General features: G+C 73.9%; 226 protein-coding genes and 1 pseudogene (2 of these 227 cut by a window edge). 127 read left to right on the top strand and 100 right to left on the bottom strand.

Annotated features, from left to right (window positions below):
- Positions 1-958, top strand: partial view of a translation elongation factor 4 gene (lepA, locus tag I4I81_RS15125; protein ID WP_218602228.1) — the 3' portion only. The gene continues 884 nt to the left of window position 1, outside the view; only the last 958 of its 1842 coding nucleotides appear in the window; its start codon lies off the left edge, out of view; the stop codon is at positions 956-958.
- Positions 959-1082: 124 nt separating this feature from the next.
- The gene (locus I4I81_RS15120) at positions 1083-1457 is read left to right on the top strand and encodes a hypothetical protein (protein ID WP_218602229.1); all 375 of its coding nucleotides are present in this window, start codon (positions 1083-1085) and stop codon (positions 1455-1457) included.
- A gap of 6 nt (positions 1458-1463) precedes the next feature.
- On the opposite strand, the gene I4I81_RS15115 is transcribed toward I4I81_RS15120, so the two are convergent.
- Together I4I81_RS15115 and I4I81_RS15110 are read right to left on the bottom strand one after the other, a co-directional pair.
- Positions 1464-1871 carry a MarR family winged helix-turn-helix transcriptional regulator gene (locus tag I4I81_RS15115; protein ID WP_218602230.1) on the bottom strand — a complete coding sequence of 136 codons (408 nt, stop codon included), beginning with the start codon at positions 1869-1871 and terminating at the stop codon, positions 1464-1466.
- A 158-nt stretch (positions 1872-2029) separates the two neighbouring features.
- The gene (locus I4I81_RS15110) at positions 2030-2995 is read right to left on the bottom strand and encodes a zinc-binding dehydrogenase (protein ID WP_218602231.1); all 966 of its coding nucleotides are present in this window, start codon (positions 2993-2995) and stop codon (positions 2030-2032) included.
- A 44-nt stretch (positions 2996-3039) separates the two neighbouring features.
- Here I4I81_RS15110 and I4I81_RS15105 point away from each other — a divergent pair, with 44 nt between their 5' ends.
- Entirely contained in the window at positions 3040-3201 is a 162-nt protein-coding gene (locus I4I81_RS15105; RefSeq protein WP_218602232.1) for a hypothetical protein, read from the top strand.
- Here the strand turns inward: I4I81_RS15105 and I4I81_RS15100 are convergent.
- Together I4I81_RS15100 and I4I81_RS15095 are read right to left on the bottom strand one after the other, a co-directional pair.
- Positions 3191-3571 carry a GNAT family N-acetyltransferase gene (locus I4I81_RS15100; protein WP_218616118.1) on the bottom strand — a complete coding sequence of 127 codons (381 nt, stop codon included), beginning with the start codon at positions 3569-3571 and terminating at the stop codon, positions 3191-3193. The genes I4I81_RS15105 and I4I81_RS15100 overlap by 11 nt on opposite strands.
- Positions 3568-4371, bottom strand: a complete 804-nt coding sequence (locus tag I4I81_RS15095; RefSeq protein WP_218616572.1) for an NAD-dependent protein deacetylase — start codon at positions 4369-4371, stop codon at positions 3568-3570. The genes I4I81_RS15100 and I4I81_RS15095 overlap by 4 nt, the downstream gene beginning before the upstream one ends.
- 72 nt (positions 4372-4443) lie before the next feature.
- Here I4I81_RS15095 and I4I81_RS15090 point away from each other — a divergent pair, with 72 nt between their 5' ends.
- On the top strand, positions 4444-5016 hold the full coding sequence (locus tag I4I81_RS15090; RefSeq protein ID WP_218604328.1) for a TIGR03086 family metal-binding protein: 573 nt from the start codon (positions 4444-4446) through the stop codon (positions 5014-5016).
- A 78-nt stretch (positions 5017-5094) separates the two neighbouring features.
- Here I4I81_RS15090 and I4I81_RS15085 read toward each other — a convergent pair whose 3' ends face one another.
- The 5 genes from I4I81_RS15085 to I4I81_RS15065 all read right to left on the bottom strand — a co-directional run bounded on the left by I4I81_RS15085 (position 5095) and on the right by I4I81_RS15065 (position 10445).
- Entirely contained in the window at positions 5095-5868 is a 774-nt protein-coding gene (locus tag I4I81_RS15085; RefSeq protein WP_218604329.1) for an enoyl-CoA hydratase-related protein, read from the bottom strand.
- Positions 5865-7814: an ABC transporter ATP-binding protein gene (locus I4I81_RS15080; protein WP_226363952.1), complete on the bottom strand. Its 1950-nt coding sequence runs from the start codon at positions 7812-7814 to the stop codon at positions 5865-5867. The genes I4I81_RS15085 and I4I81_RS15080 overlap by 4 nt, the downstream gene beginning before the upstream one ends.
- A gap of 25 nt (positions 7815-7839) precedes the next feature.
- The gene (locus I4I81_RS15075; RefSeq protein ID WP_218604330.1) at positions 7840-8634 is read right to left on the bottom strand and encodes an MmyB family transcriptional regulator; all 795 of its coding nucleotides are present in this window, start codon (positions 8632-8634) and stop codon (positions 7840-7842) included.
- A 54-nt stretch (positions 8635-8688) separates the two neighbouring features.
- Positions 8689-9144: an OsmC family protein gene (locus tag I4I81_RS15070; protein WP_218604331.1), complete on the bottom strand. Its 456-nt coding sequence runs from the start codon at positions 9142-9144 to the stop codon at positions 8689-8691.
- A gap of 191 nt (positions 9145-9335) precedes the next feature.
- On the bottom strand, positions 9336-10445 hold the full coding sequence (locus tag I4I81_RS15065; protein WP_218604332.1) for an LLM class flavin-dependent oxidoreductase: 1110 nt from the start codon (positions 10443-10445) through the stop codon (positions 9336-9338).
- Positions 10446-10656: 211 nt separating this feature from the next.
- On the opposite strand from I4I81_RS15065, the gene I4I81_RS15060 reads away from it, so the two are divergent.
- From I4I81_RS15060 to I4I81_RS15040, 6 genes are read left to right on the top strand one after another with little or no spacing between them, the layout of a single operon-like run.
- On the top strand, positions 10657-11544 hold the full coding sequence (locus I4I81_RS15060; protein ID WP_218604333.1) for an ABC transporter ATP-binding protein: 888 nt from the start codon (positions 10657-10659) through the stop codon (positions 11542-11544).
- On the top strand, positions 11541-12251 hold the full coding sequence (locus tag I4I81_RS15055; protein WP_218604334.1) for a hypothetical protein: 711 nt from the start codon (positions 11541-11543) through the stop codon (positions 12249-12251). The genes I4I81_RS15060 and I4I81_RS15055 overlap by 4 nt, the downstream gene beginning before the upstream one ends.
- A gap of 10 nt (positions 12252-12261) precedes the next feature.
- Positions 12262-12852 carry a TetR/AcrR family transcriptional regulator gene (locus tag I4I81_RS15050; protein WP_218604335.1) on the top strand — a complete coding sequence of 197 codons (591 nt, stop codon included), beginning with the start codon at positions 12262-12264 and terminating at the stop codon, positions 12850-12852.
- On the top strand, positions 12845-13573 hold the full coding sequence (locus I4I81_RS15045) for an N-formylglutamate amidohydrolase (RefSeq protein ID WP_218616117.1): 729 nt from the start codon (positions 12845-12847) through the stop codon (positions 13571-13573). Before I4I81_RS15050 ends, I4I81_RS15045 begins: the two co-directional genes overlap by 8 nt.
- Before the next feature lie 51 nt (positions 13574-13624).
- Positions 13625-13687: a putative leader peptide gene (locus I4I81_RS31595; protein ID WP_372453719.1), complete on the top strand. Its 63-nt coding sequence runs from the start codon at positions 13625-13627 to the stop codon at positions 13685-13687.
- 40 nt (positions 13688-13727) lie between these two features.
- Positions 13728-15608 carry an FAD/NAD(P)-binding protein gene (locus I4I81_RS15040; RefSeq protein ID WP_218606254.1) on the top strand — a complete coding sequence of 627 codons (1881 nt, stop codon included), beginning with the start codon at positions 13728-13730 and terminating at the stop codon, positions 15606-15608.
- A 137-nt stretch (positions 15609-15745) separates the two neighbouring features.
- On the opposite strand, the gene I4I81_RS15035 is transcribed toward I4I81_RS15040, so the two are convergent.
- The 16 genes from I4I81_RS15035 to I4I81_RS14970 all read right to left on the bottom strand — a co-directional run bounded on the left by I4I81_RS15035 (position 15746) and on the right by I4I81_RS14970 (position 30680).
- On the bottom strand, positions 15746-15985 hold the full coding sequence (locus I4I81_RS15035; protein ID WP_218616116.1) for a hypothetical protein: 240 nt from the start codon (positions 15983-15985) through the stop codon (positions 15746-15748).
- Positions 15986-16093: 108 nt separating this feature from the next.
- Complete coding sequence (locus I4I81_RS15030; RefSeq protein ID WP_218605535.1) at positions 16094-17203, bottom strand: YeiH family protein; 1110 nt, start codon at positions 17201-17203, stop codon at positions 16094-16096.
- Positions 17203-17337: a hypothetical protein gene (locus I4I81_RS31185; RefSeq protein WP_267460880.1), complete on the bottom strand. Its 135-nt coding sequence runs from the start codon at positions 17335-17337 to the stop codon at positions 17203-17205. Before I4I81_RS31185 ends, I4I81_RS15030 begins: the two co-directional genes overlap by 1 nt.
- Positions 17330-18238, bottom strand: coding sequence for a sulfite exporter TauE/SafE family protein (locus I4I81_RS15025; protein ID WP_218605536.1), 909 nt, complete (start codon positions 18236-18238; stop codon positions 17330-17332). Before I4I81_RS15025 ends, I4I81_RS31185 begins: the two co-directional genes overlap by 8 nt.
- A gap of 210 nt (positions 18239-18448) precedes the next feature.
- A complete protein-coding gene (locus tag I4I81_RS15020; protein ID WP_218605537.1) occupies positions 18449-19336 on the bottom strand; it encodes an ABC transporter permease in 888 nt (295 codons plus the stop codon).
- Positions 19320-20123, bottom strand: a complete 804-nt coding sequence (locus I4I81_RS15015) for an ABC transporter ATP-binding protein (protein ID WP_218605538.1) — start codon at positions 20121-20123, stop codon at positions 19320-19322. The genes I4I81_RS15020 and I4I81_RS15015 overlap by 17 nt, the downstream gene beginning before the upstream one ends.
- A gap of 31 nt (positions 20124-20154) precedes the next feature.
- Complete coding sequence (locus tag I4I81_RS15010; RefSeq protein ID WP_218616115.1) at positions 20155-21231, bottom strand: ABC transporter substrate-binding protein; 1077 nt, start codon at positions 21229-21231, stop codon at positions 20155-20157.
- 104 nt (positions 21232-21335) lie between these two features.
- A complete protein-coding gene (locus I4I81_RS31180) occupies positions 21336-21458 on the bottom strand; it encodes a hypothetical protein (RefSeq protein ID WP_267460835.1) in 123 nt (40 codons plus the stop codon).
- Positions 21459-21684: 226 nt separating this feature from the next.
- The gene (locus I4I81_RS15005) at positions 21685-22437 is read right to left on the bottom strand and encodes a sirohydrochlorin chelatase (protein ID WP_218603752.1); all 753 of its coding nucleotides are present in this window, start codon (positions 22435-22437) and stop codon (positions 21685-21687) included.
- Positions 22438-22439: 2 nt separating this feature from the next.
- Entirely contained in the window at positions 22440-23699 is a 1260-nt protein-coding gene (locus tag I4I81_RS15000) for a sulfate adenylyltransferase subunit 1 (RefSeq protein ID WP_218603753.1), read from the bottom strand.
- The gene (cysD, locus tag I4I81_RS14995; protein WP_218603754.1) at positions 23699-24601 is read right to left on the bottom strand and encodes a sulfate adenylyltransferase subunit CysD; all 903 of its coding nucleotides are present in this window, start codon (positions 24599-24601) and stop codon (positions 23699-23701) included. Before cysD ends, I4I81_RS15000 begins: the two co-directional genes overlap by 1 nt.
- Positions 24598-25302 (bottom strand): phosphoadenylyl-sulfate reductase, encoded by a 705-nt coding sequence (locus I4I81_RS14990; protein ID WP_218603755.1) that lies wholly within the window; start codon positions 25300-25302, stop codon positions 24598-24600. Before I4I81_RS14990 ends, cysD begins: the two co-directional genes overlap by 4 nt.
- Positions 25299-25445, bottom strand: a complete 147-nt coding sequence (locus tag I4I81_RS14985) for a PDDEXK family nuclease (RefSeq protein WP_226363951.1) — start codon at positions 25443-25445, stop codon at positions 25299-25301. Before I4I81_RS14985 ends, I4I81_RS14990 begins: the two co-directional genes overlap by 4 nt.
- Positions 25442-27106, bottom strand: a complete 1665-nt coding sequence (locus tag I4I81_RS14980; RefSeq protein WP_218603756.1) for a nitrite/sulfite reductase — start codon at positions 27104-27106, stop codon at positions 25442-25444. Before I4I81_RS14980 ends, I4I81_RS14985 begins: the two co-directional genes overlap by 4 nt.
- Before the next feature lie 233 nt (positions 27107-27339).
- Positions 27340-28551 (bottom strand): molybdopterin molybdotransferase MoeA, encoded by a 1212-nt coding sequence (locus I4I81_RS14975; RefSeq protein ID WP_218603757.1) that lies wholly within the window; start codon positions 28549-28551, stop codon positions 27340-27342.
- The gene (locus tag I4I81_RS14970) at positions 28551-30680 is read right to left on the bottom strand and encodes a molybdopterin-containing oxidoreductase family protein (RefSeq protein WP_218603758.1); all 2130 of its coding nucleotides are present in this window, start codon (positions 30678-30680) and stop codon (positions 28551-28553) included. The genes I4I81_RS14975 and I4I81_RS14970 overlap by 1 nt, the downstream gene beginning before the upstream one ends.
- A gap of 143 nt (positions 30681-30823) precedes the next feature.
- On the opposite strand from I4I81_RS14970, the gene I4I81_RS14965 reads away from it, so the two are divergent.
- From I4I81_RS14965 to I4I81_RS14945, 5 genes are all read left to right on the top strand, one after another.
- Entirely contained in the window at positions 30824-31774 is a 951-nt protein-coding gene (locus tag I4I81_RS14965) for an AraC-like ligand-binding domain-containing protein (protein ID WP_218603759.1), read from the top strand.
- A gap of 189 nt (positions 31775-31963) precedes the next feature.
- Entirely contained in the window at positions 31964-33106 is a 1143-nt protein-coding gene (gene hemW, locus I4I81_RS14960; protein ID WP_226363950.1) for a radical SAM family heme chaperone HemW, read from the top strand.
- Between the two features lie 118 nt (positions 33107-33224).
- Positions 33225-33485 carry a hypothetical protein gene (locus tag I4I81_RS14955; RefSeq protein WP_225924592.1) on the top strand — a complete coding sequence of 87 codons (261 nt, stop codon included), beginning with the start codon at positions 33225-33227 and terminating at the stop codon, positions 33483-33485.
- Positions 33486-33537: 52 nt separating this feature from the next.
- Positions 33538-33996: an esterase/lipase family protein gene (locus tag I4I81_RS14950; RefSeq protein WP_225924591.1), complete on the top strand. Its 459-nt coding sequence runs from the start codon at positions 33538-33540 to the stop codon at positions 33994-33996.
- A 70-nt stretch (positions 33997-34066) separates the two neighbouring features.
- Positions 34067-34747, top strand: coding sequence for a DUF2306 domain-containing protein (locus I4I81_RS14945; protein WP_226363949.1), 681 nt, complete (start codon positions 34067-34069; stop codon positions 34745-34747).
- 5 nt (positions 34748-34752) lie between these two features.
- On the opposite strand, the gene I4I81_RS14940 is transcribed toward I4I81_RS14945, so the two are convergent.
- The 4 genes and pseudogenes from I4I81_RS14940 to I4I81_RS14925 all read right to left on the bottom strand — a co-directional run bounded on the left by I4I81_RS14940 (position 34753) and on the right by I4I81_RS14925 (position 36578).
- Positions 34753-35118, bottom strand: a complete 366-nt coding sequence (locus tag I4I81_RS14940; protein ID WP_225924590.1) for a hypothetical protein — start codon at positions 35116-35118, stop codon at positions 34753-34755.
- On the bottom strand, positions 35115-35408 hold the full coding sequence (locus I4I81_RS14935; RefSeq protein WP_225924589.1) for a hypothetical protein: 294 nt from the start codon (positions 35406-35408) through the stop codon (positions 35115-35117). Before I4I81_RS14935 ends, I4I81_RS14940 begins: the two co-directional genes overlap by 4 nt.
- Before the next feature lie 91 nt (positions 35409-35499).
- Positions 35500-35796, bottom strand: a pseudogene (locus I4I81_RS31590) (hypothetical protein); the annotation flags it as partial.
- Positions 35797-36011: 215 nt separating this feature from the next.
- Positions 36012-36578, bottom strand: a complete 567-nt coding sequence (locus tag I4I81_RS14925; RefSeq protein ID WP_226363948.1) for an ASCH domain-containing protein — start codon at positions 36576-36578, stop codon at positions 36012-36014.
- Between the two features lie 57 nt (positions 36579-36635).
- Between I4I81_RS14925 and hrcA the strand changes: the two genes are divergently transcribed.
- From hrcA to I4I81_RS14900, 5 genes are all read left to right on the top strand, one after another.
- Positions 36636-37655 (top strand): heat-inducible transcriptional repressor HrcA, encoded by a 1020-nt coding sequence (gene hrcA / locus I4I81_RS14920; protein WP_218602717.1) that lies wholly within the window; start codon positions 36636-36638, stop codon positions 37653-37655.
- 50 nt (positions 37656-37705) lie between these two features.
- Positions 37706-38857: a molecular chaperone DnaJ gene (gene dnaJ / locus I4I81_RS14915; protein WP_218602723.1), complete on the top strand. Its 1152-nt coding sequence runs from the start codon at positions 37706-37708 to the stop codon at positions 38855-38857.
- Positions 38854-39606: a 16S rRNA (uracil(1498)-N(3))-methyltransferase gene (locus tag I4I81_RS14910; protein ID WP_218602718.1), complete on the top strand. Its 753-nt coding sequence runs from the start codon at positions 38854-38856 to the stop codon at positions 39604-39606. Before dnaJ ends, I4I81_RS14910 begins: the two co-directional genes overlap by 4 nt.
- 266 nt (positions 39607-39872) lie before the next feature.
- Positions 39873-40721, top strand: a complete 849-nt coding sequence (locus I4I81_RS14905) for an alpha/beta hydrolase family protein (protein WP_226363947.1) — start codon at positions 39873-39875, stop codon at positions 40719-40721.
- A gap of 19 nt (positions 40722-40740) precedes the next feature.
- A complete protein-coding gene (locus I4I81_RS14900; protein ID WP_218602720.1) occupies positions 40741-41274 on the top strand; it encodes an isochorismatase family protein in 534 nt (177 codons plus the stop codon).
- Positions 41275-41279: 5 nt separating this feature from the next.
- Here I4I81_RS14900 and I4I81_RS14895 read toward each other — a convergent pair whose 3' ends face one another.
- Positions 41280-42554 carry a M1 family metallopeptidase gene (locus I4I81_RS14895; RefSeq protein ID WP_226363946.1) on the bottom strand — a complete coding sequence of 425 codons (1275 nt, stop codon included), beginning with the start codon at positions 42552-42554 and terminating at the stop codon, positions 41280-41282.
- Positions 42551-46342 carry a Pls/PosA family non-ribosomal peptide synthetase gene (locus I4I81_RS14890; RefSeq protein ID WP_218602721.1) on the bottom strand — a complete coding sequence of 1264 codons (3792 nt, stop codon included), beginning with the start codon at positions 46340-46342 and terminating at the stop codon, positions 42551-42553. Before I4I81_RS14890 ends, I4I81_RS14895 begins: the two co-directional genes overlap by 4 nt.
- A 259-nt stretch (positions 46343-46601) precedes the next feature.
- On the opposite strand from I4I81_RS14890, the gene I4I81_RS14885 reads away from it, so the two are divergent.
- Complete coding sequence (locus I4I81_RS14885; RefSeq protein WP_218602725.1) at positions 46602-47618, top strand: PhoH family protein; 1017 nt, start codon at positions 46602-46604, stop codon at positions 47616-47618.
- A gap of 96 nt (positions 47619-47714) precedes the next feature.
- Entirely contained in the window at positions 47715-49316 is a 1602-nt protein-coding gene (locus tag I4I81_RS14880) for an alpha/beta hydrolase (RefSeq protein ID WP_226363945.1), read from the top strand.
- Positions 49317-49420: 104 nt separating this feature from the next.
- Here the strand turns inward: I4I81_RS14880 and I4I81_RS14875 are convergent, their stop codons facing one another.
- Positions 49421-50641, bottom strand: a complete 1221-nt coding sequence (locus I4I81_RS14875) for a D-arabinono-1,4-lactone oxidase (RefSeq protein ID WP_218602722.1) — start codon at positions 50639-50641, stop codon at positions 49421-49423.
- Positions 50642-50682: 41 nt separating this feature from the next.
- On the opposite strand from I4I81_RS14875, the gene ybeY reads away from it, so the two are divergent.
- Genes ybeY through era form a run of 4 tightly spaced genes read left to right on the top strand, consistent with a single transcriptional unit; the run spans position 50683 to position 54764 of the window.
- On the top strand, positions 50683-51219 hold the full coding sequence (gene ybeY / locus I4I81_RS14870) for an rRNA maturation RNase YbeY (protein ID WP_218616114.1): 537 nt from the start codon (positions 50683-50685) through the stop codon (positions 51217-51219).
- A 49-nt stretch (positions 51220-51268) separates the two neighbouring features.
- Positions 51269-52615 carry a hemolysin family protein gene (locus I4I81_RS14865; protein WP_218604840.1) on the top strand — a complete coding sequence of 449 codons (1347 nt, stop codon included), beginning with the start codon at positions 51269-51271 and terminating at the stop codon, positions 52613-52615.
- Positions 52612-53841 (top strand): L-2-hydroxyglutarate dehydrogenase, encoded by a 1230-nt coding sequence (gene lhgD, locus I4I81_RS14860; RefSeq protein ID WP_218604839.1) that lies wholly within the window; start codon positions 52612-52614, stop codon positions 53839-53841. Before I4I81_RS14865 ends, lhgD begins: the two co-directional genes overlap by 4 nt.
- Complete coding sequence (gene era / locus I4I81_RS14855) at positions 53838-54764, top strand: GTPase Era (protein ID WP_218604838.1); 927 nt, start codon at positions 53838-53840, stop codon at positions 54762-54764. The genes lhgD and era overlap by 4 nt, the downstream gene beginning before the upstream one ends.
- A gap of 308 nt (positions 54765-55072) precedes the next feature.
- On the opposite strand, the gene I4I81_RS14845 is transcribed toward era, so the two are convergent.
- Complete coding sequence (locus I4I81_RS14845) at positions 55073-55795, bottom strand: HugZ family pyridoxamine 5'-phosphate oxidase (RefSeq protein WP_218604837.1); 723 nt, start codon at positions 55793-55795, stop codon at positions 55073-55075.
- Positions 55796-55888: 93 nt separating this feature from the next.
- Between I4I81_RS14845 and recO the strand changes: the two genes are divergently transcribed.
- On the top strand, positions 55889-56662 hold the full coding sequence (gene recO / locus I4I81_RS14840; RefSeq protein WP_218604836.1) for a DNA repair protein RecO: 774 nt from the start codon (positions 55889-55891) through the stop codon (positions 56660-56662).
- Positions 56663-56669: 7 nt separating this feature from the next.
- Here the strand turns inward: recO and I4I81_RS14835 are convergent, their stop codons facing one another.
- The 3 genes from I4I81_RS14835 to I4I81_RS14825 form a co-directional block, all read right to left on the bottom strand.
- On the bottom strand, positions 56670-57305 hold the full coding sequence (locus tag I4I81_RS14835; protein WP_218604835.1) for an alpha/beta hydrolase family protein: 636 nt from the start codon (positions 57303-57305) through the stop codon (positions 56670-56672).
- A gap of 86 nt (positions 57306-57391) precedes the next feature.
- Entirely contained in the window at positions 57392-58495 is a 1104-nt protein-coding gene (locus I4I81_RS14830; protein WP_218604834.1) for a hypothetical protein, read from the bottom strand.
- Positions 58496-58544: 49 nt separating this feature from the next.
- Entirely contained in the window at positions 58545-59585 is a 1041-nt protein-coding gene (locus tag I4I81_RS14825; protein ID WP_218616113.1) for a helix-turn-helix domain-containing protein, read from the bottom strand.
- 482 nt (positions 59586-60067) lie between these two features.
- Between I4I81_RS14825 and I4I81_RS14820 the strand changes: the two genes are divergently transcribed.
- The gene (locus I4I81_RS14820) at positions 60068-60331 is read left to right on the top strand and encodes a hypothetical protein (protein WP_218616112.1); all 264 of its coding nucleotides are present in this window, start codon (positions 60068-60070) and stop codon (positions 60329-60331) included.
- A gap of 7 nt (positions 60332-60338) precedes the next feature.
- Here I4I81_RS14820 and I4I81_RS14815 read toward each other — a convergent pair whose 3' ends face one another.
- Positions 60339-60881 (bottom strand): TrmH family RNA methyltransferase, encoded by a 543-nt coding sequence (locus I4I81_RS14815; protein ID WP_218606358.1) that lies wholly within the window; start codon positions 60879-60881, stop codon positions 60339-60341.
- Positions 60845-61462 carry a class I SAM-dependent methyltransferase gene (locus I4I81_RS14810; protein ID WP_218616111.1) on the bottom strand — a complete coding sequence of 206 codons (618 nt, stop codon included), beginning with the start codon at positions 61460-61462 and terminating at the stop codon, positions 60845-60847. Before I4I81_RS14810 ends, I4I81_RS14815 begins: the two co-directional genes overlap by 37 nt.
- On the opposite strand from I4I81_RS14810, the gene I4I81_RS14805 reads away from it, so the two are divergent.
- On the top strand, positions 61451-62275 hold the full coding sequence (locus I4I81_RS14805; RefSeq protein WP_225924587.1) for an isoprenyl transferase: 825 nt from the start codon (positions 61451-61453) through the stop codon (positions 62273-62275). The genes I4I81_RS14810 and I4I81_RS14805 overlap by 12 nt on opposite strands.
- Positions 62272-62655: a hypothetical protein gene (locus I4I81_RS14800; RefSeq protein ID WP_226363944.1), complete on the top strand. Its 384-nt coding sequence runs from the start codon at positions 62272-62274 to the stop codon at positions 62653-62655. The genes I4I81_RS14805 and I4I81_RS14800 overlap by 4 nt, the downstream gene beginning before the upstream one ends.
- Here I4I81_RS14800 and I4I81_RS14795 read toward each other — a convergent pair.
- The 3 genes from I4I81_RS14795 to I4I81_RS14785 form a co-directional block, all read right to left on the bottom strand.
- Positions 62652-63311: a hypothetical protein gene (locus I4I81_RS14795; RefSeq protein ID WP_218603034.1), complete on the bottom strand. Its 660-nt coding sequence runs from the start codon at positions 63309-63311 to the stop codon at positions 62652-62654. The two genes, I4I81_RS14800 and I4I81_RS14795, sit on opposite strands and share 4 nt — an antisense overlap.
- 102 nt (positions 63312-63413) lie before the next feature.
- Positions 63414-63836, bottom strand: a complete 423-nt coding sequence (locus I4I81_RS14790) for a Fur family transcriptional regulator (protein ID WP_226363943.1) — start codon at positions 63834-63836, stop codon at positions 63414-63416.
- Positions 63833-64198 carry an ArsR/SmtB family transcription factor gene (locus I4I81_RS14785; RefSeq protein WP_218603035.1) on the bottom strand — a complete coding sequence of 122 codons (366 nt, stop codon included), beginning with the start codon at positions 64196-64198 and terminating at the stop codon, positions 63833-63835. Before I4I81_RS14785 ends, I4I81_RS14790 begins: the two co-directional genes overlap by 4 nt.
- Before the next feature lie 91 nt (positions 64199-64289).
- On the opposite strand from I4I81_RS14785, the gene I4I81_RS14780 reads away from it, so the two are divergent.
- On the top strand, positions 64290-64616 hold the full coding sequence (locus I4I81_RS14780) for an antibiotic biosynthesis monooxygenase family protein (protein ID WP_226363942.1): 327 nt from the start codon (positions 64290-64292) through the stop codon (positions 64614-64616).
- A 60-nt stretch (positions 64617-64676) separates the two neighbouring features.
- Entirely contained in the window at positions 64677-66074 is a 1398-nt protein-coding gene (locus I4I81_RS14775; protein ID WP_218603037.1) for a glycine--tRNA ligase, read from the top strand.
- 91 nt (positions 66075-66165) lie between these two features.
- Here I4I81_RS14775 and I4I81_RS14770 read toward each other — a convergent pair whose 3' ends face one another.
- Both I4I81_RS14770 and I4I81_RS14765 read right to left on the bottom strand, forming a co-directional pair.
- Positions 66166-67155: a hemolysin family protein gene (locus I4I81_RS14770; protein WP_218603038.1), complete on the bottom strand. Its 990-nt coding sequence runs from the start codon at positions 67153-67155 to the stop codon at positions 66166-66168.
- A 70-nt stretch (positions 67156-67225) separates the two neighbouring features.
- The gene (locus I4I81_RS14765; protein ID WP_218603039.1) at positions 67226-68575 is read right to left on the bottom strand and encodes a hemolysin family protein; all 1350 of its coding nucleotides are present in this window, start codon (positions 68573-68575) and stop codon (positions 67226-67228) included.
- A gap of 341 nt (positions 68576-68916) precedes the next feature.
- Here I4I81_RS14765 and I4I81_RS14760 point away from each other — a divergent pair, with 341 nt between their 5' ends.
- The 4 genes from I4I81_RS14760 to I4I81_RS14745 are packed head-to-tail and all read left to right on the top strand — an operon-like array spanning position 68917 to position 71994.
- The gene (locus I4I81_RS14760; RefSeq protein WP_218603040.1) at positions 68917-69057 is read left to right on the top strand and encodes a helix-turn-helix domain-containing protein; all 141 of its coding nucleotides are present in this window, start codon (positions 68917-68919) and stop codon (positions 69055-69057) included.
- A complete protein-coding gene (locus tag I4I81_RS14755) occupies positions 69054-70058 on the top strand; it encodes an XdhC family protein (protein WP_226363941.1) in 1005 nt (334 codons plus the stop codon). Before I4I81_RS14760 ends, I4I81_RS14755 begins: the two co-directional genes overlap by 4 nt.
- The gene (locus tag I4I81_RS14750) at positions 70055-70735 is read left to right on the top strand and encodes a YdcF family protein (protein WP_218603041.1); all 681 of its coding nucleotides are present in this window, start codon (positions 70055-70057) and stop codon (positions 70733-70735) included. Before I4I81_RS14755 ends, I4I81_RS14750 begins: the two co-directional genes overlap by 4 nt.
- A complete protein-coding gene (locus tag I4I81_RS14745; RefSeq protein ID WP_226363940.1) occupies positions 70732-71994 on the top strand; it encodes a deoxyguanosinetriphosphate triphosphohydrolase in 1263 nt (420 codons plus the stop codon). Before I4I81_RS14750 ends, I4I81_RS14745 begins: the two co-directional genes overlap by 4 nt.
- 149 nt (positions 71995-72143) lie before the next feature.
- On the opposite strand, the gene I4I81_RS14740 is transcribed toward I4I81_RS14745, so the two are convergent.
- The 4 genes from I4I81_RS14740 to I4I81_RS14725 form a co-directional block, all read right to left on the bottom strand.
- A complete protein-coding gene (locus I4I81_RS14740; RefSeq protein WP_218603042.1) occupies positions 72144-72572 on the bottom strand; it encodes a MerR family transcriptional regulator in 429 nt (142 codons plus the stop codon).
- 28 nt (positions 72573-72600) lie between these two features.
- Positions 72601-73317, bottom strand: a complete 717-nt coding sequence (locus I4I81_RS14735; protein ID WP_226363939.1) for an HNH endonuclease family protein — start codon at positions 73315-73317, stop codon at positions 72601-72603.
- A 125-nt stretch (positions 73318-73442) separates the two neighbouring features.
- Positions 73443-74756: a DEAD/DEAH box helicase gene (locus I4I81_RS14730; RefSeq protein ID WP_218603043.1), complete on the bottom strand. Its 1314-nt coding sequence runs from the start codon at positions 74754-74756 to the stop codon at positions 73443-73445.
- Between the two features lie 380 nt (positions 74757-75136).
- Positions 75137-76039 (bottom strand): serine protein kinase RIO, encoded by a 903-nt coding sequence (locus tag I4I81_RS14725; protein ID WP_218603045.1) that lies wholly within the window; start codon positions 76037-76039, stop codon positions 75137-75139.
- A gap of 204 nt (positions 76040-76243) precedes the next feature.
- Here I4I81_RS14725 and I4I81_RS14720 point away from each other — a divergent pair, with 204 nt between their 5' ends.
- Positions 76244-77161, top strand: coding sequence for an NADP-dependent oxidoreductase (locus I4I81_RS14720; protein ID WP_218616110.1), 918 nt, complete (start codon positions 76244-76246; stop codon positions 77159-77161).
- A 15-nt stretch (positions 77162-77176) separates the two neighbouring features.
- On the opposite strand, the gene yaaA is transcribed toward I4I81_RS14720, so the two are convergent.
- On the bottom strand, positions 77177-77926 hold the full coding sequence (yaaA, locus tag I4I81_RS14715; protein WP_218605928.1) for a peroxide stress protein YaaA: 750 nt from the start codon (positions 77924-77926) through the stop codon (positions 77177-77179).
- 179 nt (positions 77927-78105) lie between these two features.
- On the opposite strand from yaaA, the gene I4I81_RS14710 reads away from it, so the two are divergent.
- A complete protein-coding gene (locus tag I4I81_RS14710) occupies positions 78106-79398 on the top strand; it encodes a bifunctional o-acetylhomoserine/o-acetylserine sulfhydrylase (protein WP_218605927.1) in 1293 nt (430 codons plus the stop codon).
- 7 nt (positions 79399-79405) lie between these two features.
- Entirely contained in the window at positions 79406-80542 is a 1137-nt protein-coding gene (metX, locus tag I4I81_RS14705; RefSeq protein ID WP_218605926.1) for a homoserine O-acetyltransferase MetX, read from the top strand.
- A 6-nt stretch (positions 80543-80548) separates the two neighbouring features.
- Here the strand turns inward: metX and I4I81_RS14700 are convergent, their stop codons facing one another.
- Together I4I81_RS14700 and I4I81_RS14695 are read right to left on the bottom strand one after the other, a co-directional pair.
- Positions 80549-81937 carry a serine/threonine-protein kinase gene (locus tag I4I81_RS14700; RefSeq protein ID WP_218616109.1) on the bottom strand — a complete coding sequence of 463 codons (1389 nt, stop codon included), beginning with the start codon at positions 81935-81937 and terminating at the stop codon, positions 80549-80551.
- Positions 81934-84018 (bottom strand): protein kinase domain-containing protein, encoded by a 2085-nt coding sequence (locus I4I81_RS14695; protein WP_218616108.1) that lies wholly within the window; start codon positions 84016-84018, stop codon positions 81934-81936. The genes I4I81_RS14700 and I4I81_RS14695 overlap by 4 nt, the downstream gene beginning before the upstream one ends.
- A gap of 142 nt (positions 84019-84160) precedes the next feature.
- Between I4I81_RS14695 and I4I81_RS14690 the strand changes: the two genes are divergently transcribed.
- Positions 84161-85906, top strand: coding sequence for a proline--tRNA ligase (locus I4I81_RS14690; protein WP_218605719.1), 1746 nt, complete (start codon positions 84161-84163; stop codon positions 85904-85906).
- A gap of 1 nt (position 85907) precedes the next feature.
- Here I4I81_RS14690 and I4I81_RS14685 read toward each other — a convergent pair whose 3' ends face one another.
- Entirely contained in the window at positions 85908-87746 is a 1839-nt protein-coding gene (locus tag I4I81_RS14685) for a serine/threonine-protein kinase (protein WP_226363938.1), read from the bottom strand.
- A gap of 207 nt (positions 87747-87953) precedes the next feature.
- On the opposite strand from I4I81_RS14685, the gene I4I81_RS14680 reads away from it, so the two are divergent.
- The 3 genes from I4I81_RS14680 to I4I81_RS14670 are packed head-to-tail and all read left to right on the top strand — an operon-like array spanning position 87954 to position 91545.
- Complete coding sequence (locus tag I4I81_RS14680) at positions 87954-89528, top strand: FAD/NAD(P)-binding protein (RefSeq protein ID WP_218606210.1); 1575 nt, start codon at positions 87954-87956, stop codon at positions 89526-89528.
- A 9-nt stretch (positions 89529-89537) separates the two neighbouring features.
- Complete coding sequence (locus I4I81_RS14675; protein WP_218606211.1) at positions 89538-89957, top strand: hypothetical protein; 420 nt, start codon at positions 89538-89540, stop codon at positions 89955-89957.
- A 1-nt stretch (position 89958) separates the two neighbouring features.
- On the top strand, positions 89959-91545 hold the full coding sequence (locus tag I4I81_RS14670; protein ID WP_218616107.1) for an FHA domain-containing protein: 1587 nt from the start codon (positions 89959-89961) through the stop codon (positions 91543-91545).
- A gap of 207 nt (positions 91546-91752) precedes the next feature.
- Here I4I81_RS14670 and I4I81_RS14665 read toward each other — a convergent pair whose 3' ends face one another.
- Together I4I81_RS14665 and I4I81_RS14660 are read right to left on the bottom strand one after the other, a co-directional pair.
- Positions 91753-92247: a hypothetical protein gene (locus I4I81_RS14665; protein WP_218601357.1), complete on the bottom strand. Its 495-nt coding sequence runs from the start codon at positions 92245-92247 to the stop codon at positions 91753-91755.
- A 16-nt stretch (positions 92248-92263) separates the two neighbouring features.
- Entirely contained in the window at positions 92264-94318 is a 2055-nt protein-coding gene (locus tag I4I81_RS14660) for a cation:proton antiporter domain-containing protein (RefSeq protein WP_225924585.1), read from the bottom strand.
- Between the two features lie 84 nt (positions 94319-94402).
- Here I4I81_RS14660 and I4I81_RS14655 point away from each other — a divergent pair, with 84 nt between their 5' ends.
- A complete protein-coding gene (locus tag I4I81_RS14655) occupies positions 94403-95227 on the top strand; it encodes a protein kinase domain-containing protein (RefSeq protein WP_218601358.1) in 825 nt (274 codons plus the stop codon).
- A gap of 187 nt (positions 95228-95414) precedes the next feature.
- Here I4I81_RS14655 and I4I81_RS14650 read toward each other — a convergent pair whose 3' ends face one another.
- The 3 genes from I4I81_RS14650 to I4I81_RS14640 form a co-directional block, all read right to left on the bottom strand.
- Positions 95415-97175 (bottom strand): serine/threonine-protein kinase, encoded by a 1761-nt coding sequence (locus tag I4I81_RS14650; RefSeq protein ID WP_218616569.1) that lies wholly within the window; start codon positions 97173-97175, stop codon positions 95415-95417.
- 77 nt (positions 97176-97252) lie between these two features.
- Positions 97253-98542: a DUF8017 domain-containing protein gene (locus I4I81_RS14645; RefSeq protein ID WP_218616106.1), complete on the bottom strand. Its 1290-nt coding sequence runs from the start codon at positions 98540-98542 to the stop codon at positions 97253-97255.
- Positions 98543-98586: 44 nt separating this feature from the next.
- Positions 98587-98997, bottom strand: a complete 411-nt coding sequence (locus I4I81_RS14640) for a secondary thiamine-phosphate synthase enzyme YjbQ (protein ID WP_218606413.1) — start codon at positions 98995-98997, stop codon at positions 98587-98589.
- Positions 98998-99025: 28 nt separating this feature from the next.
- Here I4I81_RS14640 and I4I81_RS14635 point away from each other — a divergent pair, with 28 nt between their 5' ends.
- On the top strand, positions 99026-100036 hold the full coding sequence (locus I4I81_RS14635; protein WP_218616105.1) for an aminotransferase class V-fold PLP-dependent enzyme: 1011 nt from the start codon (positions 99026-99028) through the stop codon (positions 100034-100036).
- A 107-nt stretch (positions 100037-100143) separates the two neighbouring features.
- On the opposite strand, the gene I4I81_RS14630 is transcribed toward I4I81_RS14635, so the two are convergent.
- Together I4I81_RS14630 and I4I81_RS14625 are read right to left on the bottom strand one after the other, a co-directional pair.
- Positions 100144-100584 (bottom strand): DUF4439 domain-containing protein, encoded by a 441-nt coding sequence (locus I4I81_RS14630; protein ID WP_218616104.1) that lies wholly within the window; start codon positions 100582-100584, stop codon positions 100144-100146.
- Positions 100581-101051: a hypothetical protein gene (locus I4I81_RS14625; RefSeq protein WP_218606091.1), complete on the bottom strand. Its 471-nt coding sequence runs from the start codon at positions 101049-101051 to the stop codon at positions 100581-100583. Before I4I81_RS14625 ends, I4I81_RS14630 begins: the two co-directional genes overlap by 4 nt.
- Positions 101052-101226: 175 nt before the next feature.
- Between I4I81_RS14625 and rimP the strand changes: the two genes are divergently transcribed.
- The 9 genes from rimP (at position 101227) to I4I81_RS14580 (ending at position 110270) form a co-directional block, all read left to right on the top strand.
- Complete coding sequence (rimP, locus tag I4I81_RS14620) at positions 101227-101808, top strand: ribosome maturation factor RimP (protein ID WP_218606092.1); 582 nt, start codon at positions 101227-101229, stop codon at positions 101806-101808.
- Positions 101805-102842 carry a transcription termination factor NusA gene (gene nusA, locus I4I81_RS14615; RefSeq protein WP_218606093.1) on the top strand — a complete coding sequence of 346 codons (1038 nt, stop codon included), beginning with the start codon at positions 101805-101807 and terminating at the stop codon, positions 102840-102842. The genes rimP and nusA overlap by 4 nt, the downstream gene beginning before the upstream one ends.
- Entirely contained in the window at positions 102749-103255 is a 507-nt protein-coding gene (locus I4I81_RS31430; protein ID WP_308187783.1) for a YlxR family protein, read from the top strand. The genes nusA and I4I81_RS31430 overlap by 94 nt, the downstream gene beginning before the upstream one ends.
- Positions 103256-103348: 93 nt before the next feature.
- Entirely contained in the window at positions 103349-106438 is a 3090-nt protein-coding gene (infB, locus tag I4I81_RS14605; protein ID WP_218616103.1) for a translation initiation factor IF-2, read from the top strand.
- A 58-nt stretch (positions 106439-106496) separates the two neighbouring features.
- Positions 106497-106793, top strand: a complete 297-nt coding sequence (locus I4I81_RS14600; protein ID WP_218601591.1) for a DUF503 domain-containing protein — start codon at positions 106497-106499, stop codon at positions 106791-106793.
- A gap of 9 nt (positions 106794-106802) precedes the next feature.
- Positions 106803-107261, top strand: a complete 459-nt coding sequence (gene rbfA / locus I4I81_RS14595) for a 30S ribosome-binding factor RbfA (protein ID WP_218601569.1) — start codon at positions 106803-106805, stop codon at positions 107259-107261.
- Between the two features lie 93 nt (positions 107262-107354).
- Complete coding sequence (locus tag I4I81_RS14590) at positions 107355-108338, top strand: DHH family phosphoesterase (protein WP_218601570.1); 984 nt, start codon at positions 107355-107357, stop codon at positions 108336-108338.
- Positions 108339-108411: 73 nt separating this feature from the next.
- Positions 108412-108948, top strand: coding sequence for a class I SAM-dependent methyltransferase (locus tag I4I81_RS14585; protein ID WP_218601592.1), 537 nt, complete (start codon positions 108412-108414; stop codon positions 108946-108948).
- Complete coding sequence (locus I4I81_RS14580; protein WP_226363937.1) at positions 108945-110270, top strand: MATE family efflux transporter; 1326 nt, start codon at positions 108945-108947, stop codon at positions 110268-110270. The genes I4I81_RS14585 and I4I81_RS14580 overlap by 4 nt, the downstream gene beginning before the upstream one ends.
- Before the next feature lie 60 nt (positions 110271-110330).
- Here I4I81_RS14580 and I4I81_RS14575 read toward each other — a convergent pair whose 3' ends face one another.
- The 5 genes from I4I81_RS14575 to I4I81_RS14555 form a co-directional block, all read right to left on the bottom strand.
- A complete protein-coding gene (locus I4I81_RS14575; protein ID WP_218601572.1) occupies positions 110331-111980 on the bottom strand; it encodes an ABC-F family ATP-binding cassette domain-containing protein in 1650 nt (549 codons plus the stop codon).
- A gap of 186 nt (positions 111981-112166) precedes the next feature.
- Complete coding sequence (locus tag I4I81_RS14570; protein WP_218601573.1) at positions 112167-113933, bottom strand: ABC transporter ATP-binding protein; 1767 nt, start codon at positions 113931-113933, stop codon at positions 112167-112169.
- Positions 113930-115558, bottom strand: coding sequence for an ABC transporter ATP-binding protein (locus I4I81_RS14565; RefSeq protein WP_218601574.1), 1629 nt, complete (start codon positions 115556-115558; stop codon positions 113930-113932). The genes I4I81_RS14570 and I4I81_RS14565 overlap by 4 nt, the downstream gene beginning before the upstream one ends.
- 33 nt (positions 115559-115591) lie before the next feature.
- The gene (locus tag I4I81_RS14560) at positions 115592-115831 is read right to left on the bottom strand and encodes a hypothetical protein (RefSeq protein WP_218601575.1); all 240 of its coding nucleotides are present in this window, start codon (positions 115829-115831) and stop codon (positions 115592-115594) included.
- A 31-nt stretch (positions 115832-115862) separates the two neighbouring features.
- A complete protein-coding gene (locus I4I81_RS14555) occupies positions 115863-117107 on the bottom strand; it encodes a S8 family peptidase (RefSeq protein ID WP_225924583.1) in 1245 nt (414 codons plus the stop codon).
- Between the two features lie 63 nt (positions 117108-117170).
- Between I4I81_RS14555 and truB the strand changes: the two genes are divergently transcribed.
- From truB to dapB, 8 genes are all read left to right on the top strand, one after another.
- Complete coding sequence (gene truB / locus I4I81_RS14550; protein ID WP_218601576.1) at positions 117171-118055, top strand: tRNA pseudouridine(55) synthase TruB; 885 nt, start codon at positions 117171-117173, stop codon at positions 118053-118055.
- Positions 118056-118111: 56 nt separating this feature from the next.
- A complete protein-coding gene (locus tag I4I81_RS14545; RefSeq protein WP_218601577.1) occupies positions 118112-119035 on the top strand; it encodes a bifunctional riboflavin kinase/FAD synthetase in 924 nt (307 codons plus the stop codon).
- A 50-nt stretch (positions 119036-119085) separates the two neighbouring features.
- Positions 119086-119619, top strand: a complete 534-nt coding sequence (locus tag I4I81_RS14540; protein WP_218601578.1) for an XRE family transcriptional regulator — start codon at positions 119086-119088, stop codon at positions 119617-119619.
- A 135-nt stretch (positions 119620-119754) separates the two neighbouring features.
- Entirely contained in the window at positions 119755-120024 is a 270-nt protein-coding gene (gene rpsO / locus I4I81_RS14535; RefSeq protein WP_172159733.1) for a 30S ribosomal protein S15, read from the top strand.
- Positions 120025-120214: 190 nt separating this feature from the next.
- Positions 120215-122464, top strand: a complete 2250-nt coding sequence (locus I4I81_RS14530; protein WP_218601579.1) for a polyribonucleotide nucleotidyltransferase — start codon at positions 120215-120217, stop codon at positions 122462-122464.
- A 50-nt stretch (positions 122465-122514) separates the two neighbouring features.
- A complete protein-coding gene (locus I4I81_RS14525; RefSeq protein ID WP_226363936.1) occupies positions 122515-123789 on the top strand; it encodes a M16 family metallopeptidase in 1275 nt (424 codons plus the stop codon).
- A gap of 494 nt (positions 123790-124283) precedes the next feature.
- Entirely contained in the window at positions 124284-124763 is a 480-nt protein-coding gene (locus I4I81_RS14520) for a DUF456 domain-containing protein (RefSeq protein WP_218601581.1), read from the top strand.
- Positions 124764-124767: 4 nt separating this feature from the next.
- Positions 124768-125505: a 4-hydroxy-tetrahydrodipicolinate reductase gene (gene dapB, locus I4I81_RS14515; RefSeq protein ID WP_218601582.1), complete on the top strand. Its 738-nt coding sequence runs from the start codon at positions 124768-124770 to the stop codon at positions 125503-125505.
- A 76-nt stretch (positions 125506-125581) separates the two neighbouring features.
- Here dapB and I4I81_RS14510 read toward each other — a convergent pair whose 3' ends face one another.
- Entirely contained in the window at positions 125582-126118 is a 537-nt protein-coding gene (locus I4I81_RS14510; RefSeq protein ID WP_218601583.1) for a GNAT family N-acetyltransferase, read from the bottom strand.
- 117 nt (positions 126119-126235) lie between these two features.
- On the opposite strand from I4I81_RS14510, the gene I4I81_RS14505 reads away from it, so the two are divergent.
- Together I4I81_RS14505 and I4I81_RS14500 are read left to right on the top strand one after the other, a co-directional pair.
- Positions 126236-127156, top strand: coding sequence for an EamA family transporter (locus I4I81_RS14505; protein WP_218601584.1), 921 nt, complete (start codon positions 126236-126238; stop codon positions 127154-127156).
- Between the two features lie 47 nt (positions 127157-127203).
- Positions 127204-128430, top strand: a complete 1227-nt coding sequence (locus tag I4I81_RS14500; protein ID WP_218601585.1) for a winged helix-turn-helix domain-containing protein — start codon at positions 127204-127206, stop codon at positions 128428-128430.
- A 4-nt stretch (positions 128431-128434) separates the two neighbouring features.
- Here I4I81_RS14500 and I4I81_RS31175 read toward each other — a convergent pair whose 3' ends face one another.
- Both I4I81_RS31175 and I4I81_RS14490 read right to left on the bottom strand, forming a co-directional pair.
- Positions 128435-129385, bottom strand: coding sequence for a DUF4097 family beta strand repeat-containing protein (locus I4I81_RS31175; RefSeq protein ID WP_267460790.1), 951 nt, complete (start codon positions 129383-129385; stop codon positions 128435-128437).
- Positions 129382-129891 (bottom strand): toxin-antitoxin system HicB family antitoxin, encoded by a 510-nt coding sequence (locus I4I81_RS14490; protein ID WP_218601586.1) that lies wholly within the window; start codon positions 129889-129891, stop codon positions 129382-129384. Before I4I81_RS14490 ends, I4I81_RS31175 begins: the two co-directional genes overlap by 4 nt.
- Positions 129892-129979: 88 nt before the next feature.
- On the opposite strand from I4I81_RS14490, the gene thyX reads away from it, so the two are divergent.
- The 7 genes from thyX to I4I81_RS14455 all read left to right on the top strand — a co-directional run bounded on the left by thyX (position 129980) and on the right by I4I81_RS14455 (position 136903).
- On the top strand, positions 129980-130732 hold the full coding sequence (gene thyX / locus I4I81_RS14485; protein ID WP_218601587.1) for an FAD-dependent thymidylate synthase: 753 nt from the start codon (positions 129980-129982) through the stop codon (positions 130730-130732).
- A gap of 29 nt (positions 130733-130761) precedes the next feature.
- Entirely contained in the window at positions 130762-131721 is a 960-nt protein-coding gene (locus I4I81_RS14480; RefSeq protein ID WP_218601588.1) for an endonuclease/exonuclease/phosphatase family protein, read from the top strand.
- Between the two features lies 1 nt (position 131722).
- The gene (locus I4I81_RS14475; RefSeq protein WP_218601589.1) at positions 131723-132349 is read left to right on the top strand and encodes a TIGR03085 family metal-binding protein; all 627 of its coding nucleotides are present in this window, start codon (positions 131723-131725) and stop codon (positions 132347-132349) included.
- A 47-nt stretch (positions 132350-132396) separates the two neighbouring features.
- The gene (gene dapA, locus I4I81_RS14470; protein WP_218601590.1) at positions 132397-133395 is read left to right on the top strand and encodes a 4-hydroxy-tetrahydrodipicolinate synthase; all 999 of its coding nucleotides are present in this window, start codon (positions 132397-132399) and stop codon (positions 133393-133395) included.
- A 141-nt stretch (positions 133396-133536) separates the two neighbouring features.
- Positions 133537-135219 (top strand): ribonuclease J, encoded by a 1683-nt coding sequence (locus tag I4I81_RS14465; protein ID WP_372478401.1) that lies wholly within the window; start codon positions 133537-133539, stop codon positions 135217-135219.
- Positions 135219-136535 carry an NAD(P)/FAD-dependent oxidoreductase gene (locus tag I4I81_RS14460; protein ID WP_218604182.1) on the top strand — a complete coding sequence of 439 codons (1317 nt, stop codon included), beginning with the start codon at positions 135219-135221 and terminating at the stop codon, positions 136533-136535. Before I4I81_RS14465 ends, I4I81_RS14460 begins: the two co-directional genes overlap by 1 nt.
- A gap of 128 nt (positions 136536-136663) precedes the next feature.
- Positions 136664-136903, top strand: a complete 240-nt coding sequence (locus tag I4I81_RS14455) for a hypothetical protein (protein ID WP_218604183.1) — start codon at positions 136664-136666, stop codon at positions 136901-136903.
- Between the two features lie 55 nt (positions 136904-136958).
- On the opposite strand, the gene lat is transcribed toward I4I81_RS14455, so the two are convergent.
- A complete protein-coding gene (gene lat / locus I4I81_RS14450; RefSeq protein ID WP_218604184.1) occupies positions 136959-138263 on the bottom strand; it encodes an L-lysine 6-transaminase in 1305 nt (434 codons plus the stop codon).
- An 81-nt stretch (positions 138264-138344) separates the two neighbouring features.
- Here lat and I4I81_RS14445 point away from each other — a divergent pair, with 81 nt between their 5' ends.
- The 5 genes from I4I81_RS14445 to I4I81_RS14425 all read left to right on the top strand — a co-directional run bounded on the left by I4I81_RS14445 (position 138345) and on the right by I4I81_RS14425 (position 146359).
- The gene (locus I4I81_RS14445; RefSeq protein WP_218604185.1) at positions 138345-138785 is read left to right on the top strand and encodes an Lrp/AsnC family transcriptional regulator; all 441 of its coding nucleotides are present in this window, start codon (positions 138345-138347) and stop codon (positions 138783-138785) included.
- A 424-nt stretch (positions 138786-139209) separates the two neighbouring features.
- Positions 139210-141045, top strand: coding sequence for a selenium-binding family protein (locus I4I81_RS14440; RefSeq protein WP_225924582.1), 1836 nt, complete (start codon positions 139210-139212; stop codon positions 141043-141045).
- The gene (locus I4I81_RS14435; protein ID WP_218604186.1) at positions 141029-142810 is read left to right on the top strand and encodes a hypothetical protein; all 1782 of its coding nucleotides are present in this window, start codon (positions 141029-141031) and stop codon (positions 142808-142810) included. Before I4I81_RS14440 ends, I4I81_RS14435 begins: the two co-directional genes overlap by 17 nt.
- Positions 142811-142880: 70 nt before the next feature.
- Positions 142881-145421 carry an FtsK/SpoIIIE family DNA translocase gene (locus I4I81_RS14430; protein ID WP_218616101.1) on the top strand — a complete coding sequence of 847 codons (2541 nt, stop codon included), beginning with the start codon at positions 142881-142883 and terminating at the stop codon, positions 145419-145421.
- Between the two features lie 62 nt (positions 145422-145483).
- A complete protein-coding gene (locus I4I81_RS14425) occupies positions 145484-146359 on the top strand; it encodes a YceI family protein (RefSeq protein ID WP_225924581.1) in 876 nt (291 codons plus the stop codon).
- Between the two features lie 2 nt (positions 146360-146361).
- Here the strand turns inward: I4I81_RS14425 and I4I81_RS14420 are convergent, their stop codons facing one another.
- The 3 genes from I4I81_RS14420 to I4I81_RS14410 are packed head-to-tail and all read right to left on the bottom strand — an operon-like array spanning position 146362 to position 148096.
- The gene (locus I4I81_RS14420) at positions 146362-146739 is read right to left on the bottom strand and encodes a VOC family protein (RefSeq protein ID WP_218604901.1); all 378 of its coding nucleotides are present in this window, start codon (positions 146737-146739) and stop codon (positions 146362-146364) included.
- Positions 146736-147587 (bottom strand): helix-turn-helix domain-containing protein, encoded by an 852-nt coding sequence (locus tag I4I81_RS14415; RefSeq protein WP_218604902.1) that lies wholly within the window; start codon positions 147585-147587, stop codon positions 146736-146738. The genes I4I81_RS14420 and I4I81_RS14415 overlap by 4 nt, the downstream gene beginning before the upstream one ends.
- An 11-nt stretch (positions 147588-147598) precedes the next feature.
- Positions 147599-148096, bottom strand: coding sequence for an amino-acid N-acetyltransferase (locus I4I81_RS14410; RefSeq protein WP_218604903.1), 498 nt, complete (start codon positions 148094-148096; stop codon positions 147599-147601).
- Positions 148097-148141: 45 nt separating this feature from the next.
- Here I4I81_RS14410 and rimO point away from each other — a divergent pair, with 45 nt between their 5' ends.
- From rimO to I4I81_RS14390, 4 genes are all read left to right on the top strand, one after another.
- The gene (gene rimO / locus I4I81_RS14405) at positions 148142-149575 is read left to right on the top strand and encodes a 30S ribosomal protein S12 methylthiotransferase RimO (RefSeq protein ID WP_218604904.1); all 1434 of its coding nucleotides are present in this window, start codon (positions 148142-148144) and stop codon (positions 149573-149575) included.
- Positions 149572-150165 (top strand): CDP-diacylglycerol--glycerol-3-phosphate 3-phosphatidyltransferase, encoded by a 594-nt coding sequence (gene pgsA / locus I4I81_RS14400; protein WP_218604905.1) that lies wholly within the window; start codon positions 149572-149574, stop codon positions 150163-150165. The genes rimO and pgsA overlap by 4 nt, the downstream gene beginning before the upstream one ends.
- A 144-nt stretch (positions 150166-150309) precedes the next feature.
- Complete coding sequence (locus tag I4I81_RS14395) at positions 150310-150693, top strand: helix-turn-helix domain-containing protein (protein ID WP_218604906.1); 384 nt, start codon at positions 150310-150312, stop codon at positions 150691-150693.
- 178 nt (positions 150694-150871) lie between these two features.
- Complete coding sequence (locus I4I81_RS14390) at positions 150872-151678, top strand: PspA/IM30 family protein (protein WP_218604907.1); 807 nt, start codon at positions 150872-150874, stop codon at positions 151676-151678.
- Between the two features lie 173 nt (positions 151679-151851).
- Here I4I81_RS14390 and I4I81_RS14385 read toward each other — a convergent pair whose 3' ends face one another.
- Positions 151852-152679 (bottom strand): DNA-formamidopyrimidine glycosylase family protein, encoded by an 828-nt coding sequence (locus I4I81_RS14385; protein ID WP_218616100.1) that lies wholly within the window; start codon positions 152677-152679, stop codon positions 151852-151854.
- Positions 152680-152810: 131 nt separating this feature from the next.
- Here I4I81_RS14385 and I4I81_RS14380 point away from each other — a divergent pair, with 131 nt between their 5' ends.
- The 4 genes from I4I81_RS14380 to I4I81_RS14365 are packed head-to-tail and all read left to right on the top strand — an operon-like array spanning position 152811 to position 156356.
- The gene (locus I4I81_RS14380) at positions 152811-153716 is read left to right on the top strand and encodes an ABC transporter ATP-binding protein (RefSeq protein ID WP_218606225.1); all 906 of its coding nucleotides are present in this window, start codon (positions 152811-152813) and stop codon (positions 153714-153716) included.
- Positions 153713-154438, top strand: coding sequence for an ABC transporter permease (locus tag I4I81_RS14375; protein WP_218606226.1), 726 nt, complete (start codon positions 153713-153715; stop codon positions 154436-154438). The genes I4I81_RS14380 and I4I81_RS14375 overlap by 4 nt, the downstream gene beginning before the upstream one ends.
- A complete protein-coding gene (locus tag I4I81_RS14370) occupies positions 154429-155724 on the top strand; it encodes a sensor histidine kinase (protein WP_218616099.1) in 1296 nt (431 codons plus the stop codon). Before I4I81_RS14375 ends, I4I81_RS14370 begins: the two co-directional genes overlap by 10 nt.
- Positions 155721-156356, top strand: a complete 636-nt coding sequence (locus I4I81_RS14365) for a response regulator (RefSeq protein WP_218606391.1) — start codon at positions 155721-155723, stop codon at positions 156354-156356. Before I4I81_RS14370 ends, I4I81_RS14365 begins: the two co-directional genes overlap by 4 nt.
- Before the next feature lie 55 nt (positions 156357-156411).
- Here the strand turns inward: I4I81_RS14365 and I4I81_RS14360 are convergent, their stop codons facing one another.
- Positions 156412-157128, bottom strand: a complete 717-nt coding sequence (locus tag I4I81_RS14360) for a GNAT family N-acetyltransferase (protein ID WP_218616098.1) — start codon at positions 157126-157128, stop codon at positions 156412-156414.
- Positions 157129-157206: 78 nt separating this feature from the next.
- Between I4I81_RS14360 and I4I81_RS14355 the strand changes: the two genes are divergently transcribed.
- Positions 157207-157524 carry a DUF6412 domain-containing protein gene (locus tag I4I81_RS14355; protein ID WP_218605726.1) on the top strand — a complete coding sequence of 106 codons (318 nt, stop codon included), beginning with the start codon at positions 157207-157209 and terminating at the stop codon, positions 157522-157524.
- 56 nt (positions 157525-157580) lie between these two features.
- Positions 157581-158513, top strand: coding sequence for a membrane protein insertase YidC (yidC, locus tag I4I81_RS14350; RefSeq protein WP_218605727.1), 933 nt, complete (start codon positions 157581-157583; stop codon positions 158511-158513).
- On the opposite strand, the gene I4I81_RS14345 is transcribed toward yidC, so the two are convergent.
- Together I4I81_RS14345 and I4I81_RS14340 are read right to left on the bottom strand one after the other, a co-directional pair.
- Positions 158514-159659: an SAM-dependent methyltransferase gene (locus I4I81_RS14345; protein WP_218605728.1), complete on the bottom strand. Its 1146-nt coding sequence runs from the start codon at positions 159657-159659 to the stop codon at positions 158514-158516.
- A gap of 11 nt (positions 159660-159670) precedes the next feature.
- Complete coding sequence (locus I4I81_RS14340) at positions 159671-161560, bottom strand: flavin-containing monooxygenase (protein ID WP_225924580.1); 1890 nt, start codon at positions 161558-161560, stop codon at positions 159671-159673.
- Positions 161561-161670: 110 nt separating this feature from the next.
- On the opposite strand from I4I81_RS14340, the gene I4I81_RS14335 reads away from it, so the two are divergent.
- Genes I4I81_RS14335 through I4I81_RS14325 form a run of 3 tightly spaced genes read left to right on the top strand, consistent with a single transcriptional unit; the run spans position 161671 to position 164587 of the window.
- The gene (locus tag I4I81_RS14335; protein ID WP_218606192.1) at positions 161671-162312 is read left to right on the top strand and encodes a nitroreductase family protein; all 642 of its coding nucleotides are present in this window, start codon (positions 161671-161673) and stop codon (positions 162310-162312) included.
- On the top strand, positions 162309-163820 hold the full coding sequence (locus I4I81_RS14330; protein WP_218606193.1) for a class I adenylate-forming enzyme family protein: 1512 nt from the start codon (positions 162309-162311) through the stop codon (positions 163818-163820). The genes I4I81_RS14335 and I4I81_RS14330 overlap by 4 nt, the downstream gene beginning before the upstream one ends.
- Positions 163817-164587 (top strand): TetR/AcrR family transcriptional regulator, encoded by a 771-nt coding sequence (locus tag I4I81_RS14325; RefSeq protein WP_218616097.1) that lies wholly within the window; start codon positions 163817-163819, stop codon positions 164585-164587. Before I4I81_RS14330 ends, I4I81_RS14325 begins: the two co-directional genes overlap by 4 nt.
- A 3-nt stretch (positions 164588-164590) precedes the next feature.
- On the opposite strand, the gene yidD is transcribed toward I4I81_RS14325, so the two are convergent.
- The 3 genes from yidD to I4I81_RS14310 all read right to left on the bottom strand — a co-directional run bounded on the left by yidD (position 164591) and on the right by I4I81_RS14310 (position 170822).
- The gene (yidD, locus tag I4I81_RS14320) at positions 164591-165190 is read right to left on the bottom strand and encodes a membrane protein insertion efficiency factor YidD (RefSeq protein WP_218616096.1); all 600 of its coding nucleotides are present in this window, start codon (positions 165188-165190) and stop codon (positions 164591-164593) included.
- Positions 165191-165268: 78 nt separating this feature from the next.
- The gene (locus tag I4I81_RS14315; RefSeq protein ID WP_218616095.1) at positions 165269-169903 is read right to left on the bottom strand and encodes an ATP-dependent helicase; all 4635 of its coding nucleotides are present in this window, start codon (positions 169901-169903) and stop codon (positions 165269-165271) included.
- Positions 169866-170822 (bottom strand): DMT family transporter, encoded by a 957-nt coding sequence (locus I4I81_RS14310; protein ID WP_218601355.1) that lies wholly within the window; start codon positions 170820-170822, stop codon positions 169866-169868. The genes I4I81_RS14315 and I4I81_RS14310 overlap by 38 nt, the downstream gene beginning before the upstream one ends.
- 36 nt (positions 170823-170858) lie before the next feature.
- On the opposite strand from I4I81_RS14310, the gene I4I81_RS14305 reads away from it, so the two are divergent.
- Together I4I81_RS14305 and I4I81_RS14300 are read left to right on the top strand one after the other, a co-directional pair.
- The gene (locus I4I81_RS14305) at positions 170859-171431 is read left to right on the top strand and encodes a TetR/AcrR family transcriptional regulator (RefSeq protein ID WP_218601354.1); all 573 of its coding nucleotides are present in this window, start codon (positions 170859-170861) and stop codon (positions 171429-171431) included.
- A gap of 56 nt (positions 171432-171487) precedes the next feature.
- Complete coding sequence (locus tag I4I81_RS14300; RefSeq protein WP_218601353.1) at positions 171488-171991, top strand: hemerythrin domain-containing protein; 504 nt, start codon at positions 171488-171490, stop codon at positions 171989-171991.
- On the opposite strand, the gene I4I81_RS31170 is transcribed toward I4I81_RS14300, so the two are convergent.
- Together I4I81_RS31170 and I4I81_RS14295 are read right to left on the bottom strand one after the other, a co-directional pair.
- Positions 171988-172110, bottom strand: a complete 123-nt coding sequence (locus I4I81_RS31170; RefSeq protein WP_255425225.1) for a hypothetical protein — start codon at positions 172108-172110, stop codon at positions 171988-171990. The two genes, I4I81_RS14300 and I4I81_RS31170, sit on opposite strands and share 4 nt — an antisense overlap.
- A gap of 10 nt (positions 172111-172120) precedes the next feature.
- Positions 172121-173389: a CoA transferase gene (locus I4I81_RS14295; protein WP_218601352.1), complete on the bottom strand. Its 1269-nt coding sequence runs from the start codon at positions 173387-173389 to the stop codon at positions 172121-172123.
- Between the two features lie 25 nt (positions 173390-173414).
- Here I4I81_RS14295 and I4I81_RS14290 point away from each other — a divergent pair, with 25 nt between their 5' ends.
- From I4I81_RS14290 to I4I81_RS31425, 3 genes are all read left to right on the top strand, one after another.
- Positions 173415-173609 carry a DUF3046 domain-containing protein gene (locus I4I81_RS14290; protein WP_218601351.1) on the top strand — a complete coding sequence of 65 codons (195 nt, stop codon included), beginning with the start codon at positions 173415-173417 and terminating at the stop codon, positions 173607-173609.
- 207 nt (positions 173610-173816) lie between these two features.
- Entirely contained in the window at positions 173817-174854 is a 1038-nt protein-coding gene (recA, locus tag I4I81_RS14285; protein ID WP_218601350.1) for a recombinase RecA, read from the top strand.
- 2 nt (positions 174855-174856) lie between these two features.
- Positions 174857-176002: a RecX family transcriptional regulator gene (locus I4I81_RS31425; protein ID WP_308187780.1), complete on the top strand. Its 1146-nt coding sequence runs from the start codon at positions 174857-174859 to the stop codon at positions 176000-176002.
- A 152-nt stretch (positions 176003-176154) separates the two neighbouring features.
- Here the strand turns inward: I4I81_RS31425 and I4I81_RS14275 are convergent, their stop codons facing one another.
- Both I4I81_RS14275 and I4I81_RS14270 read right to left on the bottom strand, forming a co-directional pair.
- Positions 176155-176877 carry a mycothiol-dependent nitroreductase Rv2466c family protein gene (locus I4I81_RS14275; RefSeq protein WP_218601349.1) on the bottom strand — a complete coding sequence of 241 codons (723 nt, stop codon included), beginning with the start codon at positions 176875-176877 and terminating at the stop codon, positions 176155-176157.
- Between the two features lie 8 nt (positions 176878-176885).
- Complete coding sequence (locus tag I4I81_RS14270) at positions 176886-177842, bottom strand: LysR family transcriptional regulator (protein WP_218601348.1); 957 nt, start codon at positions 177840-177842, stop codon at positions 176886-176888.
- A gap of 637 nt (positions 177843-178479) precedes the next feature.
- Here I4I81_RS14270 and I4I81_RS14265 point away from each other — a divergent pair.
- The 7 genes from I4I81_RS14265 (at position 178480) to I4I81_RS14235 (ending at position 186523) form a co-directional block, all read left to right on the top strand.
- Entirely contained in the window at positions 178480-179193 is a 714-nt protein-coding gene (locus I4I81_RS14265) for a succinate dehydrogenase cytochrome b subunit (protein WP_218601347.1), read from the top strand.
- Positions 179194-179195: 2 nt separating this feature from the next.
- Positions 179196-181139 carry a fumarate reductase/succinate dehydrogenase flavoprotein subunit gene (locus I4I81_RS14260; protein WP_372453527.1) on the top strand — a complete coding sequence of 648 codons (1944 nt, stop codon included), beginning with the start codon at positions 179196-179198 and terminating at the stop codon, positions 181137-181139.
- Complete coding sequence (locus tag I4I81_RS14255) at positions 181136-181891, top strand: succinate dehydrogenase/fumarate reductase iron-sulfur subunit (RefSeq protein WP_218601346.1); 756 nt, start codon at positions 181136-181138, stop codon at positions 181889-181891. The genes I4I81_RS14260 and I4I81_RS14255 overlap by 4 nt, the downstream gene beginning before the upstream one ends.
- A 191-nt stretch (positions 181892-182082) precedes the next feature.
- A complete protein-coding gene (gene sdhC, locus I4I81_RS14250) occupies positions 182083-182868 on the top strand; it encodes a succinate dehydrogenase subunit SdhC (RefSeq protein ID WP_218601345.1) in 786 nt (261 codons plus the stop codon).
- Positions 182869-182873: 5 nt separating this feature from the next.
- Positions 182874-184805, top strand: coding sequence for a fumarate reductase/succinate dehydrogenase flavoprotein subunit (locus I4I81_RS14245; RefSeq protein ID WP_218601344.1), 1932 nt, complete (start codon positions 182874-182876; stop codon positions 184803-184805).
- Positions 184802-185557: a succinate dehydrogenase/fumarate reductase iron-sulfur subunit gene (locus I4I81_RS14240; protein ID WP_218601343.1), complete on the top strand. Its 756-nt coding sequence runs from the start codon at positions 184802-184804 to the stop codon at positions 185555-185557. The genes I4I81_RS14245 and I4I81_RS14240 overlap by 4 nt, the downstream gene beginning before the upstream one ends.
- Before the next feature lie 90 nt (positions 185558-185647).
- Positions 185648-186523: a 2-dehydropantoate 2-reductase gene (locus I4I81_RS14235; RefSeq protein ID WP_218601342.1), complete on the top strand. Its 876-nt coding sequence runs from the start codon at positions 185648-185650 to the stop codon at positions 186521-186523.
- On the opposite strand, the gene I4I81_RS14230 is transcribed toward I4I81_RS14235, so the two are convergent.
- Entirely contained in the window at positions 186520-186798 is a 279-nt protein-coding gene (locus I4I81_RS14230) for a hypothetical protein (protein ID WP_218601341.1), read from the bottom strand. The genes I4I81_RS14235 and I4I81_RS14230 overlap by 4 nt on opposite strands.
- Before the next feature lie 161 nt (positions 186799-186959).
- Here I4I81_RS14230 and I4I81_RS14225 point away from each other — a divergent pair, with 161 nt between their 5' ends.
- From I4I81_RS14225 to I4I81_RS14195, 7 genes are read left to right on the top strand one after another with little or no spacing between them, the layout of a single operon-like run.
- Positions 186960-187706 (top strand): hypothetical protein, encoded by a 747-nt coding sequence (locus tag I4I81_RS14225; RefSeq protein WP_218601340.1) that lies wholly within the window; start codon positions 186960-186962, stop codon positions 187704-187706.
- Positions 187706-188200 (top strand): hypothetical protein, encoded by a 495-nt coding sequence (locus I4I81_RS14220; protein ID WP_218601339.1) that lies wholly within the window; start codon positions 187706-187708, stop codon positions 188198-188200. Before I4I81_RS14225 ends, I4I81_RS14220 begins: the two co-directional genes overlap by 1 nt.
- Positions 188197-188943 carry a hypothetical protein gene (locus I4I81_RS14215; RefSeq protein WP_218601338.1) on the top strand — a complete coding sequence of 249 codons (747 nt, stop codon included), beginning with the start codon at positions 188197-188199 and terminating at the stop codon, positions 188941-188943. Before I4I81_RS14220 ends, I4I81_RS14215 begins: the two co-directional genes overlap by 4 nt.
- A gap of 8 nt (positions 188944-188951) precedes the next feature.
- Entirely contained in the window at positions 188952-189098 is a 147-nt protein-coding gene (locus I4I81_RS14210; RefSeq protein ID WP_218601337.1) for a hypothetical protein, read from the top strand.
- A 54-nt stretch (positions 189099-189152) separates the two neighbouring features.
- On the top strand, positions 189153-189665 hold the full coding sequence (locus tag I4I81_RS14205) for a hypothetical protein (RefSeq protein WP_218601336.1): 513 nt from the start codon (positions 189153-189155) through the stop codon (positions 189663-189665).
- Entirely contained in the window at positions 189662-189976 is a 315-nt protein-coding gene (locus tag I4I81_RS14200) for a hypothetical protein (RefSeq protein ID WP_218601335.1), read from the top strand. The genes I4I81_RS14205 and I4I81_RS14200 overlap by 4 nt, the downstream gene beginning before the upstream one ends.
- A gap of 10 nt (positions 189977-189986) precedes the next feature.
- The gene (locus I4I81_RS14195; protein ID WP_218601334.1) at positions 189987-191930 is read left to right on the top strand and encodes a S9 family peptidase; all 1944 of its coding nucleotides are present in this window, start codon (positions 189987-189989) and stop codon (positions 191928-191930) included.
- A gap of 35 nt (positions 191931-191965) precedes the next feature.
- Here the strand turns inward: I4I81_RS14195 and I4I81_RS14190 are convergent, their stop codons facing one another.
- The 5 genes from I4I81_RS14190 to I4I81_RS14170 form a co-directional block, all read right to left on the bottom strand.
- Complete coding sequence (locus I4I81_RS14190) at positions 191966-192412, bottom strand: hypothetical protein (RefSeq protein ID WP_218601333.1); 447 nt, start codon at positions 192410-192412, stop codon at positions 191966-191968.
- Positions 192413-192550: 138 nt separating this feature from the next.
- On the bottom strand, positions 192551-193453 hold the full coding sequence (locus I4I81_RS14185; protein ID WP_218601332.1) for an amino acid ABC transporter permease: 903 nt from the start codon (positions 193451-193453) through the stop codon (positions 192551-192553).
- Complete coding sequence (locus I4I81_RS14180; protein ID WP_218601331.1) at positions 193450-194115, bottom strand: amino acid ABC transporter permease; 666 nt, start codon at positions 194113-194115, stop codon at positions 193450-193452. Before I4I81_RS14180 ends, I4I81_RS14185 begins: the two co-directional genes overlap by 4 nt.
- A 64-nt stretch (positions 194116-194179) precedes the next feature.
- Positions 194180-195076, bottom strand: a complete 897-nt coding sequence (locus tag I4I81_RS14175) for a glutamate ABC transporter substrate-binding protein (protein ID WP_218601330.1) — start codon at positions 195074-195076, stop codon at positions 194180-194182.
- Between the two features lie 31 nt (positions 195077-195107).
- Positions 195108-195836 carry an amino acid ABC transporter ATP-binding protein gene (locus tag I4I81_RS14170; RefSeq protein WP_218601360.1) on the bottom strand — a complete coding sequence of 243 codons (729 nt, stop codon included), beginning with the start codon at positions 195834-195836 and terminating at the stop codon, positions 195108-195110.
- 127 nt (positions 195837-195963) lie between these two features.
- On the opposite strand from I4I81_RS14170, the gene I4I81_RS14165 reads away from it, so the two are divergent.
- On the top strand, positions 195964-196641 hold the full coding sequence (locus I4I81_RS14165) for a response regulator transcription factor (RefSeq protein WP_218601329.1): 678 nt from the start codon (positions 195964-195966) through the stop codon (positions 196639-196641).
- 3 nt (positions 196642-196644) lie between these two features.
- Positions 196645-198021 (top strand): sensor histidine kinase, encoded by a 1377-nt coding sequence (locus I4I81_RS14160; protein ID WP_218616094.1) that lies wholly within the window; start codon positions 196645-196647, stop codon positions 198019-198021.
- Positions 198022-198082: 61 nt separating this feature from the next.
- Here I4I81_RS14160 and I4I81_RS14155 read toward each other — a convergent pair whose 3' ends face one another.
- On the bottom strand, positions 198083-198535 hold the full coding sequence (locus I4I81_RS14155) for an ABA4-like family protein (RefSeq protein ID WP_218605993.1): 453 nt from the start codon (positions 198533-198535) through the stop codon (positions 198083-198085).
- Positions 198532-199398: a hypothetical protein gene (locus tag I4I81_RS14150; protein WP_218605992.1), complete on the bottom strand. Its 867-nt coding sequence runs from the start codon at positions 199396-199398 to the stop codon at positions 198532-198534. The genes I4I81_RS14155 and I4I81_RS14150 overlap by 4 nt, the downstream gene beginning before the upstream one ends.
- Positions 199399-199478: 80 nt before the next feature.
- Here I4I81_RS14150 and I4I81_RS14145 point away from each other — a divergent pair, with 80 nt between their 5' ends.
- Positions 199479-200192 (top strand): TetR/AcrR family transcriptional regulator, encoded by a 714-nt coding sequence (locus tag I4I81_RS14145; RefSeq protein ID WP_218605991.1) that lies wholly within the window; start codon positions 199479-199481, stop codon positions 200190-200192.
- Here the strand turns inward: I4I81_RS14145 and I4I81_RS14140 are convergent.
- Positions 200171-201133: a TAXI family TRAP transporter solute-binding subunit gene (locus I4I81_RS14140; RefSeq protein ID WP_218605990.1), complete on the bottom strand. Its 963-nt coding sequence runs from the start codon at positions 201131-201133 to the stop codon at positions 200171-200173. The two genes, I4I81_RS14145 and I4I81_RS14140, sit on opposite strands and share 22 nt — an antisense overlap.
- 32 nt (positions 201134-201165) lie before the next feature.
- On the opposite strand from I4I81_RS14140, the gene miaB reads away from it, so the two are divergent.
- Positions 201166-202623 carry a tRNA (N6-isopentenyl adenosine(37)-C2)-methylthiotransferase MiaB gene (miaB, locus tag I4I81_RS14135; RefSeq protein ID WP_218616093.1) on the top strand — a complete coding sequence of 486 codons (1458 nt, stop codon included), beginning with the start codon at positions 201166-201168 and terminating at the stop codon, positions 202621-202623.
- The gene (locus tag I4I81_RS14130; protein ID WP_225924579.1) at positions 202620-203078 is read left to right on the top strand and encodes an Rv2732c family membrane protein; all 459 of its coding nucleotides are present in this window, start codon (positions 202620-202622) and stop codon (positions 203076-203078) included. Before miaB ends, I4I81_RS14130 begins: the two co-directional genes overlap by 4 nt.
- A 342-nt stretch (positions 203079-203420) precedes the next feature.
- Here I4I81_RS14130 and I4I81_RS14125 read toward each other — a convergent pair whose 3' ends face one another.
- Positions 203421-204845 carry a DUF349 domain-containing protein gene (locus I4I81_RS14125; protein WP_226363964.1) on the bottom strand — a complete coding sequence of 475 codons (1425 nt, stop codon included), beginning with the start codon at positions 204843-204845 and terminating at the stop codon, positions 203421-203423.
- A gap of 592 nt (positions 204846-205437) precedes the next feature.
- Between I4I81_RS14125 and I4I81_RS14120 the strand changes: the two genes are divergently transcribed.
- The 6 genes from I4I81_RS14120 (at position 205438) to I4I81_RS14095 (ending at position 211368) form a co-directional block, all read left to right on the top strand.
- Positions 205438-206127, top strand: a complete 690-nt coding sequence (locus I4I81_RS14120; RefSeq protein ID WP_225925550.1) for a class III extradiol ring-cleavage dioxygenase family protein — start codon at positions 205438-205440, stop codon at positions 206125-206127.
- Complete coding sequence (gene miaA / locus I4I81_RS14115) at positions 206115-206996, top strand: tRNA (adenosine(37)-N6)-dimethylallyltransferase MiaA (protein ID WP_226363935.1); 882 nt, start codon at positions 206115-206117, stop codon at positions 206994-206996. Before I4I81_RS14120 ends, miaA begins: the two co-directional genes overlap by 13 nt.
- 1 nt (position 206997) lies before the next feature.
- Positions 206998-207816, top strand: coding sequence for a diaminopimelate epimerase (dapF, locus tag I4I81_RS14110; RefSeq protein WP_218605659.1), 819 nt, complete (start codon positions 206998-207000; stop codon positions 207814-207816).
- A 33-nt stretch (positions 207817-207849) separates the two neighbouring features.
- Positions 207850-209268, top strand: coding sequence for a GTPase HflX (gene hflX / locus I4I81_RS14105; protein ID WP_218605660.1), 1419 nt, complete (start codon positions 207850-207852; stop codon positions 209266-209268).
- 14 nt (positions 209269-209282) lie between these two features.
- Complete coding sequence (locus I4I81_RS14100; protein WP_226363934.1) at positions 209283-210260, top strand: SdiA-regulated/phytase-like domain-containing protein; 978 nt, start codon at positions 209283-209285, stop codon at positions 210258-210260.
- A 262-nt stretch (positions 210261-210522) separates the two neighbouring features.
- Positions 210523-211368 (top strand): universal stress protein, encoded by an 846-nt coding sequence (locus tag I4I81_RS14095; RefSeq protein ID WP_218602332.1) that lies wholly within the window; start codon positions 210523-210525, stop codon positions 211366-211368.
- Here the strand turns inward: I4I81_RS14095 and lexA are convergent.
- On the bottom strand, positions 211346-212083 hold the full coding sequence (lexA, locus tag I4I81_RS14090; RefSeq protein ID WP_218602331.1) for a transcriptional repressor LexA: 738 nt from the start codon (positions 212081-212083) through the stop codon (positions 211346-211348). The genes I4I81_RS14095 and lexA overlap by 23 nt on opposite strands.
- A gap of 446 nt (positions 212084-212529) precedes the next feature.
- Between lexA and I4I81_RS14085 the strand changes: the two genes are divergently transcribed.
- The 3 genes from I4I81_RS14085 (at position 212530) to I4I81_RS14075 (ending at position 216493) form a co-directional block, all read left to right on the top strand.
- Positions 212530-212844: a hypothetical protein gene (locus I4I81_RS14085; RefSeq protein WP_218602330.1), complete on the top strand. Its 315-nt coding sequence runs from the start codon at positions 212530-212532 to the stop codon at positions 212842-212844.
- Positions 212845-213005: 161 nt separating this feature from the next.
- Positions 213006-213485 (top strand): transcriptional regulator NrdR, encoded by a 480-nt coding sequence (gene nrdR / locus I4I81_RS14080; protein WP_218602329.1) that lies wholly within the window; start codon positions 213006-213008, stop codon positions 213483-213485.
- Between the two features lie 179 nt (positions 213486-213664).
- The gene (locus I4I81_RS14075) at positions 213665-216493 is read left to right on the top strand and encodes a vitamin B12-dependent ribonucleotide reductase (protein WP_218602328.1); all 2829 of its coding nucleotides are present in this window, start codon (positions 213665-213667) and stop codon (positions 216491-216493) included.
- Between the two features lie 35 nt (positions 216494-216528).
- On the opposite strand, the gene I4I81_RS14070 is transcribed toward I4I81_RS14075, so the two are convergent.
- From I4I81_RS14070 to I4I81_RS14060, 3 genes are read right to left on the bottom strand one after another with little or no spacing between them, the layout of a single operon-like run.
- On the bottom strand, positions 216529-217491 hold the full coding sequence (locus tag I4I81_RS14070) for an alpha/beta fold hydrolase (protein WP_225924578.1): 963 nt from the start codon (positions 217489-217491) through the stop codon (positions 216529-216531).
- A 37-nt stretch (positions 217492-217528) separates the two neighbouring features.
- Entirely contained in the window at positions 217529-218323 is a 795-nt protein-coding gene (locus tag I4I81_RS14065) for a transglutaminase-like domain-containing protein (RefSeq protein WP_226363933.1), read from the bottom strand.
- Between the two features lie 55 nt (positions 218324-218378).
- Positions 218379-218582, bottom strand: coding sequence for a helix-turn-helix domain-containing protein (locus tag I4I81_RS14060; RefSeq protein WP_218602327.1), 204 nt, complete (start codon positions 218580-218582; stop codon positions 218379-218381).
- A 201-nt stretch (positions 218583-218783) separates the two neighbouring features.
- On the opposite strand from I4I81_RS14060, the gene I4I81_RS14055 reads away from it, so the two are divergent.
- The 4 genes from I4I81_RS14055 (at position 218784) to I4I81_RS14040 (ending at position 221986) form a co-directional block, all read left to right on the top strand.
- Positions 218784-219815 carry an MBL fold metallo-hydrolase gene (locus tag I4I81_RS14055; protein WP_218602326.1) on the top strand — a complete coding sequence of 344 codons (1032 nt, stop codon included), beginning with the start codon at positions 218784-218786 and terminating at the stop codon, positions 219813-219815.
- Between the two features lie 65 nt (positions 219816-219880).
- The gene (locus tag I4I81_RS14050; RefSeq protein WP_218602325.1) at positions 219881-220732 is read left to right on the top strand and encodes a hypothetical protein; all 852 of its coding nucleotides are present in this window, start codon (positions 219881-219883) and stop codon (positions 220730-220732) included.
- A 183-nt stretch (positions 220733-220915) separates the two neighbouring features.
- A complete protein-coding gene (locus I4I81_RS14045; RefSeq protein ID WP_218602324.1) occupies positions 220916-221404 on the top strand; it encodes a DUF3145 domain-containing protein in 489 nt (162 codons plus the stop codon).
- Positions 221405-221437: 33 nt separating this feature from the next.
- Positions 221438-221986, top strand: coding sequence for a hypothetical protein (locus I4I81_RS14040; RefSeq protein ID WP_218602323.1), 549 nt, complete (start codon positions 221438-221440; stop codon positions 221984-221986).
- Positions 221987-221993: 7 nt separating this feature from the next.
- On the opposite strand, the gene I4I81_RS14035 is transcribed toward I4I81_RS14040, so the two are convergent.
- The 5 genes from I4I81_RS14035 to I4I81_RS14015 all read right to left on the bottom strand — a co-directional run bounded on the left by I4I81_RS14035 (position 221994) and on the right by I4I81_RS14015 (position 226756).
- Positions 221994-223259, bottom strand: coding sequence for a beta-ketoacyl-[acyl-carrier-protein] synthase family protein (locus I4I81_RS14035; protein ID WP_218602322.1), 1266 nt, complete (start codon positions 223257-223259; stop codon positions 221994-221996).
- Positions 223256-223498 carry an acyl carrier protein gene (locus I4I81_RS14030; protein WP_185716762.1) on the bottom strand — a complete coding sequence of 81 codons (243 nt, stop codon included), beginning with the start codon at positions 223496-223498 and terminating at the stop codon, positions 223256-223258. Before I4I81_RS14030 ends, I4I81_RS14035 begins: the two co-directional genes overlap by 4 nt.
- Positions 223499-223526: 28 nt before the next feature.
- A complete protein-coding gene (locus tag I4I81_RS14025; RefSeq protein WP_218602321.1) occupies positions 223527-224531 on the bottom strand; it encodes a beta-ketoacyl-ACP synthase III in 1005 nt (334 codons plus the stop codon).
- Positions 224528-225436, bottom strand: a complete 909-nt coding sequence (locus tag I4I81_RS14020; protein ID WP_218602320.1) for an ACP S-malonyltransferase — start codon at positions 225434-225436, stop codon at positions 224528-224530. The genes I4I81_RS14025 and I4I81_RS14020 overlap by 4 nt, the downstream gene beginning before the upstream one ends.
- Positions 225437-225538: 102 nt before the next feature.
- A complete protein-coding gene (locus I4I81_RS14015; RefSeq protein WP_218602319.1) occupies positions 225539-226756 on the bottom strand; it encodes a PucR family transcriptional regulator in 1218 nt (405 codons plus the stop codon).
- Between the two features lie 68 nt (positions 226757-226824).
- On the opposite strand from I4I81_RS14015, the gene I4I81_RS14010 reads away from it, so the two are divergent.
- Positions 226825-227534, top strand: the 5' portion of a protein-coding gene (locus tag I4I81_RS14010) for a pirin family protein (protein ID WP_218602318.1). The gene runs 40 nt beyond the window's last position; only the first 710 of its 750 coding nucleotides appear in the window; the start codon lies at positions 226825-226827; its stop codon lies off the right edge, out of view.

Here is a 227534-nt window from a genome sequence, read left to right as displayed (position 1 = left end):
CACGGGCTACCGCGAGCCCCGCCCGATGGTCTACTCCGGGCTCTACCCCGTCGACGGCTCGCAGTACCCGGAGCTGCGCGAGGCCCTGGACAAGCTCCAGCTCAACGACGCCGCGCTCACCTACGAGCCGGAGACGTCCGCGGCGCTGGGTTTCGGCTTCCGCTGCGGCTTCCTCGGCCTGCTGCACCTGGAGATCACCCGCGACCGCCTCGAGCGCGAGGCCGGGCTGGACCTGATCTCCACCGCGCCCAACGTCGTGTACCGCGTGGTGCGCGACGACGCCGTGGAGCTGACCGTCACCAACCCGTCCGACTGGCCGACCGGCCGCGTCGCCCAGATCTTCGAGCCCGTCGTCAAGGTGACGATCCTGGCGCCGTCGGAGTTCATCGGCGCGATCATGGAGCTGTGCCAGACCCGCCGCGGCAACCTGGGCGGCATGGACTACCTGTCGGAGACCCGCGTCGAGCTGCGCTACACGATGCCGCTCGCGGAGATCATCTTCGACTTCTTCGACGCGCTGAAGTCCCGCACCCGCGGCTACGCGTCGCTCGACTACGAGGAGGCGGGCGAGCAGGAGTCCGAGCTCGTCAAGGTCGACATCATGCTGCAGGGCGAGCCGGTCGACGCGTTCTCCGCGATCCGGCACAAGGACGACGCCTACTCCTACGGCACCCTGATGACGACCAAGCTGCGCGAGCTCATCCCGCGCCAGCAGTTCGAGGTGCCGATCCAGGCGGCGATCGGGTCCCGGATCATCGCGCGCGAGAACATCCGCGCGATCCGCAAGGACGTCCTCGCCAAGTGCTACGGCGGCGACATCACCCGCAAGCGCAAGCTGCTGGAGAAGCAGAAGGAGGGCAAGAAGCGCATGAAGACCATCGGTCGGGTCGAGGTGCCGCAGGAGGCCTTCGTCGCCGCGCTCTCCACGGACTCCACCGCCGACAAGCCGAAGAAGTAGCACCCGGGCCGGCCGTCTGTACCTCGGGAGTGAAGGAGGGGACGATGGACGTCATGACCTCACCCGTCCCGACAGGTCGCCCGTTCGCGGTCGTGCCCGCCCGGCTGCCGGACGGCACCCGCCCGTGACGCTCGGGGATCCGAACGCCGTGGGTGCCGTGGTGCTCGTGGCCGTGTTCGTCGTCGGGGTGCTGGCGGGGCTGGCCAAGCAGCGCCTCGGGCTGCTGCTCGTCGGGCTCGTCGCCGTGGTCGTGCTGGGTCTGGTGGTGGCCGGTATCACCGGGCTCGACCTGGCCGGCCCGCGCGACGCCGTGGCCGTGCGGCTCTCGGGCGTCTACGCCGCGGCCGTGCCACCCGCGATCGCGTTCGTCGCGGGCTGGCTGGCCACGCGGGGCACGTGGTTCCGCCGCGCGCTCACCGTGGGGGTGGCGGTGCTGGTGCTGGCGGCGTTCCCCTACGCGGCGGCCGGGGCAGCCACCGCGGGGGCACTCGTGCCGTAGGGAGCGTCAGGCGGGGCGCTGGATGGCCAGCGGCTGGGTGGCGAGGGCTTCGAGGAGTTCGGCGAGCTGGGCGCGCTCGGGGGTGTGGGAGGCCCCCAGCGCGTCGCCCGCACCGCGTTCGACCCGGCCGCAGACCCGCTCGACCACCGCGCGCCCGTCGCCCGCCAGATGGACGAGCACGCGGCGGCGGTCGATCGGGTCGGTGCGGCGGAACGCGAGCTGACCGGCGACCAGCCGGTCGACGACACGGGTGGCCGTGGGGGCCGGGAGCGCGGTGTGCGAGGCGATCTCGCCCATGCTCCGGCCGCCGCCGCGGGCGAGCATGAGGAGCACCCGCCAGCCGTCGCGGCTGACCCCTTCCGCCGACGTGGCCGGGGACAGCGCGGTGGCGACCGCACGGTCCAACCGGTCCAACAACTCGACCAGACCTGTCACTGGTGGCGCCGGGGCGTACACCGTCCCCGGCGCCATACGACTTCGTGGCTCAGACACGGTGACAGACTGTACGTCCAGTTCCGGTGCACGTGCAGCCGAGTGTGCATAAAGCCTCCATTCGGCCCTGTGCTCCCGTATCAGCGCGTGAACACGATCTTGCCGGACGTGGACCCGTCGAGCATCGCCTGGAAGCCGTCCGCGGCCTTCTCCATCGGCAGCTCCAGGCCGATCTCCGGGCTGATCCCGGCGTTCGCGATGAACGACAGCATGTCGGCCAGTTCCTCGCGCGTGCCCATCGTCGATCCGACGACGCGCAGCTGCAGGAAGAACAGTCGCTGCAGGTCGGCGGGGGGGTTGGGGCCACTGGTGGAGCCGGAGATCACGATGATGCCGCCGGGCTTGAGGGCGCGCATCGAGTGCGACCAGGTGGCCTCGCCGACGGTCTCGAAGACGGCGTCGACCTTGCCGGGCAGGCGCTCGCCGGACGGGAACACCGCGTGCGCGCCGAGCCGCTCGGCGACCGCCCGCTTCTCCTCCGTGCGTCCGGTCACCCAGACCTCCATCCCGGCCGCGCGGCCGAGCTGGACCAGGGCGGTGGACACCCCGCCGGAGGCCCCCTGCACCAGCATCCGCTGCCCGGGACGCAGACCGGACTTGGTGAAGATCATGCGGTACGCGGTGAGCCACGCGGTGCCCATGCAGGCGGCCTGCACGAGCGAGAGGCCCTCGGGCTTCGGGACGGCGTTGCGGGCGGGGACGATCACGGTGTCGGCGAAGCTGCCCTGGTGCTTCTCGGTGAGCAGGGTGCGCTTCGGGTCGAGCGTCTCGTCACCGGACCAGGCCGGGTCGCCGATCACGGAGTGCAGGACGACCTCGCTGCCGTCGGGCAGCGTGCCCGCCCCGTCGCAGCCGAGGATCATCGGGAACTGCTCGGGCTTGATCCCGACGCCGCGCAGCGTCCAGATGTCGTGCATGTTGAGGCTGGCGGCCTTGACGCGGACCGCGACCCAGCCCTCGGGGGCCTCGGGCTCCGGACGCTCACCCACGGTGAGCGAGGAGAGCGGAGCGTCGGCATTGGGCTCTGCTGCGTAGACGGCGAACATGGGTGCGAACCTACTGGTGCGGGCGCGTCGGTACCGTGTGGAGCGTGACACGTGCACTCGCCGACTGGTACGACGCGGTGGAGCTGTGGGTCACCCAGCTGGCGTTCCCGCTGCAGGTCGTCCTCGCGGTCGTCGTCGTGCTCCCGCTGTGCCTGCTGGTGGCCGTCGCGCTCGACCGGCTCTCGGAGCGGCTCGTCAGGCGCTGACAGTCCTGCACGCGGCGATCGGCGGGAGCCCGAGGTCGAGGCGCAGCAGCGCGTGGAGCGCGACGTCGTGGAACGCTCCGTCCTCGCGGGAGTGCTCGCGCATCCTGCCCTCCAGCCGGAAGCGCGACGTGGCGGTGGCCGGGGAGCCCGACGACGGTGTCGCCGCCGCGCAGGGTGAGTCCCCGGTGGACGCTGCCGGCGGTCGACGGCCGGCCGCGCGATCGGGGCGTCGACCTGGTCGGGGGGAGGTCGGGTGCGGGTCGTTGTGCCGCCGCGCGTCGGCGTCGCCGCGGAACCGGTGCAGTGCCGGGGCGTCGGACGGGCGGAGCTCGCGCAGGACGACGCGGTCGGGGGTGAGGGTGGGGGTCACGCCGCCGCCGCCACCAGCGCCGACAGCACGTCGGAGCATCCGGCGTCGACGAGGACGGTGGCGAGGCCGTCGCCGCGGGTCGTGCCCCGGTTGACGATGACGACGGGTACGCCGAGCTTGTGCGCGTGCCGGACGAACCGCAGCCCGGACATCACGGTGAGCGAGGACCCGGCGACGAGCAGCGCGCCGCCCGACGGCGCCATCGCGTCGACGAGTGCGTAGGCGCGGGTGACGCGGTCGCGGGGCACGTTCTCCCCGAAGAACACGACGTCGGGCTTGAGGACGCCGCCGCAGGCGGTGCACCAGGCGAGCTCGAAGCCCGCGACGTCGTGGAGGTCGGCGTCGCCGTCGGGCCGGATCTCGCCGGCGGCGGACTCCAGGAAGCCGGGGTTGAGTGCGGCGAACCGTTCCTGCAGCGCGGTCCGCGGCGTGCGGCGGGTGCAGCCCAGGCAGACGACGGTGTCGATGCGGCCGTGCAGGTCGATGACGGCGCGGTGCCCGGCCTCGGAGTGCAGGCCGTCGACGTTCTGGGTGATCAGCCCGTGCAGGACCCCCGCGTCCTCGAGCGCGGCGAGTGCGCGGTGCCCGGCGTTCGGGGCGGCGTGCGCCATCCGGGCCCAGCCGACGTGGCTGCGCGCCCAGTAGCGCCGCTGCGCGTCCTCCCCGGAGACGAACTCCTGGTAGGTCATCGGCGTGCGGTTCGGCGATCCGGGGCCGCGGTAGTCGGGGATGCCGGAGTCGGTGGACAGGCCCGCACCGGTGAGCGCGACCACCGGGCGGTCGGCCAGCACGTCGAACATGTCCACGGATCCAGCCTAACCGTGTCGCGTTCGTCCAAGACGCCGTCGACGGGACGCGGCAGGCTGGGCCACATGGCGAACGACATGAGCGGCACCATCGACCTGGCCGTCGCCGCGATCCGCGGCGCCGACCCCGCACGCTTCGGCGACCCCACTCCCTGTCCCGACTTCACCGTGGCCGCCCTGATCGACCACATCGCGTCCGCGCTGCTGCTGGCGGAGCGCTCGGCGAAGCGGGAGATCGTGCCCTGGACGGAGGGCGCGTCCCCGGTGGTGGCCGGGCTCGACGAGAAGGACTGGGCGCACGCGTGCGCCACCCAGGCGGCGGCCACCGCGACCGCCTGGGACGACCCGGCGGCGTGGGACGGCGACACGCACATGGCGGAGACGCCGATGCCCGCCGCGATGATCGGCTCGCTGATGACCGCGGAGTTCGCGCTGCACGCCTGGGACCTCGCCGTCGCCACCGGAAAGCCGCTCGACGTGACCCCGGAGGTCGGCCAGGCGGTGCTCGACGGCCTCGTGCCGATCGCGCAGATGGGTCGCGACGGCGGCTGGTTCGGCGCCGAGGTGTCGGTGCCCGAGGGGGCGAGCGCGTGGGAGAAGGCGCTCGCGGCGTCCGGCCGGGACCCGGCGGCCCGCTGACGGCTCCGCGTACCGACCGGCGGTCCGCGCACGTCCGGGCGTGCGCGGACGGCGGGAAGGTACGCGGACCGCGGCCGGTCAGGCGGTGAGCGTCCAGGCGGGCTTGCGCTTCTCCGCGAACGCCGCCATGCCCTCCTGGCCCTCCTCGCCGGTGAAGAACCCCGCGGAGAGCTCCTGCATCGTGGCGAACTGCTCCGCCATCGACGACGGGCGCTCCCCGCGCAGCATCTCCTTCGTCGCCGCGAGTGCGCCCGGTGCCCCGAGCCGCAGCATCTCCGCGTAGCGGGCGACCTCGGCGTCGAGGCCGTCGGCCGGAACCGCGGAGTTGACCAGCCCGACGGTCACGGCGCGCACCGCGTCGAACGTCTCGCCGGTGAGGAACAGCTCGTGCGCGGCGCGGGGGAGCAGCCGCGGCAGCACCGTCACCGAGATGACGGCCGGCACGACGCCGATCCGGACCTCGCTGAACGCGAACGTGGCGTCGGCGGCGGCGACGGCGATGTCGCACGCGGACACCAGGCCCACCCCGCCCGCGCGGGCCGGGCCGGCGACGCGGGCGACGACCGGCTTGGGGGAGGTCCAGACCTTCGTCAGGATGGCCGGGACCTCGTTGACCCCCTGCTCGGTGACGCCCGCGCCGCGGGTCTCCTTGAGGTCCATCCCGGAGCAGAACACCCGCCCGGTGTGGCTCAGCACGATCACCCGTGCGGCGTCGTCGGACAGCGCGGTGTCGAGGTGCGCCAGTAGTTCCCGGCGCAACTGCGCCGAGAGCGCGTTGCGGTTGGCGGGGGAGTCCAGGGTGATCGTCGCGATCCCGGCCTCGACGTCGAGGTGCACCAACTCGGAGGTCATGTCGGGACGGTATCGGCATACGCGTGCGCCTGGAGCGTGAACAGCTCGTGGTACGTGCCACGCCGGGCCATGAGGTCCTCGTGGCGGCCGTGCTCGACCAGCCTGCCGTGCTCCAGCACCAGGATCTGGTCGGCGAAGCGGACGTTGGCGAGCCGGTGGGTGACGAGCACGGTGATCCGCTCGGTGCCCGTCCCGGTGCGCCCGTGCAGGGTGTCGAAGACCGCGTGCTCGGCGCGGGCGTCGAGTGCGGCGGTGGGCTCGTCGGCGACGACGAACGGCGCGTCGCGGTAGAGGCCGCGGGCCACGGCCATGCGCTGCCACTGCCCGCCGGACAGGTCGCGCCCGGTCTGGAACTGGGTCGACAGAACCGTCGGCCAGCCCGCGGGCAGCGACCCGACCACGACGTCGGCGCCGGAGTGCCGGGCGGCGTCGTCGCGGGCGGAGCCGGTGGGGTCGGCGCGGTCGAGCCGGCCGATGCGCACGTTGTTCTCCGCCGACATGGGCCAGTGCACGGGCTCCTGCAGCACGACGGCGACCCGGGACAGGGCGTCGGCGGCGCGGCTGACCTCCACGCCGTCCCACTGCACCGAGCCCCGCTCCGGCGCGTAGAGCCCGACCATCAGCTTGGCCAGCGTCGACTTGCCCGACCCGTTCTCCCCGACGAGCGCGACGACCTCCCCGCGACGCACGGTGACACTCACCCCGTCGACGGCCGGTGCCTCGGCGCCCGGGTAGCGGAACGTCACGTCGGAGAGCGTGACGACGTGCGGGCCGCCGGTCAGCACGGCGTCGGCGGGGGCGCGGCGCCGCGTCGCGGCGTCGGCGAGGCACGCGCGGTAGAGCTCGACGTAGTACCCCGAGTCGACGAGCTGGTTGCTCTCGTTGACCGTCGCCGAGACCGACTGCGACGCCATCCGCATCGCCAGCGCGGCGGCCCCGGCCAGCGCGAGGGGGATCGCGCCGGTGTAGACGAGCGTGCCGAGCAGCGCGTACGCCAGCGCGGCGCCGACGCCGGACAGGGTGCGCCCGAGCAGCTGGATACGCGTCTGGCGGTGCGCCAGGCGCACCGCCTCCGCGGTGAGCTGCCCGGCGATGCGCCGGTGCTCGCCGAGCAGCACGTCCTCGGTGGTGAACGCCCGCAGCTCGGCGGCGTTGGCACGGGAGGTGATGACGTCACCGGTGACGTCGAGCTGCCGCCACCGGGAGATCATCCGCACGAACGACGCGTAGCTCTCCCGCGCCGAGAGCAGGCTGGCCCAGGCCTGCGGCGCCGCCGCGAGCAGCACCACCGGCGCGAGCAACGGGTGCAGCACCCCGGCGGTGCCGACGGCCGCGGCCATCGAGACCAGCGAGGCGAGCAGGTCACCGGTGATCCGGACGCCCATGCGGATCCGGGCGATGCTCTGCTGGGCGACGCGGTCGACCAGCTCGGTGAAGTCGGCGTCGTCGAAGGCCACCAGGTCCAGGGCGAGCACCGCGGCGTGCAGGTCGTCCTGTGCCCGCTGCTCGACGAGCGGCACGAGCGCGGCCTGCACGGTGGCGACCGCGGCGTCGAGCAGCCCGCGCGCCGAGTACGCCAGCGCCACCAGGCCGAGCGCGGGCAGCGTGGCGAGGACCCGCTCCGGGGTCGGCCCCTGCTCGAGCAGCGAGGTGAAGACGTTGGCGGTGGCGAGCAGCCCGAACGCGGTGACCGCCCCCGCCGCCAGCTGCACGACGCCGGTCAGCAGCGTGAGACGCGGCGAGGTGCGCCAGGCCCACCGGATCAGCTGCGCGGCCGTGCGCGGCGTGGCCCGGAGCATCGACCGCACCCCCGACTCCGCCACCGAACGGGCCCCCGCGGCCCACGGCGGGGGCGTGACGTCGTCGATCCCGATCAGCGGTTCCGTCATCGCCCAGTACCCCGCATCGTCGAGCACCCCCACGCAGCCGAACGCTCCATGGTCCACGACGGGGGCGATGATCGGGAGGGGGTTACGCGCGCTGCCGCAGATACTCGGCGGTCGCGGCGTCGGCGGGGAAGAACGACTCGATGCAGACCTCGTCGAGGGTGACGTCGAGCGGGGCGCCGAGCACGGCGACGGTGGAGAAGAACGTCAGCTCCTGGTCGGGATGGCGCAGCCGCAGCGGCAGCACGATCCGGTCGCGGGGCTGGGCCGCCGGGTCGAGGCCCTGGACCCGGCAGAACTCCACGGCCTCGCCGAGGATCGCCCGCAGGCCCGTCGTCGCCGACCGCTCCGACTGTCGCCGCACCCGCGAGACCAGGTGTGCCGCGTACTCCGGCAGGTCGACGACGTGCGGTGCGAGCCCGCGCGGGTGCAGGGCGAGCCGCAGGATGTTGACCGGCCCCGCGAGCAGGTCCGGGTCGACCAGCTCGGTGAGCACGCCGACGGAGACGTTGGCGGCCAACAGGTTCCACATGCCGTCGACGAGGACGGCGGGGTAGGGCGTGTGCCCGTCGAGCACCCGCTGCAGTGACGCGCGGACCTCGGTCAGCTCGGCGTCGTCGAGGCCGTGGTGGGTGTAGGCCGGGGCGTAGCCGGCGGCCGTCATCAGCTCGTTGCGGGCGCGCAGCGGCACGTCCAGCTCCTCCGACAGGTGCAGGACCATCTCCCGGCTCGGCTTCGACCGGCCGGTCTCCAGGAAGCTGAGGTGCCGTGCGGAGACCTCGGCGGCGAGGCCGAGGTCGAGCTGGGTCAGCCGACGGCGGCGCCGCCAGTCGCGGAGCAGGGAGCCGAAGGCCGACGCCGAGGTGGTCGCGGTGGTCATGGGCCGACGCTAGCGACCACCGCGACGCGGTTCGATGACCTCAGGGGTAAGACATCAGGCGGGCTTGACCTGCGTCCAGTCGTTGGTGATCTTCACACCGGCGCGGGCGAACAGCACGCTGACCGGGCAGCGGCGGGCGGTCTCGTCGCGCAGCGTGTCGAACTGGTCGGCGCTCGCGTCGGTGGTGATCTCCGCGGTGATGACCAGGTTCTGGAACGTGGCGTCCGCGGTGCCCTTGCCCGTGGTCATGACGGTGGGGTCGAAGTCGGACGAGACGTCGAACCTGACGGCCTCGATCGTGATGCCGAGCTCCTGGGCCACGATCGACGAGGTGACCTGGTTGCACGAGCTGAGCGAGGCGAGGGTGTAGGCCAGCGGGCTCGGGTGGGCGTCCTGCCCGCCGAACGCCTCGTAGGCGTCGGTCTCGATGACGTAGTCGGCGCCCTTGACGGAGACGGTCTGCGCGACGCCGGTACCGGCACCGCTCACGGCGAAGTTGACGAGAGGCATGGCTGTGCTCCAGGGGTGGTGCGAATGAGGGGAGGGACGGACCGGATCAGCGACAGCTGGAGGAACCCAGGCGCATCAGGTCGACGTGCAGGCGGCGCACGAGACCCGGATCGATCGTCACGGTTGCACAGTCAACCGGGTCCACCGGAGATGCGCCACACGCGATGGGATGGCGCACGTCCGGTGAACCGTCAGGCGGGCACGGCCGAAAGCTGCGCGTCCCGACGCGCGACCTCCGCGCGGACCAGCGGGATGACCTCGCGGCCGAACTCCTTCGCGTCCTCCAGCAGGTCGTAGCCCCGTGCGGAGAGGATGCGGACGCCCAGGTCGTAGTAGTCCAGCAGGGCCGCGGCGACCGTCTCCGGAGTGCCGACGAGCGCCGTGGAGTTCCCGGCCCCGCCCGTCGCCTGCGCGGTGACCGTCCACAGGGCCCGGTCGTGCCGCTCGCCCTGCGCGGCGACGGCGAGCAGCCGCTGCGAGCCCGCGTTCTCCGGGTCGGTGAGCTTGTGGCGGCGGGTGAGCGCCGACGTGCCGCCCTGCGTCCGGTCCTGGATCCGGGCGACGGTGGCGTACGCCTTCTCCCACGCCTGCTCCTCGGTGCGGCCGAGGATCGGGCGGAACGCCACCTGGAACCGCGGCGCCTCCCGGCCCGCGGCGCGGGCGAGGTCGGTGATCGTCGCGATCTGCTCCGCGGTGCCGGCCAGCGGCTCGCCCCACAGCGCGTAGACGTCGGCCTCCTCCGCGCCCACCCGGTAGGCCGCGGCCGACGACCCGCCGAACGAGATCTGCGGCCGCGGCTGCTGGAACGGCTCGACGTCGAGCACGAAGTCGTCGAAGGAGTAGTGCTCGCCGTGGAAGTCGAACGGCTCGCGCTGAGTCCACGCCTTCTTGTAGATCTGGATGGCCTCGCGGGTGCGGGCGTAGCGCTGGTCCTTGGGCAGGGTGTCGCCCTCGCGCTGCTGCTCGTGGTCGTTGCCGCCGGTGATCACGTGCAGCGTGAGCCGGCCGCCGCTGATCTGGTCGAGCGTGGCCACCGTCTTCGCCGCGAACGTCGGGTGGGAGACGTTGGGGCGGTGGGCGAGCAGCAACTGCAGCCGGTCGGTGTTGCACGCGATCAGGGCGGCGGCCTGTGCGGGATCGGGGCTGCCCGAGCCGTAGGCGGTGAGGACACGGTCCCAGCCGGTGTCCTCGTGCGCCCTGGCGAGGGCGAGCGTGTAGTCGCGGTCGAAAGCGGGTCCGGTGCGGACGTCGGTCTCGGAGCCGTTGTGGGTGGCGCCGATGCCGAGGAACTCGACGGGCATGGGGGTCCTTCCGTGGCGGGGGTGGGCGGCCGGTCAGCGGCGGCCCGGACACCCCGCCGACCACACGCGACCGAGGTCGACGTGCCGTCGGCTCACCAACGGGACCCGGACGGACATGCACTCCACTCCAGCACCGGGACCGGGGAGCGTCAACCGACCAGTCATCTGACCGCTCGGTCAGGTAAGCTACCGATCGGTCAGAGGAGGAGAGATGATCCAGGTACGCGGCCTGACGAAGCGCTTCGGCGAGGTGACCGCCGTCGACGACCTGACGTTCGACGTCACACCCGGGGCGGTCACCGGGTTCCTCGGCGCCAACGGCGCGGGGAAGTCCACGACGATGCGGATGGTGCTGGGACTCGACGCGCCCACCTCCGGGACGGCGACGGTCGCGGGCCGGCCGTACCGGGAGCTGGCCTCGCCCGCCCGGGAGGTGGGGGCGCTGCTCGACCCGCGCTGCATGCACCCGGGCCGCACCGCCCGTGCCCACCTGCGCTGGATGGCCGAGGCCGCCGGGCTCCCGCGGGCGCGGGTGGAGGAGGTGCTGGGCCTGGCCGGGGTCGCGGACGCGGCAGGGCGGCGGATCGGCACGTTCTCGCTCGGCATGCGCCAGCGCGTCGGGATCGCCGGGGCGCTGCTCGGCGACCCGGACGTCCTCGTCCTCGACGAGCCGCTCAACGGGCTCGACCCCCAGGGCATCGCGTGGGTCCGCACGCTGCTCCACGACCTCGCCGCGCAGGGCCGCACCGTGTTCGTCTCCAGTCACCTGTTGCACGAGATGGAGGCGACGGCGCAGCGGGTCGTCGTGATCGGGAAGGGTCGGCTGATCGACGCGCTCGAGGTCTCCGCGCTGCGCGGTCGCACCACCACGGTGCACACGCGGGCCGTCGACGCGGGGGAGACCCACCGGCTCGGCACGCTCCTCACCGGGGTGGGGGCGCGGGTCTCCACCACCGACGACGGGCTCGCCTGCCACGGCGTCGGCGCCGACGACATCGGCCGGCTCGCGCGGCGGCACGGCATCGCCCTCGGCGCGCTCACCGTGACGGCGAGTGGGCTGGAGGAGTCCTTCCTGGCCCTCACATCGGAGAAGTCATGACCACCGTCCGCTCGGAGACCATCAAGTTCACCTCCGTCCGCTCGCTCCCGGTCCTCGCGGGGGCGGCGGTGCTCGCGGCCGTCGCGACCGCGCTGCTGTTCCTCGTCAGCCTCCCGGTCACGCAGGGCGCCACCGCCGCGGAACTGACGCCGGCCGAAGTGCTCGGCGTGGCCCTGCTCGGTCTCGACGCCGCGGCGCTCGTGCTGGTCGTCGCGGCGGCCTCGTTCGCCGGGTCGGAGTACGCCACGGGGCTCGTGCAGGCGACCCACCTGCTGACGCCCCGGCGCGGGCGGGTGCTCGTGGCCAAGGCGGTGGTGGTGACGGTCGTCGCCACCGGGGTGGCGGCCGTCGCGGCGGTGCTGTGCGTGCTGGTCGGGACCGCGTTCGGCGGCGGGTTCGACCTGCGCCCGGTCGCCGGGTCGGCGCTCACCCCCGTCTTCCAGGCGCTGGTCGCGCTGGCCGCGGCGACGGCGCTGCGCAGCACCGGGGGCGGGGTCGTCGCGGCCCTCGTGCTGATCGCATCGCCGACGGTCGCGGGGTGGATCCCGGGTGTCGACCTACTGGTCCCGCTGCTGCCCACCGCCGCGCTGCACGGCATCTCGGGAGCCGAGGGGGGCGGGGCGCTGCCAGGCGCACTGTCGCTGCTGGCCTGGCTGGGGGTCCTCGGCTCGCTGGCGCTGCACCGGCTCCGCACCCGGGACGTGTGAAGATCCTGCCGTGAGCGACCGGCCCCGCACCTTCACCGAGCAGGCGCGCCGCCGCCAGATCATCGACGGCACCATCGAGCTGGTCGCCGAGCGCGGCTACGCGGGCACGTCGCTGTCCGCGATCGCGGCGCGGTCGGGTATCTCGAAGGCGTCGGTGCTCTACCACTTCGCCAGCAAGGACGAGGTGGTGGCGGCGACGTTCGCCGACGTCGTCGACGGGTTCGTGGCCGACGTCGGTGCGGCGGTCGACGCGGCCGACGGACCGGAGGCGATGCTGCTGGCCTACCTGCACTCCTCGCTCGCGCACCTGCGCGCCCATCCCGCGCGGATGAAGGTGCTGGTGGAGGGCCTGGTGGCCGACCGGGACGCCCCGGCGCCGGGGTCTCCTGCGGCGGCGAGCCGCTGGCAGGCCGTCGCCGGGATCCTGGCCGACGGGCAGGCGGCCGGGGTGTTCCGTGCGTTCGACCCGCGCGCGCTGGCCGTCATCGTCTCCGGGGCGCTGGACGCCGTCGCGGCCGAATGGCTCGGCGATGCGGCGTTCGACCTCGACGCGGCGGCGGCCGAGCTGGAGACCGCGGTGCTGCGGATGCTGCGTGGGTGATCCCCGGAGCCCGGTCCTGCTGCACGTCCCGCACGCCGGGACGCGGATCCCGGCCTGGACCCGTCCCCACCTGCTGCCCGACGACGCCGCTCTGGCCGTCGAGATCGCCGCGCTGACCGACCACCGCACCGACGCCGTCGCCGCGTCCGCCGCCGCCGCCGCCCGGGTGCCGCCGTGGGTGCTGGTGAACCCGGTGTCGCGGTTCGTCGTCGACGTGGAGCGCTTCCCGGACGACCGCGAGGAGATGGCGGCCGTCGGGATGGCCGCGGTCTACACCCACGGCACGCGCGGGCAGCGCATCCGGGCCGACGACGCGGCCCACCGCGAGGCCCTGCTCGCCGCGTTCTACGCACCGTGGGCATCCGCGGTGGAGGAGGCCGTCACCGGCCGCATCGCGGCCACCGGGCGCTGCGTGCTGCTCGACGTCCACTCCTACGCCACCGCCCCCCTGCCCTACGAGCTGCACGCTTCCGGGCCCCGCCCACGCATCTGCCTGGGCACCGATCCCGTCCACACCCCGCCCTGGTTGGTCGACGCGGCGCGGACGGCGTTCGGCGCCGACGTCGCGCTGGACACCCCGTTCTCCGGCGCCTACGTGCCCCTGTCGCGGTACGGCGTCGACGCGCGGGTGAGCGCGCTGATGGTCGAGGTCCGCCGCGACGTCCCCGACGCCGGCGTCGTCGCGGCACTGACCGCGCTGATCGACGCCGTCGGGGCGTGACGGCCGTCCGATCCACTGGCCGCCCCGTGCCTCCCGCCGTACGGTCGGGGGATGGGTACACCTCTCGTGCGCAGGCGGCACGTCGACCTGTGCCGCACGAGTGCCGCGCTGTAGGAGCCGGACGTCGTCCGCCCCCTTCCGAGCTGAGGACCCCATGACCTCGTCCATCGCGATCGTCGGCGCCGGCCCCCGTGGTGCGGGGGTGCTCGAGCGCCTCGCCGCGAGTGCCCCCGAACTCCACCCCGAGGGCCTCGACGTCCACCTGATCGACCCCTACCCCGCCGGGGCCGGGCGGATCTGGCGGCACGCGCAGTCGCCGCTGCTGGCCATGAACTCGATGGCCGCCGACGTCACGATGTTCACCGACGACTCCGTGGTCTGCGACGGCCCGGTCGTGCCCGGTCCGTCGCTGTGGGACTGGGTCCGGACGGGCCCCGAGGTCGATCCCGAACTGGTCGACGAGCTCGCGGCGGTCACCGCGGCCACGTTCCCCAGCCGCCGCCTGCAGAGCGCCTACCTCGCGTGGGTGCTGCAGCGCGTGATCGACGGGCTGCCCGACGGGATGCGCGCCCACGTGCACCGCACCCGCGCCACCGGGCTCACCGAGGACGGCGAGACGCAGATCGTGCACCTCGACGGCTCCCCGCCGCTGCGCGTCGACTCGGTGGTGCTCGCGTCCGGCCACCTCGACGCCACCCCGACCGCCGACGAGGTCGCCATCGCCACCCGCGCCGCGGAGCACGGCCTGCGCTACCTGCCGCCCGAGCAGACCACCGACTCCGACCTGTCCGTGCTCGCGCCGGGTGAGACCGTGATCGTGCGCGGGATGGGGCTCGCGTTCGTCGACCTCGTCGTGCTGCTCTTCGAGGGCCGCGGCGGCAGGTTCACCGACGACGGCGGGTATGTCGCGTCGGGGGAGGAGCCACGCGTGGTCGTCGGGTCACCGCGCGGGTCGACCTACCACTCCAAGACCCACTACGCGCTCCGGGCCGGGCGCCCGCCGCTGCCGCGCTTCTTCGGGCCCGCCGCGGTCGACCCGCTGATCGCGGCCGGTGACGTCGACCTGCGGGTGCAGGCCTGGCCGCTGATGGCCAAGGAGATCGCCTGGGGCTGGTACCACGAGCTGTTCCTCGGCCACCCCGACGCGGTCACCGTGTCGTGGGCGGAGTTCGCGGAGTCCTACGCCCCGCTCGACTGGGACTCCCCGGCGATGCTCGCCCTGCTGCGCGACAGCGTGCCCGACCCGGTCGACCGCATCGACTTCGCCGCGCTCGACCGACCCCTCGACGGCCTCAGCGCCCCCGATCTCGCGTCCCTGCAGCCGCTGGTGCGCGCGCGGATCGAGGAGGACCTGCGCCAGCACGTCGACGACCGGCACACCGCGCACCTCGGTGCGTTCGTCGCGATGCTGTCGGTCTACGGCGAGACCACGCGGCTGGCCGGATCGCTGTCGGCGCGCTCGCGGGCGTCGGACATGGGGTGGTGGCAGAGCTTCTTCAACTCCGTGGCCAGCGGACCGCCCGGGTTCCGGGTGCGTCAGCTGCTCGCGTTGTCGCGTGCCGGGTTCGTCGAGTTCCTGGGCGCGGGGATGTGGGTCGACATCGCCCCGGATGAGCTCGGCAGGGTCGCGTTCGCCGCCGGCAGCGCGACCCTCGCCGACGCCGAACCGGTGCGCGCGACCGCGCTCGTCGACGCGCGCCTGCCCGACCCGAGCGCCGCGCGCACGAGCGACCCCCTGCTCGCCGACCTGGTGCGCCGCGGCGGCGTGAGCGAGGACGTCCTGATCGACGCCGACGGCACCGTCCTGCGCAACACCGGCCTGATCCGGGTGCGGCCCGAGGACGGCGCGCTGGTGGACGTCGACGGTGCGGTGCATCCGCGACGGTTCGCGGTGGGCCCGCACACCACGGTGAAGGTGGCGGGCGCGTTCACCCGGCCCGGCATGAACGCCCAGAGCCTGCGCTACAACGACGCGATCGCCCGCGCCGTGCTGCGCAGCCTCCCCGCCGGACGGGGTGCCTCCGCCGCGGCGTGAGCCCGACCGCACCGTCGTCGCCGGGACCGCACCGCTGTTGCGACGCCGGTGCGGTCGACACGACGGCGGTGCGGTGCGATCCCTGCGCGGCCCGTCGGTGTGCACCTCGTCGAGCGCCCGCGGCGACCGGCGCCGGGTCAGCCGAGGTGCGGGTGCCGGTGCAGGGCGCTGCGCGCCATGGCCAGCTCGTGCGCCATCTCGGCGGCGATCAGCTCGGCGTGCAGGTCGATGTTCTCCCCGGCCTGGTTGCCGTGCAGCGCGAGGGCGCGGTGGCGGCGGACGAGGTCCTCGAGCGAGTTCAGCAGCCGGTCGGCGATCCGGCGGCGGTTCTCGTCCCGGGTGGGGGCGGGGGTTCGGGCGATGGTGGTCTCGGACATGGGGTGCTCCTGGAGTGGGGGTGTCGGGCGGACCGGGGCTGTCGGCCGGCCCGACACCGGGCACTCGCGTCGTGGCAGTGGTCGCGGTCGAGCCGCCGGGTGAGCACGTCACGCCCCGCCGGAGAACCCGGAGAAGAGCACGACGGCCAGACCGAGGCCGACCAGCAGGTTCACGACGGTGGCGCTCGCGAACACCCCGACCGGCCGCCAGCCCGCGTCCTTGAGCGGGGCGACGCGGAACTCCAGGCCGATCGAGACGAACGCCAGGATCAGGAAGATCGTGCGTAGGTCGTTGACCGTCGAGATGTAGGGCTTGGCGACGTCGGAGCCGACCGCGCCGATGTAGAGCGTGGCGATGATCGACGCGGCCAGGAAGCCGAGGACGAACTTCGGGAAGCGCTCCCACAGCTCGCGGGCCTTCGGGCGGGCCGAGTCGGCCGTGCGCTCGACCGTGAAGGCGAAGTACGCCGTCAGCGCGACGGCGACGACCCCGAGCAGCGCGTTCTGCGTCGTCTTGACGATGGTGGCGATCTGCAGCGCCTCCTCGCCGACGATCGCCCCGGCCGCCGACACCGCGGCGGTGGTGTCGATGTTGCCGCCGATCCACGCCCCGGCCACCGGGGTCTCCAGCCCGAGCCAGCCGACGGCGGCGGGCAGCAGGAAGATCGACGGCAGCGCGAAGATGATCACCATGCTGGCGGTGTAGGCGAGCTGCTCCTTCTTCGCCTGCACCGCGCCCGCGGCCGCGATGGCCGCGCTCACGCCGCAGATGGAGACCGCGGAGGCGAGCAGCGCGCGCAGCTTGTCGTCGAGACCGAGCCGCCCGCCGAGCCACCAGGTGAATCCGAACACCACCGTGATCAGCACGACGGCCTGGACGATCGCCGGGCCGGCCGCGCTGACGATCACCGCGACGTTGATCGACGCACCGAGCAGGACGAGCCCGGTCTTGATGAAGAACTCGGTGCGGAACCCGCCCGAGAGCCTCTCCCGCACGCCAAGCTGGGTGAGCACGACGTTGCCCAGCAGGCCGAACACGATCGCGTACACGGGGTACTCGACGGCTCCGGCCACCTCGCCGAACGCGGTGCCCTCGGTGAGGTCGGGGACGTTCTGCTCCAGGTACCGGACGATCCCGCCCAGCAGCAGGACGACGGCGACGCCGCCGATCGCCCAGCCGACGCCCGGGCGGGCGTCGGTCTTCTCCGCGGTGCTCATCAGGGCACCAACCAGGCGGGGATCACGCCGGTCAGCACCAGCGCGAGGATCAGCAGGCCCACGGCCGTGGCGAGCCAGTCCTCGTTGAGCGCGAGTCGCCGTTGCGCCCGCACGCCCTCGTCCGGCTCACTCACGGCCGGCCTCCGCCAGCTCCGGCTCGCCGACGGGTTCGCGGTCGGCGTTGCGGAACTTCGAGACCGCGATCGCGACCGCGGCCACCCAGATGCCGACGACGAACAGGTAGGTCGTGGTGCTCGCCCAGCCGCTGATGTCGAGCGCCCGCAGGATCGTCCGCGTGTTGGTGAGGACGATGATGCCGCCGACCGCCGTGCCGAGGATCGGCGCGGGGATCTTGGTGACCAGCCACGCGGCCAGCGGCGCGGCCAGCACGCCGCCGATCAGCAGGCCGCCGATCGTCGCCGGGTCGAGCACCGCGGTGCCCAGCCCGATCAGGAAGCCGATGCTCGCGGCCACCGCGACGAGGAACTCCGAGGTGTCGACGGAGCCGATGACGGTGCGCGGCGCGGTCCTCCCCGCCGTGAGCAGTGCGGGCGTGGCCACCGGGCCCCAGCCGCCGCCCCCGGAGGCGTCGACGAAGCCCGCCACGAAGCCGAGCGGGGACAGGAACTTCGCCCCGTGCGGTGAGGTGCGCGCGGTGGCGACCTTCGGCGGCCGGATCGAGAAGCGCGCCAAGATGTAGACGCCCAGCGCGAGCAGCACACCGGACATGTACGGGGCGGCCTCGTCGGTGGCCAGCGCCGACAGCACCGTGGCGCCGAGGAACGCCCCGATCGCGCCGGGCACGCCGAGGCGCAGGACGAGCTTCCAGTCGACGTTGCCGAAGCGCCAGTGCGAGGCGCCCGCGGCGAGCGTGGTGCCTACCTCGGCGAGGTGCACCGACGCGCTGGCGGTGGCCGGGTTGACCCCCGCGATGAGCAGGAGCGAGGTGGACGTGACGCCGTAGGCCATACCGAGGGCGCCGTCGACGAGTTGGGCGCCGAAGCCCACGAGGGCGAAGACGATGAGGGTGCGCATGACGGAGGAACTCCAGAGCGGGGAGGACGACGAGGGGCTGACCCGGGCGGACCGGTGGTCAGCGACAGAGCTCGTCGAACGCGTGCACGCGACGGGAGGGCCAGAACGGCTCCAGGTCCCGGTGCGACGCCATCACTCCATCGTGCGCGGCGGATCCGGACGGGACAACAGGGTGTCCGCCCGTCGGGATCCGTACCGAATGTCCGGACCTCATGCGGGCGTGGCCAGGCCCCGGGTCTGCAGCACCCGGCGCTCCAGCGGTTTGAAGACCAGCAGCTCGATCCCCACGCCGACGATCAGGATCAGCACGATCGCCGAGATCACCCCGGCGATGTTGTTCACGTCGCTGCCCTGCTTGAGGTACGCGCCCAGGCCGACGCCGAGCTGCGGGGACGTCGCGATGATCTCCGCGGCCATCAGCGAGCGCCATGCGAACGCCCAGCCCTGCTTGCAGCCCTGCAGGTACCCGGGCAGGGCGGCGGGCAGCAGGATCAGCCGGGCCGACGCCAGCCGGCCCGCGCCCATCACGTCGCCGACGCGGCCCAGGATCGGCGGGACCTGGTCGATGCCGGAGACCAGCCCGTTGGCGATCGAGGGCACCGAGCCCAGCAGCACCACGAAGTAGATCGTGGCGTCGGTGAGGCCGAACCACAGGACGGCGGCCGGCACCCACGCCACCGACGGCAGGCTCTGCATGCCACTGAGCACGGGCCCGATCGCGGTGCGCACGAACGGGACCTTCGCGACCAGCAGCCCGAGCGGGGTCGCGATCGCGACCGCGACGAGGAAGCCGATGATCGCGCGTCCGACCGAGGTCCAGGTGATCGACCAGATCGACCCGTCGACGACGATCTCGCCGAACTGCTCGGCCACGGCACCCGGGGCCGGCAGCTTGAACTCCGGGAAGATCGCCGACGCCCACAGCACCTGCCAGGCCACGATGACGACGACGAGCGTCAGTACCGGCGGCACCGTGGTGGCCAGCGCCCGGCGCCACAGCGGCGTGCGGGTGACGGTGGGGGTGTCGAGCGCGTCGAGCCCGGCGACCGCGTCGGCGTCGGAGGACGGGGTCCGGAGGGTCTCAGGCGGCGCGGCCATGCGTCGAGATCACCTCCCGCAGGTGGTCGGTGATCTCGCCGGTCAGGGCGCGGCGGTCGGCATTCCCGGTGAGGTCCCACTCCTGCACGACGGTGCCCGGACGCGACGACAGCAGTACGACACGCTGCCCGAGCCGCACCGCCTCGCGCACGTCGTGGGTGACGAAGACGACCGCGGTGCCGGTGGCCCGCCACACCCGTTCCAGCTCGCCCTGCAGGACGTCGCGGGTGATGGCGTCGAGAGCGGCGAACGGCTCGTCCATCAGCATCAGGCGGCTGCCCTGCCCGGAGCCGTCCGAGGTGGTGTCGACCGAGGTGGCCGCGAGCGCGCGGGCCAGTGCCACGCGCTGGCGCATGCCGCCGGACAGCTCGTGCGGACGCTTGGCGGCCTGCCCGTCGAGCCGGACCAGCTCGAGGAGCTCCTGCGCGGTGTCGCGGCGGGCCGAGCGGCCCACCCCGGCCAGGCGCAGGGGCAGCTCGACGTTGCGCACCGCGGTGAGCCACGGCAGCAGCGCGGGCTCCTGGAACATGACCGCGGGCCGGTCCGTCGCGACGTCCACCGTGCCGCGGGTCGGGTGGTCCAGCCCGGCGAGCATGTTGAGCAGCGTCGTCTTGCCGCAGCCCGACGCCCCCAGCAGGCAGAGGAACTCGCCCGGTTCGACCCGCAGGTCGACCCCGGTGAGCGCGGTGACGGCGCCCGCCCCCGTGCCGAAGACCTTCGTGACCCCCGTGAGCTGCGCGGCGGGTCGGGTGGGGGCTTCCTGGGTGCGGTCCAGCGTGGCGGTCATCTCGTCCTCAGTGTGGTGGTGTGTGCCGGGATCAGGGTGTGTCGAGCCCGGCGGCGTCGACGGGCTGTTGCCCGGCGGCTCCCAGTTCGGCGTTGAGCGGTGCGACGTCGACGAACCCGGACAGGTCGGTGAGCGAGTCGGTGATGCCGGCGTCGAGGCTGTCCTGCGCGAGCTGCGGGAACGTGGCGGCCAGCGGGTCGGTGGAGAAGGTGAGCTCGCCGAACGCGCGGTCGATCACCGGGTCGGCGAGCCGGTTGCCGGTGATCGCCTCGATGCCGTCGTTGACGATCGTCTTCGCGCGCGTCGGGTCGGTGGCGGCGAGCTCGGTGGCGGCGATGTGCCCGCGGATCAGGGCGCGGACGGTGTCGGGGTAGGACTGCAGGAACTCGGTGGAGACCAGCAGCACGGTGGTGGGGAAGTGCCCGCCGTCCCACAGCTCGCGCTCGTCGAGCAGCACGCTCGCCCCGGCGTCGAGGACCAGGCGGGAGCTCCACGGCTCCGGCAACCACGCACCGTCGACCTCGCCCGCGCGGAACGCGTCGAGCGTGCGCGGGTTCTCCAGGTTGGCGATCTGCACCTGGTCGGGGTTCGGGCCGACGGTGAGGCCCTGCTCCTTGAGCCACACCTTCAGCGCGATGTCCTGGGTGTTGCCGAGCTGCGGGGTGGCGATGGTGGTGCCGCGCAGCTGGTCGGGCGAGGTGATGTCGGGCCGGACGACGAGCTGGGCGCCGCCGTCGGTGGCGCCGGCGACCAGGCGCACCGCGGCGCCGTCGGACTGGGCGAACGCGTTGATCGCCGGGCCGGAGCCGATGAAGGTGGCGTCGATCGAGCCGCCGAACAGCGCGTTGACGGCCTCGCCGCCCGCGTTGAAGTTCTGGACGGTCAGGGCGGTGTCGCCGAGCTCGGCGACGAACAGGCCCTCCTTGTCGCCGATGATCGCGGCGGCGTGGGTGACGTTCGGGAAGTAGCCCAGCCGTAGCTCGGCGGCGGTGCCGCCGGCGACGGGCGCGGCCGCGGAGTCGGGTGCGGGCTCCGCGCGGGAGCAGCCGGCGAGGGCGAGCGCGGCGGTGAGGGCGAGGACGAGGGATCGGGTGAGCGGGCGTGCCATCGGGGGTGGTCCTTCTTCAGGGGGCGCGGCAGGCCGTCGGGATCGGCGCGCGCCGGGACGAGGGGGGTGCGGACGCGAAGGGGTCCGCGGGGTGGATCAGGGGCTCAGCGACAGAACTCGTCGAACGCGTGGCCGCGCCGGGACGGCCAGAAGCGTTCGAGGTCGGTGGCGAGCGGGGATTCCGGGACCGTGGACCTGCGCAGCGCGCACGGCTCGGTCGGCATCACCGTTCCATCGTGGGCGGTGCGATCGCGGGGAACAAGGGAGGCATCCGGCATGCAGGATCAGCCGCCGAATGTCCGGTCATAGCCTGGTTCGCCACCGGATGACGGCCTGACCTGGGCCGATGTACCCGACGGTGCCGCAGATGGGCAGCCGTTGCTCCGAACGGACGAACCGCGCCGTCACATACGTCCGGACGTGAGACGCGACACCGTCCCGGTGGGCGGGTGATCAGCCGACGAGCCGGCCCCGTTCGGCCGGTACCGCCGCGGCGGCCCAGCGATCGGCCACCACCGCGGCGACGCTCGGGTGGTCGGCCAGCGGCCCCGCGACGACGGCCGTCGGGTCGGTGGCGAGCGCGTCGCGGGCCATGCGGTCGGGCAGCAGACCGGGAGCGAGGATCCACGGGGCCACCGCCACCCGCCGGGCGCCCGCGGCCCGCACCGAGCGGATCGCGTCCGGCACCGTGGGCGTCGTCGCCGTGGCGAACGCCGCCCGTGCCGCGGCCCAGCCGAACCGCGCGGCCCAGCGCTGGGCGATCCGGTGCACGGCGTCGTTCGCGGGGGCGTGCGACGACCCGATCGCGGCGACCACGACCCCCAGGTCCGGGTCGTCGAGGCGACCGGCGACGGCGGCGAGCCGGTCGAGTGCGGCGTCCTCCAGGCGGGGGTCGCCGCCCAGCACCTCGGCGGTGCCGATCGCGAGCCCGGGGTGGCGCCGCGCGGCCTCCGCGACCGCGCCCGGCACGTCGACGCGGGCGTGGAAGGCGTGCCCGAGCAGCAACGGGACCACGACGGCGCGGTCGTGGACGCCGTCGACGGCGGCGAGGACGTCGGGCAGCCGGGGTGCGGACAGGTCGAGGAAGCTCAGCCGCACGTCGAGGTCGGGGCGCCGGCGGCGCACCTCGTCCATCAGCGCCGCGACGGCGGCGGCCGACCGCGGGTCGCGGCTGCCGTGGGCGACCGCGACGAGCGCAGCCTCCACGGCTAGTCGGCCAGGGTGAGCGGGTTGCCCACCAGACCCGCCGCCAACGTGTTGCCCGTCGGCGGGTCGATGAGCAGGAAGCTGCCGCCGGTGCGGATGTCGGCGTAGTCGTCGACCGGGAGGGCGTCGGCGGTGCGCAGGGACACCCGGGCGATGTCGTTGATCGCCAGCGTCTCCGGGGCGCCGACGTAGGCGATCGTGTCGGTGTCGAGCCGGTCGCCGAGCGCGCCGACGATCACCTGCGTGGTGCGGGCGCCGTGCTTGAGCAGCAGCCGCGCCCCGGGGCGCAGCGGCTTGTCGGAGAGCCAGCACAGCGTGGCCTCGAGCTCGTTGGTGACGCGCGGGGGGGCGTCGGCGGCGGCCAGGACGTCGCCGCGGGCGATGTCGATGTCGTCGGCGAGCCGGATCGTGACGCTGCGGCCGGCGCCGGCGAGCTCCAGCGGGCCGTCGGCGGTGTCGACCGACTCCACGGTGGTGCGGTGCCCGCCCGGCAGGACCACGATCGCGTCGCCGGGGCGGACGGTGCCGGACGCCACCTGTCCGGCGTACCCGCGGTAGTCGGTCGCGTGCTCGCGGATGACGTACTGCACCGGCAGCCGGAACGGGGCGTCGGCCTCGGGCGGGGTGACCGGCACCGACTCCAGGTGCCCGATCAGCGTCGGACCGTCGTACCAGGGGGTGTGTTCCGAGCGCTCGACCACGTTGTCCCCGACCAGCGCGGAGACCGGGATCGTCACGACCGACTCGAAGCCGAGGGACCGCGCCAGCTCGGCGAAGTCCTTGCCGATCGCGGTGAGCACGGCCTCGTCGTAGCCGACCAGGTCGATCTTGTTGATGCACAGCACCAGCCGCGGGACGCGCAGCAGTGCCAGGACCGCGGCGTGCCGGCGGGTCTGCTCCACCACGCCGTAGCGGGCGTCGACCAGCAGCACGGCCAGCTCGGCGGTGGACGCGCCGGTGACGGTGTTGCGCGTGTACTGCACGTGGCCGGGGGTGTCGGCCAGCACGAACTCGCGCGTGGGCGTGGAGAAGTAGCGGTAGGCCACGTCGATGGTGATGCCCTGCTCGCGCTCGGCGCGCAGGCCGTCGACCAGCAGCGACAGGTCGGGCGTGGACAGGCCCTTGTCGACCGATGCGCGCTGCACGGCCTCGATCTGGTCGGCCAGCACCGACTTGGTGTCGTAGAGCAGCCGCCCGACGAGCGTGGACTTGCCGTCGTCGACGGAGCCCGCGGTGGCGAAGCGGAGCAGGTCTTTCGTCATCAGAAGTAGCCCTCGCGCTTGCGGTCTTCCATGGCGGCCTCGGACATCCGGTCGTCGGCGCGGGTGGCCCCGCGCTCGGTGAGCCGACTGGCCGTGACCTCGGCGATGATCTCGTCGAGCGTGCCGGCGGTGGACTCGACGGCGCCGGTGCAGGAGCCGTCGCCGACGGTGCGGTAGCGCACCGTCCGCTCCTCCAGCGCCTCGCTGCCCCGCGGTCCACCCCATGGCCCCTCCGCGAGCCACATGCCGTCGCGGCGGAACACCTCGCGGCGGTGCGAGAAGTAGATCGACGGCAGCTCGATCTCCTCGCGCTGGATGTAGCGCCAGACGTCGAGCTCGGTCCAGTTGCTGATCGGGAACACGCGGACGTGCTCACCGGGGGCGTGCCGGCCGTTGTAGAGGTTCCACAGCTCGGGGCGCTGCGAACGGGGGTCCCAGCGGCCGAAGCCGTCGCGCAGGGACATGATCCGTTCCTTGGCCCGGGCGCGCTCCTCGTCGCGACGCCCGCCGCCGAACACCGCGTCGTACCTGTGCTCGACGATCGAGTCGAGCAGCGGCACGGTCTGCAGCGGGTTGCGGGTGCCGTCGGGGCGCTCGGTGAGGCGCCCGTCGTCGATCCAGTCCTGGACGTGCGCCACCTCGAGGCGCAGCCCCTTCTCCGCGACGATCCGGTCGCGGAACTCGATGACCTCGGCGTAGTTGTGGCCGGTGTCGACGTGCAGCAGCGGGAACGGCACCGGCGCGGGCGCGAACGCCTTGACGGCGAGGTGCACGAGCAGTGTGGAGTCCTTGCCACCGGAGAACAGGATCACCGGGCGGTCGAACTCGCCCGCGACCTCGCGGAAGATGTGGATCGCCTCGGACTCCAGTGAGTCGAGCGCGTCCATCACGGGAACCGTCATGCCGGGTGCAACCCACATTCGATCTTGGCGGTACCGGCCCACCGGCCGGATCGGGGATCGGCGCCGGGCGCCGGCTTCGCGGTGCACGGCGCGCAGCCGATGCTCGGGTAGCCCTCGGCGACCAGCGGGTTGACGAGGATCCCGTTCGCCGCGATGTAGGCGTCCATGTCCTCGTCGCTCCACGGCGCGATCGGGTTGATCTTCACCAGCCCGAACTTGTCGTCGAACTGGATCAATGGGGTGTTCGCGCGGGTCGGGGCCTCGACGCGGCGCACGCCGGTGACCCAGGCGTCGTAGCCGGCGAGGGTCTCCTGCAGCGGCTCGACCTTGCGCATCGCGCAGCACGCCCCCGGGTCGCGGGCGAAGAGGTCCTTGCCGAACTCGAGATCCTGCTGCGCCACCGAGCGCCGGGCCGTCGCGTTGACGATCCGCACGTCGTGGACCTGCTCCACGGCGTCGCGGGTGCCGATGGTCTCGGCGAAGTGGTAGCCGGTCTCCAGGAACAGCACGTCGACGCCGGGGGCGGCCTTCGCCGCGAGGTCGACGAGCACCGCGTCCTGCATGTTCGACGCGACGATCAGCCTCGGGCCGAACGTCTCCGCCGCCCAGGCCAGGAGCAGCTGCGCCGAGGCGTCCGGCCCGAGGTCGGCGGCACCGCGCTCGGCGATGCCCCGCAGGTCGGTCTCCGTCGCAAGGCTCATGAAGGCACTCCGATCCCGATCATCTTCAGTGTGAACGTGCGCAGGCACGCCCGGCAGTACCACGCGCCGTGCGCGGCCTCAGCCGGCCGGAGGTCCTCGTCGCCGCAGTACGGGCAGTAGAACGGGACGGCCCGCTCGCTCACTTCAGGTCGTCCTCGTCCGCGCGCAGCACCCACTGCGCGAAGCGTTCGTCGCCCTCGCGCTGCGCCGCGAAGCGCCGCACGACCCGGTCGACGTAGTCGCCCAGCTCCGCACTGGTGACCTTGAGCCCGCGCAGCTTGCGGCCGAACCCGGAGTCGAGCCCCAGCCCGCCGCCGAGATGCACCTGGAAGCCCTCGACCTGGTTGCCGGCCGCGTCGGTGACGACCTGGCCCTTGAGCCCGATGTCGGCGACCTGCGTGCGGGCGCAGGAGTTGGGGCAGCCGTTGAGGTGGATGGAGATGGGGTGTTCCGGCACGACGTCGGCGAGGCGCTTCTCCAGTTCCTCGACCAGCCGGATCGCCCGCTCCTTGGTCTCCACGATCGCGAGCTTGCAGAACTCGATGCCGGTGCAGGCCATCGTCGCGCGCCGCCACGGCGACGGGTCGGCCTGCAGACCCAGGGTGTTGAGCTGCGTGACGAGGGCGTCGACATGGGCGTCGGCGACGTCGAGGACCACGATCTTCTGCTGCGCGGTGAGCCGGACGCGGCCCGAGCCGGCCTTCTCGACGGCGTCGGCCAGTGCCACCAGGATCGTGCCCGAGACGCGGCCGGACGCGGGGGCGACCCCGACGTAGTTGCGGCCGTCGACCTGCTTGTGCACGCCGACGTGGTCGATCGGGTGCTCCGGCGTCGGCGGCGCGTCCCCGTCGATCAGCCTGCGGCCCAGGTACTCGTCCTCCAGGACCCGGCGGAACTCCTCGACGCCCCAGTCGGCGACGAGGAACTTGATGCGGGCGCGGTGGCGCAGCCGGCGGTAGCCGTAGTCGCGGAACACCGAGATGATCCCGGCCCACACGTCGGGGACCTCGTCGAGCGGCACCCACGCGCCGAGCCGCTGCGCGATCTTCGGGTTGGTGGACAGCCCGCCGCCGACCCAGACGTCGAAGCCGGGGCCGTGCTCCGGGTGCACCGAGCCGATGAACGACACGTCGTTGATCTCGTGCGCGACATCCTGCTGCCAGGAGATCGCCGACTTGAACTTGCGCGGCAGGTTCGAGAACTCGGGGTTGCCGACGTACGTCGCGACGATCGCGTCGATGGCGGGCTGCGGGTCGAGCACCTCGTCGGCGGACACCCCGGCGACGGGGGAGCCGAGCACGACGCGCGGGGTGTCGCCGCACGCCTCGGTGGTGACCATGCCCAGACCCTCGAGCTTCGCCCAGATCGCCGGCATGTCGACGACGTCGATCCAGTGGTACTGGATGTTCTGCCGGTCGGTGACGTCGGCGGTGTCGCGGGCGTGGTCCTGGCTGATCTCGCCGAGCGCGCGGAGCTGCTCGGTGGTGAGCGCCCCGCCGTCGAGCCGGACGCGCAGCATGAAGTACGAGTCGTCGAGCTCCTCGGGCTCCAGCGCCGCGGTGCGGCCGCCGTCGATCCCGGGGCGGCGCTGCGTGTAGAGGCCCCACCAGCGCATCCGGCCCCGCAGGTCGGCGGGGTCGATCGAGTCGAAGCCGCGCTTGGCGTAGACGTTCTCGATGCGCGCGCGGACGTTGAGCCCGTCGTCGTCCTTCTTGGTGCGCTCGTTCGGGTTCAGCGGCTCGCGGTGGCCCAGCTTCCACTGGCCCTCTCCGCGCTTGCGCTTCACAGGTGTGGTGGGGGGCACGACGGCAGCCTCCGGCTGGATGCAGCACGCGGCGCAGGGTGATGGCGCGGCGCGTCGGGAACGGATCGGGAGGGGCGGGGTTCAGCGCGCGCTGCGACAGATGGCGCTGCAGACGCGCTGCAGGTCGACGTGGCGGCGTGCCACGAGACGCAGCGCCAGGGCCCGGATCACCCGCTCAGGGTGCCACTTGTCCGGCCACCGGCACCATCGGCGTCCGCATGCTGGGAGGCGGCTCACACGGCGAGTCGGCCGTCGTGCTCCACCACCGGCCCGGCCCCGGCCCAGCCGGGACGCTCGACGGGCTGCACCACGACGGTCTCGCCGTCCTCGTGACCTGCGCATCCGGCGTCGATCCGCAGGACGGCGTCGGCCCGGGAGAGCGCCGTCTGGGAACCGGCACCGCGGGCGAGGGGCACCGCGGTGCCGTCCCCGGGCAGGGCGACGAGGACGTACTCCTCGACACCCGGCCGGCTCGGGACCGCGCTGCACAGCCGGGCCGCGACGGACGGGCGCCGCTCGGGACACCGCCCCTGCAGGTCGGCCAGCAGCGGGAGGGCGAACAGTTCGACGGCCAGCGCGGCCGCGGCGGGGTAGCCGGGCACGCCGACGACGGGCACGGACCCCCCGTCCTGGAGCACGCCGAGCAGCACGGGGTGCCCGGGACGCATGGCCACCCCGTGCACGACGACCGCGCCGAGTCCGCGCACCACGCCCGCCGTGTGGTCGTCGCGGCCCGCGCTGGAACCGGCCAGCACCAGCACCAGGTCGCAGGACCGGGCGGCCGTGCCGACCGTGTCGGAGATCCGGTCCGGGACGTCCGGCTGGATCGCGGTGACGCGGACGTCCGCGCCCCACGTCCGCAACGTCGCGGCGAGCATGATCGAGTTGGTGTCGAGCAGCTCACCCGGCGCCAGGTCGGAGCCCAGCGGGCGCACCTCGTCGCCCGTCGGGACGATCGTGACGACCGGGCGGCGCCGCACGTCGAGCGTGCGGTGGCCACCCGTCGCCGCGGCGGCGAGGTCGGCCGGGCGCAGCACCCGCCCGGCCGCGACGAGCTCCGCCCCCGCCCGGACCGACTCGCCGACCGGACGGACGTGCTGCCCGGCGGGGACCGGGCCGGGCAGCGTCACCGTCCCGTCGGGACGGCGGCGCAGGTGCTCCCGCATCACGACGGCGTCGCGACCCGGGGGCAGTGGGTCGCCGGTGTCGACCACCTCGAAGCAGCCCGCCGCGACGGAGCCGGACGCGGTGTCCGCGGCCGTGACCGCGATCCCGTCCATCGCCGAGCAGGGCACGGCGGGGGCGGACAGCCGGGCCAGCACCGGCCCGGCCGTGACGCGCCCCGCCGCGTCCTGCACGGGGACGGGATCGGTGCCGAGCAGGGACGGGCCGCCCAGTGCGGCCCGCCACAGCGCGGACGCGGCCCCGGCGGACGGGCTGCTCATCAGACGACCTCGACCTCGACGCGGGTGTCGGAGAAGGTCGGCGCGTTGCCCAGGTCGGCGAAGCGGAACGGGTTGACGGCGTTGACCGTCGACTGGTCCTTCGCGTTCTTGCGCCACACGCCCATCGGCGACATCGCCACGCCCGGCGCGATGTCCTCGCTGATCTCCGCGAGCGCGATGTACTGCCCGCGGTCGTTGAAGACCCGGACGTACTGCCCGTTCGAGATGCCGCGCTCCTCGGCGTCCTGCGGGTGCAGGATCACCGACTGCTCGCCCTGGACGCGCTTCTGCTTGTCCTGGTCACCCGCGCTGGAGTTGACGAACGCGTGCGACTTCGGGGAGATCAGGTTGAGCCGGTAGCCGCCGTCGGCGGTCTCGCGCGGCGGGACGTAGTGCGGCACCGGGTCGACGTACTCGCCGGGCTGGTGGTCGTTGCTGCCCTGGCGGAACAGCGGCACGACGAAGTTGTTCTCGATCGAGGACCTGAACTCCGTCTTGCCCGACGGCGTCGGGAAGTTGCCCTCCGCGTGCGGGGCGTACTCGTCGGGGCCGGGCAGGTTGAGCCGGGCCCAGCCGGACTCGCGCAGCGACTCCAGGGTGATGCCCTCCATCGCGGGGGCGTCCCAGTCGTAGGCCTCGGCCATCATCTCGTCGTCGGTGCGGGTGAAGCAGGGCTCGGTGTAGCCCATGCGCGCGGCGAGCCTGCGGAACAGCTCGGTGTTGGGGATCGCCTCGCCCAGCGGCTCGATCGCCGGCTCGTTGTAGGTGATGTAGAAGTGGCCCCAGCTGAACATGAGGTCCTTCTGCTCGAGCTGGGTGGTGGCGGGCAGGACGATGTCGGCGTAGCGCGCGGTGTCGGTCAGGACGTGGTCGCTGACCACGGTGAACAGGTCCTCGCGGGCGAGCCCGGCGGCCATCTTGTCCTGCTCCGGGCAGACGACGAGCGGGTTGGAGTTGTAGACCATCAGCGCGTTGATCGGCGGGTCCAGCTCCATCTCGCCGTTCAGGGCGCGGCCGAGCAGGTACTGGTTGACGACGCGCGTGCCCGGCGTCTGCAGCTCGGGGTGCATGTGCGCGCCCCAGTTGACCGGGTGCGCCCACAGCGGCAGCTGCAGCAGGCCGCCGCCGACGTTCTTCCAGGCGCCGACGAGCGCGGGCAGGCAGGCGATCGAGCGGACGGTCTGGCCACCGCCCGCGTGCCGCTCGATCGCGACGCCGATGCGGATCATCGACGGAGCGGAGGTCGCGTACTCCCGGGCCAGGGTGCGGATGTCCTCGGCCGGGATGCCGGTCTGCTCCGACGCCCACTCCGGGGTGTGCTCCTGCACGCGCTCCGTGAGCTCCTCGTAGCCCACGGTGTGGTCGCGGATGTAGTCCTCGTCGGTGAGGCCCTCGGTGATGATCACGTGCATCATCGCCAGGGCGAGCGCGCCGTCGGTGCCGGGCCGGATCGGGATGTGCCAGTCGGCGCGCTTCGCGGTGCGGTGCTTCATCGGGTCGATGACGACGACCTTCGCGCCGCGCTTCTGCGCCTCGGCGACGAACGGCCACAGGTGCAGGTTCGTCGAGACCATGTTGCAGGCCCAGATGATGATGTAGCGGGAGTGCACGAGGCTCTCCGGGTCGACGCCCGCGGTGGCGCCGATCGTCATCGTGTACGCCGTGCACGCACCGGAGTCGCAGTACGTGCGCTCGGAGACGGTGGCACCCATCTTGTTGAAGAACGGGTCGCCGACGTTGAGGCCGTTGAGGATGCCCTGGGTGCCGAGGTAGCTCACCGGCATGACGGACTCGGGGCCGTGCTCGTCGATCGTCGAGCGGAAACGCAGGGCGATCTCGTCGAGCGCGGTGTCCCAGCTGATCTCCTCGAACTGCCCACTGCCCTTCGGGCCGGTCCGCCGCAGCGGGTGCAGGATGCGGTCCGGGTTGTAGACCTTGTCCGGGTAGTTGTTGACCTTGACGCAGAGGCCGCCGTTGGTGAACGGGTGGTCGGGGTCACCCCGCACCCCCGTGGCCTTGCCGTTCTCCACGGTCACGAGCATCGCGCAGGTGTCCGGGCAGTCGTGCGGGCACGCGGCCCGCACGGTGGTGGTGACGTCGGTGAGGGGGATGTCCTCGATCGCGGTCATCGCTGCATCCTGCGACGGCCCGGGGACCGCCGTTAGGCCCTGCGTGACGAACGTGTTGTCGCTCAGTGACACATCGTCGCAGGCGTTGACCCCCGTCGGTGCCCGCTCCTACTGTCGACGGACCCCGAACAGTCGAGGCGCACATGGGCTCACCCACCACCGCGGCGACCATCACCGCCGCCACCGACCGCCTGGACGTCTGGCGGGACCTGATCCGCGACAACTTCGTCGCGCTCGACATCCACGCCGACCGGCGCGCCGACTTCGCCGGCTCGGTCCGCTGCGGAGGGCTGGGCCACCTCAAGGTCGCGTCCGTCTCCTCGGGGCCGCAGGGCTGCAGCCGCACCCCCGGGCTGGCCCGGCGCGACGACGACGTCTACCTGCAGGTCGGCCTCATCGCCGCGGGGGCGGCGCGGGTGACGCAGGACGGGCGGGAGGCCACGCTCGCCCCCGGCGACTTCGCCGTCTACGAGACCGACCGGCCCTTCCACTGGGGTCTGCACGGCGAGTGGGAGCTGCTGGTCTTCACCTGGCCGCGGTCCAGCATCACCCTGGAGCAGGGCGCGTCGCAGCAGCTCACCGCCCGTCGGCTGAACGGGGGCACCGGGCTGGGGGCGATCGTCGGGCGGGTGCTGCGCGACCTGGTGGCGGGCCCGCCCGAGCTGAGTCCCGCGGGCGGTGTGCGCCTGGCGTCGGAGGTGGCGGAGCTGGTCGCGACCGTCGCCGGGGAGCAGGTGCGTCCCGCCGAGCCCACCCGTTCCGCCGACGACCTGCTGCGCCGCGTCGACGCCTACATCGTCGAGCACCTCGCCGATCCCGACCTCGGGCCGGCCGGCATCGCGGCCGCGCACTTCGTCTCCACCCGCCACCTGCACCGGCTCTTCGCCCACCGCGGCGGCACGGTGTCGCAGCAGATCCAGCGCATGCGCCTGGAGCGGTGTCGGCGCGACCTGTTCGATCCGCGGTCCGCCTCCCGTTCCATCACCGACGTCTCCCGCCGCTGGGGCTTCGCCGACCTCGCGGCGTTCAGCCGGGCCTTCCGCGCCGCCTACGGCATGTCACCCAGCGACTGGCGGGCCGGACGACCGGCGTGACCCCGGTCGCGTGCGGCTCCCCGACGGGCGCGCGCCGCCCCCCCCCGCGGCCGGGCCGTCGCGTCGCCCGGGTGAGCCGCGTCGTGCCGTGGCAGGAGCCCGACCTGATGGCCCGCGAGCTCGTCGACCGGGTGCGCGGACCGCGGTAGCCGGGCGGCCCGGCCGGGCACGGTGGCACACTCGGGAGTCGTGCCGCCTCCGTTCGGGATCTACGTCCACGTGCCGTTCTGCGCGGCGCGCTGCGGCTACTGCGACTTCAACACCTACACCGCCTCCGAGCTGGACGGCTCCGGTGCGTCCCCGGACGGCTGGCTCGCCGCCGTGCGCCGCGAGCTGGAGGTCGCCGCGGCCACCGTGGGCGAGCGGGCCGTCGACACGGTGTTCGTCGGCGGGGGCACCCCGTCGCTGATCGGGGCGCAGCGGCTCGGGGAGGTGCTGGGCGCGGTCCGGGACACCTTCGGGCTGGCCCCGGGCGCGGAGGTCACGACCGAGTCCAACCCCGAGTCGACGTCGCCGGAGTTCTTCGCGGGGCTCGTCGACGCCGGGTTCACGCGGGTGTCGCTCGGTATGCAGTCCGCGGCGCCGCACGTGCTGCGGGTGCTCGACCGCCGCCACACCCCCGGCCGCGCGGTCGAGGCGGCGAAGGAGGCGCGGGCCGCCGGGCTCGGCCACGTCAACCTCGACCTGATCTACGCCACCCCCGGCGAGACCGACGACGACCTGCGCGCGTCGCTCGACGCCGTCCTCGACGCGGGGGTCGACCACGTCTCGGCGTATGCGCTGATCGTCGAGGACGGCACCGCGCTGGCCCGCCGGGTCGCGCGCGGCGAGCTCCCCGCCCCCGACGACGACGTCGCCGCCACCCGCTACGAGCTGATCGACGACCGGCTCTCGACGGCGGGTCTGGGCTGGTACGAGGTGTCGAACTGGGCGTCCACCACCGACGCGCAGTGCCGGCACAACCTCGGCTACTGGCTCGACGGCGACTGGTGGGGCCTGGGTCCGGGTGCGCACTCGCACCTGGCCGGGTCGCGCTGGTGGAACGTCAAGCACCCGGCCCGGTACGCCACCGCGGTGGCCGAGGGGTCGGCCGAGGCCGGGCGCGAAGAGCTGACGGAGTCCGAGCGGCACACCGAGCGCGTGATGCTGCGCCTGCGCCTGCGCTCCGGCCTGCCCCTGGACCTCCTCGACGCCCCGGGCGCCGCCGCCGCCGCCCGCGCGGAGAGCGACGGCCTGCTCGATCTGGACGGCGGCGTCGCGGTCCTCACCCGCCGCGGCCGGCTGCTGGCCGACGGCGTCGTGCACGCCCTGCTCGCCGCGGCCCCGGTGTGACCCGTACGCGAACGGCCACGACCCCGTACGCGGCCGGCACACTCGGCGGAGGGGTTCGGAACCACCCCCGCGAGGGTGCCGTCCCCGCACGGCGAGTTTGCCGATCCGGTACGGCGGCGTGAGCCCGCGGAGGCGGGTCCTGGTGATCGTGGTGGGGCTGCTCGCCGTGCTGGGGGCGGTGGGGGTCGCGGTCGGCGTGCTGTCCGGGCGGGGGCCCGCGGTCGACCCGGACGCCCGGCCCGCGCAGGACGCCCCCGGGCCGGTGCTGCTCGTGCCCGGCTACGGCGGGAACTCCGCGGCCCTGGGCGCGCTCGCGGAGCGGATCGCCGCCACCGGGCGCGCCGCGGGTCCTGGAGCTCCCGGGCGACGGCACCGGTGACCTGTCGGCGCAGGTCCGCGTCCTCGACGACGCCGTCGACGCCGAGCTGGCCGTGGGTGCGCCGTCCGTCGACGTCGTCGGGTACTCGGCGGGCGGTGTCGTCACGGCTCTGTGGGTCGCGCGCGACGACGGCGCGGCGAAGGCCCGCCGGGTCGTGACGCTGGGCTCGCCGCTCAACGGCACGTCGCTCGCCGGCGCCGCCGCGCTCCCGGACGCCTGCCCGCCCGCGTGCCGCCGGATCGCGCCGGGCAGCGCCGAGTTGGCGGAGCTGGCCGCGGCGGACGTCGGGTCGCACGTGCCGTGGCTGTCGGTGTGGTCGGCCGACGACGAGGTCGTCACCCCGTACGACACGGCCCGCCTCCCCGGCGCGACGAACGTGCTGCTCCAGGACGTGTGCCCGGATGCGGTCGTCGCGCACGGCGACCTGCCGACCGACGCGGGCGTGGCCGGGCTGGTGCTCGGAGCGCTGGGCACCGGCCCGGTCACCGTCGACGGCTGCTCCGGGGCGTAGGGAGGTCCCCACCCCGGGGTGGTGGGTGTGCCGGAGTGTCGCGCCGGTCCGCGATCGCGACGCTGGGCCGGTGTCCACACCAGCGCGTCTCCGGTCCGCCGCCCTGCCCCTCGGCGTGCTGACCGTCGTGTTCCTCGGCTACGCCCTCCCGCCCTATCTGGGCCTCGACCCGGCCCGGGCGCGGCTGCCGCTGCCCGACCTGCCCTGGTTCTACCCGGCTCTCGTGCTGCACATCGCGTGCGGTTCGGTGGCGCTGCTGACCGCCACCGTGCAGGTCTGGCCCCGGCTGCGCCGGACGCACCCGGTCGTGCACCGGACGTCCGGGCGGGTCTACCTCGCCGCGGTGCTGGTGGGCGGCGTGGCGGTGCTGGGCGTCGCACCGTTCGGGCTCTCCGGCGGGCCCACCGCCCAGGTCGCGAACACGATGCTCGGCCTGCTCTGGGTGCTCACCGCGGTCGCCGGCCACCGCGCGGCCCGGCAGCCGCGGTTCGCCGCGCACCGCGAGTGGATGCTGCGCAGCGTCGCGCTGACCTTCTCGATCGTCGCCAACCGGTTCTGGAGCACGGTCTGCGTGCTGGTGTTCGCCCCGTCGGTGACCTCGGGCGGGCCGGTCGACGCGGCCGAGCTGGCGCAGGCCGTCGGGGTGTCGACGTGGCTGAGCTGGGTCGTCAACCTGCTCGTCGTCGAGTGGTGGCTGCAGCGGACCCGTAGCCCCGCTCCCCGTCCGGTGAGGGAGCGCGTCGGCCCGTGACGTCCCTAGCCGGTGATGTCCTTGGTCGCGAAGTTCGCCCACGCCGCCCCGAACGCGACGGCGACGTAGGCCAGTTGCACCGCGGCCCCCTCGCGGACCGCGGACCAGGCGATCGGGTCGCGGTGGAGGTCGATCCACGCCAGCCGGTGCGTGGTGGGCAGGTACCGCTCGATCGCGTCGGCGGCCTCCAGCGGGAGCAGCGCCGCGCTCGTCACCACGACGGCGAGTACGCCCAGCGCCGCCGCGAGCGGGGAGTCGGTGAGGGTGGAGGAGAACAGCCCGACCGCCCCGATCGCGAGCATGCAGAGCAGCACCCAGCACAGCCACACCCGGCGGCGCCGGAACATCAACGACAGCTCGACGCCGATCACAGCGCTCCCACCCGGTCGGTGCCGGGCCCCGTCAGCTCCAGCACCACCTGCTCCAGGCTCCGCCGCTGGGCCGCCAGCTCGGCCACCGCGATCCCGGAGGACACCAGGTGGGCGTTCACGGCGGCCGGGTCGTCGGTGCGCACGGTGAGCACGGCACCGGACCGCCCCACGACGGCGCGACCGAGCACCCCGGCCGCGCGGGCCGGGTCGGGTGTGCGCAGCGTGACCAGGCCGGTGGGGGTGCGCAGCGCGGCGAGGTCCTCGGTGAGCACCAGCCGGCCGGCGTCCATCACCCCGACCCGCGTGCACAGCGCCTCCACCTCGGTCGGCGGAGACCACGGCCGTCGCCCCGGCCGCGACGGCCGCACCGATCAGGACGGCGTCGAGGGCACCGACGGCGGGATGGCCACGGATCAGCCGCATACCGGACCGGAAGCCGTCCTCGTCCACCGTGATCAGGGGCGCGAGGAGGTCGGCGAAGGCCTCGGCCAGGTCGGCGGCGTCGTCGCGATCGCGCCGGTGGGCGCGGACGTGGGCGAACTCCTGCAGTACCTCCGGGGTGGTCGTCGCGGCCAGGACGCCGTCACCCACCGCGTCGTGGAGACGCGCACAGGGTTCGCGGAAACGGTGCTCGGTGCCGACCGAGTAGGCCGGCACCGTGGTGTCGAGCACGATCATCCGCGCCGGCCCCGCAGTTCGTCGGGAGTGCCGACGTCCATCGGCACCGCCGCCCGGATCCGGCGGACCGCCGGACCGGAGCCGACGGCAGGCCCCGGTCGATGGCGTCGCGGACGACGGCGGCGACGGACACCCCGCGGGCCTTCGCGAGCGAGGAGATGCGCTGGTAGCGCTCCTCGTCGAGGAGGATCTGCAGGCGACGGTCCAGCATGCACCTACGTCGGCATGTGTAGGTATGCCCGGCCGCGCGGCGAGAGGCGGTAGCCGACCTCCAGGCTCTCGGTCAGCCCCAGCTCCTTGAGCTTGCGCACGTCGCGCTTGAACGGGAGCGTCTCGCGGCCGAGCCGTTCCGCGAGGTCGGCGGCGCGGACGCCGGGGTGCGCCGCGACGAGGGTGAGGACGCTGTGGGTCCAGGGGGCGGACCGGTCCATCCGCGCCAGCCGGGCGTCGAGGGCGGCGCGGTCGTCGGCGGACAGGTCGCCGGCGGACCGCAGCGCGACGCGCGGGTCCTCCCCGCCGGGCCGCAGCACGACGCGGAACAGGGTGCCCTCGCGCCGCGCGTTCTCCTTCTGCAGCGCCTCCAGGGACGCGAACCCGGCGCGCCGGGCGTCGTCGGGCGTGAGATCCGCCTCGTCCACCTCGTCGACGGCGAGCACCTCGACCAGTCCGACGGCCGTGCGCAGCCGCGTCCCGGGGCGTACGCGGGCGTGTGACCAGCGGCGGAAGGCGACGGTGACGGTGCCGGCCACGATCGCGTCGAGGACCGGTCGACGAATCAGCACGGGGCCCATCCCACATCTAGACTGCGGCGGACGCCAGCGCTCCAGGGGAGGTGCCGCATGAACGCCGACGAGCGGCGGTTCGCCGTGCTCCGCGCCATCGTGGCCGACTACGTCGCCACGCAGGAGCCGGTCGGCTCCAGGATGATCGTGGAGCGGCACAACCTCGGCGTCTCCAGCGCCACGGTGCGCAACGACATGGCCGTGCTGGAGGAGGACGGGCTGATCGCGCAGCCCCACACCAGCGCGGGCCGCGTGCCCACCGACAAGGGCTACCGGCTCTTCGTCGACCAGTTGACGCAGGTCAAGCCGCTGAGTGCGGCCGAACGCCGGGCCGTCACCGCGTTCCTCGACGGCGCCGTCGACCTCGACGACGTGATGCGGCGCAGTGTGCGGCTGCTCGCACAGCTCACCCGTCAGGTCGCCGTCGTGCAGTACCCGACGCTGACGCGCTCGACCGTCCGGCACTGCGAGGTCGTCGCGCTCACCCCGGCCCGCCTGATGCTGGTGCTGATCACCGACTCGGGTCGCGTCGATCAGCGGGTCGTCGACCTGGGCCAGGTCCTCACCGACGACGACGTGGCCCGGATCCGGACGCTGCTCGCCGGGTCCCTGACCGGGCGGCCGCTCGCGGCGGCCTCCGTCGCCGTCGCCGACCTGCCCGGCACCGCACCCGCCGACCTGCGCGACGTCGTCACGACGATCGCGACGGTGCTCATCGAGACGCTCGTCGAGCACCCCGAGGAGCGGCTGGTCCTCGGCGGCACCGGCAACCTCACCCGCAACGTCGCCGACTTCCCCGGCTCCCTGCGCACCGTGCTGGAGGCGCTGGAGGAGCAGGTCGTCGTGCTCAAGCTGCTCGCCGCGGCGCAGGACCCGGGCACGGTCACGGTCCGGATCGGCGAGGAGAACGAGGCCGAGGAGATGCGCGACACGTCCGTGCTGTCGATCGGCTACGGGACGGGCACCGTACTGGGCGGAATGGGCGTGGTCGGACCCACCCGGATGGACTACCCCGGCAGTATCGCGGCGGTGCATGCCGTCGCCCGCTACGTGGGTGAGATCCTGGCGGGGCGTTAGAAGCGCTTTTCACGGAGTACCGATCGAGAAGGACCATGGGGAACACGCACGTGGCACGGGACTACTACGGGATTCTGGGTGTCTCGAGCGACGCCGGAGCCGACGAACTCAAGCGCGCCTACCGCAAGCTGGCCCGCGAGCTGCACCCGGACGTCAACCCCGACCCGGGGGCGCAGGAGCGCTTCGCGGAGGTCGGGGCGGCGTACGAGGTGCTGTCCGACCCCGAGAAGCGGCGCATCGTCGACCTCGGCGGTGACCCCCTGGGCAACGGCGGGGGCGCGGGCGGGCAGGCCGGCGACTTCGGGGCGTTCGGCTTCGGCGACATCATGGACGCCTTCTTCGGAGGGCAGGGCGGTGGACGGGGCCGCGGGCCGCGCAGCCGCGTGCAGCCCGGCGCCGACGCGCTCATCCGGATGCAGCTCACGCTGGAGGAGTGCGCGGTCGGCGTCACGCGCGACCTCGCCGTCGAGACGGCCCTGCTGTGCACCGAGTGCACCGGGTCCGGTTGCGCACCGGGCAGCTCGCCCACCCGCTGTGACATCTGCGCGGGCCGCGGTGAGGTGCAGAGCGTGCAGCGCTCGTTCCTCGGCCAGGTCGTCACGTCGCGGGTGTGCCCCAACTGCCGCGGCTTCGGCGAGGTCATCCCCGACCCGTGCCACCAGTGCGGCGGCGACGGCCGGGTGCGCTCGCGCCGCACGGTCGGCGTCCGCATCCCGGCCGGTGTGGCCGACGGGATGCGGGTGCGGCTGGCCGGGCAGGGCGAGGTCGGCTCGGGCGGCGGGCCCGCGGGAGACCTGTACGTGGAGGTCGACGAGGAGCCGCACGAGCTGTTCACCCGCGACGGCGCCGACCTGCACTGCACCGTGAAGCTCCCGATGACGGCGGCCGCCCTCGGCACCGCGTTGCCGCTGCCCACGCTCGACGGCACCCACGAGATCACCATCGAGGCCGGCACGCAGACCGGGGCCGTGCGCACGCTGCGCGGCAAGGGGATGCCGCGGCTGCGGTCCACGGGCCGCGTCGACGGGCACGGCGACCTGATGGTGCACGTCGACGTCGTGGTGCCGACGAACCTCACCAAGGAGCAGAGCGAGCTGCTGCGCCAGCTCGCCGCGCTGCGCGGCGAGGAGCAGCCCGGGGTCGGCTCGGGCCGCAACGGCCACGGTCTGTTCGGGCGGTTGCGCGACTCGTTCGGCCGGTGACCACCGCCCCGCTCTTCCTGATCGACGCCCTGCCGGCGGAGGGGATCGCCGTGCTCGACGGCGCCGAGGGGCGCCACGCCGCGACGGTCAGGCGGATCCGGGTCGGGGAGGTCGTGCAGCTCGCCGACGGCGTCGGCGGGCTGGCCCGGGGCGTCGTCGACGGGGTGGGACGCGACCGCGTCGACGTGCGGATCACCGGGCGCCGGGCGTTCCCCGCCCCCGCGCCGCGGGTGCTGCTCGCGCAGGCGCTGGTCAAGGGCGACCGCGGTGAGCTGGCCGTCGAGCTGGCCACCGAGTCCGGCGTCGACGGGGTGCTGCCGTGGCGCGCGGCCCGCTGTGTCGCCCGCTGGGAGGACGGCCCGCGCGGCGACAAGGCGCTCGCCCGCTGGCGCAGCACCGCCCGCGAGGCGGCGAAGCAGGCCCGGCGGCCGTGGCTGCCCGTCGTCGAGGACCCGGTCGCGACGCCCGCGCTGGTGCGCCGCGTCGCGGACGTCGCTCTCACGCTGGTGCTGCACGAGGCGGCGAACGATCCGCTGTCCGCGGTCGAACTTCCGGCCGACGGCGACCTGCTGCTCGTCGTCGGCCCCGAGGGCGGGATCACCGACGACGAGCTGGGCGCGCTCGTCGCGGCGGGCGCGCGGCCCGTGCGGCTGGGGCCCGAGGTGCTGCGGGCCTCGACGGCCGCCGCCGTGGCGCTGGGGGCGCTCGGCGTTCTCACCGGTCGCTGGGATCCTCTCCATACGGGCTGATCCGGACGGCTGGACACGCCGACGCCACGCCCGTCATCCGGGCCGGGGCTGGGGCGCGCCGGGGTGGGCGGCTATCGTCGGCGCGGCCGGTCGCCCCGTGCGCCCGGCCAGCAGACGCGGGTGTTCGCACCCGTGGGCCGCCGGAGGGTCCCCCCCACCCGGCGGAGTCGCGCCGCGGTGGGTGTCCCCCCACGTCCACCGCGGCGCGACGACCGGGCCCGAACCTCGGGTCCGCCACCGGCGAACGCCCTGCCATGATCGGATCCGTGCCCCGCCGTCGCCTGCTCTCCGGCCTCGCCCTGCTGCTGCCCGCGCTGGCCGCCTGCTCGACCGCGCCGGTGCCGGCGGAGGGGACCGGTGGCCCGGCGCGACTGGACTACGGCCCCGACCCCAGCCAGTTCGGCGAGCTGACGCTGCCCGCCGGGGACGGTCCGGTCCCGGTCGTGATGGTCGTGCACGGCGGGTTCTGGCGGAGCTCGTACGGCCTGGAGCTGGGCCGTCCGCTCGCCGTCGACCTGGCGAACCACGGCGTCGCGGCCTGGAACGTCGAGTACCGCCGCGTCGGGAACGGGGGCGGTTGGACGGCGACCTTCGACGACGTGGCGGCCGCACTGGACCGGCTGGCGGACGCGGACCCGCGGCTGGACCTGGACCGGGTCGTCGCCGTCGGGCACTCCGCGGGCGGGCACCTCGTCGCGTGGCTGGCGTCGCGGCCCGGCCTGCCCGCGGGTGCGCCCGGGGCCGGAGCGGGTGGTGGACGCACGGTGCGGCTGCGCGGGGCCGTCAGCCAGGCGGGGGTGCTCGACCTGGTCGACGCGGTGGAGGAGGGCGTCGGCGGGGCGGCCGTGACCGACCTGATGGGGGGCACGCCCGGGGAGTTCCCCGACCGGTACGCCGTCGGGTCGCCGGTCGCGCGGGTGCCGATCGGTGTGCCGGTGGTGTGCGTGCACGGCACCGCCGACGGCAACGTGCCGATCCGGCAGAGCGAGCGGTTCACCGCCGCGTCCGGCGACGAGCTGCTCACGCTGCCCGGCGTCGACCACTTCGCCGTCATCGACCCCTCGACCGACGCCTGGCGCGCCTGCCGCGACGCGGCCGTCCGGTTGGCGGGCTGACTCCCGCTACGGTGGGGCGGTGCTGCTCTCCTCCGACGCGTCGGCGCTGTTGCTGGTGGACCTCCAGGAGCGGCTGATGCCCGCGATCCACGACGGGCCCGCCGTCGTCGCCAACGCCCGCAGGCTGGCGGAGGGCGCCGGGCTGCTCGACGTCCCGGTCTGTGCGACCGAGCAGAACCCGGCGGGGCTCGGGTCGACGGTGCCCGATCTCGCCGGGTTCCCGCAGCTCGTGATGCCGAAGACCTCGTTCGGGGCCGTCGCGGAGACGGGGTTCGCCACGCTGCTGCCGCCCGGGACGGAGGAGATCGTCGTCGCGGGGTGCGAGGCGCACGTGTGCGTGCTGCAGACCGTGCTCGGCCTGCTCGCCCAGCGCCACCGGGTGCTGCTGGTGGCCGACGCGATCGGCTCGCGCAACCCCGTCAACCGCGATCTCGCGATCGACCGGATGCGGCGGCACGGGGCCGAGGTCGTGAGCACCGAGATGGTGCTGTTCGAGTGGCTGCGCGACTCGACCCACCCGCGGTTCCGCGAGGTGCAGAAGCTCATCCGCTGAGCCGCTCAGCGGGGGAGCGGGGGCAGCGCGGGGCGGTGCAGCCAGGCCGTGAACAGGTCGGTGAGGTCGGCGCCGGCGTGCTCGGCGGCCAGGGCCGTGAACTGTCCGGTGGTCACCGAGCCGTGCCGGTGCCGGATCGCCCAGTCCCGGACCAGTGCGAAGAAGGCGGTGTCGCCGACGCGCAGGCGCAGGGCGTGCAGGGTGAGGGCGCCGCGCTTGTAGACGCGCTGGTCGAACAAGTTGTCCAGGCCCGGGTCGGCGAGCACGAACGCGCCGCGCAGGGGGGCGATCGTCGCGTGCCACTGCGTGGCGTGCGCGGCGACGCTGCGCCCGCCCGACGCCTCGGACCACAGCCACTCCGCGTAGGTCGCGAACCCCTCGTTGAGCCAGATGTGCGACCAGTCGGCGACCGTCAGGCTGTTGCCGAACCACTGGTGCGCGAGCTCGTGGAGCACCAGCCGCTCGTGGGTGCGCCTGCCGTCGACGTGGTTGGCGCCGAAGACCGACATGCCCTGCGCCTCGATCGGCACGTCGAGGTCGTCGTCGGCGACGACCACCTGGTGGTCGGCGAACGGGTACGGGCCGAAGAAGCCGGTCAGCGTCGTCATCATCGCGGCGTGCCGGCCCAGGTCACGGGTGGCGGTGCGGCGCAGCCGGGGCGGGACGAACGCCGTCTGTCCCGGCCCGAGCGGCAGTTCCTCGTAGCGGCCGATCTGCACGCCGACGAGGTAGGTCGCGGTCGGCTCGGGGCGCTCGAACACCCAGGTCCGGGTGCCGGCGGAGCGGCGCCGCGCCGTCAGGACGCCGGTGGCGCGCACGGTGTAGGGAGCCTCCGCGGTGACCGCGATCCGGTAGGCCGCCTTGTCGGAGACGCGGTCGTTGCACGGGAACCACGACGGCGCCCCGACGGGCTGGCTCGCGACGAGTGCGCCGTCGGTCAGCTCGTCCCAGCCGATGTCGCCCCAGCGCCCGCGGACCGGGTGGGGGTTGCCGCCGTAGCGGACCTCGACGACGAACCCGCCGCGCACGGGCTTCGCCGGGATGACGCGCAGCTTCCCGGCGCGGTGGGTGAAGCGGGCGCTGCGGCCGTCGACGGTCACCCTCCGCACGGACAGACCGGCCAGGTCGAGGGCGATGCGGCCGAGTGTCGCGGCGGCGGTGGCGGAGAGCACGGCCCGACCGGCCAGCCGGTTGGACCCCACCCGGTAGTCGATCTCCAGGTCGTAGTGGGTGACGCGGAAGTCCGTCGAACCGCTGCCGGGGAGGTAGGGGTCGCTCACCAGGACCGGATCGGGTTGCCCCGCCAGCGCGTGCCGGCCGGCACCGAGTCGCCGCGGGTGACCAGTGAGCCGGGGCCCACCGTCGTGCCCACGCCGATCCCCGCGCCGGGCAGCACGATGCCGTGCGGGCCGAGCGTGGCGCCGTCGTCGAGGTGGACCGGGGACATGCTCATGATCCGATCATGGAACAGGTGGGTCTGCACGACGCACCCGCGGTTGACCGTCGCACCGTCCCCGATCGAGACGAGATCGGACTCCGGCAGCCAGTAGGTCTCCAGCCACGCCCCACGCCCGATCGACGCACCCATCGTCCGCAGCCACGCCCCGAGCAGCGGCGTGCCGGTGGCCGGCCCGACCAGCCACGGCACGGCGAGGACCTCGACGAAGGTGTCGGCGAGCTCGTCGCGCCACACGAACGCGCTCCACAGCGGGTGCTCCACCGCGCGGAACCGCCCGACGAGCACCCACTTGGCGAGCGTCGCGATACCGGCGGCGAACAGGCCTGCGACCAGCAGGAACGGCCCGGCCAGCAGCGTGGCGACGAGCGGCCCGGCGGCGGTCCACACCGCGAGGACCGCGCCGAGGACGAGCACGGCGAGGGTCACGGACACCATCACCGGCACCACCCGGCACACCTCGACGAGCGCACGGGCGACGCGCAGCCGCCGCGGCGGATGGAACGTGCGGCCGGTGTCGGCGTCGGACGCGTTGCGCTGCAGGGGCATCGGCGGCAGCCCGAGCCACGACGAGCCCTTCTTCGCCTTGCGCGGGGTGGACGACAGCACGCCGACCAGCCCGCGGTTCGGCACCGAGCGTCCCGGGGCCGTCATCCCCGAGTTGCCGAGGAACGCCTGCTTGCCGATCCGGCTGGGTGCGACGTGCAGCCGGCCGCCGCTCAGCTCGTAGGTGCCGACCATCGTGTCGTCGGCGAGGAACGCGCCGTCGCCGATCGTGGTCATCCGCGGCTGGGCGATCACCGTGGAGATCTCGACGTCGCGTCCGACGGTGGCACCGAGCGCGCGCAGCCACAGCGGCGTCAGCGAGCTCGCGTAGAGCGGGAACAGGCCCGAGCGGGCCATGCCCATCAGCCGCTCCGTCGTCCAGACCTGCCAGCCGACGCGCCCGTGCACCGGGTGGTAGCCCTCGACGGTGCCGAGCCCGAGCAGCCGCACCGCGACCAGCACGAGCAGCGCGTACGCCAGCAGGTAGGCCAGCGTTGCGGCCGGCACGACCAGCAGTGAGCCCGTCGCGACGAGCAGGGCGAGACCCGGGAGCGCCGCCACCGCGGGCAGCAGGCCCAGCACCGCGGACGTGGCGCCGTAGACGCCGACCCAGAACCGCGAGCGCGGCGCCGCGTCGACCGGCCAGTCGAGGCGCGAGCGGCCGGTGCGCGCGGCGGGGGAGCCCGCCCAGCGCTGGCCGGCGGGCACCGCTCCCTCCACCGTCGACCCGGCGACGACCTCGGCGCCCTTCCCGATCCGGGTGCCCGGCAGCAGCGTGCTGCGCGAGCCGACGCGGGCGCCCGCGCCGATCCGGATGCGTCCCACGTGCACGAGGTCGCCGTCGACCCAGTGCCCGGCGAGATCGACCTCGGGCTCCACCGACGCGCCGCGGCCCAGCTTGAGCATCCCGGTGACGGGCGGCGGGGCGTGCAGGTGCACGTCGGCGCCGACCCTCGCCCCGAGCAGTCGCGCGTACCGCAGCGTCCAGGACGCGCCCGCGACGCCGGTGGCGCCGGAGCGCTCGGCGAGCCGTTCGGCCGCCCAGATCCGCAGGTGCACCGAGCCGCCACGCGGGAACGTGCCCGGCCGGACGCCGCGCAGCAGCAGCCGCGCCCCGCCCGCGGCGATGCCGATGCGGCCGGGCGGGGAGAACAGCACCAGCCAGGCGAGCGCGAGCGTCCACCAGGGGACGGACACGCCCAGATCCGATCCCGCCAGCCCGGCGACGGTGGACACCGCCGCGGCGACCGCGGTCCAGCGCAGCCCGACGAGTGCGAGCACCGGCACCATGAGCAGGGCCTGGACGACCCCGGCCCGCCGGGGGACCGGTGCGACCTCGCGCTCGGTCGCCGCTCCGCCGCGCAGGGCGTCGACGTGCGCGGCGAGGTCACGCAGGCGCGGGTGCCGGTACAGGTCGTCGACGGCGACCTGCGGGTGCCGCGTCCGGATCAGCGCGACGAGTTGGGCCGCGGTGAGGCTGCCGCCGCCGTGGCCGAAGAAGTCGGCCGACGGGTCGGACACGCCCGCCCCGAGGATCTCCTCCCAGCCCCGTGCGAGCCACGCCTCGGTCGGTGTCAGGGTCCCGGCGGGGCCGGTGGCCAGCGGCCAGGGCAGCGCGTCGCGGTCGACCTTGCCGGACGTGCGGGTCGGCAGGTCGTCGACGACGGCGAGCAGGGGGACGAGCGCGGCGGGGAGCCGCTCACGCAGGGCGGCGACCGCGGCGTCGTGGTCCAACTCGCCCGCGGCCACGTACCCGACGAGGACCTGGTTGCCCGCCTTCGTGCGCTTCACCGCCGCGGCGGCCCCGCGGACCCCGGGCAGCGCGGCGAGTGCCGCGTCGACCTCGCCCAGCTCGATGCGGCGCCCGCCCAGCTTGACCTGCTCGTCGGCCCGGCCGAGGAACAGCAGCCCCTCGGGCTCGGCGCGCACGACGTCGCCGCTGCGGTAGGCGCGGTCCCAGCCCAGCACCGGGGCGGGCGCGAACTTCTCGGCGTCCTTGGTCGCGTCGAGGTAGCGGGCCAGGCCGACGCCGCCGATCACCAGCTCACCGGTGCCGCCCATCGGCACGGGCTCGCCCGCGGCGTCGACGACGGCGAGCTCCCACCCGTCGAGCGGCAGGCCGATCCGGACCGGGCCCTCGCCCGTCAGCGGGGCGGCGCAGGCGACGACGGTGGCCTCGGTGGGGCCGTAGGTGTTCCAGACCTCGCGGCCCTCCACGGCGACGCGCGCGGCCAGCTCGGGCGGGCACGCCTCGCCGCCGAAGATCAGCAGCCGGACCTCCTCCAGCGCGTCGGCGGGCCACAGCGCGGCCAGCGTCGGGACGGTGGAGACGACGGTGATCCGCTTCTCGCGCAGCCACGGCCCGAGGTCGACGCCGGTGCGCACCAGCGCCCGGGGCGCGGGCACCAGGCAGGCGCCGTGCCGCCAGGCCAGCCACATCTCCTCGCACGAGGCGTCGAAGGCGACCGACAGCCCGGCGAGGACGCGGTCGCCGGGGCCGACCGGTTCGTCCTGGACGAACAGCCGCGCCTCGGCGTCGACGAACGCCGCCGCGGCCCGGTGGCTCACCGCGACGCCCTTGGGCGTGCCGGTGGAGCCGGAGGTGAAGATGATCCACGCGTCGTCGGCGGCGCCGGGACGGCCGGGACGCCCGACCGGGGTGCCGACCGGCCCGAGGCCGTCGTCGGTGAGGACGGCGCACACCGCGGCCTCGCCGAACACCAGGTCGGCGCGCTCCTGCGGGTCGTCCGCGTCGACCGGGACGTAGGCGGCGCCCGCCGCGAGCACCGCGAGGATCGCGACGTAGAGGTCGGCGGTGCCCGAGGAGATGCGGACGCCGACGCGGTCGCCCACGCCGATCCCGGCCGCGGCCAGTCGCCCGCGCAGGGCGTCGACCTCGTGGGCCAGGCCGCGGTAGGTCAGCAGCGTCCCGGCGGCGTCGACGGCCGGCTCGTGCGGGTGCCGGGCCGCGGTGGCGGCGAGCACGTCGAGCAGCGTGCGGGGTGGAGGCGTCGGGCCGGCGGTGAAGCGGGCAGGGCTGAGCGTGGGGGCGAGCGCGATCGTCACGGGGCCTTCCGGTGCATCGTGCTGCGGGGCAGGCGGCGGTGGCACGCGGTGCGCAGCGGTTCGTCGCCGGTCACGTTAACGAGGGATGACACCGCAGGTAACAGGACGTGCGGGAGTTCACGCCCGCCAAACACCGGGCGCTCGACGTGGTGATGGCGGTAGCATCGGGCCGTCAGATCGAGCTCGCCAGAAGCCTCGACAGAAGCAGAGAGCAGGGCCCTTGACCGAACCGGATGCGGTCCCGTCCGTCCAGTCCCGCATGGCCGTCCCGGACGCCGCTCTGCTCGCCCTGCTGGGCCGTCGCGACGAGAGCCTGCGCGCGGCGGAGGAGCTCCTCGACGCCGACGTCCACGTGCGCGGCAACGAGCTCACCCTCTCCGGCGCCCCGGCCGACGTCGCGTTCGCCGAGCGCGTGTTCGCCGAGCTGATCACCCTGGCCGAGCGCGGCCAGCAGGTCGCCCCCGATGCCGTGCGCCGCACCGTCGAGATGCTCGACAGCGGTGCCGAGACGCTGGGCGAGTCGCCCGCCGAGGTGCTCTCGCTCGACATCCTGTCCCGGCGCGGCAAGACCATCCGCCCCAAGACGCTCAACCAGAAGCGCTACGTCGACGCGATCGACTCGCACACGATCGTCTTCGGCATCGGCCCCGCGGGTACGGGCAAGACCTACCTCGCGATGGCCAAGGCCGTGCAGGCGCTGCAGCTCAAGACCGTCAACCGCATCATCCTGACGCGCCCGGCCGTCGAGGCGGGGGAGCGGCTGGGGTACCTGCCCGGCACGCTGTTCGAGAAGATCGACCCGTACCTGCGCCCGCTCTACGACGCGCTGCACGACATGATCGACCCGGAGTCGATCCCCAAGCTGATGGCCGCCGGCACGATCGAGGTCGCGCCGCTCGCGTACATGCGCGGCCGCACGCTCAACGACGCGTTCATCATCCTCGACGAGGCGCAGAACACCACACCCGAACAGATGAAGATGTTCCTGACGCGCCTGGGCTTCGGCTCGAAGATCGTGGTCACCGGCGACGTCACGCAGGTCGACCTGCCCGGCGGCGGCACCCGTTCCGGCCTGCACGTGGTGCGGGAGATCCTCGACGGCGTCGACGACGTGCACTTCTCGGCGCTGTCGAGCCAGGACGTCGTGCGGCACCGGCTGGTGGCCGACATCGTCGACGCCTACTCCCGCTGGGACGCCGAGACGGCCCGTCCGGACCTGCGCTCCGCGGCGCCGCGCAACGGCCCGACCCAGGACCGGCGGGCCCGGCGCCGCTGACCCGACTCCGTCGGTCGCGGCCCCGCCCGAGGATCAAGCCGATCGGGCGTGGCGTGTTCCGTGGTGGCGCGTCCGTGCGGGCGTCAGGATGGCCGGGTGACGTTCTTCCGCCGTGCCGTGCCCGCCGTCGCGATGGCGGGGGCGCTGATGGTCCCCGCGGCCCTGCCCGCCGCGGCGGCGGAGCCGGGGGTGACCGCGCCGGTGATCGTGTCGCCGTCGGTGCCCGCGCTCAACCCGTTCTTCGAGCAGGAGCTCGCGTGGGGGCCGTGCGCGGAGTTCGCGCGGACCGACACCGACCGCGAGGCGTACGCGAACCCGCAGTACGACTGCGCCCACCTCGAGGTCCCGCTCGACTACGGCAACCCCGGCCTGGCCACCGCCCGCATCGCGCTGCTGCGGCAGAAGGCGCTCGACCCGGCGGCCCGGATCGGGTCGCTGTTCGTCGACCCGGGCGGGCCCGGTGGGTCCGGGGTGAGCTTCCTGCCCGCGCTCGCCGGGCTGATCGGCGACGGCGAGGTGGCGCGGAGGTTCGACCTCATCGGCTTCGACCCGCGCGGGGTCGGCGTGAGCGAGCCGTCGATCGACTGCTCCACCACCGAGGAGGTCGACGCCGAGCGCGCCGACCTCGACCTCGACACCACGCCGGAGGGCGTCGCGCAGACGGAGAAGGAGTTCCAGGAGTTCGCCGACCGCTGCGCCGAGCGGGTGGGGACCGACGTGCTGGGCAACGTCGGCACCCGGGACGTCGCCCGGGATCTGCAGATCGCGCACGAGGTCGTCGGTGACGACCTGCTGACCTACGTCGGCTACTCCTACGGCACGTCGATCGGCGCGGAGTTCGCCGAGCAGTTCCCGGCGGAGGTCCGGGCGCTCGTGCTCGACGGTGCGGTCGACCCGTCGCTCGGGCCGGTGGAGTCGCGCACCACCCAGTCGCGCGGGTTCCAGCGGGCGTTCGACAACTTCGCCGCCTACTGCGTCGCGCAGGCCGGCTGCCCGCTGGGCACCGACGTCGCCGGGGCGTCGGCGACGGTCCAGGAACTGCTGAAGCCCCTGATCGACGCCCCCGTCCCGACGTCGGACGTCGCGCGCACGCTCGGCTACACCGACGCGATCACCGGGCTCATCCAGGCGCTCTACGCCGAGTCGCTGTGGCCGCCGCTGCTCGACGGGCTGCGGCAGGTCGCGAGCGGCGACGGCACCAACCTGCTGATCCTCGCCGACATCTACTACGACCGGGCCCCGGACGGCTCCTACGGCAACCTGTTGGAGGCGTTCCCGGTGATCAGCTGCATGGACGGCGACCGGCTCACCGACCGGGCCGTCGCACGCGAGATCAACGACACCAACCTGGAGCTCGCCCCGTTCCTCGACGCCGGGTTCGGCTCGTCGGACGTGCTGGAGCTGTGCTCGTTCTGGCCGGTGCCCCCGACCGGTGAGGCGGGGCCGGTGGAGGCGCCGGGACTGCCGACGGTGCTGGTGGCGTCCTCGACCGGTGACCCCGCGACGCCCTACGAGGACGGAGTCTCGCTCGCCGGGCAGCTCGCGGCCCGGCTGCTGACGGTGGAGAACGACAGCCACACCGTCGTGCTGCAGGGCGTGAACGCGTGCGCCGACGAGGCGACGACCCGCTACCTGGTGGACCTGACCCTGCCGCCTGCCGACCTGACCTGCGCCCGGGAGGCTCCGCCCGCGCCCTGACCCGCCGATCCCGGCCCTACGCGTACCCCGGTACCGCCGCGCGCACCTTCGAGGGTGCGCGCCCGGGGTGAGGGTGCGCGTGGCGGACGGGCCTGCGCCTGCGGTCAGGTCAGATAGCGGTCGAGCATCGCGTTGCGGAACTTCCCCGTCGGGTCGGCCTCCCGGGCCAGCTCGACGAACGAGGGCAGGTGCTCCCACAGCTCGCGGACGCGCCCGGGCGGGGTCGTGAAGACCTTGCCCCAGTGCGGGCGGGCGTCGAACGGGTCGAGGGCCGACTCGACGGCCGCGACGGCGGGTGCGACCGCGGCGGCGTCGGGGACCCAGGTGAAGTGGATCGCCACCGAGTCGCGCCCGTACGCGGCGCTGAGCCACAGGTCGTCGGCCGCGACGCTGCGGACCTCCGAGACCAGCAGCACCGGCGCGACGACGTCGGCCACCTTCTCCACCGCCCGCAGCGACGCGGCGGCGTCGGCGCGGGGCACGAGGTACTCCGACTGCAGCTCCGCGCCGCTGCTCGGCCGGAACCCGGCGCGGAAGTGCGGCAGCCGCTCGTGCCACGGGCCGGGGCGACCGAGCTGGTCGGTGCAGTGGCCGGTGGCCTCGCCGCGGGTCATGTGCCGGGCGCCGTCGGCGGGGCGCCCGCCCATCCAGTGCTCCTCCGGCGGTCCCTGCCCGACGCGGCGCTTGAGCCACACCTGGTCGAACACCGGGCCGTCCCAGTAGGTGAAGGCGCTGACGCTGTAGGCGTCGGCCAGCAGCTCGCCGAGGTGGTCGAAGCCGTGGAACGGGACGTCGACCATCACCCACTGCGCCAGGTCGAACGCCGGCACCGTCTGCAGCGTCAGCGACGTGACGATCCCGAGTGCGCCGAGCGCCACCACCGAGGCGGGACCGTCGACGGTGCCGAGGGTGCCGTCGGCGCGGACCAGGTCGGCCGACCGGACCCGCGTGGCGAGTGCGCCGTTGCGGTCGCCGGAGCCGTGGGTGCCGGTGGCGCAGGCGCCCGCGACGGAGATGTGCGGCAGCGAGCCGAGGTTGGGCAGCGCGCGCCCGGCCGCGTGCAACCGCCGCGTCAGCTCCGCGAACGGCATGCCGGCCGGGACGGTGACGAGGTCGCCGTCGATGTCCGTCGCATCCGGCATCCCGGACAGGACGACCAGGTCGCCCGCGGTGTCGGCGACGGGGGAGAAGGAGTGCCCGGTGCCCAGAGCCCGCACCCGGTCCGATTCCGCGACCAGCTCCTGCAGCTCCCCGACCGACGTCGGGCGGTGCACCTCCCGGGCGGAGAAGACGACGTTGCCTGCCCAGTTCTGCGCGCGAGTCACCGGGCCGAAGCTACCCGGGGGCACCGACTACCCTGGGCCGCGTGTCCATCGAGGTCAGCAACGAGTCCGGCGTCGCGATGGACGAGTCGCTCATCGCCTCGGTGGCGCGGTTCGCCCTCGACGCCATGCGGGTCAGCCCTGCCGTGGAGCTGGCGATCACCGCGGTCTCCGAGGACGCGATGAGCGAGCTGCACGAGCGGTGGATGGAGGAGCCCGGCCCCACCGACGTCATGTCGTTCCCGATGGACGAGCTGCTCGACGAGTCCCGCCGCCCCGACGCCCCCGATCTCGGCCCCGCGCTGCTCGGCGACATCGTGCTGTGCCCGGAGTTCGCGAAGGGCAACGCGCGCAAGGCCGGCCACCAGCTCGCCGACGAGCTGCACCTGCTCACCGTGCACGGCGTGCTGCACCTGCTCGGCTACGACCACGCCGAGGCCGAGGAGGAGCGGGAGATGTTCTCGCTGCAGGCCCGGCTACTGGCCACCTGGCGCAGCTCGCGCGCCGAGGCCGCCGCCCGCGAGGCGCAGCGCCGCACCGACTCCGCCGTGCTCGGCGCCGCGGGCCTCGAGGACAGCTGACCGTGCCGCCTGTGACCGTGTCACCTGGAGCGACGTCACCTGGAGCGACGTGAACTGGAGCCTGATCCTCGCCGCGGTCGTGCTCGTCCCGCTGGCCGGCCTGTTCGCCGCCGCCGACGCCGCACTCGTCTCGGTGTCGCGGGCCCGCGTCGACTCGCTGGTGCGGATGGGCCGCCCCGGCGCCCGCGCGCTCGCGGCCGTCGTCGCCGACCGCCCGCGCCACGTCAACCTGCTCCTGCTGCTCCGGCTCGGCGCCGAGACCGCGGCCACCGTGCTGCTCACCGTCGCGCTCGTCGAGTCGACGCTGTTCGAGGAGACCGCGCCGGTCTGGCCCGCCGCGCTGCTGGCGGGCGCGATCATGCTGGTGGTGTCCTACGTGCTCGTCGGCGTCGGGCCGCGTACGCTGGGCCGTCAGCATCCCTACCGGATCGCGTTGCTGGTCGCGGCGCCGATCCGCGCGCTCGCCCGGCTCCTCGGGCCGCTCACGACCCTGCTGATCCTGGTCGGCAATGCGATCACCCCCGGCCAGGGCTTCCGGCAGGGCCCGTTCTCCTCCGAGGTGGAGCTGCGCGAGCTGGTCGACATGGCGAGCACCACCGGCGTCGTCGACGAGGACGAGCGTCAGATGATCCACTCGGTGTTCGAGCTGGGCGACACGCTGGTCCGCGAGGTCATGGTGCCGCGCCCGGACGTCGTGTGGACCGAGCACGACACCCCCGTCGAGAAGGTCGTGCGCCTCGCGCTCAAGAGCGGCTACTCGCGGGTCCCGGTGCTCGGGGAGAACATCGACGACATCGTCGGCGTCGCCTACCTCAAGGACCTCGTCGCCGCGTCGCACCGGGGGGAGACGGCGCTCTCGGCCGTCATGCGCCCGCCGGCGTTCGTGCCCGACAGCAAGCGCGTCGACGAGCTCCTCAAGGAGATGCAGGCGCAGCGCAAGCACATGGCGATCGTCGTCGACGAGTACGGCGGCACCGCGGGCGTCGTCACGATCGAGGACATCCTCGAGGAGATCGTCGGCGAGATCGCCGACGAGTACGACGCCGAGGAGGTGCCCGACGTGCAGTCCCTCGACGGCGGGCGCCTGCGGCTGGCGGCCCGGCTGCCCGTCGACGACCTCGCCGACCTGTTCCCCGGCATCGACGCCGACGACAACGACCTGACCGAGGCGGTCGAGGCCGCCGACGTCGAGACGGTCGGTGGCCTGCTGGCCCAGCGCCTGGGTCGCGTCCCGCTGCCCGGTGCCGTGGCCGAGGTCGCCGGCCTGCGGCTGCTGGCCGAGGGCGGCAAGGACGCCCGCGGACGCATCCGCATCACCACGGTGCTCGTCGAGCAGCTCGACCGGGCCGACGACGACACCACAGCCACCCCCACCAGCTTGGAGTCCATGCCATGACCACCCCCACCTTCGACGTCGTCGTGGTCGGCGGCGGGATCGTCGGCCTCGCCACCGCGCACGCCGTCGCCCGCACCGGCCGATCCGTGGCGGTCGTGGAGCGCGAGCCCCGCCTGGCGAACCACCAGACCGGCAACAACTCCAACGTCATCCACTCCGGGCTCTACTACGCCCCGGGTGGCCTCAAGGCGCGCCTGGCCGTCGCCGGCTGTGCGGAGACCGTCGCGTTCTGCCGTGAGCACGACCTGCCCCACAAGGTCTGCGGCAAGCTCGTCGTCGCGACCGAGCCCGAGGAGCTCGTCCGGATGAAGGAGCTCGTGCGCCGGGGCGCGGCCAACGGCGTCGAGGTCACCGAGCTCGACCAGGCCGGGATGAAGGAGTACGAGCCGAACGTCCGCGGGATCGCCGCGCTGCACGTGCCGTCCACCGGGATCACCGACTACCGGCTGATCGCGGAGAAGCTCGGCGAGCTCGTCGTCAAGGAGGGCGGGCAGGTCCACCTGGGCCGCCCCGTCACCCAGATCGTGCGCCGCGGCGCCGACGTCGTGGTGCGCACCAGCCACGGCGACCTGCTGGGCACCCAGGTCGTCGTCTGCGGCGGTCTGCGCTGCGACGAGCTGGCCATCGCCTCCGGCGCCGACCCCGGCATCCGCATCATCCCGTTCCGCGGCGAGTACTCCGGGTTCTCCGACCGCGCCGCCGCCCTGGTCAAGGGACTGATCTACCCGGTGCCGGACCCGGCGTTCCCGTTCCTGGGGGTGCACGCGACGCGCGGCATCGACGGCCACGTGCACGCCGGCCCGAACGCCGTCCTGGCGCTGGCCCGCGAGGGCTACTCCTGGGGCACGATCAAGCCCAAGGAGTTCCTCTCGACGATCGCGTACCCCGGCATGCTGCGGATCGCGCGGACGCACTGGAAGTACGGCTTCGGCGAGATGCACCGGTCGCTGTCGAAGAAGGCGATGGTCAAGCAGATCCAGCGGATGCTGCCCGACGTGCAGGCCTCCGACCTCTCGCCCGCGGGCGCCGGGGTGCGGGCGCAGGCGGTGAAGCGTGACGGCACGCTCGTCGACGACTTCCTGTTCGTCGACCAGGGCAGCGGGGCCGGGTCGGTCCTGCACGTGCTCAACGCACCGTCGCCCGCCGCCACCGCGGCGCTGCCGATCGGCCGCGAGATCCTGGAGCGCCTCACCGGCGAGCGCATCGCCCCGCTGAACGCTTCGTGACCGGGTTCGCGTCGGTCCCGGACGGCTACCGCTCCGGGTTCGCGTGCTTCGTCGGACGCCCGAACGCGGGCAAGTCGACGCTGACGAACGCGCTGATCGGGCAGAAGATCGCGATCACGTCGAGCCGCCCGCAGACCACGCGGCACGCGATCCGGGGCATCCTGCACCGCCCCGACGCGCAGCTGATCGTCATCGACACCCCCGGCCTGCACAAGCCGCGCACGCTGCTGGGCAGCCGGCTCAACGACGTCGTGCGGGAGACGTGGGCGGAGGTCGACGTCGTCGGGTTCTGCGTGCCGGCCGACGTGCCGGTGGGGCGCGGTGACGAGTTCATCGTCAACGAGCTGCGCGGCGTCGCGCACCGCACCCCGGTGATCGGGGTGGTCACGAAGACCGACCTCGCCGAGCCCGAGCAGGTCATGGCCCGGCTCTCCGAGCTGTCGAAGCTCATGGACTTCGCCGAGATCGTGCCGTGCTCCGCCGTCGACGGCTACCAGACCTCGCTGGTCGCCGACCTGCTGGTCAAGCGGCTGCCCGAGGGCATGCCGCTCTACCCCGACGGCGACCTCACCGACGAGCCCGAGGAGATCCTCGTCGCGGAGCTGATCCGCGAGGCGTCGCTGGAGGGCGTGCGCGACGAGCTGCCGCACTCCATCGCCGTCGTCATCGAGGAGATGGCGCCGCGCGACCGCCACCCCAAGGCCGAGCCGATGCTCAACATCACGGCCAACATCTACGTGGAGCGGTCGAGCCAGAAGGGCATCGTCATCGGCAAGGGCGGCGACCGGCTGCGCCAGGTCGGCACCGACTCGCGGCGCCAGATCGAGGCGCTGCTGGGCACGAAGGTGTTCCTCGACCTGCACGTGAAGATCGCGAAGGACTGGCAGCGCGACCCGCGGCAGCTGCGCAAGCTGGGGTTCTAGGTCCTTGACCTGAACCGCGGTGCAGGGTGCGGGCTCGGGCCACGGGATTCCACGACTTCGAGATCGAGTACCTGCGCACCCAGCACCTCGGCCGACTCGCCACCGCGAAACCCGACGGGACGCTGCAGAACAGCCCGTCGGGTTCACCTACAACGCCGAGCGCGTGCGCTGCCTGGAGGTCCGAGGCCGGGGGGAGGCGGTGCGGGACCTGATCCGGCTGCACCCGAGGAGGGTCATCAGCTTCGGGATCGACCAGCCGACGTGGAGCCGCACTCCCTGCGGCAGCACGCCAGGGACGTGGGCTGAGGTCAGGCCGTCGTCGCCCGCGCCGCCCGCACCATCTCGACCATCGCCGCCCGGACCTCGTCGGGGGTGTCGACGCGGCGCGGGAACGCCAGGCGCAGCGGGGCGCCGTCGGCGAGCACGGTGAAGCCGTAGCGGTCGCAGCCGGTCATCTGCGCGTCCGCCGTGTCGGGGCGGCCGCCGTCGACGCGGCAGAACGTGACGAGTGCGTCGGCGTGGTCGTCGTTCATGTGCTCGACGATCCGGGCCACGTGGGGGACGAGCGGGTCGGGCTCGGCGGCCGTGTAGTCCTCCGCGCGCACCCAGCTCATGTGGGCGAACCCGCCGACGAACCGGACCGCCGTGATCTCCATCCGGTAGATCCGGAAGCCGTGGTCGGTGGACAGGACGGCCCCGCCGTGGACGGCCCGGTAGGCCTCCAACGCCGCCGCGCGCTCGTCCTCGGGCGGCTGGGCGACGTGCCCGATCAGCGTGACGCGGGACAGGGCGAGCGGGTCGCCCGGGTCCTCCTGGGCCACCAGGAGGGACGCGCGGGGGTCGGAGGTCAGGTTGCCGGTGTGCTCGGCGAGGTCGCTGAGCAGCAGCAGCGGGCGCCCGGCCGCGTCGACCGCGTGGCTCACGACGGACCCGAACGGGAACCCGCCCCGCCCGATCGTCGACAGCGCGCCGGTGTGGACCCCTGCGGCCAGGGTGCGGCCGAGCTCGGCGTCGGTCGGTTCGGTCTGCACAGGAGCCAGCCTCCGGAGATGAGTGGGGGTGAGGCGACCCTCACGCGGGCGATCGACTCTGTCAAGGGACCGGCTCCACCGTAGGCTGGGCGGGTGAGCCTGTACCGCGACACCGGTGTGGTGCTGCGTGTGCAGAAGCTCGGCGAGGCCGACCGGATCGTCACCCTGCTCACCCGCCGCCACGGCAAGATCCGCGCGGTCGCGAAGGGGGTGCGTCGCACGACGTCGCGCTGGGGGGCGCGGCTGGAGCCGTTCAACCACGTCGACGTGCAGTGCTGGACCGGGTCCAACCCCAACAAGCCGGGCCTCGACATCGTCACCCAGGCCCAGACCGTCGACGCGTTCGGTGGCGGCATCGTCGCCGACTACTCCCGGTACACCGCGGGCTGCGCGATCCTGGAGACCGCCGACCGGCTCGTCGCCGAGGAGGGGGAGCCGTCGATCCGGGTGTACCTGCTGGTGGTGGGCGCGATCCGGGCGTTGTCGGCCCGCGAGCGCGACCTGTCCCTGGTGCTCGACGCGTTCTTCCTCCGCGCCATGACGCACGCCGGCTGGGCCCCCGCGATCACCGAGTGCGCCCGCTGCGCCGAACCCGGCCCGCACGCCGCGTTCAACATCGCCGCGGGTGGGGCGGTGTGCCCGCGCTGCCGCCCGCCCGGCTCGGTGCAGCCCTCCCCGGAGACCTACCGCCTGCTCGACGCCCTGCTGCACGGAGACTGGGACACCGCCGACGCCGCGACCGGCGTCACCCGCCGCGACACGAGCGGCCTCGTCGCCGCCCACCTGCAGTGGCACCTGGAGCGCCAGCTCCGTTCCCTGCCGTTCGTGGAGCGGCGGGCGGCGACGGCGCCGCCGGTCACCGGGTGATCGGGCGTCATCGACCCCGTTCGAGCCACCCCAGCACCGTGCGATGGACCTCGGCGATCTCCCCGGGCAGGTCGCGGTAGTCGTGCTGCACCGGCAGGACGACGAGCTCGGTGTCCGGACTGACGCACTCGTCGGCGAGGCGGCGAACCGGGTCCACACCGATCAGCTCGTCCCGCTCGCCTGCCACGAACAGCACCCGCTGCTCCAGGTGTCCGAGCGCGGCGGGCAGGTCGTAGCGAAGTGCGTCCTCGACGGCGCTGTAGGGCACCACGATCTCCCGGCCGCGGCGATGGAAGCGGTGCTCGCCGTCGCGGCGCCAGGTGTCGCGCTCGGGATCGTGATCGTCGGGCCAGATGAAGCACCGGGTGGGCATGAGTGCGACGACGTCGGTCACCCGCGGATCGGCCGCTGCGGTGAGCAGGGCCAGCAGACCGCCGTAGCAGTGGCCGATCAGGATGGTCCGGGCGGCCGCGTAGCGGTCGAGAAGGGAGCTCAGGTCGGCCAGCTGCGTGGTCGGACAGGCTTCGGCGGGCGCCGCCGGCCCACGGGGGTCGAAGGTGACCGCGTTGATCTCGACCTGCTGCAGCGCACCGGCCAGCGCGTCGATCGCGGCGTCGTCCTGCCCGTCGAGGAACCCGGGCACGACGACAGCGACGGCGTTGCTGGTCGTGGCGGTCCGGACGGTGACGGACAGCTGGTGGGTCGCGGTCAGCGAGCCGACCTCCTCGGTCAGGCGGTGAGGCCGGCGAGGGTACCGCTGAGGCCGAGCTGGCGTGCGGCCGCCTCGAAGTCGTCGACGGGTGTGAGCGCCGCGAGCGTCTCCTCCCACACGAGGAGGTCGGCGCGCCAGCTCCGGACGTACTGCGTGCAGGCGCGTGGGGTGATCGTCCGTGCCCGGCTCCGTGCGACCCGAAGAGACCGGACGGCCTGCTGGGCATCCCACCCCGGCATGCGACTCAACCGCTGCTCGGCCGCCGTGATGAACTCGCGCCGGGCGGTCAGGAACTGTGCCCAGTACGCCTCGTCCAGCGGGGGCCGTTGACCCGGGGGCCCGTGCAGCGCCGACATCAGCCCCTCGGCGATGATCTCGCCGAACTCCTCGGCACTGGCGCGGGCGCCGTCCTCGAACGGGTCGTAGTCGATCTGGGACGCACCATCGAGCCGACCGACCCGACCGTCGGCGACGGCGTCGTAGAGGAACAGCCAGTCCTCGTTGTAGACGTTCGGGAAGAACCCGAATCGTTGCGTCACGTCGACCACCAACGCTGCGGCCCCGACGAACACGTCCTGGGGTCGCCCGGAGAGCCGGTTGGCGTGGCACACGACGGAGTTGTCGGGGTAGTCCCGCACGCAGAGGCCTATGGCGGCGGACGGCCCGAGGCGTCGGGCGGCGTCCCTGACCAGACCGGCATCGAGAGCCACGATGTCGTCGTCGACCAGGAACACGGTGTCCCAGCCGACCATGCGGGCGATCAGGAGCGCCAGGTTGCGCTTGGTGCTCAGGGAGCCGTGTCGCCAGTCGCGCGCGTCGGCGGCTGGGGAGGCGGAGGCGGGGAGGAGCGGATGGGAAAGATCGTCGGGGACGGTCAGGTGCTCCCAACGCAGTTCCGGCCAAGTGTCCGCCGCGAGCGTCCTGAACTCGCCGGGATCGGCCCGTCCCGGGCTGAACATGGTCAGAAGCACACAGCCCAGCTCGGTGGCGAGCTGGGCTGCGGGGCGGAGGTGCTCGGTAGTCCGTCCGGCCGCCACGATGATCGCGTCGACCTGGCGAGCGGGTCCCAGATCGAAGTTGCGGAGCAGTTCGTCGTGGGACTCGCGGTGGACGGCTGGCACGGCGCATGACCCTAGGGCAACGTTGCCTGATGGCCGTTCGAGGGCTCAATCATGCAGTCGGGAGAGCTGAATGGGGCCGGACCCAGAAACCGGCCAGGACGTTGCGCGAGTCGCGAAGGTCGGGGGTGCCTACGGCGCCGCCGGTCACACGCACGCGGACGAGGACGCCGAACGAGTCCAGGCCGTCGTACTCCGCGCGCAGCGCGTTGGCGTTGCCGTCCCGCAGATCCTTCGCCGTGAGACTCCGTACAGCTCCGTACACACCGCGGGTGAATACCCCGCTGCAGACCGTCAACGTGCGCGAGCTGTGGTGGGGGTTCGCCACCCGGGCGATGAGGCCGACGTCCTGGACCACGCGATCGTTCTCGATCACCGGCTCGAACCGTTCGATTCCGCCGGCGGTTCTTAACTCGAAGATCTCACCGTCGAGGTGGTCCGCATGGACCTGCCGCACCGGTAGCGTCTTGTCGGGGATGAGCCGGCCCGCACCCTGCACCTGGGCGATGTTGCCGAGCACCACGGTATGCGCGGTGATGTCCTCCGCGCTGAATCCGTTGCCCAGCACGAAGCGGACGTCGTTGTCGGGGTTGAGCCGCCGGATGTGCCCCCACAGCTCGAGCAGCGAGTCGAGGTCGGCGGCGTTGCGGAGGTGGATGTAGTTGGGGTCGTCCGGCGTGGAGTACCGGCCGGCGTCGTCCTTGTCGAGGCGGCCGCAGAAGATCCGGATGGACTCGCCGACGGGGAACTTCCAGAAGGGTGTGGGGGCGGTGACGGTGGCGACGGCGGGGGCATCGCTCCGCAGGCCGGTCAGCTCGGCGTTCAGTTCGTCGAAGCTCTTTCGCTCGGCGGGGGTGAGGTAGTCCAGGTCGACGCGGGGGGGAGCTTCGGGGAGGAGCCAGCGTCGAGAGGCGAAGAAGATCGCGTAGTCGCGGAGCCGCGCCGTGGGTGGCGGGGTCCCGTTCTCGTAGGCCGAGATGCTGGGTCCGGTCACGCCGAGCGCCTTGGCCACCCGCGACTGGTTGACCGGCTGATCGGGCCAGTGGCGCAGTCGCAGCGCGCGAAGCCTCTCGCTGAGCGGGGTCGTGGCCATCGCTTCCGGACCTCCGCTCGCCTCGCCTCGAACCGACCGGTCGATCGTGTTCGGCGTAGGTCAGTTCAGTTGCACCTGAGTTCGGCTGACTTCAGCGCGGTCAGCTTGCCTGAATGCCTGTCTTTACCATAGCGGCTGCTGTCCTGTTCACGGGCCACCTTGGAGCATCAGGTGATTTCAGCTGAACCACTTAAGGGCCGTCGTAGCTGCACTCTGAGCGCCTCACCGGCCGCCGCTAGGAACCGTCAGGTTCTGGCTCCGAACTGATCCGCAGGAGTTCAGAACTGCGACCTGCAATTTCACGCGTTGACCAGGCGAGGCGCCGAGCCCGACCCTTGATCGTGACGTGATCGGGTGCGGCGGTCGAGCAGAGGTGGCTCATGATCTGGATCAACGAGGTCCTCGCAGGTGACGAGCGGGCTGTTGCCGCTCAACAGTTCGAGCCACGGGATTCGCCGGGTGTTCTGGTGATCATGGGTCTGATGATCATCGTGTTCCTGCTCGTCGGAGCACTGACCAGGAACACCAGCGACCTCGCCGAGGTGGCGAGCACCGCCATCGGCGGAATCTTCCGCAACCTCGCGACGATGCTCGTGGCGGTGGTCGTGTTGATCCTGCTGGTCGTGGCGGTCGCCAACGGTGCCGCCGACCCCGGGATCTCGACGGTGGCTCCGGGGGAGCAGGCGGATGCTCCGGCCGCCGATCCCGGTGGACCGGCGGACGGGGATGGCGTCGCCGTCGGATGAGGGCCGGTCAGTGGGCGGGGTCCTCGGCCCCCGCCCACTCCTGCCGCCGCACCTCGTACGTGGCGATGCTGACCGCGGACGCCACGTTGAACGACCCGACCTTGCCCAGCTGCGGGATGTAGCCCAGTGCGTCGCAGGCGGCGATCATCTCGCTGGACATCCCGCGCGCCTCGTTGCCGACGGCCACGCACACGTCGCGGCACAGGTCGAGCTCGTGCAGCGGCTTCGCGGTGTCGGTGAGTTCCAGCCCGACGACGTGGTAGCCGTCGGCGTGCGCGGCGTCGACGGCCTCGCGGACCGTCGCGCAGCCGCGGACCTGCAGGTACCGGTCGGTGCCCATCGCGAGCTTCTGTGCCTTGGGCGTCGTGGGGTCGGCGGAGCGGCCGATCAGGTACAGGTGATCGACGCCCAGCACGGCGGCCGAGCGCACGATCGCGCCCACGTTGAACGGGCTCTCGACGTCCTGCAGCATCAGCCCGACCTGCATGGTCGCGCGGCGCCGCCACGTCCGGTTCAGCCGCTTGAGCGCGGTGCCTCCGAGCTGCTGCACGACACCTCCAAGATCCGATAGCCCTGCACCGAGATCAGCCGCTCGGTCGGCCAGCCCGAGGAGCGGAGCCAGTCGGCGAACGAGTCCGACCCCAGGTGCTTGTGCACCACCAGGTAGGCCCGCCCCTCCGGCGCCAACCGGGGCAGCCACCGCGTCATCAGCCCGTGCAGCACATCCTTGCCCGAGCGGATCGGCGGGTTCGAGTAGATCCCGGCGAACTCGATGTCGTCGGGCACCTCCTCGGGACGGCCGACGCTGACGTTGCCCAGGTCCGCGGCGTTGCGCCGCGTCAGGTCCAGCGCCCGGTCGTTGACGTCGACGGCCCACACCGGCAGCCGCCGGCGGCGGGTCGCCAGGGTCAGCGCGATCGGGCCGTAGCCGCAGCCGAGGTCGAGCAGCGGGCCGCGCCGGGGCGGCATCGGGGCGTGCTCGAGCAGGATGCGGGTGCCGCTGTCGAGGCGGGAGCCGGAGAAGACGCCGCTGTCGGTGGCCAGCGTCAGGTCGACGTCGGGCAGCACGACGCGGACGGTGTCCGGGCGGCTCGGCGTCGACGGGTCCGCCGAGAAGTAATGCTCCTGCACACCGGGGAGTATCCCCTCCGTAGGGTGCGGGTCGTGGTCTCACCCCCGCCCCCGCACCCGTCGGGCGCCCGCCCCCCGGCGATCCCGCGCGAGCTCGTGCCGCACCACGTCGCGCTCGTGATGGACGGCAACGGCCGCTGGGCCAACGCGCGCGGCCTGCCGCGGATCGAGGGGCACCGCAGGGGCGAGGCGTCCCTGATGGACGTGGCGCGCGGCTGCATCGACATCGGCGTCCGCTGGCTGTCGGCCTACGCGTTCTCCACGGAGAACTGGAAGCGCAGCCCCGACGAGGTGCGCTTCCTCATGGGCTTCAACCGCGACGTGATCCGCCGCAGGGTCGACGAGATGCACGAGATGGGCGTCCGCGTCCGCTGGGCGGGACGCCGGCCGCGGCTGTGGCGCAGCGTGATCAAGGAGCTGGAGGTCGCGGAGGAGAAGACCCGCGGCAACGACGTCCTCAACCTGACGATGTGCGTCAACTACGGCGGCCGCGCCGAGATCGCCGACGCCGTGCAGAAGATCGCCCAGCTCGTCGCCGACGGGCGGATCAAGCCCGGCAAGGTCGACGAGCGGCTGATCGCCCGCTACCTCGACGAGCCCGACATGCCCGACGTCGACCTGTTCGTCCGCAGCTCGGGGGAGCAGCGGACGTCGAACTTCCTGCTGTGGCAGTCGGCGTACGCGGAGATGGTCTTCCTCGACACCCTGTTCCCCGACTTCGACCGCCGCCACCTGTGGCAGGCCGTCGAGATCTACGCCCGGCGCGACCGCCGATTCGGCGGCGCGCTCGACACCCCGGAGAGTGCATCGTGAGTCTCGCCGTCGCGCAGAAGGCGCTGGAGAACTACCACGACGTCACCGTCGACGACGACGGCTCGCTCACCTTCGCCCACGGCGGCGTGCTCTGCGTGGTGCAGGGCATGGACCTGGAGGAGGGTCTGCCCGTCCTCAACCTGATGTGCGTGGTGGCCTGGGACCTGCCCCTGGACCAGGACATCCCCACCCGCATCGCGCTCGGTGCGGGGGAGGGCCTGTTCGGCACGCCGAAGGTGATCCGCGGCGAGCAGGGCTGGGACGTCACGCTCCGCTATGCCTTCCCCGCCTCGGGACTGGAGGAGAAGGCGATGGGCACGCTGCTGATGTTGGTGGTGGGCAGCGCGTCCACCCTGCGGGCGGAGCTGGTGGGGGCCTAGACCTCGGCGAGGTGCACGAGCGGCAGCGAGCTGAGCTGCAGCGTGCTCATGTCGCGGGCGAGGCCCAGCACCTTGTTCTGCGCCTCCTGCATGCGGCCGTCGATGTAGCCCGAGAGTGAGTAGGCGATGCGGCCGAGCAGGCGCACGGTGGTGTCGTCGACGATCGGGCGCGGCGCCGAGACGACCGCGACCCCCATCAGCGTGCCGTCGTTGGCCTGCGCGGCGCCGATCGTGAACGCCTCGCGCGGGTTGACGTGCCGCGACGCGTAGTGGTCGCGCAGCTTCTTGAGCATGGAGTGGAAGTCGGCCGCGGTGATCTCGGTGTTGGGCAGCTCCAGCTCCTTGACGTCGTCGTCGGAGAGGATGCCGATGCGACCGGAGAAGCATCGGACGTAGCCGATGAGCGCACCGGTCCACAGTGCCTCGATCAGCGCGTCGTCGGTCTGGACCTGCACCGGGCCGGCGTCGGGCCCGCCGAGCGCGGTGACGAGGTGCTCGCAGCAGCGCAGCACGTACTGCAGGTCCTCGAAGACCGACGCCAGCTGCGCGAGCTCCTCGGACTCGGGGGCGTCGAGCTTGCGGACCGCGTTCGGGGCATCCCCGTTCGTCGCCTCGTCCGCAGCGGCCTCGTCGCCGTTCGTTCCGGGCTCACTCATGGGGGACGTCTCCTTGCTCAGACCGTGCGTGACCAGACAGTGCCGGAGCCGGACGTTAACGCCGGCCACGTGATCTCGGTGACTCGGTTTGAGACGCAGGTCTCACGTCGCGGCGGAGCACTCGCGGCACAGCCCGAAGATCTCCGCGGTGTGGCTGAGCTCGGAGAATCCGTGCTGCTCGGCGATCCGCTGCGCCCAGGTCTCGACGGCGGGGCCCTCGATCTCCACGGTGGCCCCGCAGCGGCGGCAGACCAGGTGGTGGTGGTGCTCCGAGGAGTCGCAGCGGCGGTAGACGGCCTCGCCCGTCCCGGTGCGCAGCACGTCGACCTCGCCGGCGTCGGCGAGCGACTGCAGCGTGCGGTACACCGTGGTCAGGCCGATGCCGTCGCCCACCCGGCGCAGTTCCTCGTGGATGTCCTGGGCGGAGCGGAAGTCGTCGAGCCGGTCGAGGAGGGCGGAGACGGCGGCGCGCTGGCGGGTGGCGCGCAGGACGCGCGTGGCGGGAGCCTGCTGGGCCTGGTTCACCGGCCCTCCTCCGCGTGCGCGACGGCGTCGACCACGATGTGCGCGAGGTGGTCGTCGACGAGGGAGTAGACGACCTCGCGACCGTGCCGCTCGCCGTGCACCACGCTCGCCGACTTGAGCACCCGCAGGTGCTGGCTGATCAGCGGCTGGGTGACGCCGAGGGCGTCGACGAGGTCGTGCACGCAGCGTGGGGACTCGCGGAGCTGCAGGACGATCGCGATGCGCACGGGGGCGGCCAGCGCGCGCAGCAGGTCACCCGCGGCCTCGAGGGTGCGGGGGGTGCGCACGGGAGCGGGCGCGGCCCGCCCGGCCTCGTGCTCGGACTGCTCGGACTGCTCGGACTGCTCGGCCACGATCGACATCCGTCTTCCCCATCCTGCGGCCCGCCAGTCGGTATCGAGTATCGATGTCACCGGCCGCGACCCCATGGTAGGCCGTCTAGGGTCCGGTCCCGTGCTGCTCCTGTGCCGCTTCGCGGTCGACCCCGCCGACGCCCCCGACTTCCTCGCCCGCGGCACCCGCGCTCTGGAGCTCCTCACCGCCGCGGAGGGCGCCCTGGACGGCCGGTTGGGCCGGTCCGTCGACGACCCGGGGCGCTGGGTGCTCGCCGTCCGGTTCACGAGCGTCGACGCCTACCGGCGCGCCCTGTCCCCGTTCCCGGTGCGCGAGCTCGTGGTGCCGCTGCTGTCCGAGGCGCTGGCCGACGAGCCCGCGACCTACGAGACGCTGGTCGACGCCACGGCCGGTACGGCGACGGAGTTCCCCAGCCTCCTGGCGTGAGCGGCCGGTCGCTACCCTGGGTGCTTCGTTCGCGCCCCCCTCGCTCAGGAGTACCGCCCCGTGGCCAGCTCGCCCAGTTCCGCCAAGATCGAGACCATCGTGTCGCTCGCCAAGCGTCGCGGCTTCGTCTTCGCCTCCGGCGAGATCTACGGCGGTACCCGGTCGGCGTGGGACTACGGCCCGCTCGGCGTCGAGCTCAAGGAGAACATCAAGAAGCAGTGGTGGCGCTACATGGTCACCGGCCGCGACGACGTCGTGGGCCTCGACTCGTCGGTCATCCTGCCCCGCCAGGTGTGGGTCGCGTCCGGTCACGTCGGCGTGTTCACCGACCCGCTGGTCGAGTGCCAGAGCTGTCACAAGCGCTTCCGCGCCGACCAGCTCGCCGAGGAGTACGTCGAGCGCACCGGCAAGGCGGCGACGGAGGAGGACCTCTCCGACGTCCCGTGCCCCAACTGCGGCACCCGCGGCCAGTACACCGAGCCGCGCGACTTCAACATGATGCTCAAGACGCACCTCGGCCCGGTCGAGACCGAGGAGGGCCTGCACTACCTGCGGCCCGAGACCGCGCAGGGCATCTTCGTCAACTTCCTCAACGTGCAGACGACCTCGCGCAAGAAGCCGCCGTTCGGCATCGGCCAGATGGGCAAGAGCTTCCGCAACGAGATCACGCCCGGAAACTTCATCTTCCGCACGCGCGAGTTCGAGCAGATGGAGATGGAGTACTTCGTCGAGCCCGGCACCGACGAGGAGCTGCACCAGTACTGGATCGACCAGCGCACCGACTGGTACGTCGACCTCGGCATCTCCCGCGACAACCTGCGCCACTACGAGCACCCGAAGGAGAAGCTCTCCCACTACTCCAAGCGCACCGTGGACGTGGAGTACCGCTTCAACTTCCAGGGCCAGGAGTGGGGCGAGCTCGAGGGCGTCGCCAACCGCACCGACTTCGACCTCACGACGCACTCCAACCACTCCGGCGTCGACCTGTCGTTCTACGACCAGGCGTCCGGCACCCGCTACAAGCCGTACGTGATCGAGCCCGCGGCGGGCGTCGGCCGGTCGATGATGGCGTTCCTCATCGAGGCCTACACCGAGGACGAGGCCCCCAACGCGAAGGGCGGCGTCGACAAGCGCGTCGTGCTGCGCCTGGACCGCCGCCTCGCGCCGGTCAAGGCCGCCGTGCTGCCGCTGAGCCGCAACGCCGACCTCTCGCCCAAGGCCCGCGACCTCGCCGCGCAGCTGCGCAAGAACTGGAACATCGAGTTCGACGACGCCGGCGCCATCGGCCGCCGCTACCGCCGCCAGGACGAGATCGGCACCCCGTTCTGCATCACGGTCGACTTCGACACCCTCAACGACGAGGCCGTGACGATCCGTGAGCGCGACTCGATGGCCCAGGAGCGCGTGGCCCTGGACCAGGTCGAGGGCTACCTCGCCGGTCGCCTGCTCGGCTGCTGAGGGCCCGTCGGGCTGTGATCACCGTTCGGGAACCGGGAGCGGGCCTGAGCCCGCTCTCGGTTCCGAGACGCCGATCATGGGCGGGTGGTGGCTAGACGGGCAGCAGGCGGTCGAGCAGGTCCTGCATCGTGACCAGGCCCAGCAGCTCGCCGTCGGACTCCACGAGCGCGAGGTGGTTGCGCTTCTCGCGCATGGCCCGCAGCGCGTCGTGGATGGCGGTGTCGGCGGACAGGGTGGCCACCGGCCGCATCAGGTCGGCCGCGGTGGTGCCGGCCGGGCCGGCCAGCGCGTCGCGGACGTGCACGACGCCCACCGGCTCACCGTCGCGGCCCACGACGAGCCGCAGGTGCCCGCTGGCGCGGGCGGCCTCGCGGATCGCCCGGACGTCGGCGTCGGCCGGCACCCAGGACACCTCGGCGCGCGGCCGCACGATGTCGCGCAGCGGGGCGCGGTCGACGTCGAGCGCGGAGAGGATCTGGTCACGCTGCTCGGCGTCCAGGGCCCCGGTGCTGGCCGAGTGGTCGACCAGCTCGCGCAGGTCGTCGGGGTTGCGGCCCTCGCCGAGCTCGTCGACCGGCTCCACGCCCACGCGGCGCAGGAACCAGTTGGCGACGCCGTTGAGCGCGAGCAGCACCGGCCGGGTGAGGATCATGAACCCGCGCATCGGCAGTGCGAGCATCGTGGCCGAGCGCTCCGGGTGCGCGATGGCCCACGACTTCGGTGCCATCTCGCCCACCACGAGGTGCAGGAACGTGACGACGATCAGCGAGAGCACGAACGACAGCACCCCGGCGACGCCCTCGTTGAGCCCGCCGAACAGCGGCGAGAGCAGCGACTCGACGGCCGGCTTGCTCACCGCACCGAGGCCGAGCACGCACAGCGTGATGCCCAGCTGCGAGCCCGCGAGCAGCAGCGAGAGGTCCTTCGCGCTCGCGAGGGCGGCCCGCGCCGCGGCACTGGTCTCCGCGGCCTCCTCGAGCCGGTAGCGGCGGGCCGCCACCAGCGCGAACTCGATCGCGACGAAGAACGCGCTCAGCGCGACCAGCGCCACGGTGATCCACAGCGAAACGGCGACGCTCATCGCTCGTCCTCGCTGCGCTCGGCCGGCGCTTCGCGCAGGCGCTGTGTCGATGATTCGCTCGCAAGCTCGCTCATGCCGACACCTCCTCGTCCACGGTCACGTCGGCGGTGACGAAGGCCAGGCGCACGGTGGCCGGCACGCGCCGCTCCACGGTGCACACGGTGGCCGTCAGGCGACGGTCACCGGTGTCCAGCTCGACGGTGTCGCCGACCTCGGGCAGCTTCTGCAGCCGGTCGATGACCAGCCCGCCGATGGTGTGGAACTCCCCACCGGGCAGGTCGGCGTCGACGAGGCGCTCGACCTCGTCGATGTTGTAGGTGCCGGGCACGGTCCACCCGCCGTCGCCGACGCGGATGGCGTCGCGGCCCGCGGGGTCGTGCTCGTCGGTGATCTCGCCGATGAGCTCCTCGGCGATGTCCTCCATCGTGACGACGCCGGCCAGGCCGCCGTACTCGTCGACGACGCAGGCGAACTCGTCGTCGGCCTCGCGCAGCCGCTCCAGCACCGCGGGCAGCGGCAGCGACGCCGGCACCATGACGGCGGTGCGGGCGGCGTCGGCGACGCGGACGGCGGTGAGGTCGCGGCCCTCCAGCGCGAGGACGTCGCGCAGGCAGATGACGCCCACGACGTCGTCGGCGCCGTCGCCGAGCACCGGCAGCCGGGAGTGCCCCGACGCCATGATCTCGACGAGCTCGGCCACCGTCTGGTCGGCCTGCACCGAGGCGACCCGCGGGCGAGGGATCATCGCGGCGCGGGCCGTGCGGTCGGTGAAGTCGAGGACGCGGTCGAGCAGGACGGAGAGCTCCTCGTCGATGTCACCGCTGTCGCGCGACTCGTCGACGATGGCCTCCAGGTCGCGCGGCGTCGCCGAGTGCTCGACGTCGTGCACCGGCTCGATGCGCAGGGCCCGCAGCAGCAGGTTCGAGGCCGCGTCGAAGATGCGGATGAGCCAGCCGAACGTGCGCAGGTAGATCGCGGTGGACAGCGCGAGTGCGCGCGCCACGGGCTCGGGCCGGGAGATGGCGAGGTTCTTCGGGAACAGCTCGCCGAAGACCATCTGCACGACGGTGGCGAAGAGCAGCGCCAGCGCGGTGCCGACCGCGATGCCGACGCCCTGGGGGACACCGACGCCGCCGAGCAGCGTGCCGATGCTGGCCCCGATCAGGGGCTCGGCGACGTACCCGACCAGCAGGCCGGTGACGGTGATGCCGAGCTGCGCACCGGAGAGCATGAACGAGGTGCGGTCGGTGATGCCCAGTGCCCGCTTCGCACCGGCGTCACCCGCTGCTGCGCGGGACTTGAGCCGGGAGCGGTCGACGGCCATGTAGCCGAATTCCTGGGCGACGAAGTAGCCGGTCAGCGCGGTGATCGCGAGGACGACGACGACGCCGAGGAGGAGGGATGCAACGGTGCTGATCATGTGAACCGTCCTGCGAGGACGGTGCACGTACTGTCGGACGGGTCCATGGTTCCTGTCTTCGGAGGGCCCGAACTCGGGCGATTCGCCCGGTTCAACGTCGCTGTCGCGGCGGTGGTTCCCCGAACCGCGCGCGATCATCCCCACGGTACGGCCCCTGACATCCCTCACCGTCACCACGTGAGGCCTGAGCCGGGTGTGTCGCGCCACTGCGGCCCACCGTGGAGCCATGACCAGCCCACGAGCACCCGGGCCCTACCCGCGACGGCACCGGCGGGGCCCGACCGTTCCCCGACCCGATCCCGGTCGGGGCGGCGCCGGAGCGAGCGGGTCCCGCCGACGTCGTGGGGCCGCTGCACCTGTCCGAGGGCGCCGTCCGCAACCACCTGTCGGCGGCGATCGGGAAGACCGGCGTGCGCACCCGCGGCGAGGCGGTGCGGCTGACCGAGGCGCGCGGCTGGTTGTGGCTACGCTGGTCGGCGTGACCGCTTCCCTGCGTGACCTCGGCTCCTCCCTGCGTCGCCTCGCCGGTTCGGGGGTCGGGGTGGTCCGGGTGCTGCAGCGCCACGGTTTCGGCACCGTCGAGAGTGGACAGATGGTCGTCGGGACGGCGGCCGGTGAGCGGGCGGGCGTGCTCTACCGCGGTGCACTGGACGACTCGGTGCTGCCGCTGGTCGCGGCCTCCGCACAGGGCCCGCAGACCCGCGAGGCGCACGTCGCCGAGGCCGCCGCGCTCGACGCCGGACTGGCCTGCGCGGGCGGCGCCACGCTGCTCGGGCACCCACTGCCCGCCGGGCACGCGGAGGTGCTGGGAGCGGCGCTGGAGAACGGCGAGCCCGCGGCGCTCGTGTCCGCCGCCGACGGCACCACCGCGATCGTGCTGACCGGCCCCGAGCTGGAGACCGTCACCGGGGCGCTGGGCTCCGACGCGCTCGACGAGTCCGCCGCCACCGCCGCCCGCACGCTGCTGCGCCGCGGCGCCACCGTCACCGAGCAGATCCCCACCGAAGCGGGCGACCTGCTGCTGGACCTGTGGGTCCCGGTGCCGTCGGTGCTGGTCGTGGGCGCGGGCGCGATCGGTGACGCCCTGGCGGCGCAGGCCGCGCTGTTGGGCTGGAGCTCGCGCTCGGAGTCCGGCCTGGACGCCACCGTCGCCGCGGTCGAGGCGTTCACCGCGGCCGACGTCCTCGTGCTGCTCGACCACGACCCCGCCTTCGACGCCGCGCTGCTCGCCGGCCTGCGCCACGGCCGCGGCTTCCTCGGCGCGCTCGGCTCGCGGCGCACGCAGTCGGCGCGCCGGGAGCGGCTGCTGGCCTCGGGCGTCACCGAGGAGGAGTTGGCCACCGTGCACGGCCCCGTCGGTCTCGACATCGGTGCCCGCACCCCCGCGGAGACGGCGGTGTCGATCGTCGCGCAGGTCGTCGCGGCCCGGGGCGGCCGGGCCGGCACCGCCCTCGCCGCGGCCCCGGGCCGGATCGGCGCATGAGCCCCCCGGGTTCCGAGGCGCCGACGGTCCGGCTCGGCGGTCCGGCCCGGCGCCGGGCCGGCTGGTTCCCGCGGCTCGTCGTCGGGGCGCTGGTGTTCGCCGTGCTCATCGTCGGGGGCACCGCGTTCCGGGTGTGGCAGGTCGCGCGCGTCGACGACCGCCGCGCCGTCGACGCCGTGGTCGTGCTCGGCGCGGCCCAGTACGACGGGGAGCCCAGCTCGATCTTCTCCTGGCGGCTGCGACACGCCCAGGTGCTCTACGAGGAGGGCGTCGCGCCGCTGATCGTCACCACCGGCGGCTCCGCGGAGGGCGACGAGTTCACCGAGGCAGAGGCCGGTCGCGCGTACCTGATCGACCGCGGCGTCCCGGCGTCGGCGATCGTCGCGGTGGGGGAGGGGTCCGACACGCTGGGCAGCCTGGAGGCCGTGGCCGACCGCGCCGAGGTCGACGGCTGGAGCACCGCGCTCGTCGTCAGCGACCCGTGGCACTCGCTGCGCGCCCGCACCATGGCCCGCGACGCCGGGCTCGACGCCTGGAGCTCGCCCACCCGCAGCGGGCCCGCGGTGCAGACGCGCGAGACGCAGTTCCGCTACATCCTCCGGGAGACCGCGGCGCTGCTGTTCTACCGGCTGACGCACGCGTCGGTCGACACGGGCTCCGACTCCGGCCTCGGGTGACCTTGTACACCGACCACGACCGGTACTCGGACCACGACCGCGAACGCCGGCTCCCCGAGCCGCCCAAGATCGGCAGCGAGCGTCGCACCCCGTTCTCCCGCGACCGCGCGCGCGTCCTGCACTCCGCCGCGCTGCGCCGGCTGGCGGGGAAGACGCAGGTCGTGGGGCCGGGGGAGGGCGCCGAGATCAGCGGTGTGCCGCGCACCCGGCTCACGCACTCCCTGGAGGTCGCGCAGATCGGGCGCGGGATCGCCGAGGAGCTGGGCTGCGACCCCGACGTGGTCGACACCGCCGGGCTCGCGCACGACATCGGGCACCCGCCGTTCGGGCACAACGGTGAGGTCGCGCTCGACGCGTGGGGTGCGTCGTGCGGCGGGTTCGAGGGCAACGCGCAGACGCTGCGGATCCTCACCCGGCTCGAACCCAAGATCGACCACGGGGACGTCACGGCGGGGCTCAACCTCACCCGCGCCACGCTCGACGCGTCGGCGAAGTACCCGTGGGAGCGCCGCCCCGGCACGTCGAAGTACGGCGCCTACGCCGATGACGCCGCGATGCTCGCCTGGGTGCGCGAGGGCGCACCGGAGGGGCGGTGCAGCATCGAGGCGCAGGTCATGGACTGGTCCGACGACGTCGCCTACTCGGTGCACGACGTCGAGGACGGCATCCTGTCCGGCCGCATCGACCTCGCGGCCCTCGGCTCCGCGCACGAGCGGGCCGCGCTGGGCGCCACCGCCGTCACGATGTTCGGGGCCGACGCCGGCGCCCTCGACGAGGCCGGTGACGTGCTGCTCGCCCTGCCCGTCGTCGACGCCGTGCGCGGGTTCACCCCGTCGACGGCGACCTCCTCCGCGCACATCGCACTCAAGCGCCTCACCAGCATCCTGGTCGGGCGGTTCGTCCTCGCCGCCGTCGACGCCACCCGCGCGGCCCACGGCGACGGCCCGCTCGCCCGCTACGCCGCAGACCTCGTCGTACCGCCCCGCGCCGCCGCGGAGGTGGCGCTGCTCAAGTCGGTGGCCCTGCGCTACGTGATGAGCGACCCGCAGCGCCTGGCCATGCAGACGCGACAGCGCGAGCTGCTCGCCGAGCTGGCCGACGCCCTGCTCGCCGGGGCACCGGGCACGCTCGACCCGGTGCTGGCCGAGGACTGGGCGGCGGCCCCGGACGACGCCGCCCGCCGCCGCGTGGTGGTCGACCAGGTGGCCGTGCTCACCGACCAGCAGGCGCACGCGAGGCACGCGGCACTCGTCCCGTAACGGGCATACTGGACACAGTGCGCACCCTCGGCAGCGTGGCACCGTTCACGATGGCCGGTCTCGCGCCGGTCCCGCTCGGCACCCGGGTCGTCGACGCCGACCGCGCGGACGTGCCCGGGTACCGGGTCACCGCGGCGGCCTGAGGGCGGTCAGGGCCGGCAGGTCCCGCCGTAGGTCGCGATCTTGAAGTCGACGGTGTCGAGCGCGAACTGCAGCTCGGCGAGCTGCGCCAGCACCGACTCGCGGTGGGCGACCAGCATCTCCAGCCGCTCGGGCTCCGTCACCGGCCCGTCCTCGGCCAGCGCGACGTAACGCTGCAGCTCCCGGATCGGCATGCCGGTCATGCGCAGGCGGTTGAGGAAGACCACGCGGCCGAAGTCGGCCGCGGAGTACGCCCGGTAGCCCGACGCGTCGCGGCCGACCGTGATCAGGCCGATGCGCTCGTAGTAGCGCAGGGTGTGGGCGGTGACGCCGGTGCGCTCGGCCGTCTCGGCGATGCTCAGCGTGGTCCCCGGCGCGGGGATGGCGGCGTCCTGCCTGCGGAGCCGGTCGAGGGCGTCGTCCACGGTGGTGGTCATGGAGTCGACGATAGGCCGTGCCCGGCGCTCAGCCGGCCAGTGCGGAGACCGGGAGCGGTTCGCCGGGGCAGTCCTCGAGCACCCGGGCGATCGCCTCGGACTCCGCGGCCGTGACCCACAGCCCGTAGGTCGCCTTCACCGCCACCTGCCGCGCGACGTAGGCGCACCGGTAGCCGCGCGAGGGGGGGAGCCAGGTGGCCGCGTCGCCGTCGCCCTTGGAGCCGTTGGTCGGGCCGTCGACGGCGAGCAGGTTGAGCGGGTCGTTCGCGAGCAGCTCGCGGGTGTCCTCGTCGAGCTGCTGCGCGCCGGTCTGCCAGGCGTTCGACAGCGCGACGACGTGGTCGATCTGCACGTCGGCACTCGTCGCCTCGCCACGCAGGAAGGGCACGCCGTCGCCGGTGTAGGGGTCGAGGAGCGCACCGGAGAGGACCACGCAGTCGTGGGTACCGGGCTTGTACTCGACCGAGGTCAGGTCGCGGGCGAGGACCTGGTTGCGCTGGTCGCAGCCGTCGCGGTCGACGTCGGCCCAGCGCTGGCCGAACTGCTCACGCCCGTAGCCGGTCTTCGGCGCCCGGCCCTTCACCGGCAGGGCGGCGAGAGCGGTGGCGGCGTCGCCCGTCGGGGCGGCCGAGGTCGTGGTCGGCAACGCCGGGAAGTCGTAGGAGGACAGGTCGGGGAGCTCGAGCCCGGCACACCCGGAGAGCAGCAGGACGGACAGGAGAACGGGGAACAGGGGCCGGCGCACCGGTCCCAGGATGGTCGACGAGCGCGCCCGGAGCCCGTCGCCGCGCCGCCCGTTCGGCGCATGCACGACGACGGCGCGGCACCCCGGGATCCGGGATGCCGCGCCGTCGTGGTCGAGCGGGTGGGTCAGGCGGCCGAACGACGTCCGCCGGTACGCGGGCGGCCACCACCGCTGCGGCCACCACCGCGCGGGGCGCCGGCCCCGGCGGCACTGCCGCGCGAGCGACGGCCGCTGCCGCGGGGCTGCTGCGCCGGCTTCGGCGGCTCGATGATGGGCACCCCGGACGGGATGCGCGCACCGGTGACCTTCGAGAGCGCGGCGTCGCCGGGAGCGACGTCGGTGTGCGTGGCCTTCACGCCGGCGAGCCGGGTGAGCCGCTCGACGTCGCGGCGCTCCTGCGGCGTGACCATCGTGACGACGACGCCGGAGTCCCCGGCCCGGGCGGTGCGACCCGCGCGGTGCAGGTAGTCCTTCGGGTCGGCAGGCGGGTCGACGTGCACGACGAGCGAGACGTCGTCGACGTGGATGCCGCGGGCGGCGACGTCGGTGGCGACGAGCACGGGCGTCTGCCCGTCCTTGAAGTCGGCGATCGCGCGGTTGCGGGCGTTCTGCGCCTTGCCGCCGTGCAGCGCGCCGGCGTTGATGCCGTCGCGGCGCAGCGTCTTGACCAGCCGGTCGACGCCGTGCTTGGTGCGCACGAACAGGATCGTGCGGCCGTCGCGGGCGGCGATCTCGGTGACCACGCGGGGCTTGCTCGACAGGTCGACGTGCAGCACGTGGTGGTCCATCGTCTCCACCTGGGCGGTGGAGGACGCGATCGACCGGGTGACCGGGTCGGTCAGGTACTGGCGCACCAGGGTGCCGACCTCGCCGTCGAGCGTGGCGGAGAACAGCAGCCGCTGCCCGTCGGCCGGCGTCAGGTCGAGGATCTTGCGGACCTGGGGCAGGAAGCCCATGTCGGCCATGCGGTCGGCCTCGTCGATCGCGGTGATCTCGACGCCGGACAGGTCGCAGGTGCGCTGCGTGGTGTGGTCGGTGAGCCGGCCCGGGGTGGCGACCAGCAGGTCGATGCCGCGGTTGAGCTCGGCGACCTGCCGGTTGAACGACATCCCGCCGACGACCGATGTGGTGGTGAGCCCGAGCGCCCTGGCGAACGGGGTGAGCGCGTCGACGACCTGCGTCGCCAGCTCGCGGGTGGGGACCAGCACGAGCCCGCGCGGGCGGCGGGCCTGCGAGCGGCCGCCGGCGAGCCGGGACAGCAGCGCGAGGCCGAAGGCCAGCGTCTTGCCGGAGCCGGTCTGTCCGCGGCCGAGCAGGTCGCGCCCGGCGATCGTGTCGGGCAGCGTGGCGGCCTGGATCGGGAACGGCTCGGTGAAGCCCTCCGCGGCCAGGGCCTTGACGACCGGCTCGGGCAGCCCGAGCTGGGCGAACGTGGGCATGCCGGACTCCGGCACGGTCCACAGCACCTCGGGCGGAGCGGGGGTGCTCGGCGCCGAGGGGCGCGCCGGTCCGCGGGAGCGGCCGGGCGACGGGCGTCCGCCGCCGCCACCGGAGCGGCGCGGACGCGAGCTCGCCGACGAGAAGTTCGCACGGCGAGAAGAGCTGGGGGAAGACAAGTAAGAAAACCTCCGGGACGTGGCACGTCAGCACGGAGAAGCAGCGCCGAGATGACGGCGGCTGAGATCTCGAGGGACGAGCCCGGGCGCAGTCGTTGCGCCCTGAATGGGTACTGCGGGTGCGCCCTGGTGGGGACGGCCGATAGAGACGGGCCGGGCGCTCGTGATCGAGTCTAGCCGCCCGGCCCGGCCCCGGCCGACACCTAGCCCTGTGACGTTCCCATCCCCGACGCGACGAGCAGCTCGTCGAGCAGCGTGGCGGGCTGTCCGACCTCGGGCGGCAGCCCCTTCGCCGTGAACCACTCGCCGATCCGCCGCACGTCGCGGGCGAGGAACTCCGGGCCCTGCGGGTTGCCCACGACGTCCACGACCTGCGGCAGGTCGATCAGTACGAGCCGGCCGCGGTGGACGAGGACGTTGTAGGCGGAGAGGTCGCCGTGCGTGAGTCCGTGGCGGGCCAGCCCGAGCAGGGCGTCGACGAGCTGGTGCCAGAGATCACAGAGCTCGTCGACGCCCGGGCGGCACTGCGCGAGCCGCGGGGCTGCGGTGCCGTCCGGGTCGCCCACGAACTCCATCAGCAGCTCGGTGCCCGAGCACTGCACGGGGTAGGGGACGGGCACACCGTGGCTCCACAGCAGCGACAGTGCCGCGAACTCCGCGCCCGCCCACTGTGTGGCGAGGATGTCGCGGCCGAACGCGGTGCGCCCGGCCATCGCGCGCATCTCCCGGGAGCGCCGCACGCGGCGGCCCTCCAGGTAGCCCGCGTCGCGGTGGAACATGCGGTGCTCGGCGGTGCGGTAGCGCTTCACGGCCATGACGGCGCTGCGGTCGGTCCCGGGCACCGCGCGCTCCAGCAGGCCGACGTCGGCCTCCTTGCCGGACTTGAGTGCGCCGAGCTCGGTGTCGACCGCGGCGTGCTCGGTGATCACCCAGTGCGGCAGCGGATCGGGGCCGTGGTCGGCTCCGTCCCATGTGGACCAGCGGTCGCCCTCGGGCGGGCCGTCGGGTTCGGCACCGGCCCGCTCGTCGAACGCGGAGAGGTCGGTGCGGGTGCGGCGGGGTTCGTCGTCGTCGACACGGCGGCGCTTGCGGACGGGCTCGTACAACGGGGGTCTCCTCGAGAGGCGCCCCGGCGCGAGTCAGCGCGGGGCGGGGATCGGACGGACGCGCGGCACGTCCAGGACAGTCGTGGACATCACGCACACCTCCTCACCTCTCGGACGGCGCTCACCCTCGCGCATCCGCCCGCCCGACCGCCACCGATTAACCGCGCCACGATTGGGAGGCGCCGGGACGGGGCACGCTCGGGCATGAAGGCATATGTGTTCACGCAGTACGGCGGCCCCGAGAACCAGGAGATCCAGGAGCTCCCGACGCCCGAGCCGGGTCCGTCGGAGGTGCGCATCGCGGTGCGCGCGGCCGGGGTGAACCCGATCGACTGGAAGATCCGCCAGGGCTTCCTGCGCGAGTTCCTGCCACGCGACCTGCCCGCGGTGCTCGGTGGTGAGGCCGCCGGGGTCGTCGAGGCGGTCGGGCAGGACGTCGACGGGTTCGCCGTCGGCGACGAGGTCTTCGGCAACACGTCGTCGACGTCCGGGGCCTACGCTGAGCAGGCGCTGCTCAGCGCCGCGGCGACGGCGAAGAAGCCCGGCGGACTGCCGTTCACCGCCGCGGCGGTGCTCCCGATCGCCGCGGCCACCGCGTACGACGGCCTCGCGCAGCTCAAGCTCGACGCCGGCGCGACGCTGCTGATCAACGGCATCGGCGGGGGAGTCGGGGTGGTGGCGGCCCAGCTCGCGCGCGACCGCGACATCACCGTCGTCGGCACGGCCTCGGAGGACAAGCGGGTGCTCGTCGAGTCCCTCGGCGCGATCCTGGTGCCCTCGGGCGACGGGGTGGCCGAGCGCGTCCGCCAGATCCTGCCCGAGGGCGTCGACGCGATCCTCGACCTCGTGGGCGGCGACGCGCTGCGTGCGGTGGCCGAGCTGGCCGGCGACCGGTCGAGGATCGTCACCGCGGGCGACCCCGGCACGGCGGCGGAGGTCGGCGGCGTGCTGATCGAGCGCGACGGCACCTCGACCGTGCTCGACGCGGTGGTGGCGCTCGTGGCGCAGGGGAAGATCGACTCGCACGTCGGCGAGGTCTTCCCCCTCGACGACGCGGGCTCCGCGCTGGCGGCGGTCGAGGCGGGCCACGCCCGCGGCAAGGTCGTCATCGAGATCGGCTGAGCGATCGGCCGGCTCTCAGGCCGGCACGATCACGTGCAGCACCGCGGGGCCCGGTCGCTCGACGCGCATCCCGGCACGCCGGGCGATCGCGGCCACCGCGGCGGCGTCGACGGGTTCCGCGCGCGTCCCGGCGAGCAACCGGGCGAGCCGTCCCTTGTGCGCCTTGTTGAAGTGGCTGATCACCGTGCGGGTGCCGTCCGGGCGCTCGGCCAGCACGTCCACGTCGACGGCCCCGGGCACGCGGGCGAACGCGGCGTAGGAGCCGGAGCGCAGGTCGACGACCAGCTCCCCGTCGGCGATCGTGCGCAGCACCGGTTCGAGGAGCGGCTTCCACGCCGCGGCGAGCGTGCCGCGCCCGGGCAGGGCCGAGCCCGCGGAGAGCCGGTAGGCCGGGATCGGGTCGTCGGCGCGCACCAGGCCGAACAGTGCCGAGGCGACGGCGAGGCGCTCGCGGGCCCGGCCCGCGGCCGCCCCGCGCAGGGACCGGACGTCGAGCGCGTCGTAGAGGACGCCGGTGTAGCGGTGCAGTGCGGGCGTCGTGGGGCTGGTGCGGAGCGCGGCGTTGCGCGTGACCTCGTCGTCCTGCTTCGGGGACAGGCCGAGCGCCGCGCGGGAGGCGTCCAGGTCGGCGGCCAGGGCGACCACGGCATCGACCAGCTCCGCGCGGAGCGGGCCCAGCTCGGGATGGTTCAGGGCGTCCAACCGCAGCGGCGGGCCGTCGCCGCCGTGGATCTTGGTCTCCGACGGCGGGAGCAGCACGAGCACGACGGGGACGGTAGCCGGACGTGGCGTTGTGCCCTCGTGGCGACCCCGTTACGGTCACCCCCGTGATCCCCCTCGTGACCCGTCGGCATGTGGACTACATGCGCGTCACGAGCGCGGCCTGTCGACCCGGCCGCTGACCGAGTCCGCACGTCCTCTCATCTCGTTCTCTGGAGACACGTATGTCCGAATCCTGGTCCTTCGAGACCAAGCAGGTCCACGCCGGTGCCGCCCCCGACCCCACCACGGGCGCCCGGGCCACCCCGATCTACCAGACCACCGCGTACCAGTTCCGCGACACCGACCACGCCGCCGCGCTGTTCGGCCTGGCCGAGTTCGGCAACATCTACACGCGGATCATGAACCCGACGCAGGACGTGCTGGAGCAGCGCATCGCGGCGCTCGAGGGCGGTGCCGCGGCCGTCGCCACGGCGTCCGGCCAGTCGGCAACCACGCTGGCGATCCTCAACATCGCGGAGGCGGGCGACCACATCGTCTCCAGCGCCGCGCTCTACGGCGGCACGTACAACCTGTTCCACTACACGCTGCCGAAGCTCGGCATCGAGGTGTCGTTCGTCGACCCCGACGACCTCGACGCGTGGCGCGGCGCCGTCCGCCCGAACACCAAGCTGTTCTTCGGCGAGACCGTGGGCAACCCGCGCAACAACGTGCTCGACATCCGCGCCGTCGCGGACGTGGCCCACGAGCTCGGCCTGCCGCTGCTCGTCGACAACACGGTGCCCACGCCGTTCCTGCTGCGCCCGATCGAGCACGGCGCCGACATCGTCATCCACTCGGCCACCAAGTTCCTGGGCGGGCACGGCACCGCGATCGGCGGCGTCATCGTCGACTCGGGGACCTTCCCGTGGACCGAGCACTCCGAGCGCTTCCCCGGCCTCACCACGCCCGACCCCAGCTACCACGGCGCCGTCTTCACCGACGCCGTCGGCCCGATCGCGTACGCGATCAAGCTGCGCGTGCAGTTGCTGCGCGACATCGGCCCGGCCATCGCCCCGCTCAACAGCTTCCTGATCATCCAGGGCATCGAGACGCTGTCGCTGCGCATGGAGCGTCACACGTCCAACGCGCAGACGCTGGCGGAGTGGCTCGAGGCGCGCGACGAGGTCGAGACCGTCTACTACGCCGGCCTGCCGTCGAGCCCGTTCCACGCCGCCGCGCAGAAGTACCTGCCGCGCGGTGCCGGTGCGATCGTCGCGTTCGACATCGTCGGTGGTGTCGAGGCGGGCAAGAAGTTCGTCGACGCCCTCGAGCTGCACAGCCACCTCGCCAACATCGGCGACGTGCGCAGCCTCGTGATCCACCCGGCCAGCACCACCCACAGCCAGCTCACCCCGGAGGAGCAGGCCGCCACCGGCGTCACGCCGGGCCTCGTCCGCCTGTCGGTGGGCCTCGAGCACGTCGAGGACCTCAAGGCCGACCTCGAGGCGGGCTTCCGCGCGGCGAAGGGCGCATGATCGACGCGTGACGACGACTCTCGACCCCTCTCCCGCCACCGGTGCGTGGCGGGAGGGGGACCCGCCCGGCCGACGGCGTTGGACGTCGCCCGCCTCCCTCCGTGTCGAGTCCGGCACTGAGCTCCCCGACGTCCGGCTGGCCTACGAGACGTGGGGCGAGCTCGCCCCCGACCGCTCCAACGCGGTCCTCGTGCTGCACGCCCTCACCGGCGACAGCCACGTCACCGGCCCGGCCGGTCCGGGGCACCCGACGTCCGGGTGGTGGGACACGCTCGTCGGCCCGGGCCGCCCGCTCGACCCGGCCCGCTGGTTCATCGTGGCGCCCAACGTCCTCGGTGGCTGCCAGGGCAGCACGGGGCCGTCCAGTCCGGCGCCCGACGGGCGGCCGTGGGGGAGCCGGTTCCCGGTGCTGACACCGCGCGACGCGGTGGCGGCGGAGACCGTGCTCGCCGACGAGCTGGGCGTCGACACGTGGGAGTGCGTCGTCGGCGGGTCGATGGGGGCGATGCGCGCGCTGGAGTGGGCCGCGATGGAGCCCGACCGCGTGCGGCGACTGGGCCTGCTGGCCGGGCCCGCGGCGACCTCGGCCGACCAGATCGGCTGGGCGTCGCCCCAGATCGCGGCGATCCGGGCCGACGCGGGTTGGCGCGGCGGCGACTACCACGACGCCGCCCCCGGGGAGGGCCCGCACGTGGGCCTGGGTATCGCGCGGCGGATCGCGCACCTGAGCTACCGCAGCGGGTTCGAGCTGGCCGAGCGCTTCGGCCGTGACGCACAGGACGACGAGGACCCCTGGCACGGCGGCCGGTACGCGGTGGAGAGCTACCTCGACCACCACGCCGCGAAGCTCGTACGACGCTTCGATGCGGGCTCCTACGTGCGGCTGACCGAGATGATGAACGCCCACGACGTGGGCCGGGGCCGCGGCGGGGTCGCCGCCGGGCTGGCCGGGGTGCGGGCGAGGACGACGGTGGTCGGCATCAGCTCCGACCGGCTCTACCCGCCGGCGCAGCAGGCCGAGCTGGCCGCCGGGATCCCGGGCTCCGGCCCGGCGCGGATCATCGAGTCCCCCTACGGCCACGACGGGTTCCTCATCGAGGCCGACGCCGTCGGGACGATGATCGCGGAACTGCTGGAGTCCTGATCGCCCTCAGCGTGCCCCGGCGAGGGCGACGACGACCGTGGCGGCGATCAGCAGGACGGCCAGCACCGCGAGCAGGACGATCCACCGCCGCTCGTTCGGCCGGCCGCGGGCCGGGTCGGCAACGGACCGCGGGTTCCCCGTCTCCGGGGGCACGTCGGTCGGGGGCGGGGCGAACGTCGTGACGGGGCCGGGTGCGGCGGGTCGCGCGCGGCGGTCGGGCACCGGCATCCGGCGGGTCGCCGCCTCGCTCCCGGGGGCGGCGGCGTCCGGGGTGGCGGCGGGCTCCTCGACGGTCGCGGGCTCCTCGACGGTCGCGGGCTCCTCGACGGTCGGGGACTCCTCGACGGTCGGGGGCTCCGTGTCGGTCGGGGGCTCCGTGTCGCTCGGGGGTCCCCCGGCTGCGGGTCCCTCGGCCGGGGGTGTCCCGGCTGCCGGTTCCTCGGCAGCCGGTGCCCCGCCGGCGGGGGGCTCCTCCTCCGCGCCGGCGTCGGTCTCCGCGGTCACCGGCACGACCATCGCGGCCGTGGACCCCGGCACGGGCCGGGGGGCCGGTCCGGGCTTCGCGTTCAGGGCCGCGACCAGCTCGTCGGCGAAGTCGCGTGCAGTGGCCGGGCGGGCGTCCGGGTCCTTGGACAGGACCCGGGCCAGCACCGCGTCCACCTCGGGCGGGAGCTCGGGACGGTGCGTCGACGGGGGCAGCGGGTCCTCCCGGACGTGCGCGAGGAGCACGGCCAGCTCGTGGTCGCGCTCGAACGGCAGGTGGCCGGTCAGGCACTGGTAGACCAGCCCGCCGAACGCGTAGACGTCGGTCCGGCGGTCCAGCGGCCGGCCCGCGATCTGCTCCGGCGCGATGAAGTCGACCGAGCCCAGTACCTGCCCGGTCGCGGTGAGGGGCGGGCCGGACGTGGCGCGCTTGGTGATCCCGAAGTCGCTCAGGTAGAAGTGGTCGCCGCCGCGGGCGCCGGTGGCGGACAGCACGTTCGCCGGCTTGATGTCGCGGTGCACCAGCCCGGCGTCGTGGGCGACCCCGAGGGCCCCCGCGAGCTGGTCGACCAGCACCCGCAGCCGGTCGTGGTGCAGCGGGTCGCCCGCCGCGAGCAGGTCGCGCAGGTCGCCCTGTTCGACGTAGCGCATGACGAGGAACAGCAGACCGTCCGCCTCGCCCGCGTCGTAGACCGGGACGATGTGCGGGTGCTCCAGCTCGGCGACGATCTGGGACTCGCGCGCGAACCGGGTCCGGAAGGTGGGGTTCGACGCGAACTCGGGGTCGAGGACCTTCAGGGCGACGTGCCGGTGCAGGTGCACGTGCTCGGCGAGGTAGACCGTGCTCATCCCGCCCCGCCCGATGCGCCGGATCAGGCGGTAGCCCGCGATCTGCGTCGGGTCGGGGCTCACGTGGCGGCGGTGTCGAGGACCATGATCTCCCCGGCGTTGAGCAGCGAGACGTAGGCCCGGGACCCGTCGGGCAGCACCGAGATGCTCGACGGCCCGTCGCCCGTCGGGATGGTCGCCGAGACGGCGTCCGTCGCGGTGTTGACGACGCTGATGGTGTCGTCGTCGACGTTCGCGGTGTAGAAGAAGCGGCCGTCCGGCGAGTAGGCGATGTCCTGCGGGGCCCGCCCGACCGGCACGGTCGCCACGACCGCGTTGGTCGCCGTGTCGATCACGTACACGTCGTTGCTGCCGTAGTTGACGACGGCGACGCGGGTGCCGTCCGGTGACACGGCGGTGCTGTGCGGGGACGTGCCGACGGGGATCTCCGCGACGACGGCGCTGGTCGCGGCGTCGATCACGGACAGGAGACCGGACTCGTGGTTGGCGGTGTAGAAGAACCGCCCGTCGCGGCCGAACGCCACCCAGTGCGGGTTGGGGGCCACGTCGATCTCCTGGCGGACCGACCCCGCGGCGAGGTCGATGACGTCGACGCGGCCGTCGTCGTGGCTGGGGACGTAGAGCAGGCTCCCGTCGGGGTTCGTCGACGACGCGAACGGCCGCTTCCCGACCGGGATCGTCGCGACGATCTCGTTGGAGGCGGTGTCGAGGACCGAGACGAAGTTGATCGTGAAGTCGTCGTTGTAGACGCTCAGGTAGGCCTGTGACCCGTCGGGGGAGAACGACACGAACCGGGGCGGGCCCGCGGGGACCGGGATCGTCGCCGTGATGCTGTTGATGGTCGTGTCGAACACCGTCACCACGCCCGCGTTGCGGTTGCAGATGTAGGCGAAGCGGCCGTTGGGCGTCACGTGGACGTAGCCGGGGGTGGCGCCGCCGGGGAACGTGCCGAGCACCGACGGGATCGCGACGGCGGCCCGGATCCGGACCGCCTCGACCTCGGGCACCGGCGCGGCCGTCGGCCCGGCGTCCGCGGTCGCCCCCGGTCCGAAGACCCGGACCACGGTGAGGACGAGCGCGACCAGCGAGACCACGACGAGTGCGCCGAGCCCGATCAGCAGGGGGCTGCGCCGCGGCCGCGCGGGGGCGGGATCGTCGGTGGGCAGGGGGTCCGACGACCGGTGCTTCCCGTCGGCCGACGCGAGCCCCAGCGACTCGACGGGCAGCATCCGGCCGGGACCCGACGGCGCGGTCCGCACGGTCGGCGTGACCGGTGCGACCTGCGGGCGCGCGTGCACCACGGTGGCCGTCCCGTCCGACGACCCCGACCCGACGGCGGCCCGCGCCGCGGCGGCGAACGCTCCCGCCGACTCGAACCGGTCGTCGGGCCGCTTGGCCATGCCCCGCGCGACGACAACGTCGAGCGCGGGCAGGACGGTCCGGCTCAGCGTGCTGGGCGTCGGGGGGTCGGTGAACAGGTGGGCGTACATCAGCGCGGGCAGGTCCTCACCGGCGAACGGCCGGGTGGCGGTGAGGCACTCGTAGAGCAGGCAGGCCAGCGAGTAGACGTCGGCGCGGCAGTCGACCGGCTGGTTGGAGAAGCGCTCGGGCGCCATGTAGTCGAGCGTGCCGATGGTCGCGCCGGTCATCGTCAGCGAGGTGCGGGCCGTGCCGATGGACCGGGCGATGCCGAAGTCGACGACGTAGACGAAGTCGTTCGCGGTCACGAGCACGTTGGACGGCTTGACGTCGCGGTGCACCAGTCCGTCGGCGTGTGCGGCGTCCAGCGCCTCGGCGATCTGGCTGATGATGTGGACCGCACGGGTGGGCGGGAGCGCGCCGTCCTCGGTCAGGATCTGCCCGATGTCGCGGCCGTCGACCAGGCGCATGTCGATGAACAGCCGGCCGTCGATCTCGCCGAAGTCGTGGATCGGGATGACGTGCGGCTCGCGCAGCCGGGCGGCGACGTGGGACTCCCGGCGGAACCGGCGCGTGTACTCCTCGTCGCCGGAGAACAGCTCGGGCAGCAGCTTGAGCGCGACCTCGCGGTCGCGACGGGTGTCGTGGGCGCGGTAGACCTCGCCCATGCCGCCCGATCCGAGCAGGTCCTGCACGACGTACTGGCCGAACTGTCGGGAGATCATCGGCGCTCCGCACTCGGGCTGGTCGCTGTCCGTTCGCTCTGTCGCACGTGCGAGGGGAAAGGTTACGGCGCGGCGGCCGCCCGTGGGTTAAGGCGAGATACCGGCACGACGGGTCCGGGGGAGCGTCGCTACGCTGATCCGGGTGCTGACCAGGATGTCGACGTTGTTCCTCCGGACCCTGCGCGATGACCCGGCCGACGCGGAGGTACCGAGCCACAAGCTGCTCGTCCGCGCCGGCTACGTGCGTCGCGTCGCCCCGGGGATCTACACCTGGCTGCCGCTGGGGCTGAAGGTGCTGCGCGCGGTCGAGCAGATCGTGCGCGAGGAGATGGACGCCATCGGCGCCCAGGAGATCCAGCTGCCCGCGCTGCTGCCCCGCGAGCCCTACGAGGCCACCGGCCGCTGGACCGAGTACGGCCCGAACCTGTTCCGGCTCAAGGACCGCCGCGGCAACGACTACCTCCTCGGCCCCACGCACGAGGAGCTGTTCACGCAGGTCGTCAAGGGTGAGTACGGCTCGTACAAGGACTACCCCGTCACGCTGTACCAGATCCAGAACAAGTACCGCGACGAGGCGCGACCCCGCGCGGGCATCCTGCGCGGGCGCGAGTTCCTCATGAAGGACTCCTACTCCTTCGACCTCACCGACGAGGGCCTGTCGGAGTCCTACCGCAACCACCGCGCGGCCTACGTGAAGATCTTCGACCGGCTCGGGTTGGAGTACGTCGTCGTCGCGGCCACCTCGGGCGCGATGGGCGGGTCGGCGTCGGAGGAGTTCCTGGCGGTCGCACCCACCGGCGAGGACACCTTCGTCCAGAGTCCGGGCGGCTACGCGGCCAACGTCGAGGCCGTCACCACGACGGTGCCCGCGGAGATCCCGCTCGACGGGCTGCCCGAGGCGCAGGCGCACCACACCCCGAACACCCCGACGATCGAGTCGCTCGTCGACTTCCTCAACGGTGCCGGTCTGGACCGCACGTTCACCGCGGCCGACACCCTCAAGAACGTGCTGGTCAAGACCCGCAACCCCGGGGAGCAGGAGTGGACGCTGCTCGGCGTCGGCGTGCCCGGTGACCGCGAGGTCGACATGAAGCGGCTGGAGGCCGCGCTGGAGCCCGCCGAGGTGGTGCTGCTCACCGACACCGACTTCGCGAAGAACGCGTTCCTCGTGAAGGGCTACATCGGGCCGGTGTCGCTGGCCGCCAACGGCGTGCGCTACCTCGTCGACCCCCGCGTCGTCACCGGCACCGCGTGGGTCACCGGCGCCGACAAGGCCGACCACCACGTCGTCGACCTCGTCGCGGGCCGCGACTTCACCCCCGACGGCACGATCGAGGCCGCCGAGGTCCGCGAGGGCGACCCGGCCCCCGACGGGTCCGGCCCGCTGTCGGCCGCGCGCGGCATCGAGATCGGGCACGTGTTCCAGCTCGGCCGCAAGTACGCCGACGCCGCGCAGCTCGACGCGCTGGGCCCGGACTCGAAGCCCGTCCGCATCACGATGGGGTCCTACGGCATCGGCGTCTCGCGGCTCGTCGCGGTGATCGCCGAGCAGAACCACGACGACTCGGGCCTGCTGTGGCCGGCCGCCGTCTCGCCGTACGACGTGCACGTCGTCGTCGCGGGCAAGAGCGAGGAGATCGCGACCGGCGGCGCCGCGCTGGCCACCGACCTGGAGGCCGCCGGGCTGCGCGTCCTGCTCGACGACCGCAAGGCCTCGCCGGGCGTCAAGTTCGCCGACGCGGAGCTGGTCGGCGTGCCGACGATCGTCGTCGCCGGCCGCGGGCTCGCCACCGGCGTGATCGAGGTCAAGGACCGCCGCAGCGGCGAGCGCGTCGAGATCGCGCTGGCCGACGCGGTCGCCCACCTGACGGGGCGGGCGACCGCCTAGCTCAGCGCTCCGCGACGAAGTCGACCGAGTTCCACCAGGCGTAGAGCGCGGCGGCGTCGGCCGAGCTCTGCGCCACGTAGCCGATGGCCAGCGCGGCCTCGTCGGTCCAGAGCAGGTACGCGGTGCCGGTGTCGGGGTCGGTGAAGCAGGCGACCTGGCCGCCGAGCGCGCCGCTCTGCCGGGAGAACACCGCGCGGTTGGAGGCACCGGCCGCGTTGCACTGCTCGATGGTGCCGGTCTCGCCGGGGATCGACTCCGCGTCGGCCAGGCCGGTGAACGTCGAGTTCATCTCCTCCACCGAGGCGTACCGGGCGAAGGTGGCGCTGGTCGGCCCGGTCCCCGTCGACGGTGAGGCGGCGCAGACGACGAACGCCGTGGTGCCGTCGAGCTGGTCCGGCTCGCAGTTGGACGCCGAGTACCCGGCCGGCAGCTCGGAGAGCAGCAGCGTCGTCTCGGGGGTCGCCGGGGCCGTCGTCGGCGCGACGGTGGTCGTCGGGGGCGTCGTGGTCGGCGCCGAGCTCGTCGTGGGCGGGGCTGCGGTGGTGCCGCTGCCGTTGCCCGTCGTCACGAAGAACACGATCGCGCCGCCGATCAGGGCCAGCGCGGCGACCACGGAGATCGCGATCAGGGCCGTGCGGTCCTTCTTCGGCGGCTGCTGCGGGTAAGCGGGGTTCGACGGGTGCTGCCCGCCGCCCCAGTTCGGCTGCCCGTAGGCGGTCTGCTGGCCGTACCCCTGCTGCCCGTACGCCGGCTGCTGGCCGTACGCGGTCTGCTGGCCGTACGCCGGCTGGGCACCGTATGCGGGCTGCTGGGCGCCCCACGGGTTGCCGGGGTTCGAGGGGTACTGCGGGTTCGAGGGGTACTGCGGGTTGGACGGGTTCGACGGCGCGTTCCACGTCGGCGGGATCACGGCGGTACCCGGCTTGACCAGGTCGGGCTTCGACGCGCCGCCGAACGCCACCGTGGCGCCCGAGGTGTTCGGGTCGGTGCCCCAGCCGCCGATCTCGGCCCGGGCGGCCGCGGCGAGCGCGCCCGCGCTGGCCGGGCGCTGCGCCGGGTCCTTGGCCATGCCGCGGGCGACGACCTGGTCGAGCCCGGAGGGCAGGTCCGGCCGGGTGGTGCTGGGACGCGGCGGCGGGGCGTTGAGGTGCGCGTTCATCAGGGTCGCCATGTCACCCTCGAACGGCGGGCGGCCGGTGAGCGACTGGTGCAGCACGCAGGCCAGCGCGTAGACGTCGGCCCTCGGGTCGCCCTCGACGCCGGCGAAGCGCTCCGGTGCGATGTAGGCCAGGGAGCCGGGCATCGTGCCCGCCCGGGTCAGCGCCGGGTCCTCGCCGACGCCCTCCTGGGCCCGCGCGATACCGAAGTCGAACAGGTAGGCGAACACCTCGCGGTCGACGGTCGGGCCGTGCACACCGGCGAGCAGCACGTTGGACGGTTTGACGTCGCGGTGCACCAGCCCCTCGGCGTGCGCGGCGTCGAGGGCGGCGGCGATCTGCGAGATCACCGACACCGCGGCGACCGGCGGCATCGGGCCGTGCGTCTTGAGCCAGGTCGCGAGGTCGGTGCCCTCGACGAGGCGCATGTCCAGGTACAGCCGGCCGTCGATCTCGCCGAAGCGGTGGATCGGGACGATGTGCGGCTCGCGCAGGCGCGCCGCCGAGCGGCACTCGCGCCGGAACCGCTCCTGGTACTCCTGGTCCTCCGCCAGGTGCGGGGGCAGCACCTTCAAGGCGACGGTGCGGTCGGTGTCGGTGTCGTGGGCGCGGTACACCTCACCCATCCCGCCCCGCCCGAGGAGCGCCTCGATCCGGTACGGCCCGAACGTCGAGTCCAGCACGTCGATCTCCCCATCCTCTGCCGGTCCGTCCAGCGCGACCATAGACCCACGTCGATCATCGATCATGTCGTCGCGCCCGTCGCGGGTGCTACCACTCCGGTGCACCGAATGGGTAACACCCATAGCGGGGACCGGTCCCGGTCACGGCAGGATGTGATCCGCTCGTCCGCCGGGTCGGCCGGCGGGTCGACGAGGTGGGAGCGGGCGATGCGCGAGGACACGATCCGGCTGCCCGGTCCGGCCGCCGCGGCCGACCCGACGCCGGAGGCGGTGCGCCCCGGGGACCTGACCCCGGAGCTGATCGCCACCGACTGGTGGTCCGACGACGCCGTCGCGCGTGCCGGGATCCCGGTCGTCGACGTGCCGTTCGTGTCGGTCGGCGGCGGCATCGGGTCCTTCGTCACGGTCGACTACCTGCGCATCTGTGGTGTGCCGACGTCGGCGATCCGGGTGCTCACCCAGCTGCAGAGCCCGTGGGAGAGCTACGAGTACCTCACGCGCGTCTCGCAGATCCCGCGCACCGAGCGGCTGCGCAGCGACTCGGCGTCGTGCCCGGACAACATCTGGGGCTTCCCCAGCTACGCGCTGCGCGAGGCGCTGGCCACGAAGTCGCCGCGGTCGCTGTGGAACGTGCTCGTCGAACCGATCCTCGCCGACTACTACACCCCGAAGGCCGGGCAGGCGTTCGAGTCGATGGAGCGCGAGCACGACCGCATCGACTACCCGTCGATGGTGGCGAAGGGCCAGGTCCGGATGGTGCGCCGGCGCGTCGGCGGTGGCTACTTCACGATCCTCACCCCGGCCGAGGGCGCCAGCCCGACGCGGCGCGTGGCCTACCGCAGCCGGTACGTGCACGTCGCCGTCGGCTACCCGGGACTGAAGTTCCTGCCCGACCTCATGGAGTACCGCGAGCGCCACCGCGACTTCGGCAGCGTCGTCAACGCCTACGAGCCGCACGAGCAGATCTACCAGCGCCTGCACGCCGCCCCGGGCACGGTGCTGGTGCGCGGTGGCGGGATCGTCGCGTCGCGGGTGCTGCAGCGCCTGATCGACGACCGCGACGCCCGCGGGCTGCAGACGCAGATCCTGCACGTGTTCCGCACGTTCGTGACCGGGGCGCACGGCCCGCACGTCTGGATGCGCCGCCGCGGCGGCGACGGCTGGGCCTACCAGGGCTTCAACTACCCGAAGTCGGTGTGGGGCGGGCAGCTCAAGGCGCGCGTGCGCAAGCTGGAGGGCCAGGACCGGGCCGACCTCTACAAGCAGTTCGGCGGCACCAACACCCCGATCCGCCGCAACTGGCGCGAGCAGCAGAGCCGCGGCCGTCGCGAGCGCTGGTACCACGCGTTCCAGGGTGAGATCACGGGTCTGACGCCGGGTCCGTCCGGCACCGTCCACGCCGCGCTGTCGACGCCGGAGGGGCCGCGGAACGTGCAGGTCACCGCCGTCATCGACTGCACGGGGCTGGAGGCCGACATCCGCGAGCACCGCGTGCTGGCCGACCTGCTCGACCACGGCGGGGCCGGCCGCAACCCACTGGGCCGCCTCGACGTCGAGCGCTCGTTCGAGATCCGCGGCACGCGCAGTGAGCCGGGCCGCATGTACGCCTCCGGCAGTGCCACCAACGGCGGCTACTTCCCGGGCGTCGACACGTTCCTGGGGCTGCAGATCGCGGCGCAGGAGATCGCCGACGACCTGGAGAAGCTCGGCTTCTGCGCCCGACTCGGTCCCGTCCGCTCCACCCGCCAGTGGTGGATGTGGGCCCGCGGCCGGAAGATCTGAGGGGTCGACGTGCTGCCCACGCTGAACGGTCGGATCCAGACCCGCGTGTTCGTGCTGCTCGTGATCGGCGGGCTGTGGACGCTGGTGATCAGCCCGCTGATCGGCCAGCCGTACGCCGCCACGTTCGTCGTGCTGCTCGCCGTGATCGTGCTCGGCGTCGGCTGGGAGCTGATCTACCACCTCGTCCAGCAGTTCCGCTGGGAGAAGGACTGGCCGACGCTGTTCGGGCTGCTCACGGCGATCAACGAGGGTGCGCTGCTGTGGCTGCTGATCTCCGTGGGCGCCGTGCCCGGCCTGCCGCGCGAGGTGCCGTTCGGGGCGTTCCTCGTACAGTTCCTCAGCACGTGGATCATCGTGTGGGTCGTGGTGAACGGGCCGATGCGGGTGCCGTTCGTCCACTGGCGGTTCCGGGGTGGGAGGTTGATCTGAGGTGAACGCCGCTGTCGACGGCGGGCGCGCCGTCGTGCTGGCGGGCGACGGCCTGGTCGCGCGCCTGCCGGGGATCCTCTGCGTCGCGCGCTGCCCGGACCCCGAGCCGCTCGCCCGCCTGCTGTCGCACTGCCGCGCGGTGGCCGGACCCGAGCCCGGCCGCGCGCTCGCCCGTCGACTCGCCGGGTGGCTCGGCGGCCCCGACGCCCCGCCCGAGGGTCTCGTCTTCGGCACCGTCGCGGGGGCGGGGGAGATGTGCGCGGTGTTCCTCTCCGGTGCGGTCGGCGCCCAGGTCGGCGACGTGGCGCTGTCCGGCGCCGACGCCGCCGCGTGGACCGACCGGCTCGTCCCGCCCGGCCCGGTGCGCCTGGCGCTGTCCGGCGCCGGTCCCGCCCCGCACGCGGTGCTGCTCGACCTGCGCGACGGTGTCGTCGCGGGTGGGGGAGTGCAGCTGGCGGCCCTCACCGCCGCATCCGTCGCTCCGGACGACCCGCCGCGGAGCATCAACGCTCAGCCCACGCTGATCGGGATGGATGCGGTGGATGCGGGCACCGACCCCGCGAACGCGATACCCACCCCGCCCGCCGCCGCACCGGTCGTGGAGGCCGCGGAGCCGGCCCCCTCCTGGCCACCCGTCGCGCTCGGGAAGGGACCGTCCGGTGCTGCGCCTGGCCGCTCGGCCGGCTCGGACGGTTCTGCCGGGCCGGGCTCTGCGGCCGGCGCGGGTTCGGCCGCGGGGATGGGTTCGACGGCGGGGGTGGGTTCGGCGGCTGCGCCGGGCTCCGTCGCCGTGCCGGTCGCCGCGTCGCCGCCGGGTCCGGCCACGGCGCCGGCCCCCGGTTCGGGGTCGCGTCCGGGCCCGGACGCGGGCGCTGCGCAGGGCCGGGAGGCCCAGCCGGCGACCGCCGTGGCGTCGGGTCCGGGAGGCGGGGGCCGGGACGGCACCAGCCGGCTCCCCCAGGTGCTGTCGGCCCCGCGCCGCGCCGAGGCGATCCTCGGCGTGTCACCCGCGGAGCCGCCGCGCCCACCGCTGGAGGCGGGCGAACCGGTCGGCACCGGCACCCGGTCGCTGTCCGGTGGTCCGGCCACCGCGGCCCCCACCGGACCGAGGCCGGGCGAGGCGCGGGGCCACCTGTGCTCGCGCGGGCACCTCAACGACCCGCGCTCGCACTTCTGTGTCCTGTGCGGGATCCGGATGAACGAGCGCACCGGCGTACTGGTCATCGGCTCCCGGCCCCCTCTCGGCCTGCTCGTGTTCGACGACGGCGCCACCTACACCGTCGACGCCGAGTACCTCGTCGGCCGCATGCCCGAGTCCGACGACCGGGTCCGCTCCGGCGCGCTGCGCTCGATCGTCGTCGAGGACCGCTCCGGTGCGGTGTCCCGCGTGCACGCCGAGGTGCGTGTGGACAACTGGGACGTCGTGCTCGTCGACTCGGGTTCGCGCAACGGCACGTTCGTCGCCTCCCCGGGCGACCCGGCCTGGACCCCGGTCCCACCCGGCCGGTCCCGCCGCCTGGAACCGGGCATGCGCGTGCGGCTGGGCGGGCGCACGTTCGTCTTCGAGTCGCCGTCCGGGGTGCGCTGAGCCGCACGCCACGAGGAGCGGGAGCACCGTGCGGCGTGGCTTCTGCGTCGGGTCGATCCACTTCGGTGGGACGAACTCGGGTAGGCCGTCGCGGATGCGGACGAGCCAGTAGCAGCTGTCCGGGCTTGGCGTGCTGGGCGTACTCGGCGAGCTGGGTCACTGCGGCGGCCCACGTCTGCGTGGGGAGTCGTCCGGCGGCGCGGGTGTTCAGGACGCGGTCGATGACTTCGACGTGTCGCAGCCCTGTGCCCCGCTCAGGGTGGTGCGGGCGTGGACGTCGGTGGCGGCGGCGACGAACCGGCGGGCGTCACGGTGCTCCCAGGACAACAGGTCCGACAGTGCGGCGGCGGTGCTCGGGTAGCCGCGGGTGAGGAACGTGCCCTGGTTGTCGACGACGGCGACGGCGGCGGTGGAGATCGCCTCGAACCGCCGCGTGACACCCTCGCAGAGGGTCAGCAGCGAGATCAGGTCGGATTCCGGGGCGGTGCTGGTGGCTGCGGCGACGGTGTCGAGCGCGTCAGCGAGGTGCTGGTGCTGTGCTCGTCCGGCTGGCGTCCTGACCCGTAGTGGACGGGACCACGACGGACCCGCCGCCCGGCAACGCAGACGGACGGCAACGGCGAACTCCCGGCCGGCCGCGGCGAACTCGCCGGACGGCCGCGGCGAACTCGCCGGGCTCCATCGGCCAACTCGCCGGGCCACGGCGGCACACCTCCGGTCAGGGGGTCGGGGCGGTGGGGGCGACCGTGATCCGGGCCAGTGACTGGTCCAGGTCGTCGTCCACGTCCGCCCCCGACGCACGCACCCGCAGCACCACCGCCCGCTCCCCGAGGTCGACGGGGAGGTCGGCGGAGTCCGGGAGCACCACCACCGACGCGTCCGCGATCTCGCCGGCCCGCGCGGGCCGGGCGGTGATGCCGCGGCGGGTCAGGGCGTCGGCGGCCGCCCCGGTCCGGCGCGTGCCGCCGCGCCCGTCGGCCGAGTCGACCGCCACCTCGTCGGAGGTGCGCAGGGCCAGGTGCGCGGCGACCCGCAGGACGGCGCGCCCGCCCGCGGCCCCGTCGACGAGGGCCAGTGGTGTGCCCGTGGCCTCCCCGGTCCCGAACCGGGCCACGACCACCGTGGTCTCCGGCACCGCGGCCAGTGCCGCGACCGCGACGTCCGCGTCGCCGGTGAGCAGCACGAGGTCGGCGTCGAGGGTGCCGGCGAGCGCGGCGGGGTCGGTGCCGAAGCGGGCGACGACCGACGCGGGCGTGCCGCACGCCTCGAGCTCGGCGGCCAGTACGCGCAGCTCGTCACCGGCCGCGGCGATCATCCCCAGCTCGGCGCCCAGCCCGCTCGCCACCTCCAGCTCGACCTGGGCGGGCAGGAGCCGGCACAGGACGACGCGGGCGGGGTGCTGGCGGCCGGTCAGGTCGCGGGCGAGCTCGGCGACCCGCCGCCCGTCCACCGGGTCGTCGACGACGGCGAGCACCGTGAACGCGTCGACCTCGCCCAGCTCGGCCCGCTCGGCGGCCGCCAGCTCGCGGGCCAGCACCCGGTCCGGGTAGACGATCGTCATGAGCGGTCCGGTCATCGCCGTCGTCACCAGCGCCATGATCACCATGAGCGTGAACATCGCGGGACCGAGCACCCCGAGCTGCAGCCCGACCTGAAGGATCACGATCTCGGTGAGCCCGCGGGTGTTCATCAGCAGCCCCAGCGCGGTCGACTGCCGCCGCGGCATCCCCTGCGCCCGCGCCGCCACCGCCGCGCCGAGGAACTTGCCGGCGATCGCCGCGACCAGGATCAGTGCGAGCTGCCAGATCCCGCCGAGGCCGATCGCGCCGACGTCGACCTGCAGCCCGGCGACGACGAAGAACACCGGCAGCAGCAGGAGCAGGCTGACCTGCTCGAGGCGCTCCAGGATCTCCCGCGTCAGCGCGGCGGCCTCGCGGCGCGGCATGACCGCGCCGAACAGGAACGCCCCGAAGATCGCGTGCACGCCGATGATCTCGGTGATCCACGCCGACGCGAGCAGCCCGGCGAGGACGATCGCGAGGATGTCGGGCGTCAGCCTGCCGGCCCGCGCGTGCCACGTGACCAGCCGGGCGAGCAGCGGGCGGACCCCGAAGAACATGACGAGGGCGAACAGCAGCGTCCAGCCCATGATCACCAGCGCACCGCCCGCACTGCCCCCGGCCGCCACCGCGACGACGACGGCGAGCAGCGTCCAGCCGATCACGTCGTCGATCGCCGCGCAGGCCAGCGCCAGCACCCCGATCGGCGTCCGTTGCATGCCCCGCTCGGTGAGGATGCGTGCGAGCACCGGCAGTGCGGTGATCGACATCGCCACGCCCATGAACAGCACGAACGCCAGTGGCGACACCGTCTCGCCGCCCGCGACGGAGTGGAACGGGTACAGCACCACCGCGACCCCGGCACCGAGCGCGAAGGGCAGCACGACCGATCCGGCCGCGACCGCACCGGCCGCCCTGCGTCGCCCGCGGATCAGTGAGAGGTCGACCTCGAGCCCCACGATGAACATGAACAGCGCGAGCCCGAGCTGCGCGATCACGGACAGGAACGGGCGGACGTCGGGCGGGAACAGCAGCTGGTCGAGGTCGCCGGGGAACGCGCCCAGCAGCGTCGGCCCCAGCGCGACGCCCGCGACGATCTCGCCGATCACCGCGGGCTGTCCGAACCGCCGGAACAGCCGGCCCGTCAGCCGGGCCGCGACCACCACGATCGCGACGTCCAGCAGGACGTAGGCGATCACGTGCTTCATGTCCATCCGGGCGCCCTCCCTCGAGGCGCGCGTATGTTATCGGCCACCGGCCGGGAGCCCACCCGGCGTGACGAGCAGGCGAGGAGCGGCGTGGACGCTGCGCTGACGGCCCCCTCCGCGGTGGCCGACTACGAGATCGTGCGGCTGCTCGGTGAGGGCAACCACGGCCGCTACTACCTCGCCCGCCCGCCCGCTCGGCTCGGGCTCGCCGAGGAGTTCGTGGCGCTCAAGGTGTTCGGCGACCGGGTGGGGGAGCAGGCCTACGAGCGCGGAGTCCGGGAGCTCCGGGCGTTCGCCGCGGTGCGCTCGCCGTACCTCGTGCGCGTGTTCGACGCCGTGCTGGAGGACAGCTTCGTCTACGCGATGGAGTACTTCCCGCTCGGTTCGCTCGCCGCCGGTGCGACCGACCGCACCACGACGCTGCTCGCGCTCGAGCACGCCGCCCGCGCCGCGCACGCGCTGCACGAGGCCGGGCTCGCCCACGGCGACGTCAAGCCGGCCAACGTCCTGCTCGCCGGTGATGCGGGCGCACCGCCGGTCGGCGGACGGCTCTCCGACCTCGGCCTCGCGCGGCACCTCAGCCCCGGCACGACGCTGACGGGGATGGGCCGCGCGAGCTCCGTCGAGTTCACCGACCCCGACCTGCTCGCCGGCGCCCGCCCGTCGCGCCGCACCGAGGTGTGGGCGCTCGGTGCCACGATCCACCGCGCGCTGGCCGGCACCGGCCTGTTCGGCGACCTGCCCGACACCCAGCCGCTGCTGGCGATCCGCAAGGTCCTCTCCGGGCAGCCGGTCGTGCACCCGGGGCTCGCACCCGCCGACGCCGACCTCGTGCGGGCGTGCCTCGCCGACGGGTCGGCACGGCTGGGCACCGCCGAGCAGGTCGCCGACCGGCTGGCGGGTCTGCCCGCGTGAACCGGGCCCGCAGGCAGGTTGTGCGGCCGCACTCGCCCGCGCGATCGGGATCCGCGTGCGGATCTACGCGCTGACCATCGTCGGCTACCCGTTGTCGCGGGGCCGGCCGCACTCGCCGGCGTGACGGCGGGGCAGGTGTTCGGGACGGCGCACGGCGTGCGCGGGGTGCTGCGATCGTCGCCGGGACTCAGAGGAACCCACCGAAGGACCACCAGTCGTAGAGGACGGCGGCGTCGCCGTCGGACCGGGTGACGACGGCGCGGGTGCGGTTGCGGGGGTCGGTCCAGTCGATCGTCGTGCCGGTCGCGGCCTCGGCGTAGCAGGCGAGCGCGCCGGTCTCGCGGTTGCGCGTCCAGCTCCCGGTCGTGGCGCTCCCGTCGCGGCAGCCGGTGATGTCTCCCTCGGGGAGTGCGCGGGTGGCGGCGTCGGCCGCGTGGTCGGCCGCGAGCCGCTCGAGGTCGACGTAGTGCAGGAACGTCGCCGTGCCCGGCCCGTTCGCGGGTCCGTTCGTGCAGCTCAGGGCGGCGTCGACGGCCGGGTTCTCGCGCTCGGGGGCGGGCGCGCAGTCCGCGGCGGAGAAACCGATCGGCAGCACGGCGAGCAACGACTGCTGCGCGAGCGTCAGGTCGTGGGGAGGGGACGGCTGCGTGCCGGCGGCGCGGGGGAGCAGCAGTACCGCGGCCACGACCGCCGCCACCAGCACCAGCCCGCCCGCCACGAACGGCCACGGCGACCGGCGCGGGGCGGGTGCGGGGGGCGGGCGGAACGCGGGCAGCGGGACGTGCGACGTCGCCGCGCGCCGGTGGGGCGTCATCGGGTCGACGCGGTCGTTCCCCAGCGGGGTGGTGGCCCCCGGGCCCCACGCCGGTCCCGGCCGAGGGGACGGGGCCTGCCGCTCGGGGGAGCGGAGCGGTGGGGGCCGGTCGGGCCGGGCGGGTCGGGGCTGCTCCGCCCGGGCCCGGCGGGCCGCGCGCTCCAGCGCGGCGCGGTCGATGAGCTGGGCGTGGTCGGCGGGGAGCCCGGTCGGCCCACCCGGCACGATCGTCGGCTGGTCGGGGGCGACGGGGCGGGGCGGTTCCGGGCGGGGCGGTTCGGGGCGGGCGATCCCGGCGACCGTCACCGACCCGTCGAGGGCCTTGCGCGCAGCCACCGCGAGCGCCCCCGCCGTCGGGAACCGCTGCGCCGGGTCCTTGGCCATGCCGCGCGCGACGACGTCGTCGATCGTCGCGGGCGCGGCCACCCGGAGCTGCGACGGGCGCGGCGGCGGCGTGCGCAGGTGCGCCCGCATCAGGGCGGGCAGCCCCTCGACCGGGAACGGCTTCTCCCCGGTCAGGCACTCGTGCAGCACGCACGCCAGCGCGTAGACGTCGGCCCGCCCGTCGACCGGCTGCTCCAGGAACCGCTCGGGCGCCATGTAGTCCAGCGTGCCGACGGCGGTGCCCGCGCGGGTGATCCCGGCTCCGGTCGTGTCGCTGCTCAGGGACCTGGCGATGCCGAAGTCGACGAGGTAGGCGAAGTCGTCGCCGTCCTCGTTCGCCGCGAGGAGCACGTTCGACGGCTTGACGTCGCGGTGGATCAACCCGGACCGGTGCGCACTGTCGAGCGCACGCGCGACCTGCGAGAGCACCGCGACCGCCCGAGCGGGCGAAAGCCGCCCGGACCGCTCGAGCAGCTCCGCGAGGTCCTCCCCCTCGACCAGGCGCATGTCCAGGTAGAGCCGGCCGTCGATGTCGCCCCAGTTGTGGATGGGGATGACGTGCGGGTCGGTCAGCCGGGCCGTCACCCGCGACTCGCGCAGGAACCGCTGCCGGAACTCCGCGTCCTCGCCCAGATCGGCGTGCAGGAGCTTCAGGGCGACCGTGCGGTCCTGCTCGACGTGGTACGCGCGATGGACCTCGCCCATCCCGCCGCTCCCGAGCAGCCCGTCGAGCCGATACGGCCCGAACATCTCCGCCACGACCCTCCGCTCCCCTCGTCGGTGGGGTCGAGTATCGACGGTCCCGGTGCGGGACGCCCGTCTCGGGGTCAGATCGTGGGCAGCCGCGCGCTCGCCAGCACGGCGTCCAGGGTGGCGCGGTCGGCGAGCGGGGGAGCGTCGGCCGGCCCCCCCGCGGTGTCGCCGTTGACGATCAGGACGGCGGTGCCGGGCGAGCCGTCGGGTCCGGTCGTCGGCAGCGCGAGCAGCAGCACCGTGCCCGCGGTGGCCAGGCAGCCGTCGTCGGTGGGCGTGCGGGAGGTGGCCTCGACGAGCTGTCCCGGCACTCCGCCGGCCTCGAACGGGCGGGGTGCGGAGACCTGGACGTCGGGGGTGCCGCCGTCGGAGGAGCGGTAGTACGACGATCCGGTCTCGCGCGCGAACGCCGTCGCCACCGCGTCGGCGGGCCGCTCACCCGGGACGAACGAGCTGGCGATGATGCCGCGGAAGTACTGGTTCTCGCCGCACAGGTACCCGGGGGCGTCGGCCCGGCCCTCCAGCGGGGCGCCGAGGACCGAACCGGCGTCCGGGGAGTCCGACCAGTCCGGCGGGACCGCGTAGGTGAGGGTGGAGGTGGTGATCCTCCGGAAGTCGGCGGGGACGGTCGCCCCACCCGACGACGTGAGGTCGATGAGGAAGTAGCCGCCGACTCCCAGTGCGGCGAGCAGGAACACCCCGACCGCGATCAGCGTGACCAGCCGGCCGCGCCGCGGCGGCGGGGGAGCCGGCGGGCCCCATCCCGGACCACCCCACACCTGCTGCCCCGGGGCCCACGGCGCCCCGACCTGCGTCGGGGGCCCCCAGGCCTGCTGGCCGGTGTCCCAGCCCGGCCGGTCGGAGCCCCACGCGGGGGCGCCCGGCTGCCGGCCCGTCGGCCATCCCGGCTGGGGCGGCGCTCCCGGCGCCGGGCCGGGGCCCCACTGCTGCTCCGGGCCCCAGCCGGGCGGACCGCCGGGCGGCGGGGGCGGGGCGGACCAACCGAGGCGGGTCTCCGGGGCGGCAGCCGGATTCTGCTGGGCCGGATTCTGCTGGGCCGGGTAGTGCGGTCCCGGGTTCCGGACCGCCGGGTTCGACCACGGCGAGGCCGCCCGGTCCGGTGCGCCCGTCGGGCTCCATCCGCCTGCGAGGGTCGGGTCGGCCGGATGCGGCCGGCCCGCGGCCGGACCTGCCGGGGCGGGGTCGACGGGGGCACCCTCCTCGGACCAGCCCCGACCCGGGGCGGGGAACGGCGGGTCCTTCGGCGGTGTCGCGAACGACGTGACGTCCGGATCGGGCGCGGCGGCCCGGTCGTCCGTCGCGTCCGGACCGTCGTCCGGCGAGCCCCCCTGCGGCGTCGTCACGGTTCGCGACTCTAGGACACCGCCGTTCGGCCCACCGGTGCTGGTCAGCCCGCGAGGAACGACAGGCGCACCGAGCGGACGGGGTTGTCGCGGTTCGTGTCGACGAGGCAGACCGACTGCCACGTGCCCAGCATCGGCCGCCCGTCGAGCACCGGGACCGTCATCGACGGGGCGACGATGCCGGGCAGCACGTGGTCGCGCCCGTGCCCGGCGCTGCCGTGGCGGTGCCCCCACCGGTCGTCGGAGGGGAGGATGTCGCGCAGGGCGGTGAGCAGGTCGGTGTCGCTGCCCGCTCCGGTCTCGATCACCGCGATCCCCGCCGTGGCGTGCGGCACCCACACGCTCAACAGCCCGTCGCCGCCGTCGCCGGAGGCGAGGAAGGCGTCGATCTCGGCGGTCAGGTCGACGACGGTCTCGCGGGAACCGGTCCGGATCTGGATCACTTCACTGCGCATGGCCCCAGCGTCGCACTAGCGTCGGGGGGTGCGCAGCGCCTTCGATCGCCTCTTCGACGTGCCGGACTCCTACCTCAACACCGCGAGCATCGGGGTGCCGTCGGTGGAGGTCGCCGACGCGGTGGCCGCGTCGGTGCACAGCTGGCGCACCGGCGCCGCGCGGCCCGGCGACTTCGACGCGCCCGTCGCCACCGCCCGCGAGGCGTGGGCGCGGCTGGTGGGCGTGCCGGTCGGGCGGGTCGCGCTCGGGGCGACGGTGTCCGGGCTCGTCTCGCTGGTGGCCGCCGCCCTGCCCCGGCCGTCGCGGGTGCTCGTCGCCGCCGGGGAGTTCACGAGCGTCACCTGGCCGTTCGCGGCACGCGGCCACGACCTGACCGAGGTCCCGCTCGACGAGGTCGGCGCGCGGGCCGCGGAGTTCGACGCCGTCGCCGTCGCGGTGGTGCAGTCCGCGGACGGCCGGATCGTCGACCTCGACGCCCTGCGCGCGGCCAGGGCGTCGGGCACCCGCGTCGTCCTGGACGCGACGCAGGCCACCGGCTGGCTCGACGCCGACCTCGGCTGGGCCGACGCCGTCACCGGCGGTGCGTACAAGTGGCTGCTCAGCCCGCGCGGGGCGGCCTGGCTCGCGGTGCACCCCGACTGGGACCTGCCCCCGGAGCAGGCCGGCTGGTTCGCCGGCGCCGACGTCTGGGACAGCGTCTACGGCCTACCCCTGCGGCTCGCCGCCGACGCCCGGGCGCTGGACACCTCACCGGCCTGGCTCAGCCACGTCGGGGCCGCCGTCGCGCTGCCGTGGCTCGCCGGGCTCGACCGCGCCGCCGTGCACGCCCACTGCACCGGACTGGCCGACGCCCTGCGCGCCGGGCTCGGGATGGAGCCGGCCGGTTCGGCCATCGTCTCGGTCCGCACACCGGGGGCACAGGAGCGGCTGGCCGCCGCGGGCGTCGCCTGCGCGGCGCGCGCCGGGGCGGCGCGGCTCGCGTTCCACCTCTACAACACCGCGGGCGACGTCGACCGGGCGCTGGACGCCCTCGCCTGAGCGGGAACTCGCGGGCGGGGAAGCGGCGACTCGCGGGCGGGGGAACAGCGACTCGCGGGCGGGGGAACAGCGACTCGGGGGCGGGGGAACAGCGACTCGCGGGTGCGTCAGAGGCCCGGGAAGTCCGGGATCGCGGGCGGGCTGCCGACCACCACCCGCCACCGGGCGCAGCGCAGCGTGCCCTGGGTGAGGGCGTCGAGGGCCGCACCGCGCAGCGGGCGGTCCTCGGTGCGCTCCAGGACCGACCGCCATGCGCCGAGCGCGTCGGTCTCCGCGACGACCGCCAGGGCAGCGGCCGACGCGGCGTCGACGACCGGTTGCGGCGGGGCGTAGGACGGCTGGGCCGACACCGCCCGCGCCCCGAGCTGCGACAGCGTCGTCTCGACCGCGGCCCGCAGCGTGCGGTGGGCGGCGGCGTCGTCGCGGGCCTGCGCCCGGTTCTGCGGGCCGAGGAACGCGACCGCGAGCCCGTAGGCCCACAGCGCGGCGTGCTCCGCGGCGAGTGCGGCCTGCAGGGCGTCGGTGGAGTCCTCGTCGATCTGGCTCATCCGAGCACCGCCCCGTAGGTCGCGCAGCAGGCCGAGATCGACGCGACGAGCCCGACGCGCGCGGCGGGCAGGCCCAGCGCCGCCTCGGCCGCGGCCCGGGCCGACGCCGTGACGGCGGCGCGCAGCGCGGCCAGGTCGGCCACCGCGGGGGCCGCGGGGGCCGGTGCCGCGGCGGCGGTACCCGGCTCCGGGTCACCGGCCAGCCGGGCGACCTCGGCGTCGAGGGCGGCGGCGTGCGCGGTGCGGGCGGCCTGCAGCGGGTCGACACGGGCTGCGAGGCCGGGGTCGTCGGCCACGACCGCGGCGGCGAGCAGGGCGTCGGCGCGGGCCGCGTCGGCGAGGGCGATCAGGGGGTCGGGCCCGTCGTCGAGGCCGACGGCCGCGCACCCGGCGGCGAGCGGCGACAGCGCGACCGGCGCCAGCACCAGCGCCGCGAGCACTCGGCGGCGCGACGGCCCTCCTGGCACGACCCCTCCTCGACGTCCCGCCGGTCGTCGTCCGGGACGGGCGCCCATCCTGCCAGGCACCCGCGCGGGCCCCGCTGCCGGAGCGCGCGTGGCCGGAGCACCCCGTGCGGCGCGCTACCCTGGCTGGCCCGTCCGGCCGACCGCCGCGGCACCCACCGACACCGCAGGAGACCGCATGTCCACCCACCGCCCCGCGCAGCAGGGCACTCCGCTGCACGGCGTGCTGGAGCCCGTCGTCACCGCTGCGGGATTCGTGCTCGACGAGCTCGAGGTGCACACCGTGGGCAGGCGGCACACCGTCCGGTTGGTGGTGGACTCCGACTCCGGGGTGGGCCTCGACGAGATCGCGCGGGTCTCCCGCGCGGCGTCGGCGGAACTGGAGCTGCACGAGGACCTGATCCCCGGCTCGTACACCCTCGAGGTCACCTCCCCGGGTGTCGACCGGCCGCTCACCCTGCCCCGGCACTGGCGGCGCAACCGGCTGCGTCAGGTGCTCGTGCGCCTGGCCGACGGTGGCACCATGGCGGGGCGGGTCGGCGACGCAGGCGAGGACGCCGTCGCGCTCCTGGTCGAGGGGAAGGTCCGGGAGCTGCGCTACGCCGACGTGACGCACGCGGCGGTGCAGGTCGAGTTCCGTAAGCCGCCCGCGGCGGAGCTGAGCGCCCTGGGCGCGGCCCCGGCGGACGGGGAAGCGGCCGAGGACGACGAGCTCGACACGACCGGATTCGACACAACTGAAGACGAGGACCATTCATGAACGTCGACATCGCGGCTCTGCGCGCGATCGAGCGCGACAAGGACATCCCGTTCGAGACGGTGATCGAGGCCATCGAGACGGCCCTGCTCACCGCCTACAAGCACACCGACGGCCACGAGGCGCACGCCCACGTCGACATCGACCGCAAGTCCGGCCTGGTCCGGGTGATGGCGCAGGAGCTGGGCGAGGGCGGGGTCGTCGACCGCGAGTGGGACGACACCCCCGAGGGCTTCGGCCGGATCGCCGCCACCACCGCGCGACAGGTCATCCTGCAGCGGCTGCGCGACGCCGAGCACGAGCGCACCTACGGGGAGTTCGCCACGAAGGAGGGCGAGATCGTCGCGGGCATCGTGCAGCGCGACGCCCGCGCCAACGCCCGCGGCGTCGTCATCGTCTCCCTGGGCGGACAGACCGAGGGCGTGCTGCCCGCGGCGGAGCAGGTGCCGGGGGAGACCTACGCGCACGGCGAGCGGATCCGCTGCTACGTCGTCGGTGTGACGCGCGGGATGCGCGGCACCCAGATCACGCTGAGCCGCACGCACCCGAACCTCGTCCGCAAGCTGTTCGCGTTCGAGGTCCCCGAGCTGGTCGACGGCACGGTGGAGATCGTCGCCGTGGCCCGCGAGGCCGGACACCGCTCCAAGATCGCGGTGCGCTCGACCGTCGCCGGGGTCAACCCGAAGGGCAGCTGCATCGGCCCGATGGGGCAGCGCGTCCGCGGCGTGATGAGCGAGCTCGCCGGCGAGAAGATCGACATCATCGACTGGGACGAGGACCCCGCCACGTTCGTCGGCAACGCCCTGTCCCCGTCGAAGGTGGTGTCGGTCACCGTGATCGACGCCGCCACGCGCTCGGCGCGGGTCGTCGTGCCGGACTTCCAGCTCTCCCTCGCCATCGGCAAGGAGGGGCAGAACGCCCGGCTGGCGGCCCGTCTCACCGGGTGGCGCATCGACATCCGCAGCGACGCCGACCCGCGCGGGACGGGCGACGCACCGAAGGCGTCGTCGGAGTCGGAGTCGGAGGCGGTCGGCTGATCGCCTCCCGTCGTGGCGCCCACCCCCCGGGGTGTGGGCTACACTCAGCAACGGTCCACGATCCGGGCCCGGCTCCCGTACGACGCACTCCGACGAAAGTCCCTGTGCGCACGTGCATCGGATGCCGGTCACGGGCCGAGACCGACGATCTGCTGCGGGTCGTCGTGGTGGACGGGGTTCTCACCCCGGACCCACGTCGACGGTTCCCCGGCCGAGGTGCCTGGCTGCACCTCGACCCGGAGTGCCTCCACCGCGCCGAGCGGCGCTCGGCGTTCCCGCGGGCGCTGCGCGTCCCGGGAAAGCTGGACACCACTGGGGTCCGGGCACATCTCGACCGTGCCGGGACGGAGAAGTCTGGGGTTCGGGACACACCCGGATCCGTCATCGAGGAGAGCAAGGTCGACCCGTCATGAGCCAGTCGTGAAGATCGCACCATGAACGTGCTTCGACACTAGGTTCGAGGTCGAGCGGGACCAGCCGCCGGCCTCCGAGTAACAAGGAGTGCAGTGGCAGGCAAGGCCCGTGTGCACGAGCTCGCGAAAGAGCTCGGCATCTCCAGCAAGCAGGTCCTCAGCAAGCTGCAGGACCTCGGCGAGTACGTGAAGTCGCCGTCCTCCACCGTCGAGGCGCCGGTCGCCCGCAAGTTGCGGGAGTCCGTGTCCGGCGGCAGTGGCGGGGGTCGCCCCCGCGGCGGCCCGTCCGCCCCGTCCGCCGTTCCCGGCCCGCCCCGTTCCGGTGGCGTGCCCGGACCCCGTCCCGGCCCGCGTCCCGGACCGTCCGCCCCGGCGGCGCCCGCCGAGCCCGCGGCCCCGGCCGCTCCGGCACGTCCGGCGGCCGAGCGCACCGAGGCCCCGACGCCGCGTCCCGCCACCCCCGGTGGCGGTGCTCCCGGTGGCAGCGGCCCGCGTCCCGGACCCCGTCCGGGCCCGGCGGCGACGCCCGAGCGGATCCGTTCCGAGCCGGCGGTCGCGGAGCGCGCCCCGGCCCCGCCGGCGGCCCGTCCCGGCCCGCAGGCACGTCCCGAGCAGGCACGTCCCGAGCAGGCACGTCCCGAGCAGGGGCGGCCGGAGCAGTCGTGTCCCGAGCAGCAGCCGGCCGCGGCCGACGCCGGTTCCGCCGTCGTCCCGCCGAAGCCGTCCGGCCCGCGTCCGGGTCCGCGCACGCCGCGCGTCGGCAACAACCCGTTCGGCGTCGGGTCCGGGGCCCCGCCCCGCGCTCCCGCGCCGCGTCCCGGCCCGCCCGCGCAGCCCGGTGGCAGCGCTCCGGCGGGTCCGCCCGCGCAGGGTGACCGGCCGGCTCCCGGCCAGGGCGCCCCGCGTCCCGGTGGTCCCGGCCAGGGCGGTCCTCGTCCGGCCGGTCCCCGTCCCGGTGGACCGCGTCCCCCCAACCCGGGCAACATGCCCCCGCGCCCGAACCCCGGCATGATGCCGGCGCGTCCGGCCGGTGGGCGTCCCGCTCCCGGTGGCCGCGGTGGTCCCGGTGGGCCCGGTGGTCGTCCCGGCGGTCCCGGCGGTCGTCCGGGCGGTCCCGGTGGTCGTCCCGGCGGTGGCGGTGGCGGTTTCCGTCCCGGTGGCGGCGGTCCCGGCGGTCCCGGTGGCGCTCCTGCCGGCGGTGGCTTCCGCGGTGGTCCCGGTGGCGGCGGTGGCCGTCCCGGTGGCCCGCGCGGTCGCGGCGGTGCCGCGGGCGCGTTCGGCCGTCCCGGTGGGCCGGTGCGCAAGGGCCGCAAGTCCAAGCGCGCGAAGCGCCAGGAGTTCGAGTCGATGCAGGCCCCGTCGGCCGGCGGCGTCCGCCTGCCCCGGGGCAACGGCGAGACGATCAAGCTCGCCCGCGGCGCGTCGCTGACCGACTTCGCCGACAAGATCGGCGCCAACCCGGCGTCGCTCGTGCAGGTGCTGTTCCACCTCGGTGAGATGGTCACCAACACGCAGTCGGTGTCCGACGAGATCCTCGAGCTGCTCGGCAGCGAGATGAACTACGTCGTGCAGGTCGTCAGCCCCGAGGAGGAGGACCGCGAGCTGCTCGACAGCTTCTCCATCTCCTACGGCGAGGACGCGGGCGGCGAGGACGACCTGGTCGTCCGGCCGCCGGTCGTCACCGTCATGGGTCACGTCGACCACGGAAAGACGCGCCTGCTCGACACGATCCGCAAGGCGAACGTGATGGGCGGGGAGGCCGGTGGCATCACCCAGCACATCGGCGCCTACCAGGTCATGAGCGAGCTGGAGGGCTACGAGCGCCCGATCACCTTCATCGACACCCCGGGTCACGAGGCGTTCACCGCCATGCGTGCCCGAGGCGCGAAGTCCACGGACATCGCGGTGATCGTGGTCGCCGCCGACGACGGCGTCATGCCGCAGACGGTGGAGGCGATCAACCACGCCCAGGCGGCCGACGTGCCGGTGGTCGTGGCGGTCAACAAGATCGACAAGGAGGGCGCGAACCCGGACAAGATCCGGCAGCAGCTCACCGAGTACAACCTCGTGGCCGAGGAGTACGGCGGCGACACGATGTTCGTCGACATCTCCGCCAAGCAGGGCACCAACATCGACGCCCTGCTCGAGGCGATCCTGCTCACCGCGGACGCCGCGCTCGACCTGCGGGCCAACCCGAACATGGAGGCCCAGGGCGTCGCGATCGAGGCCCACCTCGACCGCGGTCGCGGTCCGGTGGCCACGGTCCTGGTGCAGCGCGGCACGCTGCGCGTCGGCGACTCGATCGTCGCGGGCGACGCCTCCGGGCGCGTCCGGCGGATGTTCGACGAGCACGGCGAGGACATCGTCGAGGCCTACCCGTCGCGCCCCGTCGCGGTGGTCGGCTTCACCTCGGTGCCCGGTGCGGGCGACACGTTCCTCGTCGTCGACGAGGACCGCGTGGCCCGGCAGATCGCCGACCGCCGGCGGGCGCGCGAGCGCAACGCCGAGCTGGCGAGCCGTCGCAAGCGCGTGTCGCTCGAGGACCTCGACGCCGCGCTGAAGGAGACCAACCAGCTCAACCTGATCATCAAGGGCGACAACTCCGGAACCGTCGAGGCTCTCGAGGACGCGCTCATGAAGATCGAGGTCGGTGACGACGTCGAGCTGCGGGTGATCCACCGCGGCGTCGGTGGCATCACCGAGGGCGACGTCAACCTCGCCATCGCCGACAACGTCATCGTCCTGGGCTTCAACGTCCGGGCCGAGGGCAAGGCGACCGAGCTGGCCAACCGCGAGGGCGTGGAGATCCGGTACTACTCCGTGATCTACCAGGCGATCGACGAGATCGAGCAGGCCCTCAAGGGGCTGCTCAAGCCCGAGTACGAGGAGGCCGTCCTCGGCCACGCGGAGGTCCGCCAGGTCTTCCGTTCCTCGCGCTTCGGCTCGATCGCCGGTTGCCTGGTGATGGACGGGATCATCCGCCGCAACGCCAAGGCGCGGTTGCTGCGCGACAGCGTCGTGGTGGCGGAGAACCTCACCGTCAACTCGTTGCGCCGGGTCAAGGACGACGTGGTCGAGGTCCGCGAGGGCTTCGAGTGCGGTCTGACGCTCGGCAGCTTCAACGACGTCAAGGACGGCGACATGATCGAGACCTACGAGCTGCGCGAGAAGCCGCGCGCGTAGTCCGGTCACCGGGGTGCGGGACACGTCGTCCCGCACCCCGGTCCCGTCGGAGGTGACGTTGTACGTCGGAGTCGTCGAGTTCGACGTCCTGCTCGGGGACGTGCACTCGTTGAAGGAGAAGCGGTCGCTGGTGCGGCCCGTCGTGGCGGAGCTGCGACGCCAGTTCGAGGTCGCCGCCGCCGAGGCGGGACACCAGGACCTGCACCGGCGCACGCTGATCGGTGTGTCCTGCGTGGCCGCCGACCACGACCACGTGGTCGAGGTGCTGGACCGGTGCGAGCGGCTCGTGGCCGCCCGACCGGAGTTCGAACTGCTCTCGGCCCGGCACCGGATGCTGGGGCCCGAGGACGAGTAGGAGTCAGAGATGGTGGACCAGGCGCGTGCCCGTCGGCTCGCGAAGCGGATCTCGCAGATCGTGGCCGGTGCGCTGGAGAGCGAGATCAAGGACCCGCGGTTGAAGATGGTGACGATCACCGACACCCGCGTCACGGGCGACCTGCAGGAAGCCACGGTCTTCTACACCGTCATCGGCGACACCGTCGACGAGGACCCCGACACCGCGGGCGTGGCCGCGGCACTGGCCAGCGCCACCGGGGTGCTGCGCACCAAGGTCGGGGCGGGCACCGGGGTGCGGCGCACCCCGTCGCTCACGTTCGTCGCCGACGTGGTGCCCACCGAGTCCCGCCGCATGGAGGAACTGCTCGCCCGCACGCGCGAGTCCGACGCCGAGGTGGCTCGCCTCGCCGCGACCGCGCAGCCTGCCGGCGATCCCGACCCGTACCGCGTGCCGCGCGAGCGTGACGACATCGACGACGAGGACTGAGGGCCACCCCCCGGACGGGTGGCACTTCGGACTGGTTCGGGCGCGAACGGCTACTCTCCGTCGTAGCCTTGTCCCGATCAGGAAGGACCGCACGTGGTCGCCGACCCCGTCCGGGTGGCCGCTGCGCTGCTCACCGACGCCCGGGACATCACCCTGTTGGCGCACGTCCAGCCCGACGCCGACTCGCTCGGCAGTGCCCTCGCACTGGGCATCGCGTTGCACCGGCGCGGCGCCGACGTCCGGGTCTCCTTCGCCACGCCCGACGCGGTCCCCGAGACGCTGCGCCCCCTCGACGTGCTCGGGCTCGTCGTGCCGCCGTCGAAGCTCCCGGCTCGGCCCGCCCTGCTCGTGGCCTGCGACGCGGCCGAGCCCTCCCGGCTGGGGCATCTGCGCGGCCTGCTCGACACCGCCGACACCACGGTGATGATCGACCACCATGCCTCCAACCCGGGGTTCGGCGACGTCCGGATCCTCGACGCGTCGGTGGAGGCCACGGTCGTGCTCGTCCACCGGCTCCTCGGGGCGATGGGCGTCGCCCCCGACGCCGACGTGGCCCGCTGCCTCTACGCGGGCCTGGTCACCGACACCCGCGGCTTCCGCACCGCCGGGGCCGCGGCGCACCGCATGGCCGCGGAGTTGATCGAGGCGGGCGTCGACGTGGAGTCGCTCGTCCGTCCGATCATGGACACCCACCCGTACCCCTGGCTCGCCGTGCTCGGGTCCGCGCTCGACCGCTGCGTGCTGGACCGCAGCGCCGCGGGCGGGCTGGGGCTGGCGTACACGACCGTCCGGGCCGCGGACGTCGCGCGGTTCCGGGTGGAGGAGGTCGACGGGGTCGTCGACGTCGTGCGCACCGTCGCCGAGGCCGAGGTCGCCGCGGTGCTCAAGCAGGTGGGGGAGCGGCGGTGGTCGGTGTCGCTGCGCTCCAACGGCTCCGTCGACGTCGCGACGGCGGCCGGGCGGATCGGCGGCGGCGGGCACCGGGCCGCGGCCGGGGTGACGCTGGACGGCACCGAGGAGGACGTCCTGCACGCGCTGCGCGGCGCGCTGGAGCCCGCGGTACCGGTGGCGGGCTGACGGTTACGGTGCTGGCGTGAGTTCCGATGCGCGCCGTGCGTTCCTGTCCGCCTTCCTGCGCCGCCCCGGCACGATGGGAGCGGTCGCGCCGAGCTCGGCCCGCCTCGCCGGGGTGCTGTCGTCGGTGGTGCCGCGCGCGGGTGAGCCGGTCGTCGTGGAGCTGGGCCCGGGCACCGGCGCGGTCAGCGCCGTCATCGCCGAACGCCTCCCGGCGGGCGGGCGGCACCTCGCCGTCGAGCTCGACCCGGACATGGTCGCCTACCTGCGCCGCACCCGTCCGGGGCTGGAGGTGGTACCCGGCGACGCCCGCGAGCTCGGGAAGCTGCTCGCCGAGCACGGCGTCGACCACGTCGACGCGATCGTCTGCGGCCTGCCGTGGGCTCTGTTCGACGACGCCGTGCAGACCGACGTCCTGCGCGAGATCGGCCGCGCGATCGGCGACACCGGCGCGTTCACGACGTTCGCCTACGTGCAGGGCATGGCGATGCCCGCGGCGCAGCGGTTCCGGGCGCGGCTGCGCGGTGCGTTCGAGGAGGTGCTGGTCAGCTCCACGGTGTGGCGCAACGTGCCGCCCGCTTTCGTCTACGTGTGTCGGCGACCCGTCGGGTGAGCGACGACCGGGTCCCGCTCCGCGAGGTCCTGCGCCTCGCCGCGCCCGCGTTGCCGGTGCTGGCCGCCGAGCCGCTCTACCTTCTCGTCGACACCGCGGTCGTCGGACGGCTGGGGGTCGTCCCACTCGCCGGGCTGGCGATCGCGGGGGTGCTGTTCGCGCAGGTCACGAGCCAGCTGAACTTCCTGTCCTACGGCACCACCGCCCGCGCCGCACGGCTGCACGGGGCCGGGCGGCGCACCGAGGCCGTCGCGGAGGGAGGGCAGGCGACGTGGCTCGCACTGGCCGTGGGACTGGTGCTGCTCGCGGTCGGGCAGCTCGTGGCGGTGCCGGTGGCGGGCGCGTTCGCGGGGGACGGCGAGATCGCCGACGCCGCGGTGTCCTGGCTGCGGGTCGCACTGTTCGGGGCCCCGCTCATCCTCGTGACGTTGGCGGGCAACGGGTGGATGCGCGGTGTGCAGGACACCGTCCGCCCCCTGCGCTACGTCCTCGCGGGCAACGGCCTGTCCGCGGTGCTGTGCCCGGTGCTGGTGCACGGCGTCGGATGGGGGCTGCCGGGTTCGGCCGCGGCGAACGTCACCGGGCAGGCGCTCGGGGCCGGGCTGTTCCTGCTCGCGCTGCGCCGGGAGCGCGGCTTCGCCCGACCCGACCTCGCGACGATGCGCGCGCAGCTCGTACTGGGCCGCGACCTCATCGCCCGCAGCCTCGCGTTCCAGGCCTGCTTCCTCTCCGCCGCCGCGGTGGCCGCGCGGTTCGGGGCGGCGTCGGTCGCGGCGCACCAGATCGTCCTGCAGCTGTGGTTCTTCATGGCGCTCGTGCTCGACGCCGTGGCGATCGCGGCCCAGTCGCTGGTCGGGGCGGCACTGGGGTCCGGGGCCGTCGCCCGGGCCCGGGCGCTCGCCGGCCAGGTCACCCGCTACGGGCTGGTGCTCGGCGTCGGGTTCGGGGTGCTGTTCGCGGCGCTGATCGGCGTGCTGCCGCCGGTGTTCACCGGTGACGCCGCGGTGCTCGCGCTGGTGCCCGTCGCCTGGTGGTTCTTCGTGGCGATGCAGCCGATCGCGGGCGTCGTCTTCGCCCTCGACGGCGTGCTGCTCGGCGCGGGCGACGCGGCGTTCCTGCGCACCTCGACGCTCGCCGCCGCCGTGCTCGGGTTCCTGCCCCTGATCTGGGCGTCGTTGGTGTTCGGCTGGGGCCTGGCCGGGATCTGGACGGGGCTGTCGTTGTTCATGGTGGCGCGGCTGGTGGCGGTCGGGCTGCGGACGCGGTCGGGGCGTTGGCTGGTGACGGGCGCGGTGCGGCCCTCGGGGTCGCCGCAGCGCTGATCGCCGCAGCCCTGATCGGTGCAGCCCTGATCGGTGCGGCCCGGATGACCGCAGCCCGGATCAGCTGCTCACGTCCCACACCGGCTCCGGGGTCTCGCGCACCTCGCCGTCGCCGCCGAAGAGCAGGAAGCGGTCGAACCCGCGGGTGAACCAGCGGTCGTGGGTCACGGCCAGCACGGTGCCCTCGAACGCGGCGAGTGCCTGCTCCAGGGCCTCGGCCGAGGCGAGGTCGAGGTTGTCGGTGGGCTCGTCGAGCAGCAGCAGGGTGGCTCCGGAGAGCTCCAGGAGCAGGATGAGGAACCGGGCCTGCTGCCCGCCGGACAGCGTCTCGAACCGCTGCTCGCCCTGCTCGGCGAGCTCGTAGCGGGCCAGCGCCTTCATCGCGCCGCCCAGCGGCATGCCGGCGCGGTCGACGTCGCCGCGGACGAGCGCGTCGACGAGCGCGGCGCCCGTCAGCTCGGGGCGGTCGTGGGTCTGCGAGAAGTGCCCGGGCCGCACCCGCGCGCCGAGCCGGGCGGCACCGTCGTGCGCGACCGGCGCCAGGGCGGCGCCGCTCGCGGGAACCGCGCCCGGCTCCGGGTCGGTGCCGCCGCGGGCGAGCAGGCGCAGGAAGTGCGACTTCCCGGTCCCGTTCGCGCCGAGCACCGCGACCCGGTCGCCGAACCAGACCTCCAGGTCGAACGGGAACGTCAGGTCGTCGAGTTCCAGGCCGGAGCACACCAGCGCGCGCTTCCCGGTGCGGCCGCCGCCGAGCCGCATCGTGATCGACTGCTCCTGCGCCTTCTCCGCCGGTGCCCCCGCGTCGAGGAACCGGGCCAGCCGCGTGCGTGCGGCCTGCAGCCGTGACGCCATGCCGTCGTTGGACGCGGCCTTGACCTTGTAGAAGGTCACGAGCCGCTCCAGCTTCTCCCGCTCCTCGTCCCAGCGGCGGCGGTGCTCGTCGAGCCGGTCGTGCCGGGCGACGCGCGCGGCGTGCCACGACGCGAACCCGCCGGGATGCGTCCACGCCGATCCCGCCTCGACCGTGACGACCCGCTGCGCGGTGTTCGCCAGCAGCTCCCGGTCGTGGCTGACGAACAGCACGCTCTTCGCCGAGTCCGCGATCCGCGCCTCCAGCCGGCGCTTGCCGGGGACGTCGAGGAAGTTGTCCGGCTCGTCGAGGAGCAGCACCTCGTCCGGGCCGCGGAACAGCAGCTCCAGGGCGAAGCGCTTCTGCTCGCCGCCGGACAGGGTGGCCACGGGCCGGTCACGGGTGCGTTCCCACGGGAGGCCGAGCGCGGCGACCGACGCGGTGTCGCACTCCACCTCCGCGCCGTAGCCGCCCGCGTCGCCCCACATCGCGAGCGCCGCGGCGTAGCGGAGCTGGGTGCGCTCGGTGTCGTCGAGCGCGCGTTCCGCGGAACGCAGCCGTTCCCCCGCCGCGCGGACGGCGGGCGGGGCGAGCGACAGCGCGAGGTCGGCCAGCGTGCGTCCGTCGGAGATCGACCCGACGAACTGCCCCATGACGCCGAGCCCGCCGCTGCGCGCGATCGACCCGCTCGCCGGGGCCAGGTCGCCCGCGACCATCCGCAGCAGCGTCGTCTTGCCCGCGCCGTTCGGTCCGACCAGCGCCACCTTCGCGCCGTCCCCGACCCGGAAGGAGACCCCGGCGAACAGCTCCCGCCCGTCGGGCAGCACGTACCCGACACCCATCGCCTCGATATGCCCCACGAGGACGGCATGCTCGCCGACCGGTGCGGCCGCTGTCGAGCGGGTTCGGGGCCCGGGTCGCTGTGTCGGGGACGGATGGCGGAGCCGGCGGCGCGCCGGGCGTGGCGGCCGGGGAAGCGTCTCCACCCCGTCTCCGCAGAGCGCCCGCGGTCGCGTCACCCCCACCTCGTGGGGGTGATCGGATGATCACCCGCGGGGGCTGGACCAGGCTTCCCACAGCGCCGCATAGGGCCCGCCGGAGGCGACCAGCTCGGCGTGCGGGCCGGTCTCGACGATCCGTCCCTTGTCCAGCACGACCACGCGGTCGGCCGCGGCGGCCTGGGTGAGCCGGTGCGCGATGACGACGGCGGTGCGCCCGGCGAGTGCCGCGTCGGCGGCGACCTCCAGCACCCGCGCGCCCGCGCTGCCCGCCTCCGCAGTGGCCTCGTCGAGCACCGCGACGGCCGGGTCGGCGAGCACGAGCCGGGCCAGTGCGAGCTGCTGGGCGACGGTGGCGCCGAGCTCGGTCCCGCCGTCGCCGACCACCTCGTCGAGGTCCAGGGTGGTCCCCACCGTGACCAGCACCGCGGCGAGCTCCGCGTCGGTGGCGCCGGTGCGGGCGATGCGCAGGTTCTCGGCCACCGTGCCCGCGAAGACGTGCACCTCCTGCGTGACGACGGCGACGTGGCTCCGCGGGTGCGCCAGCGCGTCGAGCGGCACGCCCCCGATCTCGACGGTGCCCGCCTGCGGGACCTGGGCCCCGGCGAGGACCGCGCCCAGCGTGGTCTTGCCCGCGCCGCTGGGCCCGACCACGGCGACCCGCTCGCCGGCCGCGATCTCCAGGTCGATCCCGTGCAGCACCTCGGGGCCGCCGTCGTAGGAGTGCCGGATGCCGGTGAGCCGCACCGAACCGTCCCGCGGCAACCGGGGGTGCGCCGGGGCGGGCGGCACCGGCATGTCGGTGACGCCCACGAGCCGGGCCAGGGCCGCCCCGGCCGACTGCGCCTCGTCGAGCAGGTAGAGCAGCTCGCCGATCGGGTCGAACAGGCGCAGGAAGTAGAGCACCGCCGCGGTGGCCGCCCCGACCGTGACGGCGTCGGCGCGCACCAGCCAGAACCCGACGACGAGCAGCGACAGCACGCCCGTCATCTCCGCGCCGTTGAGCACGAACCCGAACTTCGACTGCGCCCGCATCGTGCGCATCGTCGCCCGTACCGCCGAGGCGGAGTCACCCTCGATGCGGGTCAGCAGCGGCGTGCGCAGCCGGTGCGCGCGCACCGTCGCGGCCCCGCCGACACCGGCCAGCAGCGACTGTGTCCGCCGGCCCTCGGCCTTCCGCTCGGCGGCGTAGAGCGGCCCGGAGACGCTGACGTACCAGCGGGTGACCAGGATCCAGATCGGGAGCGGGACCAGCCCGGCCAGGGCGAGGCGCCAGTCCAGCAACGCGAGTCCGACCAGGGTGAACCCGACGTCGAGCGCGGCGATGACCAGCAGCGGGATCGCCAGCCGGACACCCTCGGAGATGACGGTGATGTCGCCGCTGACGCGCTGCAGCAGGTCGCCGGACCCGGCCCGCTCGACGTCGGCGATGCGGACCCCGAGCGCGCGGTGCACCACCCGTTCCCGCAGCCCGGCCAGCACCAGCTCGCCGAGCCGGGCCGCGAGCACCCTGCCGGAGGCGGACAGCAGCGCGCGGAGGACGAGCGCGGCGAGGATGGCGAGGGCGAGGCCGTCGATCGAGCCGATCTCCCCGCCCCCGATCACGACGTCGACGATCGCGCCGAGCAGCGCGGGTACGGCGAGGATCGCGCCCGCGGCGGCGACGAGGGTGATCACGGTGCCGGCGAGCAGCAGGCGGTGCGGTCGGATCAGAGCGGCGACCGAGTGCCGGGTGCGCGTCGTGCTCGCGATGGGGAGGAGGTCGGTCGCGCCCGGTGGGGTCGCGCCGGACGGGGTCGTGTCGGGTGCGTTCACGACAGCACCGCCGCCCGGTAGCGCGGATCCTCGGCCAGCTCGGCGTGGGTGCCGGAGGCGACGACGGCCCCTTCCTCGACGAGCAGCACGCGGCGGCAGCGGGCCAGCAGGGCGGGGCTGGAGGTGAGGAGCAGCGTGGTCCGCCCGGTGCGGAGCGCCGCGAGGCCGTCGGCGATGCGGTGCTCGGTGGCGGCGTCGACGGCGGTCGTCGGGTCGTGCAGCACCAACACCGGCGCGTGCGCGGCGAGCGCCCTGGCCAGCACGAGCCGTTGGCGCTGCCCGCCGGACAGGGTGCGGCCGCGTTCGGTCAGTTCGGCATCGAGCCCGCCGGGGAGGGCGTCGACGACCTCGTCGGCACCCGCGGCGGCGAGCGCGGCGGCGTCGGTCCCGGTGTTGGCGCGGACCGTGCCCTCGAACAGGGTGGCGTCGTGGCGGTCGACGAGGACCGCGCGGCGGACCTCGTCGAGGTCGACCCCGGCGAGGTCGACGCCGTCGAGGGTGACCGGGTCGTCGGTGGTGTCGCGGTCGCGGGCGAGCACGTCGAGCAGGGCGGTGGCGTCGCCCGCGGTCAGGGTGACGACGCCGACGTGCTCGCCCGCGGCGACGTCGATGCCGCCCACGTGCAGCGCGCCCGCGGGAGCGACGGGCAGCGCGGCCGTCCCGGCGCGCACGGCGGACGGGGCGCCGAGCAGTGCGGCCACCCGCCGGGCCGACCCGCGCGCCCCGGCGAGCTGCGGTCCCACCTCGGTGAGCCGCTCCAGCGGGCCGATCAGGAACTGGGCCAGTCCGACGGCGGCGACGAGCTCGCCGACGCTGATCGTGCCTTCGAGCGCGAGCCGCCCGCCCACCCACGCGACGACGACGAGGAACACGCCGGTGATCACGCCCGTGGCCGCGGTGTAGACGCCCTCGAAGCGCACCGCGGCGAGGCGGGCGGTCAGTGCGCTGCGGCTCGCGCGGCGGTAGGTCTCACCCGCGGCGTCCTCGGCCCCGATGCCCTTGATCACCCGCAGGCCGGTGACGAGGTCGGTCGCGACCCCGGTGGCCGTGGCCAGGGTCTCCTGCTCGGCCTCCGCCCGTCCGACGAGCGGCTTGGCCAGCAGCCGTGACGCGACCAGCACCAGCGGCACCCCGGCGAGCACGACGAGCCCGAGCAGGAGCGACGCACCGACCAGCACGACCGCCCCGCCGGTGAGCGCGGCGAGAGCCGAGACCGCGGTGATGATCGCGGCGCACACCAGGCCGGTCCGGTCGGCGTCGGACCCGGCCAGGCTGACCAGCTCCCCGGAGCGCCCCGGCGCCCCGCCCGCCGGGTCCAGGACGCGCCCGGTGACGTCGAGCCGGATCCCGTGAGCGGCCTGCTTCTCGGTGCGGACCATCAGCCAGTACCCGCCGTAGGCACTGGTGGCGAGCACGAGGAACACCCCGACGACGGCGGCGGACCACCGCAGCAGCGCGGTGGCGTCGCCGGTGGACACCGCGAGGTCGATCACGACACCGACGGCGACCGGGACGGCCGCCTCGGACAGCTGGTGACCGGAGACGAGCGCCGACGCGGCGATCAGGTCGCGGCGCTGTCCGCGGGCGGCGCCGCGGAGGACGGACCCGGCGCTGGGGGGAGGCACGGGACTGAGGCTAGCCTGCCCAATCGCACCGACCTACTGGATTGGCGAGCTCGGAGGCGGCAGGCGGAACGTGTGCTGCTGCTCCACCGCCGCCACCCCGGGCAGGGCCCCGAGCGCGGTACGCACGTCGCCGCTCTCGATCGACCCGGTGATCATCCCGACCGCGGCGAGCACGTAGTGCACGTCCATGCCGGCCGCGCGGCAGCGCTCGGCGACCTCGTCGATCCGTTCCACGTGCGCGTCGTCGACGGACACGCTGACCTGCTCGCTCACGGTGCTCCTCCTTCGGGCGCGCGCTCGGTTCTCAGGCGGGCGGCGGCGCCTGCACGAGGCCGGCGCCCACGTCGTCGGAGGGCAGCGGTAGCCGGGACGCGCCGCGGACCAGCGCCCCCCAGAGTGCCTCACCGCGGGCCCCGGTGCGCTGGGCCCACAGCGCCGCGACACCGGCGACGTGCGGTGTGGCCATGCTGGTGCCGGAGATCGTGTTGTAGCGGTCGGGCATCGGCCACGACGAGTACACGTCGACGCCGGGCCCGGCCACGTCGACCTGCCCGCCCTCGACACCCGAGCTGCGCGCGGAGAACGGGGCGATGGCCAGGGTGTTGTCGACCGCCGCGACCGCCATGATCGACGGGCTGTTCGCCGGGACGCCGACGAAGCCCGCGTCGCCGCTCTCACGGTCGGCGTTGTTGCCCGCGGCCGCGATGACGAGCGTGCCCGCGGCCAGCGCACGCCGCCCGACCGTCTCGTAGACCGAGGACACCTCGTCGACGTCGGCGCCGAGCGACATCGAGATGATCTGCGCGCCGTTCTCGATGGCCCAGCTCATGCCGGCCAGGATCTCCGCGTCGGTGCCGGATCCCGCGTCGCTGAGCACCTTGCCGGCGAGGATGCGGGCCTCGTGCGCCACGCCGTAGCGCGGGCCGGTCTCCGGTACCAGCGAACCGCAGGAGGTGCCGATGCAGTGCGTGCCGTGGCCGTTGGCGTCCTGCGCGGTCTCGCCCTCGACGAACGACTCGGCCAGGACGTCGCGGCCGACGAAGTCGGGGTGCTCGAGGTCGAGGCCGGTGTCGAGGACCGCGACCGTGATGCCCGCCCCGGACTCCGCGACCGTCGTGACGTTCGTGACCTGCAGCCCCCACGTCAGCTCCGCGGTGTCCTCCGCGACGGGCTCGGCCGCCTCCTCCACCGGCACGTCGACGGACTGCGCGTGCAGGAACGCCGCCGCGTCGGCGAAGCCCCGCAGGTACTCCTCCGACAGCGAGCCGCGCAGGTGGTAGACCCGCTCGGGCTCGGCCGCGACGATCCGCCGGTCGGCGATCATCGTGGTGACGATGTCGGTGGCGGTGGCGTCGACGGGCACGATCGCGATCCCGAGCGCGGGGAACAGCAGCGGCCCGTCGTCGGAGGCCGTGGCCGTCCCGGTCATCTCGGCCAGTGCGGTGCGGGCGGCGTCGGGGTCGGCGTACAGGTCGTCGGAGAGGACGAGGACCAGACGCCCGGTCAGCTGGTCGGGCCACGTGGTGGCACCGTCGGTGCGCAACTGCATGCCGGCGACCCTTCCGTACCCGGGCGCCGCTGTCCCCCCGGGAGCCCGGCAGAATCGTCGGGTGTGAGCGCCCCTCCGCCGTCCGGTCTCGTGGTCGTCGACAAGCCGGGGGGCCTGACCTCGCACGACGTCGTCGGGCGCCTGCGCCGGATCCTGCGCACCCGCAAGGTCGGGCACGCCGGCACGCTCGACCCGATGGCCACCGGCGTCCTGGTCTGCGGGATCGGGCGCGGCACCAAGCTGCTCGGGCACCTCGCGCTCGACACCAAGGCCTACACCGCGACGATCCGCCTCGGCGCGGCCACCGGCACCGACGACGCCGAGGGCGAGACGATCTCCACCGCCGACGCGTCGGGCGTCACCGACGCCGCGGTCGCGGCCGGGATCGCCGCCCTGACCGGCGACATCCAGCAGGTGCCCAGCTCCGTCAGCGCGATCAAGGTCGACGGGCAGCGGGCCTACGCGCGGGTGCGGGCGGGGGAGGAGGTCGTGCTGGCGGCGCGGCCCGTCACGGTCTCGTCGTTCACGCTGCTCGAGCGCCGCGGCGACGACCTCGACGTCGCCGTCGGGTGCACGTCCGGCACCTACGTCCGGGCGCTCGCCCGCGACCTCGGCGCCGGGCTGGGCGTCGGCGGCCACCTCACCGCGCTGCGCCGCACGCGCGTCGGCCCGTTCGACCTCGGTCACGCCCGCACCCTCGAGCAGCTCGAGGCGGACCCGACCCTGTCGCTCCCGCTCGACGACGCCGTCGCCGTCGCGTTCCCCCGCCGCGACCTGGCGGCGTCGGCCGCGCAGGACGTGCGGCACGGGCGGCCGCTGCCGCTGTCCGGGCTGGAGGGCGTGCACGGTGTCTTCGCCCCCGGGGGCCGGGCGCTCGCCCTGATGGCCGACCGCGGGGACATGGCCCGGTCGGTGGTGGTGCTGGCGCCGGCGAACGAAGCCCTCTGAGTTGCAGGGGTAGGGGCGACGGGCGGCGGCCCGGCCCGGTCCGTAGGCTCCGGGTCGTGGAACGCTGGCGTGGGCTGGACGCCGTACCGACCGGCTGGGGCCGCAGCGTCGTCACCGTCGGGGTGTTCGACGGGATGCACCGCGGCCACCAGCAGCTCGTGGCCCGCGCGGTGGCCCGGGGGAGCGAGCGGGGCCTGCCCGCGGTGCTCGTGACGTTCGACCCGCATCCCGCCGAGCTGGTCCGCCCGGGCAGCCACCCGGCCATCCTCACCACGCTGCGCCGCCGCGCCGAGCTGGCCGAGGAGCTGGGCATCGACGCGTTCTGCGTCCTCCCGTTCACTCCCGAGCTCTCCCGCACCGAGCCCGCGGCGTTCGCCCACCACGTGCTGGTGGAGCGGCTGCACGCGGCGGTGGTCGTGGTCGGGCAGAACTTCCGGTTCGGCCACCACGCCGCGGGCGACGTCGCGCTGCTCACCGAGCTCGGCGGACGCTTCGGGTTCGCCGTCGACGGCCTGGACCTCACCGGCGACGTCGGTGTCACCTTGTCCTCCACCTACGTGCGCGCGTGCATCGACGCGGGCGACGTCGAAGCCGCCGCGGCGGCCCTCGGCCGCCCGCACCGCGTCGAGGGCGTGGTGGTGCACGGCGCGCGCCGGGGCCGCGACCTGGGATTCCCCACCGCGAACGTCTCCAGTGCCCCGCACACCGCCCTGCCCGCCGACGGCGTCTACGCGGGCCGGTTCGCGATCGGCGACCGCCTGCTGCCCACCGCGATCTCGGTCGGCACGAATCCCACGTTCTCCGGGCGGGTGAAGACCCTCGAGGCCTACGTCCTCGACGTCGACGAGGACTTCTACGGCCACGAGGTCGCGGTCGACATCACGCACCGGCTGCGCGGCCAGGAGACCTACAGCGACGTCGACGCCCTGATCGCGCAGATGCACCGCGACGTCGCGCGCACCCGCGAACTCCTCGGCTGACTTTCCCCGTTCGCCCACGGGAGCCGGGGTCCGGGTGCCAGCATCGACCCATGAGCGCAGCCGAGGAGTTCGCCGACAGCCGCGCGCGCCAGGCCGAGCTCTACGGGGTCCCGCTCGGCGATCGCGTCCGCGGCCTGCTCGCCGTGCTCGGGGTCTCGCAGGCCCGCCTGGCCCGCACGCTGGGGATCAGCCCGGCGATGCTGAGCCAGCTCGCCAGCGGGCGGCGGGTCAAGATCGGCAGCCCGGCGGTGCTGGCGCGGCTGCAACTGCTCGACCACCGGTGTGCGGCGGTCGAGGGTCCGCTCGCGCCCCGATCGGTGGAGCTCCTGCTCGCCGATGTCGCGCGGGCACAGCTGCGCTGGTCACCGGTCCCCGGCCCCGCCGAGGAGGCCGTGCCGGCGCCGCGCCCGCCCGTCGCGGCGCCGCGGTGCCCGGGCACCGCGCCGGCGTCAGCCGGGTCGGCCGCCGACGCGCTGCGCCGCCTCGCCGCCCCGGCCCGCCTCGCGGCCGCCGCGGCCGCGCTCGGCCCCGGCTTCCCCGAGCTGGCGGAGGTGCTGCGCCAGGCGGCGGGACGACCGGGCTGACCAGGGGGGCCCGGTTCCCGGCTGGTAGCGTGGCGTGTTGGGTCCGGCTGCAGTCCGTGGCGGCCGCGACTGTCTTCCGGGCACATCACCCCTGGTGCCCGGGCCGCACGGCACAGCAACGAAAGAGGACAGACCGTGGCTCTCGACGCCGCACAGAAGAAGACCGTGCTCGACCAGTACGCCACCCACGAGGGTGACACCGGATCCCCCGAGGCGCAGATCGCTCTGCTGACCAAGCGGATCGTCGACCTCACCGAGCACCTCAAGATGCACAAGCACGACCACCACTCCCGTCGCGGACTGCTGCTGCTCGTCGGCCGCCGCCGCCGGCTCATCAAGTACCTCCGCGAGGTCGACGTCGCGCGCTACCGGTCGCTCATCGAGCGCCTCGGCATCCGCCGCTGACCCACCCGGGCCGGGCCGCCTGACGCGGCCCGGCCCGACCCACACAACTCCACCGCACCCCCGCGCCCGGCAGCAGATCCGCCGGTCCTCGGTAGTGGCCGCCGGGCACGAGTCCCGGCGGCTTCGATCGAAGGCCGGCCCAGACGAGGATCACCGGGGCAGGGGCCGACATCTCACGAGGAGATGCACCTTGACCGACCCCATCGACGACTCCGTCCACGAGACGACCGCCGTCATCGACAACGGGAGCTTCGGCACCCGCACCGTCCGGTTCGAGACCGGGCGCCTCGCGCGCCAGGCCGCCGGCTCCGTCGTCGCCTACCTCGACGACGAGACCATGCTTCTCTCCGCCACCACGGCGTCGAAGCACCCCAAGGAGCACTTCGACTTCTTCCCCCTCACGGTGGACGTCGAGGAGCGCATGTACGCGATCGGCAAGATCCCCGGCTCGTTCTTCCGCCGCGAGGGTCGCCCCGGCACCGACGCGATCCTGACCTGCCGCCTGATCGACCGCCCGCTGCGCCCGTCGTTCGTCGACGGCCTGCGCAACGAGATCCAGATCGTCGTCACGGTGATGAGCCTGGACCCGCAGGACCCCTACGACGCGCTGGCGATCAACGCCGCGTCGGCGTCCACGCAGCTGTCCGGCCTGCCGTTCTCCGGCCCGATCGGCGCCATCCGCGTCGCCCTGATCGACGGCCAGTGGATCGCGTTCCCGCAGCACGACGACCTCAAGCGCGCCGTGTTCGACATGGTCGTCGCTGGCCGCATCGTCGGTGACGGTGACTCGCAGGACGTAGCGATCATGATGGTCGAGGCCGAGGCCACCGTCGAGACCAACACCCTCGTCGCGGAGGGCGCCCAGGCGCCCACCGAGGAGGTCGTCGCGGCCGGGCTGGAGGCGGCGAAGCCGTTCATCCGCACGCTGTGCATCGCCCAGCAGCAGCTCGCCGACGTCGCCGCCAAGCCCACGCGCGAGTTCCCGACCTTCCCGGCCTACCAGCCCGACGTCTTCGACGCCGTCGAGGCGCAGGGCAGTGCCGACCTCGCCGCCGCGCTGACCATCGCGGGCAAGCAGGAGCGCGAGTCGAGGCTCGACGAGGTCAAGCTCGCCGTGCTCACCGCGCTGGAGACCAAGTTCGAGGGTCGCGAGAAGGAGCTCGGCGCGGCGTTCCGCTCGCTGAACAAGAAGCTCGTGCGCCAGCGCATCCTGCGCGACCAGGTCCGCATCGACGGCCGCGGCATCACCGACATCCGGCCGCTCTCGGCCGAGGTCGAGGTCATCCCGCGCGCCCACGGCTCGGCGCTGTTCGAGCGCGGCGAGACCCAGATCATGGGTGTCACCACGCTGAACATGCTGCGCATGGAGCAGCAGATCGACTCCCTCGGGCCGGAGACGCACAAGCGCTACCTGCACCACTACAACTTCCCGCCGTACTCGACCGGTGAGACCGGCCGCGTCGGGTCGCCGAAGCGCCGCGAGATCGGCCACGGCGCGCTGGCCGAGCGGGCCCTGCTGCCCGTGCTGCCCACGCGCGAGGAGTTCCCGTACGCGATCCGCCAGGTCTCCGAGGCGCTGGGCTCCAACGGCTCCACGTCGATGGGCTCGGTCTGCGCCTCCACGATGTCGCTCTACAACGCCGGCGTGCCGCTCAAGGCGCCGGTCGCGGGCATCGCGATGGGCCTGGTCACCGACACCGTCGACGGCGAGACCCGCTACGTCGCCCTCACCGACATCCTCGGTGCGGAGGACGCGTTCGGCGACATGGACTTCAAGGTCGCCGGCACGCCGGAGTTCGTCACGGCGCTGCAGCTCGACACGAAGCTCGACGGCATCCCGTCGGCCGTCCTCACCGCGGCGCTGAGCCAGGCCAAGGACGCCCGCATGACGATCCTCGAGGTCATCGGCGAGGCGATCGACCGCCCCGACGAGATGAGCCGCTTCGCGCCGCGCGTCATCGCGATCAAGATCCCGGTCGACAAGATCGGCGAGCTGATCGGCCCGAAGGGCAAGATGATCAACTCGATCACCGAGCAGACCGGTGCCGACATCTCGATCGACGACGACGGCACCGTCTACGTCGGCGCGTCGGACGGCGAGTCGGCGGACGCCGCGATCGGCATGGTCAACGCCATCGCCAACCCGCAGCTGCCGAAGATCGGCGAGCGCTTCCTGGGCACGGTCGTCAAGACCGCCGCCTTCGGCGCGTTCGTCTCGCTGGTGCCCGGCAAGGACGGCCTCGTCCACATCTCGAAGCTGGGCAACGGCAAGCGGATCAACAAGGTCGAGGACGTCGTGAACGTCGGCGACAAGATCCGCGTCGAGGTCTCCGACATCGACAACCGCGGCAAGATCAGCCTGCTGCCGGTCGTTGAGGACGCCGCCCCCGCGGGCGACGTCACGGTCCCCGCGGAGCCCGCCGAGGTCCCGGCCTCTTGACGGAACTTCTGACGCCGGGGACGGGGGCTCACCCCGTCCCCGGCGTTTCCGTGTCCCACCTCGACGGCGGCCTGCGGGTCGTCTCCGAGCGGGTGCCGGGCGTCCGCTCGGTCTCGATCGGGGTCTGGATCGGCGTCGGCTCGCGCGACGAGTCGCCGACCCAGGCCGGGGCGGCGCACTACCTCGAGCACCTGCTGTTCAAGGGCACCTCGACGCGCACGGCCGCGCAGATCGCCGAGGACGTCGACGCCGTGGGCGGTGAGCTCAACGCGTTCACCGCGAAGGAGCACACCTGCTACTACGCGCAGGTCCTCGACACCGACCTGCCGCTCGCGGTCGACGTGCTCGCCGGGGTCGTCACCGACGCCGTCATGGCGCCGGCCGACGTCGAGATCGAGCGCAGCGTGGTGCTCGAGGAGATCGCGATCCGCGACGACGACCCGGAGGACCTGCTCGGCGAGCTGTTCGACGAGTCGCTGCTCGGCGGGCACCCGCTCGGGCGGCCGGTGATCGGGTCCGAGGAGTCGATCACCGGGATGGCCCGGGAGACGCTGCACACGTTCTGGCGCGGGGAGTACACGACGCCGCGGATGGTCGTCGCGGCCGCGGGCAACCTCGACCACGTCGCGCTCGTCGCGCTCGTCGAGGAGGCGTTCGCGGCCGCGATCGCGCGGGCGGGGTCGGCAACGCCCGTGCCGCCGCGCGCGTCGGGCGTCGCGGTGCTGGAGCCGGGCCCGCGGCTGGTGCTGCGCGGCGAGGACACCGAGCAGGCGCACCTCATGCTGGGCGTACCCGGCATCGCCCGCCACGACCCCCGGCGCAGCGCGCTCGGCGTGCTCAACACCGCGCTCGGCGGCGGGCCCAGCTCGCGGCTGTTCCAGCAGGTCCGCGAGCAGCGCGGGCTCGCGTACTCGGTGTACTCGGCGCTGTCGACCTACACCGACGCCGGCATCCTGTCGGTCTACGCGGGGTGCGCCCCCGACCGGCTCGACGAGGTCACCACCGTGATCCGCACCGTCCTCGCCGACGTCGCCGCGCACGGTCTCACCTCCGCCGAGGTGGTCCGGGCGCAGGGAAACCTGCGCGGCGGGCTCGTCCTCGGGCTCGAGGACACGCCGTCGCGGATGAACCGCCTCGGCCGTGCCGAGCTCGACCACGGGCGTCAGCGCAGCATCGCGGAGAGCCTCGACCGGATCGCCGCCGTCACCCCGGAGCAGGTCTCCGACGTGGCCCGCGAGCTGCTGTCCGAGCCCCTCACCGCAGCGGTGGTCGGTCCGTACGACGACGAGACCGACCTGCCTGCGGTCCTGCGCTCGCTGGCCTGATCGCGGCGGATGGCGCCGCATCGAGATCGACGTCGACGACGAGCTGCCGGGCCGGGCCGCGGTCGTGCTGGGCACCCAGGGGGCCGAGGACGCCGTCGTCGCCGCCCTGCGCGCAGCCGGTCGACCCGGCCCGCGGGCCGCACGATCCGCCCGCCCGCCCCGGGGACCTGCCGCGGCCGCCCGAGATCCGCTGACGCTCAGGCGCGGACCCGCGGGCGCAGGTGGGCCGCGGGACCGTGCCCGACGTGGCGGCGGAACGCGTCGACGAACCCGGCGCGCGAGGAGAACCCCGCGCGCCGTCCGACCGTCGCGACCGGCAGGCCGGCACCGGCACCGGCACCGGCAGCGGCAGCGCCGCGCGCAGCCGCACCTGGGTCCGCCGGTCGGCGAACGGCATGCCGTCCCCGCGACGAACGCCCGGCGCAGCGTGCTGAGGCTCGTGCTCAGCTCGACGGCCCGCTCGTCGAGCGTCCGGAGCGTGGGATGCTGCGCCCGTGAACCCGGAGACCCTGATCGCGGGCGTGCTGATCGTCGTCGGCATCGCGGGGATCGTGCTGCCGGTGCTGCCCGGGCTGATCCTGGTGCTCGCCGGGATCGCGGTGTGGGCGGTGCCGCGCAACGACGTCGTGGGCTGGTCGGTGCTCGGCCTCGCCATCGCGATCGTGGTGGCCGGCAGCGTCGCGAAGTACCTGGTCCCGGGGCGACGGCTGCGCGACTCCGGGGTGCCGGGGCGCACGATCGTCGCAGGCGGGGTGCTGGGCGTCGTCGGGTTCTTCGTGATCCCGGTCGTCGGGCTCCTGGTGGGGTTCGTGCTGGGCGTCTACGTCGCCGAGCGGGTGCGGCTCGAGGGGCACGGCCTGGCCTGGCCGTCGACGAGGGGCGCGCTCGCCGCCGTCGGCTGGAGCATCGTCATCGAGCTGCTGACCGGCCTGCTGGCCACGGGCGTGTGGATCGGCGGGCTCGTCCTAGGGTGACCCCATGACGATCAGGGTGGGCGTGCTGGGTGCGCGCGGGCGGATGGGTGCCGAGGTGTGCCGGGCGGTGACCGCGGCCGACGGGCTGGAGCTGGTGGCGCAGATCGACGAGGGCGACCCGTTGACGCTGCTCACCGACCACGGCGCGCAGGTGGCGGTCGACTTCACCCACCCCGGGGTCGCGCTCGACAACGTCGCGTTCTGCGTCGACCACGACATCGCCGCCGTCGTCGGGACCAGCGGGTTCGGCGCCGACAAGCTCGACACGGTCCGCTCCTGGCTCTCCGCGCGCGACGGGCACGTCCTCGTCGCCCCGAACTTCGGCGTCGGGGCGGTGCTGATGATGCGGTTCGCGGAGCAGGCCGCCCGCTTCTTCGAGTCCGTCGAGATCATCGAACTGCACCACGAGCGCAAGGTCGACGCCCCGTCCGGCACGGCCGTCAGCACGGCGTCGCGGATCGCCGCCGCGCGCGAGGGTCTGGGCCCGGTACCGGACGCCACGACCAGCGAGCTCGACGGGGCACGCGGCGCCGTCGTCGACGGCGTGCACGTGCACTCGATCCGGATGCCCGGGCTCGTCGCGCACCAGGAGGTGATCTTCGGGATGGCGGGGGAGACGCTGACACTGCGCCACGACTCGATCGACCGCGCCGGGTTCATGCCCGGCGTCGTGCTCGCGGTCCGCGGGGTGCGCGACCACCCGGGGTTGACCGTCGGTCTGGAGAGCCTCCTCGGCCTCTAGGACGTCGCAGACCTCCTGGTCACCGCGCAGGGCTCCGGCGGCCTGCGCGATGGCCGCGGGTCTGCGCGGTGCGCTCCTAGTCGAGCTTGAGGTCCAGCGAGCCCGTCAGCCGGATCTCGCGCAGGGTGCCGGCGCCGGTGTCGAGGCCGCGGACGCCGCCGTCGGCCTCCCAGCCGGCGCGGGCGTAGAACCGGCGCGACGCCTCGTCGGGCTCCGGTACCCAGGCCAGGCCGTACAGGGCGCCCGCGCCGCGCAGCCGCTCCGCCGCGGTGGCCAGGAGCCGGCCGGCGTGCCCGCGACGACCCCAGCGGGGCTCCACGAGCAGCGCGCCGATCTCGCCCCACGCCTGGTCCGGGGTCGCGGCGCCCTCCGGCGGCATGGCGGCGGCGGCGAGGAAGCCGACGGTCCAGTCGCCCTCCGTCGCGACCAGCACGTGCGCGGCGTCGGCGTCGACGGCGGAGGCCCACGCATCGCGTGCCCCGTCCGACCGCAGTGCGTCCACGGCGGAAGCGGGGACGAACGTGGAGTACGCGGCCTCCCAGGTGTCTCCCTGGATGCGCACGATCTCGTCGACGTCGGCGGGCGTGGCGGCACGGACCGCGGCGATGGCCATGTCGCATGGATACCCCAGGCCCGCGATCCGGCACGACCCGGATCCCACGCGACCCGGATCCCACGCGACCCGGATCCCACGCGACAGGGGGTAGTTCGCCATGGCAACGTCACCCCGGTGCATACCCGCCGCGTCGCCTGGGCCGCCCTCGGGGTGGTCTACGTCCTGTGGGGGTCGACCTACCTCGCCAACCGCCTGATCATCACCGACATCCCGCCGCTGTTCTCCGGCGGCGTGCGGTTCCTCGTCGGTGGCGGGCTGCTCGCGATCGTCGTCGCGCTGGTGGCGGGCCCGTCCGCGCTGCGGATGACGCGCCCGCAGCTCGCCACCACGGCACTGTCGGGCCTCCTGCTCCCGGCGTGGGGCAACGGGATCGTCACGCTCGGGCAGCAGCAGGTGTCCTCCGGGCTCGCCGCCCTGCTCATCGCGGCGGTGCCGCTCCACATCGTCGCGCTGCGTGCGGTCACCGGCGACCGGCCGCGGGCGGCGACCGTCGGCGGCGTCGCGGTCGGGGTGGCCGGGCTCGCGCTGCTGGTGCTGTCGGGCTCGACGGGTACCGGCGGCACGGTGGGCAGTGCCTGGTGGGGCCCGTGGCTGATCCTGCTCGCCGGGCTGGGCTGGGCGACGGGAACGTTCGCGACGACCCGGCTGCCCGCGCCGCCCAACCCGTTCGCGTTGGCCGCGGTGCAGATGCTGGTCGGCGGCGCGGTGCTGCTGACGGTCAGCCTGGTCAAGGGCGACCGGCTCGACGTCGCCGCCGTCTCGCCCGTCGCGTGGTGGGCGTGGGCCTACATGGCGGTCGTCGTGTCGCTCGGGGCGTTCAGCGCGTACGCCTACGCGCTGGCGTCGCTGCCGGTGTCGACGGTCGCGACCTACGCCTACGTCAACCCGGTCATCGCGGTGATCCTCGGAGCGCTGGTGGTGGGTGAGCGGTACTCGGTGCTGCAGCTGGTCGGCGGCGGGATCGTGGTGCTGTCGGTGGGGCTGGTGATCGCCTCGGAACGGTCGGCGTCGCGGCACGTGGTCCAACCCGCCTGAGACCGGCCCGCCGGAAACCGTCAGGGGTCGGTGGCACGATCGCGGGCATGACGACGGAGACGATCGGGGCACCGGCCGCGCGGCGGATGGTGCTCGCCGCGCAGGGCTTCACCGACCCGGTCCCGACCGGCCCCGTCACCCGCCGCCACCTGCAGCGGGTGCTCGACCGCGTCCGGCTGCTCCAGCTCGACTCGGTCAACGTGGCGGTGCGCGCGCACTACATGCCGGTGTTCAGCCGGCTCGGTCCCTACGCCCGCCCGCTGCTCGACGACGCGGCGTGGTCGCACTCGGCGCGGCGGCCCCGGCTGCTCGTCGAGCACTGGGCGCACGAGGCGAGCCTGCTGCCGGTGGCCGACTGGCCGCTGCTGCACTCCGGTGCCAAGCGCAGCGGCTGGTGGCGGCACTACGGCGCACTCGTGGAGGCCGACCCCGGCCTCGTCGACGACGTGTTGGCCGCGGTGAAGGACCTGGGCCCGGTCGGGGCGGGGGAGCTGGAGACGGTGCTGAGGGGCTCCTCGCGCCCGCGCCCGCCGGGGGCCACCTGGTGGGAGCGTTCCGACGTGAAGCGGATCTGCGAGTACCTGTTCGGCATCGGGGAGCTGACCACCGGCACCCGCAGGCACTTCCAGCGCCTCTACGACCTGCCCGAGCGCGTCCTGCCGCCCGAGGTGCTCGCCGCGCGACCGGCCGACCCGGAGCAGTCGGCGCGCACGCTCGTGCTGCGGTCGGCGTCGGCGCTCGGGGTGGCCACCGAGCCCGACCTGCGCGACTACTACCGCCTCGGGCCCGCCACCAGCCAGCGGGCGGTGGCGGAGCTGGTCGACTCCGGGGCACTGGCCCCGGTGCGGGTGCGGGGCTGGTCGAAGCAGGCGTACCGGCTGCCGGGGGCGAAGGTGCCGCGGCAGGTCACCGGCCGCGCCCTGCTCTGCCCGTTCGACCCCCTGATCTGGGAGCGCGACCGCACCGAGCGCATCTTCGGCTTCCGCTACCGCATCGAGATCTACGTGCCCGAGGCGAAGCGCGAGTACGGCTACTACGTGTTCCCGTTCCTGCTCGACGGCGAGCTGGTCGCCCGCGTCGACGTCAAGGCCGACCGCGCGGCCGGGGTGCTCCGGGTGCCCGGGGCGTTCGCCGAGCCGGGCACCGACGTGGCCCGCGCGGTGTCCGAGCTGGCCGGAGCCCTGCGCGAGATGGCGGGGTGGTTGGAGCTGGACGCGGTGGTGGTGGGGGAGCGCGGCGACCTCGCCGGCCCCCTCACCACCGCCTTGCGCTGAGGGGTCAGGCGGAGACCGTCGCCCGCGTCACCAGTACGTCACCGCTGCCCGTGCGGCCCTTCACCGTCAGCGGGCCGGACTCGGCCGGGGCCACGGCACCCACGTCGAGCTCGCTGACCGCCCGTCCCGAGCCCGACGACAGGTCGAGCCGGGCGTGGACGCCGCCGTGCACGCCGACGCGGAGGTCGCCGGAGCCGGTGGTGAGGTCGAGGGTGCCCGAGCGGGCGTCGCGCACGGAGACGGTGCCGGAGCCGGTGCGCACGGCGAGGTCGGCCGCCACCTCCAGCACGTCGACGTCGCCGCTGCTCGCGCGCACCTCGGTCGTGCCGCGCACCGCGGCGATCCGCACGCCGCCCGACCCGGTGCGCACGCGCCCGCGCCCGGCCACCGCACCGAGCTCGACGTCGCCGGAGCCGGTCGTGACATCGGCGTCGCCGTCGACGGGGCCCAGCTCGACGCGACCCGACCCGGTGCGCACCGCGGCCCAGCCGGCGGTGCCGCCGACCGTGACGTCACCGGACCCGGTGCGGGCGGCGAGCCGCGACCCCGCGGGCGCGCTGACCGTGACCGCGAGCGGCACGACCCGCAGCGGGAGCTCCTGCGACGAGCGCACGACGAGCCGCCGCCCGCCGTCGGACCAGGTGATCTCCGCGGCGCGCACGGCGTCGGCGACGAGCTGGTCGGGGTCGATGCCGAACCCGGAACCGCCGGTGCCCAGCCAGCTCATCAGACCGCCGATGCCCTGGGCGACCGCACCGCCCGCGTTCGGGTCGTGCCGGACCTCGACGCGCACCTCGTCGCCGGACCCGAGCTCGACGCGGATGCGCCCGACGTCGATGGATAGCTCCAACTCCGCGGGCCGGTCGGACGGCCAGGACTGCTGCCGGACGCCCGGCCCGGCGGCTGCGCCCTCCTCCGGGAAGTGGTCCTTGGTGAAGTCCACGAAGTCGCTCATCCCTGCACCCATCCCTGGATCCGGTGGCCGTCGCGGCCCTTGCGGGACCCGCCGCCCTGGTTGCCGCCGTGCAACGCCCCCTGCACGGCCTGCGCCACCCACGAGTTGAGCGACACCCCCTGCGACGACGCGGCCTGCTCGGCCTGGTTCTTGATCTGCTCGACGAGGCGCAGCGTGATGCGGCTGATGTCGCCGGCGTCGGCGCCGCCGAACCCCCCGCCCCCGAGGCCCCGGAACGCGGGCTCGGGCTCCGGCGCGGGGTGCGTGTCGGGCGAGACGACGACGCGGACGTCGCGGCCGTCGAGCCGGACGTCGACGGTGCGGTCGCCGAGCGCCGCGGTGACCTCGGCGGCGAGGTCGGAGAGCGCGTTCATCATCGCGAGCCGCGCCGCGGGCTCGATCGCGGCGCCGAGCAGGGCGGCGGTGCGCTGCGTCTGCTCGTCGCCGGCCGCGGCGGCGGACGCGAGATCCTCGCGCAGCCGGGTGACGTACTGGCTGATGTCCATGACACCACCATGACGTCACTTCTGACACCAGTCAAGGAATCCGGTGATGTCATCCGAGGGTGTCGGGGGCCCCGGTTACGCTGCCGCCATGCCCGAGACCGTGCCGCTCACCGTCCAGCTGGTGGCCAAGACGGAGTTCACGGCCCCTCCGGACGTGCCGTGGAGCACCGACGCCGACGGGGGCCAGGCGCTCGCCGAGTTCGCCGGCCGCGCCTGCTACCAGTCCTGGGGCAAGCCGAACCCGAGGACGGCCACCAACGCCGGCTACCTGGAGCACATCCTCGAGGTCGGCCACCTGTCGGTGCTCGAGCACGGGTCGGTGAGCTTCTACCTCACGGGCGTCTCGCGCAGCCTCACCCACGAGCTCATCCGGCACCGGCACTTCTCCTACAGCCAGCTCTCCCAGCGCTACGTCCCCGAACGCGACGCGTCGATGGTCGAGCCCGAGGTCATCGCGGCCGACCCGGAGCTGCACCAGCTCTTCGCCGACGCCACCGCGGCCTCGGTGAAGGCCTACGAGGAGCTGCTGGAGGGGCTGGAGAAGCGCTTCGCCGACGTCCCGAACGCCACGCTGCGCCGCAAGCAGGCCCGCCAGGCGGCCCGGGCGATCCTGCCCAACGCCACCGAGACGCGGATCGTCGTCACCGGCAACTACCGCGCGTGGCGGCACTTCATCGCGATGCGCGCCACCGAACACGCCGACGTCGAGATCCGCGCCCTGGCGATCGAGTGCCTGCGCCAGCTGCACCGTGAAGTGCCCAACGTGTTCCGCGACTTCGAGATCGCCACGCTCGACGACGGCACCGAGATCGCGTCCAGTCCGTTCGTCGCAGAAGGCTGAGCGGGGGCCGGGCGGAACGGGCCACCGACGTGGCCGAGCAGCGGGAGCGCACCCCCGCGGTGGGGGGTGTCGCCGTCACCGTGCTGGTCGCGGCGCTTCCGTGGGCGTGGTTCGCCCTGCGCGACACGGGCCCGGCGGCCGACGTCGTCGCCATCGCGATGCCGCTGCTCGCCGCCGGGGTGGTGGGGGTGGCCGGGGTGGTCGCGCTCGTCCCCGGTTCTCGGGTGCGGCGCGGGCGTGCCGCGCTGTTCGGGCTGTCGACGCTGCTGGTGGCCGTCGTCGCGATCGTGGGTCCGTGGTTGCCGTCCCCGACGGGGCCGGTCGCCGGGCGCGGCGTCACGGTCCTCGGCGGCAACGTCGACTACCAGGACACCCCGACGCCCGCGATGATCGATCTCGGCGCCGACGTGGTGGTGGCAGCCGAGCTCGCCCCCGACACCGAGGAGGACTTCGGCGAGGAGTACCCGCACACCGTCGTCGGCGGGCCGGAGAACTCGCCGCTCGGCGTGTTCAGCCGGTACCCGCTCCGGGTCCTGCAGGACGCGGGGCCGGACCTGCCGGGCATGCGGGTCCTGGTCCAGGGCCCCGGCGGCCCGTTCGTCGTCTACGCGCTGCACGTCCCGCGGCCGTGGTTCGGCGGCGACCCCGAGGACTACGAGGTCTCGGTGCCCGAGCACTACGCGCTCGCCGCGGCCGTGGCCGGGCGCGTGCGCGCGGAGACGATGCCGGTGGTCCTCGTCGGCGACCTCAACAGCACCGACCGCGGGCGCGACTACCGCGCGCTCACCGGCGGGGCCGGGCTCTCCGACGTCGCGCTCGAGGGCTGGGGCGGCCCCACGTCGGTGGGCAAGTGGCTGCCGCTGCTCGGCCGGATCGACCACCTCCTGGTGAGCCCGAGCTGGTGCGGCGACGACGGTCGGCGCGTCGAGCTGCCCGGGTCCTCGCACCGCGGTGTCACGGCGACCGTCGGGCCGTGCGTAGGGTCGTGACATGAGCCTGGCCACCGACGAGCGTGCGGCGATCTGCGACGAGTTCGAGCGGGTCGGCCCGGACCGCCCCACCCTGTGCGGGGACTGGGACACCCGCGACCTGCTGGCGCACCTCCTGGTCCGCGAGCGCAAGCCGTGGGCGGCCCCCGGCATCCTGATCGCCGCGCTCGCCCCGATCGTCGACCGCGCGATGGGGTCCTACGCCGACACGCCGTGGGAGCAGATGGTCGGCGAGCTGCGCGACGGCGCGCCCGTCTGGTCGCCGTACCGCGTCGGCGCCGTCGACGACCTGGCCAACGGCGCGGAGTTCTTCGTCCACCACGAGGACGTGCGCCGCGGGGTGCCCGGCTGGGAGCCGCGCCCGGCCGACCCGACGCGCGACGCCCAGCTCTGGGCCCTGCTGCTGAAGATGGGCCGGGTCCTGCACCGCGCGAGCCCGGTCGGTCTGGTCGTGCGGCGCGGCTCGGGCGAGCAGCACGTGCTCCGCACCGGTCCCGGCCTCGTCACGATCGTCGGCGAGCCGGGCGAACTGGTGCTGCACGCGTTCGGCCGCGACGCCGCGCGCGTCGAGCTGGAGGGTTCTCCCGCCGACGTCGCCGCACTGGCCGGGGCCTCGCGCGGCCTCTGACCGCTGGCGCGGCGGGTCGTGTCGGGGTGGGGCGGTACCGTCGACCCATGACCTCCGACTCCGCGCGTACGCCGGGCCGCCCGTTCGGTCGCGTGCTCACGGCCATGGTCACGCCGTTCGACGCCGAGGGGCGCCTGGATCTCGATACCGCGCAGGAGCTGGCCACCCGCCTGGTCGACCTGGGCAACGACGGCCTGGTGGTCAACGGCACGACCGGTGAGGGCCCCACCACCAGCGACGAGGAGAAGGCCGCGCTGGTGCGGGCCGTGGTCGAGGCGGTGGGCGACCGCGCCACCGTCGTGGCCGGGGCGGGCACCTACGACACCGCGCACAGCATCCACCTCGCGCAGGCCGCCGAGGCCGCGGGCGCCCACGGGTTGCTGCTGGTCACGCCGTACTACTCACGGCCGCCGCAGTCGGGCCTGGTGCTGCACTTCACCGCGATCGCGGATGCCACCGGGTTGCCGGTGATGCTCTACGACATCCCGCCGCGCAGCGTCATCCCGATCGACCTGGAGACGCTGCAGCGCCTCGCGCAGCACCCGCGGATCGTCGCCGTCAAGGACGCCCGCAACGACCTGCGCATCGGCACCGAGATCATCGCCACCACCACGCTGGCGTACTACTCCGGCGACGACCCGGTGAACCTGCCGTGGCTCTCGGTCGGCGCGGTGGGGATGGTGTCGGTCACCGGGCACGTCGTGGCCGACCGCCTGCGTGCCATGCTCGACGCGTACGAGGCCGGGCAGACCGAGCGGGCCCGCCAGCTCAACGCCTCGATGCTGCCGGTGCTGCGCGCGATGGGGCGCGTCGGCGGGGCCGTGTTCGCGAAGACGGCGATGCGCCTGCGCGGTCTCGACGTCGGCGACCCGCGGCTGCCGCTGCCGCCCGCCACCGAGGCCGAGGTGGCCGCCATCGTCTCCGATCTCGACGCCGCGGGCGTCGCGCTCGACGCGGAGGCCCGCGCGGGCCGCCGTTCCGGAGGCCACGGGGCGCTCGGCGCCCGGGCCTCCGCCGACCTCGGGGCCGAGGTCGCCTACCGCTGATGAAGCACCACCCCACTTTCTGATCTGAGGAGTTCCTTGAGCCGTCCTTCTGCACGGTCCGACCGCAACCGGTCCGACCGTCGGTCCCGCCCGCCCCGGCGCGACCAGCCCCGTCCCCCCGTCGCCGTCGTCGAGGCCACCCTGCCCGGCCTGCCCACCGAGCCCCCGGGCCCGCTGCCCGAGGGCGCATTGCGCGTGCTCACCCTGGGCGGTATCGGCGAGATCGGCCGCAACATGACCGTCTTCGAGTACGACGGCCGCCTGCTCGTCGTCGACGCCGGGGTGCTGTTCCCCGACGCCGACGCACCCGGCGTCGACCTGATCCTGCCCGACTTCCGCCCGATCCTCGACCGCCTCGGCGACATCGACGCGCTCGTGCTCACCCACGGCCACGAGGACCACATCGGTGCGGTGCCGTTCCTGCTGCGCCAGCGGCCCGACCTGCTGGTCGTCGGCTCGCCGTTCACGCTCGCGCTGGTGGCGGCGAAGTGCAGGGAGCACCGCCTCACCCCGCACATGCTCGTCGTCAACGAGGGCGACCGGCTCACGCACGGCAGCTTCGAGTGCGAGTACTTCGCGGTCAGCCACTCCATCCCGCAGTGCCTCGCCGTCGCCATCCGCACGCCCGCGGGCGTGATCCTGCACACCGGCGACATCAAGCTCGACCAGCGCCCGCTCGACGGGCGGCTCACCGACCTCCCCGGGTTCTCCCGGCTCGGTGACGAGGGCGTCGACCTGTTCCTGTGTGACTCCACGAACGCCGACACCCCCGGGGTCTCGCCGTCGGAGGCGTCGCTGGGCCCGAACCTCGCGGCCGCGATCGGCAAGGCCGACGGTCGCGCGTTCGTCGCGTGCTTCGCGAGCAACGTCTACCGGGTGCAGCAGATCGTCGACGGCGCGGTGGCCCACGGCCGGCGGATCTGCCTGCTGGGCCGCTCGATGCTGCGCAACATGGAGATCGCCACCGACCTCGGCCTGCTCCACGTGCCCGAGGGCACGATGGTCGCGATCGACGACGTCGACGACCTGCCCGACGACCAGGTGCTGGTCGTGTGCACCGGCTCGCAGGGCGAGCCGATGGCGGCGCTCTCGCGCATCGCCCGCGGCGAGCACCGCACGTTCCAGATGCGGTCGACCGACACCGTGATCCTGTCCAGCTCGCTCATCCCGGGCAACGAGCACGCGGTGTTCAGCGTGGTCAACCGCCTGCGCCGGGCCGGCATCCAGGTGATCGACAACCGCAACGCCAACGTGCACGTCTCCGGGCACGCCTACGCCGGTGAGCTGCTGTTCCTCTACAACGCGGTGCGGCCGAGCAACGTGATGCCGGTGCACGGCGAGTGGCGCCACCTGCGGGCCAACGCCGAGCTGGCGGAGCAGACGGGCGTCGCGCACGACGCGATCGTCGTCACCGAGAACGGGATCACCGTCGACCTGGTCGACGGCCGCGCGGTCATCTCCGGGCGGGTCGAGGTGGGCCGCGCCTACGTCGACGGCGTCGCCACCGGCGACATCGAGCAGCCCACGCTGGCCGACCGCCTGGTCCTCGGCGAGGGCGGGTTCATCTCCATCACCGTCGCCATCGACTCCACGACCGGCCGGGCCGTCGCGCCGCCGACGCTGTCCGGGCGCGGGTTCTCCGAGGACCCGAAGGCGCTGGAGGCCGTCCTGCCGATCGTCGAGCAGGAGCTGGCCCGCACCCAGAGCGACGGGATCGTCGACACCCACCGCGTGGCCCAGCAGGTGCGCCGGGTCGTCGGGAAGTGGGTGGGGGAGACCTACCGCCGCCGTCCGATGATCGTCCCCACGGTCATCGCCGTCTGATGAACCTGTGGTTCGAGCAGGTCGTCGGCGACGGCGACCTGCTCGAACCCCGCCCGCCCCTCGACGGCGACGCCGACGCCGACGTCTGCATCGTCGGCGCCGGCTACACCGGGCTGTGGACCGCGCACGCGCTGCTGCGCGCCGACCCCGGCCTGCGCGTGGTCGTCGTGGAGCGGGAGATCGCCGGGTTCGGAGCGAGCGGGCGCAACGGCGGCTGGTGTTCGGCCCTGTTCCCCGCGGGTCCCGCCGCGCTGGAGCGCCGGCACGGCGCCGGTGCGGCGGAGGCGATGGGTGCGGCGATGCGCGCCACCGTCGACGACGTGGGCGCCGCGGTCGCCGAGGAGGGCATCGCCTGCGACTGGGTGAAGGGCGGCACGGTCACGCTCGCCCGCACCGCCGCACAGGTCACCCGGGCCCGGCGCGACGACGGGTGGGTCGACGCCGCGCAGGCCTCCGCGCTGGTCGGGGCGTCGGGCGTGCTCGGGGCGACGGTCACGCCCGACTGCGCGCGGGTGCAGCCGGCGCGGCTGGTGCGCGGGCTCGCCCGGGCCGTGCAGCGCCGCGGCGGGCGGATCGCGGAGGGCACGAGGGCGCTGTCGGTCGGGCCGCGCCGGGTCGTCACCGACCGCGGCGTCGTGACGGCCGGGGCGGTCGTGCGGGCCGCCGAGGCGTGGAACTCGGGCCTGGCGCCGCGCTCGGTCGCGCCGGTGTACTCGCTGATCGTCGCCACCCGGCCGCTGCCCGCGTCGTTCTGGGACGTCGCCGGGCTCGCAGGCGGGCAGACGTTCACCGACCACCGCCACCTGATCGTCTACGGCCAGCGCACCGCCGACGACCGGCTCGTGTTCGGCGGCCGCGGCGCCCCCTACCACTGGCGCTCGCGCATCCGCCCGGAGTTCGACACCGACGACCGGGTCTTCGCCGGGCTGCGCACCGCGGCCACCGACCTGTTCCCGGCCCTGGAGCCGGACGACTTCACCCACGCCTGGGGCGGCCCGCTGGGCATCCCGCGCGACTGGCACGCGGGCGTCGGCTACTCCGACGGCCTGGGCTGGGCCGGCGGGTACGTCGGCGACGGCGTCGGCACCTCCCACCTCGCCGGCCGCACCCTCGCCGCCCTGATCCTCGGCCACGACGACCCGGTCATGGGCCTGCCGTGGGTCGGGCACCGGTCGCGGCGCTGGGAGCCGGAGCCGCTGCGCTGGCTGCTGGTCAACGCCGGCCTGCGGCTGATGACGCTGGCCGACGGGGAGGAGCGCCTGACCCGCCGCCCCAGCGTCATCGCGGCCTCCCTGTCCCGAGCGCTCGGTCACTGACCCGGGGCCCACCGGCGCCCCGCCCGCGCTCTCCCCGTTGCAGTGGGGTGGCTCTACTCCAACCCGGTTGGAGTGAAGCCACCCCACTGCAACGCGGCGGCGGGCGCTCGTGTGCGGGGCGCGACGCCGTGCTCGCCGCGGCCAGCGCCGCGTTCGCCGGGCCGCACGCCCGCTACGAGGTCGTCGACGTCACCCAGGTCGGGCCGGACGTGGTGCTCGCCGACAAGGACGCCGGCGCCGCGGACGCCGACGGCGCACCGCTCGACGTCGTCCGCGCCATGACGGCGCTCCACGTGCTGGCGCGCCGCGGCGGCCGCTGGTGGGTGGCGGCCCGGCAGAACACGCTCGTCCCGACCGCAGCAGGGTGAGACCGCTGCGACCGGACCGCAGCAGGGCCACCCCGCTGCGGTCCGGGTGGGGCGCTCAGGCCGCCACCGCCGGCCCGGTCGTCGCCGCGACCGCGCGGGTCAGGGCCGCCACCGCGAGGTCGAGCTCCTCGGCGGTGATCGTCAACGCCGGGCGGAAGCGGACCGAGCGCTCCCCGCTGCCCAGCATCAGCACGTGCTCCCCGTGCAGCAGATGGTGCAGCACGGCGTCGCGTGCGGCGGGTGTCGGCAGGTCGGCCGCGCAGAACAGCCCGCGGCCGCGGACCGACGACAGGCCGGGCACCCCGGCCAGTGCCGCGAGCAGGTACTCGCCCAGCACCGCGGCGCGGGGGATCAGCCCGTCGGCCTCGATCACCTCCAGGTGGCGCCGCGACCGCACCATGTCGGTGAGGTTGCCGCCCCACGTCGAGTTGATCCGGCTCGACACCGCGAAGACGTTGTCGGGCACCTCGTCCACCCGGCCACCCGCCATCACACCGCAGACCTGCAGCTTCTTGCCGAACGCGACGACGTCGGGGGAGACGCCGAGCTGCTGGTAGGCCCACGCGGTACCGGTCATGCCGCCGCCGGTCTGCACCTCGTCCAGGACCAGCAGGGCATCGTGCTCGACGCAGAGCGCCTGCATCGCCCGAAGGAAACCGGACCGCAGGTGGTTGTCCCCGCCCTCGCCCTGGATCGGCTCCGCGACGAAGCACGCGATGTCGTGCGGGTGCGCCGCGAACGCCGCACGGGCCTGCTCCAGCGCACCGGCCTCGGCGAGCCGGACGTCGCCGGGGAAGTGGGCGGCGGGCACGTCGATCCGCGGCCAGTCGAACGTCGGGAACAGCGCGGTCTTGACCGGGTCGGTGGTGGTGAGCGACATCGTGTAGCCGCTGCGGCCGTGGAACGCGCGCGTCAGGTGCAGCACCTTCGTGCCGAGATGCGCGGGTCGCCCGTGCGCCGCGTTGTGCCGCCGCTTCCAGTCGAACGCCGTCTTCAGCGCGTTCTCGACGGCCGCCGCCCCGCCCTCGACGAAGAACAGGTGCGGCAGCGCGGGATCCCCGACGACCCGGGCGAACGTCTCGACGAAGCGCGCCATCGCGACGGTGTAGACGTCGGAGTTCGACGGCTTGTTCACCGCGGCGTCGGTCAGCTCGGCGAGGAACACCGGGTCGTCGGCGAGCGCGGGGTGGTTGAGCCCCAGCGGCGCGGAGGCGAAGAAGCTGAACAGGTCGAGGTAGCGGGTGCCGTCGCGGGCGTCGACGATCCAGGACCCCCGGGACGCGCGGGTGTCGAGGACGAGGTCGAAGCCGTCGACGAGCAGGTGTCGACGCAGGGTCTCGTGGACGTCGTCGGGAGTCATCCGTCCAGTGTCCCGAGGTGGTCCTGACGGGGCACGACACCGACCGTCGGCATGAGCGGGCGAAGTGCCACGATGTGGTCCGTGCCACCGACGGATCGTCAGCCCGACGACCTGGACCGCCGCCTGCTCGCCCTCCTGGAGGCCGATGCGCGGGCCACGATGGCCGACCTCGGCCGGGCGGTCGGGCTGTCCCGCACCGCCGTGCTCGCCCGGGTCCAGCGCCTCGAGCGCGACGGCGTGCTGCGCGGCTACCACGCCGACGTCGTCCTGCCCGGCGCCGCGACCGCGCATCGCGCCCGCGTCGGCATCGTCCTGCGCACGACCGACGTCGCCGGGTACGTCGCCCGCCTCACCGCGCTGCCGGAGTTCGTCGAGATCGAGTCGGTGACGGGGGAGTACGACCTCATCGTGCTGGTCACCGCGCCGACCGCCGGGCAGCTCGACGCGCTGCTGGACCGGGTGCAGGGCTGGCGCGAGACGGTCCGGACAACCACGTGGATGGTGCTGACGCGGTACCGCTGACCGGGAACCGCTGGTCCGGACGGGCGGCACTGTCCGGACGTTTCTCAGACGGCTCTCAGCAAACGATCAGTTGGTCCTCAGGTCGCATCCACCGAACGGCCCAGTCCGTTAGGTCGGATGTGCTGAATGTCGACCTCGAGGTCTTCTGGGTGACTCGTCGCCAGAACGCCTTCGACGGACTGTGTCCGGGGATGTCCGTTCCCCGCTGACCCTGTCGACCGCACCCTCGCTCCCGGAGCCCCCGTTGCCCGTGCTCGAACCCTTCTGGACCGGCCGCCGCGCCGGCGTCTTCGACGAGTGGTGTAGCCCGGCCGCGTGCTGAAGCAGGCGCCGAGACGCTCCCGTGCCATGTGCGGGGGCGCTCGCCTGCGCGCGCGCGGCCGTGCCGGCTCCCCGTTCGCTCCCCGCTCCCCAGGAGAACCGCTTGTCCCCCCTGAACACCCGGCGACGACGCCTCACCGCCGTCGCCGTCGCCATACCGCTGCTCGCGGGTGGCACCGCGCTGGCCGGCCAGGCCACCGCCGACTCCCCGATCCACACCATCACCTCCGAGGTCCACGACAGCGTCGGCTCGCTGTTCACCGCGACCAACCACCTCGTCGACATCCCCGGTGCCGTCCCGGTCGGTGAACCCGGCCACGAGGGCAAGGAGTACATCGTCGTCTGGGCCGGTGACGAGAACGTCGCCGACACCTCGGGCCAGGACATCGCCGACACCCCGCTGGCCGTCGGCGCGGTCAAGGAGCTCTCCGAGCTGCCGACCGACCTCCCGGGTCAGGACTTCCTCGCCGTCATCGACGCCGACGCGGACTCGGCGACCTACGGCAAGGTCGTCAACACCGTGACGCTCGGCCCGCTGCCGGAGAACGAGCCGCACCACATGCAGTACATCCACACGGCGGGCGACAACATCTACGCCGGTGGCCTGTTCTCCGACATCACCTACGTGTTCGACACCGACAAGCTCCCGCTGCTGGAGCTCTCGGGCGTCAGCAACCCGGTCGACACCCCCTGCGGATCGGTGCCCGACGCCTACTGGGTACTCCAGGACGGCACCGCCTACGGCACGTACATGGGCGGCCCGGACGTCCCCGGCCCCTGCACGTACACCAACGGCGAGGTCCGGGTCGGCAACGGCTTCGCGGGCAGCCCCGGCTCGGTCGTCCGCCTGGACGAGCAGGGCCGCACCCTCGCGGAGGTCCCGGCGGCACTGCCGACCGCGGAGTTCCCCGAGGACTGCCACAACCTGCCGGCCCTGCCCACGGCCACCTGCGCGAACCCGCACGGCATCCAGGTCCGCGAGGACCTCGACACCATGGTCACCAGTGACTACTGCGAGCCGCGCAACATCATCCTGGACCCGGTGAAGGCGCCGGACCACAAGCTGTGCCGCCCGACCGTCCGCACCTGGGACATCAGCGACCGCAACAACCCGGTGGTCCGCAACGTCACCAAGCTGCCCGACGGTCCCCGTCGTGAGACCAACCCGGCTCACGAGGAGAACCAGGCGATCATGGAGACGACGGTGACGAACCTGCCCGAGAACAAGGGTGCGTTCGCCGAGTCGATGTGCGGTGGCGCGATCTTCTACGCCCCCGACATCACCGCGCCGGAGCCGGCGTGGCGCGAGGTCTTCGACAACACGACCGCGGCGCTGTCCGTCGACCCCGACGTGATCGAGGGCGGTGGATGCGACGGCGGCGGCTGGGTGCAGACCTCGCTGGACGACAAGTACCTCTACCACGCCGTCATCGGCCGTGGCCCGGGTGCGCAGTTCCCCGAGGACCAGGGCACCACCAAGATGATCTACACCCTGGACATCCAGGCCCTGATCGCCGCCGGCGACTCGCCGGACTGCTCCATCGACACCATCCTCGAGGTCGCCGAGGGCGGCGAGGAGGCCGACTGCCCGGCTCTCGTCGACGTGCTCGAGGTGACCGACACGACGTCCGGCGGCCCGCACTGGGGCGCCCTGGACAACTACGTGGCCAACGGTGACGGCACCTACAGCGAGACCACGGACGTCGACCGGATCGCGTACTCGAACTACTTCGTGGCGCGCACCGGGATCGACGGCAACCACCGGGTCTGCATCGCCGACGTCGAGGACGGCGTGATGACGGTCGACGAGGACTTCCGCGACGAGGCCCGCGGCGGCACCTGCGTCGACTTCAACCGGCTCGAGTGGCCGCACGGCGAGACCGGCAACGCCAAGCCGCACTCGATGATCTTCGTGGTGGCCGGTGGCGACGTCCGCTGACGGCCGCGTCACCGACCGGAGGGCGGGCCTGACCGGGCCCGCCCTCCGGGGCGCCGTTCCCCTGGTCGTGGCGCTGCTGACGGGTGCGGCCTCGCCCCATCACGTCGACGGCGGCGCGGCGGTCTCGTTCCTGACCGCGCCACTGGCCGCCACCCTCGGGGTGACCGGTCTGCTGGCCGGGGCACTGGTGGCCGGGATCGCGTTGCTGCGCGGCCCGGCCACGCCCACCCGCCGGACGGCGATCGCCGCGGAGGCCGGCGCGGGGTACGCGGTCGCCGTGCTGGCCCTGGGCTGGCTCGGCGGCGGCACGGGTGCGCTCACCGCGGTGCCGCGCACGGCCGCGGTCGTCGCGGTCGCAGTGCTGCTCACGCGCACGTCCCGGCCCGTCACGGTGGTCGCGGGTGCGCTGCTGACGGCGCTCGTCGTCGTCGAGACCGGTCTCGCGATCGGTCCCGCCCCCGCGGTGTCCGTGCTCGCCGCGGTGCTCGGGCTCGGCGTCCCGGCCACCGTGGCCGGTGCCGCCGACCGGCGGGCCGAGCTGCGCGCCCGCACCCCGCTCGCGGTGCTCGCGATCGCCACCGCCGTGGTGTCGGCGCTGGTCGGGGCGGTGCAGTCGGGATCCCGGCTCGACGCCGCGACCCTCCGCTCGGCGAACGGGATCATCCTCGCGGTCGGGCTGGTGCTCACCGTGGCCGCCGCGTTGGGCTGGGTGCTCGCCCGGGCCGCCGCCGGCCGGTGGGTCCTCCCCGCGGCCGTCGGTGCGGGCGGCGCAGCGATCGTCGTCCTCACCACGCTCGTCGCGCTGCCGGCGGTCGCGCTCCCGGACCGCGGTGCGCCGCTGCTGCGCACGGTCGCGCTCGGCGACCTCGCGGTCCCCGTCGCGGTGGTGCCGCAGCGTCCGGGCCCCAACCTCGTCTACGTCGGCGCGGCCGGGGCCACCGTCGACGGTGTCGCGACGCGGACCCGGAGCGGGTCGCCCGGCTCGTGGGCGGTCGTCGACATCCCCGCTGGTGCGGAGGAACTCGTCGTCACGGCCGGGACCGGGCGGGCCGTGCTGCGGCTGCAGCCCGGGGTCGACCCCGCCCCGGCCGCTCTCGTGGCCGGCCTGACCGGCCCGGACGGCCCCGAGTGCCTCAGCGCGGTGCTGGGTGCGGTGGTCGGCGGGGGAGTGCTCCCCGGGGCCTGTCCGGACGCCGCGCTCACCGACTCCGACGCCGCGACCCTCCGCGCGACGGTGCGGTTCCTGGCGCAGCGGGCCGCCCCCGCCCTGCACGTGATCGACGACGGCTCGCCCCGCTCGACGGCGGCGGCCGGGGTCGTGACGGCCGCCGCGGCCGAGCACGGGCTGCCGCTGACCGACGCGATCGACACCACCGGCGCGATCCTGGTCGTCGCCGGCTGGGAGACCGCCGGCGCGCGACTGACCGACGAGGCGCTGGGTCTGTCGTCGGTGCACGGCACCTACACGGCGCCGTGGCTGGCCACCGGTCCGGTACTGGGGCGCCAGACCGGTGCCGTCACGGCACTCGTGTTCGACCCGCGGGCCGAGCAGGGGCAGCGCTACGTCGCCGACCTGCGGGCGCGCGGCATCACCGCGCTCGCGTCTCCCGCGGGCCTCGCAGCGTGGGGCGGCGGGCCGGAGAGCGGGCCCCGGATCTTCACCGCGGTGCAGGTCTCGGTCATGCCGGGGGACCACCGGCACCCCACCGACACGTGGCTGCCCGGCGGCACGTTCACGGCGGTGACCCCTCCGCTCCCGGTGTGACCGGGAGCGAGCGGGCCGCGGAGGTGCGTCGGTCACCGGATCATGGGGCCCGGGCCGATACCGTGGGCCCATGGCAGGACGGACGACGACCGGCAGCACGGCGCGAGCGTCGTCCCCCCGCAAGCCCGCCGCACGCAAGCCCGCCGCACGCAAGCCCGCCGCACGCAAGCCGGCGGCCCGCAAGCCGCCGCCGCGGCGCGACCTGCTCGACAAGGGCATCGACGCGACCGGCCGGGGCATGGCCCGCCTGGGCCGTGCCACCGGCCGGGCCGTCGGGCGCACCCGCGAGATCGACCCCGCCCACCGCCGTGACGGCCTCGGCGTCGCCCTCCTCGTGCTCGCCGTCGTCACGGCGGCGGGCGTGTGGTTCGGTGCGGGCGGGCCGGTCGGGCAGTGGCTCTCCGGCGCGATCGGCTCGGTCATCGGCCGCGGGGCCTACCTGCTCCCGGTGATCCTTCTCGTCGCGGGCATCGTGCTGGTGGCCACCGGGCCGCAGCCCGACTCGCGCCCGCGCGTCGCCGTCGGGTCGCTGCTGCTGGCTCTGGGCGGGCTCGGACTGGTGCACCTGGTGTCCGGCTCGCCCGTCGAGCCCGAGACCTGGGCGTCCGGGGGAGGGGCCGTCGGCTACCTCGCGGCCACCCCGCTGGCGACCGGCCTCACCGCCTGGGTCGCCGCCCCCGTGCTCGTCCTGCTCACCGGCTACGCATTCCTCGTCCTCACCGCCACGCCCGTCCGCGCGGTGCCCGACCGCGTCCGGCGCCTGCTCGGCCGGGCCGTCGAGCCCGAGGCCGACGAGGCCGACGCAGGGTCCGACTCCGGGGAGATCGTCCCCGACCCCGTCATCGAGGCCGAGACGTCCCCGCTGCGCCGCCCGTCGCGCCGGCGCCAGGCGAAGGTCGCCGACGTGGTGCGCGACGAGCTGGGCGAGGACCCCGTCGTCATCGACGCGGAGGTCGTGCCGGTCCCGGACGAGCCGCCGGCGGACGAGCCGCCGCCCCGGCCGACCCGCCGCCGCCCGCCGACCGCGATCGTCGCCACCCCACCCGTCGTCGACGAGCCGGACGGCCCGGTCGGGGAGCAGCTGCGCCTCACCGTGAACGACCGCGAGGGCGAGCCGCCCTACGTCCTGCCGCCCGCCGACATCCTGCCGACCGGCCCGGTCCCCAAGACCCGCAGCAGCGCCAACGACGCGATGATCGAGCGGATCACCGGCGTGCTGGAGCAGTTCTCGATCGACGCGCAGGTCACCGGCTTCACCCGCGGCCCGACCGTCACCCGCTACGAGATCGAGCTCGGCCCGGCCGTCAAGGTCGAGAAGATCACCCAGCTGACGAAGAACATCTCCTACGCCGTCGCGACCGACAACGTGCGGATCCTGGCGCCGATCCCGGGCAAGTCGGCCGTCGGCATCGAGGTGCCCAACACCGACCGCGAGATGGTGCGCCTGGGTGACGTCCTGCGCTCCGGCACCGCGCGCGCCGAGCAGCACCCGCTCGTCGTCGGGCTGGGCAAGGACATCGAGGGCCACTTCCTCACCGCGAACCTGGCGAAGATGCCGCACCTGCTCGTCGCGGGGTCGACGGGCTCCGGCAAGTCGAGCTTCGTCAACTCGATGCTGGTCTCGCTGCTGTCCCGGGCCACCCCGGACGAGGTCCGGATGATCCTCATCGACCCCAAGATGGTGGAACTGACGCCCTACGAGGGCATCCCGCACCTCATCACGCCCATCATCACCCAGCCCAAGAAGGCGGCGGCCGCACTCGCCTGGCTGGTGGAGGAGATGGAGCAGCGCTACCAGGACATGCAGGTCAACAAGGTCCGCCACGTCGACGAGTTCAACCGCAAGGTGCGCTCGGGCGACATCACCGCCCCGCTGGGCAGCGAGCGCGTGTACCGGCCCTACCCCTACATCCTGTGCATCGTCGACGAGCTGGCCGACCTGATGATGACCGCGCCGCGCGACGTCGAGGACGCGGTCGTCCGGATCACCCAGAAGGCGCGCGCCGCCGGTATCCACCTGGTCCTCGCGACGCAGCGCCCGTCGGTCGACGTCGTCACCGGTCTGATCAAGACGAACGTGCCCTCGCGCCTGGCGTTCGCCACGTCGTCGCTGACGGACTCGCGGGTCATCCTCGACCAGCCCGGCGCCGAGAAGCTGATCGGCATGGGCGACGCGCTGTACCTGCCGATGGGGATGAGCAAGCCGGTCCGCATGCAGGGCGCGTTCGTCGACGACGACGAGATCTCCGCGGTCGTGGCGTTCACCAAGGACCAGGCCGAGCCGACCTACCTCGAGGGCGTCACGGCGCAGAAGGCCGGGGAGGCCAAGGAGGTCGACCCCGAGATCGGCGACGACCTCGACGTCCTCATCCAGGCCACCGAGCTGATCGTCACCTCGCAGTTCGGGTCGACGTCGATGCTGCAGCGCAAGCTGCGGGTCGGGTTCGCGAAGGCGGGCCGGTTGATGGACCTGCTGGAGACGCGCGGGGTCGTCGGGCCGTCGGAGGGGTCGAAGGCCCGCGACGTGCTGATCAAGCCCGACGAGCTCGACGGCGTCATCTGGCTCATGCGCGGGGGCGGCGGTGCGGACCCCGACGAGCCGCACGAGTGACGACGCCGCGATCGTCACTCACCCAGAGTGACGAATGTCGCTGATCTGTTATGTTGGGCCCCATGTTCTGGAGCAAGCGCCGACGGGGTGGACGCACGCAGCAGAGTGGTGCGCGACAGGCCATCATGCCGATCCCGCTGACCGGCGGGCTGCTCTCCGGGGAGGTCCGCGACAACGACGGCAAGCCGCTGGCCGGGGCCGAGATCTCGGTGTTCGACCGGTCCAGCAAGCGGGTGGCGCACTCCGACACCGACGCGTACGGCTTCTTCGCGCACGCCGTGCAGCCCGGTGACTACCGCATCCGCGCCGAGGCGGGCGGCTACCAGAGCCTGCACGAGCGGGCCAACGTCGAGTGGGGCGCGCACAACGCGGTCGGCCAGCTCACGCTGCTGCCCGACGAGACGCTTACGACCCCGGTCCCCGGCATCTACGAGATCGACCCCGACCACTCGGCGGTGCGGTTCGTCGCCCGGCACATCGCGATGTCGCGGGTGTACGGACAGTTCCAGAAGTTCTCCGGTCAGGTCCGGATCGCCGAGAACTTCGAGGACTCGCACGTCGAGGTGCTGATCGACGCAGCGAGCGTGTTCACCAACGTCGAGGCGCGCGACACGCACCTGCGCTCGGCCGACTTCCTCGACGTCGAGAACTTCCCGAAGCTGCACTTCACCAGCCACCGCTTCGCCCGCGCGGGGGGCAACCGCTGGCTGATCGACGGCGAGCTGACCTTGCACGGCATGACCAGCGACGTCCAGCTCGACACGACGTACCTGGGCATGCAGGAGTGGAACGGGCTGCGCGCCGGCTGCATGGCCACCACGCAGCTGCACCGCGAGCACTTCACCGTCAACTGGCAGCAGATGCTCGCCCGCGGCGTTCCCGTCGTCGGATCGACGATCGAGATCACCCTCGACGTGCAGGGGATCCTGCAGCAGTAGGCCTACTCGTACCAGGTGCCGAAGCTCCACACGTTGCCCTCGGGGTCGCGGACGACGAACTGCCTGCTGCCGTAGTCGGTGTCCTCGATCGGGCGCAGCACCGTCGCCCCCGCGGCGACGGCGCGGTCGTAGAGGGCGTCCGGGGCGGTCACCACGACGTGCACCGACGCGCCGCCGGGCGGTTGGCCGCACGGGTCGTCCGGACGGTGCGTTCCGACCATCACCCCGCCGTCGCCCCAGGTCAGCTCGGCGTGCTCGATCGTGCTCCCGTCCCGGTGGACGGCGCGCTCGGCGAACCCGAACGCCTCGACGAGGAACCGGAGCTCGGCGGCGGCGTCGCGGCAGACGAAGGTGGGCCAGACGGACGGTACGGAGGTCATGGCCCGATGCTGCCCCGGGCGCGGCCCGGAGTCGTGGAGAAAGCGGACCCGGTGTGCGCGGTGGCGGCGCGTTCCCCGAGCCACTGCGTCGCCGTCTGCCCGGCGAGGTCGCGGAAGTCGCGGGACAGGTGGGCCTGGTCGACGTAGCCGCAGTCGGCCGCCACCGTCGCCAGGGGGTCCGCGGTGAAGCGCAGGCGGTCGCACGCGCGCTCGAAGCGGATGACCCGCGCGGCGGCCTTGGGGGCCAGCCCGGTCTCGCGGCGCAGCTGGTCGGCGAGGTGGCGGCGGCTCCAGCCGACCTCGCGGGCGAGGTCGGCGATGCGCAGCGCGCCACCGGTCTCCTGCAGGCGGTCCCAGGCGTACCCGACCTCGGGGCGCACCCCGTCGGTGTCGCCCACCAGCCCGGCCAGCGCGGTGTCCAGGCGGGCGAACCGCTCCGCCCACGTACCGGCGTCGGCCAGCCGTTCCAGCAGCGGCCCGGTGCGGCGGCCGAGCAGGGCGGCGAGGTCGACGGTGTCGCCGGCGAGCTCCCCGGCCGGCACGCCGAACAGGGCCCGGGTCCCGCGCCAGGTCAGCCGCAGCTGCAGCCCCGTCTGCGCCGCGCCGGAGGCGATCTGCGCCGGGGCGTCGTGCAGCCCGGCGACCAGCGCGTCGAACGCCCCGGGCGGCCGGGCGGGATCGGGGTTGGCCAGCATCTCGACCTTGCCGTCGAGGCAGAGGATGAACGTCAGGTGCGCCGACGGCACGCCCTGGTGGACCGACGGCGGCCCGGGATCGGTGCGGTAGCCCGTGTAGGCCCCCACCCACTCCCGCAGGCCGGGCGCCGGGCGCTCCCACGCCGTCTCCATGCCGACCGAGGCTACAGCCGCAGCAGCATCCGCACGTTGCCCAGCGTGTTCGGCTTGACGTGCGCGAGATCGAGGAACTCCGCGACGCCGGCGTCGTAGGAGCGCAGCATCGCGGCGAACACGTCGGGCTCGACGGGCGTGCCGTCGATCTCGGCGAACCCGTGCCGCGAGAAGAACTGCTTCTCGAAGGTCAGCACGAACAGCCGCTCCAGGCCCAGCTCGCGAGCCCCGTCGATCAGGGCGCGGACCAGCGCGTGCCCGACACCCCGGCCCAGCACCCGCGGGTGCACCGCGACCGTGCGGATCTCGCCGAGGTCCTCCCACAGCACGTGCAGTGCGCCGCAGCCGACGACCTGGCCGTCCACCTCGGCGACGAGGAACTCCGGCACCGACTCGTAGAGGGTGATGATCTCCTTCGCCAGCAGCACGCGCCCCGCGTACGCGTCGACCAGGTGCTTGATCGTCGAGACGTCGGACGTGCGCGCCCGCCTCACGAGAACGGCCGTCATGACGGGTGAGCGTAGGCGGCGCGGGCGCCGCCGTAGGCTGGGGGAGTGTCCGCCCCGCGTCGTGCCGCCCTGCTCACCCTGGGCTGTGCCCGCAACGAGGTCGACTCGGAGGAGATCGCCGGTCGGCTGACCGACAGCGGGTGGGAACTGGTCGACGCCGACGACGGCGCGGACGTGATCCTGGTCAACACCTGCGGGTTCGTCGAGCAGGCGAAGAAGGACTCCATCGACACGCTGCTGGCCGCCTCCGACGCCGCCGACGGCGCGAAGGTCGTCGCCGTCGGGTGCCTGGCCGAGCGCTACGGCAAGGAGCTCGCCGACCAGCTCCCCGAGGCCGACGCGGTGCTCGGCTTCGACGCCTACCCCGACCTGGCCGCCCGCCTCGGCGACATCCTGGGCGGCCACGCCCCCGCGCCGCACGTGCCGGTCGACCGCCGCACGCTGCTGCCGATCTCGCCCGTCGAGCGGCCCGCCGCGTCGGCGTCGGTCGAGGTGCCCGGCCACGCCTGGATCCCGCGCGCCCGGCTGACCGACGGCCCGGTCGCGAACCTCAAGCTGGCCTCGGGCTGCGACCGCCGCTGCACGTTCTGCGCGATCCCGTCCTTCCGCGGATCGTTCGTCTCCCGGCCGCCGGACGACGTCGTCGCCGAGGCCGCGTGGCTCGGGATGGAGGGTGTGCGCGAGCTGTACCTCGTCAGCGAGAACTCCACGTCCTACGGCAAGGACCTGCCCGGCGGCACCCGCGCGCTGGTCCGGCTGCTGCCGCGGCTGACGCAGGTGCCCGGGATCGACCGCGTCCGGGCCAGCTACCTGCAGCCCGCCGAGATGCGGCCCGACCTCATCGAGGTCATCGCCTCGACGCCCGGCGTCGCGCCGTACTTCGACCTGTCCTTCCAGCACGCCGCGCCCACCCTGCTGCGCCGCATGCGCCGGTTCGGCTCGCGCGCCGACTTCCTCGACCTGATCGCCCGGATCCGCGCTCTCGCGCCGGAGGCCGGGATCCGCAGCAACTTCATCGTCGGGTTCCCCGGCGAGACCGACGAGGAGTTCGCCGAGCTGGAGGCGTTCCTGTCCGAGGCGCGGCTCGACGCGATCGGCATCTTCGGCTACTCCGACGAGGACGGCACGGAGGCGGTGTCCCTCGACGGCAAGGTCGCGGCCGAGGTGATCGCCGAGCGCGTCTCGCGGATCTCCTCGCTCGCCGACGAGCTGATCGACCAGCGCGCCGAGGACCGGATCGGCACCGAGGTCGAGGTGCTGGTCGAGGTGGCCGAGGACGCCGACTTCGAGTGCACCGGCCGCGCGGCGCACCAGGCGCCCGACGTCGACGGCGAGTGCGTGTTCGAGCGGGGATCCGGGCTCGCGGTGGGCGACCTGGTGAAGGCGGTCGTCGTCGGCACCGAGGGCGCCGACCTGGTCGTCTCGGCGGGGGAGCACATCCCGCGCAGCAACCTCGCCCGTGCGGGGAGCGCGGGGTGACCTCCCGGCCGACGGGTCCGCCGCCGGTGCTCAACATCGCCAACGTCCTCACCGGCATCCGGCTGCTGCTCGTCCCGGTCTTCCTCGCCGCACTGCTCACCGCCGACGGCCTGAGCGTCACCTGGCGGCTCACGGCGTTCGGCGTGTTCGCCCTCGCCTCGATCACCGACAGCCTCGACGGCGACATCGCGCGCCGCCGCGGGCTGGTCACCACGTTCGGCACGATCGCCGACCCGATCGCGGACAAGGCCCTCACCGGCTCGGCGCTGATCGGGCTGTCGGTGCTCGGGATCGTCCCGTGGTGGGTCACCGTCGTGATCATGGGGCGGGAGCTGGGCGTCACGTTGCTGCGGCTGCTGGTGCTGCGACACGGCGTCATCCCGGCCAGCCGCGGCGGCAAGGCCAAGACCGCCCTGCAGACGCTCGCGATCGGGCTCTACCTGCTGCCGCTGACCGAGCTGCTCGGGGCGTCGGCGACGGTCGACGTCGTCCGCGTGGCGGTGCTCGCGGCCGCCGTCGTGCTCACCGTCGTCACCGGCCTCGACTACGTCCTGCGCGCCGCGCGCCTGCGGTCGGCGTCCACCACCTGAGACGCGCACCCGGGCGCGTGTTCGCCGTGGGCGGACGCGACCCGGCCGGTCGGTCCGGGGCGCATCCGCGGGGAACTCGGTACGGTTGACCCACGGCCGGACCCCGGCCGCCCGTGTGGTCGTCGATCGGAGGATGCCGTGCTGATGCGAGAGGCGATCGGTGGCAGCCTCCGCCGGGCCCGGACGGACCGGCGGCGCACGCTGCGCGAGGTCTCCCGGCGCGCGCGGGTCAGCCTGGGGTACCTGTCCGAGGTCGAGCGCGGGCGCAAGGAAGCCTCCAGCGAACTCCTCGCCGCGATCTGCGAGGCCCTCGACCTCTCGCTGTCCGACCTCCTCGGCGACGCCGCGGAGGTCCTCGCCGCCGCCGCGTTCGAGGTCGCGGGCCCGTCGCGCCGCCCCGTCGGGCTGCGCCACACCGACCTGCGCATCGCCGGGGTCGACGAGCCCGCCGCACCCGTCGGGATGCCGCTGGCGCCGGTCACAGCGCCGATCACGCTCCCGCAGCCGGTCGCGCGCGCCGCCGCCTGATCCCCGGGGGCGCTAACCTGGATCTCGGGGACCGCCCCGACGTCGAGGTCGGGATCTTCCCCGATATCGTCGGCGTCCGGTGGAAGCCGGGCGGTGTGCAGTGCCACGATGGGGCGCAGGAGCGCACCGGCGGCCGGATCGGACAGCGCGTACACGGCACCCGGAGGTAGCGGAAGAGATGGCCAACCCGTTCGTGAAGTCCTGGAAGTACCTCATGGCGCTGTTCTCGTCGAAGGTCGACGAGTACGCCGACCCGAAGGTCCAGATCCAGCAGGCCATCGAGGACGCCCAGCGCCAGCACCAGGCCCTGTCGCAGCAGGCCGCCGCCGTCATCGGCAACCAGCGCCAGCTGGAGATGAAGCTCAACCGCCAGCTCGGCGACATCGAGAAGCTGCAGGCCTCCGCCCGGCAGGCGCTCGTGCTCGCCGACCAGGCCCGTGCCTCCGGTGACGAGGTCAAGGCCGGGCAGTACGAGCAGTCGGCGCAGGCGTTCGCCACGCAGCTCGTCACCGCGGAGCAGTCGGTCGAGGACATGAAGACGCTGCACGACCAGTCGATCCAGGCCGCGGGCCAGGCGAAGCAGGCCGTCGAGCGCAACGCGATGATGCTGCAGCAGAAGATCGCCGAGCGCACGAAGCTGCTCAGCCAGCTCGAGCAGGCGAAGATGCAGGAGCAGGCCGCGGCGTCGCTGCGGCAGATGAGCGAGCTCGCCGCCCCGGGCAACACCCCCTCGCTGGAGGAGGTCCGGGAGAAGATCGAGCGCCGCTACGCCAACGCGCTCGGTGCGGGCGAGCTGGCCCAGAACTCGGTGCAGGGCCGGATGATGGAGGTCCAGGCGTCCACGGCCGACATGGCCGGGGCGAGCCGCCTGGAGCAGATCCGGGCGTCGCTGCACGGCACCCCGGTCGCGGGCGAGGTCACCGCGGCCCCGACCCCGGCCGCCACCCCCCAGCTCGGCAAGCAGCAGCAGCCCGGCACCGCCTGATCCGGACGCCCGACGGCGCCCCTCCCCGACCCGGGGAGGGGCGCCGTCGCGTCGGTCCCGTCCCCACCCCGGCGAGTTTGCCGCCGCCGCCCGGCGAGTTTGCCGCCGCCGCCCGGCGAGTTTGCCGCCGCCGCCCGGCGAGTTTGCCGTCGCTGTCCGGCGGGTCGGCGGGGTCAGCGTCGGCGGGCCGGGCGGCGGGTGGGGGCCGGGGCGGGGCCGGGCTGGCAGGTCGGGCACCAGTAGGCGATGCGGGCGTAGACGCTCTCGCCCTGCTCGGCGACCAGGATCCGGGTGCCGCAGCGCCGGCAGCGCTGCCCGCCCCGCTCGAACACCCAGTGCTGCGCGCGGCCGAGCTCCCCGGTCGTGGACTGCTCGGGGCGGTCGGCGTTGCGCAGCAGCAGCTCGCGCGACAGCGCGATGACCGCGGCCGGGTCGTCGACGTCGCGGGTGAGCGTCCACGGGGAGATCCCGCGCAGGAAGCAGACCTCGGTCTTGTAGAGGTTCCCCACCCCGGCCATGACGCGCTGCTCCAGCAGCACCGACCCGACCTCCGACGCGCCGCGGGCGGTGAACCGGCGCAGGGCCTCGGCGGCGTGGGCGTCGGACCACTCGGGGTCGAGCAGGTCGGGGCCGAGGTGCCCGACCAGCCGTGACTCGTCCGCGGTGGGGAGCAGCTCCATGTCGTGCAGGGCGAACCCGACGGCGACGCGCTCCGCGGTCGCGAGCACCGCGCGGGCCTCGTGCGCCGGGCGCTGCCAGGACATGCCCGGCCGGTAGAGGTGCCACGATCCGTCCATCCGGAAGTGGCTGTGCAGGCTGCGCCCGTCGTCGAAGCGGGTGAACAGGTGCTTGCCCACCGACGCGACGCCGGTGACGGTGCGCCCGGCCAGGTCGTGCTCGACCAGCCGCGGGTGCCGCAGCTCCCCGCGCACGAGTTCGTGGCCGGTGAGCGCGGTGCGCAGGCGCTTCCCGGCGAGGTAGACGGTGTCACCCTCGGGCATCGCCCGAACCTATCCGCAGCCACCCGCTCCCGCCCGTCCGCAACGGCCCGGGGGCGGGGTCCACCGATCGGTGGACGGGGTCCCGCCCCGCGGTCGATCCGGCGCGGGCCGCCGCGCCCGACCATGGGGTCATGGCCGTCATCGAGGTCCGGGACCTGCACAAGCGCTACCGTGACCACACCGCCCTGCACGACGTCTCGTTCTCCGTCGAGGAGGGGGAGATCTTCGGAGTGCTCGGGCCCAACGGCGCGGGCAAGACGACGGCGGTGGAGTGCGTCGCGGGACTCCGCGTCCCCGACTCGGGCTCGGTCTCGGTGCTCGGGCTCGATCCGCAGCGCGACCGCGCCGCGCTGCACGAGGTGATCGGCGTCCAGCTCCAGGCGGGTGAGCTGCCCGACCGCCTGCGGGTGCGGGAGGCCGTCGAGCTGTTCGCGTCCTTCTACCCGGCACCGGCCGACCCGGACGAGCTGATCGACCGCTGGGGCCTGGCCGCCAAGCGCCGCACGGCCTACGCGCACCTGTCCGGCGGGCAGCGGCAACGGCTGTCGATCGTGCTCGCGCTGGTCGGGAACCCGCGCATCGCCGTCCTCGACGAACTGACGACCGGGCTCGACCCGCAGGCCCGGCGCGACACCTGGGCCGCGGTCGAGCAGATCCGCGACGCCGGCGTGACGGTCGTGCTGGTCACCCACTTCATGGAGGAGGCGCGGCGGCTCTGCGACCGCCTCGCCGTGCTCGACGCCGGACGCGTCGTCGCGCTCGACACCCCGGCCGGTCTGGTGGCGGCCCTGCCGGGCGGCCAGCGGCTGCGGTTCCGGCCGACGGCCCCGTTCGACGACGCGCTGCTCACCGACCTGCCCGGCGTCGAGTCCCTGGTCCGGCGCGGGGAACGCGTCGAGGTGAGGGGCAGCGGCGACCTGCTCGCGGCCGTCACCTCGGCGCTGGCCGCCCACCGGGTCGTCGCGGCCGACCTGTGGCTCGACCACCCCGACCTCGACGACGCCTTCGTGGCCCTGACCAGCAAGGAACCGGCATGATCACCCTCGTCCGCACGGAGCTGAGGCTCTTCGCCCGCGACCCGATGAACGCCCTGTTCGGGATCGTGCTGCCGTCGCTCGTCCTGGCCGCGCTCGGCGCGGTCCCGGCTCTGCGTGAGCCCGCCGAGGTCTTCGGCGGACTGCGGTTCACCGAGTACTTCGCTCCGTCGCTGCTCGCGGTGAGCATCGCCGTGCTGGGGGTCCAGGGGTTCCCGGTCGGGCTCGCGACCTACCGCGAGAAGGGGATCCTGCGCCGCCTCGCGGTGACCCCGGTCCGGCCGGTGGCCGTCCTCGTGGCGCAGCTGCTGATCAACATGGCGGCCGCGGTGCTGGGCGCGCTGCTGATGGTGGTGGTCGCCGTCGTCGTGCTCGACGTACCCGCGCCGCGCCACCCGTTCGCGTTCGCCGTGGCGCTCGTGCTCGGCACCGCGGCCGTGTTCTCCCTGGGCCTCGTCGTGGCCGCGTTCGCGCCGAAGGCCCGTACCGCGACCACGATCGGCACCGTGCTGTTCATGCTCACCCAGTTCTTCGCGGGGGTGTACCTGCCGAAGTTCCTGCTGCCCACGTCCGTCGTCACGATCGGGGAGTTCGTGCCACCGGGGATCGGGGCGTTCGCGGACGCGTGGACGGGTGCGGGGCCCGACCCGCTGCGGCTCGCGGTGATGGCGCTGATCGCGCTGGTGTGCACGGCGCTGGCGGCTAGGTTCTTCCGGTGGGAGTAGGCGAGCAGCGCTACGGCCGCATCGACGCGGCCGTCGGCCGCTACGTGCCCTACGTCGGTCTCGCGATCGGCGCCGCGCTGACCCCACTGGTCGTCACGGCGACGCCGGTGCAGTGGCTGGTGACGGCCGGGTGGGTGGCCGCGGCGGTCGCGTGGTCGGCGGTGTTCACGTTCGGACCGCTGCGCGGGGTCGAGGGCGAGGGCGGGGCCTGCCACCGGGGGGAGCCGGCGAGCCGCCCCGCGCTGGGCGCCGTCTACGTGGCCGGGTTCGTCGTGCTGATGGCCGTGCTGGTGGTGAGATCGCCGTTCTTCGCGTTCTCGGCACTGGCCGGGTACGCGCACTCCTGGGAGTACCTGCGCGGCCGGTGGCGCTTCGTCGGGATCTCGGCGGTCGGGGTGCTCGCGGCGTACGGGCAGCTCGGCGGCCCGTTCGTGGAACTCACCCCCGTGGTGCTGGCCGGCTGGGCGCTCGTCGCGGTCCTCAACGCCGGGTTCGCGAGCCTGTTCACCTACATGAACTCGCTGACGGTGGACCAGTCGCTGCGGCGCGGGGAGGTCATCGAGGAGCTCCACGAGACCAACCGCCGCCTGGCGGAGACCCTCGAGGAGAACGCCGAGCTGCACGCCCGCCTGCTCACCCAGGCCCGCGAGGCCGGGATCTCCGACGAGCGGGCGCGGATGGCGCGGGAGATCCACGACACGATCGCCCAGGGGCTGACGGGCGTCGTCACGCAGCTGGAGGCGGCGGGCGCGGCCGGGGGCGACGCCCACACCCGCCACCTCGCCACCGCCGCCGCGCTGGCCCGCGAGAGCCTGACGGAGGCCCGCCGCTCGGTCGCCGCGCTGGCTCCCGGCCGGCTCGCGGACGCGCAGCTGCCCGATGCCGTGGCCGACATGGCGAAGGCGTGGGCGGAGACGGCGGGCGTCGACGTCCGGGTCGAGGTCACCGGCGAGCCGCGGGCGCTGCTGCCCGACATCGAGGTCGCGCTGTTCCGCGTGGCGCAGGAGGCGCTGGCCAACGTGGGGCGGCACGCGGGCGCGACCCGCGCGGGCATCACCCTGTCCTACATGGACGACGTGGTGGTCCTCGACGTCGTCGACGACGGGTGCGGCTTCGATCCCGCCGCCGTCACCGGCCCGTCGGAGGGGTCGGGCTTCGGGATGGGGGCGATGGAGCAGCGGGTGCGCCGGGTGTCGGGCATGCTGGAGATCGAGAGCACGCCGGGGGAGGGCACCGCGGTGAGCGCGAGCGTGCCGGCCATCCCGGTGCAGGAGGAGGGCACGTGATCCGGGTGCTGATCGTCGACGACCACCCCGTCGTCCGCGACGGGCTGCGCGGCGTCATCGACGGCGAGGCCGACATGTCCGTCGTGGGTGAGGCGGGGCACGGGGCCGAGGCGCTCGCGCGGGTGGAGTCCGGCACGGGCGTCGACGTCGTGCTCATGGACCTGCGGATGCCGGTGATGGACGGCGTCGACGCGATCCGGGCACTGCGCCGCGCGGCTCCCGCCACCCGCGTGCTCGTGCTCACCACGTTCGACGCCGACCGCGACGTCCTGCCCGCGATCGAGGCCGGCGCCACCGGGTACCTGCTCAAGGACACCCCGCGCGACGAGCTGCTGCGCGCGGTCCGCGCCGCCCACCGGGGCGAGGCGGTGCTGTCGCCCGCGGTAGCCGGACGGCTGATGGGGCAGGTCCGGACCCCCTCCACCGAGACCTTGAGCGCGCGGGAGATGGAGGTCCTGCGGTTCGTCGCGGACGGGTCGACGAACCGCGAGACGGCCCGGGCGCTGTTCATCAGCGAGGCGACGGTGAAGACGCACCTGCTGCACGTCTACGCGAAGCTCGAGGTGCGCGACCGCGCGTCCGCGGTGGCCGCCGCCTACCAGCGCGGGCTCCTCCCGACCGACCCGCGCTGAACCGGTCCCGCGCGTTCCCCGGGCCCGCGCGGGACCCGGCCCGGCGCGCGAACGGTCAGTCCGGCACCGGCACCCCCACGGCCCACAGCACACCCTCGCCCGCGGTGACGAAACCGAGCCGGGCGGCGACGGCGCGGCTCGCGCGGTTCGGCGGCGAGGTCGTCCAGCTCGGGATCCGGCCCCGGGCCCGGATGTCGTGCACGAGCGCGGCGGCGCACGCCGTGGACAGGCCCGCGCCGCGGTGCGCCGGGTCGGTGACGACGCCGACGTCCTCGTGGTGCGCGCCGACGTAGAACGGGACGGCCACCGACACCACCCGCCCGTCGTGCACCACCGCCCGCGCGACGCCCGCCGCGGCGAGCCGGGCCGGCCCGCCCCATGTCTCGTGGATCCACGCGCACCCCGGGTCGAGCGCGGCGAGTGCTCCGGCGTCGGCCGGTCCGAGGAGCCGGGCGGTGGAGCGGGGGACGGGCACGCCGGGCGGCAGCTCGGCGAACAGGCGGGGCCATGCGGCGGGCGCGCCGAGCAGCGGGGCCCACTCCGGGGCCGCGTCGACGAGGCCGGTGACGCCGCGCAGGTCGTCGGCGGTGAGGGCGTCGGGATCCCCGGCGAGCGCGTGGTTGCCGCCGGGCAGCTCGACGTGCACCGCCCGCGGGCCCGGCCAGCGGTCCACCCGGATCCGCCCGACGCCGGTGGCCGCGGCGTGGGCGTGGATCAGCGGCCCGGGGCGCTCGGGCGGGAGGAGGGTGCGGGCGTCGAACACGGTGAGCACGGGGTCACGCTGCCCGCCCCGCTGGACGGGGGCCAGCGGTTTCCGCCGGTCACCGGCACAGCCGGTACCGTGAATCCCATGCACGGCTTCTGGGCGCGGGTGAGCGGGTTCGTCCTGCTCGTCTCCGCGCTGTTCGGGGCCGTGCTCGTCGACGCCGGCCTGCTCGACGCGGGCCCCGCCGAGACCGGGTCGCTGCTGATCGGGGCCGTCGGCGCGCTGCTGCTCGTCTGGGGCGTCGCGCAGCCCGGCCCGTCGGTCGACGTCCCCGGGCCGGCCGCCGCCGCCCGCGACCGCCGCCGCGCGATCGCCCGCCGCGCCGCGCCCCGCCAGCACGACCCGGACGCCGCCGGGCACACCCGCTCCCGAGCCCCGTCGGAGACGTCACCGGCGGTGTAGCGACGCTCCCGCCGGACACGTGTCCCTCGTCCCGGCTGCCTCCGGAGTGTCCCACCGTGCTCGATCCCGTCTACTACACCGTGTCCGCCGTCATGTGGGTGTGGCACCAGCTGTTCGCGTTCCTGCTCGGCCCCACCAGCGGCCTGGGCTGGGCGCTGTCGGTGGTGTTCCTCGTGCTCACCCTGCGCGCCGTCATGATCAGACCGTTCCTCGCGTCGGTGCGGTCCGGCCGCGCGATGCGCGCGCTCGCCCCGCAGGTCGCGCTGCTCAAGGAGCGCCACGGCGACGACCGCGCCGCACTGGCCCGCGCCACCCAGGAGCTCCAGCGCGAGCACGGGGTGAGCGTCGTCGGCGGCTGCCTGCCCGCGCTGCTGCAGATCCCCGTGTTCATCGGCCTGCTGCACGTCCTGCACGGGTTCAACCGGCCCGGGCTGACGTTCGAGCAGAACTCGACGATCGCCAACTACGTCTTCCCGCCCGACGACGTGCGCTCGTTCCTGCAGGCCCGGCTGTTCGGCGCGCCGCTGTCGTCGTACCTGTCGATGCCGCAGGACCTGCTCGACTCCTTCGGCGCGCACGTCGACCGGTGGGAGGTCGCGGCCGTCGCCCTGCCGCTGATGGTGATCGCGGCCGTCGCCACGCACTTCACCGCGCGCCACTCGCTCGCCCAGCAGACGACCCCCACCGGGCCCGCCGCGTCGATCATGCGCGCGACGCCGTGGATCTTCCCGCTCGGGGCGCTGGTCGGCGGCCTGTTCTTCCCGTTCCCCGTCGCGATCCTGCTGTACTGGCTGACGAACAACGTGTGGACGCTGGTGCAGCAGCGGATCGTGTTCAGCCGCCTCGGACCCGTCGCGCCCCTGCTGAAGGCGCTGCCGAATCCGGTGCCCGTCGCGGTGGCCGCCGCCCCGGCCAGGATCCCCGGGTCGAAGCCGACGAAGCCCCGCAGGAACTCCTCGGGCCACAGGCCCAGCCGCAGGCGCCGCTGATCACCAGCGCCGCAGCACGTGCAGCAGGAACTCCTCGTCGACCACGGAGACCAGGAGCTCGAAGCGCGGGTCCTCCAGCAGCACGCGGTGGGCCGCCGCCCCGTCGCGCGGGGCCTCCGCGGGCCAGCCGTCCCAGTGCACCAGCACGACGTCCCCGCCCAGCTCGAGGGCCGCCGCGAGCCGGTCGACGACGGCGGCGAGGTCGTCGTCGGAGAGGTAGTAGAGGACCTCGGAGAGCACCGCGAGGTCGATCCCCGCCGGGAGGGCGGCGGGGTCGGGCAGGGTGAGCCGGGCGACGTCGACGTGGCCGGGCACCGCCGCGGTCGTCTGCGCGACGGCGGAGTCGGCGAAGTCCGATGCGCTGATCCGGTCGCAGCGCGCGGCGAGGTCACCGGTCAGGGCGCCGGTGCCGCACGCGGGCTCCGCGGCGTGCCGGTAGCGCTCCGCGGGCAGGCAGGCCAGCACCATCGCGCGTTTGCGGCGCTCGTACCAGGCCGTGCGGGTCTCCCAGGGGTCGCCGACGCCGCGGGCGTACAACTCGTCGAACCGCGCGCGCGGAGCTCCGGACGAGCGGGGGTACCGGAACACGACCTCCGTGCCCGCCTCCCGGACCGCCACCGCACCGAGGCAGGCCCGGGCCCGGCGCTTGGCCGCGCGCACGTCGGCGTCGAGGGGATGGGTGTAGGCGTGCTCCCACGGGACGCCCGGGTCGTCGGCCGCCATCCGCTCCCAGGTGCCGGCGGGGTAGCCGAAGCCGAACGCGGTGACGGGGGCCGCGTCCGCCGCGGCCCGCCCGGTGGCGGCCTGGTCGGGATGCGGGTCGCCGGTCCACGGGGCGAGGTAGGTGTCGGCGTCGCGCAGGAGCGGGACCAGTGCCGCGGTGAGCCCGTCGCCGCCCAGCCCGAGGCGGTGCACCGGTACCCCGCCCAGGCCGATCGCCGCCAGCGCACGGTCGAGCCCGTCGGGCCCCGCCCCGGTGGCGACGACGAGCTCCACCTGTCCGCCGGTGTCCAGCACCGCGCGCAGCAGCCCGCCGACGGCGAGCACCCCGTCGTCCGGGTGGGCGGCGACGACCACCACCCGCCCCAGCGCGGCCGGGTCGATCGGTGGGGGAGCCGGGCGACGGTCCGTCGAGGGTGACGTCACGGGAGAGGAAGCTACCCGGCCGGCTCGGTGACGAAGTCGGCCCAGTCGACCTGCCGCGTCATCGTCCAGTAGTCGACGATCCGCCACGGCAGCGTCGTGACGACCCGACCGGCCGGATTGCGGTACCAGTTCCGCATGCCGGGGTGGGTCCAGATCATCTGTTCGTGGGCGGCGTCCTGGCGGGCGGCGTAGTCGGCGTGGGCCTCCGGCCGCACCTCGACCGCGCCGATCCCGTTCGCCGCCATCGTGCCCAGCGCGTCGAGGATGAACCGCATCTGGCACTCGATGACGGTGAACTGGCTGCCGCCGTGGCCGAGCGCCGTGCCGGGCCCGTTGGTGAGGAACAGGTTGGGGAACCCGGCGACCGCGACGCCGAGGTAGGCGTCCGGGTCGTCGTCGCCCCACAGGTCGCGGATCGACACGCCGTCACGGCCGCGGACGTCGAACGGGAGCTGCAGGTGCGCCTCGAACCCGGTGCACAGGACGACGACGTCGGCGTCGTGCTCGGTGCCGTCGGCGGCCCGGACCCCGGCGGGGGTGAACGCGGTGACGGGCTCGGTGACCAGGTCGACGTCGTCGCGGCGCAGCGCGGCGAACCAGCCGTTGTCGAGCAGCATCCGCTTGCCGAACGGCGGGTAGTCGGGCAGGGCCTTGGCCAGCAGATCCTCTCGGCCGGCCAGCTGCGACTCCAGGTAGCGGGTGAAGAAGCGCCGGTGGGCGTCGTTCGCGGCGTTGACGGAGCGCTCCGGGTGCTCCCACTCCGGATCGACCTGCAGCGCCGGGTGCACGCGGTCGTTGACGTTCCAGGCCAGCCGGGTGCGGTACCAGCGCCGGTAGAACGGCACGTGCTCGAGCAGCAGCTTCTTCGCGGCGTCGACCTCGGCGAAGTAGACGTCGTTGGGCGCGGCCCACTGCGGCGAGCGCTGGAACACCGTGACGTGCCCCGCCCGCTCCGCGATCGCGGGCACGATCTGCATCGCGCTGGCCCCGGTGCCGACGATCGCGACGCGCTTGCCGGTGACGTCGAGGTCGTCGGGCCAGCGCGCGGAGTGGACGACCGGCCCGTCGAAGGTGCCCGGCAGGTCGGGGACCTTCGGGCGGTTGAGCACGCCGATCGCGGTGATCACGGCGTCGGCGGTGGTCGTCTCGCCGTCGGCCGTCGTGACCGTCCAGCGTTGGTCGCCGTAGACCGCGGAGACGACCTCGGTGCCGAACCGGATGACGCGCCGCAGGTCGTGTCGGTCGGCGATCTCGCGCAGGTAGCCGAGCACCTCGTCGCGCTTGCCGAAGTGGGTCGTCCACTGCCGCGGCGCGAACGAGTACGAGTACAGGTGGCTGGGGGTGTCGACACCCGCGCCGGGGTAGCGGTTCTCCAGCCAGGTGCCGCCGACGTCGTCGTTCTTCTCCAGCACGACGTGGTCGATCCCGGCCTCGCGCAGCCCGATCGCGGCGAGCATCCCGGACACCCCGGCCCCGATGACGACGACCCGGAACGCACGGGACGCGGCCGGGACCGGCGTGGGCGCGCGGAACCCCATGTCGAGTGCGGCCATCGGCTCGTACTCCGGCGGGACCTCCTCGCCGACGGCGAGGCTCATCAGGTCGAGCAGCGCGTCGCCGGTGGGGGCGGGCACCGCGGGCGGGCGGCCGTCGGACCAGGCCAGCACCGCGTCGACGGCCGCGGCGCACAGCTCGCGCCGCACGTCCTCGGTGAACCCACCGTCGTCGTGATCGTCCATGCCGCGGCTGCGGGTGGGCCGGTACGGGTCGGCCAGCCAGCGCGCGTCGCCGGTGAGCTGGTGGAGCACCGCGACCAGGGTCGGGAGGTTGGCGTGGTCCATCGCCCGGGCCAGCTCGTCCCGCCCTGGCGCGTGCCCGGGGGTCGGTTCCGTCAGCTCCATGGTCCGGCAGCCTAACGGCGGTTAGGCGATTTCGACACCAGGACTCTTGACTACGGGCCCTGTCAGCTCGATTCTGCGGGGGCTACGCCTAACGACGGACAGGAGCGGCAATGGAGCTGACCGAGGTCATGCGAACGACCGGCACCTGCCGGTACTTCCGCCCCGAGCCCGTGCCCGACGAGGTGCTGCACCGCGCGTTCGACGCCGCCCGGTTCGGTCCGCAGGGCGGCAATCGCCAACCCGTCCGCTGGGTGGTGGTCCGCGAGACGGCCACCAAGCAGGCGCTCGCCGACCTCTACCTGCCGTTGTGGAAGGCCTACTTCGACGGCATCGCCAGCGGCGAGGTCAACGTCGGTGCGCTCCCGAAGACCGTCCTGGACGCCGACCACTTCGCCGAGAACCTGGCGACCGTGCCCGCGATCGTCGTCGCGTGCGCCGAGCTCGACGGCCTGCACCCCACCGACACCGGGCTCGACCGGCTCTCGGTCGTCGGCGGCGGCTCGATCTACCCGACGGTGCAGAACCTGTGCCTCGCGCTGCGCAACGAGGGCGTCGGCACCGCGTTCACCACGCTGCTGTGCATCACCGAGCCCGCCGTGCGCGAGCTGCTGTCGATCCCGGAGGGGTTCATCACCGCAGGTCACATCGCGATCGGCTACCCGGAGCGGCCGTTCCCGACGAAGCTGGCACGGATGCCCGTCGAGGACATCGTGTACGCGGAGTCGTTCGACCGGCCCCTGTTCGCGTCGTGACGCTCGCCCCGCAGCACCGCGCCGCGATCGGCCGGGCCACGCTGGGCGACCAGCTCCGCCGCCACGCCCGCACCCGCGGTGACAAGGTGGCCGTGGTCGCCTACGCCCCGGATCGGGTGGAGACGACCTACGCCCAGCTCGACGACCGCGCGAACCGCTTCGCCCGGCTGCTGCTCGCGGCGTCGGTGGTGCGGGGGGACGTCGTCGCGGTGATGGCGCGCAACGGCGTCGACGTCATCGCGCTCTACTACGGCGCGCTCAAGATCGGCGCCGCGCTCACCGTCGTCAACGTCATGTTCGGGGAGCGCGAGATCGCCCGGCAGCTGGACAGTGCGCGACCGAGGGCGGTGTTCGCGGCGGCGGAGTTCGCGCCGCTGCTGCCCGACGCCACCCTCTTCGGCGCCGATCTCGACGCCGCGCTCGCCCTGCTGGAGCCGGGGGAGCCCGACGCCGACGTCGACGAGCACGACGTCGCGATGATCGTCTACACCAGCGGCACCGAGGCCGCGCCCAAGGGCGTGCTCATCCCGCACCGCAACTACCTGATCTCCACCGCGCCCGCGTGGAGCTGGGGGCTGCAGACCGGGCCCGAGGACACGTGGTTGTTCGTCATGCCGTTCTCGACGATCGCCGGGCTCGGCTCGATGACGACGTTGACGTTGATGGGGGCCACGCTCGTCCTGCCCGCGACGGTCGACCCGGCGTCGAGTCTGGAGATCGTCGAGCGCGAGCGGATCACGGTGATCGCCCAGACACCCACGTTCTACCTCGCGCTGGCCTCCGCCGACGGGTTCGGGCCGGACGCCGTCGGCAGCGTGCGCCGGGCGATGACCTACGGCGGGCAGATCGCGCCGGCCGCCGTCTCGGCCTGGTCGACGGCCGCCCCGGACGTGCGGTGGGGCACCTACTGGGGCCAGTCGGAGCTCTCGCAGCTGGGCACGGTCGGCTGGTTCGCGACGATCGACGACATCCCCGGCGGCGGCGACCCGTCGTGGATCGGGAAGCCGGTCTCGCACCTGGAGGTCCGCGTCGTCGACGCCGAGGGGAACGACGCCGAGGTCGGCGAGCTGATCTGCCGGTCGCCGTCGGTGATGCTCGGCTACCACGACGACCCGGAGCGCACCGAGGCCGCGCTGGCGTCGGGCTGGCTGCACACCGGCGACATCGTGCGCGTCGACGCCGAGGGCAACCTGTTCTTCCACGACCGGCTCACCGACATGATCAAGTCGGGTGGGATGAACGTGTCGTCGCAGGAGGTGGAGCGGGAGCTGCACGCCCACCCCGACGTGCTGCGCGCGGCGGTCGTCGGGCTGCCGGACCCGTACTGGTCCGAGGCCGTCACCGCGTTCGTCGTGCCGAAGCCGGGCACCGAGCCCGATCCGGCCGCGCTCATCGCGTTCTGCCGGGAGCGGATGGCGGGGTTCAAGGCGCCCAAGGCCGTGCACCTGGTCACCGAGCTGCCGGTCGACGTCCAGGGCAAAGTGCTGAAACGGGAGCTGCGCCGATGACGGCGCCGGGGTCTGACCCGGACCTGCCGGCGTCGCCCGCCGCGGACGGGCCGCCCGCCGCAACCGTGCGGACCGCGTCCCGGTCCGTCCCGGTCCCGGTTTCGGTCCCGGCCCGGCCCGGTCCGGCCGAGTCGCGGTCCGGCCCGGCCACGTCCCGGGAGCCGGGGCCCGGTCCGCGTGCGCGGCGGGCCGCGCGACGTGCGGAGATCGTCACCGCCGCCGCGCGGATCTTCGCCGACCAGGGCTACGCCGCGGTCGGGATGCGCGAGGTCGCCGAGGCCGTCGGCATCCGCGGCGCGAGTCTCTACCACCACTTCGCGTCGAAGGAGGAGATCCTCTACGCGGTCTGCCTGACCGTCACCGAGGAGCCCAACGCCCTCACCCTCCCCCTGCTGGACGCGCCCGGCACCCCCTCGCACCGCCTCGCCGCGCTCGTCCGCGCCCACCTGCAGCACCTGGACCGGCGCCGGGTCGAGCACATCGTCGGGCTGCACGAGATGGCGGCGCTGAGCCCCGAGCACCGCGCGGTGATCGACGACCACCGACGCTGGTACCAGCGTCGCGTCCGCGACTGCGTCGCCGCCGGGATGGCCGCCGGGGAGTTCGCGGTGCCGGACGCCCGGCTCGCCGCGTTCGCCATCTGCGACATGCTCAACGGCGTCTCGCACTGGTTCCAGGCCGACCGCGAGCTGGACCTCGACGACGTCGTCGAGGGGTACGTCGACCTGGTCGTCGGGCGGCTGCTGGGGTCGCCGGACCACTACTGACCCCTACCGGCCGCACTCCCGGACGCGCCGCGCCGCCAGCACCAACCCGCGGCGCACGCCCCGCTCCTCGACGACGGCCAGTGCGTAGGCGCTGCAGCTCGGCGTCGACGGGCAGCGGGGCGTGAGGCTGGTGAGCCGGCGGCGGTAGAACCGGATCAGGCGGACCACCGCACCCCCGCCGATGTCGGGTAGCACCGCGGCGGCCAGCAGGAGCAGGGTCGAGAGCCGGGTCAGCGAGAGCAGCGTCAGGTTGCAGTCGCACCCGTCGCACCCGTCGCACCCGCTGCCGCCGGAACGGCCCCCGGACGAGCCGGAGATCCCCGACGAGCCCGACCCGCGGGAGCCCCCGCCGCCGCCCCAGCCGTCACAACCCCAGCTGCTGGTCCCGTCGGCACGCCCACCGGAGGTGCGGCCGCTGCCGCGGCCGCCACCGACCGGCACCTCGAACCCCGACCCGGCCTCCCCGACGTCCGCCGCCCCGTCGAGGGCGTCGCCCACGTCCTCCCGCCGCTTGCGGGCCTCCTCCTGGCGCCTGTGCCGCTCCTCCTCCTCGCGCCGCCGCCGCCGCTCCGCCGGGGTCTCCTCACCGGGACCGCGCCGCATACCGCCTCCTCGTCAGGCCGTGTCGGTGCAGAGTGTGTCGCACGCCGGGCGGGAGGGGTCCCCGCGCTCGGCCGCCGGTCAGGCGCGCAGGCGCAGGCCCTTCGGGGTGACACGGAACCCGGCCTCGGTGAGCACGTCGGCCAGCTCCGAGCCCAGCGACCCGACACCGTCGGCCTTCTCCACCGCCAGCGAGCCGAGCCATCCCTCGTGTACCGCCCCGGCCAGTGCCTGCGCAGCGGCCGTCAGCTCGGTGGGTTCGGTGGTGAACGACAGCAGCGACCTCCCGCCCCGCTCGACGTACAGTGCGGGCGCCCCCTCCACCAACACGACGAGCGCGCCCGCCTTGCGGCCCGGTCGGTGCTTCGTCTCGCCGACGGTGGCGGGCCAGGGCAGGGCCGCGCCGTAGGGCTGGGCCGGGTCGGCCGCGGCGAGGACCACGCGGGACAGGCCGCCCTCCTCGCTCACGGCGCCGTCGGGCCGCGACATCGCCCGCAGCCGGTCGATCGCCCCGGGCACCGCGAACTGCGCCGCCCCGAGCCCCTCGACCACGTAGCCGCGGCGCGCGCGCCCGGAGTCCTCCATCGCCCGCAGCACCCGGTAGACCGCCGCGAACCCGCCGACCACCCGCTCGGTGCCCAGCGCCCCGCGGGTGAGCACACCGTGCCGCTCCAGGAACGCCTCCGCACGGGCGTGCGCCCGGCGGGTGGCGTCGGGCTCCCGCGCGACCCCGAGTGCCCACCGCCCGCCCACCGACGGCGGTCCACCGCGGCTCGGCATGGAGGGCCGCCCGGCCCGGAGCTGCGCGTACCGCCCGCGCGAAGCCGTGCGCTTCGTGCGGTGCGCGCCACCCTTCCCACCGGAGAGCCGGGCCCGCAGCGGGCCGAGGGTGTCGTTGGTGAGCAGCCCGGCCCAGACGAGGTCCCAGATCGCCGCGACCACGGCGTCGTCGCCCGGGCTCGGCTCCCCGTCGGCGACGAGCGCGCGCCCGGCCCGCTCGGCCAGCTCGCGGAAGAACAGCGCACCGCCGCCGTCGAGGGCGCCGAGCACGGCCCGGTGCAGCGGGGCGTCGGCGAGGTCGGTCTCGGGCTCGGGGAGCAGCAGGTCGGCGACGTCGGCGGGTGCGACGGCGAGCCAGCCGTCGTTGCCGGCCAGGGGGCCGCACCCGGTCCACGTGACCTCGCCGGCCGCGGTGAGCTCGTCGAGCAGGGCCGGGGTGTAGCCGGGCAGCCGCGCGGGCAGGATCAGCGACTCGAGCGCGCTCGCCGGCAGCGGTGCGCCGGCCAGCTGCTCCACCACGCCGAGGACGTCCTCCGCGCCCGGGGCGCGGCGCATCCGGCCGCGGCGGCCGTCCTCCGCTCCCGTGCGCACGCCCTGCCACGCAGGCAGGAACCGGCCCAGTGCCCGCTGCTCCACCGGTTCGACCTCGGCCCGCAGCCGCGCCAGCGACCCGCGCCGCAGGCGCCGCAGCACCTCGGCGTCGCAGTACTCGATGCCCTCCGCGCCGGGCCGCAGCTCCCCGCGGACCACCCGGCCCGACCCGACCAGGCGGTCGAGCACCCCGGCCACGACGGCGACGCCCAGCCCGAACCGCGCGGCGCAGTCGGCGGACGCGAACGGGCCGTGGGTGCGGGCGTAGCGGAGCACGAGATCGCCCAGCGGGTCGGTGACCGGCTCGGTGAACGCCTCCGGCACCCCGACGGGCAGGGCCGCGCCGAGTGCGTCGCGCACGCGCCCGGCGTCCTCGATGGCGAGCCAGCGCTCCTCGCCGCCGATGCGCACCCGGATCGCCCGGCGCGCGGACTCGAGCCCCTGCAGCCACTCGACGGCGACCCCGCGGGCCGCGGCCTCGGCCGTGGTCAGGTCGCCGAGGAAGCGCAGCAGGTCGGCCGCCCCCTCCGCGTCGCGGGCGTGGCGGTCCCCGGCGAGTCGCTGCAGGGACGCCTCGACCTCGGCCAGCACCTCGGGGTCGAGCAGCTCCCGGATCGCCTCGGAGCCCAGCAGCTCCGCGAGCAGCGTGGAGTCGAGCGACAGCGCGGCGGCGCGGCGCTCCGCCAGCGGGGCGTCGGCCTCGTAGAGGAACATCCCGACGTAGCCGAACAGCAGGCTCCGCGCGAACGGCGACGGCGCCGGCGTGGCCACCTCGACGACCTGGACCTTGCGACCCTGCACGTCGGCCATCAGCGAGCGCAGCCCCGGCAGGTCGTAGACGTCCTGCACGCACTCGCGCATCGCCTCGAGCGTGACCGGGAACTGCTCGTAGCGCCCCGCCACCGCCAGGAGCTGCGCCGACTTCTGCCGCTGTTGCCACAGCGGCGCGCGGCGCTTCGGGTCGCGGCGGGGGAGCAGCAGCGAGCGCGCCGCGCACTCCCGGAACCGCGACGCGTAGAGCGAGGACCCGCCCAGCTCCGCGACGACGATCTGCTCCACCTCCGCGGGGTCGAGCAGCACGTCCTCGGCGGTGGGCACGACCTCGGTGCCGGACTCGTCGACGGCGTCGGGCAGGCGCAGCACGATCCCGTCGTCACCGGCGGAGGCCTGGCACTCGACGCCGCGCCGCTCGCGCATCCGGGCGGTGATCGCGAGCGCCCACGGGCCGTTGACCTGGCGGCCGAACGGCGAGTGCACGACGAGCCGCCAGTCGCCCAGCTCGTCGCGGAAGCGCTCGACGAGGATCGTGCGGTCGCTCGGGACGTGCCGCGTGGCGTCGCGCTGCTCGTGCAGGTAGGCGAGCAGGTTGTCGATCGCCCACGTGTCGAGCCCGGCGGCGGTGGCCCGTTCCCGCGCGTCGGCGTCGGGCAGGGCCGACATCTCCCGCACGAACGCCCCCACTGCGCGTCCGAGCTCCAGCGGGCGGCCGATCGACTCGCCCTTCCAGAACGGCATCCGCGCCGGCACGCCCGGTGCGGGCGTGACGATCACGCGGTCGTGGGTGATGTCCTCGACCCGCCAGCTCGACGTGCCGAGCAGGAACGTGTCGCCCACCCGGGACTCGTAGACCATCTCCTCGTCGAGCTCGCCGACCCGCGACCCGGCGCCGTCGGCCCCGCCCGGCGTCATCACGGTGAACAGCCCGCGGTCGGGGATCGTGCCGCCCGAGGTGACGGCGAGCCGCTGCGCGCCCGGGCGCCCCTGCAGCGTGTCGGTGACGCGGTCCCAGGTGATGCGGGCGCGCAGCTCCCCGAACTCCTCCGACGGGTAGCGGCCGGCCAGCATGTCGAGCACCGAGTGCAGGGCGGAGTCGGGCAGCGCGGCGAACGGGGCGGCGCGGCGGACGACCCGCGTGAGGTCGTCGAGCGCCCACGGCTCCAGCGCGACCATCGCCACGATCTGCTGCGCCAGGACGTCGAGCGGGTTGCGCGGGTAGCGCATCGACTCGATCTGCCCGGAGCTCATCCGCTCGGCCACGACCGCGCAGGACACGAGGTCGCCGCGGAACTTCGGGAACACGACGCCGGTGGAGATCGCTCCCACCTGGTGCCCCGCCCGCCCGACGCGCTGCAGCCCCGACGCCACGCTCGGGGGTGCCTCCACCTGCACCACGAGGTCGACCGCGCCCATGTCGATGCCGAGCTCCAGGCTCGAGGTGGCCACCACGCACGGCAGCAGCCCGGCCTTGAGCTCCTCCTCCACGAGCGTGCGCTGCTCGCGCGACATCGACCCGTGGTGCGCCTTCGCGACCGTGGGCGGAGCCCCGCCGCCGATCCCGGACTGCCCGACGGCCTCGGCGGGGAAGGCCGCGTCCGGATCGTCGAGGTCCTGCGCCCCCTCGGCCTCCTCCGCAGCCAGCTCGTTGAGCCGCGAGGTCAGCCGCTCGGCCAGACGCCGGGAGTTGGAGAACACGATGGTGGACCGGTGCGACCGCACCAGCTCCAGCAGCCGCCGCTCCACCGCGGGCCAGATCGACGGCTTCTGCGCCGTGCCCGCCGCCGACCCGATGACCTCCTCGTCGGAGCTGCCCGGCGCCGGCCGAGCGTCGAGGGCGGCGAGATCGGGTACCGGGACCTCGACCGTGACCTGGATCGTCTTCGGGATCGCGGGCTGCACGATCTCCACCGGCCGCGCGCCCGCGAGGAACGTGGACACCTCGTCGAGCGGACGCACGGTGGCCGAGAGCCCGATGCGCTGCGCGGGCTGCGCCAGCAGCTCGTCGAGCCGCTCCAGCGACAGCGCCAGGTGCGCGCCGCGCTTGGTGCCGGCGACCGCGTGCACCTCGTCGAGGATCACGGTCTCCACCCCCTTGAGCGACTCCCGCGCCGCCGAGGTGAGGATCAGGAACAGCGACTCCGGCGTGGTGACCAGCACGTCGGGCGGGGTGCGCATGAAGGAGCGCCGCTCGTCGGCCGGGGTGTCGCCGGTGCGCATCCCGACCGTGACGTCCGGGACCGCGTGGCCCAGCCGCTGCGCCGCCTGCCGGATGCCGGTGAGCGGCGAGCGCAGGTTGCGCTGCACGTCGACCGCCAGCGCCTTCAGGGGCGAGACGTACAGCACGCGGCACCGGTGCTTGGGCTCGTCGGGCACCGGCGAGGACGCCAACCGGTCGAGCGCCCACAGGAACGCCGCCAGCGTCTTGCCCGAGCCCGTGGGCGCGACGACGAGCGCGTGCCGCCCGGCCTGCGCGGCGTTCCACGCGCCCTCCTGGGCTGCGGTGGGCGCGGCGAAGGCCCCCGTGAACCAGTCACGGGTGGCGGGGGAGAACCCGTCGAGCGCGGTCATGGGCACCATCATGCGCCGGGGGTCCGACACTTTCCTGCGGTCGCCGCGGGAGCACCAGTGCGACGCCGACCGCGCAGGCCACCGCGCCGGGCCACGCCAGAGCCCCGGGGACCTCCCCGAACATCAGGTACGCCCACACCGCGGTGACCGGCGGCGTCAGGTAGAGCAGGGTGCTCACCCGCAGTGCGCCGCTGCGGCGCAGCACGACCAGGTAGGCCCCGTACCCGCCGAACGACGACAGCAGGACCACCCAGGCGACGGCCCACCAGAACGCGGCGTCCGCGGGCGGTACGAGGTCCCCGGTGCCCGCGGTGGCCGCGACGAACAGGGCGGCCGCGACGAACAGGGCGGCCGCGACCGCCGTCTGCATCGTCAGCGACTGCAGCGGCGTCTCCGGGGCGCGCATCCGGCGCTGCAGCACCGTGCCCGCGGTGAGCGCGAGCATCCCGCCGACGGGCAGCAGGTACGCCCAGTTCGGCGCGGTACCGCCCCCCACGTCACCCGCGACGACCCAGACGACGCCGACCAGCCCGAGCGCCAGCCCGGCGCGCTGGCGCCCCGTCGTCCGCTCGCCCAGCAGCGGGCCGCCGACGACCGCGACGAGCAGCGGCTGCACCGCCGCGATCAGCGCCGCGGTCCCGGCCGGGACCCCGAGCCCGACCCCGGTCACGATCCCGCCGAGGTAGAGGACCTGCACCAGCACCCCCAGCCCGGCCTGCCGCCGCCACGCGCCGGGCGGGGTCGGGCGGCGCAGTGCCGCGGCCACCAGCCCCAGCAGCAGCGCCGCGATCACGTACCGCCACGCCAGGAGCGTCACCGCGGGCGCCGTCCGGGTGCCCAGCTCGGCTCCGACGAAGCCCGAGCTCCACAGCACCACCAGTGCGGCAGCCGCGAGGCCGTCGACCCTTCTGTCCGTCATGGGTTCGACGTAACCACACCGGTCGGTATACTCGCAGTGTCCCTCCGCTGGAAGGAGCACTCCGTGCTCGACCTGCTCGATCCCGGACCCCCGCTCACCGCCGCGGGGGAGCGACTCGTCGTCGCCGCGTCGGAGCTGTTCTACCGGCACGGGATCCGCGCCGTCGGCGTCGACCTCATCGCCGAGAGCGCCGGTACGACGAAGAAGACCCTCTACGACCGCTTCGGCTCGAAGGACGCGCTCGTCGCGCTGTACCTGCGGCGCCGCGCCCGCACGTGGCAGGCCTTCCTGGCCGAGCACACGCGGGGCGACGGGTCCGTCCTCGCCGTGTTCGACGCGCTCGACGCGTGGCTCGACCACCAGGACCGCGGCTGCGCGTTCGTCAACGCCTACGCCGAGATCGGCGGCACCGACCACCCCGGGGTGGCCGTCGTCCGGGCGGAGAAGGAGTGGATGCGGGAGCTGTTCGTCGGCCTGGTCGGCGACGCCCGGCTCGGCGCGCAGGTGCACCTGCTCTACGAGGGCGCCACCGTCATGGTCACCGCGGGCGGGCAGCCCGACGCCGTGGTGCGGGCCCGGGAGGCCGCGCGGTCGTTGCTCGAGGTTTGACCACCGCCCCGTCCGGGGAACGTAGCCGCGACCGAACCGACAGGGAGTCCACCACCATGCCCGACGTCATCCGCCTCATCCTCGACGACCACGAGTCCTTCCGCGCCCGCTTCGCCGAGCTGGAGAAGCTGCGCGACGACGCGACCGCGGCCGCCGCGATCTGGGTCCCGCTGGCCGCGGAGCTGGAGGTGCACGCCACGGCCGAGGAGAAGTTCTTCTACCCGCAGCTGCTCAAGCGCGTCGAGGACATGGAGGACGAGACCGAGGACGCCGTCGGCGACCACGACGACATCCGCACGGGCATCCGGCGCGCCGCGGCCGCCGAGCTCGGCAGCGACGAGTGGTGGGCCGGGATCAAGGACGCGCAGGAGGCCAACGACCACCACCTGGTCGAGGAGGAGCGCGACGACCTGGCGCCGTTCCTGGAGAAGGCCACGCTCGAGGTCCGTAACCAGGTCGGGGAGAAGTTCGCCGCGTTCAAGCGCGAGCACGCACACGGGGCCGGGCTCGACTACTCCGACACCGGCGCCGAGGAGTACATGGAGGAGCACACCTCCTAGCGGCGGCGGTTCTGCCACCACCAGCGCAGCAGCAGCGTCAGCGACGTCAGCAGCATCATCAGCACGACGAGCTGCCCGAGCGGCGACGAGAAGCCGGTGGGATCGCCCGAATAGTCCATATCGACGAGGCTACCGCCAGCGCGGTTCGGCCGTCCCGAACGACGGGGCGGGCCCGGACCAGCGCAGCGGCCTGCCGTCGACGGTGCCGGGCGGGGCGGCGAGGGTGAGGTCGCCGATCTCCTGGAGGTACGGGGTCGGGTCGACGTCGGGGGTGTCCGCCGCTGCGGTCCGCGGCAGGCTCTGCAGCCAGGTGGCCGTGCCGACGAGCGAGAGGCGCACGTGCCGCGTGCCCCCGTTGCGGCGCTGGGTGGCCAGTGCGAGCAGGGCGGCCGCGGCGCCGAGGTAACCGGTGGCGTGGTCCAGTGCCTGGGCGGGCAGTGTGCCCGGCGCGTCGGCCGACCCCTCCTCGACGGCGATCCCGCACGCCGCCTGCACCAGCGAGTCGAACCCGCGGCGCGCGCCCCACGGACCCTGCTCGCCCCACGCGGACAGGGTGACCACGACCAGGCCCGGGTGCCGCTCCGCGAGCGCCTGCGGGGACAGCCCGAAGGCGTCCAGCGCACCGGGGCGGTAGCCCGTGACCACCACGTCCGCGCCGGCCAACAGCTCTTCGCGGCGGGCCGCGTCGTGCAGGTCGAGCAGCGCGGAGCGCTTGCCCGGCAGCGTGTCGGCGGCCTGCAGCGGGAGCTCCGGGCGGTCCGGACGATCGAGCCGCAGGACGTCGGCGCCGTGCAGGGCGAGGGTGCGGGTGGCGACGGGACCGGCGATGACGCGGGTCAGGTCGACCACCCGCGGCCTGCGGACGGGCCGCGGCGCCGCGTCGCCGACGACGTGCTGCTCGACCAGCGGCGGCGTCGTCCCGGTCTGCTCTCGCCACTGCTCCGGTGTGCGCACCGCCGCAGCCACGCCGCCCGCCTCGTGCAGCGCCGTCTCCAGCTCGACGCCCGTGCGCTCCGCGATCGCGGCGGGGGCCTGCTCGACGGTGCAGCCGAGCACGCGCAGTGCCGCGGCCCGGTGCCACGGGTAGTTCGCGTGCAGCCGCAGCCAGCCGTCGGCGGTGCGGTGGAACGCGGAGAGCGGATCGAACACCGACCCCGCGGACCGCCCGCCGCGGAGCACGTACCGCTCGCTGCGCAGGGCGATCGCGAGTGCGCGGGTGTCGAGGCCGACGGGCCGGTCGGTGGCGGCCAGCAGGCTCGCCCCCACGGCGGCGATCCCGGCGTCGGTGACGGCGAACCTCGAGCGCAGCGGCGCAGGTGGGCCGGTCACGGTGAGCCGGTCGAGGTCCTCCGGCGCGCCGTCCAGCGCCTGCCAGACCTGGTGGAGCGGGGTCGTCATGGTGCCGGAGGTTAATCTGGTCCGCGTGCGCCTGACCCAGTTCCGAGAGCTGATGGAGGGCGAGTTCGGCGCCGTGCGGGCGGCGTCGCTCGCCCACGACCACGTGTTCGCCGAGCTCGGCGGCCGCACGGTGGAGCAGGCGCTGGAGCACGGCTACGACGCCCGTGAGGTGTGGCGAGCGGTCTGCGCGGCGTACGACGTGCCGCCGGCGCGGCAGTAGCCCGGCCGTCCGGCGCGCGATCCCGGCCGTCCGGCGTGTCAGCGTCGGAGTCGAACAGGTGTTCGCTAGTGTGTTGTCCACATCGCGTGGTGGCCGTCCACAGTTCCGGACCTCGCCCGCAGATTGTCGGTGGTCGGCCCTACGGTCGATCCAGACACCTCGAACGCACCTCAGACGTTCGACACGACCACGATGTGGAGCCCGGCGATGATCGCACCCGACCGCGAGAAGGCGCTCGAACTCGCCCTCGCCCAGATCGAGAAGAACCACGGCAAGGGCTCGGTGATGCGCCTCGGCGACGACACCCGCCCGCCGGTGGGCATCATCCCCACGGGATCGATCGCCCTCGACGTCGCGCTCGGCGTGGGCGGTCTGCCCCGCGGCCGCGTCGTGGAGATCTACGGCCCGGAGTCCAGCGGAAAGACCACGGTCGCCCTGCACGCGGTGGCCAACGCCCAGGCGGCGGGCGGCATCGTGGCGTTCATCGACGCCGAGCACGCGCTCGACCCGGAGTACGCGAAGGCGCTGGGTGTCGACACCGACAACCTGCTCGTCTCCCAGCCCGACACGGGGGAGCAGGCGCTCGAGATCGCCGACATGCTGATCCGGTCCGGTGCGCTCGACCTCATCGTCGTCGACTCGGTGGCGGCGCTCGTGCCCCGCGCCGAGATCGAGGGCGAGATGGGCGACAGCCACGTCGGTCTGCAGGCCCGCCTGATGAGCCAGGCCCTGCGCAAGATCACCGGTGCGCTCAGCAACTCGGGCACCACGATGATCTTCATCAACCAGCTGCGCGAGAAGATCGGCGTCATGTTCGGCTCGCCGGAGACCACGACCGGTGGCAAGGCGCTCAAGTTCTACGCGTCGGTCCGCCTCGACATCCGCCGCATCGAGACGCTCAAGGACGGCTCCGACTCGGTCGGCAACCGCACCCGCGTCAAGGTCGTGAAGAACAAGGTGGCCCCGCCGTTCAAGCAGGCGGAGTTCGACATCCTCTACGGCCTCGGCATCAGCCGGGAGGGCTCGCTGGTCGACGTGGGCGTCGAGCAGGGTCTCGTGCGCAAGTCCGGTGCCTGGTACACCTACGAGGGCGACCAGCTCGGGCAGGGCAAGGAGAACGCCCGCAAGTTCCTGCGCGACAACCCCGACGTCGCCAACGAGATCGAGAAGCGCATCAAGGAGAAGCTCGGTATCGGTGCCGTGGTCGACGCCGACTCCGCCGTCCCCGCTCCGGTCGACTTCTGATCGTGAGCGGTCGGGTCGCCCGGTTCGACGAGGTCGGTGCGGAGTCCGCGCCGGCCCCGGAGGCCCGGTTCGATGTCATCGGCGCCGAGGAGGGGCCGACGGCGGCGGTCACGGCCTTCGTCGGGCTCGGTGCGGCGGCCGACCCGGCCGACCGACCCGCGGCCGACGGTCCCGCCCACAGCTGCCCGGCCGGCGGCGACCCGACCGGCGGTGATCCGGCCGAGGGCTCGACCGACGACCCCGCCGGTATCCCGGCCGGGGGAGCGGCTGCCGTGGCGCGCTTCGGCGGGTCGCTCGACGCCGCCCCCGCGGCCCCGGTGGCCGGGCTGCATGTCTCGTCCGGATCCTCGGCCGCACCCCGCACGGCGCAGTTCGGGGAGGGCGGCCGCAGCGGGTCGCTGTCCCGCGGCGGTGGGTCGCCTGCGCGGCGGGAGACGTCGGGCACTCCGGGATCGGGCTTCGGCTCGCGGAGGTCCCGGCGCGGCCGGTCCGCCCCCGCGGGGGCCGCCGACCCGGAAGCGGCCGGTTCGGAGGTCCCCGGTTCCGGGGCCCCGTCGACCGACGCCGGACCGACCCGGGGTATGGAGGCGGCCGAGAAGCCGCGCCGAGGCCGGGGTCCCAAGCAGATCGACCCGGACGCCGATCCGCTGGCCGCGGCCCGCGAGATCTGTCTGCGGCTGCTTACCGACCGCGCTCGCACCCGCCACGAGCTGGCGCAGGCGCTGAAGCAGCGCGGTGTGCCCGACGACGCCTCCGAGTCGGTGCTGAGCCGGTTCGACGAGGTCGGTCTCATCGACGACGCCGCGTTCGCCGGGCAGTACGTCCGCTCCCGGCACAACCACCGCGGCCTGTCCCGGCGCGCGATCGCGATGGAGCTGCGCCGCAAGGGCGTCGACGACGAGGTGGCGGGGGAGGCGCTGGAGGAGGTCGACCCCGAGTCCGAGGAGCAGCGCGCCCGTGAGCTGGTCGACCGCAAACTGCGCACCGTCCCCGCCGACACCCCGGAACAGCGGAAGAAGGCGGTCAACCGGCTCGTCGGCATGCTCGCCCGCAAGGGCTACGGCGGCGGCATCGCCTACCGGGTGGTGCGGGAGGCCCTCGCAGCCCACGGGGCCGAGATCGACGAACTCGGCCCCGCCGACGACTGACCCGCCGCGACCGGACTCGCCGGTTCCGCGCGCCGGCCCGGGTCCCGCGCGGCCCCGGGAGCGCGAGGCCCACGCAGCGTGCGAGGCCTACGCAGCGCGCGAGGCCTACGCAGCGCGCGTCACCACTGCTCTGCCTACCGCTTCTGCTCTGCCTACCGCTTCCGGCGGCGGCTCCCGCCGTGCCAGTCCTGCTGCACCCCGACCTCGTCGTCGGCGACGCCGAGTGAGCGGAGGCGGGGGAGTTCGCGCAGGCTCCGCTTGAGCTCGGCGAACCCGGGGAACCGGGCCAGGGCGATGACGTGGTCCCACAGCTCCGCGGCCTCGTCCGGGGCCGGGAGGCGGCTGATCACCGGGCCGAAGAACGCCACCCCGTCCGGCGGCTCGAACTGCAGGATCGGGGTGCCGACGTCCTTGCCGGTGAGGGTCAGCGCCTGGTCGGTCTCGGCCTGGATCTGTGCGTCCCACGCCGTGTCGTCGAGGGCGTCGACGAGACCGGCGGGCAGCCCGATGCCGGCGAGCACAGGCGCGACGAACTCCGCCGTGCCCCGGTGGCCGTGGTAGGTGGCCTCGTCCGGCACCGGATCGCGGTCGAAGATCGCCGCCCCCAGCGCGGCGTAGAGCCGGTCGACGGCCTCGTGGCCGTGCTCCGCGCGGGTGGCGGCGGCCACGCGCAGCAGGCGCAGACCGGCGGTGTGGCCGGCCTCGTACTCCGGCGGGAAGTGGGTGGCGTAGTCGATGTGGGCGTTGAGCAGCCGCAGCGAGATGAACCGCCATTCGACGGAGTAGTCGCGGGCGGCCTGGACCTGCCGCACCCACTTGCTGGTCATCCACGCGAAGGGGCACACGGGATCGAAGTAGAAGTGCACGTCGGCCATGGGAGGAGCTAATCAGGTCGGAGCTGATCAGGGCGCCGCAGCACCTGCACGTCCCCGGGCAGCCCGTCCCCGGCCGACAGCTCGGCCAGGAACGACAGCAGCGTGTCGCGGAACGCCTGCATCGCGTGGGTGGGATCGAGGTCGGCGCGGCGGGCGAGTGCGACGGTGCGGTAGAGCGGGGGAGTGAGGACGGTCCGGCGCAGCCGCGGGCGGCCGGCGAACACCAGGTCCGGCACCACCGCTACGCCGGTCCCGGCCTCGACGAGCCGCAGTACCGCGTCCATCTCCCCGCCCTCCACGGCGAACCGAGGGGTCTCACCGGCCTCGGCGTAGGCCCGCAGGACCGATTCGCGCACGTCGTAACCCTGCCGCGGGACGACGAGCGGGCGGCGGGCCAGTTCGTGGACGGTCAGGGACCCGCGCGGTGAGGGCGCCCGCTCCGAGGCGGGGGAGGCCACCGAGAGCCGCTCCCGCAGGACCGGGGTGGTGTGCAGCGCCGGGTCGACGCCGTCACTCGGGACGATCACGAGAGCCACGTCGAGCTCACCGCGCACGAGCGAGCGCACCAGCGGCTGCGACCCGCTCTCCACGAGCTCCAGCCGCACGTCGGGGTACTGCTCGTGGAAGACGCGGAGCACGTCGGCGAGCACGCCGATGCACAGTGACGGCGTGGCGCCGACCCGCACCCGCCCGCGCTGCAGCCCGATCAGCTCCGCGACGCCGGTGCGGGCGCGGTCGGCGTCGGCCAGCATCCGCCGGGCCAGCGGCAACACGACCTCGCCCGCGGGGGTGAGCGTGACGCCCTCGCGCCCCCCGCGCTGCACCAGCGGCGCCCCCAGCTCGTCCTCCAGCACCCGCAGCTGCCGCGACAGCGTCGGCTGGGCCACCCCCACCGCATCGGCGGCCCGGGTGAAGCTGCGCGAGTCGGCCAGAGCCACCAGGTAGGCGAGCTGTGTCAACGTCACCGGCATAGCGTACGAGCATCACCGAGCTGCCGCCGATGCCCGACGGGTCGTCCTCGCCGACGAGATCGACGCGATGAGGGGTGAACGGTCCCGCTCACCCCTGACCTCCATCTCGCGCGGGACGAGCCGCGGCGCAGGTGCCGAGTGCGGCCCCGCCCCGCCTGGACCGGCCGCACCCCTCCGTCCACCGTCCGGGGCCCGGCGGGGCCGGTTGTGGAAGATCCAGCCGCGACGCCCGCGTGCCTCGCGGTTCATCACCACGCGGGCCGTCGCACCGGCAGCGCGACGGATCCGACGCGAGGACCAGCAGTACCCCGGCGCGGTCCGGGCGAACAGGGCGGCGGCCACGCGGACCGCGTCTCACGAGCCGCGTCTCGCCGCGCGGAACGGCGGTGCGCGTCCACCAGCCGTGCCCCGTGCCCCCATCCCCGCGTGAGCCCCGAGCCGCTCACGAACCGTGACCGCGACGACTCGGCCACGGCAGAGGCGCCCGGCCGCCGGAGTGAAGCCAGGCACGTGAGTCGACCCTTGGTCATCCGCTGACCTGGGGCGATGGGCCAGGTATAGCGACAGAGCACCGATCATGGCCGACCGATGCATTGGACGACCCCCGGGGCCGGTAGTCACGCTGGCGCGCATGGTGTCCCTGGCTCTGCGCGCGAACGGCGGTGCGCCGACCCGACGTGCTCCGCGGCCGTCGTCCGTGCAGCTCAAGTACGTGATGGCCGTCTCCGGCGCGGTCATGTTCCTCTACCTCGTCGCGCACATGATCGGCAACCTGAAGATCTTCCTCGGGGCCGAGTCGCTGGACCTCTACGCGGAGTGGCTGCGCGTCGTCGGTGAGCCCGCGCTCCCGGAGCAGACCGTGCTGTGGATCGTGCGGATCGCGCTGCTGGCCGCCGTGATCGGCCACATCGTGGCCGCGACGATGCTCGCCCGGCGGGCGGCGAAGGCCCGCCCCGTGAAGTACGCGCACAAGAGCAGGGTGGCGGGCTCCTACGCCACGCGCACGATGCGCTGGGGCGGCGTGATCGTCGCGCTGTTCATCGTCTACCACATCCTCGACCTGACGACGGGCACGCTGAACCCGAACGGCGTGCAGGGCGACGTCTACGCCAACCTCGTGGCCGACTTCGCGCCCGAGCGCTGGTACGTGACGGTGTTCTACGTCGTCTCGATCCTCGCCGTGACCCTGCACCTGAGGCACGGCCTCTGGAGCGCGTTGCAGTCGCTGGGCCGCACGCGCGGCAGCATGGCCGCGGTCAAGGCGACGGCGAACGTCGTGGCGATCGCGCTGGGTGTCGGGTTCCTGGCCGTCCCGCTGTCGATCACCTTCGGATTGGTGGGTTGAGCATGAGCATGTACAGCGACTTCACGATCGGTGAGCCGATCGTCGACACCGCGGCCCCCGACGGGCCCATCGAGACCCGCTGGGAGCGCCGCCGGTTCGGCGTCAAGCTGGTCAACCCGGCCAACAAGCGCAAGATGAAGATCATCGTGGTGGGCACCGGGCTGGCCGGCGGATCGGCCGCGGCGACGCTGGCCGAGGCCGGCTACCAGGTGTCGAGCTTCTGCTACCAGGACAGCCCCCGGCGCGCGCACTCGATCGCCGCGCAGGGTGGCATCAACGCCGCGAAGAACTACCGCAACGACGGCGACTCGGCGCAGCGGCTGTTCTACGACACCGTCAAGGGCGGTGACTTCCGCGCGCGGGAGTCCAACGTCCACCGCCTGGCCGAGATCAGCGTGCAGATCATCGACCAGTGCGTGGCGCAGGGCGTGCCGTTCGCCCGCGAGTACGGCGGCCTGCTCGACAACCGCTCCTTCGGCGGTGTGCAGGTCTCCCGCACCTTCTACGCGAAGGGCCAGACCGGCCAGCAGCTCCTGCTGGGCGCCTACCAGGCCCTGGAGCGCCAGATCGACGCCGGGCGCGTCGAGATGCACACCCGCCACGAGATGCTCGAGCTCGTCGTCGTCGACGGCCGGGCTCGCGGGATCATCGTCCGGGACATGGTGACCGGCGAGATCGAGACCCACCTCGCCGACGCCGTGGTCCTCGCGAGCGGCGGCTACGGCAACGTCTTCTACCTGTCCACCAACGCCAAGGGCTGCAACGTCACCGCGACCTGGCGGGCACACCGCAAGGGCGCGCTGTTCGCGAACCCGTGCTTCACCCAGATCCACCCGACGTGCATCCCGGTCTCCGGCGACCACCAGTCGAAGCTGACGTTGATGAGCGAGTCGCTGCGCAACGACGGCCGCATCTGGGTGCCGAAGGAGATGGGCGACACCCGCCCGCCGAAGGACATCCCCGAGGACGAGCGCGACTACTTCCTCGAGCGCCAGTACCCGGCGTTCGGCAACCTGGTGCCCCGCGACATCGCCAGCCGCGCGGCCAAGACCGTGTGCGACGCCAAGCGTGGCGTCGGCCCGTCGGGGCTGGGTGTCTACCTGGACTTCTCCGAGATCATCGAGCGGACCGGGCAGGCCGCGGTGGCCGCGAAGTACGGCAACCTCTTCGACATCTACGAGCGCATCACGGGGGAGAACCCCTACGAGGTGCCGATGCGGATCTACCCGGCGGTGCACTACACGATGGGCGGGCTGTGGGTCGACTACGACCTGCAGAGCACGATCCCCGGCATGTTCGTCGTCGGCGAGGCGAACTTCTCCGACCACGGGGCGAACCGGCTCGGTGCGTCCGCGTTGATGCAGGGCCTGGCCGACGGCTACTTCGTCCTGCCCAACACGATCGGCGACTACCTGGCCAAGAGCCACCTGGAGCCGGTCGCGGCCGACGCCCCCGAGGTGGTCGAGGCCCGCACGCAGGTCACCGACCGGATCGAGAAGCTCCTCTCGATCGACGGGGTGCGCACCGTCGACTCCTTCCACCGCGAGCTGGGCCACATCATGTGGGACTACTGCGGCATGGAGCGGACCGACGAGGGCCTGCGCAAGGCGCTCGACCTGATCAAGGACCTCCGTCGCGAGTTCTGGCAGTCGGTCAAGGTCCCCGGCGCGGCCGCCACGCTGAACCAGTCGCTGGAGAAGGCGGGCCGGGTCGCCGACTTCCTCGAGCTGGGCGAGCTGATGTGCCTCGACGCGCTGCACCGCACCGAGTCCTGCGGCGGCCACTTCCGGGCCGAGAGCCAGGTCGACGGCGAGGCCGAGCGTGACGACGAGAACTTCTCCTACGCCGCGGCGTGGGAGTTCACCGGTGCGGGCGAGCCCCCGGTCCTCCACAAGGAGGACCTGGTCTTCGACTACGTCACCCCGAGCCAGCGGAGTTACAAGTGAAGCTCACCCTCAAGATCTGGCGCCAGGACGCGCCCGGGGACAAGGGGAAGATCGTCGGGTACCAGGTCGACGACGCCGACGAGGACATGTCGTTCCTCGAGCTCCTCGACGTGCTCAACGAGAAGCTCATCCTCTCCGGCGACGAGCCGGTGGCGTTCGATCACGACTGCCGCGAGGGCATCTGCGGCTCCTGCTCGATGGTGATCAACGGTGAGCCGCACGGCCCGCAGAAGGCCACCACGGCCTGCCAGCTGCACCTGCGGCACTTCCGCGACGGCGAGACGATCTTCGTCGAGCCGTGGCGGGCGGCGGCGTTCCCCGTGGTCAAGGACCTGATCGTCGACCGCAGCGCGTTCGACCGCGTCATCCAGGCCGGCGGCTTCATCAGTGCCCCGACCGGCTCCGCGCCCGACGCGCACGCCACCCCCGTGCCCAAGCCGAACTCCGAGCGCGCGTTCACCGCGGCGGCCTGCATCGGCTGCGGCGCCTGCGTGGCGGCGTGCCCGAACGGGTCGGCGTCGCTGTTCCTCGGCGCGAAGATCACCCACCTCGGCGAGCTGCCCCAGGGCCAGCCCGAGCGCGACTCCCGCGTGGTGCGGATGGTCGAGCAGCACGACGCCGAGGGATTCGGCGGCTGCACCAACACCGGCGCGTGCACGGTCTCGTGCCCGAAGGAGATCCCGCTCGACGTGATCTCCCAACTCAACCGCGACTACCTGCACGCCACGACCGGGAGCCGCCGCTCGGCCTGACCCCGGCACCCGGACACACCGATCGCCCGACCCCCGAGGAGGCCGGGCCGCTCGGCGTGTCCGGGCCCGGCGCGCCAGGTGTGAGTCCCGTCTCTACCACCTCGTTCGTTCCCGACCCGTCACCGAAGTGGCGAGCGTTACGTCGTACGCTCCGGCCCAGTTTCAATCGCGGAAGACGAGGACCCACTGACGTGTCATCCACCACAGACGCGTCCACGGGCCGGGCTCAGATCTCGGCCAGGACGCTGCGCACCGACCGCTGGTGGCTCCCGCCACTGCTCAACTTCGCCGGGCTCGCGGCCTGGGTCGCCTACGCGACCGTCCGCGCCTTCCAGCAGGACAACTACTGGGTCGGCGAGTACGAGTACCTGACCCCGTTCTACTCCCCGTGCTTCTCGGTGGGCTGCGTGCCGGAGGCGTCGCACTTCGGGCAGTTCCTCCCCGACGTGTGGTGGTTGCCGTATGCGTCGCTGACGCTGCCGTTCCTGCTGCTGTTCCGGCTCACCTGCTACTACTACCGCAAGGCCTACTACCGCGCGTTCTGGCTGTCGCCGCCCGCGTGCGCCGTGGCCGAGCCGCACAAGAAGTACACCGGCGAGACGCGGTTCCCGCTGCTCGGGCAGAACCTGCACCGCTACTTCTTCTACGCCGCGGCGATCATCTCGCTGATCAACACCTACGACGCGATCCTGTCGTTCCGCACCGGCATCGGCCTGGGCAACATCATCCTGCTGCTCAACGTGATCGCGCTGTGGGCGTACACGATCTCGTGCCACTCCTGCCGCAGCATCGTCGGCGGGCGGATCAACAACTTCTCGAAGCACCCGGCGCGCTACAAGAGCTGGGTGTTCGTGTCCAAGCTCAACGCCAAGCACATGCAGCTCGCCTGGCTCACGCTGGCGACGCTGGCCATCACGGACTTCTACGTCATGGCCCTCGCGGCCGGCTGGATCTCCGACCTGCGGATCGTGGGGTGACCGACATGACCTCGAGCGAGAACATCGAACGGCACGAGTACGACGTCGTGGTGATCGGCGCCGGCGGCGCCGGGCTGCGCGCGGCCATCGAGGCCCGCGCCCAGGGCAAGCGCACCGCGATCATCTCCAAGTCGCTGTTCGGCAAGGCCCACACGGTGATGGCCGAGGGCGGCTGCGCCGCGGCCATGGGCAACGTCAACAGCAACGACAACTGGATGGTCCACTACCGCGACACCATGCGCGGCGGGAAGTTCCTCAACAACTGGCGGATGGCCGAGCTGCACGCCAAGGAGGCGCCGGACCGCGTCTGGGAGCTGGAGACCTACGGCGCACTGTTCGACCGCACCCCCGACGGCAAGATCAGCCAGCGCAACTTCGGCGGGCACACCTACCCGCGGCTCGCGCACGTCGGCGACCGCACCGGGCTGGAGCTGATCCGCACCCTGCAGCAGAAGATCGTGTCGCTGCAGCAGGAGGACTTCGCCGAGACCGGCGACTACGAGTCGAACATCCGGGTCTTCCACGAGTGCACGATCACCGAGCTGTTCAAGGCCGACGGGAAGATCGCGGGCGCGTTCGCCTACTACCGGTCGACGGGGCAGTTCGTCCGCTTCGACGCCCCGGCCGTCGTGCTGGCCACGGGCGGGGTCGGCAAGAGCTACCAGGTCACGTCGAACTCCTGGGAGTACACCGGCGACGGCCACGCGCTGGCCCTGCGCGCCGGCGCCACGCTGATCAACATGGAGTTCCTGCAGTTCCACCCCACGGGCATGGTCTGGCCGCCCTCGGTGAAGGGGATCCTGGTCACGGAGTCGGTGCGCGGCGACGGCGGCATCCTCAAGAACTCCGACGGCAAGCGGTTCATGTTCGACTACATCCCGGACGTGTTCAAGGAGCAGTACGCCACGACGCCCGAGGAGGGCGACCGCTGGTACGACGACCCGGACAACAACCGGCGCCCCCCGGAGCTGCTGCCCCGCGACGAGGTCGCGCGCGCGATCAACTCCGAGGTCAAGGCCGGGCGCGGCACCCCGCACGGCGGCGTGTTCCTGGACATCGCCTCGCGGCGCTCGAAGGAGGAGATCCTCAAGCGCCTGCCGTCGATGTACCACCAGTTCAAGGAGCTGGCCGACGTCGACATCACCGCGGAGCCGATGGAGGTCGGGCCGACCTGCCACTACGTGATGGGCGGCGTCGAGGTCGACCCGGACACAGCGATGTCGATCGTCCCGGGCCTGTTCTCGGCCGGGGAGTGCTCCGGCGGCATGCACGGCTCCAACCGGCTCGGCGGCAACTCGCTGTCGGACCTGCTGGTCTTCGGTCGTCGCGCAGGCGCCGGGGCGTCGGAGTACGTCGACGCACTCGGTGGGGAGCGTCCCGCGGTGCTCGTCGACGACGTCGCCGAGGCCGAGCAGCGCGCGCTGCTGCCGTTCTCCAACGCCACGGAGGGCGGGGAGAACCCGTTCGTCGTGCACCAGGAACTGCAGAAGACGATGAACGACCTGGTCGGCATCATCCGCAAGGCCGACGAGATGGAGCTGGCGCTCAAGGCGCTGGAGGACATCGCGACGCGCACGCGGACCGTCAGCGTCGAGGGCGCCCGGGTGTTCAACCCCGGCTGGCACCTCGCGCTGGACCTGCGCAACATGCTGCTCGTGTCGCTGTGCGTCGCGAAGGCGGCGCTGGAGCGCCAGGAGAGCCGCGGCGGGCACACCCGCGACGACTACCCGGTGATGGACTCCGACTGGCGCCACGTCCTGCTGCAGCTGAGCGCGCTGGGCGAGGACAACGTGGAGCTGGTCCGCAAGGAGCAGGTCCCGATGCGGCCGGAGCTGTTCGACCTGTTCGAGCTCGACGAGCTGAAGAAGTACTACACCGGCGAAGAGCTGGGCGGCCACCGCGCTGATTCGGCGGCCGACAAGGGGGAGAAGGCATGACCCACGACCAGCACTTCCGCGTCTGGCGCGGCGACGACGAGAAGGGCGAGCTCGTCGACTACCCGGTGGAGGTGAACGAGGGCGAGGTCGTCCTCGACATCATCCACCGCCTCCAGGCCACCCAGGCCCAGGACATGGCCGTCCGCTGGAACTGCAAGGCCGGCAAGTGCGGCTCCTGCAGCGTCGAGATCAACGGCAAGCCGCGCCTGGCGTGCATGACCCGCATGTCGACGTTCGGCGAGGACGAGGTCATCACCGTCACGCCGCTGCGGACGTTCCCGGTGATCCGCGACCTCGTCACCGACGTGTCGTTCAACTACACCAAGGCGCGCGAGATCCCGTCCTTCGCGCCGCCCGAGGGCATCGAGCCGGGTGACTACCGGATGGCGCAGGTCGACGTCGAGCGGAGCCAGGAGTTCCGCAAGTGCATCGAGTGCTACCTGTGCCAGAACACCTGCCACGTCGTGCGGGACCACGAGGAGAACAAGGAGGCCTTCGCCGGCCCCCGCTACCTCATGCGGATCGCCGAGCTCGACATGCACCCGCTCGACGCCGCCGACCGGCAGAAGGCGGCGCAGGAGGAGCACGGCCTCGGGATGTGCAACATCACCAAGTGCTGCACCGAGGTCTGCCCCGAGCACATCAAGATCACCGACAACGCGCTGATCCCACTCAAGGAGCGCGTCGTGGACCGCAAGTACGACCCGCTGGTGTGGCTCGGTAGCAAGATCTTCAAGCGGGGCGAGTCGTAGCGTCACGTCCGAGGAAGTGGCAGTAGAGCCACTTTGCCGCCGTCACACGGCAGCAAAGTGGCTTTGCTGTTGTCCGGGGGAGGGGGAGCCGTGACCGTGGCGGTCGTCGGTGCCGGGGCCGTCGGGTGCACCCTGGCCGTCGCGCTCGTCGAGGCCGGTGTCGACGTCGTGCTGTGCGCCCGCTCCCCGCTGGACGCCGTCACCCTCACCGACGACGACCACGGCACCCGCACCCACCGGATCCCGGTCGCGACCGATCCCGCCGAGGCCCGCCCCGTCGACCACGTCGTGCTCGCCACGAAGATCCACCAGACGGGGTCGGTGTGGCCGTGGCTGCACGCACTGACCGGCCCGGACACGGTGATCGTCGCCGCGCAGAACGGCGTCGACCACGCCGACCGTGTGCCGGACGCGCTGCAGAACCGCGTGGCGCCGGCGCTCGTCTACGTCAACGCCGAGCGGACGGGCCCCGGTGAGGTCCGGGCCCGGCGCACCGAGCGGGAACTGGTGCTCGCCGACGACCCGGCCGGTCGCACCGCGGCGGAGCTGTTCTCGCCCACGTGGCTGCGGGTGGAGATGGTCCCCGACCTCCGCAGTGCGGCCTGGCGCAAGCTGCTGACGAACGTGGCGGCCAACCCGATCACCGCACTGACGACGCGCCGGGTCGAGGTGCTCCGCGAGCCCGCCGTCGCGGAGCTGGCGCTGGCCGCACTGCGCGAGACCGCGGCGGTGGGACGCGCCGAGGGGGCCGACCTCCCCGACGACGCCGCCGAGGACACGCTGCGCTGGCTGCAGGACCTGCCCGCCGGCTCGACGAGCTCGATGCTGCAGGACCGCCTCGCCGGGCGGCCGCTGGAGGCCGACGGTCTCACCGGCGCGGTCGTGCGCCTGGCCGGGCGGCACGGCATCGACGTACCCGCGAGCCGGATGCTCCTCGCACTCACGGCCGCGGTCGGGCCCGGTTAACCGAGCGAGCGCCGGATCTCGTCGAGCTTCGCCTTCGCGGCGCGCTCACGCTCGGTGAACTGCTCCTCGACGCTGCGGCCCTCCGGGGTGGCGTCGGCCAGCTCGGTCGCTCCCTGTGACGCAGCGTGCCGGCCCTCGATCCGGTCACGGACGTAGTCGAAGCTCGGAACGCCGTGTTCGTCGTAATCGGGACGCGGGGCCGCGACCGGCGCAATCTCCTCGGCCGGGACGATCTCGGCGTCGATCGGCTCCTGGGGCGGGGTCGGTTCGGTCATCTCGGACCTTTCGCGGCGGCGGTGCGGGCGCGGGCCACGCTACCCCCGTGACCACCCGATCGGCGCAGCTCCTGACCCGAGCGGCCGCGTCACGTCGCCGCCGTGTCCTCGTTGGACGGGTGGGAGCCGACCGGCTCCCGCGACGCACCTGGAGGACGACGATGGTGGCTTCGACCACCCGGGCGGTCTCACTGGTCGCCCCCTCGGGCGCACCGGTGGACCTCGAGGTCCCCGACGCGTTCGGTGACTTCCGGTGGTTCGGCACCACCCGCTTCTCCGGCCCGTACCTGTCGCGGCAGTTCTTCCTCGCCCCGCTCGGCCAGCACCGCGTGATCCCGACGCACGTCCTGCCCGGCGCGACCGAGCGCGTGCAGCCGATGCGCGGCTACGACGCCGTCGTCTACGAGGCGCCCGACCGCTCCGAGTCCGCGCTCGTCCTCGCGGGCCCGCACCACGAGGCCACCACCTGGTTCGGCGGCCCCGCCCCGGACCTCATGGGCGTCAGCACGATGCTCACCTCCTTCCGCTACGAGGACGGCCCGCGCGGCGCGGCGCTGACGGCGGCGTCGCCGATGCTGGTGTCGCAGCCCGACGTCGCCCTGATCGGGCAGAGCGAGGCGGCGACGCTGATCGTCCGCCGCTCCGTCGACGTCCTGCCGAGCCTGCCGGAGTGGTCGGGCCTCCCCGTGGGCGGCGGCGAGCTGTGGCGGGCCGGGCGGCTGCTCGACGACCGGGCCACGACGCTCGCCGCCGACAGCCCGCACCGGTGGCGGTTCATCCTCGCCGGCGAGAGCCTCGCGATGGACCTGGTGCTGCTCGGCCCGGAGTCCGGCCGCGCGGCCACGTCGATGAGTGAGGACCAGGTCGTCGACGCGCTCGGCGCGCTGACCGGACGGTGGACGGCCTGATGACGCTGCCCCTCGCCGTCGCGCTGCTCGCGCTGCTCGTCGCCCTGTTCGCCCTGGTCGCCCTCGTCGCCGTGTACGCCCGGGTGCGGGCGCTGGAGTCCGGCCCCGCCGCCGAGCTGTCGGGCTACGCGCCGGTCGTCGGTCGTCCGGCGCCCGCCGCGGTCCGGCCCCGTCCGGGGGAGAGCGGCGCGATCGTCGCCGTGATCGACGCCGACTGCAGCCAGTGCCACGAGGTCCACGCCCTCCTCGGTGAGGTCAGTCGCCCGGGTGTCCGGTTCGCCGCGGTGGCCGACCGGGCCGGCTTCGGCGAGAGCCTCGCGGAGCTCGTCGTCGACCACGACGTCCGCGCCGCCCTGTTCGAGGGCTACTCGCCGACCGTGCTCGCCCTCGACGCCCGCGGCGTCGTGACCCATCGCCGCTTCGTCTACGCCGACACCGACGTCCGCGGCCTGCTGCTCGACCTGATCGCGGAACACGAGGTGGCCCGGGCATGACGCGGCTCGACGAGATCCCCACGGCGGCGCAGCCGCCCGTGGGCGCGACGCCCAGTGCGGTCGTCGCCCACATCCGCTCCGTCCGTCCCAGCCGCCGCACGGTGCTGCGCGGCCTCGTCATCGCCGCGGCCGCCGCCGCGCTGGTGCCGCTGGACTGGTACCTGGCCCGGCGCGAGGCCGCCGCGGCGCAGCCGAGCACCGAGGGCGACGACATGTCCGAGCACATGGGCTGCAAGCCGGAGAGCTACCGCGAGGAGGCCGACAACTGGCCCTCGACCGGCACCGCGCTCTGCTACGGAGGCTGGCGCCGCGGCGGGTTCCCCTGCTCCGACGGCTACCACCGCGAGGGCAGCTACAAGGACGGGCCCGACGCCTTCGAGTCGACGCGGGTCACCCAGAGCTGCCACGGCCGCAACGCCTGGCGCTGGAACGGCTACCGCTGCTCCGACGCGACCACGTCGGTCGTCTACGCCGACGGCACCGAGTACCGGGGCATCACGATCGCCGCGTGCCCGGTGCCCGCCGGGTCGCCCGCGAACACCCCGGCCCCCGAGCCCGCGGAGGAGTCCTCGGGCGGCACCGGGTCCGGCCGCGGTGAGCAGTCCGGCCATGGGGACGAGTCCGGAGGTGGCGGGTCGGGCCGCGGTGAGGAGTCCGGCGGCGGGCGGAGCGGGTCCGACGACGACGAGAGCGGCGGGGGTCTGCTCTCCGGCTTCGGCGCGCGCTTCCCGGCCGGGCGCTGACCCCGTCGATGACGCTGCGCAGCGCGCTGCACCCGGTCACCACCGCGGTGGTGCTGCTCGGGCTCGCCGTGCTCGGCGCGTGGCTCCCCGCGATGTTCCTGCTCGCGGCGGTGGCCGGCGCCGGTGCCGGGTTCGCCAACTCCGGCAGCACTTGAAGCCACAACTCGGCGTTCCTGCTGAGCGCGTCGGTCTGGCGCGGTTCCCCGGTCGTGCGGTACTTCGGTGCCGGCCTGCTCCTCGGTGCGGCGCTCGTGGCGTTCGTCGCGGGCGTCGTCGGGGCGATCCCGCAGGCGCTCGTGCCCGCCCCGGTGCGCTGGGGACTGTTCGGCGTCGCCGCGCTCGCGGTGCTGCTGCGCGAGTGCGGTCTGCTGTCGTTCCCGGTGCCGGAGAACGCGCGGCTGGTGCCGGAGGACGTGCAGCACCTGCGCGAGTGGGGGGCGCTGCAGTTCGGGTTCGAGATGGGCACCGGGATGCGCACCTACTCGCCGTCGGCGCTGCCGCACCTGGTGCTGCTCGCGGTCGTGCTGGTCGTCCCGTTCCCGGCGGCGTTCGCCGTGGCGGGCGGGTTCGCGCTGGGGCGCCTCGCGATGCCGCTGCTGTCGAACGCCTGGAGCTCCGACGGGGGCTGGACCGAGGTGTGGACGGGGGCGGAGCGCCGGGTCCGCCCGCTGCTGGCCCTGACGGTCGTCGGGTCGCTGGTCGTTGTCATGCTGGGGGCGTGAGAACGGTCTCGGTCGTCGCCGTCTACGACGTGTCCTGCCCGAGCTGCTCGGAGATCGCGCGCGAGCTACCCGAGCTGCTGCGCGTGCCCGTCACGGTGCGCACCTGCCGCGACCCGGAGCTCCCGGCCTCCGTCCCGGCCGCCGTGCGCCGCTGCGCGACGCCCGCGCTGGGCACGGTCCGCCGCGACGGGTCGATCCGCTGGTGGCCGGGGCTGACCGGCGCGGTCGGCGTGCTGCCCGTCGTTCGCCCCGGGGCGGCGCGGGAGGCCGTGGCGCTGCTGTGGAGCGCTTTCCGGACCGCCAGACACTAGCGTTGGGTCCGTGACGATCGCCCCGTTCGGATCCTGGCCCACCCCGATCACCTCCGAGCTCGTCGTCGCCGCGGCCGTGTCGCTCGCCGAGGTCCGCGTCGACGGGGCCGAGGTGTACTGGTCCGAGGCCCGGCCCGCCGACGGCGGCCGCACCCAGCTGGTCCGCCGCGCGGCCGACGGGGCCGTCACCGACCTGCTGCCCGACGGCTCGAACGCCCGCACCGGGGTGCACGAGTACGGCGGCGGCGCCTGGTGGGTGCTCGACGGCGTCGTCTGGTTCACCGAATGGGCCGACCAGCGGCTGTACCGGCTGGCGGACGGTGCGGTGCAGGCGCTGACGCCGGCCCCCGCGGTCGAGCGGGGCGACCGCTACGCCGACGGGGACGTGCACGGCGACGTGATCGTCTGCGTCCGGGAGCGCCACGGCGACGGGGAACCGCGCAACGAGATCGTCCGCCTCGCCGCCCATGCGCCGACCGACGAGCCGGAGGTGCTGGTCACCGGACCCGACTTCGTCGCCGCACCCCGCCTGGATCCCGATGGCACGACGCTGGCCTGGCTGCAGTGGAACCACCCGTCGATGCCGTGGGACGCCGTCGAGCTCGTCGTGCGCGACCTGGCGACGGGGGAGGAGACGGTGGTCGCGGGCGGGCCGTGGGAGTCGGTGTCGGAGCCGTCGTGGATGCCCGACGGCTCGCTGTGGTTCGTCTCCGACCGCACCGACTGGTGGAACCTCTACCGCTGGCTGCCCGGCTCCGACATCGAGCCGATCGTGCGGATCGACGCCGAGGTCGGGGTGCCGGAGTGGCGCCTGGCCGGCTCGCGCTACGCCGTGCTGGCCGACGGCTCGGTGGTGTTCGCCCGTCGCCGCGCCGGCTCCGACGCGCTCGCCGTCCGCGGCACCGGCGGCCTGATCGCCGACCTGGACCTGCCGTTCTGCGAGGTCGGCGCGGTGCGCTCGGCGGGCGGCTCGGCCGTCGTCGTCGCCGGGACGCCGACCGCGGAGCCGGGCGTCTACCGGGTCACCCCGCCCGGGCCCGACTCCGACGCCGCCGTCGTCACGCTGTGCGCGCCGCGCGACCTGGGCCTGGACCCGGCGGGCGTCGCGGTGGCCGAGCACCTGACGTTCCCGTCGGTCGACGCCGCGGGGGAGCCCCGCACCGCCCACGCCCTGTACTTCGCCCCGGCCAGCGCCACCCACACCGGTCCCGAGGGCGACGCGCCGCCGCTGGTCGTCGTCATCCACGGCGGGCCGACCGCCGCGGCGTCGTCGTCGTTCTCTCCGGCCACCCAGTACTGGACGAGCCGCGGGTTCGCCGTCGTCAGCGTCGACCACGGCGGCTCCACCGGTTACGGCCGCGCCTACCGCGAGGAGCTGCTCGGGCAGTGGGGCGTGATCGAAGTCGCCGACTGCCTCGCCGTGGCCCGCCGCCTCGCCGACACCGGCCGCGCCGACCCCGCGCGCCTGCTCATCCGCGGCGGCTCGGCGGGCGGGTTCACGGTGCTCTCCGCGCTGGCCAGGGCGGAGTCGCCGTTCGCGGCGGGGGCCGACCACTTCGGCGTCGCCGACCTGGAGGCACTCGCCCGCGACACGCACAAGTTCGAGAGCCGCTACCTCGACCGCCTCGTCGGGCCGTACCCGCAGGACCGCGACACCTACGTCGAGCGCTCGCCGATCCACCAGCTCACGCAGTTCTCCGCCCCGCTGATCGTGCTGCAGGGCGCGGAGGACGCGATCGTGCCGCCCGCGCAGTCGGAGATGATCGTCGACGCCCTCCGGGCCAAGGGCGTCCCGGTCGCCTATCTGCTCTTCGACGGCGAGCAGCACGGCTTCCGGCGCGCGGAGAACATCCGCCGCGCACTGGACGCCGAGCTGAGCTTCTACGCCCAGGTCCTCGGCTTCGACCTGCCCGCGGACGAGGGCATCGAGCCGGTGGAGATCGAGAACCTCTGACGCCGGTCCTGCCCGGCCGTCGCGAAGCGGCCGGATCAGGGTGCGCGCAAGCAGACTTCGACGGAACTGCCGTTCCACGGACGGTCGACGTTGGACGACCCGGTTGCTCCCGCGACACCGCAGTAGGTCGCTCCGGACTGCGCCGGGACCTGCTTGATGGCCTGCGCGAAACTGCAGTCGAGACATCCGTTGTCGACCCAGTCGAAATTGCGCTGACCGGCCGGGTAGAGATGTGCCTGGGCGGCGAGGGAACTCGTCCGGTAGGGCGATCCGTAGCAGTCGATCTGAGAACGCGAGGTCGCTGTCGTCGACGTGACGGTCAGCGTGAGGGTGCCGCGGCACATGGACTCGTTGGCGCTCTTGAGCTGGAAGGTGGCCGTGGTGGTGGCTGCCTGCGCGACCCCGGCCCCCATGATGCCGGTGGCCAGAACCACCGCGCCAGTGATAGCGAAGGCAGACATCAATGTGGCGGTCTTCTTCATCGGTTACACGCTCCCCGGTCGAGTTCCCGTGATCTTCTGCAAGCTCGAGAATAATCAGCCGAGAAATGCCGAACGCCCCTTGTCACCCGATAGTGCAGGTGATTTGAGGAGAGCTTGATCGGGGGAGTCGAACGAGGCTCACAACCCGCCCGTGCCGCCTTCGCCGACCCCGGCCCCGACCTTCAGGATCGGTGCCGCAGCGGTCTTCCGGGCCCGCCCGGACCGGCGCTGCACGTACTCGGCCAGCTTGCCGAGCCCGAAGTTGATGAGGATGAAGACGATCGCCACGGCGACGAACATCTGCAGCGTCAGGTTGACGCCCTCGCTGCCGGCGAAGAACTGGATGACGATGCGGGCGGTGCGCACGAACTCGGAGAAGTTGAAGATCACGAACCCGAGCGAGGTGTCCTTCACGATCACGACGAGCTGGCTGATCAGCGCGGGCAGCATGATCCGGAACGCCTGCGGCAGCAGGATGATGCGCAGCGTCTGCAGCTTGCTCAGGCCCACCGCGTAGGCGGCCTCGGTCTGGCCGCGGGGGATCGCGGCCACGCCGGAGCGCAGGATCTCGGCGATGATCACGCAGTTGTAGGCGGTGAGCCCGACGACCAGGTACCACAGCGGGGGCAGCGCGATCCCGATCTCGGGCAGCACCCGGGCCGCGATGAAGATCGTGATGACGACGGGCAGCCCACGCAGCAGCTCGATGAACCCGACCACCAGCCAGCGGAAGACCCGGGTGGTGGACAACCGGGTCACCACGAGCAGGGTGCCGATCAGCAGCGAGAACACCAGCGTCAGCGCCGCGGCGGTGAGCGTGAGGCCCAGGCCTACGCCGAGCGCGCTCCACACGGCGACGAAGTACGGGTTGGCCGGGTTGAACAGCGGCCCCCACTTCGCGCCGTCGAGCTGACCGCTGCCCGAGAGCTGGAGCAGCGCGAGAGCCACCACCCCGAGGATCAGCACGGCCGCGATCAGGGTGCCGATCAGCGTGTTGCGCCGGGCCCGGGGCCCCGGGGCGTCGAACAGCACGGAGGTCATCGCTTCACCTCGATCTTCCGCTCGATGACGCCGAGCAGGATGCCGGCCGGGATGGTGATCACCAGGTACGCGATCGCGACGCCGGTGAGGCTGGACGTCGCGGAGTAGCCGATCGCGGTGAGGCTGGCGTCGACGGAGAACAGCTCGCCGGTCACGCCGACCGCGCCGACGATCGCCGAGTTCTTGATCATGGCGATGATGACGCTGCCCAGCGGCGGCACGACCGTGCGCAGCGCCTGCGGCAGCACGACCGCGTTGAGGGTCTGGGTGAACGTCAGCCCGACCGCGCGGGCGGCCTCGGCCTGGCCGGGCGGGACCGAGTTGATGCCCGAGCGCACCGCCTCGCAGACGAACGCCGCGGTGTAGAAGGCCAGTCCGGTGACGCCGGGCCAGAAGAATGCGTTGTTCTCGAACAGCGGGAAGTCGATCCCGACCTCCGGCAGCGCGAACGCGAAGAGGAACAGCACGACGACCAGCGGGGAGTTGCGGAAGACCGTGACCCACGCGGTCCCGACCCAGCGCAGCGGCGGTACCGGGGACACCCGGAACGCCGCGAGCACGGTGCCGATCACCAGGGCGCCGATGGCCGCGAACAGGCAGATGCGCAGGGTACCGACGAACCCCGCGAGGAACCGCGGGAACTCCGCGATCAGGGCGTCCATGTGTGCCTCCGGACAGACGACGGTGCGCGGCCGCCGAGACGGCCGCGCACCGGGGGGACGGGCGTCAGCTGCAGGCGTCGGCCGTCGGGAGCTCCGGAACCTCCGGCTGCACCCCGCCGACCGTGGACTCCCACGCCGCGGCGTACGAGCCGTCGGCGACGGCCTCGGTCAGCGTCGTGTTGATGAACTCGCAGAACGCGACGTCGCCCTTGGTGATGCCGATGCCGTAGGGCTCCTCGGTGAACGGCGCGTCGACCAGCTTGAACGCACCCTGGCTCGAGTCGATCAGGCCGAGCAGGATGACGTTGTCGGTGGTGACGGCGTCGACCTGGCCGTTGCGCAGGGCGTCGGCACAGGCGGTGTAGACGTCGAACAGCACGATGTTGGCCGGGTCGACGTACTGCTCGATGGTCTTCGCCGGCGTGGAGCCGGTGACGGAGCAGACGCGGGCGTTGGCCGCGCGCAGGGCGTCGGGGCCGGTGATCGTGGTGTTGTCCGCGGCGACCATCAGGTCCTGACCGGCGACGTAGTACGGGCCGGCGAAGGAGATGCGCTCCTTGCGGGCGTCGTTGATCGTGTAGGTGGCCGCGACGATGTCGACCTGGTCGTTCGCGATGACGTCCTCGCGGATGCGCGACGGCGTCTCGGTGAAGGTGATGCCCTCCGGCGGGATGCCCAGCTTGGCCGCGATGATCTTGGCGATCTCGACGTCGAAGCCGACCGGGTTGCCGTCGAGGCCGCGCAGGCCGAACAGCGGCTGGTCGAACTTCGTTCCGACACGCAGTGCGCCGGCCTCGTTGAGGCGGGCCATCGTGGTGCCGGCCTCGAAGGTGGCGTCCTCCGCGACGGCCGGGCCGTCGCCGGTGGAGCCACCGAGCTCGGCCTGCTCGCCGCAGGCGGTCGCCGTGAGGACGACGGCCGCGACGACGGCCGCGACCTTCGTGAGAGTGGAGAGGCGCATGGTGGGGCGGGTCCTTCCGTCGGGGGCGGAGCTAGTGGGAGAGGATCTTGCCGAGGAAGTCCTTGGCACGGTCCGAGGTGGGGCTGGAGAAGAACGCCTCCGGCTTAGCGTCCTCGACGATCTCGCCGTCGGACATGAACACGACGCGGTGCGCGGCCTTGCGGGCGAAGCCCATCTCGTGGGTGACCACGAGCATGGTCATGCCCTCCGAGGCCAGCGTCGTCATGACGTCGAGGACCTCGTTGACCATCTCCGGGTCGAGCGCGGAGGTGGGCTCGTCGAACAGCATGACCTTCGGCTTCATCGCCAGTGCGCGGGCGATCGCCGCGCGCTGCTGCTGGCCGCCGGAGAGCTGGGCGGGGTACTTGTCCTTCTGGTTGGCGATGCCGACGCGCTCCAGCAGGGCCAGGCCGTTCTTCTCGGCCTCGCCCTTGTTCGCCTTGCGCACCTTCAGCGGCGCGAGCGTGACGTTCTCGAGGATCGTCTTGTGCGCGAACAGGTTGAAGCTCTGGAACACCATGCCGACGTCGGCGCGCAGCCCGGCCAGCGCCTTGCCCTCGGCGGGCAGGTCGGTGCCGTCGACCTGGATGGTGCCCGAGTCGATCGGCTCCAGCCGGTTGATCGTGCGGCAGAGCGTCGACTTGCCGGAACCGGACGGTCCGAGTACCACCACCACCTGCCCCGGCTCGACGTCGAGGTTGATGTCGCGCAGGACGTGCAGATCGCCGAAGTGCTTGTCGACGGACGCCATGCGGATCATGGGGGTGTCACTCACGGGTGCCTCCGAGCATGGCGGGACGCTAGGGCGAATCGGACACCACAGTCCAGCATCTTGAGGCACCCATAGGGTTTCGCTGCGATAACGAGATCTCGGGGAGACTGACCGCGTGCACATCCTGCTGGTGGAGGACGACGACCGGATCGCGGCGGCGCTGCGCCCGGCGCTGCACCGCCACGGCATCACCACGACCCGGCTCTCGCACGGCCGCGGGGCCGTCGACGCGCTCACGGGTGTCGACGTCGTGCTGCTCGACCTCGGCCTCCCCGACATCGACGGCGTGGACGTCTGCCGCGCGATCCGGGCCGTCAGCGAGGTGCCGGTGATCGTGGTCTCGGCGCGCGGGGAGGTCGACGACCGGATCCTCGGCCTGCACTCCGGCGCCGACGACTACCTCGTCAAGCCCTACGACATCGGCGAGCTCGTGGCGCGGGTGCACGCGGTGTACCGGCGTCGGCGGGTGGAGGCGACCGCCGAGGGGGTCGCCGACGTCGTGGAGGTCGACGGCGTGCGCGTCGATCTGACCCGGCACACCGTCACCGTCGGGGACCGGCCTGTGACGCTCACGCGCAAGGAGTTCCAGGTCCTCGCGCTGCTCGCGAGCTCGGGCGGGGCGGTGTGCACGCGGAACAAGATCGTCGCCGAGGTGTGGGGCCGGACCTGGGCGGGCGCCAACCGCACCCTCGACGTGCACGTGGCGACGCTGCGCACGAAGCTCGGCCGCCCGGAGCTGGTGCAGACCGTCCGGGGCGTCGGGTACCGCCTCGGAGTCCCCGGGACGGAGTGAGAGGTGGGCGCCCGACTGCTGGTGATCATGGTGTTCGTGGTGGGGCTGCTCGCCGTGGGCCTGGGGGTGCCGCTGGCGCTGGCGAACGCGGCGGCGTCGCAGCAGGGCCTGTTCACCAACCGGCTCATCGACACCATCTACTACGCGTCCTCGGCGGAGCGCCCGCTCACCGAGGCCGACACCTCCCAGCTCGCCGCCGCGCTGCGCCGCTACGACGAGATCTACGGCGACGCGGTGCTCGTCCTCGACACCACCGGAGACACGGTCGTCGCCTCGCGCACGCCCGTCCCGGTCCTCGACGAGGACGCCCGCGAGCGGGTCACGCTGGCGCTGGCCCGCCAACCCTCCAAGCCGTACCCGCTGCTCATGCCGTGGGACGACCGCCCGCTGGTGCTGGCCGAACCGGTGCTCGCCGACACCGAGGTCCGGGGGGTGGTCGTCACGATCTCCTCGACGGCGGCGGTGCGGGCCGACGAGCTGCGGACGTGGTCGCTGGTCGCGGTGGCCGCGCTGGTCGCGCTCGGGTTCGGGGTGCTCGTCGCGCTGCCGGTGGTGCGCTGGATCCTGCGTCCGGTGCGGCGGCTCGACGAGGGCACCGGGCGCGTCGCCGCCGCGGTGCTCGCCGGTGCCCGCCCCGATCCGGTGTCGGACAACTCCGGCCCGCCCGAGCTGCGCCGGCTCTCCGCGTCGTTCGACCGCATGGCCGAGCAGGTGACGCAGGCCTACTCGGCGCAGCGCGCGTTCGTCGCCGATGCGAGCCACCAGCTCCGCAACCCGCTCACCGCGCTGAGCCTGCGGCTGTCGAACCTGCACGGCCGCGTCGACGCCGACGCGGCGGAGGACCACGTCGCCGCGCTGGAGGAGGCCGAGCGCCTGTCCACCCTGCTCGACGGCCTGCTGGCGCTCGCGCGCGCCGAGCGCACGGTGCCGCTGGTCCCGATCGCGGTCGACGACGGCGTCGACGACCGGCTGGAGGCCTGGCGCCCGCTCGCCGAGCACAGCGGCCTGGACCTCGTGCGCGAGGGGGCCCGCGGGCTGCGGGCGTTGGGGCCGCCGGGGGCGGTCGAGACGGTGCTCGACGCCGTGCTCGACAACGCCGTGAAGTTCACCCCGGCCGGGGGCACGGTGACGGTGCGGACGGCGGTGCACGGCGGCCACGTCGAGATCGCGGTGCACGACACCGGCCCGGGGCTCGCGGCCGACGAGCTGGACCGCGCCACCGACCGCTTCTGGCGCAGCCCCGGCCAGATCAACACCGAGGGCTCCGGGCTGGGGCTGGCGATCGCGGCCCGGACCGTCGAGCTCGGGGGAGGGCGGTTGCTGCTGGAGCTGCCCGACGGGGGTGGGCTGCGGGTGGTGGCGCGGTTGCCGCGGGCCTGACCAGGTTGCAGCAAAGCCACCATGCCGCCATCTCGTGGCGGCAAGGTGGCTTTACTGCCATTCACGCCGACGCCGACGCCGACGCCGACGCCGCCCGCGCCGGCACCAGTGCCCGCACGGCGAGGTAGGCCAGCAGGCCCAGTGGTGCGAGCAGGATCGTCAGCAGCAGCACCGGCGCCATGACGAGCGGGTGGACGCTGCGCTCGCGGGCGTCGAGGTAGCACCACCGCCCGACGAACAGGTCGAACGCGATGAAGTGCGCCCAGCCCGCCGCCGCTCCGACCGGGGTGCCGAGCAGTGCGGCGACGCCCGCGATCTGCGGGTTCGCGACGGCCGGCAGCACCGTGCCGAGCTCCGGCAGCACGGCGAGCGCGTAGACCAGCGCGGACGGCACGACGATCAGCGGCGAGGAGACGATCCGGTGCGTCCGGCCCCAGACCGGGGCCACGATCATCAGCAGCCAGAACGGTAGCGCGAGCGGGAAGGCCAGCGCGAACAGCACTTCCGCGCTCACGCCGCCACCCGCTCCCGACCGATGACCAGCGCACCGGCGGCGCCCAGGACGACCACGGCGAGCGCGCCCAGGGTCAGCGCGTCCGGGGCCAGCAGCGGCTGCCCGCGCAGGGCCTGCCAGGTCAGCAGCAGCACCACCGCTCCGTAGGCGACCGCCGCGACGGTGACGATCCGGGTCCGCGTCGACTCGGTGAACCGGCCGGTCGCCGCGAGCGCCACGGCGAGCAGCGGCAGGGCCTGCAGGGCGTGCATGCCGACGAAGTGCCCGACGCGCAGGTCGCCGCCGGTGGTGCTCCAGCCGACGAGGAGCAGACCCGGCCCGCCGTCGGGGACGCCCACCGCGTGCGACCCGATCGCCGACATGACGAACCCGACCCCCATCCCGATCAGCCCGACGACCAGCCCCAGCCGGATCGCCGTACCCGCGGCGCGGTCGCGTCCCGGTTCGCGCAGGAACCGCAGGGCGATGGCGACCGTCGCGATGTAGAGCACCACGATCGTCACCCCCATCAGGACGAACAGCAGTTCGTCGCCGAGGGTGTCGTCGTTGAAGTGGCTGCGCACACCGCGGGCGGCCTGGCCGACGATGATCAGGATCTCGACGGCCCCGGCGGTCACGATCGCCCAGCCCGCGCGCCGCAGGGCGGGCTCGCGGAGCTGGCCGAGCATCCAGGCGAGGGTGAAGGAGTACGCGGTCAGGGAGACGCTGAACTTGAGCGGTTTGAACCACAGCGGCGCACCGAGCAGCGTGCGCTGGTCGAGCACCGCCGCCACCAGGAGGACGGCGGTGAGCGCGGCCATGGCGATCGCGAACCCGTACAGGCCGCGGTGGCCGCGCCGGGCGTCGGTGAGGACGGCGGTCATGAGGTTCCCCTGACACTGTTAGTCTTCGTGAACGGCGTCAGTGTGGATCGTCTGCCTAACAGTGTCAAGGAGTTCTGAACGTGTCAGCGGTACGGGAGCGGCGACGGGCCGAGACGGTCCGGGAGATCAAGGAGTCGGCGGTCGCCCGGCTCGCGGAGGTCGGGCCGGGCGCGCTGTCGCTGCGGGCGGTCGCCCGCGACGTCGGGATGACGGTGCAGTCGCTCTACCACTACTTCGACAGCCGCGACGCCCTGCTCACGGCCCTGATGGCCGACGCGCACCACGCACTCGCCGATGCGGTGCAGGCCGCCGCCGACGCCTCCCGCGGCGCTCCGCCCGCCGACCGCCGCCGGTCCGCGACGGCGGCGTTCCGGGAGTGGGCCCTCGCGCACAGCGCCGAGTTCCTGCTGCTCTACGGCTCACCGGTGCCCGATTTCGCCCCGCTGCCCGGCAACGAGACCGGCGCGGCCGCCCTGCGGCTGGCGGCCCCGTTCGCCGAGGTCGTGTTCGACGGCTGGACCCCGGCCGAGCTCGCCGCGCTCCCGCTCGCGCCGGGTGCGGAGGCGATCGCGGGCGTCGACCTGCCGGCGATCCCGCTCCCGCCGGGCGCACTGGCGTTCTTCCTGGAGCTGCGGGCCCGGATGCACGGGCTCGTGGTGCTGGAGCTGCTCGGGCACCTGCACCCGTTGCAGGACGTCGCGGGCGCGCTGTTCTCCGGCGCCATGCACCACATGACGATCGAGATCGACGAACGACAGGCGCGGGCCGCGGATCAGCCCCGCTCGGCCCGGTAGAACTGCTCCGCGCCGGGATGCAGCAGCACCGGATCGGTGCCGATCGCGGCGCGCGGATCGATCGTCAGCGCCGCGGGACCGGCCTGGGCGAGCTGCTCCTGCTCGGTGAACAGCACCTCGACGAGCGACCGGGCGAGATCGTCGGGCATCGATGCGGCGACGAGCAGGAGGTTGCGCACGAGCATGGTGGTGACCGGCGTCGAGATCCCGACGTAGCCCCGCGCGGGGACGGTGCCGGGGGCGTACACCGGGTAGCGGTCGCGGACGGCGTCGAGCACGCCGTCGTCGGTGAGGTCGAGCAGCCGGATCGGCAGGACGCCGGCCAGCTGCTCGACGGCCGGGGTCGGCAGCCCGCCGGACCAGAAGAACGCGTCGATGGTCCCCGCGGCCATCGCGTCGACGGAGTCGTCGAGGCCGAGCTGCACGCCCTGGACGTCCGAGGTGCCCAGCTGTGCCGCGTCGAGCAGGCGCCGGGCCACCACGGACACGCCCGAGTCGGCGGCACCCACCGACACCCGCGCTCCGCGCAGCCCGGAGACCGTCGTGATCGCCGAGGTCGCGGGCACCACGACGTGCAGCACGTCGTCGTAGATCCGGGCCAGTGCTCGCGGTGCCGCCGGGTCGTCGGCGGTGGTCCCGACCAGCTGCTCCGCCGCCGCGTCGACCTGGCTGAACACGACGTCGGCCGCGCCGTCGGCCAGCAGCGCGACGTTCTCCAGCGAGCCCGCGGTGTTGAGCACGACGGGCGTACGGACCAGATCCAGCTCGGCCTGCCACGACCGGGCCAGCGCACTGCCGAGGCGGTAGTACACGCCGCGGGCCGAGCCGGTGGCCAGCCGCAGCCGGGCCTGGGCGAACGGGGCGGCGCAGCCCGGCAGTGCACCCGCCGCGCCGGCCGCGGCGAGCGCGGTGAGCACCGTGCGCCGCGACACCGCCCCCATGGACGCATCCTGCCAGGGCCTACCCTGTGAAGGTGAGTCGCAGCTACACGGTCCGCACCTACGGGTGCCAGATGAACGTCCACGACTCCGAGCGCATGGCCGGGCTCCTGGAGGAGGCCGGCTACATCCGCTCCGCCACCGACGACGCCGCCGACGTGGTCGTGTTCAACACCTGCGCGGTGCGGGAGAACGCCGACAACCGCCTCTACGGCAATCTCAGCCACCTCGCGCCGGTCAAGCGCGAGCGCCCGGGCATGCAGATCGCCGTCGGCGGCTGCCTGGCCCAGAAGGACCGCGCCGAGATCGTCCGCCGCGCGCCGTGGGTCGACGTCGTGTTCGGCACCCACAACGTGCACGCCCTGCCGGTCCTGCTGGAGCGCGCCCGGCACAACGAGGCCGCGCAGGTGGAGATCGCCGAGTCGCTGGAGGTCTTCCCGTCGACGCTGCCGGCGCGGCGCGAGTCGACCTACGCCGGCTGGGTGTCGATCTCGGTGGGCTGCAACAACACCTGCACGTTCTGCATCGTGCCCGCGCTGCGCGGCACCGAGAAGGACCGCCGCCCCGGTGACGTCCTCGCCGAGGTCCGGGCACTGGCCGCCGACGGTGTGCTCGAGGTGACGCTGCTCGGCCAGAACGTCAACGCCTACGGCGTGGAGTTCGGCGACCGCCAGGCGTTCGCGAAGCTGTTGCGTGCGTGCGGGTCGATCGACGGCCTGGAGCGCGTCCGCTTCACCTCCCCGCACCCACGGGACTTCACCTCCGACGTCATCGCCGCGATGGCCGAGACGCCGAACGTGTGCCCGCAGCTGCACATGCCGCTGCAGTCCGGGTCCGACGACGTCCTGCGCCGGATGCGCCGTTCGTACCGCTCGTCGCGGTACCTGTCGATCATCGACGAGGTGCGCGCCTCGCTCCCGGACGCCGCGATCACCACCGACATCATCGTGGGCTTCCCGGGTGAGACCGAGGAGGACTTCCAGGCCACGCTCGACGTCGTCGCGGCCGCGCGCTTCGCCTCGGCGTTCACGTTCCAGTACTCGAAGCGGCCCGGAACACCTGCCGCCTCGCTACCGGACCAGCTGCCCAAGGCCGTCGTGCAGGAGCGGTACATGCGGCTGGTGGCGCTGCAGGAGGAGATCTCCTGGTCCGCCAACCGCGCGCTCGAGGGCCGGGTCGTCGAGGTCCTCGTCGCGGCGGGGGAGGGCAAGAAGGACAGCGCCACCCACCGGCTGTCGGGTCGCGCGCGCGACGGGCGTCTGGTGCACTTCACCCCGGGCACCACCACGGTCCGCCCGGGTGACGTCGTGGAGGTCGAGATCTCCTACGGGGCGCCGCACCACCTCGTCTCCGACGCCGCCCTGCTCTCGCACCGGTGCACGAGGGCGGGTGACGCGTCCGTCGCGCCCGGCCGCGGCACCGGGCTGGGGCTGCCCGGGTTCGGCGCACCCGCGCCGCTGCCCGCCACCAGCGGTTGCGGAGTGACCTCATGACCGACCAGGACCGTGCGCTCGACGCGGAGATGCGCGGCATCGCCCGCGCGATCGAACGGCGCACCGACCCGGGCAGCACCGCGGTCACGGTGTCGGTGGCCGTGCTCGTCGTGCTCGGCTCGCTGGCCCTGCCGTGGACGGGTTCGGTGCTGGGCTGGCAGGTGCTCGCCGGTCTCGCCCCCGACCTGGGGGTGCTCCCGCGGCTGTTCACCTTCACCTCGGTCGGCATCGGGGTCGTCGGCTCGGCACTGGCCCTGTCCACGCGCTGGTGGGCCCTGGCCTGGGTGTGCGCGGTGGGCAGCGGGATCTCCGTCGTCACCGGGGTGTGGGCGGTGTGGTCGCGGCAGACCGTGGTGCTCGACGGCGGCACCGGCCCGCACGTCGGCCTGATCCTCGCGGTGGTCACGATGGTGGTGCTGGCGGCGTCGTGGTCGAGCATCGCGCTGCGCCGCTGACCTACCCGCCCTGCGCCGGTGACCCGACCCGCTGCCGGGACCGCCGGGCCATGATCGCCGAGACGGTGATCATGGATGTGCGGCCGCGGCGAGGGCGGCCCGGATCTCGCGCACGACGTCGGTGGGGCTCAGATCGCGCCGCCGGACCCGCACGCCGGGGCAGGGCCGCAGCCCCGACCGTCCGCTACCCGGCGCCGCAGCGTGCGATCCGCCACCATGCGCAGCACGATGGCGGTCCGGCACCCCTCGCCGTGGGCGTTTCGGGGAAGTCCCCCGGCCATGATCACCAGTTCGGCGCGTTTCCGGCCGGATGTGGCCGGAAACGCGCCGAGACGATGATCGTCAGCGGGTCTGGACCGCCTGCTCGGCCGTGGTGAGCCACTCCCGCCACTGGTCGGCCTGGCCGCGGGCCTGCTCGGCGCGGCGCTTGTCGCCCGCCGCCTCGGCCTTCTCCGCCTGCGCCTCGAACTGGGCGACGCGGTCGCGGAACTGCGCGACCCGGGCCTCGGCCTCGGGGTCGGTGCGCCGCCACTGGCGGTCGCCCGCGTCGCGCACCTTGTCCTCGACGGCCTTGAGCCGGGCCTCGAGGGTCCGGATGTCGTCGCGCGGGACCTTGCCGATCTCCTCCCAGCGCTCCTGCACCAGGCGCAGGGCGTTGCGGGCGGCGGCCGGGTCCGAGGTGTCGATCTTCTCGGCGTCGACGAGCAGTGCCTTCTTCGCCTCCGCGTTGGCGGCGAACTCGGCGTCGCGCTCGTCGAAGGTGGCGGAGCGACGGGCGAAGAACGCGTCCTGCGCGGAGCGGAAGCGCTGCCACAGGGCGTCGTCGGTGTCCTTCTGCGCCCGGCCGGCGGCCTTCCACTCCGTCATGAGGTCGCGGAAGCGGGCCGCGGTGGGGCCCCAGTCGTCGGAGCCGGAGAGCTTCTCCGCCTCGACGACCAGCTCCTCCTTCGCCGCCCGGGCCGCGCCGCGCTGGCGGTCGAGGTCGGCGAAGTGCGAGCCGCGGCGCCGGTTGAACGCCTCGCGGGCCTTGGAGAAGCGCTTCCACAGCTGCTCGTCGGTCTTGCGGTCGATGCCGCGGATGGTGCGCCACTCGTCGAGGATCACGGTGAAGCGGTCGCCCGCCTGCTTCCACTGCGTGGCCTCGGCGGCGAGCACCTCGGCCTCGGCCGCGAGCTCCTCCTTGCGGGCGACGGAGGCGGCGCGCTGGGCGTCGCGGGCGGAGCGGGCCGCGCCCACGCCCTGCTCGGCGAGCGCCACCACCTCGTCGAGACGGGCGGCGAGCCCCGGCACGTCACCGACGACCGACGCCTCGTCCAGCCCGCCGCGCAGACCGCGGGCGGCGGTGAGGGTCTGCTTGGGGTCGCCGCCACCGGCCGTCAGGCGCGCGGCGAGCAGTTCGACCTCGGTGAGCAGGTCGTCGAAGCGGCGGGCGAAGTGCGCGAGCCCCTCGGCGGGCGCGCCGGCCTGCCAGGACCCGACGACCCGCTCGGCGTCGCCGGTGCGCAGGTAGATGGTGCCCTCGTCGTCGACGCGACCCCAGCGGGACGGGTCGGTGCTCGCCGCGGTGACGGGCGAGGGCTGCGCGACCGGCGCGGGCCGGGTCGGCGGTGCGTCCGACTCCGCCGGCGCCGCGACGGCGGCGGGCCGGGCGGCCGGGCGGGCCGCGGCGGGCGGCGGGCCGGGCCGCGGGGCCGGTCGGGGAGGCCCGGGCCGGGCTGCCGGCGGGGCGGGAGCGGACGGAGCCGGGACGACCGGTGGGCTCGCCACCGCGGCGGCGGAACCGACCTCGACGGGGGCGGCGGCCTCGGTGGGCGACGCGCCCGTGTCCGGGGTTGCGGCGGCGGCGTCCCCGGGGGGAGCTGCCGCCTCCTCGGCCGCGTCGGCGGGCGCAGGAACGTCGGCGGGCGCAGGAACGTCGGCGGGCGCAGCGACATCGGTGGAGGCGGCGCCGTCGGCGGGGGCGGCCTCGTCGGCGGTGGGAGGCGTCGGGGTGTCGGCGGCGGGCGGGGGTGCCGGGACCGCGGCGGCGTCGGTCGGGCCGGGGCCGGCGTGGGCGGGGGACCCTCCGTGCGGGTCGGCCGCGCCCTCCCGGTTCGGGGGCGGGATCGTCCCGGTGGCCTGGTCCTCCGTCGTGTGCTGCTCCGACACCGTGTCCTCCTGTAGTCCGGCCCACCGCGGACGGTGGGCGCCCCGCCGTGGCGGGGCCGTGCACAGCGGCCGAGGCCGGTCGTGTGACCGGCGGCCGTCCGGCGATTCAAACAGCTCAGCGGGCCCACGGGAACCGCCCGGCCGGGCGGCGCCGCCAGCGGCCGTTCCCGGTCGGCGAGGAGCCGGGCCCTACTCTCGGTTCGTGCTGTCCATGGTCGTCGTGCTCCCGCAACCACCGCTGCTCGTGCCGGAGCTCGCGGGCGGCGCCGCCGGGGAGACCGCCGACCTGCGCGACGCCTGCCGCGCGGCGGCCGCCCGGCTCGGTGCCGTGACGTCGACGTGGGTCGCCGTCGGGTCCGACGCGGGCGGGCGGCGGACCGTCGACCCGGACACCCGCGGCTCGTTCGTCGGGTTCGGGGCCGACGTCGTCGTGGCGCTCGATCCCGCCTCCACCGCGCCCGTCGACCCCGACCTCCCGGTCCCGCTGCTGGTCGCAGGCTGGGCCGCGGCCGGGACGGGGGCGCGGGTGCGGGGCGAGCTGGTGGCCCCCGACGCCCCGACGGCGCAGTGCCTGGCACTCGGCGCCGAGCTGGCGACGGAGCCGGTGGGCCTCCTCGTCGTCGGCGACGGCTCGGCGAAGCACACGCTCAAGGCCCCCGGCCACCTCGACGAGCGGTCCGGGCCCTTCGACGACGCCGTCGCCGCCGCACTGCGCGACGCCGACCACGCCGCCCTCGCCGCGCTGGACCCCGCACTCGGCGACGACCTGTGGTCGGCCGGGCGCGCACCCTGGCAGGTGCTGGCGGGTGCCGCGGCCGGGCGGAACTGGACGGGTGAGCTGCTCTACTCCGGCGCGCCGTACGGCGTCGGCTACCACGTGGCGGTCTGGTGCCCCGCCTGATCGCCGTCGTCGGCCCGACCGCGACGGGCAAGTCGGCGCTGGGTCTGGCGCTGGCGCGGCACCTCGACGGCGAGATCGTCAACGCCGATGCGATGGCGCTGTACCGCGGGCTCGACATCGGCACCGCGAAGCCGACGCCCGCCGAGCGCACCGCGGTGCCCCACCACCTCCTCGACGTCCTCGACGTCACCGAGACCGCGTCCGTCGCCGCCTACCAGCGCGACGCCCGTGCGGCGATCGAGGCGCTGCTCGCCGCGGGCCGCACCCCGGTGCTGGTGGGCGGGTCGGGGCTCTACGTGCAGTCCGTCGTCGACGAGCTCGAGTTCCCCGGCACCGACCCGGCCCTGCGCGCGGAGCTGGAGACCGAGCTCGCCGCGCACGGCCCCGCCGCGCTGCACGCGCGGCTCGCGGCGGTCGACCCGGCCGCGGCCGACGTCGTGCTCCCCGGCAACGGGCGCCGGATCGTGCGGGCGCTGGAGGTCATCGCGCTCACGGGGAAGCCGTTCCCCGCCCGGCTGCCCGACGCGGCCGTGCCCCGCTACGACGCTCGACTGCTCGGCGTCGACCGTCCGACCGACGAGCTCGACGTCCGCGTCGCCCGCCGGGTCGCCCGGATGTTCGCCGCCGGGATCGTGGAGGAGGCCCGGGGCCTGGTGCGCCTGCGCGACGGGCTCACCGCGTCGCGCGCACTGGGCTACCAACAGATCCTCGCGGGCGGGGAGATGACGACCGCGGCCGCCGACACCGTCCGCGCGACGCGCCGGTTCGTCCGCCGCCAGCGGTCGTGGTTCCGGCGCGACCGCCGGGTGCACTGGCTCGACGCCGCCGCACCGGATCTCCTCGACCGCGCACTGGCGCTATCGTCGTGACGTGCAGTTCAGCAAGGGTCACGGCACCGAGAACGACTTCGTGGTGCTCCCCGATCCCGATGGTGCCCTCGACCTGACGCCTGCCCGCGTCGCCGCGCTGTGCGACCGCCGCCGCGGCCTCGGGGCCGACGGTGTGCTGCGCGTCGTCCGCTGGGCCGCACTCGGTGACGGACCGGAGCCCGAGCCGGGCGTCGAATGGTTCATGGACTACCGCAACGCCGACGGCAGCCTCGCCGAGATGTGTGGCAACGGAGTACGCGTCTACGCCCGCTACCTCGTGCACCGCGGCTGGCTCGCCGACGGCGTCGACCTGGCGCTGGGCACCCGCGGCGGCGTCCGCACCGTGCGGATCGACGGCGACGAGGTGTCGGTCGACATGGGTCGCGCCGAGGTCGGGGAGGCCAGCACCGCGAGCGTCGACGGGGAGGCCTTCGCGGGCGTCGCGGTCGACGTCGGCAACCCGCACCTGGCGTGCGTCACCGACGTCGCGATCGACCAGCTCGACCTCACCCGCCCGCCCGGCCACGACCCGTCGCTGTTCCCGCACGGGGTCAATGTCGAGTTCGTGACGCCGGTGGTCGGCGACGAGGTGAGGATGCGCGTGCACGAGCGCGGCGTGGGGGAGACCCGCTCGTGCGGCACCGGGACCGTCGCCGCCGTCGTGGCGGCGTTGCGGCACGCCGGGCGCGACACCGGCACCGTCGGCGTCTCGACACCCGGCGGGCGGCTGCGCGTCACCGTCACCGACTCCACGACGATCCTGCACGGGCCCGCCGTGCTGGTCGCGCACGGTGACCTGGACGCGGAATCACTCGACTAGAACCGGCGTTGTCGTGGGAGCATGACTCACACGATGACTGAACCAGTCCTGTCCCGTTCCAACGCCACCGGCGACTACGAGCTCGAGGAACGCTCCTCGCTCCGCCGCGTCGTCGGGCTGTCCACCGAGCTCACCGACATCACCGAGGTCGAGTACCGCAAGCTCCGCCTGGAGCGCGTGGTGCTCGTCGGGGTGTGGACCGAGGGCACCTCCGAGCAGGCCCGCGGCTCCATGGAGGAGCTCGCCCGCCTCGCCGAGACCGCCGGCTCCCAGGTGATGGACGCGCTCATCCAGCGGCGCCCCAAGCCCGACCCCGCCACCTACATCGGCTCCGGCAAGGTCGAGGAGCTGCTGGGGGTCGTGCAGTCGACCGGCGCCGACACCGTCATCTGCGACGGCGAGCTCTCGCCCGGTCAGCTGCGGCAGCTGGAGGAGAAGCTCAAGGTCAAGGTCGTCGACCGCACCGCGCTGATCCTCGACATCTTCGCCCAGCACGCCCGCAGCCGGGACGGCAAGGCGCAGGTCGAGCTCGCGCAGCTGTCCTACCTGCTCCCGCGCCTGCGCGGCTGGGGCGAGGCGCTGTCGCGGCAGGTCGGTGGTCGCGCCGCGGGCGGAGTCGGCATCGGTGGCCGCGGCCCCGGTGAGACGAAGATCGAGCTCGACCGGCGGCGCATCCGCGACCGCATGTCCAAGCTGCGCCGCGAGATCGGCGCCATGAAGCAGATCCGCGAGACCCAGCGCGGGTCGCGGCGGCGCAACGAGATCCCGGGCGTCGCGATCGTCGGCTACACCAACGCGGGCAAGTCGAGCCTGCTCAACGCGCTGACCGGCGCGGGCGTGCTCGTCGAGGACGCGCTGTTCGCGACCCTCGACCCGACGACCCGCCGCTCGTCCACCTCCGACGGCCGGACGTACACGCTCACCGACACCGTCGGCTTCGTGCGGCACCTGCCCCACCAGCTGGTCGAGGCGTTCCGGTCCACGCTGGAGGAGACGGCGGGGGCCGACCTGCTCGTGCACGTCGTCGACGCCTCCGACGCGATCCCGGAGGACCAGATCAAGGCGGTCCGCGAGGTGCTCGTCGAGATCGGGGAGAAGCAGCAGGGCACGATGCCGCGCGAGCTGCTGGTCGTCAACAAGACCGACGCGGCCGGTGACCTGCAGCTGGCCCGGCTGCGCCACCTGCTGCCCGACGCCGTGTTCGTCTCGGCGAAGCGCGGCGACGGCATCGACAAGCTCGAGGCCCGCATCGCCGAGCTGCTGCCGCGCCCGGAGGTCGACGTGGAGCTGCTGATGCCCTACGTCGAGGGCTCGCTGGTCGCCCGCGTGCACGCCGAGGGGGAGGTGCTGGCGGAGGAGCACACGCCCGACGGCACGCGGATGCACGCGCGGGTCGGCGCCGAGCTGGCCACGGCGGTGCTGCCGTATGTGCTGGTGGAGGGCTCGCACTGATCCGCCTGCTCCTGGTGGCGGCCCTCGCGGTCGCGGCCCCACCCGCGCCCGAGGTCCGCTGCACGGTCACCGACGACCGGCTCGCGGAGCTGTCCGGGATGGTCGTCGCCGACGGTGAGGTGTGGGCGATGTCCGACGGCGGCCGCAGCGTGCAGGTGCACCGCCTGGATCCTGGAGGATCGGGCGGGGGCTGCGAGATCGTCGACACCCGCACCGCCGACGTCGACCCGTTCGACGCCGAGGACCTCGCGCTGGGGCCCGACGGGGAGTTCTGGGTGGCCGACACCGGCGACAACGAGCGCTCGCGCGAGACCGTCGCCGCGATCGTGCTGCCCGTGCGCGGGGAGGCCCGGCTGCACCGCTTCGCCTACCCCGACGGCCCGCACGACGCCGAGGCGATGCTCGTCGACGCCGACGGGGTGCCGTTCGTGATCACCAAGGAGGTCGGGACGCCCGCCGGGGTGTACCGGCCCACCTCGGCTCCCGAGGGCAGGGGGCCGTTCCCGCTGGAGCGCGTGGCGCAGGTGTCGCTGCCCGTCTCCGACACCGAGGGCGGGCCGGTCGGCGGGATCGGGTCGCGCACCGTCACGGGGGCCGCGATGTCGACCGACGGGCGGGTCGTCGCGCTGCGCACGTACACCGACGCCTGGCTGTTCCCCGTCGTCGACGGCGACATCGCGACCGCGCTGCAGGGCGAGCCCGCGCGGGTGCCGCTGGCCGGGGAGCCGCAGGGCGAGGCCGTGACGTTCGAGGCCGACGGCACGCTGCTCTCGGCCTCGGAGACCCGCGGCGGGGTGCCGGGGGAGCTGCGCGCGGTGCCCGGGGCCGCCGCACTGGCCGCGCAGCCGTTCACCCCGCCCGCAGACACCCCCGCGGAACCCGTGGCCGAGCCCGCACCCGAGTGGCTGCCCGCCCTGATCGGCGGCGGGGTGGCCGTGGGCCTGCTGGTGCTGCTCGCCGCGGCGCTCTCCTGGCGGGCCCGGCGCCGCTGAGCCGGTGATGGCGCCCGGCGGGGGGGCTGTGGGAGCGGACGGATGCCGCCGGATCCTCTGTCGGGGCCGGTGATCGCTGCTGGCTGCACGCTGCCGCCCCCGGTGGGGTCGGTGATCGGGTTCGGCCGCACGTACCGGCCCTCGCGGGGGCCATGGTGTGCGGTGTGCCGCGATCACGGGCGGGCGGCGGGCGACGTTTCCCGGACGTAACCGGCGCGGCCCCCTGCGCGGTTACGGTGATCGTGGCCGAAGGAGGCGCGCGGTGCCGATCGTCACCGGTTACGAGGACACGCCGGGCGGGCACGACGCGCTCGTCCTGGGTGCGCAGCTGACCCGGCTCACCGGGCTGAGTGCGGTGGTGGCCACGGTCTACCCGACCGACGCACGGGGTCTCGCGGTGGTCGCCCGCGACCCGCGGTGGCGGGAGAAGGCGCGCAAGGTCGCGGCGGCCCGGTTCCAGCAGGCGCGCCGGCTCATCGGCGACGGCTGGGGCGACGACGAGCCGGAGTTCGTGGCCCTCACACCCGGCTCCGTGGCCGACGTCCTCGCCGACCACGCCGACGACGTGGGGGCCGCCGTCCTCGTGGTGGGGTCGACCGGTCACGGCCTGCTCGGCCGCCTCGCCCCCGGCCGCACGGTGCAGCGGCTGCTGCCGCTCGCGCGCTGCCCGGTGGCGATCGCGCCGCGCGGCTACCGGCACCTCGGCACCGGCATCATGACCGTGGTGACCGTCGCCTACGACGGCAGCGCGGAGGCCGACCGGGCGGTGACCGTGGCCGTGCACCTCGCCGGCCGGACCGGAGCCGCGGTACGGGTCGTGACCGTCGCGGAGGACGCCGACGCCGTGCCGGCCGCCCAGGCGCTCGCGCACAAGGGCATCGCGTCGCTGCCGGTGGAGGTCGACGCCATCAGCGACGTCGTCATCGGCCCGGTGGCGGCCACGCTCGCCGCCCTGCCGGACCGCACGGACGTGCTGGTGGTGGGCTCCCGCGGCTACCGCTTCATGCAGCGGCTGCTGCTGGGCGGGGTGGCGGGGGTGCTGGTGCGCACCGCCCGCTATCCGGTGATCGTGGTGCCCGCGGGCGTCAGAGCCGCCGCAGGACCGTGACGACGCGCCCGAGCACCGTGGCGTCGTCACCGGGGATCGGGTCGTAGGCCGCGTTGGCCGGCATCAGCCACACGTGCCCGTCGCGCCGGGTGAACGTCTTGACCGTGGCCTCGCCGTCGATCATCGCCGCGACGATCTCGCCGTTCTCGGCGACGGGCTGCTGGCGTACGACCACCCAGTCGCCGTCGGTGATGGCCTTCTCGACCATCGAGTCGCCCCGCACCTTCAGCAGGAACAGGGTGCCCTCGCCGACGATCTCGCGCGGCAGCGGGAACACGCTCTCCACCGCCTGCTCGGCCAGGATCGGTCCACCGGCGGCGATCGTGCCGAGCAGCGGCACGAAGGCAGGCGTGGGCCGCTCGACGACCCCGGTGTCCGACGACGCCGCGTCGGGCTGCTCGTCGGGCGGGCGGACGTCGACCGCGCGGGTGCGGTTGGGGTCGCGCCGCAGGTAGCCCTTGCGCTCGAGGGTGCGCAGCTGGTGGTGCACCGACGAGGTGGACGTGAGGCCGACGGCGTCGCCGATCTCGCGGACGCTCGGCGGGTAGCCGTGGCGCTCCACCCAGTCGCGGATGACCTCCAGCACCTTGCGTTGCCGGGGAGTGAGGCCGACGGGGGCGCTCGCGGGGTCGGGGAACGTGCTCACCCGGGCGGTCGGCCCGGGGCGTACTCCCTCGTCGTCGCCACCCGTCGGGCCGGGCTCGTCCCGTGCCATGTCCTCGTGCCTCCTCGTCGGTACTGCTCGTCGGTACTGCTCGTCGGTACTGCTCGTCGGTACTGCTCGTCGGTACTGCTCATCGGTACTGCTCGTCGGTGCTGCTGATCGGGACCGGGCGGGCGATCCGTGCGGACCGGGCCCGTGTGTCGTGGACCCGACCGTAGCCCCGATTCCGGTTCTCGCCAAACACATGTTCGAACGACACGCCCCGTTCTCTCGATTCTGTCGGTGGTCGGTGGTACACATCGCTCAGCGATCGTTCGAACATGTGTTCCCGTTCGAACGGCCGGAGTGCGGGAACGGGTCCGAGCGAAGGGTGGAGTCCGATGCACGATCAGATCGAGGACGGAATGCGGTACGGCGGCACGGCACTGCGACCGCCCCGTCCCGCCCGGGAGCTCCCGAGGCGCGGGCGGGCCCACGGGCCGCGGCCGGTGCGGCCCGTGCAGCCGCTCCGTGCCGTGCGGCCGGCGCAGCCCGCCCGGCCGGCCGGCGGGTCGGCGGGGGAGCGGGCGCACCGCGGCGAGCGGGTGCTGCTGCGCACCGTCCCGGTGCTGCCCGCGAAGGTCCTGCGGCGCCGGCGGGTGGCCGCCGCCGTCGGCACGGCGCTCCTCACGGCCGCGATCGTCGTCCTGCTGGGGTTGCTGGCCGACGTCGCCGCGGCGGCCCGGCACTCCGGTGCGCCGGACGTGAGCAGCACCTCGCGCACGCCGGTGGTGACGTCGCCCGTGCAGGTGGCGGGGGTCCTCGGGGGCTGACGCTTCGCGTGCGGGTCGGCGGTGCGGTGCGCCTGCGTGCCCGTTCGGACGACGCGACGCCACCGATAGGGCCTCCCGGCTTTTCCTGCCCCCACATGTTGTGGTTACATGGGCGTCGTTAGCCCAGGGATGGGGTTCCGGTTCGTCGGAGGGGGTTGTCCGTGCGCTGCCCGTTCTGCCGCCACTCCGACTGCCGGGTCATCGATTCCCGCGAGGTCGACGACGGGGTCGCCACCCGCCGCCGGCGCTCCTGCGCCTCCTGCGGGCGCCGGTTCACCACCGTCGAGGAAGCGGTGTTGGCCGTCGTCAAGCGCAGCGGGGTCACGGAGCCGTTCAGCCGCGACAAGGTCGTCAGCGGTGTCCGCCGGGCCTGTCAGGGCCGGCCCGTCGACGAGGACGCGCTGGCGCAGCTCGCGCACCGCGTCGAGGAGGCCGTCCGCGCGGGCGGCACCGCCGAGATCCCCAGCCACGAGGTCGGCCTGGCGATCCTCGGCCCGCTCCGCGACCTCGACGAGGTCGCCTACCTCCGGTTCGCGAGCGTCTACCGGTCCTTCTCCTCGATCGAGGACTTCGAGAAGGAGATCGCCGACCTGCGCGACACACCCGCGCGCGACACACCCGCCCGCGCCGCGCCCGTCTGACCAGTCCCACCGATCGGCGGCCCGGTCCGGCCGCCCGACGCACCACCGCGCCGTCACCGCACCCGACACCGTTGAATCGGACGTCGCGCACTCCCGTCATCACCGCCATCACCGCACCAGTCGTACTTGGCGCGCCCCCAGGACCCCGGTCCGTCGTGCGCGCAGGAGAGGGAACACCCATGACCGAGACCGTCGGCACCGCGTCCGGACGCGGGAAGAAGGCACCCCGGGCCACCCGGCCCGCTGCGGGCCTCACGATCGAGCGGATCCACACCACCGCCGGCGTGCACCCCTACGACGAGGTCACCTGGGAACGCCGCGACGTCGTCATGACGAACTGGCGCGACGGCACGATCAACTTCGAGCAGCGCGGCGTCGAGTTCCCGAGCACCTGGTCGGTCAACGCCACCAACATCGTCACCAGCAAGTACTTCCGCGGCGCGGTCGGGGCGGTGGAGCGCGAGTCGAGCCTGCGTCAGCTGATCGACCGCGTGGTCGGGGTCTACCACCGCTCGGGCCTGGACAACGGCTACTTCGCCACCGACGCCGATGCCGAGGTGTTCGCCCACGAGCTCACCTGGATGCTGCTGCACCAGGTGTTCAGCTTCAACTCCCCGGTCTGGTTCAACGTCGGCACGACCTCGCCGCAGCAGGTCAGCGCGTGCTTCATCCTCGCCGTCGACGACACGATGGAGTCGATCCTCAACTGGTACCGCGAGGAGGGGCTGATCTTCAAGGGCGGCTCCGGCGCGGGCCTGAACCTCTCCCGGATCCGGAGCTCGAAGGAGCTGCTCTCCTCGGGCGGCACCGCCTCCGGGCCGGTCTCGTTCATGCGCGGCGCCGACGCCAGCGCGGGCACCATCAAGTCCGGCGGGGCCACGCGCCGCGCGGCGAAGATGGTCGTCCTCGACGTCGACCACCCCGACATCGAGGAGTTCGTCGAGACCAAGTCCAAGGAGGAGGCCAAGGTCCGCGTACTGCGCGACGCCGGGTTCGACATGGACCTCGGCGGCTCCGACATCACCTCGGTGCAGTACCAGAACGCCAACAACTCCGTCCGGGTCACCGACGAGTTCATGCGGGCCGTCGAGGCGGGCACCGATTTCGGGCTCCGCGCGCGGATGACCGGTGAGGTCATCGAATCGGTCGACGCGAAGAAGCTGTTCCGCGGAATCGCCGAGGCCGCGTGGGCCTGCGCCGATCCCGGTATCCAGTACGACGGCACCATCAACGACTGGCACACCACCCCGGAATCGGGCCGGATCTCCGCGTCCAACCCGTGTTCGGAGTACATGCACCTGGACAACTCCAGCTGCAATCTCGCGTCGCTGAACCTGCTCACGTTCCTCGGTGACGACGGCCAGTTCGACGCCGCGCGTTTCCAGAAGTCGGTCGAGCTCATCATCACCGCGATGGACATCTCCATCTGCTTCGCCGACTTCCCGACCGACCCGATCGGCGAGACCACCCGCGCGTTCCGACAGCTCGGGATCGGCTACGCCAACCTCGGCGCGCTGCTGATGGCCACCGGCCACGCCTACGACTCCGAGGGCGGCCGGGCGCTGGCCGCGGCCATCACCTCGCTGATGACCGGCGCGTCCTACAAGCGCTCCGCCGAGCTGGCCGGCGTCGTCGGCCCGTACGAGGGCTACGCCCGCAACGCGAGCGCCCACCAGCGCGTCATGCGCAAGCACGCCGCGGCCAACGACGACGTCCGCACGTTCCCGGCGAGCTCCGGGATCCACAAGCTCGCCACCATCGCGTGGAAGGACTGCCTGGCGGCGGGGGAACGCAACGGCTGGCGCAACGCGCAGGCCTCGGTGCTCGCCCCCACCGGCACCATCGGCCTGATGATGGACTGCGACACCACCGGCATCGAGCCGGACCTCGCGCTGGTCAAGTTCAAGAAGCTCGTCGGTGGCGGGTCGATGCAGATCGTCAACCAGACGGTGCCGCGGGCGCTGACCAAGCTCGGCTACCAGGCCGAGCAGGCCGAGGCCATCGTCGAGTACGTCGGCGAGCACGGGCACGTCGTCGACGCCCCCGGCCTGCGCACCGACCACTACGAGGTCTTCGACTGCGCGATGGGCGAGCGGGTCATCGCCGCCATGGGCCACGTCCGCATGATGGCCGCGGTGCAGCCGTTCCTGTCCGGTGCGATCTCCAAGACGGTGAACATGCCGGAGACGGCCACCGTCGAGGACGTCGAGCGCGTGTACCTGGAGGGCTGGAAGCTCGGCCTCAAGGCGCTGGCGATCTACCGCGACAACTGCAAGGTCGGCCAGCCGCTCTCGGCGGGCAAGTCGGCGAAGTCCTCCGGCGGGGGGGAGAAGGAGACCGTCACCGTCGTCGAACAGCGGCCGGTGCGGCGTCGCCTGCCCAAGAAGCGGTCCAGTGAGACGGTGTCGTTCACCGTGGGCGGTGCCGAGGGCTACCTCACCGCGGGCGCCTACCCGGACGGCGGCGTCGGCGAGATCTTCGTCAAGCTCGGCAAGCAGGGCTCCACGCTGTCGGGCGTGATGGACGCGTTCTCGATGTCGATCTCGGTGGGCCTGCAGTACGGCATCCCGCTGGAGTTCTACGTCTCGAAGTTCTCCAATCTGCGCTTCGAGCCGGCGGGCATGACCGACGACCCGGACCTGCGCATCGCCACCAGCGTGCTCGACTACCTGTTCCGCCGGCTCGCGCTCGATCACCTGCCGTACGAGAAGCGCGCGCAGCTCGGCATCTTCTCCGCCGACGAGCGCACCGCGCAGGTGGCCGACCAGTACGGCGAGACGGTCGACGTCGAGGGCCTGCGCCAGGGCGTGGAGACCGAGCCGGTCGCCGGCCCCCCGGCAGGTTCGTCGAAGGCCCCGGTGGAGGTCGGCAGCTCCACCGAGCTGCTCGAGCTGCGCATGGGCAAGGCCGCCGACGCGCCGCTGTGCATGACCTGCGGCACGAAGATGCGCCCCGCGGGCTCCTGCTACCTGTGCGAGGGCTGCGGCAGCACCAGCGGCTGCAGCTGAGCACCGCCGACCCCGCCGGGGTGCTCCCGGCGGGGTCAGGTGGCGTTGCGCTCGCCGACGGTGTGCAGGGTCTCGGCCGGTTCCGGGTCGCGCAGCAGCTGCCGCCACTGCTCCGCGCTCCACCGCGCCGGGGTGGTCGTCGCGAGGAACTCCTCCAGCAGCGTGACGAAGCGCAACGGGTCGGTGTGGAAAGGGAAGTGCCCGGCGCCGTCGAAGATCTCCAGGCGGCTGCCGGGCATCGCGTCGTGGGCGCGGTGGGCGTGCGCGATCGGCACCACGGCGTCGCGGGCGCCCCAGACCAGCATCGTGGGCATGCCGCGGGTGAGGTAGCAGCGGTCGAGCATCGTCACCACCTGCCCCCGCCAGTCGACGACCGCGCGCAGCGTGCGGATGAACGCGGCACGCGCGGTCGCGTCGGGCAGCGCGTCGACCATCCGGAGCAGGTCGGGGGCGTCCTGACCGAGATCGGTGCCCAGCATCCGCAGCAGTGCCACTCCGGCCCCCACCTGAAGCCGCGCGGTCGGCATCCGCAGCAGGCCCAGCGCCACCGCGGCACCGGGCAGCGTCATCGCGCGCAGGACCGGGGTGACGTCCGGGCCCGCGCCGCCGCTGCCGACGAGCACGAGCCGCTCGGTGCGCTCGGGGAACTGGTAGGCGAACTGCATCGCCACCCCGCCGCCGAGCGAGTGCCCGACGAGCGTGGCGCGCTCCACCCCGAGGACGCCGAGCAGGTCGCGCACGCCGTTGGCGTAGGCGGCCACCGAGTAGTCGGCACGCGGCTTGTCGGAGCTGCCGTGCCCGAGCAGATCGGGCGCGATCACCAGGTGGCGCCGGGCCAGCGCGGCGAGCACCGGCGACCACGTGGCCGAGCTGTCGCCGATCCCGTGCACGAGCACGACCGGCGGGCCGGATCCGGCGATCCGGAACGCCCTGCGGTATCCGTGGACCATGCGGAACTGCAGCTCGGGGCCCGTCGGCAGGGAGCGCAGGATCGTCATGGCCCCGCGAGGCTAGGACCGCGGCGTTTCCGCCGCGTCAGGTCAGCGTGACGACCGCGGTCCCGTCGTCGTTCGGCAACTCGTCGACGACGGCGAGCACGCGCACCGACAACAGGTTCGCGATGCCGTGGTGCACCGACAGGAACGCGGTGTCGGCGGCGTCGCGGCCGGTGCCGATCCGCAGCATCGACTGCCGTGGCGCGAGCCCGGTGGAGTCGAGGACCCGCCAGGACCCGTCGACCCACGCCTCGACGACGGCGTGGAAATCCATCGGGTCGAGCCCGGGCGCGTAGACCGCGACGAGCCGGGCGGGCACGTCGCGGGCGCGGAGCAGGGCGACGACGAGGTGCGCGTAGTCGCGGCAGACGCCCTCCCCGAGCAGGAGGGTGTCGATCGCGTCGTCGGTGGGCTTGCTGGACCCGCTGAGGTAGAACAGCCGCCCGTACACGAAGTCGCGGACGGCGGACACGAGCTCGCCGGTGTCGTCGATGCCGTCGAACTCGCCGTTCGCGATCGACAGCAGCCGGTCCGACGGGCAGTAGCGGCTGGGGCGCCGATAGGCCAGGAGGTCGAGCTCGGTGGTCTCCGGTGCGGGCAGCTCACCGGAGACGGTGGCCGCGTACTCCAGTACCGTGCGCCCCACCTGTGCGTCGACGACGTGCAGGCGTCCGTCGTGCGCAGCGGGGACCTCCCGCCACGGCACCGCCTCACCGTCGCGGGTGATCGACAGCTTCTCGTCGGCCGACCCGGACGCGACGGCCACCTGGAAGGCGAGGAGAGCGGGCTCGGTGACGTCCAGCTCGAGGAACGCGGTTACCTGACGACGGTGCACGCGGCGATCGTCGCAGCCGTCGATGACAGCCGCGTGTCCGCACCGCCGTCGGGGCTCAGCCCGCCTCGTACCGGGCGTCGCGGATCAACTCCTCCACCGCGCTGCGCTGCACGCGGAACGACCTCCCGAACCGCACCGCCGGGAGCTCCCCGCTGTGCACCAGCCGGTAGACCGTCATCTTCGACACACGCATCCGGTCCGCCACCTCGGCCACGGTGAGGAACGGTGCGCCGATCATCTCCGGCACTTCTGCAGCCATCCTGCCCACGCCTCTCGTCCCGCCCCGGGGGGCGCTGTTCACCGTGGGTGGGACAGTACGGGAGCATGCCTCACCCTCTGGGTTACTCCGAGGTGCACGAACAGGTGAGGAGCGCGTCCGGTCCGTCCGGTTCGGCACGCGCAGTGGTGGCGCCCGGGTGGTACTCGGCCCGGACGGGCATTCACCGCCTATGGTCGGACGGTGATCCTCGACGACGACCCCGACGGCGACTGGACCGGCGGCGGTCCCTACCGCTGCGCCCCCGACGTCTACCGCATCCCGCTGCCCCTGCCGCAGGACGGCCTGCGCGCGGTGAACGTCTACGCGATCCCCGACGGCGACGGCTGGACGCTGATCGACTCGGGGTGGGCGCTGGCGGAGTCGCGCGAGCTGCTCACCGCGGCACTGGCGAAGCTCGGAGCCGGGCTGGGCGACGTCCGCCGGTTCCTCGTCACCCACATCCACCGCGACCACTACACGCAGGCCGTCGCGCTGCGCCGCGAGTTCGGCGCGCACGTCGCGCTCGGGCGGGGCGAGGAGAGCGGGCTCGCGGAGATCCACCGGTCCGGGCGCGACCCGTTCGACGCGCACCGGGCCCGGCTGGTGCGGGCGGGGGCCACCGCGCTGGTGGCGACGATCGAGGAGACCCGGCCCGATCCGGGCGACCTCTCGGTATGGGAGCAGCCGGACGAGTGGATCGAGGACGGCGCCGAGATCGCGGTGGGGGACACGCAGGTCCTCACCGCCGTCGAGACGCCGGGGCACACCCGCGGGCACCTCGTCTTCGCCGACGACGCCGCCGGGCTGCTGTTCGCCGGCGACCACGTCCTGCCGCGGATCACCCCGTCGATCGGGTTCGAGCCGCATCCCACGACGAGCCCGCTGGCCGCCTTCCTGACCTCCCTGCAGCTGATCCGCTCGCGCAAGGACGCGCTGCTCCTGCCGGCCCACGGGCCGGTCGGCATGCGGGTGCACGAGCGGGTCGACGCCCTGCTGGAGCACCACGGAGACCGGCTCGACGCCACCCTCGCCGCGGTTCGCGAGGGCCGGTCGACAGCGCAGTCCGTCGCGGAGGCCCTGCCGTGGACGCGGCACCGCAGGCGGCTCCCCGACATGGATGCCTTCAACGCGATGCTCGCGGTCCTGGAGACCCAGGCGCACCTCGACGTGCTGGTCGAACGGGGCGCTGTGACGATCACGTTGCAGTCCGGGGTCGCTCACTACACATCGTGATAACGATTCACTCCGTGTAGGCGCCACGACGGCTTGCCGCGCTGACCGGCCGTACTCTCCGCGTCGTGTCCGTACCCGGAACGGGGCGTGTGGGCCTCACACTCGTCGCCTTCGCCGTCGGCGTGTCCGGCGTCGTGCTGGCCACGGAGGGCGTCACGTTCGGGGCCCCGGCGCCGACCGTCGCGCTGGCGCCCGTCGTGTCCACCGGGTGTGCGGCCGCCGGGCCCTACGTCGTGCCGGAGCGGGGCAGCGTCGGGCTGCCGCCGTCGCTGCGGCTGTGCGCGGCCGGTCCGCTGACGATCACGAGGCCCGGGACGGTGCTCGACGGAATGGACGTGCGCGGCGGGGTCGTCGTCGACGCCCCGGACGTCGTGGTGCGCCGCAGCCGGATCACCGGCGACGGCACGCGGGCCTACGGCATCGTCACGACCGGCGCGGGGTCGGTGCGCATCGAGGACACGACGCTCACCGGCCGGTTCACCGAGGCCGCCGTCGGCGGGGACCGGTGGACGGCCGAGCGGATCGAGGTGGTCGGGGTCACCGGGGACGGCGCGCACGCCGGGCGGGGGAGCAGGCTCCGCGCGAGCGTCCTGTCCCGGTTCGCGCCCGGGCGGGAGGTCACCGGGCTCACGGTCACGGCGTCCGACGTCGTCGTGGAGGACTCCACGATCCGGATGGGCGACGGGCACCTCAGCGCCGTCCGGATCGCCTCCGACGGGGGTGGGAGGCCGATCGTCGTGCGGTCCAACGTGCTCGGCGGCGGCGGGTACACCGTGCACCAGGACGAGGGCCCCGGTGACGACGTGCACGTCGTCGACAACCGCTTCGCCCGCGACGCCGTCCGGGCGCCCCTGCGGGTCCCGATGACCGCCGAGGCGACCGGCAACACCTACGTCGACGGGGCACCGGTCCGCTGACCGAGGGCTCGGGCGGCGACACGCCCGGGTGGCCTGCGATGTTGGCAGCGGAGGCCCGGAACGGGCAGACTCGCGCCCAACATCACCGAGCCCGGGCCGGTACCCGGACAGCGAGACGCAGCAGGCGCGCCACGACGCGAGGACGTAGGGGAAGACGATCCTCGTCGACGTTGGAGGTCTGCAGTGAATGCACGCGGCGTGGTCTTCGTCCACTCGTCGCCGACTGCGGTCTGCCCGCACGTCGAGTGGGCGATCTCTGGCGTTCTCGCGACCAAGGTGTCGCTGCACTGGACGCCCCAGGCAGCCGTGCACGGTCAGCTCCGTGCCGAGTGCACCTGGAGCGGTCCCGCCGGCAGCGGCGGCGCGATCGCCGGTGCCCTACGGGCGTGGTCGATGCTGCGCTTCGAGGTGACGGAGGAGCCCACCCCCGGGGTCGACGGGGAACGGTTCTGCCACGTCCCCAACCTCGGGCTGTGGAGCGGTCGGACCAGTGCCAACGGCGACATCGTCGTGGCCGAGGACCAGCTGCGGACCCTGCTCGCGAGCTCCACGAACAATCAGCTCCCCTCGCGCGTCCACGACCTGCTCGGTTCGGCGTGGGACGAGGCGCTGGAGCCCTTCCGGCTCGCCGGCGACGGCGCCCCGGTCACCTGGCTGCACCAGGTCGGATAGGGCTCGCCGCGGCCCCTGCGGCAGGATGACCGCGTGCGGATCAGGGGCGGGACGGTGGCGGCGGCGCTGCTCGGCGTCCTGTTCGTCGTCGGGCTGCTGGTGGCCTGGTCCGGTGCGGGGCAGGCCGTGTCCGCCGTTCCCCCGCTGCGCGCGGCCCCCGCGATCCCGCCGTCGGGCGTCGGGTCGTCGGAGGTGCTGCTCTCCGCCGACGCGCTCGCGCATCCCGCGCACGAGCTGGTGCGCGCCCAGCTGCAGCGCCACTACGACGCGATCAACGCCAAGGACTACGCGGAGTGGGTCGCCACGGTCGTGCCCGAGCGCAGCGAGGCATTGCCCGAGGAGGCCTGGCGGGAGGCCTACGACTCCTCGCAGGACGGCACCATCCGGATCGACCGCATCGACGACCTGGACGGCGCCCGCGTGCTCGTGCGCGTCCGGTTCGTCAGCATCCAGGACGTCGAGGACGCGCCGCAGGACGTGCCCGCCCGCCGGATCTGCTGGCGCAGTTCGCTGCCGATGAGCGGCGAACCGCCGCTCATCGAGCAGACCGGGGCGGGCAGCTCGATCGCCAGCCCCTGCTGAGCAGGTACTACCGCACGAACGTGAGCGCCACGTTGTGCCCGCCGAAGCCGAACGAGTCGTTGACCGCGGCGGTGATGTCGACCTTGCGGGGCTCGCCCGACACCACGTCCAGCTCGACGCCCGGGTCGAGGTCGTCGAGGTTGAGCGTGGCGGGGATGATCCCCTCCTTGATCGAGAGCAGCGTGATGATGCCCTCGACCGCGCCCGCCGCGCCGACCAGGTGACCCAGCGCCGACTTCGGCGCGGTGAGCACCGGGTGGTCGCCCAGCGCCTTGCGGACGGCACGGGTCTCGCCCACGTCGCCGGCCACCGTGGAGGTGGCGTGGCAGTTGACGTGCGTGACGTCGGCCGCGGCGACCCCGGCCTTCTCGATCGACTTCGTGATCGCGCGCGCCTGACCCGTGCCCTCCGGATCGGGGCCGGTGATGTGGTGCGCATCGGAGGTGATGCCGAACCCGGCCAGCCGACCGTGCACCGTGGCCCCGCGGGCTGCGGCGAACTCGGCGCGCTCCAGGACCATGATCCCGGAGCCCTCGCCGAGCACGAAGCCGTCGCGGGCGGTGTCGAACGGGCGCGAGGCCCGCTCGGGGTCGTCGTTGCGCTGGCTCAGCGTGCGGGCCTGCACGAACCCGGCGACGGTGATGCCGGTGATGCAGGCCTCCGCGCCACCGGCGACCACGACGTCGACCTCGCCCGCCTGCAGCAGCCGCATCGCCCACGCCATCGCCTCGGCGCCGGACGCGCACGCCGAGACCGGGGCGTGGACGCCGCCCTTGGCGCCCAGCTCGAGGCCGACCCAGGCCGCAGGCCCGTTCGGCATGAGCATCGGCACGGTGAGGGGGGAGACCTTGCGCAGGCCGGGACCTTCCAGGAGGTCGTCCTGGTCGAGCAGGGTGACCGCACCGCCGATGCCGGTGCCGATGACGACGGCGAGCCGCTCGGGCTCGACTTGCATGTCGTCCCGCCCACCCAGACCGGCGTGGGCCCAGGCCTCCTTGGCCGCGACCAGGGCCACCTGCTCGCACCGGTCGAGCCTGCGCAGCTGCACGCGGGGGATGACCTCGGACGGGGGCACGGAGAGCGGCGCGGCGATCTTCACCGGCAGCTCGTGGCGCGTGACCCACTCGTGCTCGTCGTCGTCGATCCGGCGCACGCCGGACCGCCCGGCGAGCAGGGCCTCCCAGGTGGACGTGACGTCGCCACCGAGGGGGGTCGTCGCCCCCAGCCCGGTGACGACGACTTCCACGGGGGTCGACGAGGAGGTGCTCGTCACTGGTTCTTCGCGATGTAGTCCACCGCGTCACCGACCGTCTTCAGCTCGGCCAGCTGGTCGTCCGGGATCTTGACGCCGAACTTGTCCTCGGCCTGGACGGCGATCTCGACCATCGACAGCGAGTCGATGTCGAGGTCGTCCACGAAGGACTTGTCGGCGGAGACCTCGGAGGTGTCGATGCCGGCGACCTCCTCCACGATCTCGGCGAGGCCGGCGAGGATCTCGGTGCTGTCTGCCACGTGAACTCCTTCAGGGGTGGTGGGAAATCTAGGGGAAGCGGACGACCTGGCCCGCGAAGGACAGGCCCGCGCCGAAGCCTACGAGCAGCACGGTGTCACCGGAGCGGACCCGCCCGTCGGCGCGCATGTGATCCAGGGCGAGGGGGACCGACGCGGACGAGGTGTTGCCCGAGTGCACGATGTCGTCGGCCACCCGCATGTCCTCCCGGGCGCCCTGCTTGCGCAGCTTCTTGGCCACGGCCTCCACGATGCGCAGGTTGGCCTGGTGCGGCACGAAGACGTCGATGTCGGCGGGCGTGAGCCCGGCCAGCTCGATGGCGCGCAGCGCGACCGGCGCCACCTGCGTGGTGGCCCAGCGGAACACCGCCTGTCCCTCCTGGTGCAGCGCACCGCCCGCGCGGGAGCCGTGGCCGTCGAGGATGCGGATGGCCTGGTTCATCTCCCCGGCGCTGCCCCAGGCGACGGGCCCGACGCCCACCGCGTCGGCGTCGGCGGCCGGTCCGATCACGGCGGCGCCCGCGCCGTCGGCGAAGATGATCGCGGTGGAGCGGTCGTTCCAGTCGAGCCAGTCCGACAGCTTCTCCGCGCCGATGACCAGCACGTTGCGCGCCGTGCCGCCGCGCACCAGGTCGGCGGCCATGCCCAGGCCGTAGCAGAACCCGGCGCAGGCGGCGTTGAGGTCGAACGCCGCCGGGGCGTGGATGCCGATGCGCTCGGCCGTCTGCGCCGCGGCGTTGGGGATGAAGTTGGGCATCGTGCAGGTGGCGACGAACACGCCGTCGATCTCGGACGGGTCGAGGCCGGAGTCCTTGACCGCGCGCGCCCCGGCGTCGGACGCCATGTCGATGAGCGAGACGCCCTCCCCGGCGATGCGGCGGCTCTGGATGCCGACGCGCTCGCGGATCCACTGGTCGTTGGTGTCGATCCGCTGCGCGAGCTCGTCGTTGGTGACGACGATCTCGGGGGTGTGGCTGCCCAGGCCCAGCAGGCGGGCACCGGCGACCGGCTCGGCGAGGCGCAGTACCGGTGTCATCGATCGGCTCCGATCAGCTCGTGTGCCGCGTCGAGGTCCCCGGGGGTCTTGAGCGCGAGCGTGGTGGTGCCCTTCAGTGCACGCTTCACGAGTCCGGTGAGCGCCCCCGCCGGCGGCAGCTCGGCCGTGGCGGTGACGCCGAGCTCGCGCAGCGCGTCCATGCAGGCGTCCCACCGTACGGGGCGGGTGACCTGGTCCACCAGACGGCGTAGGGCCTCGGCGCCGTCACCGACCACGGCGCCGTCCGCATTGGACAGCAGGGGGCGGGTCGGGTCGCTCGTCGCGAGGTCCGCGGCGTGGGTGCGCAGGGCCTGCTGGGCGGGTGCCATGAAGCGGGTGTGGAACGCCCCGGCCACCGGGAGGGCCTTCACCCTGGCCTTCTCCGGCGGGTCCTCGGCGAGCGCGGCGAGCGCGGCCAGGGGGCCCGCGGCCACGACCTGGCCCGCACCGTTGATGTTGGCGGGGTCCAGGCCCAGCTCGGCGAGGCGGGCGAGCACCGCGTCGGGGTCGCCGCCGAGGACGGCGCTCATGCCGGTGGGCTCCAGCGCGCACGCAGCGGCCATCTCCCGGCCGCGCACCGCGGCGAGGGCGACGGCGGCGTCCGGGGTGATGACCCCGGCGATCGCGAGCGCGGCCAGCTCGCCGACCGAGTGCCCGGCGACCGGGACGTCGGCCGGCAGGTCGAGGCGGGCGGCGGCGAGCAGCGCGGCCGCGACGACCAGCGGCTGCGTCACCGCGGTGTCCTTGATCTCGTCGGCCTCCGCGACGGTGCCGAGGCGCACGAGGTCGAGCCCCGCGACGTCGGACCACGCGGCGAGCTGCTTCTCGGCGTCGGGGTCGGTCAGCCAGGGGGAGAGCATGCCGGGGGTCTGGGATCCCTGTCCGGGAGCGAGCAGCGCGATCACAGGAGGGACCCAACACGCCCGGAGCCCGTCACGGGCATGCCGCCGGGCACGAACTCTCCCGCGTCGTTCTGTGGGAAACCTACGAACCCGTGCTCGCCGACCTCACCGGAGTCCATTGCCGTCCTGTCGTTCGTTGTAGGGATTCCGCAGCTCATCGGCGTCCAACCTGGCCGCTATGAGCGCCGTCCGCAACACCTGTGCGTCGCGCGGCTCCGTCGGGAGGCGGCCGGTGAGTTCGCTCACGCGACGCAGCCGGTAGCGGACGGTGTTGGGGTGGACGAACAACGCGCGGGCGCACGACTCGAGCGCCCCGCCGCCGTCGAGGTAGGCCGTCAGGGTGTCCAGGAGCGCTCCGCCCGCGGCGTGCAGGGGAGCGAGGAGGTCGGCGAGGACGCGGTGGGCCGCGGCGTCACCGCACAGTGCGCGCTCGGGCAGCAGGTCGTCGGCGGCGACGGGGCGGGGCGCGTCGGGACGTCCGGGTGCGGCGCGCAGCCCGGCGAGGGCCTCCCGGGCGCTGGTGTGCGCGGACCGCAGGTCGGACACCGCCGGGCCGAGCACCACCGGGCCCGGGCCGAAGTCGTCGACGAGCCGGCCCAGGCCCGCGTTGCCCCGGGCGGGGCCGGACGGCTCCGAGAGCAGCACGATGAGCCGCCGCCCCTGCACCCCGACGAGCACCGAGCGGCCCGACCGGTGGGCGTGGCGACGCAGCTCGCCGAGGGCCTCCTCGGGGGCCTCGACCGGCGTCGAGCCGACGACGACGAGCACCGCGGCAGCCGGGTCGAAGCCGAGCGCGGCGGCGCGCGAGACCATCGCGTCGTCGGCCTCCCCGCGCACGACGGCGTCGACGACGAGCGCCTCCAGCCGGGCGTCCCACGCCCCACGGGTCTCGGCGGCGTTCGCGTAGACGGTGGCCGCGGCGAACGCGATCTCCCGGCCGAACCGCAGGATCGCCTCGACGAGCACGCGGTGCTCGTCGTCGTCGGCGGCGAGCGGGGGCAGGTGCTGCTCGAACACGTCGGTCGCGACCCGGACCAGCTCGACGGTCTGGCGCAGGGACAGCCGTCTCGCGAGGTCGCGCGGGGCGATCCGGAAGGCCTCCGCGGTGAGCCGGATGCTCTCGCCGGGCCGCGTCAGCCACGCGGCGAAGTTGCCGACGCCGGTCTGGGTGACGAGCAGGACCCCGGCCCGCTGGTCGGCGGGCAGCCGCGTGAACCAGGGGAGGCGCTCCTCCATGGCCGCCACGCAGGCCGTCGCGAGCCCGCCGGCCGCGAGCTCGAGACGACGCACGGTGGACCTTCGGACCGGCACGTGCGGCAGCATGGCACGCGCCCGGGAATGCCGGGCCGGGCAGAGTAGTTGCAGGGTCCACAACCACGTGAGGAGGCCCGATGTCCAGCACCGCGACCCCGGCCGTCGACGTCCGGCGGGCCGGCGACCGGTTCGCCACCCGGATCGACTGGCTCGACTCGAAGCACAGCTTCTCCTTCGGCCCGCACTACGACCCGGCCAACACCCACTTCGGCGTGCTGATGGTGAGCAACGACGACGTGGTGCGCGCGGGGAGCGGGTTCGACACGCATCCGCACCGCGACATGGAGATCGTCACCTGGGTCCTCGACGGGTCACTGGTGCACCAGGACTCCACCGGGCACAACGGGCTGATCCACCCCGGGCTGGCGCAGCGGATGAGCGCGGGCACCGGGATCCTGCACTCGGAGAAGAACGACGCCGCCGGTGCGACGCAGGACGTGCACTTCGTCCAGATGTGGGTGGTGCCCGACGAGAGCGGGGTGGCGCCCGGCTACGAGCAGCTCGACATCACGCCCGAACTGGACGCGGGCGGACTCATCGTCGTGGCCTCGGGCATGCCGAAGCACGTGTCGGAGCGGGCGATCACGATCAGCCAGCGGCACGCGGCGCTCTACGCGGCGCGGCCCCCGGCGGGATCGGTCGTCACCCTGCCCACCTCACCGCTGGCGCACCTGTTCGTGGCGCGCGGTTCGGTGGAGCTGGAGGGCTCCGGGGTGTTGCACACGGGGGACTCGGCACGGATCACCGCATCGGAGGGCCGCACGGTGACGGCCGGGCCCGACGGAGC

Source organism: Pseudonocardia abyssalis, assembly GCF_019263705.2.
GTDB lineage: Bacteria > Actinomycetota > Actinomycetes > Mycobacteriales > Pseudonocardiaceae > Pseudonocardia > Pseudonocardia abyssalis.
Note: the sequence above shows the minus strand (reverse complement) of the source record. Positions and strands in the feature narration are given on the sequence as shown.

Bases quoted from the DNA above. Each gene is read 5' to 3' on its own strand.
- I4I81_RS14170 (WP_218601360.1), bottom strand. From the start codon at position 195,836: ATGATCCGCATGGCGTCCGTCGACAAGCACTTCGGCGATCTGCACGTC.
- rbfA (WP_218601569.1), top strand. From the start codon at position 106,803: ATGGTGGACCAGGCGCGTGCCCGTCGGCTCGCGAAGCGGATCTCGCAG.
- I4I81_RS15090 (WP_218604328.1), top strand. From the start codon at position 4,444: ATGGCGAACGACATGAGCGGCACCATCGACCTGGCCGTCGCCGCGATC.
- recA (WP_218601350.1), top strand. From the start codon at position 173,817: ATGATCGCACCCGACCGCGAGAAGGCGCTCGAACTCGCCCTCGCCCAG.
- nusA (WP_218606093.1), top strand. From the start codon at position 101,805: ATGAACGTCGACATCGCGGCTCTGCGCGCGATCGAGCGCGACAAGGAC.
- I4I81_RS14660 (WP_225924585.1), bottom strand. From the start codon at position 94,318: ATGGACATGAAGCACGTGATCGCCTACGTCCTGCTGGACGTCGCGATC.
- I4I81_RS14265 (WP_218601347.1), top strand. From the start codon at position 178,480: ATGGTGTCCCTGGCTCTGCGCGCGAACGGCGGTGCGCCGACCCGACGT.
- I4I81_RS14275 (WP_218601349.1), bottom strand. From the start codon at position 176,877: ATGGCCGACGTGCACTTCTACTTCGATCCCGTGTGCCCCTTCGCGTGG.
- I4I81_RS14500 (WP_218601585.1), top strand. From the start codon at position 127,204: ATGACGACGGAGACGATCGGGGCACCGGCCGCGCGGCGGATGGTGCTC.
- I4I81_RS14310 (WP_218601355.1), bottom strand. From the start codon at position 170,822: ATGACGGACAGAAGGGTCGACGGCCTCGCGGCTGCCGCACTGGTGGTG.
- I4I81_RS14490 (WP_218601586.1), bottom strand. From the start codon at position 129,891: ATGGACATCAGCCAGTACGTCACCCGGCTGCGCGAGGATCTCGCGTCC.
- rimP (WP_218606092.1), top strand. From the start codon at position 101,227: ATGTCCACCCACCGCCCCGCGCAGCAGGGCACTCCGCTGCACGGCGTG.
- I4I81_RS14510 (WP_218601583.1), bottom strand. From the start codon at position 126,118: ATGGCCATCGCCGCGGTCCGTGCCGCCACGCCCGCCGACGTCGACGAG.
- I4I81_RS14070 (WP_225924578.1), bottom strand. From the start codon at position 217,491: ATGACGATCCTGCGCTCCCTGCCGACGGGCCCCGAGCTGCAGTTCCGC.
- I4I81_RS31170 (WP_255425225.1), bottom strand. From the start codon at position 172,110: ATGGACTATTCGGGCGATCCCACCGGCTTCTCGTCGCCGCTCGGGCAG.
- I4I81_RS14340 (WP_225924580.1), bottom strand. From the start codon at position 161,560: ATGGAGCTGACGGAACCGACCCCCGGGCACGCGCCAGGGCGGGACGAG.
- I4I81_RS14585 (WP_218601592.1), top strand. From the start codon at position 108,412: ATGGGAGCGGTCGCGCCGAGCTCGGCCCGCCTCGCCGGGGTGCTGTCG.
- I4I81_RS14395 (WP_218604906.1), top strand. From the start codon at position 150,310: ATGCGAGAGGCGATCGGTGGCAGCCTCCGCCGGGCCCGGACGGACCGG.
- I4I81_RS14720 (WP_218616110.1), top strand. From the start codon at position 76,244: ATGAAGGCATATGTGTTCACGCAGTACGGCGGCCCCGAGAACCAGGAG.
- I4I81_RS14410 (WP_218604903.1), bottom strand. From the start codon at position 148,096: ATGACGGCCGTTCTCGTGAGGCGGGCGCGCACGTCCGACGTCTCGACG.
- I4I81_RS15075 (WP_218604330.1), bottom strand. From the start codon at position 8,634: ATGACCACCGCGACCACCTCGGCGTCGGCCTTCGGCTCCCTGCTCCGC.
- I4I81_RS15070 (WP_218604331.1), bottom strand. From the start codon at position 9,144: ATGCCTCTCGTCAACTTCGCCGTGAGCGGTGCCGGTACCGGCGTCGCG.
- I4I81_RS14190 (WP_218601333.1), bottom strand. From the start codon at position 192,412: ATGAAGAAGACCGCCACATTGATGTCTGCCTTCGCTATCACTGGCGCG.
- I4I81_RS14805 (WP_225924587.1), top strand. From the start codon at position 61,451: ATGCTCCTGCACACCGGGGAGTATCCCCTCCGTAGGGTGCGGGTCGTG.
- I4I81_RS14630 (WP_218616104.1), bottom strand. From the start codon at position 100,584: ATGAGCCAGATCGACGAGGACTCCACCGACGCCCTGCAGGCCGCACTC.
- I4I81_RS14230 (WP_218601341.1), bottom strand. From the start codon at position 186,798: ATGACCGAACCGACCCCGCCCCAGGAGCCGATCGACGCCGAGATCGTC.
- I4I81_RS31175 (WP_267460790.1), bottom strand. From the start codon at position 129,385: ATGAGCGACTTCGTGGACTTCACCAAGGACCACTTCCCGGAGGAGGGC.
- I4I81_RS15015 (WP_218605538.1), bottom strand. From the start codon at position 20,123: ATGACCGCCACGCTGGACCGCACCCAGGAAGCCCCCACCCGACCCGCC.
- I4I81_RS14300 (WP_218601353.1), top strand. From the start codon at position 171,488: ATGCCCGACGTCATCCGCCTCATCCTCGACGACCACGAGTCCTTCCGC.
- I4I81_RS14295 (WP_218601352.1), bottom strand. From the start codon at position 173,389: ATGACGACCCCGCTCCACCAGGTCTGGCAGGCGCTGGACGGCGCGCCG.
- I4I81_RS14640 (WP_218606413.1), bottom strand. From the start codon at position 98,997: ATGCGCAGTGAAGTGATCCAGATCCGGACCGGTTCCCGCGAGACCGTC.
- I4I81_RS15025 (WP_218605536.1), bottom strand. From the start codon at position 18,238: ATGCGCACCCTCATCGTCTTCGCCCTCGTGGGCTTCGGCGCCCAACTC.
- I4I81_RS14380 (WP_218606225.1), top strand. From the start codon at position 152,811: ATGGCCGTCATCGAGGTCCGGGACCTGCACAAGCGCTACCGTGACCAC.
- I4I81_RS14120 (WP_225925550.1), top strand. From the start codon at position 205,438: ATGGTCGTCGTGCTCCCGCAACCACCGCTGCTCGTGCCGGAGCTCGCG.
- I4I81_RS14795 (WP_218603034.1), bottom strand. From the start codon at position 63,311: ATGAGTGAGCCCGGAACGAACGGCGACGAGGCCGCTGCGGACGAGGCG.
- I4I81_RS14750 (WP_218603041.1), top strand. From the start codon at position 70,055: ATGAGCCCCCCGGGTTCCGAGGCGCCGACGGTCCGGCTCGGCGGTCCG.
- I4I81_RS14210 (WP_218601337.1), top strand. From the start codon at position 188,952: ATGACGCTGCGCAGCGCGCTGCACCCGGTCACCACCGCGGTGGTGCTG.
- lexA (WP_218602331.1), bottom strand. From the start codon at position 212,083: ATGGCACGGGACGAGCCCGGCCCGACGGGTGGCGACGACGAGGGAGTA.
- I4I81_RS14180 (WP_218601331.1), bottom strand. From the start codon at position 194,115: ATGGACGCCCTGATCGCGGAGTTCCCGCGGTTCCTCGCGGGGTTCGTC.
- I4I81_RS14965 (WP_218603759.1), top strand. From the start codon at position 30,824: ATGGGCTCACCCACCACCGCGGCGACCATCACCGCCGCCACCGACCGC.
- I4I81_RS14820 (WP_218616112.1), top strand. From the start codon at position 60,068: ATGATCATCGTGTTCCTGCTCGTCGGAGCACTGACCAGGAACACCAGC.
- I4I81_RS15065 (WP_218604332.1), bottom strand. From the start codon at position 10,445: ATGCCCGTCGAGTTCCTCGGCATCGGCGCCACCCACAACGGCTCCGAG.
- I4I81_RS14730 (WP_218603043.1), bottom strand. From the start codon at position 74,756: ATGCCCACGTTCGCCCAGCTCGGGCTGCCCGAGCCGGTCGTCAAGGCC.
- I4I81_RS14220 (WP_218601339.1), top strand. From the start codon at position 187,706: ATGACGCTGCCCCTCGCCGTCGCGCTGCTCGCGCTGCTCGTCGCCCTG.
- I4I81_RS14375 (WP_218606226.1), top strand. From the start codon at position 153,713: ATGATCACCCTCGTCCGCACGGAGCTGAGGCTCTTCGCCCGCGACCCG.
- I4I81_RS15085 (WP_218604329.1), bottom strand. From the start codon at position 5,868: ATGACCTCCGAGTTGGTGCACCTCGACGTCGAGGCCGGGATCGCGACG.
- I4I81_RS14025 (WP_218602321.1), bottom strand. From the start codon at position 224,531: ATGACACCGGTACTGCGCCTCGCCGAGCCGGTCGCCGGTGCCCGCCTG.
- I4I81_RS14695 (WP_218616108.1), bottom strand. From the start codon at position 84,018: ATGATCTCCCGACAGTTCGGCCAGTACGTCGTGCAGGACCTGCTCGGA.
- I4I81_RS15000 (WP_218603753.1), bottom strand. From the start codon at position 23,699: ATGACGAAAGACCTGCTCCGCTTCGCCACCGCGGGCTCCGTCGACGAC.
- I4I81_RS15035 (WP_218616116.1), bottom strand. From the start codon at position 15,985: ATGTCCGAGACCACCATCGCCCGAACCCCCGCCCCCACCCGGGACGAG.
- I4I81_RS14430 (WP_218616101.1), top strand. From the start codon at position 142,881: ATGGCAGGACGGACGACGACCGGCAGCACGGCGCGAGCGTCGTCCCCC.
- I4I81_RS14060 (WP_218602327.1), bottom strand. From the start codon at position 218,582: ATGGCTGCAGAAGTGCCGGAGATGATCGGCGCACCGTTCCTCACCGTG.
- I4I81_RS15040 (WP_218606254.1), top strand. From the start codon at position 13,728: ATGACCTCGTCCATCGCGATCGTCGGCGCCGGCCCCCGTGGTGCGGGG.
- I4I81_RS14315 (WP_218616095.1), bottom strand. From the start codon at position 169,903: ATGACCGCGCTCGACGGGTTCTCCCCCGCCACCCGTGACTGGTTCACG.
- I4I81_RS14240 (WP_218601343.1), top strand. From the start codon at position 184,802: ATGACCCACGACCAGCACTTCCGCGTCTGGCGCGGCGACGACGAGAAG.
- I4I81_RS14765 (WP_218603039.1), bottom strand. From the start codon at position 68,575: ATGATCAGCACCGTTGCATCCCTCCTCCTCGGCGTCGTCGTCGTCCTC.
- I4I81_RS14460 (WP_218604182.1), top strand. From the start codon at position 135,219: ATGAACCTGTGGTTCGAGCAGGTCGTCGGCGACGGCGACCTGCTCGAA.
- I4I81_RS14540 (WP_218601578.1), top strand. From the start codon at position 119,086: ATGAGCGCAGCCGAGGAGTTCGCCGACAGCCGCGCGCGCCAGGCCGAG.
- I4I81_RS14935 (WP_225924589.1), bottom strand. From the start codon at position 35,408: ATGGACGCCGGCCGGCTGGTGCTCACCGAGGACCTCGCCGCGCTGCGC.
- I4I81_RS14215 (WP_218601338.1), top strand. From the start codon at position 188,197: ATGACGCGGCTCGACGAGATCCCCACGGCGGCGCAGCCGCCCGTGGGC.
- I4I81_RS15095 (WP_218616572.1), bottom strand. From the start codon at position 4,371: ATGTTCGACGTGCTGGCCGACCGCCCGGTGGTCGCGCTCACCGGTGCG.
- I4I81_RS14770 (WP_218603038.1), bottom strand. From the start codon at position 67,155: ATGAGCGTCGCCGTTTCGCTGTGGATCACCGTGGCGCTGGTCGCGCTG.
- I4I81_RS14390 (WP_218604907.1), top strand. From the start codon at position 150,872: ATGGCCAACCCGTTCGTGAAGTCCTGGAAGTACCTCATGGCGCTGTTC.
- I4I81_RS14225 (WP_218601340.1), top strand. From the start codon at position 186,960: ATGGTGGCTTCGACCACCCGGGCGGTCTCACTGGTCGCCCCCTCGGGC.
- lat (WP_218604184.1), bottom strand. From the start codon at position 138,263: ATGACTCCCGACGACGTCCACGAGACCCTGCGTCGACACCTGCTCGTC.
- I4I81_RS14075 (WP_218602328.1), top strand. From the start codon at position 213,665: ATGACCGAGACCGTCGGCACCGCGTCCGGACGCGGGAAGAAGGCACCC.
- I4I81_RS15060 (WP_218604333.1), top strand. From the start codon at position 10,657: ATGATCCAGGTACGCGGCCTGACGAAGCGCTTCGGCGAGGTGACCGCC.
- I4I81_RS15010 (WP_218616115.1), bottom strand. From the start codon at position 21,231: ATGGCACGCCCGCTCACCCGATCCCTCGTCCTCGCCCTCACCGCCGCG.
- I4I81_RS14425 (WP_225924581.1), top strand. From the start codon at position 145,484: ATGTTCTGGAGCAAGCGCCGACGGGGTGGACGCACGCAGCAGAGTGGT.
- I4I81_RS14335 (WP_218606192.1), top strand. From the start codon at position 161,671: ATGGAGCTGACCGAGGTCATGCGAACGACCGGCACCTGCCGGTACTTC.
- I4I81_RS14325 (WP_218616097.1), top strand. From the start codon at position 163,817: ATGACGGCGCCGGGGTCTGACCCGGACCTGCCGGCGTCGCCCGCCGCG.
- I4I81_RS14990 (WP_218603755.1), bottom strand. From the start codon at position 25,302: ATGAGCCTTGCGACGGAGACCGACCTGCGGGGCATCGCCGAGCGCGGT.
- I4I81_RS14785 (WP_218603035.1), bottom strand. From the start codon at position 64,198: ATGTCGATCGTGGCCGAGCAGTCCGAGCAGTCCGAGCAGTCCGAGCAC.
- I4I81_RS14825 (WP_218616113.1), bottom strand. From the start codon at position 59,585: ATGGCCACGACCCCGCTCAGCGAGAGGCTTCGCGCGCTGCGACTGCGC.
- I4I81_RS14355 (WP_218605726.1), top strand. From the start codon at position 157,207: ATGCACGGCTTCTGGGCGCGGGTGAGCGGGTTCGTCCTGCTCGTCTCC.
- I4I81_RS14415 (WP_218604902.1), bottom strand. From the start codon at position 147,587: ATGGAGACGGCGTGGGAGCGCCCGGCGCCCGGCCTGCGGGAGTGGGTG.
- I4I81_RS14555 (WP_225924583.1), bottom strand. From the start codon at position 117,107: ATGCAGTTGCGCACCGACGGTGCCACCACGTGGCCCGACCAGCTGACC.
- I4I81_RS14975 (WP_218603757.1), bottom strand. From the start codon at position 28,551: ATGAGCAGCCCGTCCGCCGGGGCCGCGTCCGCGCTGTGGCGGGCCGCA.
- dapA (WP_218601590.1), top strand. From the start codon at position 132,397: ATGACCTCCGACTCCGCGCGTACGCCGGGCCGCCCGTTCGGTCGCGTG.
- I4I81_RS15020 (WP_218605537.1), bottom strand. From the start codon at position 19,336: ATGGCCGCGCCGCCTGAGACCCTCCGGACCCCGTCCTCCGACGCCGAC.
- I4I81_RS15110 (WP_218602231.1), bottom strand. From the start codon at position 2,995: ATGTTCGCCGTCTACGCAGCAGAGCCCAATGCCGACGCTCCGCTCTCC.
- I4I81_RS15030 (WP_218605535.1), bottom strand. From the start codon at position 17,203: ATGAGCACCGCGGAGAAGACCGACGCCCGCCCGGGCGTCGGCTGGGCG.
- hflX (WP_218605660.1), top strand. From the start codon at position 207,850: ATGACTGAACCAGTCCTGTCCCGTTCCAACGCCACCGGCGACTACGAG.
- I4I81_RS14970 (WP_218603758.1), bottom strand. From the start codon at position 30,680: ATGACCGCGATCGAGGACATCCCCCTCACCGACGTCACCACCACCGTG.
- I4I81_RS14130 (WP_225924579.1), top strand. From the start codon at position 202,620: ATGACCGACCAGGACCGTGCGCTCGACGCGGAGATGCGCGGCATCGCC.
- I4I81_RS14140 (WP_218605990.1), bottom strand. From the start codon at position 201,133: ATGGGGGCGGTGTCGCGGCGCACGGTGCTCACCGCGCTCGCCGCGGCC.
- I4I81_RS14680 (WP_218606210.1), top strand. From the start codon at position 87,954: ATGCGCGAGGACACGATCCGGCTGCCCGGTCCGGCCGCCGCGGCCGAC.
- I4I81_RS14385 (WP_218616100.1), bottom strand. From the start codon at position 152,679: ATGCCCGAGGGTGACACCGTCTACCTCGCCGGGAAGCGCCTGCGCACC.
- I4I81_RS14650 (WP_218616569.1), bottom strand. From the start codon at position 97,175: ATGTTCGGGCCGTATCGGCTCGACGGGCTGCTCGGGAGCGGCGGGATG.
- I4I81_RS14150 (WP_218605992.1), bottom strand. From the start codon at position 199,398: ATGACCGCCGTCCTCACCGACGCCCGGCGCGGCCACCGCGGCCTGTAC.
- I4I81_RS14740 (WP_218603042.1), bottom strand. From the start codon at position 72,572: ATGACCACCACCGTGGACGACGCCCTCGACCGGCTCCGCAGGCAGGAC.
- I4I81_RS14420 (WP_218604901.1), bottom strand. From the start codon at position 146,739: ATGACCTCCGTACCGTCCGTCTGGCCCACCTTCGTCTGCCGCGACGCC.
- I4I81_RS14885 (WP_218602725.1), top strand. From the start codon at position 46,602: ATGGCCGTCCCGGACGCCGCTCTGCTCGCCCTGCTGGGCCGTCGCGAC.
- I4I81_RS14185 (WP_218601332.1), bottom strand. From the start codon at position 193,453: ATGACCTCCGTGCTGTTCGACGCCCCGGGGCCCCGGGCCCGGCGCAAC.
- hrcA (WP_218602717.1), top strand. From the start codon at position 36,636: ATGAACGCCGACGAGCGGCGGTTCGCCGTGCTCCGCGCCATCGTGGCC.
- I4I81_RS14015 (WP_218602319.1), bottom strand. From the start codon at position 226,756: ATGCTGCCGCACGTGCCGGTCCGAAGGTCCACCGTGCGTCGTCTCGAG.
- I4I81_RS14260 (WP_372453527.1), top strand. From the start codon at position 179,196: ATGAGCATGTACAGCGACTTCACGATCGGTGAGCCGATCGTCGACACC.
- I4I81_RS14475 (WP_218601589.1), top strand. From the start codon at position 131,723: ATGAGCCTGGCCACCGACGAGCGTGCGGCGATCTGCGACGAGTTCGAG.
- yidD (WP_218616096.1), bottom strand. From the start codon at position 165,190: ATGCGGCGCGGTCCCGGTGAGGAGACCCCGGCGGAGCGGCGGCGGCGG.
- I4I81_RS15055 (WP_218604334.1), top strand. From the start codon at position 11,541: ATGACCACCGTCCGCTCGGAGACCATCAAGTTCACCTCCGTCCGCTCG.
- I4I81_RS14175 (WP_218601330.1), bottom strand. From the start codon at position 195,076: ATGCGCCTCTCCACTCTCACGAAGGTCGCGGCCGTCGTCGCGGCCGTC.
- I4I81_RS14245 (WP_218601344.1), top strand. From the start codon at position 182,874: ATGACCTCGAGCGAGAACATCGAACGGCACGAGTACGACGTCGTGGTG.
- thyX (WP_218601587.1), top strand. From the start codon at position 129,980: ATGCCCGAGACCGTGCCGCTCACCGTCCAGCTGGTGGCCAAGACGGAG.
- cysD (WP_218603754.1), bottom strand. From the start codon at position 24,601: ATGACGGTTCCCGTGATGGACGCGCTCGACTCACTGGAGTCCGAGGCG.
- lhgD (WP_218604839.1), top strand. From the start codon at position 52,612: ATGACCACCCCCACCTTCGACGTCGTCGTGGTCGGCGGCGGGATCGTC.
- dapB (WP_218601582.1), top strand. From the start codon at position 124,768: ATGACGATCAGGGTGGGCGTGCTGGGTGCGCGCGGGCGGATGGGTGCC.
- I4I81_RS14710 (WP_218605927.1), top strand. From the start codon at position 78,106: ATGTCCGAATCCTGGTCCTTCGAGACCAAGCAGGTCCACGCCGGTGCC.